This window comes from Enterobacter sp. B79-1 (genome assembly GCF_057444735.1).
Genome location: NZ_JBYAZJ010000002.1, coordinates 1 through 230,686 on the forward strand (window position 1 = coordinate 1; position 230,686 = coordinate 230,686).

The following is a 230,686-nucleotide window of genomic DNA, read 5'->3' on the forward strand; positions in this document are numbered from 1 at the left end:
TGGTGGTACAGCACGAAAGTGGGGGTGATCGACCTGAAGAAAAAGTCGATCACCATGGGTAAAGGATGTTAAAAAGTGTTCACCATGTCCCCGAACACCTGTCTACCATGTCCCCGGACTGTACAGGGAGAGGGTTGGGGTGAGGGCATCAGGCCGCAGTGCCGCCCAATCGCCCGGTGGCGCTTCGCTTACCGGGCCTACAAATTCCGTTGCCGTCCGGCACACTCCAGCCGGTACACCCAGTCGTCATAACGTACGCCGTCAATCTCATACGCCTTTTCCAGCACCTGCGTACGCACAAACCCCGCTTTCTCCAGCACCCGCACAGACCCGGCGTTGTCCGCCAGCACGTACGCGTTAATCGCTTTTACGCTGGTCTGGCTAAACGCATAGTCACATACCGCGCGCAGCGCCTCGCTGGCGATGCCTTTTCCCTGCGCGGCAGGCACAACAGTGTAGCCGATATCCGCCTCTTCACGGTTCTCAGGGCTGATTTGCAGGCCGATATCGCCCAGCGGCGTATCGTCATCCTGAAAACGAATCACGAAAACATGCTCCGCCATCAGGCGTGCAGCAAACACGCGTCGGGTCTCTTTTTCGGGTGCAATAGCGGCCATATAGCGCATGACGTCGCGGTTTTCGCGCAGCGAGCGGAAGAACGCCCAGTCAGAGGGTTCGAAAGGGGTGAGGTGAAGCCGGGGAGTGGTGATGGTTGCCATTGTTACGCCATTTCATCGGAACATGGCGTATCACTGTAACATATTCAGCGCACCACATCCCCCAGCGCCTCTTCTAAATCGTACCAGCGGAAGGCAAACCCGGCCGCTTCCAGACGTTTTGGCAGCGCACGCTGCCCGCCCAGCACCAGCACCGATGATTCTCCCATCAACAGCCGGATCGCCGTCGCAGGCACGCGTAAAATCGCCGGACGATGCAGGGCATGCCCCAGCGCGTGGGCAAACTGTTCATTACGCACCGGATAGGGCGCAACCATGTTAAACGGCCCGCGCAGATCGTTATCCAGCAGCCAGATAATGCCGTTCACCATATCGTCGATGTGGATCCACGCCAGATACTGACGCCCGTTGCCAATTGGCCCGCCGAGCCCCAGCTTGAAGGGAGGAAGCATTTTACCCAGAATGCCGCCTTTCGGCGCAAGTACCACGCCGGTACGCAGCAGGCAGACGCGGGTACGATCGCTCTGCGCCGCGCAGGCGATACGCTCCCACTGGGCGCAGAGTTTATGGGTAAATTCATTATGCGGCGGCTCCTCTTCGGTCACCACCACTTCGCCGAGATCGCCGTAATAGCCCGTCGCAGAGCCTGAAATGAGCACCGATGGCGGCGTATGGCTGTTGCGAATCAGCTCGACCAGCTTCTCGGTGATAGTCCAGCGGCTGCTGCACAACCGCTGCTTCTGCTCTTCGGTCCAGCGCTTGTCGGCAATGGGTTCACCCGCGAGGTTGATGACGGCGTCAAAGCCGTCCAGATTCTGCTGCTCAGCCAGACCTTTCCAGATGTCGACACCTGCCCCCAGCACCTGACGTGCTTTCTCCGGGCTGCGCGTCACCACGGTAATCTCGTGATGCAGCGCGTGCAGACGGGGAATGAGATGACGGCCAATCAGGCCCGTACCGCCGGTCAGCAGAATCTTCATACAACCTCCAGGTTTATGCCTGGCGTCGCCAGCTTAACGTCATGGAAACGGAGTCGGCGTAACGCAGGGCGTGAAGTTTATCGATCTCGACTTCAGCATAAGTGACCCAGTGATGTTCGCGTGCGATGTCGAGCACATCCTGAGTTAATTTTTCCAGCAAAGAGAAGCGGTTGTTCTCCACGTACTGGATAATGTTTTTGGTGATTGTGCGATAGTTCAGCGCGTCATTGATATCTTCGCTGGCCCGCGCTTTGTCTGCGGGGTAGTGAATAACCACATTGATGACAATGTCCTGCCGGTTGGCAATCTCTTCCTCTTTGATACCGATGAACGTCCGTAAGCGTAAATTTTTTATACGTATAATCGCGTCATGCTGTGACATTGCAGGTCTTCTCCGTGTCAGTATTTGCTGCCCATAATACATGAGAGCGCGTCATGCACCCAACGGGGCAGTGGTCTAAATCTGCTGGATTATTTGCATGGCGCGCTCGGTCGCAGGGCGGGTCCGAATCCGTTCAAACCAGTTATTCACGGCAGGGTATGCCGCCAGGTCAATTCGGTGTTTTTCATGAGTGTTGATCCACGGCCAGCAGGCGATGTCGGCAATGCTGTAATGATCGCCGCCAAGCCACGGCGTTTTCTCCAGCCGACGATTTAGCACGCCATATAATCGCTGGGTTTCAACCTGATAACGTTCTATAGCATAAGGAATAGGCTGTGGGGCGTAGGCGGTAAAGTGATGATTTTGCCCGAGCATCGGCCCGAGACCGCTCGACTGCCAGAAAAGCCATTGCAGGGTGTGGTGACGCTCACGCAGTTCACCGCTCAGCAGCTTGCCGGATTTCTCCGCCAGGTAGAGCAAAATCTCCCCGGATTCAAACAGACTTAACGGCCTGCCGCCGTCGGCGGGCAGATTATCAATAATGGCCGGAATTTTATTGTTGGGCGATATCGCCAGAAAGACCGGCCTGAACTGATCGCCTTTGCTGATATCCACGCGAATGATCCGGTACTCCAGTTCGGCTTCTTCCAGAAAAAGGGTGATCTTATGGCCGTTTGGGGTAGGGGCATAGTAAAGGTCGATCATTCTCAACTCCTGTTAGTGTGAAAAGTGATGCCATAAAAATCAGTATAGGTGCCTGTTGTAAATCGTGAGTTTTCATCAAGTGACAGCGAGCCAAAGAGATTATATGTTGAGTGAAAACCGTTCAGCCAATGAGGAAGTTATGAACCAGCCTGCGATAACGTTGTGGTCCGATGCCTGTTATTTTTCACCCTATGTGATGAGCGTTTACGTCGCTCTGGCGGAAAAAGGATTGTCTTTCACCCTGAAGACCATCGATCTGGACAGTGGCGAACACCTGAAGCCGCAGTGGCAGGGTTACGACCTGACCCGACGCGTGCCGGTGCTGGAGATTGACGGTTTTGCATTGAGCGAATCCTCGGCGATCGATGAATACCTTGAAGATCGCTTTGCGCCGCCGGAGTGGGAGCGCATTTATCCTCACGATCTGCAAAAGCGCGCCCGAGCACGGCAGATCCAGGCGTGGTTGCGTAGCGATCTGGTGCCTATCCGCGTTGAACGTTCCACTGACGTGGTTTTCGCCGCCGTGAAAAAGCCCGCGTTGAGCGCGGAGGGCAGCGCCAGTGCGCAAAAGCTGATTGAGACCGCGTCTGAGTTGCTGGCGCACGGCAACCCGAATCTCTTCGGCGAGTGGTGCATTGCGGATACCGATCTGGCGCTGATGCTGAACCGTCTGATCCTCAACGGCGACGAGGTTCCGCAACTGCTGGTGGATTATGCTGCATTCCAGTGGCAGCGCGCTTCCGTACAGCGCTATGTGGCACTCTCCGCTAAGCGCGCGGGCTGATAAGGCCTGGCGCTTCAGGTATGATAGAGCAGTCTGTTTTCCTGAGGAGTGACTGATGAAACTGATGTTTGCGTCGGATATCCATGGATCGCTGCCCGCTACCGAGCGCGTTCTTTCTCTGTTTGCCGAAAGCGGGACAAAGTGGCTGGTGGTGCTGGGCGATGTGTTAAACCATGGCCCGCGAAATGCGCTGCCGGAAGGGTATGCACCCGCGCAGGTGGCGGAAAAACTGAATGAGCATGCCTCGCGTATTATCGCGGTGCGCGGTAACTGCGACAGTGAAGTTGACCAGATGCTGCTGCATTTTCCCATCACCGCGCCCTGGCAGCAGGTCCTGCTGGAAAAGAGCCGTCTTTTTTTGACTCACGGTCATCTTTTTAGCCCGGATAACCTACCGGCACTCGCCGCTGGCGATGTCCTGGTTTATGGTCATACTCATATTCCGGTAGCGGAAAAACGCGGTGAGATTTATCACTTTAACCCCGGTTCGGTCAGCATTCCGAAAGGCGGTAATCCGGCGAGCTATGGCATGCTGGATGGAAATACCCTGCGCGTTATCGCACTTAATGATCAGCAAGTTATTGCGCAGATAGCGATTAATCCGTAAGTTACACCACAACTGCAAACGCGCCGAAAGAGCGCTTAGACGAGAAGGTTTCCCGATGGTGGAGCAGAATCATTTGGCAAGTACTGAGTGGGTTGACATTGTCAGCGAAGAGAACGAAGTGATCGCGCAGGCCAGCCGCGAACAAATGCGCGCGGAGCGTCTGCGTCACCGTGCAACATACATCGTTGTGCATGACGGCATGGGCAAGATTCTGGTTCAGCGCCGCACGGACACCAAAGATTTTCTCCCCGGTATGCTGGATGCCACGGCGGGCGGCGTTGTGCAGGCAGATGAAGTGCTGCTGGATTCCGCGCGTCGCGAAGCAGAAGAAGAGTTAGGTATCGCCGGCGTGCCGTTTGCCGAGCACGGCCAGTTCTATTTCGAGGACGAAAACTGTCGCGTCTGGGGCGGGCTGTTTAGCTGTGTCTCTCACGGGCCTTTCGCCCTGCAGGAAGAGGAAGTGAGCGAAGTCTGCTGGATGACGCCGGAAGAGATCACCGCGCGTTGCGACGAGTTCACCCCGGACTCCTTAAAAGCACTGGCGCTGTGGATGACCCGCAACGCCAAAAACGAATCCGCTAAGCCAGAAAGCAAAGCGGAAAAAGAGGAAGAGGCTGAGTAAGCCTTAACAGCTTTCCCGCAGACAGAGGCTGGACGCGATAGGTTTATGGTCGCGCCAGTCTCCATCATTCAGACGTTCCAGCAACGCTTTCCCTGCCTCAATTCCAATCTTACGATGCGGTACCGCCATGGTCGTCAGCGGCGGCTGACAGACGCGGCTCACGTCGCTATCGCCAAAGCCTACCACTGCTAAATCGTCCGGCACTTTAATGCGTCGACGCTGGCATTCATAGAGTGCCCCGCAGGCCAGTTCGTCCGAGACGCACACCAGCGCATCCAGTTCCGGCCAGGCCAGCAGGAATTCCGGCAACTGTGCCGCGCCCGTGGAGAAATTTGGCGGCATGGCGGCGTTAATCACTCTGTTCGGCGACAAATGGTGGCGAAGCATGGCTTTGTACCAGCCCTGCAAATGCTGCTGGAAAATCCACTGCTCCTGGTTTGCGCACAGCAGGCCGATATTTTGGTACCCGCGCTGAATCACCATTTCCGTCAGTTCGTACATGGCGGCGACGTTATCAATGCCGATATTCATATCAATCGGATCGGCGCGCATCGCCCCCATTTCCATCACCGGAATGGAGGCATTTTTCAGCCAGTGGCGCACGGTGTCCGTGTGCTCGACGCTGAGCAAAATGGCGGCGGCGATATTTGACGCCAGCAGCGTTTCCAGTAATTTCTCTTCCTGTTCAAGACGGTGCTGGGACTCTGCCAGCATGATCTGATATCCGGCGGGTTGCAGCACCTGCTGTAGCCCGGCGAACATCTCTGAGCAACCGGCTTCGGAGAGGTTAGGAACAACCATTGCGATCGTCCATGAAGAGGCTGACGCCAGCGCGCTGGCCGCAAGATTAGGCATGTAGCCCAGCTCCTGCACCGCAGCGTCTATTTTTTCTCGCAGTTTATCGGAAACCTGTTCGGGCGTGCGGAGCGCACGGGACACGGTCATTGTGCCCACACCGGCAAGCAGTGCGACATCGGCCAGCGTCACCTTACCGGTACTGCGTCGTTTTCGGGTTAGAGACATACACCTTCCTGCTAACAGGGCGCGACTACTATCATCCTTCGCTTCACGTGAAAGGCAGTATACGCCTTAAATCCCTTTTTTTGCTGTGATTTAGCACCGTGATTGCAATTTGATAGCGCTATCACATTTCTGCATGTTAACTATTGGTAGCGCTATCTTTGTGATCCTGATCGCAGTCATTCATTGAGGTGTTGAATAAAGTTTGCTCATCTTTAGCGTTGTAGCCGGAGGGCAAAGTGCTCAAAAAATGGATATATGATACAACCATCACGCTGCAGGAGAGCGTAGAGGACTGGCCGCAGGCGCTGGAGCTGTGCGCGAAGCCGCTGCTGGATTTGCAGGTGATTTCGCCGGAATACATCACGGCCATCATCGAACAGCATCATACTTTGGGTCCTTATTACGTGCTGGCACCAGGGCTGGCGATGCCGCATGCGCGGCCGGAAGAAGGGGCGAAAGGACTCGGCCTGTCATTATTAAAACTGAAAAAAGGTGTCTCTTTCGGTGCCGGTGAGTTTGACCCCGTCGACGTGATAGTCATGCTGGCGGCACCGGACAAACATAGCCATATCGAAATGATCTCGGCGCTAGCAGAATTATTTTCCAGCGATGAGGATATGGCTGAATTACATCAGGCGAATACGCGGGAGGAGATAAAAACCATTATTGACCGCTTCTGATTTAATTCTTTAATCCGATTATTCACAACATTACGCGTCAGCGTGGTGGGGCGTACTCTACTCAAAATAAGGGAACAACAATGAAAATCATGGCTATTTGCGGGTCCGGCCTTGGCAGCAGTTTTATGGTCGAAATGAATATCAAAAAGGTACTTAAAAAGCTGGAAATTGAGGCAGAGGTTGAACACTCCGATCTCTCGTCTGCAACGCCTGGCGCAGCCGACCTGTTCGTGATGGCAAAAGACATCGCGGCCAGCGCCAGCGTGCCGGAAAGTCAGCTGGTGGTGATCAACAACATCATCGACATCAACGAACTTGAAGCGCAGCTGCGTGCCTGGTTCGAAAGACAATAACCCTGATTAGGCGAGGTGGATATGTTTATCCTTGAAACGCTGAATTTCGTTGTTGATATTTTAAAAGTCCCTTCGGTGCTGGTGGGATTAATTGCCTTAATCGGTCTGGTTGCGCAGAAAAAAGCGTTTTCGGACGTGGTGAAAGGAACAATTAAAACTATTCTCGGCTTTATTGTGCTGGGCGGCGGCGCCACGGTGCTGGTGGGGTCGTTAAATCCTTTGGGCGGAATGTTTGAGCACGCCTTTACTATTCAGGGCATTATTCCAAACAATGAAGCGATTGTGTCGATTGCGCTGGAAAAATACGGTGCCTCGACCGCGCTGATTATGGCCTTTGGGATGGTGGCGAATATTATCGTCGCGCGCTTTACCCGCCTGAAATACATCTTCCTGACAGGTCACCACACTTTCTACATGGCGTGCATGATTGGCGTGATCCTGACGGTGGCGGGCTTTGAGGGCGTGGGTCTGGTCTTTACCGGCTCGCTAATCCTCGGCCTGATCATGGCCTTCTTCCCGGCGATTGCGCAGCGCTACATGAAGCGCATAACCGGCAACGATGAGATTGCCTTCGGCCACTTCGGCACGCTGGGCTACGTGCTGTCCGGCTGGATTGGCAGCAAGGTCGGTAAGGGCTCACGCTCAACGGAAGAGATGAACCTGCCGAAGAACCTGAGCTTCCTGCGCGACAGTTCGATCTCCATCTCCCTGACCATGATGATTATCTACCTCATCCTGGCGGTGAGCGCCGGACGTGAGTACGTAGAGGCGACCTTCAGCGGCGGCCAGAACTACCTGGTCTACGCCATCATCATGGCGATCACCTTTGCGGCGGGCGTGTTCATCATCCTGCAGGGCGTACGCCTGATACTGGCGGAAATCGTCCCGGCCTTTACCGGCTTCTCGGAAAAACTGGTGCCCAACGCGCGCCCCGCGCTGGACTGCCCGGTGGTGTATCCGTATGCGCCAAACGCGGTGCTGATTGGCTTCCTGTTCAGCTTCCTCGGCGGGATTGTGGGGTTGTTCATCTGCGGCCAGTTCAGCTGGGTGCTAATCCTCCCGGGTGTGGTACCGCACTTCTTCACCGGCGCAACGGCGGGCGTGTTCGGTAATGCCACCGGCGGACGTCGCGGGGCAATGATTGGCGCCTTTGCTAACGGCCTGCTGATCACCTTCCTGCCGGTTCTGCTGCTGCCGGTGCTGGGCGCAATTGGCTTTGCCAACACCACCTTCTCGGACGCCGACTTCGGCGCGGTTGGGATTGTGCTCGGCAACCTGGCGCGCTTCCTGTCGCCGCTTGCCATTACCGGGCTGGTTGTGGCGTTGTTCGCGCTGCTGGTGGCGTACAACGTCTTCGCGAAAAACAAACCTGCGGGCGGTAACGCGCAGGAAAACACCGGAGCCAAATCATGAATGAGAAAGAGATAACCGAACTCGCGCGTCAGATCCGTCTTGAGACGTTGAAATCCCTGACGCAGCTGGGCTTTGGCCACTACGGTGGCAGTATGTCGGTGGTTGAAACCCTGGCCGTGCTGTACGGCGCGGTGATGAAAATCGACCCGGCGGATCCGGACTGGCCGGAGCGAGACTATTTTGTCCTGTCGAAAGGACACGCGGGCCCGGCGCTCTATAGCACGCTGGCGATCAAGGGCTACTTCCCCGTTGAAGAGCTGAGCACGCTCAACCAAAACGGCACGCGGCTGCCAAGCCACCCGGACCGCCTGAAAACGCGCGGCGTGGATGCCACCACCGGCTCGCTGGGGCAGGGTATCTCCATTGCCGGCGGTATGGCGCTGTCGCAAAAGCTGGCGGGGCGACCGAATCGGGTGTTTTGCATCGTCGGTGATGGCGAGCTGAACGAGGGACAATGCTGGGAAGCCTTCCAGTTTATCGCCCACCATCGCCTGAACAATCTGACGGTGTTCGTGGACTGGAACAAGCAGCAGCTCGACGGCGAGCTGGACGAGATCATCAGCGCGTTCGACCTGGAGGGGAAATTCCGCGCCTTTGGCTTTGACGTGGCGACGGTGAAGGGCGACGACATTCCGGGTCTGCTGGCGGTAACGTCGCGGGTCCCCGAGGCCGAAGCGCGTCCATTAGTTGTCATCCTCGACAGCATCAAAGGGCAGGGTGTGCCGTATCTGGTGCAGCTCAGCAACTCGCACCACCTGCGATTGACCGCAGAGAGCAAAGCGGCCCTCAACGAGACGATTCGCCAACTGGAGGCTTCACATGATTAAGGTTGCACCGGCAGGAGAGAAAGACGCCGTTGAGATGCGTAAGGTCTACGCTGGCTTTGTGGCAAAGCAGATTGAGGCAGGAAGCGAGATTATCGCCCTGGAAGCGGATCTGATGAGCTCGATGGCGATGGACGGCGTGGCGCGCAATTATCCGCAGCACGTGATTAACTGCGGGATTATGGAGGCCAACGTCATCGGCACCGCGGCGGGGCTGTCGCTTACCGGGCGTAAGCCGTTCGTGCACACCTTCACCGCGTTTGCCAGCCGCCGCTGCTTCGATCAGCTGTTTATGTCCCTGGACTACCAGCGTAACAACGTGAAGGTGATTGCGTCGGACGCGGGCGTGACGGCCTGCCACAACGGCGGGACGCATATGTCATTTGAGGATATGGGCATCGTACGCGGCCTGGCGCACTCGGTGGTGCTGGAGGTGACCGACGCGGTGATGTTCGAGGACGTGCTGCGCCAGCTTATCGACCTCGAAGGCTTCTACTGGGTGCGGACCATTCGTAAACAGGCGCCGAGCGTGTACGCCCCGGGCTCTACCTTCACCATTGGCAAAGGCAACGTGCTGCGCGAAGGAAGCGATATTACCCTGATTGCCAACGGCATCATGGTGGCGGAAGCGCTGGAGGCGGCTCGCCAGCTTGAGCAGGAGGGCGTAAGCGCGGCGGTTATCGACATGTTTACCCTGAAGCCCATCGACCGGATGCTGGTGAAAAACTACGCCGAGAAAACCGGGCGCATCGTCACCTGTGAAAACCACAGCATTCACAACGGCCTGGGGTCGGCGGTGGCGGAAGTGCTGGTGGAAACCTGTCCGGTACCGATGCGGCGGGTGGGCGTCAAGGAGCGCTACGGTCAGGTAGGGACGCAGGATTTCCTGCAGAAGGAGTATGGCCTGACGGCACATGACATTGTGTCGGCGGCGAGAGAGCTGCTGTAAATAAAAAAGGCGACCCTTTGTGGTCGCCTTTTTGTTGCCCGGTGGCGCTCACGCTTACCGGGCCTACGGTCCTGTAGGCCGGATAAGCGAAGCGCCATCCGGCAAGACCTTACAATTACTGCTGCTGCGAAGACTGGATCGCGGTCAGAGCGATGGTGTAGACGATATCGTCAACCAGCGCGCCACGGGACAGGTCGTTCACAGGTTTGCGCATGCCCTGCAGCATTGGCCCGATGGAGATCAGGTCTGCAGAACGCTGTACCGCTTTGTAGGTGGTGTTACCGGTGTTCAGATCCGGGAAGATGAACACGGTAGCGCGACCTGCAACCGGCGAGTTCGGCGCTTTGGATTTCGCAACGTCAGCCATTACCGCAGCATCGTACTGCAGCGGGCCGTCGATCATCAGGTCAGGACGTTTTTCCTGCGCCAGACGGGTCGCTTCACGCACTTTCTCTACGTCGCTACCTGCACCAGAGGTACCGGTAGAGTAGGAGAGCATCGCCACGCGCGGTTCGATACCGAAGGCAATCGCAGAGTCTGCGGACTGGATAGCGATTTCCGCCAGCTGTTCTGCGGTTGGATCCGGGTTGATCGCGCAGTCGCCGTAAACGTAAACCTGTTCAGGCAGCAGCATGAAGAATACGGAAGAAACCAGAGAGCTGCCCGGTGCAGTTTTGATCAGCTGCAGCGGTGGACGGATGGTGTTCGCCGTGGTGTGAACCGCACCGGAAACCAGACCGTCAACTTCGTCCTGCTCCAGCATCAGCGTGCCCAGCACCACGTTGTCTTCCAGCTGTTCGCGCGCAACGGCTTCGGTCATGCCTTTGCTCTTACGCAGCTCAACCAGACGGGCTACGTAGCTTTCGCGAACCACTTCAGGGTCAACGATTTCGATGCCAGCGCCCAGCTCAACGCCCTGAGACGCCGCCACGCGGGTGATCTCATCCGGGTTACCCAGCAGCACACAGGTCGCGATGCCGCGCTCTGCACAGATAGCAGCGGCTTTAACGGTACGTGGTTCGTCGCCTTCTGGCAGAACAACGCGTTTGCCTGCTTTACGCGCCAGCTCGGTCAGCTGGTAACGGAATGCTGGAGGAGACAGACGGCGGCTGCGCTCGGAGGTCGCCGTCAGGGATTCGATCCAGTCTGCGTTGATGTAGCCCGCAACGTATTCCTGAACTTTCTCGATACGCTCGTGGTCATCAACCGGTACTTCCAGGTTGAAGCTCTGCAGGCTCAGGGAGGTCTGCCAGGTGTTGGTGTTCACCATGAAGACCGGCAGGCCGGTGGCGAACGCGCGTTCGCACAGCTTGCTGACGCGTGGGTCCATCTCGTAGGCACCGGTGAGCAGGATCGCACCGATTTCCACGCCGTTCATCGCGGCCAGGCACGCTGCAACCAGCACGTCTGGACGGTCTGCGGAGGTGACCAGCAGGGAACCTGCGCGGAAGTGCTCCAGCATGTGCGGAATGCTGCGCGCACAGAAGGTCACGGACTTCACGCGGCGGGTGTTGATGTCGCCTTCGTTAACCACGGTGGCGTTCAGGTGGCGCGCCATATCGATTGCACGGGTGGCAATCAGATCGAAGCTCCATGGCACCGCGCCCAGTACTGGCAGCGGGCTGGATCCCTGCAGCTTAGCCGGATCAATCTTGATGACTTTCGCTTTAGAAGAGTCGTCGAAGATCTCGGACAGGTCAGGGCGAGTACGGCCCTGTTCATCCACTGGCGCATTCAGTTTGTTCACGATCACGCCGGTGATGTTGGTGTTTTTCGCGCCGCCGAAGCTGCTGCGCGTCAGTTCGATACGCTCGTTCAGCTGCTCTGGGGTGTCAGTGCCCTGAGACATCACGAAAACGATCTCTGCGTTCAGGGTTTTCGCAATTTCAAAGTTCAGAGACTGGGCAAACTGGTGTTTGCGCGTGGGGACCAGACCTTCAACCAGCACCACTTCCGCGTCTTGCGCGTTAGCGTGGTAGTTGGCGATGATCTCTTCCATCAGCACGTCTTTCTGGTTGCTGGAGAGCAGAGATTCAACGTGGCTCATCTTCAGCGGTTCAGCCGCTGGCAGATTGGAATTCTTGCGAACGATGGTGGTGGTCTGGTCTGGCGCATCGCCACCGGCACGCGGCTGGGCGATTGGCTTAAAGACGCTCAGACGAACGCCTTTGCGTTCCATAGCACGGATCACGCCAAGGCTGACGCTGGTCAGGCCGACGCTGGTTCCGGTAGGGATCAGCATAATAGTACGGGACACGGTTTATCCTCTTTCGTTACCGCCGCGATTGGGCGGGTTACAAAACAGCACCGCCAGCATTGCTGGCGGTGTGGAATCAGGCAGTCAGACGGTTCGCGTCTTGCGCGATGACCAGCTCTTCGTTAGTTGGAATAACGATAGCAGGGCGGGTACCTTCTTTGTTGATGAAGCCAGACTTGCCGAAGCGGGCAGCCAGGTTACGCTCGTGATCAACCTCGAAGCCCAGAACGCCCAGTTTGCCCAGGGACAGTTCACGAACCATAGCCGCGTTCTCACCAATACCACCGGTGAAGATTACCGCGTCCAGACGGCCTTCCATCAGTGCAGTGTAAGAACCGATGTACTTCGCCAGACGGTGGCAGTAAACGTCCATTGCACGTTTAGCGTCTGCTTTCTCTGCGTAGTTGTCTTCAACGTAACGGCAGTCGCTGGTCACTTCGGTCAGACCCAGCAGGCCAGACTCTTTGGTCAGCATTTTGTTGATGTCGTCAACACTCATGCCCAGGGTGTCGTGCAGGTGGAAGATGATTGCCGGGTCGATGTCACCGGAACGGGTACCCATCACCAGACCTTCCAGCGGGGTCAGACCCATAGAGGTATCAACACATTTACCGTTGCGGATAGCAGAAACAGAACCACCGTTGCCCAGGTGGCAGGTGATGATGTTAACTTCTTCAACCGGCTTGTTCAGAACTTTTGCGGCTTCCTGAGTCACATAGAAGTGGCTGGTGCCGTGTGCGCCGTAACGACGAACGCCATGCTCTTTGTACAGGCTGTACGGCAGGGCATACAGGTAAGACTCTTCCGGCATGGTCTGATGGAACGCGGTGTCAAACACGGCCACGTTTTTGTCTTTCAGATTCGGGAAGGATTTCAGCGCTTCAGCGATACCGATCAGGTGAGCCGGGTTGTGCAGCGGCGCGAAGGACGCAGAGTCCTTGATACCCTGAATCACAGATTCGTCGATCACGACGGAGCTGGTGTATTTTTCGCCGCCGTGGACGATACGGTGACCAATCGCAGTCAGCTGAGCAGACAGTTCTGGTTTTTGTGCCAGAATAGTGTTAACGATAAAGTTCAGCGCTTCACTGTGAGCGGCGCCTGCACCTAAAGCCGCTTCTTGTTTGCTGCCGTCCATCTTCCACTTGATACGTGCTTCAGGCAGATGGAAACATTCGGCCAAACCAGAGAGGTACTCGTCACCGTTGAGCGCATCGATGATGGCGAATTTCAGTGAGGAGCTACCGCAGTTCAGAACCAGTACTAACTTACTCGACATGGAAGTACCTATTATTGATACGTGGCTAAAAAAACGTCAGTGAGTCTAAAAGCGTAACGCATGATGACCCAGACATTTATGATTAACATCATGCCAGGCGAACATTCCGGCATGATGAAAGAAATACCTATGATTTTATGCCATTTTGAACATTTTTCAGACAATGGCATAATATGCGATAATTTGACGAGTTAACGGTTCTCGTCTACGGCCTTATCAGGCTGGCACAGGATACCCGATACGGGGTAGCGATGACAAAATATTTTGAACGTTGTCATAGCCTGTTGTGGTTTTGCACAAAAATTTTAATTTTTATATGTGAAGTTGAGGTACAGCCATGTCGACACCCGAAAATCCATCCGTGAATTTCTTTAGTCTGTTTCGTCGGGGACAGCATTACGCGAAGACGTGGCCACTGGAAAAGCGCCTCGCGCCGATGTTTATAGAAAACCGCACTATCCGCGCCACGCGCTTTGCGATTCGCTTTATGCCTCCTGTTGCCATCTTTACCCTGTGCTGGCAAATTGCCCTCGGCGGCCAGCTTGGACCTGCCGTCGCCACCGCGCTCTTTGCGCTGAGCCTGCCGATGCAGGGGCTATGGTGGCTGGGGAAACGCTCAATTACGCCGCTGCCGCCTACAATTTTACACTGGTTTTATGAAGTCCGTGGAAAACTTGAGGAAGCCGGTCAGGCGCTGGCACCGGTCGAAGGCAAGCCTGATTACCAGGCGCTGGCTGACACGCTCAAGCGCGCTTTTAAGCAACTTGATAAAACATTCCTTGATGACTTGTGATTGATCATCGAAACGACTAATAAAAGAAGGCACAGTAACAAACAGTTACCGTGTCTTTTTTTTAAAGTGCAATGCGCTACAGGAGTCGAAAGATGGAAATGACCCATGCCCAACGTCTGATTTTGTCTAACCAGTACAAGATGATGACTATGCTTGATCCCGATAACGCAGAACGCTACAGCCGCTTGCAAACTATCGTCGAACGCGGGTTTGGTTTACAGATGCGCGAACTGGATCGCGAGTTTGGCGAACTGAAAGAAGAGACCTGCCGCATCGTGATCGACATCATGGAGATGTATCATGCGCTGCATGTGTCCTGGACGAATCTCAAAGATCGCCAGTCCATTGACGAGCGCCGCGTAACCTTCTTAGGCTTTGATGCCGCAACGGAAGCGCGCTACCTGAGCTACGTTCGCTTTATGGTGAACACCGAAGGGCGCTATACCCATTTTGATGCGGGTACTCACGGCTTTAACGCGCAAACCCCAATGTGGGAAAAATACCAGCGCATGCTGGGCGTATGGCATTCCTGCCCGCGCCAGTACCATTTAAGCAGCAACGAAATTCAACAAATCATTAATGCCTGACGGAGGTGCGTGTGCAGTGTAAAGGTTTTCTGTTTGATCTGGACGGTACGCTGGTGGATTCGCTGCCGGTAGTGGAGCGTTCATGGTGCCATTGGGCCGACAGGCACGGCATCGACCATCAGGACGTACTGAATTTCATCCATGGCAAACAGGCCATTACCTCCTTGCGACACTTCTTAGCGGGACGTACTGAGGAAGAGATTCAGGCAGAGTTCAAATACCTCGAGAACATTGAGGCTACCGATACGGAAGGCATCACCGCGCTGCCGGGCGCACGCGAGCTGCTTGAACATTTGAACGAAGCACATATTCCGTGGGCCATTGTGACCTCCGGCTCCATTCCCGTAGCCCATGCTCGCCATAAGGCGGCGGGTTTACCGAAGCCAGAGGTGTTCATTACTGCAGAGCGCGTCAAGCGCGGCAAGCCAGAGCCGGATGCGTTCTTGCTTGGGGCAGAGTTGCTGGGCCTTGCACCGGCGGACTGCGTGGTGGTGGAAGATGCAGCAGCCGGCGTGCTGGCCGGGCTTAACGCAGGGAGCCACGTGATCGCCGTTAACGTCCCGGCGGACTCTCCCCGGTTGAGTGAGGCGGATTTTGTGCTGAATACACTGACCGCGATTAACGTCACGAAGGGACCCGGCGGAGTTGTAACCGTCTCGCTAAAAATGTAATCCCATGATATAGCCCCACATTGTTGGGGCTTTTTTATGGCAGAATTCGTTATCTTCCACTGACAAGGATAGGTTGTGAACGGTGAACTGATTTGGGTCCTGAGCCTGCTGTTAATCGCCATCATTCTTTTCGCTACAGGCAAGGTGCGCATGGATGCCGTCGCCCTGTTTGTCATCGTCGCGTTTGTGCTGAGCGGCACGCTCACGCTACCCGAGGCATTCTCCGGGTTTAGCGATCCCAACGTTATTCTTATCGCCGCCCTGTTTATCATTGGTGACGGGCTGGTGCGCACCGGCGTGGCGACCATTATGGGAACGTGGCTGGTGAAGGTGGCGGGCAGCAGTGAAACCAAAATGCTGATCTACCTGATGGTAACGGTTGCCGGACTGGGGGCGTTTATGAGCTCAACGGGCGTGGTCGCCATCTTTATTCCGGTGGTGCTGAGCGTCTCCATGCGGATGCAGATCTCGCCGTCGCGCCTGATGATGCCCCTGAGTTTTGCCGGTTTGATCAGCGGCATGATGACGCTGGTGGCGACGCCGCCAAACCTGGTCGTCAACAGTGAACTGATCCGTGAAGGATTCCAGGGCTTCAGTTTTTTCAGCGTTACTCCGATTGGGCTGGTCGTTCTGGTGATGGGCGTGGTCTACATGCTGCTGACCCGTTTTGCCCTGAAAGGCGAAAATCAGGATAAAAGCAAAGAGGGCTGGAAGCGACGCACCTTTCGCGATTTGATTAAAGAGTACCGTCTCACCGGGCGTGCACGACGTCTGGCTATTCGCCCCGGCTCACCGATGATTGGCCAGCGGCTGGACGATCTTAAGCTCCGTGAACGCTACGGTGCGAACGTCATCGGCGTGGAGCGCTGGCGACGTTTCCGCCGGGTGATTGTCAACGTTAACGGGGTGTCGGAATTCCGCGCGCGGGACGTTCTGCTGATTGATATGTCCACCGCAGAGGTAGACCTGCGTGAGTTTTGCAGCGAACAGCTGCTGGAGCCGATGGTGCTGCGCGGCGAGTATTTCTCCGACCAGGCGCTGGATGTCGGTATGGCCGAAGTGTCGCTGATCCCGGAATCGGAGCTGTTGGGGAAAACCGTGCGGGAAATGGGGTTCCGAACCCGCTATGGCTTGAACGTCGTGGGACTGAAGCGCGATGGCGTGGCGATGGAAGGCGCAGTGGTGGATGAGCCGATCCTGCTGGGTGACATCTTTCTCGTCGTCGGTAACTGGAAGCTGATTAGCCAGCTCGGGCAAAATGGGCGTGATTTTGTGGTGCTCAATATGCCGGTTGAAGAGAGCGATGCGTCCCCGGCGCACAGCCAGGCACCTCACGCGATTTTCTGTCTGGTGCTGATGGTCGCACTCATGCTGACCGATGAAATCCCCAATCCGGTCGCGGCCATCATCGCCTGCCTGCTGATGGGGAAATTCCGCTGCATTGACGCCGAAAGCGCGTATAAAGCCATTCACTGGCCGAGCATTATTCTGATTGTCGGGATGATGCCCTTTGCGCTGGCGTTGCAAAAAACCGGCGGGGTGGATTTGATCGTTAAAGGCTTAATGGACGTAGGCGGCGGGTATGGGCCGTACATGATGATGGTCTGTCTGTTTATCATGTGCGCCTCCATCGGGCTGTTTATCTCCAATACCGCGACGGCGGTACTGATGGTGCCTATTGCGCTGGCGATGGCGAAATCCATGGGCGTGTCGCCGTATCCGTTCGCGATGATGGTGGCGATGGCGGCCTCCGCGGCATTTATGACGCCGGTATCTTCACCGGTGAATACGCTGGTGCTGGGGCCCGGGAATTATAGATTCAGCGATTTCGTGAAGATTGGCGTGCCGTTCACCGTGCTGGTAATGGTGGTGTGCGTGGTGTTAATTCCGGTCCTGTTCCCGTTCTGAGAATATTGCCGGGTGGCGGCTGCGCCTTACCCGGCCTACAAACCGTAGGCCCTGCAAGCGCAGCGCCGCTGGGCGACAGTCAGAGGGGGGAATCCTGGCTAATCTCATCCAGCGACAGATGGAAGCTCGGTACAAATACCTGCATAAAATAATCCATCTCTTCGCTGCGGCGCGACTCCAGCGTTTTTTCCAGACGCGTTTTCGCCAGTAAAAACTCGTTATTCCCCGCAGACAGCTCTTCCAGACACTTCAGGTAGGCGCAGAGCGCGTCGGCCTGCTTCACCAGCAACTTTTCATCTTCCGTATACTGATGTTCATCGATAAGCGGCTCAAAGATATCGCGTAATTCATCCGGCACCATATCGATCAGCTTCTGCTGAGCAATCTTCTCAATCGCCTTATATTCCTGCGCAATCTGCGAGTTGAAATATTTCACTGGCGTCGGCAGATCGCCGGTCAGTACTTCCGAGGCATCATGGTACATCGCCAGCAGGGCAATACGTTCAGCGTTGACCTGCCCGTTGAATTTGCGGTTCTTTATGGCGGCCAGCGCGTGAGCGACCATCGCAACCTGCAGACTGTGCTCTGAAACATTTTCCGTGCGGACGTTGCGCATCAGCGGCCAGCGGTTGATCAGCTTCAGGCGGGAGAGGTGGGCAAAGAAATGACTCTGACTCATAGGTTACCTTTTGTCTTTACTGCGACAGGCGTTCATTGTGCGGGGAGGGGAGGCAAGATGCAAATTTGCGGATTATGTAGGCCGGGCAAGCGCAGCGCCACCCGGCAGAAAGGCAATGTTACTGATGGTATCCAGAGAGGAAGCGCCCGAAGCGGCTGATGGCCATTTCGAGGTCATCTTCGCGCGGCAGGGTCACAATGCGCACGTGATCCGGCCACGGCCAGTTAAACGCCGTACCCTGAACCAGCAGCACTTTTTCCTGCAGCAGGAAGTCGAGCACCATCTTCTGGTCGTCGTGAATATTGAAGCGCTTCGCGTCAATTTTCGGGAACATATAGAGCGCGCCGTTAGGTTTCACGCAGGAGACGCCAGGAATATCGTTGATCAATTCCCACGCGCGGTTACGCTGTTCATACAGGCGACCACCGGGAACGATAAACTCGCTAATGCTTTGGTAGCCGCCGAGCGCCGTCTGGATCGCGTGCTGTGCAGGAACGTTGGCACATAAACGCATCGACGCCAGCATTTCCAGCCCTTCAATGTAGCCTTTGGCGTGCTTTTTCGGACCGTTCAGTACCATCCAACCCTGACGGAAACCGGCTACGCGGTAGGTTTTAGACAGGCCGTTAAAGGTGACGGTCAGCAGATCCGGGGCCAGCGCGGCGATCGAGTGGTGTTGTGCCGCGTCGTACAGGATTTTGTCGTAGATTTCGTCGGCAAAAATGATCAGGTTGTGCTGGCGGGCGAGCTCGACGATCTCCATCAGCAGTTCTTTCGAATAGACCGCACCCGTCGGGTTGTTCGGGTTAATGATCACGATGCCACGCGTGCGAGGCGTAATTTTCGCGCGAATATCATCAAGGTCCGGGAACCAGTCAGAGGACTCGTCACAGAGATAATGAACGGCTTTACCGCTCGACAGCGACACGGCCGCCGTCCACAGCGGGTAGTCCGGCGCAGGTACCAGCATTTCGTCGCCGCTGTTCAGCAGCGCCTGCATCGCCTGCACAATCAGTTCAGAGACGCCGTTGCCGATATAGATATCTTCAACGGTAACGTCACGCATACCGCGCGCCTGATAGTGCTGCATGATGGCTTTACGCGCGGAATAGAGTCCTTTTGAATCGCAGTAGCCTTGTGCAGTAGGAAGGTTGCGGATCACATCAACCAGAATTTCATCCGGCGCTTCAAAACCAAATGGCGCAGGGTTACCAATGTTGAGTTTCAGAACCTTATTGCCTTCTTCTTCAAGGCGTTTGGCCTCTTTCAGAACCGGGCCGCGGATGTCGTAACAGACGTTATCTAGTTTGCTGGATTTTTCGATAGGGGACATGAACCTTTAACCTTTTCGCTAGTATTGCCACTCCCTGCCGTGGAAGTCTGCACGGAACAATGTACTCCCCCCTCGCTTCGTTTTGAAGGGTGTACAGGAGAAGATTTTGTACAATGCGTCAATTCCTGTGGAATCTATTTCACTGCTTGCAGTGAGTTCTGTTGTGCTAAAGTAATGTGATAAGTATGTTCTTAAGTTGATTGTGCTGTTTATTTTGAGTTGTATTTCATATTATGCTGATAAAAATAAAAAACATGCCCATTACGCAGTAAGAAGTTCCCCTAAGTGACTTTTCGTAAAATCAGATGCTTCGAGACAGACTGTTAGAATAGTATGCTTAGGCTAAAAGTTACTCATGTGAAATTAATGTTAAGTGTTATTAATGAATGGTCTTAATCTAAATTAAAATTTATTTATTATTAACCAACAAAATGCAACTTTAGTTAATTTTAATAAAATTAGTTGAGAGGCTTAACAGCCCCTCTTAATCCTTAATATTGCAATAAGACTTATAAATAAAGTGGATTTGGGTTAAGATGTCTTTCAGGAAAGCGGGTGCCAGAGCCCTATGTTTTGTATATCTGGATCCGCTTTTCTAAATTAATTGATTGTTATTGTTGGATTTATCTCTGGCTGGTGTGTGCCGAACACATCCTGCTACGTTAACCGCGCTGCGATAAAGATGGCCGTAAAGGTGTCATACCTTTAATGTAATTTACAGAAACCTGCGAACATCTAAATATTCTGAACGTTTAAGAGAATAAAAATAACGTCATGAAACGTGCTTTCTGACTGTTGATATACAGCAGCACAATAACTATCTGTCAGGCAGTCTGCCGGGCCGGGATGCGAGGGAAACCTTCAGAGGGAATTGCTTAACTGTTACACACAGCTTCAACCCGGGCAGCTCCGCACGAGCAACCTGAAAGTGAATAGATATGATAAATGCAAATCGTCCGATAATGAATCTCGACCTCGATCTGCTGAGAACGTTTGTTGCGGTCGCCGATCTCAACACTTTTGCAGCAGCTGCTGCCGCAGTTTGCCGAACCCAGTCTGCCGTTAGCCAGCAAATGCAGCGGCTGGAGCAACTGGTCGGTAAAGAGCTTTTTGCGCGTCATGGCCGTAATAAGCTCTTAACGGAACACGGTATCCAGCTACTGGGTTATGCCAGGAAAATACTTCGCTTTAATGATGAAGCATGTATGTCTTTAATGTTTAGCAACCTCCAGGGGGTGTTAACATTAGGGGCATCTGATGAGTCAGCGGATACGATATTGCCGTTTCTTCTCAATCGTATCAGTTCGGTTTATCCGAAGCTTGCGCTGGATGTTAGCGTAAAGCGTAATGCTTTTATGATTGAGATGCTCAAAGAGAATGAAGTGGATCTGGTGGTCACGACGCATCGTCCTGGGCAATTTGATTGCCTGACGCTGCGGACTTCTCCAACGCATTGGTATTGCGCGGCTGAATATGTACTGCAACAAGGTGAGCCCATTCCATTGGTCTTACTGGATGATCCAAGTCCGTTCCGGGATATGGTGCTGTCGGCGCTCAACGAGGCCAACATTCCGTGGCGTTTGGCCTATGTGGCCTCAACGCTACCTGCTGTTCGAGCTGCCGTGAAAGCGGGGCTCGGCGTAACAGCGCGTCCGGTGGAAATGATGAGTCCGGACCTCCGCGTGTTGGGTAAAAGTGATGGTCTTCCTGCGTTGCCGGATACGGAGTATCTGTTATGCCACAACACAACCAGCAATAACGAGCTGGCGAAAGTCGTGTTTGAGGCGATGGAAAACTACCATAACCCCTGGCAATACGAGCATGTTACTCCGGAAGGGGGGGATGACTCCCTGATCGTTGAAGGGGACTTTGAGTGATCAAACACTCAAAATTCTCGTAACAAATTGTAAGTGTAAAAAAGAGCCACTCGCGCGATTTTCGCGTGAAGTGGTTTTTTTTTGGTAAAAATACCCTTTCCGAATACAGGGTTTCATCAGGTAAGCTTTGAATATCAATGAGCTAAATGCTTTTGGTTAAATCGTGTTCGTTTTCCGTTCTAACTTGCCGCTTCCCCGTTCAATGTTAAAAAAACAGGAAATATGTTGCCGGTTTCTTGATTGAATTAACAAAAGCGTGTCTCAGATCAAGAAAATACTCCTATTTGGGGGGAGGAATCGTTGGCAAATCCTGTCAAAATAGGAGGGTTATTTTTTTTACTTCCAAAACGGACACGATTCAACAACATGCATTTGACGTAAAGTCAGGTACCCACCAGGGTTAAAAGGGCATGAAATGTTAATGAGAATCGCTTGATGTCATTTAATGTGAAGAAACCTTTGTTAAAGTTGACAAAAGGTTATAGAAAGGAGTAAAAAACCCCATCATTTTGCTGTCTATGTCTCATTTCTGACAGTTAGTGTAAGGTTATTTGTTCCTCCCCATGAATCGATGTGATGCCCATCTGCCAGCAAGAGCAGTGTCGTCGGTATCACTTTTGATGAGTAAGCAATGAGTATGTCAACATCCACAGAAGTCATCGCTCATCACTGGGCATTCGCAATCTTTCTTATTGTAGCCATTGGCCTGTGCTGCCTGATGTTAGTCGGCGGCTGGTTCCTGGGCGGTCGCGCCCGCGCAAGGCACAAAAACACACCTTTCGAATCAGGTATTGATTCCGTAGGTACCGCTCGCTTACGCCTGTCTGCCAAGTTCTACCTGGTAGCCATGTTCTTCGTCATCTTCGACGTGGAAGCGCTTTACCTTTTCGCATGGTCGACCTCCATTCGCGAAAGTGGTTGGGTGGGCTTTGTCGAGGCCGCAATTTTCATTTTAGTGTTACTGGCCGGTCTGGTTTATCTGGTGCGTATTGGCGCGCTGGACTGGACGCCTGCGCGTTCACGCCGTGAGCAGATCAACCCGGAAAACAGTATCTCTAATCGTCAGCAGTAACAGCGAGGCAATAAGATGGATTATACGCTCACCCGCATAGATCCTAACGGTGAGAATGACCGTTACCCCCTGCAAAAACAGGAGATCGTAACCGACCCCCTGGAGCAAGAAGTCAATAAAAGCGTGTACATGGGCAAGCTCGAACATGCCATGCACGATATGGTCAACTGGGGTCGTAAGAACTCCATCTGGCCTTACAACTTTGGCCTTTCTTGCTGCTACGTTGAAATGGTGACGTCATTCACTGCGGTGCATGACGTTGCGCGTTTTGGGGCAGAGGTACTGCGTGCTTCCCCACGTCAGGCTGACCTGATGGTGGTGGCCGGTACGTGCTTTACCAAGATGGCCCCGGTTATTCAGCGTCTTTATGACCAGATGCTGGAGCCAAAATGGGTTATCTCCATGGGCGCATGTGCAAACTCTGGCGGTATGTACGACATTTATTCCGTCGTGCAGGGCGTAGATAAGTTTATCCCGGTGGATGTCTACATTCCGGGCTGCCCGCCGCGTCCGGAAGCTTACATGCAGGCGCTGATGCTGCTGCAGGAGTCTATCGGTAAAGAACGTCGCCCACTGTCGTGGGTTGTTGGCGATCAGGGTGTGTATCGCGCGAACATGCAGTCCGAGCGCGAGCGTAAACGTGGTGAACGTATTGCCGTCACCAACCTGCGTACGCCTGACGAAATTTAATTTGCGCCTGTGGGCCTGGAGAACACCTTCGCATATCACTACTCAAATAGCGCGAAGCCAGGCTTAACAGTCACCACGGACCATTTGCAATGGTGAACAATATGACCGACTTAACCGCGCAAGAAGCCGCCTGGCAGACACGGGATCATCTCGATGACCCAGTCGTTGGCGAACTGCGCAACCGTTTTGGGCCGGATGCCTTTACTGTTCAGGCCACCCGCACCGGGGTACCCGTTGTTTGGGTGAAGCGTGAACAATTACTGGAAGTGGTCGATTTCCTCAAGAAATTGCCGAAACCTTACGTCATGCTGTTTGACTTACACGGCATGGATGAACGTCTGCGTACTCACCGCCAGGGTCTCCCTGCTGCGGATTTTTCCGTTTTCTACCACCTGATCTCAATAGACCGTAATACGGATATCATGCTCAAGGTGGCATTGTCTGAAAACGACATGCATCTGCCGACGATTACCAAACTTTTCCCGAACGCGAACTGGTACGAGCGTGAAACCTGGGAAATGTTCGGCATGACCTTTGACGGCCACCCGCACCTGACGCGCATCATGATGCCGCAGACCTGGACCGGCCACCCGCTGCGTAAAGACTACCCGGCACGTGCAACCGAATTCGACCCGTTTGAGCTGACCAAAGCCAAGCAGGATCTGGAGATGGAAGCGCTGACCTTCAAGCCGGAAGACTGGGGCATGAAGCGCGGTACCGAAAACGAGGACTTCATGTTCCTCAACCTCGGTCCGAACCACCCGTCTGCGCACGGTGCATTCCGTATTATTCTTCAGCTTGACGGCGAAGAGATTGTCGACTGCGTGCCTGACATCGGCTACCACCACCGTGGTGCTGAGAAGATGGGCGAGCGTCAGTCCTGGCACAGCTACATTCCGTATACCGACCGTATCGAGTACCTCGGCGGCTGCGTCAACGAAATGCCATACGTGCTGGCCGTTGAGAAACTGGCGGGTATCACCACGCCGGATCGCGTTAACGTGATTCGCGTCATGCTGTCAGAACTGTTCCGTATCAACAGCCACCTGCTGTACATCTCCACGTTCATTCAGGACGTCGGCGCGATGACCCCGGTATTCTTCGCCTTTACTGACCGTCAGAAAATCTACGATCTGGTGGAAGCGATTACCGGTTTCCGTATGCACCCGGCCTGGTTCCGCATCGGCGGTGTGGCACACGATCTGCCGCGCGGCTGGGACCGTCTGCTGCGTGAATTCCTCGACTGGATGCCAAAACGTCTGGCGTCTTACGAGAAAGCCGCGCTGCGTAACACCATCCTGAAAGGTCGTTCTCAGGGCGTTGCAGCCTACGGCGCGAAAGAAGCGCTGGAGTGGGGGACGACAGGTGCAGGTCTGCGTGCGACCGGTATTGATTTCGACGTGCGTAAAGCCCGTCCTTACTCTGGCTACGAGAACTTCGACTTTGAAGTCCCGGTGGGCGGCGGTGTTTCCGACTGCTATACCCGCGTGATGCTGAAAGTGGAAGAGCTGCGCCAGAGTCTGCGCATCCTTGAGCAGTGCCTCAACAACATGCCGGAAGGCCCGTTCAAAGCGGATCACCCGCTGACGACGCCGCCGCCGAAAGAGCGCACGCTGCAACATATCGAAACCCTGATCACCCACTTCCTGCAGGTTTCCTGGGGTCCGGTCATGCCGGCGCAAGAATCCTTCCAGATGATTGAAGCGACCAAGGGTATCAACAGTTACTACCTGACCAGCGACGGCAGCACCATGAGCTACCGTACCCGCGTGCGTACGCCAAGCTTCGCGCACCTGCAGCAGATCCCGGCCGCCATTCGCGGCAGTCTGGTCTCCGACCTGATTGTGTATCTGGGTAGTATCGATTTTGTTATGTCAGATGTGGACCGCTAATTATGCACGAGAATCAACAACCACAGACCGAGGCTTTTGAGCTGAGTGAAGCAGAACGTGCCGCCATTGAGCACGAGATGCACCACTACGAAGACCCGCGTGCGGCGTCCATTGAAGCGCTGAAAATCGTACAGAAACAGCGTGGCTGGGTGCCGGATGGGGCGATCTACGAGATCGCAAAAGTGCTGGGTATTCCGGCAAGTGACGTAGAAGGCGTAGCCACGTTCTACAGCCAGATCTTCCGTCAGCCGGTTGGCCGCCATGTGATCCGCTACTGTGACAGCGTTGTCTGCCACATCACCGGTTATCAGGGCATTCAGGCTGCGATTGAGAAGAAGCTCAATATCAAGCCGGGCCAGACCACGTTCGATGGACGCTTTACTCTGCTGCCGACCTGCTGCCTGGGTAACTGCGACAAGGGGCCGACCATGATGATTGATGAGGACACTCACAGCCATCTGACGCCGGAAGCGATTCCTGACCTGCTGGAGCAGTACAAATGAAAACTGTAATTCGTACTGCTGAGACGCATCCGCTGACCTGGCGTCTGCGCGATGACAAACAGCCGGTATGGCTTGAAGAATACGAAAGCAAAAACGGCTATGCCGGCGCGCGTAAAGCCCTTGGCGGCATGGCGCCGGACGACATCGTTAACGCGGTAAAAGACTCTGGCCTGAAAGGGCGCGGCGGTGCGGGCTTCTCCACCGGTCTGAAGTGGAGCCTGATGCCGAAAGACGAATCCATGAACATCCGTTACCTGCTGTGTAACGCCGATGAAATGGAGCCGGGCACCTATAAAGACCGCCTGCTGATGGAGCAGCTGCCGCACCTGCTGGTGGAAGGCATGCTGATCTCCGCGTTTGCGCTGAAAGCGTACCGTGGCTACATCTTCCTGCGCGGTGAGTACATCGAAGCGGCAGAAAACCTGCGTCGCGCGATTGCGGAAGCCACCGAAGCGGGTCTGCTTGGGAAAAATATCCTGGGCACCGGGTTTGACTTCGAACTGTTCGTGCACACCGGTGCCGGGCGTTATATCTGCGGTGAAGAAACTGCGCTGATTAACTCCCTTGAAGGCCGCCGCGCGAACCCTCGTTCCAAGCCACCGTTCCCGGCAAGCTCCGGCGTATGGGGTAAACCGACCTGCGTAAACAACGTCGAAACCCTGTGTAACGTTCCGGCTATTCTCGCCAACGGCGTGGAGTGGTATCAGGGCATCTCGTCAAGCAAAGATGCCGGTACCAAGCTGATGGGCTTCTCTGGTCGCGTTAAAAATCCTGGCGTCTGGGAACTGCCGTTCGGTACCACCGCACGCGAAATTCTTGAAGACTACGCGGGCGGCATGCGCGATGGCCTGAAATTCAAAGCCTGGCAGCCGGGTGGGGCAGGGACTGACTTCCTGACCGAAGCCCACCTCGATCTGCCGATGGAATTCGAAAGCATTGGTAAAGCAGGCAGCCGTCTGGGTACGGCGCTGGCGATGGCTGTCGACCACGAGATCGGCATGGTCTCGCTGGTGCGTAACCTGGAAGAGTTCTTTGCCCGCGAGTCCTGCGGCTGGTGTACACCGTGCCGTGACGGTCTGCCGTGGAGCGTGAAGATCCTGCGTGCAATCGAACGTGGCGAAGGCCAGCCTGGCGATATCGAGACACTTGAGCAACTGTGTCGATTCTTAGGCCCAGGCAAAACCTTCTGTGCCCACGCACCGGGTGCCGTCGAGCCGCTGCAGAGCGCGATTAAATATTTCCGCGACGAATTCGAAGCAGGCATCAAGCAGCCGTTCAGCAATACCCATTCAATCAATGGTATTCAGCCGAACCTGCTGAAAGCGCGCTGGTAAAAACAGAATTTTGATTAACGCTCGGTTTCGACCGAGACAACTGGAAGCATGCTAATGGCTACGATTCATGTAGACGGCAAAGAATACGAAGTCAACGGGGCGGACAACCTGCTGGAAGCTTGTCTGTCTCTTGGCCTCGATATTCCGTACTTTTGCTGGCATCCGGCGCTGGGCAGCGTCGGTGCTTGCCGCCAGTGTGCGGTGAAGCAATATCAAAACGCGGAAGACACGCGTGGTCGCCTGGTGATGTCCTGTATGACGCCAGCCACCGAAGGCACCTTTATTTCGATTGATGACGAAGAAGCCAAACAGTTCCGCGAAAGCGTGGTGGAATGGTTGATGACCAACCACCCGCACGACTGTCCGGTTTGTGAAGAGGGCGGTAACTGCCACCTTCAGGATATGACCGTCATGACCGGTCACAGCTTCCGTCGCTATCGCTTTACCAAGCGTACCCACCGTAATCAGGATCTGGGGCCGTTCATCTCTCACGAAATGAACCGCTGCATCGCCTGCTACCGCTGCGTGCGTTACTACAAAGACTACGCAGACGGTCAGGATCTGGGCGTGTATGGCGCACATGACAACGTCTACTTCGGTCGTCCGGAAGACGGTACGCTTGAAAGCGAATTCTCCGGTAACCTGGTAGAAATCTGCCCGACCGGCGTATTCACGGATAAAACCCACTCCGAGCGTTACAACCGTAAATGGGACATGCAGTTTGCGCCAAGCATCTGCCAGCAGTGTTCCCTCGGCTGTAACACCAGCCCGGGTGAGCGTTACGGCGAACTGCGCCGTATCGAAAACCGTTATAACGGTACCGTTAACCACTACTTCCTCTGCGACCGCGGTCGTTTCGGCTATGGCTATGTCAACCTGAAAGACCGTCCGCGTCAGCCGGTTCAGCGCCGTGGCGACGACTTCATTACCCTGAACGCTGAACAGGCGATGCAGGGTGCGGCAGATATTCTGCGCCAGTCGAAGAAAGTGATCGGTATCGGCTCCCCGCGCGCCAGTATCGAAAGCAACTTCGCGCTGCGCGAGCTGGTTGGGGCGGAAAACTTCTATACCGGTATCGCTCAGGGCGAGCAGGAACGTCTGCAGCTGGTACTGAAAGTGCTGCGTGAAGGCGGTGTCCACACCCCTGCGCTGCGCGAAATTGAATCTTATGATGCGGTTCTGGTGCTGGGTGAAGACCTGACGCAGACCGGGGCACGCGCGGCACTGGCGGTTCGTCAGGCGGTGAAGGGGAAAGCACGTGAAATGGCAGCGGCGCAGAAAGTGGCCGACTGGCAGATTGCGGCAATCCTGAACATCGGTCAGCGCGCGAAGCATCCTCTGTTTGTGACCAACGTTGACAATACCCGTCTGGACGACATCGCGGCGTGGACCTACTGCGCACCGGTTGAAGATCAGGCGCGTCTTGGCTTTGCGATTGCCCACGCGCTGGACAGCAACTCTCCGGCCGTTGAGCTGGATCGCGACCTGCAGAACAAGGTCGACGTGATTGTTCAGGCCCTGGCCGGTGCGAAAAAACCGCTGATTATTTCCGGGACCAACGCCGGTAGCGCCGAGATCATTCAGGCGGCAGCCAACGTTGCCAAAGCCCTGAAAGGCCGCGGTGCCGACGTTGGCGTGACCATGATTGCCCGTGCGGTGAACAGCATCGGTCTGGGTATGATTGGCGGCGGCTCGCTGGAAGCAGCGTTAAGCGAACTGGAATCCGGTTCTGCTGACGCCGTTGTGGTGCTGGAAAACGATCTGCATCGCCATGCCTCTGCTGCTCGCGTTGACGCCGCGCTCTCCAAAGCGCCGCTGGTGATGGTGATTGACCATCAGCGCACGGCGATTATGGATAAAGCGCACCTGGTGCTCTCTGCGGCAAGCTTCGCAGAAAGCGACGGTACCGTTATCAACAACGAAGGCCGCGCACAGCGTTTCTTCCAGGTTTATGACCCGGCGTACTACGACAGCAACACCGTGATGCTGGAAAGCTGGCGCTGGCTGCACTCCCTGCACAGCACCGTGCAGAGCCGTGAAGTGGACTGGACGCAGCTCGACCACGTTATCGACGCGGTAGTCGAAAAGCTGCCTCAGCTGGCAGGCATTAAAGATGCCGCACCTGAAGCAAGCTTCCGCATTCGCGGCCAGAAACTGGCGCGTGAACCGCACCGTTACAGCGGTCGTACCGCAATGCGCGCCAATATCAGCGTGCACGAACCGCGCCAGCCGCAGGACAAAGACACGATGTTCGCCTTCTCAATGGAAGGGAACAACCAGCCGTCTGCGCCGCGTTCGCAAATCCCATTCGCATGGGCGCCAGGCTGGAACTCCCCGCAGGCATGGAACAAGTTCCAGGCTGAAGTGGGTGGCTCCCTGCGCCACGGCGATCCGGGCGTGCGTCTGATTGAAGCCTCCGAAACCGGTCTGGACTTCTTTACCACCGTACCGGCGAGCTTCCAGGCCCAGGATGGCAACTGGCGTATCGCGCCGTACTACCATCTGTTCGGTAGCGACGAGCTGTCCCAGCGTTCACCGGTCTTCCAGACCCGCATGCCGCAACCATACATCAAGCTCAACCCGGCGGATGCCGCGAAGCTTGGCGTTAACGCGGGCGCAAACATTGCCTTTAGCTTTGACGGCCAGACCATCAGCCTGCCGCTGATTATCTCTGAAGGTCTGACAGCAGGGCAGGTGGGTCTGCCAATGGGTATGCCTGGCATCGCGCCGGTACTGGCGGGTGCGCGTCTTGATAACCTGCAGGAGGCAAAAGCATGAGTTGGTTAACGCCGGATCTTATCGACATCCTGCTGAGCATTCTGAAAGCGGTTGTGATTCTGCTGGTGGTGGTCACCTGCGGCGCGTTCATGAGCTTTGGTGAACGTCGTCTGCTCGGTCTGTTCCAGAACCGTTACGGACCGAACCGCGTGGGCTGGGGTGGTTCACTCCAGCTTGTGGCGGACATGATCAAGATGTTCTTTAAAGAGGACTGGATCCCGCGCTTCTCGGACCGCGTGATCTTTACTCTGGCACCGATGATCGCCTTCACCTCGCTGCTGCTGGCGTTTGCTATCGTTCCGGTCAGCCCGACCTGGGTGGTCGCTGACCTGAACATCGGCATTCTGTTCTTCCTGATGATGGCAGGCCTCGCGGTTTACGCGGTGCTGTTCGCAGGCTGGTCCAGTAACAACAAATACTCGCTGCTGGGTGCAATGCGTGCTTCCGCGCAGACGCTGAGCTACGAAGTGTTCCTGGGTCTCTCCCTGATGGGCGTGGTGGCGCAGGCCGGTTCATTTAACATGACCGACATCGTCAACAACCAGGCCGACATCTGGAACGTTATCCCGCAGTTCTTTGGGTTTATTACCTTTGCTATCGCGGGCGTGGCGGTGTGTCACCGTCACCCGTTTGACCAGCCAGAAGCCGAACAGGAACTGGCCGACGGTTACCACATTGAATATTCCGGTATGAAATTCGGTCTGTTCTTCGTGGGCGAGTACATCGGTATCGTCACCATTTCCGCTTTGATGGTAACGCTGTTCTTTGGTGGCTGGCATGGCCCGTTCTTACCGCCGTTCATCTGGTTCGCGCTGAAAACCGCGTTCTTTATGATGATGTTCATTTTGATTCGTGCGTCCTTACCGCGTCCGCGTTATGACCAGGTAATGTCCTTCGGCTGGAAAGTGTGCCTGCCGCTGACGCTCGTCAACTTGTTGGTAACGGCGGCTGTCATTCTCTGGCAGCAGCCATAAGGGGCTTTAGACCATGACCTTAAAAGAATTATTAGTAGGTTTCGGCACCCAGGTACGCAGTATCTGGATGATCGGCCTGCACGCGTTTGCCAAACGCGAAACCCAGATGTACCCGGAAGAGCCGGTATATCTGCCGCCGCGCTACCGTGGCCGTATCGTGCTGACGCGCGATCCGGACGGTTCTGAGCGCTGCGTTGCCTGTAACCTGTGTGCGGTAGCGTGCCCGGTAGGCTGTATCTCTCTGCAAAAAGCCGAGACGGTAGATGGCCGCTGGTACCCTGAGTTCTTCCGCATCAACTTCTCACGCTGCATCTTCTGCGGTCTGTGTGAAGAAGCGTGCCCAACCACGGCGATTCAGCTGACTCCAGACTTCGAACTGGGTGAGTACAAGCGTCAGGACCTGGTGTACGAGAAAGAGGATCTGCTGATTTCCGGTCCGGGCAAATACCCGGAATATAACTTCTACCGGATGGCGGGTATGGCAATCGACGGCAAAGATAAGGGCGAAGCAGAGAACGAAGCTAAGCCTATCGACGTCAAGAGCCTGTTACCGTAAGGAGAGGGCAATGGAATTCGCTTTTTATATCTGTGGCCTTATCGCCATCCTGGCTACGCTGCGAGTGATCACGCACACCAATCCGGTGCATGCGCTGCTGTACTTAATCATTTCGCTGCTGGCCATTTCCGGGGTGTTCTTTGCGCTGGGCGCGCACTTCGCCGGTGCGCTGGAAATCATCGTCTACGCCGGTGCCATCATGGTGCTGTTCGTGTTCGTGGTGATGATGCTGAACCTGGGCGGCTCTGAAATTGAGCAGGAACGTCAGTGGTTAAAACCGCAGGTGTGGATTGGTCCGGCAATTCTGTCGGCCATCATGCTGGTGGTGATTGTTTACGCCATTCTGGGCGTGAACGATCAGGGCATCGACGGTACGCCGATCAGCGCTAAGACAGTGGGTATTGCTCTGTTTGGCCCTTACGTTCTGGCGGTTGAACTGGCGTCAATGCTGCTGCTGGCAGGTCTGGTTGTTGCCTTCCACGTCGGCCGCGAAGAGCGTGTTGGCGAGGTGCTGAGCAACCGCACTGATGACCGCGCGAAAAGAAAAACGGAGGAGCGCGCATGATCCCCTTAACACATGGACTGATCCTCGCTGCGATTTTGTTCGTTCTGGGCTTAACCGGTCTGGTTATCCGCCGCAATCTGCTGTTTATGCTGATTGGTCTGGAAATCATGATTAACGCCTCCGCGCTGGCCTTCGTGGTCGCCGGGAGCTACTGGGGCCAGGCCGACGGTCAGGTGATGTACATTCTCGCCATCAGCCTTGCGGCTGCCGAAGCGAGTATTGGCCTGGCGCTGTTGCTGCAGCTCCATCGTCGCCGCCAGAACCTGAACATCGATTCAGTAAGTGAGTTGCGTGGATGAACATGCTTGCCTTAACCATTATTTTTCCGCTGATTGGCTTCGTGCTGCTGGCGTTTTCTCGCGGCCGCTGGTCTGAGAATCTGTCTGCGACCGTGGGTATCGGCTCAATCGGTCTGGCTGCGCTGGTCACAGCGTATGCGGGTATCGACTTCTTTAACAACGGACGTCAGCCTTTTAGCGTGCCGCTGTGGACCTGGATGTCGGTCGGTGATTTCAACATCGGTTTCAACCTGGTGCTGGATGGTCTGTCTCTGACCATGCTCTCCGTGGTCACCGGCGTCGGCTTCCTGATCCACATGTTCGCCTCCTGGTATATGCGCGGTGAAGAGGGGTATTCCCGCTTCTTCGCCTACACCAACCTGTTTATCGCCAGCATGGTTGTTCTGGTGCTGGCCGATAACCTGCTGCTGATGTACCTGGGCTGGGAAGGCGTGGGTCTGTGTTCTTACCTGCTGATCGGTTTCTACTACACCGATCCGAAGAATGGCGCAGCGGCCATGAAAGCGTTCGTCGTGACCCGCGTGGGTGACGTGTTCCTCGCTTTCGCGCTGTTCATTCTCTATAACGAACTGGGCACGCTGAACTTCCGCGAAATGGTGGAACTGGCACCGGCGCACTTCGAAGCAGGCAACAACATGCTGTGGTGGGCAACGCTGATGCTGCTGGGTGGTGCTGTGGGTAAATCCGCGCAGCTGCCGCTGCAGACATGGCTGGCAGATGCGATGGCGGGTCCAACGCCTGTCTCCGCGCTGATCCACGCCGCGACCATGGTCACCGCCGGTGTCTACCTGATTGCGCGTACCCATGGCCTGTTCCTGATGACCCCGGAAATTCTGCATCTGGTGGGTATCGTTGGTGCGGTCACACTGGTGCTGGCAGGCTTTGCCGCACTGGTGCAGACCGACATCAAACGCGTTCTCGCGTACTCCACCATGAGCCAGATTGGTTACATGTTCCTGGCGCTGGGCGTTCAGGCGTGGGACGCAGCCATTTTCCACCTGATGACGCACGCGTTCTTTAAAGCGCTGCTGTTCCTTTCATCCGGTTCGGTGATCCTGGCCTGCCACCACGAGCAGAACATCTTCAAGATGGGCGGACTGCGTAAGTCTATCCCGCTGGTGTATGTCTGCTTCCTGGTGGGCGGCGCGGCGCTGGCGGCACTGCCGCTGATCACCGCGGGCTTCTTCAGTAAGGACGAAATCCTTGCGGGTGCCATGGCGAATGGTCATATCAATCTGATGGTTGCGGGTCTGGTCGGTGCGTTCATGACCTCCCTGTATACCTTCCGTATGATTTTCATCGTATTCCACGGTAAAGAACAAATTCACGCTCACGCAGGGAAGGGGATCACCCATCACCTGCCGCTGATTGTGCTGCTGGTACTCTCCACCTTCGTTGGCGCGATGATTGTGCCACCGCTGCAGGGCGTACTCCCGGCGACAACCGAGCTTGAGCACGGTCGCGTTCTGACGCTTGAAATCACCTCCGGCGTGGTTGCTATCGCGGGCATCCTGATTGCTGCATGGCTGTGGCTGGGTAAACGTACGCTGGTAACTGCCGTTGCCAACAGTGCGCCGGGCCGTCTGCTGGGCACCTGGTGGTACAACGCGTGGGGCTTCGACTGGCTGTACGACATGATCTTCGTTAAGCCGTTCCTGGGCATCGCGTGGCTGGTAAAACGCGACCCGCTGAACAGCCTGATGAATATCCCGGCGATCCTCTCCCGCTTTGCAGGTAAAGGCCTGCTGTACAGCGAGAACGGTTATCTGCGCTGGTATGTGGCATCCATGAGCATCGGTGCGGTTGTCGTGCTGGCGCTGCTGATGGTGTTGCGATAGTGGTTTTGCCCGGTGGCGCTGCGCTTACCGGGCCTACGAGAGCGTAGGTCGGGTAAGCGTGAGCGCCACCCGACACAACAAACCGCACTAACGCGTGAATTTTGTCGAATTTGTTGAAAATCGGTCCCTTAGGGACTTTAACAAGGAATAAAAATCGCCATGTTACTACCCTGGCTAATATTAATTCCCTTCATCGGCGGCTTCCTGTGCTGGCAGACTGAACGCTTTGGCGTGAAGATGCCGCGCTGGATCGCGCTGATCACCATGGGATTAACGCTCGCACTTGGCCTGCAACTCTGGTTGCAGGGTGGCTACTCTCTGACCCAGTCTGCGGGCATTCCGCAGTGGCAGTCTGAGTTTATCCTGCCGTGGATCCCACGTTTCGGCATTACGATCCACCTCGCGATTGACGGTTTGTCGCTGCTGATGGTGGTGCTGACCGGCCTGCTCGGCGTTCTGGCGGTACTTTGCTCCTGGCGTGAAATCGAAAAATACCAGGGCTTCTTCCACCTGAACCTGATGTGGATCCTGGGCGGCGTGATCGGCGTGTTCCTTGCCATCGACATGTTCCTGTTCTTCTTCTTCTGGGAGATGATGCTGGTGCCGATGTACTTCCTGATCGCGCTGTGGGGCCATAAGGCGTCCGACGGTAAAACGCGTATCACGGCGGCAACCAAGTTCTTCATCTACACCCAGGCGAGCGGTCTGGTGATGTTGATTGCCATCCTGGCGCTGGTCTTCGTGCACTACAACGCGACCGGTGTCTGGACCTTCAACTATGAAGAGCTGCTGAAGACCCCGATGTCTCACGGTGTGGAATACCTGCTGATGCTGGGCTTCTTCATCGCCTTCGCGGTGAAAATGCCGGTGGTTCCGCTGCACGGCTGGCTGCCAGACGCGCACTCTCAGGCGCCAACGGCGGGTTCCGTTGACCTGGCGGGCATCTTGCTGAAAACGGCGGCCTACGGTCTGCTGCGTTTCGCACTGCCGCTGTTCCCGAATGCCTCCGCTGAATTCGCACCGATTGCCATGTGGCTCGGCGTGATCGGTATCTTCTACGGCGCGTGGATGGCCTTCACGCAGTACGACATCAAGCGTCTGATTGCCTACACCTCCGTTTCCCACATGGGCTTCGTGTTGATCGCAATCTACACCGGCAGCCAGCTGGCGTACCAGGGCGCGGTCATTCAGATGATTGCGCACGGCCTGTCCGCCGCGGGTCTCTTCATCCTGTGCGGTCAGCTGTACGAACGTCTGCACACTCGCGACATGCGTATGATGGGCGGCCTGTGGGGCAAAATGAAATGGCTGCCTGCGCTCTCCATGTTCTTCGCGGTTGCCACCCTGGGTATGCCGGGCACCGGTAACTTCGTCGGCGAATTTATGATTCTGTTCGGCAGCTTCAAAGTGGTTCCGATGATTACCGTCATCTCCACCTTTGGTCTGGTGTTCGCGTCCGTGTACTCGCTGGCGATGCTGCACCGCGCTTACTTCGGTAAAGCGAAGAGCGAAATTGCTGCACAAGAACTGCCGGGGATGTCGCTGCGTGAGCTGTTCATCATCCTGCTGCTGGTCGTACTGCTGGTGCTGTTGGGCTTCTATCCGCAGCCGATTCTGGATACCTCGCATAGCGCGATGGGCAACATCCAGCAGTGGTTTGTTAATTCTGCTTCTACTACAAGGCCGTAATTCGCCATGACAATAACTCCACAACAACTGATCGCGCTGCTACCGCTGCTGATCGTCGGATTGACGGTGGTGGTTGTGATGCTCTCCATTGCGTGGCGACGCAATCACTTCCTGAATGCGACCCTGTCCGTTTTGGGTCTGAACGCTGCGTTAGTCTCCCTCTGGTTTGTTGGCCAGGCGGGCGCGATGGACGTCACGCCGCTGATGCGCGTTGACGGTTACGCCATGCTGTACACCGGTCTGGTTCTGCTGGCGAGCCTGGCAACCTGCACCTTTGCGTACCCGTGGCTTGAAGGCTACAACGACAACAAAGAAGAGTTTTACCTGCTGGTACTGATTGCCGCACTGGGCGGCATTCTGCTGGCGAACGCGAACCACCTGGCCGCACTGTTCCTCGGTATTGAGCTGATCTCACTCCCGCTGTTCGGCCTGATTGGTTACGCCTTCCGCCAGAAACGCTCTCTGGAAGCGGCGATCAAGTACACCATCTTGTCCGCTGCTGCCTCGTCGTTCCTGCTGTTCGGTATCGCGCTGCTGTACGCACAGACGGGTAATCTCTCCTTCCTGGCCATCGGCAAGAGCCTCGGCGACGGCATGCTGCACGAGCCGCTGCTGCTGGCGGGTCTGGGCATGATGATTGTTGGCCTCGGCTTCAAGCTCTCTCTGGTGCCGTTCCACCTGTGGACGCCAGATGTATACCAGGGCGCACCGGCTCCGGTGTCGACCTTCCTGGCGACAGCGAGCAAAATCGCTATCTTCGGTGTGGTGATGCGTCTGTTCCTGTACGCACCGGTAGGTGACAGCGAAGCGGTTCGCGTGGTGCTGGGCATTATCGCGTTCGTCTCTATCATCTTCGGTAACCTGATGGCGCTGAGCCAGACCAACATCAAGCGTCTGCTGGGCTACTCGTCTATCTCACACCTGGGTTACCTGCTGGTGGCGCTGATTGCGCTGCAGAGCGGCGAGATGTCGATGGAAGCCGTGGGCGTGTATCTGGCAGGTTACCTGTTCAGCAGCCTCGGCGCGTTCGGCGTGGTGAGCCTGATGTCCAGCCCGTACCGTGGCCCGGATGCGGATTCACTGTTCTCCTACCGTGGTCTATTCTGGCACCGTCCGATTCTGTCTGCTGTGATGACCGTAATGATGCTCTCGCTGGCGGGTATCCCGATGACGCTGGGCTTTATCGGTAAGTTCTACGTGCTGGCAGTCGGTGTTCATGCGGGTCTGTGGTGGCTGACGGCGGGTGTCGTTATCGGCTCCGCGATTGGTCTCTACTACTACCTGCGCGTGGCCGTGAGCCTGTACCTGAGCGCGCCTCAGCAGCTTAACCGCGATGCACCGTCCAACTGGCAGTACAGCGCCGGGGGTATCGTGGTGCTTATCTCTGCGCTGCTGGTGCTGATCTTCGGTATCTATCCGCAGCCGCTGATTGATATCGTGCAGCGAGCGATGCCATTAATGTAAAAACAAAAAACCCGCCTCGGCGGGTTTTTTATTGCCCAGCGGCGCTACGCTTGCAGGGCCTACGGGTTCTGTAGGTCGGGTAAGCGAAGCGCCACCCGACTAAGCTAACTGCTTCCTGCTTATAAGCGGCCCGTCAATCTTCTTCATCGAGCGGTCCAGCACTTCTTCAATCACCGACGACAGCTCGTTCAGCTCAAACTTCGCCACGTAGCCGTCGGCCTTCACCTTGCGAATATGGTCTTCGTTGGCGTTGCCGGACAGAGACGAGTGGATCACCACCGGAATATCCTTCAGGAACGGATCGGTTTTGATTTTGCGCGTCAGCGTAAAGCCGTCCATCTCCGGCATTTCGAGGTCGGTCAGCACCAGTGCAATTTTATCGGTGATGGGAACCCCTTCAGCCTGCGCCTGTGCCGCCAGCACGCCAATTTTCTCCCACGCGTCTTTACCGGTAATGTGCAGCTGCGCGGGGATTTCCATCGCCTGCAGGCCTTTCTCCAGCATCGAGCGCGCCACTTTGGAATCTTCCGCAACAATCGCGACCGAGCCCGGCTTGATATTGAATTTGGTGGTTTTCAGATTGGTCGCGTGCAGATCGTGGTTAGCCGGGGTGATGTCGTACAGGATCTGCTCAACATCCAGCACCATCGCCAGATCGTTGGTATCGGTCTTCTCGTCCAGACAGGCGATGCTGGTGATATAGCGCCCGCTGACGGCGGTTTCGGCCGCATGAACCTGTTTCCAGTCGAGACGCATGATGTTCTCAACGGACTCCACGGCAAACGCCTGCACGCTGCGGGCGTATTCGGTGATCAGCAGAATGTTCAGTCCGGTCGTCGGCTTGCATCCGGCCACGGCGGCCAGGTCAATCACCGGGATCACCTGGTCGCGAATGTTCACCATCCCCATCAGCGGAGACTTCATGCCCGCGGGTTTGGTGAACGCCGGCATCGGCACAATTTCGCGCAGCTTGAACACGTTAATGCCAAACAGCTCGGACTTATTTTCGTTCAGAGAGGTGCCAAGACGGAACAGCAACAGTTCAAAACGGTTCGACAGGGTCAGATTCGCCCTGTCATCAATATCTTTCTGGAAATTATCCATTCTACCCTCAAGAGAAATGCTGACCTTTTAATCGTTATCGGCATCCTGAGGGAAAAATGAAGGACTAAACGCTGACCTGAGTGAAATCTTCCGCCAGCTCACACGCCGGGAACAGGTGACGGCACTCTGCCAGCAGGCTTGCACATCCCCGCGCGTCGTAGCGCGAGCTAACGTGAGTGACGATCAATCTCCCGACACCCGCGTCACGGGCAAGCTGCGCCGCCTGACGCGTCGAGCTATGGCCCCGGCTGTTGGCTTTCTCTTCCATCGCCGTTTCAAGCGTCGCTTCATGCACCATCACATCTACGCCCTGGGCAAGCAGATGGGCGGAAGGGCACGGCGCGGTATCGCCAAAGATCGCCAGCTTTTTCCCCGGCTGCGGCGCCGCGAGGTAGTCCTGACCGTTCACCACGCGCCCGTCTTCCAGCGTGACAGTCTCTCCCTGCTTAAGACGCTGGAACAGCGGGCCGGGCTTTATACCGTCAGCGATGAGGGCCGCGGCGTCGAGCGCGCCGGGTTTGTCGTGCTCTTCAATGCGATAGCCGTAACACTCAACCGGGTGATTAAGCGGCTGAGCGGTGACGGTATACGCGCCATCGTAGAAGACCAGACCTTCGGCGATCTCCACCACGTCGAGGGGATAATCCGTCCACGAGCCGCTCAGGCGCAGCGTCGTTTCAACAAATTCCCGGATACCCGCCGGCCCGTAAATCGTCAGCGGGTTGGCATTACCGGCCATCGAGCGGCTGCAGAGCAGGCCGGGCAGGCCGAAAAGGTGGTCACCATGCAGATGGGTAATAAAAATTTTATCCAGCTTGCCCGGATGATAAGCGGTATGCAGCAGCTGGTGCTGCGTACCTTCACCGCAGTCAAACAGCCACAGCCCGCCGCGGGTGGGGTGCTTAAGATCCAGCAGTATCGCCGTCACGTTTCGTGAGCGGGTTGGCACGCCAGCGGACGTACCCAAAAAAATCAGTTCCATAACGCAATCAGCCCTTTGCCGAACGGGGAGGGGTTTAGTATAACGTGATGAACCCCAGTAAGGAGACAGACATGATCCAGTGGCAAGATTTACACCATAGCGAACTCACCGTTCATTCTCTGTATGCCCTGTTGAAGCTGCGTTGCGAAGTCTTTGTTGTTGAGCAAACCTGCCCGTATCAGGACATCGATGGCGATGACCTCGTCGGCGAGAACCGTCATATCCTCGGCTGGCGCGAAAACGAACTGGTGGCGTATGCGAGGATTCTGAAAAGCGACGACGATTTCGAGCCGGTGGTGATTGGCCGCGTCATCATCAGCGATAAAGCGCGCGGTGAAAAACTGGGCTATCAGCTGATGGAGAAAACCCTGGCATCGTGCGAAAAACAGTGGCCAGACAAGGCGTTATACCTCGGCGCGCAGGCGCATCTTCAATCCTTTTACGGGCACTTTGGCTTTGCGCCAGTGACGGATGTGTATGACGAAGATGGCATTCCGCATATCGGGATGGCGAGGGAAACGAAGCAGGCGTAATGGCGAGTCGTTGGCTATAGTTAGCGGACTGGTGTAACAACATGGAGAAAAATATGTCATTTCAATCCTGGGATACCCGTATCGACGACGACCTGGCCTTGCTGAGCGAGACGCTGGAAGAGGTGTTACGTTCGTCCGGCGACCCTGCCGATCAGAAATATATCGAGCTTAAAGCGCGTGCCGAAAAGGCACTGCATGAAGTGAAAAACCGCGTCAGCCATGCGTCTGATAATTACTACTACCGCGCGAAAAAAGCGGTATATCGTGCTGATGATTACGTGCATGAAAAACCGTGGCAAGGCATTGGCGCCGGTGCTGCCGTCGGGCTGGTACTGGGGCTGCTCTTAGCCCGTCGTTAACAGCGTTTTAAACGGTTAACCACTCCCTATACGTGGGTACTGATATTTCTTATGGTACCCCGTATAATACGAGGTTTTAACAGGGAGAGGTTCGCGTGCATTCGATATTCCTCGCGCTGGAGCAACTGCGCACACGGCTGGCGCAAGCGTTACCCGCAACACCCGGTTTACGTCATTTCGACGTCTCTTTCCCGTTAAACGACGCATTCGATCCCCTGGCCTGGCTGGGTGCTCAGCAATGCTATCCCCAATTTTACTGGCAGCAGCGTAGCGGCGATGAAGAGCTGGCCGCGCTGGGTGCCGTTATCCATTTTTCTTCTCTCGCGTTGGCCTCGCAGTTTTTGCAGAGGCAGCATGCAGCCAGCGATACCCGCATCTGCGGCCTGAACGCCTTTACCCCGGAAAAGGGCAGCCTGTTTTTACCGCGCCTGCTCTGGCGACGTTCAGGCGGCGTTGCCACCCTGCGCCTGCAGCTGTGGAGTGAATGTTCCCTTCAGGACGATGCACAGGTGGCACAGCGTTTTTTAGGCAGTCTTCAGGAGGCCAAACCGATCCGCCCGCTGTCCGTTCAGGTGGAGCGCGAAACGCACCAGCCGCAAAAACCGGAATGGCTGCGCCTTATACGGCAGGCAACGGAGACTATCGCGCACGGTGAGTTTGAAAAAGTGGTCCTCGCCCGCGCCACCGATCTGCAATGCCATCAGCAGGTAAATGCCGTTGCCCTGATGGCAGCCAGCCGCGCGCTCAACCTGAACTGCTACCACTTCTGCATGGTTTTCGATGCCAGCAATGCGTTTCTGGGCTCTACGCCCGAGCGTCTGTGGCGTCGGCGTGGCACGTTGCTGCGCACCGAAGCGCTGGCAGGCACCGTCGCCAGCCACGCGGATGACGCTCAGGCCCGGCGTCTGGGCGACTGGCTGATGAAAGACGATAAAAATCAGCGTGAGAATATGCTGGTTGTAGAGGACATCTGCGAGCGCTTGCAGCATCACACCCAAACGCTGGAGGTGCTGCCCGCGCAGGTCGTGCGGTTGCGGAAGGTACAGCATCTGCGGCGCTGCATCTGGACCGAGCTCAAACACGCTGACGATGAACAGTGCCTGCACGTTCTGCAGCCGACGGCGGCGGTGGCCGGGCTACCGCGCCAGGCGGCGCGTGCGTTTATCCAGAATGTGGAACCTTTTGACCGCGAGTGGTATGCCGGATCGGCCGGGTATCTATCGCCTGAGCAAAGTGAATTCTGCGTGGCGCTGCGCTCTGCACGCGTCCACGGCGCGGCGCTGCGGCTCTACGCCGGGGCGGGGATCGTCAGCGGGTCTGACCCGGAACAGGAGTGGCAGGAGATAGAAAACAAAGCCGCCGGGCTGCGTTCTCTGCTCCTTAGGGATTAATACTGATTCGCGCATTCCCGATTCATATCAAAATTCCAAATTTTTCTATTATTTATACTGTGTCGCATTCTTGATACCGGACAAACTCATGTCAGTAAGTTCTTTTAACCGACGCTGGGCGACGGTGATCCTCGAAGCCCTGACCCGCCACGGCGTCAGGCACGTGTGTATTGCACCGGGCTCCCGCTCCACGCCGCTGACGCTGGCGGCGGCTGAAAACCGGGCCTTTATTCACCACACCCATTTTGACGAGCGCGGTCTGGGTCATCTGGCGTTAGGGCTGGCGAAAGCCAGCAACGCCCCCGTCGCGGTGATTGTCACCTCCGGAACCGCGGTAGCGAACCTCTATCCGGCTCTGATTGAAGCCGGGTTAACCGGTGAAAAACTGATCCTGCTGACGGCCGACCGTCCTCCTGAACTTATTGACTGCGGTGCCAATCAGGCGATCCGCCAGCCGGGTATTTTCGCATCTCATCCTTCCCAGACGGTCTCGTTGCCGCGTCCAACTCAGGATATTCCGGCAAGCTGGCTGGTTTCCACCCTTGACCACGCGATGGGCTCGCTGCGCAGCGGCGCGCTGCATATCAACTGCCCGTTTGCCGAGCCGCTCTACGGTGAACTGAATGACACCGGTTTGGCCTGGCAGCAGCAGCTCGGCGACTGGTGGGAGAGCGAAAAACCCTGGCTGCGCGAGCAGACGCACCTGGAAAGCGCGAAACAGCGCGACTGGTTCTTCTGGCGACAGAAGCGCGGCGTGGTGATTGCCGGTCGCATGAGCGCGGCTGAAGGCAAGCTGGTCGCCGAATGGGCGCAAACTCTCGGCTGGCCGTTGATTGGCGACGTGCTTTCCCAGACCGGTCAGCCGCTGCCGTGCGCCGATCTCTGGCTGGGCAATGCCAAAGCGGTCACCGAACTGGCGCAGGCGCAGATTGTGGTCCAGATCGGCTCCAGCCTCACCGGGAAACGTCTGTTGCAGTGGCAGGCTACCTGCACACCGGAAGAGTACTGGCTGGTGGATCCGCTGGAGGGGCGGCTCGACCCGGCGCACCATCGCGGTCGTCGTCTGGTGAGCGAGATTGATAGCTGGCTGGAACTGCATCCGGCAGAAAAGCGTAAACCCTGGGCGGTGGCGATCCCGGAACTCTCGCGCCAGGCGTGGGAGCTCACCAACGCGCAGTGCGAAGGTTTTGGTGAAGCCGAGCTGGCGCACCGTATTCGCCACTATCTTCCCGAGCAGGGGCAGCTGTTTGTCGGCAACAGCCTGGTAGTCCGCCTCATTGATGCCTTCTCTAAGCTGCCCGCAGGCTATCCGGTTTACAGCAACCGCGGAGCCAGCGGCATCGACGGGCTGATTTCCACGGCGGCAGGCGTGCAACGCGCCAGTGCGAAATCGACGCTGGCGATTGTTGGCGACCTCTCTGCACTGTATGACCTCAACGCGCTGGCGCTGCTGCGTCAGGTCTCCGCGCCCTTTGTCCTGATTGTGGTGAACAACAACGGCGGGCAGATTTTCTCCCTGCTGCCGACGCCGCAGAGCGAGCGCGAACGCTTCTACCTGATGCCGCAAAACGTGCAGTTCGAGCATGCCGCCGCCATGTTCAGCCTCAAGTATCATCGTCCTGAAAACTGGGAACAGCTGGAGACGGCGTTAAGCAGCGCCTGGCGGCAGCCGGGCACCACGCTTATTGAGCTGGTGGTGAACGATGCTGACGGCGCGCAGAAGCTGCAAAATCTGCTGGCGCAGGTGAGCCACCTGTGACCCTGGCTGGCGTGCAGCATAACGGTAAGCCGGGTTACCCCTGGCTTGTCTTTCTGCACGGGTTTTCCGGCGATTGCCGCGAGTGGCAGGCTGTCGGGGAGTCTTTGCGCGATTATCCCCGGCTGTATCTCGACCTGCCGGGACACGGCGAATCAGCCAGTGTCAGCGTCGCTGGGTTTAACGATCTCAGCGATTTGCTTGCCAGCACCTTACTTAGTTACAACATACTTAACTACTGGCTGGTGGGGTACTCCCTCGGCGGCCGCATTGCGATGTTTCAGGCTTGCCAGCAGCCAAAGGGCTTATGCGGCATTGTCGTTGAAGGGGGTCATCCCGGGCTGCAGGATGCGGGCTCGCGAGAGGCGCGGCTGGCGTCCGATCGCCGCTGGGCGACGCGTTTTCGTGCTGAACCGCTCCCTGACGTCTTTGCCGACTGGTATCAGCAGCCGGTGTTTGCCTCTCTTACGGATGCGCAGCGCGGCGAACTGATTGCCCTGCGTAGCCGAAACAACGGCGCGAATCTGGCGGCAATGCTTGAGGCCACGTCGCTGGCCGTGCAGCCCGACCTGCGTTCTGCGCTGAGCGCGTACAACGCCCCTTTTTATTATCTCTATGGCGAACGTGACGAGAAATTTGCGGCCATCGCCGCCGAACTGAACGCCGAACGCCACGTTATTCCTCACGCCGGGCACAACGCCCACCGGGAAAACCCCGGCGCGGTCGCCGCGAGTCTGGCTCAGATACTGCGTCTTCGAACAAAGGACACTCTATGATCTATCCTGATGAACACATGCTTTACGCCCCGGTTGAATGGCAAGACTGCTCCGAAGGCTACACCGACATTCGTTACCATAAGTCCACCGACGGCATCGCCAAAATCACCATCAACCGTCCGCAGGTACGCAACGCGTTCCGTCCGCTGACCGTGAAAGAGATGATTCAGGCGCTGGCCGACGCGCGCTATGACGACAACATCGGCGTGATTGTCCTGACCGGTGAAGGTGACAAAGCGTTCTGCTCCGGCGGCGATCAGAAAGTGCGCGGCGACTACGGCGGATACCAGGATGATGCGGGAACGCACCACCTGAACGTCCTCGATTTCCAGCGCCAGATCCGTACCTGTCCAAAACCGGTTGTCGCGATGGTGGCGGGTTACTCCATCGGCGGCGGCCACGTGCTGCACATGATGTGCGACCTGACCATTGCCGCTGAAAACGCTATCTTCGGCCAGACTGGCCCGAAAGTCGGCTCCTTCGACGGCGGCTGGGGTGCGTCCTACATGGCACGCATCGTTGGGCAGAAAAAAGCGCGTGAAATCTGGTTCCTGTGCCGTCAGTACAACGCGCAGGAAGCGCTGGATATGGGCCTGGTGAATACCGTGGTGCCAATTGCCGATCTTGAAAAAGAGACCGTGCGCTGGTGCCGCGAAATGCTGCAAAACAGCCCAATGGCGCTGCGCTGCCTGAAGGCGGCCCTCAACGCCGATTGTGACGGACAGGCGGGTCTGCAGGAGCTGGCGGGTAACGCCACCATGCTGTTCTACATGACCGAAGAGGGTCAGGAAGGACGCAACGCGTTTAACGAAAAACGCCAGCCGGACTTCAGCAAATACAAACGGAACCCGTAATGCGTCGCGCGCAGGTTTACCGCTGGCAGATACCGATGGACGCGGGCGTGGTGCTGCGCGAGCGGCGGTTAAAAACCCGTGACGGACTCTTCGTGCATCTCCGGCAGGGCGAGCGGGAAGGCTGGGGCGAGATTTCACCGCTGCCGGGCTTTAGCCTGGAGTCGCTGGATGACGCGCAGGCGGCGCTGATGGCCTGGGCGCGCGCGTGGCGGGAAGGCGCTAATCCGGCCCTGCCAGACCTGCCTTCCACTGCATTCGGTATCAGCTGTGCGCTGGCGGAGCTTGACGGCAGCTTGCCTCAGGAAGCCAACTACCGCGCGGCGCCGCTCTGTACCGGCGATCCGGACGAACTGTTCGCGCAGCTCTCCGCCATGCCCGGCGAGAAAGTGGCGAAAATCAAAGTTGGCCTGTACGAAGCGGTGCGCGACGGCATGGTCGCCAACCTGCTGCTGGAAGCGATTCCGGATCTGCGCCTGCGGCTGGATGCCAACCGCGCCTGGACGCCGCTTAAGGCGCAGCAGTTCGCGAAGTATGTCAGCCCGGCCTACCGCAACCGCATCGCGTTTCTGGAAGAACCGTGCAAAACGCGGGATGACTCCCGCGCCTTTGCCCGTGAAACGGGCATCGCGATTGCCTGGGATGAAAGCCTGCGCGAAGCCGATTTTGAATTTGTCGCCGAGCCGGGCGTGAGTGCGGTGGTCATTAAGCCGACGCTGACCGGCAGCCTGGACAAGGTGCGTGCGCAGGTCTCGGCTGCGCACGCCCTGGGGCTGACGGCGGTGATCAGTTCGTCCATTGAGTCCAGCCTTGGGCTGACGCAGCTGGCGCGCATTGCGGCCTGGCTCACGCCGCAGACCATCCCTGGCCTCGACACGTTAAGCTTGATGCAAACGCAGCTTATTCGTCAGTGGCCGGACAGCATACTGCCGTGCCTCGACGCTGAGGCGCTGGAGCCGCTGCTATGAGTTTTACCGACTGGCCGTGGCGGCACTGGCGCACGCAGCGTGCGGAAAAACCCGCGCTGCGCCTGGACGACGATGTTCTCACCTGGCAACAGCTTTGTGCACGCATCGATAGCCTTGCCGCCGGGTTCCATCGTCAGGGCGTGCAGGAGGGCGACGGCGTTATGCTGCTCGCCCATAACCACCCGCAAACGCTGCTTGCGTGGCTTGCGCTGCTGCAGTGCGGTGCGCGCATCCTGCCGGTCAATCCCCAGCTTCCGCGCCCCTTGCTGGACGTCCTCCTCCCGCAGATGACGCTGCGCCATGCGCTGGTACTGGACGGCGCGTTTGACGGGCTCTCTGCCCTTAGCCTGTCAGAACTCGCAGGGGAATATGCGGCCGCGTGGCAGCCGGATCGCCTGGCTTCCATGACGTTAACCTCTGGCTCGACGGGGTTGCCAAAAGCGGCGGTTCACACCTGCGCGGCGCATCTTGCGAGCGCGCAAGGCGTGCTGGCGCTGATGCCCTACGGCGGGGACGACGACTGGCTGTTGTCGCTGCCGCTGTTTCACGTTTCTGGTCAGGGGATTCTGTGGCGCTGGCTGCTGGCGGGCGGGCGCTTGACCGTGCGCAAGAAGCAGCCGCTGGAGCAGGCGCTGGAGGGCTGCACGCACGCGTCGCTGGTGCCAACCCAGCTGTGGCGTTTGCTTCATACTCAACACCACGTTGCGCTGAAAGCCGTTCTGCTCGGCGGAGCGGCAATTCCCGTTGAACTGACCGAGAAGGCGCGGGAGCAGGGCATTCGTACCTTCTGCGGTTACGGCCTGACGGAGTTCGCCTCTACCGTTTGCGCGAAAGCGGCGGACGGTGAGCCGGATGTGGGAACCGCCCTGCCGGGTCGGGAAGTGAAGCTGGTCGAGGGGGAAATCTGGATCAAAGCGCAAAGCATGGCGGCGGGCTACTGGCGAGACGGTGCGCTTCTTCCGCTCACTAACGCGCAGGGCTGGTTTGCCACCCGCGATCGTGGGGAATGGCGCAACGGACGTCTGACAATTTTAGGCCGTATGGACAACCTCTTTTTCAGCGGAGGAGAGGGGATCCAACCCGAATCGCTGGAGCGTGTTATCGCCACGCATCCGCAGATAAGCCAGGTGTTTATCGTCCCGCTGGACGACGCCGAGTTCGGACAGCGTCCGGTGGCGGTGGTGGAGTGCGAGCCGGGAACGGATATCGCGCAATTCCCTGACTGGATCCAGGGCAGGCTGGCGCGTTTTGAACAGCCGGTACACTGGCTGGTGCTGCCCGCAGAGCTAAAAAATGGCGGGATAAAAATCTCCCGCCAGGCGTTAAAACAGTGGGTCAATGCCCTGCTGAGGGGCTAATCAGCCGACGTTCGGCTGAGGCTTGCGCTGGCGTCGACGCAGCAGGCGCAGGACCGGCGGCACCACAATCACCATGATCGCCATGGCCAGCAGGATCTTCGTTACGCTGCTCTCCCACAGTATCGACATATTGCCGTTGCTGATGGAGAGGGCGCGGCGCAGGTTCTGCTCCAGCATCTCACCCAGCACAAAGCCTAAAATCAGCGGTGACATCGGGAAGTGCATCTTGCGTAAGATGTATCCCAGCACGCCGAGCAGCACCATCAGCACAAGGTCGAATGTGGTGCTGTGCACCGCGTACACCCCAACCGCAGAGACCGCCGCAATGGCGGGCACCAGGAACCACAGGGGTATGGTCAGCATGCGGGTAAACAGACCGATCAGCGGGATGTTCATCACCAGCAGCATCACGTTGGCGATCAGCAGTGCCGCAATCAGGCCCCAGACGATGTCCGGCTGCTCGGTGAACATCGCCGGACCCGGGGTGATGTTATAGAGCGTCAGCGCGCCCATCATCACCGCCGTGGTGCCGGAGCCCGGCACGCCGAGCGTCAGCATCGGGATAAACGAGCCGCAGGCCGAGGCGTTATTGGCCGCCTCTGGCGCCGCCACGCCGCGTATATCGCCCTTACCGAAGCTGTCGCTGTTGCCGCTCAGCTTTTTCTCGGTCATGTAGGTGATGGCGCTGGCGATGGTCGCCCCCGCGCCGGGCAGGATGCCGACGAAGAAACCAATCACCGACGAACGCAGGGTAGCACCCACACACTGCGCCCCCTCTTTGGCATTAAAGAGCATGCGGCCGGTTTTGCGCACCAGCGTCTGCCCGCTGCTGGTATGTTCCAGCATCAGTAAGATTTCTGAGACAGAGAACAGGCCAATCACGACGACGATAAACTGCACGCCGTCGGACAGGTGAACGCTGTCGAAGGTAAAGCGATAAACTCCGGTGTTGGCATCCACACCGACGGTGGCCAACCCTAAGCCAATCAGCGCAGACAAAAACGATTTGAGCGGGTTTTGCGCCATCATGCTGCCGAGGCAGGCGATAGCGAACACCATCAGTGCAAAATACTCCGCCGGGCCAAACGCCAGCGACCACTGGGCCAGCGCAGGGGCGAACAGAATGATGCCGCCAATGGCAATCAGCGAACCGCAGAACGAGCTGACGGCAGAAATGGAGAGCGCCACGCCGCCGCGTCCCTGTTGCGCCATGGGATAACCGTCGAGCGCGGTCATAATGGCGGCGGCATCGCCGGGCACGTTCAGCAGTATGGAGGAGATGCGTCCGCCGTACTCGCAGCCGATATACACCGTCGCCAGTAAGATCAGGGCGGATTCAGCCGGCAGGTGCAGGGCAAAGGCTAGCGGCAGAAGTATCGCCACGCCGTTAATCGGACCAAGACCGGGCAGCAGGCCGACGATCGTGCCCACGAAGCAGCCGATGAGGGCGATCACCAGGTTTTCCGGGGTCATCGCTACCGCGAACCCCTGAGAGAGGTAAATCCAGGTATCCATAGCGTGCTCCGTTAGTTAAACCATGCGCCAAGAGGTAGGGTCACGTCCAGCAGGCGGTCGAAGGCGTACCAGAGCAAAATGCCCAGCACCGCACCTGACAGCCCCGCCGCGGGCAGCGTGGCGTTGAACAGCATGCCAATCACCATCGTCAGAATAGCGGTGGCAACCGGGAAGCCGAGCCACTCAAAGCCCCACGCGTACATCAGCAGGACAATCACCATCACCAACAGGCGTTGCAAAATCCTGCGTGGCGGCCACTCCACGGTATCCGGATGGCGCAGCAGCAGGGCCACTGAGCAGAGCAGCATCAGTCCGACGATGCCCATCGGAAAGGGGCGTGGCCCCACCGGTTCATAGCTGTATTCGCTGTGGATCTGCCAGGCGACGAACAACCCGCCAATGCAGAGCAGCAGCCATATCCCGGCAAAAATACGATCGCTCATAGCGCCTCCGTTTACTTCGCCAGACCGAAGGCTTTCGCCTGTTCGCGGTAGTCATTCACCTGTTTTTTGACATACTCGTCCAGCTGCTTGCCGTTGAGGTTGAACTCGAACAGGCCGCGCAGATCGCGCTGCTTTTTGAACTCATCGGTTTGCTGGAGTTTGGCGAAGGCATCCACCCACCACTGGTATTCAGCGTCGGTCACTTTCGGCCCAACGAAGAAGCCGCGAATAATCGGCCAGACCAGGTTGTAGCCTTGCTCTTTGGCGGTAGGGACGTTCGCCAGCTGGCCCGGCAGACGGTTTTCCGAGAAGACCGCCAGCACGCGGATTTTATCCCCGCTCAGGTAAGGCACCATTTCACTGAGATCGCCGGAGACGGCCTGCACGTGATTACCCATCAGCGCCGTGACCGGCTCGCCGCCGCCTTCAAAGGCGACATAGCGCATCTTGTGTGGGTCCACTTTTGCCTGCTGCGCCAGCAGGGCGGCTTTCATCCAGTCCTGGCTGCCGATCGACGCACCGGCGCCAATCACCACGCTGTTCGGGTCTTTTTCCATCGCAGTCAGCAGGTCTTTCAGCGATTTCCACGGGGAATCAGCGCGAACGGCGATCATGCCGTAATCCGTGCCGACGGTCGCGAGCCAGCGCACGTCATCCACGCCGTAGCGGCCAAACTTGCCCTGCGACAGGTTCAGCAGCGAGCCGCCGGAGAAGGCCACCACGGTGCCCGCTTCGGCAGGACGCTGCGCCACAATGGCGTTGTAAGCCACCGCGCCCACGCCACCGGGCATGTAGGTGACGCGCATCGGTTTCTCGATGGTCTTTGTCTCCATCAGGCTGACCTGAATCAGCTTGCAGGTCAGGTCAAAGCCGCCGCCTGGTTTGGCCGGGGCGATGCATTCGGTGCGGGATGGAGCATCCTGCGCCTGGACGACAGAGGCATTCAACATCAATACGCTTGCAGCAAGGGTCGAAAGTAATTGTTTTTTCATCGTTTATCCTCACGCCGGAGAACCGGGAGTACGGGTACGGGGGCTTTTTTTCTGATTATGTGAACCACCTTGTAGCGGTTCCGTTGCGTGATTGTTAAAACATTAACCTTTCATTTCCCTTTCACTGCGACACGAACTTTACAGGATGTGATATGCGTCTCTTACTGGCGGAAGATAATCGTGAACTGGCTCACTGGCTGGAGAAAGCGCTGGTGCAGGGAGGTTTTGCCGTTGACTGCGTTAACGACGGACGGGCGGCCGACCATCTGTTGCAGGGTGAAAACTATGCCGTCGCGATTCTGGACATCGGCATGCCCGGATTCGACGGGCTGGAAGTGGTCCATCGTCTGCGAAAGCGCGGGCAGACGCTTCCCGTGCTGTTTCTCACTGCCCGCAGCAACGTGGCGGACAGGGTGAAAGGACTGAACGCCGGGGCGGATGACTATCTGCCGAAGCCGTTTGAGCTGGAAGAACTTGATGCGCGGCTGCGCGCGCTGCTGCGCAGAAGCGAAGGGCGAACCCAGGAGCGTCAGCTTTTTGGCGAGCTGGAATACGACGATGACGGTTTTTTTCTGCTGCACGATGAACCGCTCTCCCTGACGCCGCGCGAGCTCTCCCTGCTGAAGGTGCTGATGCACCGCCGTACCCGGCCCGTTTCCCGCCAGCAGCTGTTCGACCAGGTGTTTAGCCTGAACGACGACGTGAGCCCGGAGAGCATCGATCTCTACATTCACCGCTTGCGCAAGAAACTGAGCGGCAGCGGGGTGAAGATTACCACCCTGCGCGGGCTGGGTTACGTGCTGGAGTGTGGCGATGAAGTGGGCTAAACCGCAGTCCCTTTATCTGCAACTTCTGCTGTTTCTGGGGTTACCGCTGCTGCTGTTATGGGGATTATCAGCGTTTAATAGCTACGTCAGCGCCCTGCAAGCGGCGACGCAGGCTTATGACCGCACGCTGTTATCGTCGGCGCGTACGGTCTCTGAGCGGCTTGAAGTGCATAACGGCAAGCTGCAGGTGAATGTGCCCTGGGTGGTGCTCGACAGCTTTGAGCTCAACATGAATGACAGGCTGTATTACAAGGTGGTCGACCCCGCCGGGCAGGTGATCTCCGGCTACGACGACCTGCCGAAGATGCCGCCTTCAACCTCGCGCACCACGCTCTACCCGGCGCTGGCCTGGTTTTATCACACCGAGTATCGCGGGCAGGCGATTCGCGTGGCGAAGCTGCTTCAGCCGATCAACGAAGATAACGTCGTCGGGATGGCGGAGATCTATGTCGCTGAAACGCTGCAGTCCCGTCGCTATCTTGCCAGCCAGCTGCTTTTTTCGTCCTGGGTATCTCAGGGGCTGCTGGTCCTGCTGACGCTGATCTTAACCGCCTGGCTGTTGCGTCGAGTGCTGCGTCCGATGCGCCAGCTGTCCTCGCTCATGGTGCGCCGGGAGCCGGGGCTGCTGTCTCCACTGCCCGAGCTGCTGCCCTGGTCAGAAACGCGCCTGCTGATTGTGGCCTTCAACCGCTATATTGACCGGCTGCGTGGCGTGCTGTCGCGGCAGGAGCGCTTTAATGCCGATGCCTCTCACCAGCTTAAAACTCCGCTGGCGGTGCTGAAAACGCAGGTCTCCGTGGCCCTGACGCGGGACGATCCGGCGCTGTGGCAGGAGAGTTTACGGGCGATGAATGTGACACTGGATAACACCATTGTGCTGACTGAACGCCTGCTTCAGCTTTCGGCGGTGAAGCGAAAAGAGCAGGGGGAGCGGCAGTTTATCCCGGTGGATCTGGTGCAGGTCGTGCAGAATTGTTGCTTTTCACGGCTGGCGCAGGCGCGCGGCAAAGCGATTGACCTGGGGTACGACGGTGAGCAGCAGCCGACGATCATCGAAGGCGATGAGGTTTTGCTGGGCGAGCTGTGCGCAAACCTGCTGGAGAACGCCATCAAATACACGCCGGAGCACGGGATCGTAACGGTTTACCTGCGCGTGGATAACGGCGCGGTTGACCTGAGCGTGGAAGACAGTGGGCCGGGGATTGCGGAAAATCTGATCCCGCAGGCGATGCTACCGTTTCGCCGTCTGGATAACGTCGGTGACGCGGCAGGATCCGGCATCGGGCTGGCGCTGGCGAGCGATATTGCCCGGCTGCACCGCAGCCATCTTCAACTTTCCCGCAGTGAACACTTGGGCGGGCTGAGTGTGAAAATGCGCTTTCTGCTGATGGGATAAAGGCAGATATTATCAAATCGTTACAAACTAATTGTCTGACGCACGCAGAGTGCTTGATCCCGCAGTGAGGCAGGTTAAAATCTCGCGGTTTTGGGACTTATTATCTATAAATTGTGCGGGATCACGACAATGAAAAAAGTGGCATTAATGGGCTTAGGCCTGATGGTTATCTCTTCGGCGGCTAACGCCATTAGCTTCAACGGCTCGGCGGGTGAGGATTACACCCATCTGGGCTTTGGTCTTGGCACGGATAGCGCCGGTCTGGCAATGACCGGCGGCTGGACGCATAACGATGACGACGGCGATGCGGCAAGCCTTGGACTCGGCTTCAACGTTCCTCTTGGTCCATTCCTGGCGACCGTCGGCGGCAAAGGGATCTACACCAACCCGAACGACGGCGACGAAGGCTACGCGGCGGCGGTCGGCGGCGGCCTGCAGTGGAAAATTGGCGACAGCTTCGGTCTGTTCGGCGAGTACTACTACTCTCCGGATTCGCTCTCCAGCGGTATCGAAAGCTATGAAGAAGCCAATGCCGGTGCGCGCTGGACTATCATGCGTCCGATCACTATCGAAGCGGGTTATCGCTATCTGAACCTGGCGGGTAAAGACGGCAACCGCGACAACGCGCTGGCTGATGGCCCTTACGTGGGCGTGAGCGCAGGCTTCTAATCTCTTCGGCGCGGCGTTCTGTCGCGCCAGTTTCTCTCTGCTCCCCCCATTCAATTGCGCTATAGTGTTTCGACCATATAAGCGGGAGAACACAATGATTAACGTGGAGATGTTATCCACCGGCGACGAAGTGCTGCATGGGCAAATTATTGACACCAATGCCGCCTGGCTTGCCGATTTATTCTTTGAGCAAGGATTACCGTTAACGCGCCGCAACACCGTGGGCGACAATCTTGAGTCACTGGTGAGCGTTCTTCGCGAGCGCAGCGAGCACTGCGACGTGTTGATTGTGAACGGTGGACTCGGCCCCACCAGCGACGATCTCAGCGCGCTGGCTGCCGCCACCGCGAAAGGCGAGGGGCTGGTATTGCACGAGGCGTGGCTGGCGCAGATGGAACGCTTCTTCTCCGATCGTGGTCGCGTGATGGCACCGAGCAACCGCAAGCAGGCTGAAATACCCGCCAGCGCAGAGCTGGTCGATAACCCGGTCGGTACCGCCTGCGGGTTTGCCGTACAGCTCAACCGCTGCCTGATGTTCTTCACCCCCGGCGTGCCTTCTGAATTTAAAGTGATGGTCGAGCAGCAAATCCTGCCGCGCCTGCGCGCGCGTTTTACGCTGCCAGAGCCGCCGCTGTGTCTGCGCCTGACCACCTTTGGCCGCTCGGAAAGCGATCTGGCCCAGAGCCTGGATCATCTCCAGCTGCCGCCGGGCGTCTCGATGGGCTATCGCTCGTCGATGCCCATTATCGAACTCAAGCTGACCGGCCCGGCGACGGAAAAAGCCGCCATGCTGGCGCTGTGGCCTGAAGTGCAACGCGTCGCGGGCGAGAGCCTGATCTTTGAAGGCACGGAAGGGCTGCCCGCACAGATTGCCCAGAGCCTTCAGTCCCGTCAGCTGAGCGTCACCCTCAGCGAACAGTTCACCGGCGGCCTGCTGGCGCTGCAGCTTTCTCGCGTGAATGCGCCGCTGCTCGCCAGTGAAGTGGTGCCGTTCCAGCAGGAGACGCTGGCGCAGACCGCACGCTGGGCGTCAGAGCGCAGGGTGAAACACTTTGCCGGTCTGGCGATGTTTGTGGGCGGGCTGGATGAGGAACATCTCAATTTTGCGCTGGCAACGCCGGAAGGCACGCATGCGCTGCGAGTGAAAATGAGCATCACGCGCCACAGCCTGGCGGTGCGTCAGGAGGTCTGCGCGATGATGGCGCTGAACATGCTGCGCCGCTGGCTGAACGGTAAAGAAGTCGCCAGCGAACACGGCTGGATTAACGTCGTGGAGTCGCTGTTCATCGAATGATGCGTTTGCCGGGGTCTCTCGCCCCGGCAATGCTTACCCCAGCGCTTTCGCCAGCAGGGTAATGGGATGTTCACAGCGTTTGCTGGTGGACATCTCAATCTGCCACTTGCAGGTTTCGCAGTCCGTTACCACGATATCCGCGCCGCTCTCTTCAATCTGGCGGAACAGCGGGGCGCCAATCGCCTGTGACGTTTCGTAGTTTTCACGCTTAAAGCCGTAGGTGCCCGCAATCCCGCAGCAGCGTGAGTCCAGCACCGTCAGCTCCAGCCCCGGAATAAGCCGCAGCAGCTCCAGCGTATAGAGCGACCAGCCCATTTTCTCCATGTGACACGGCGTGTGATAGACCACCTTCAGCGGTAATGCCTTCAGCGGCAGCGTCTGTCCGCCGTCCAGCTTGCGCCACAGGAAGCGCGTCGCCAGCTCAATATGCTCGCGCAGTCCGGTATTATCGACATCCAGCAGGTGCGGATACTCATCGCGCAGCGTAAAGGTACAGGTGGACGAGGTGGCCAGTACCGGGATCCCCTTGTCGACGATGGCCTCGCGCAGCGACGAGACGTTACTTTTCGCCTGCTTACGCGCTTTATCGGTAAATCCGTTGGCAATCAGCGGGACGCCGCAGCACTTCTCCTTGCTAAGGAGCTGTACGCCGGTACCCATGGCGTTCAGCACTTTCAGCAGATCTTTACCCAGCTGCGGGTGGTTGTAATTCACATAGCAGCCATGGAAAAAGGCCACCTGGTCGGCGTACCGGGCCTGTTCCGCCGCGACGGACCTGTACCAGCGGCGGAAGGTGCCGTGAGAATATTTCGGCAGGCTGCGGTGATGGTCGATTTTAAGCGTGGCATCCAGCAGCTGACGCACCGGCTTGAGTGAGGTCGCGGCATTCACCAGCGGGGCAAAGGGCGTCGAGACGCTGCCCATCAGATCGGTATGGCTCAGGATCGCGTCCCGCAGCGTCGGCTTTTGCGTGCTGTAGCGCGCCCGGGCGCGCTGGATGATATCGCCGATTTTAACATCCGACGGGCAGGCCACTTCGCAGCGTTTGCAGTTGATGCAGTATTTCAGCGCCTCGTCGTACAGCTTGCCGTCCTTCAGACGAAGACGCTCGCCGTCCGGCCCGGCCTGCTTCGGACCGGGGTAGCGCGGGTTCACGCCGCTGACCGGGCAGACGGTGGTGCAGACCGTGCATTTGATGCAGCTTTCGAAACGGGTGTCGTTCATTGTGCAGCCTCCGTGCGCTGAATAATCTGCTCTGCAACGTGGAGCGCCGTGACGGCGCAAACCCCGCCGCCGCAGCCCTGTGCGATGGGATCGTATCCGCCCAGTACGGAGCCGATGGCGAAGAGATTGCCGATCGATTTACCGGAAAGCTGCGGGTGCAGATGCGTATCGGCGATGACGCCGAACTGTTGCCAGGGCTGCGGCGTGAAGAAATCACTCTGATACCAGTCCGCGCGGGAAGCGCTCTGCCGGACATCCAGCCCCATAATGGCTTCCCTAATGCCGTTGCGTGTGCTCAGCAGCCCGTTGCTGAAGAAACTGCCGCTTGCCAGCACCGCGTAGCGCGCGCGAAGTGGAATGTCATCATGGTTGCGCGTCCAGATTTCGCTCACCGCGCCGTCGTTCAGGGTGATTTTTTTCACCTCATCCCCCGCCATCCACACGCCGCCCTGCGCAACAAACTGGCGCTGAAGCTGGGTGTGCAGACGAATGCCCGGCACGGAAGGGGGAAGCGTAGGCAGCAGGCCGAGCGAGCAGGGCAGACGATCGGACAGCCAGCGCCAGAGCCGGTTGTCGTTTAAACCAAAGCAGGCGGGCATCAACAGGGCATCGCAGGTTTCGCCGAGCGGCCTGAGCGCGTCATACAGCAGCGGCCATTTGTCCTCGTTATCCAGAAAACGGGCGATATTCACCGCGCGAAACTCGCTCGGGTTATCGCGCAGGACATCCAGTTCAGGCAGTTCTATCTCTGCCGTCTCGGCGTTAACGCCCTGGCGACAGAGCGACGCCGCCGCGAGATGGGGCTGAAAATCCAGAAAGCCGCTAATGCCCACCACCCGCACGCGCGCGGCGTTAAGGGGGGCGACGGGCACCTCTTCCGGGCTGAGCCACGCGGAGCGCAGGGTGCCGAGCGGCGTGACGCGCTGGTGATTTTGCCTGGCGCTTCCCTTCAGACGCGCGCCGCAGTCCGCAAGCAGCGCTTCGGTTTCCAGGGCAAAACGATCAACGTTGTGGGCACCAATCAGGTGATACGGGTGCTCCGGCGGCAGCGTATCGCGGTACGCTTCATCCACCAGATCCAGCGATCCCGACGAGAAGTGCAGGGCGCTCTGGCCGCGGGTGATAATGGCGCAGCGCAGCCCCTGCTTCGTGAGTTTGATGCCGCAGAGCAAGCCTGCCAGCCCGCCGCCGACGATTACGGTATCAAATTTCATCGCGTTGCTCCTTCTCAAGACCGCAAAGTCCCTGGTAGACCCAGCGGGTAAATTCGCTTTCGCGCAGGGCGTCCCCCCAGGCGACAGGTTGAATGCCTTTCCAGCGCTCGTTTAAAAACGCGCTGAGCTGATCGAGCGACTGGGTGGCGGTGGTGGTGTGAAAACGCTGCAGCAGGCCGGCGGCACGACAGGCGCACAGCTCGCCCTGGCAGGTGCCCATGCCCACGCGGGTGCGGCGGCGGAGGTCGAGCAGGCTATTGACCGTCAGGCTCTCCACCGCGTACTGCACCTCACCGGCGGTGACGGCTTCGCACTCGCACACCAGGCTGCGGCTCAGCCGTCCTTCACCGAGCCACTGTGGCGTTCTGTCGCCGTGGCGGTAAATCGCGGATCCGCGCAGCGGCGCGGGCAGGGAGATGATTTTTTGCAGGGTTTTTTCGGTGGACTGTCGCGAGCCGGGCAGAGGCTGGTCTGCCGTCACGCAGGCTTCGGTATTCCCCAGCTTGCGGCAGACGGCATCGGTCGCCCACTCGGCCATCAGGCGGTAGGTCATCAGCTTGCCGCCTGTGATAGTGATAAATCCGTCCATGCCGTCGCGCTCGGCGTGATCGAGCAGCACGATGCCCCGGCTGACGTTGCGTCCGCTCGGGTCGTTGTCGCTGGCGACCAGCGGACGCACGCCCGCGTAGGCGCGAAGAATACGCGTCTGCGCCATTACCGGGGCCAGTTTTTCCCCTTCCCGCAGCAGGATGTCGACCTCTTCAGCGGTCACGCGGTTGTAGTCAATCTCGCTGTAGTCGACGTGGGTTGAGGTGGTACCGATTAACGAAATGGTGTCGCCCGGGACGAGGATATCGGCGTCGGACGGTTTGCGGCAGCGGTTGATCACGTGGTTATTGATGCGGTGGTCGAGGATCAGCAGCGATCCTTTCGCCGGGAACATGCGCACCGACAGGTCGGCGTATTCCGCAATGCGCTGCCCCCAGATCCCCGCTGCGTTGACCACTACGGCGGCATACAGCTCGCTGTGTTCGTTGTACTGCGTATCAAGGATCCGCACGCCGCAGATGCGATGACCTTCGCGTATAAGCCCGGTCACTTCGTGCCCGGTCAGAATGCGTGCGCCATGCTCGCGGGCGTCCAGCATATTGGCGGCCGTCAGGCGGAAGGGGTCGACGGTGCCGTCAGGCACCTTCACCGCGCCGATAAGCGCCGGGTTAACCGACGGTTCCAGCCGCCTCGCCAGCGCCGGGTCCAAGGCCTCCGCCTGAATGCCCGCCGCGGTGCAGGCGGTAATAAAGGTCTTCTGAAAGGCGAGGTCATCTTCGGGCAGGGTAATAAAGAGGCCGTCAGTCGGCTCAATGCAGTGGCGGGCGATACGCTTGAGGATTTGGTTTTCAGCAATACATTCACGCGCGGATTCACCGTCGGTCACCGCATACCGCGCGCCGCTGTGCAGCAGGCCGTGGTTACGCCCGGTTGCGCCCGTGGCGATATCATGACGCTCCAGAAGTGTGACGCTGAGGCCGCGCAGCGCGCAGTCGCGTGCGATCCCGGCGCCGGTTGCACCACCACCAATGATTATCACATCGCTATAACGAGGATCGTGAATGGTCATTGTTTACCCTCTATGTTCGTTTTTTTATCATTTAGCCATATCAATCGTGTGGTTTGTTTGATTTCGAACATAAACGCGCGAAATTCGAAAGTGAAACGTGATTTCATGCGCTTTTTTGCGCATTCTGTCATATTTCTGTAACAATCTGTGCGTTGATTCACAGTAACAATCACCGTGATTTCTTAACATCCCCGCCACTGGAATTCAGGTGCGAGCCACCTGCCCATTTAATTCAAGGCCACGGAGGCTGTCATGCTCAGTATCTTCAAACCCGCGCCGCATCGTGCGCGTCTGCCAGAGGCAGAAATTGATCCGCTTTACCGCCGTCTGCGTTGGCAAATCTTCCTGGGGATCTTCTTCGGGTACGCGGCGTACTACCTTGTGCGTAAAAACTTTGCGCTCGCCATGCCGTATCTGGTGGAGCAGGGCTTCTCCCGCGGCGATCTGGGGTTCGCGCTGTCGGGGATCTCCATCGCCTACGGTTTTTCCAAATTCATTATGGGTTCGGTGTCGGATCGCTCGAATCCGCGCGTGTTCCTGCCCGCCGGCCTGATCCTGGCGGCCGCGGTCATGCTGTTCATGGGCTTTGTGCCGTGGGCAACCTCCAGCATTGCCGTCATGTTCGTCCTGCTGTTCCTCTGCGGCTGGTTCCAGGGGATGGGGTGGCCGCCGTGCGGACGCACCATGGTGCACTGGTGGTCGCAGAAAGAGCGCGGCGGCATCGTGTCGGTGTGGAACTGTGCCCATAACGTCGGCGGTGGGCTTCCGCCTCTGCTGTTCCTGCTGGGGATGGCCTGGTTTAACGACTGGAAAGCCGCGCTGTATATGCCCGCCTTTGGCGCCATCGTGGTGGCAATTATCGCTTTCGCGCTGATGCGCGACACGCCGCAGTCCTGCGGCCTGCCGCCGATTGAAGAGTACAAAAACGACTATCCGGATGATTACAGCAAGGAGCACGAAGAAGAGCTGACCGCAAAACAGATCTTCATGAAGTACGTGCTGCCCAACAAGCTGCTGTGGTACATCGCGGTCGCCAACGTGTTCGTTTACCTGCTGCGCTACGGCATCCTCGACTGGTCGCCAACCTACCTGAAAGAGGTGAAGCACTTCGCGCTGGATAAATCCTCCTGGGCCTATTTCCTGTATGAATATGCCGGGATCCCGGGCACGCTGCTTTGCGGCTGGATGTCAGACAAAGTGTTCAAGGGCAACCGCGGTGCGACGGGCGTGTTCTTTATGACCCTAGTGACCATTGCCACCGTCGTTTACTGGCTCAACCCGCCGGGCAACCCGTCAGTAGATATGGCCTGCATGATCGTTATCGGTTTCCTGATTTACGGTCCGGTGATGCTGATTGGCCTGCATGCCCTGGAGCTGGCCCCGAAAAAAGCGGCAGGCACGGCGGCGGGCTTTACCGGTCTGTTCGGCTATCTCGGCGGTTCGGTCGCGGCGAGCGCCATTGTGGGCTATACCGTTGACTTCTTCGGCTGGGACGGCGGTTTTATGGTGATGATTGGCGGTAGCGTGCTGGCGGTACTGCTGCTGATTGTCGTCATGATCGGTGAAAAACGTCACCACGCGGAAGTGCTGGCGCGTCGTCAATAAGGAGCAATGCGATGAAATTAACCCAACTTGCAACCGGCCTGCTGCTGGCCGGTTTAATGACCGGCTCCGCGCTGGCGGCGGACAAAATCGTTATTGCCCACCGCGGTGCCAGCGGCTATCTGCCGGAGCATACGCTCCCGGCGAAAGCGATGGCCTATGCCCAGGGCGCGGATTATCTGGAGCAGGATCTGGTGATGACCAAGGATGACCAGCTGGTTGTCCTGCATGACCATTATCTTGACCGCGTGACGGACGTGGCGGAGCGTTTCCCAGACCGCGCGCGAAAAGATGGGCGCTACTACGCCATCGACTTCACGCTGGCGGAGATCCGCTCGCTGAAGTTTACCGAAGGCTTCGAGATTGAAAACGGCAAGAAGGTGCAGGTCTATCCGGGCCGTTTCCCGATGGGCAAGTCCGACTTCCGCATCCATACCTTCCAGGAGGAGATTGAGTTTGTTCAGGGGCTGAACCACTCCACCGGTAAAAACACCGGTATCTACCCGGAGATCAAAGCTCCGTGGTTCCACCATCAGGAAGGGAAAGACATTGCCGCGAAGACGCTGGAGGTGCTGAAACAGTACGGCTATACCAGCAAGAAGGACAAAGTTTACCTGCAGTGTTTTGACGCCGCCGAGCTAAAGCGCATCAAAACCGAGCTGGAGCCGAAGATGGGGATGGATCTCAATCTGGTACAGCTGATTGCCTACACCGACTGGAATGAAACCCAGGAGAAGCAGCCGGACGGCAAGTGGGTGAACTACAACTACGACTGGATGTTTAAGCCGGGCGCGATGAAGCAGATTGCGCAGTACGCCGATGGTATCGGGCCGGATTACCACATGCTGGTGGCGGAAGGCTCCACGCCGGGCCACGTGAAGCTGACGGCGATGGTGAAAGAGGCGCATGCCAGCAAGATGCAGGTGCATCCGTATACCGTGCGTGCAGACCAGCTGCCGGAGTACGCAACGGACGTGAATCAGCTTTATGAGGTGTTGTATAACCAGGCGGGCGTGGACGGACTGTTTACGGATTTCCCGGATAAAGCGGTGAGCTTTTTGAAGGATTAACGCTGAAATTGCCGGGTGGCGGCTGCGCCTTACCCGGCCTAGGAACTGCGGTTTTGTAGGTCGGGTAAGCGAAGCGCCACCCGACGCAATCACATCTCGATCTCAATATCGCCTTTTGCCCGGCAGCAGCAGGGCAAAATTTCTCCTTCACTGATAAAGGCCAGCGGTTCGGTCAGCCAGTCCACCTGGCCTGCGACCAGACGGCAGCGGCAAGAACCGCAATAGCCTTCACGACACTGGTACTCTACCTCCACCTGATGCGCTTCTAGCGCCACCAGCAGAGAAGGGTGCTCTTCCTGGCACAACACTTCGGTGCCCGAAAGGCTCAGCGTTACGCGCGTCATCAGAGCTGGAAGTCGCTCAGGTCGTCAGTGTTGACTTCAGAATCAATCTGACCGACCAGGTAAGAACTCACTTCCACTTCCTGCGGTGCCACCTGCACGTTATCGGACACCAGCCAGGTGTTGATCCACGGGATTGGGTTGGAGCGCGTCTGGAACGGCAGGTCGAGGCCGACCGCCTGCATGCGGATGTTGGTGATGTACTCAACGTACTGGCACAGGATGTCTTTGTTCAGGCCAATCATGGAGCCGTCGCGGAACAGGTAGTCTGCCCACTCTTTCTCCTGCTGGGCCGCCAGCACGAACAGATCGTAGCATTCCTGCTTGCACTCTTCGGCAATCGCAGCCATTTCCGGGTCGTCCGCGCCGCTGCGCAGCAGGTTCAGCATGTGCTGAGTCCCGGTCAGGTGCAGGGCTTCGTCACGGGCGATCAGGCGGATGATTTTGGCGTTGCCTTCCATCAGCTTGCGCTCGGCAAAGGCGAAGGAGCAGGCGAAGCTCACGTAGAAGCGGATCGCTTCCAGCGCGTTAACGCTCATCAGGCACAGGTACAGCTGCTTTTTCAGCGCGCGCAGGTTCACGGTAATGGTTTTGCCGTTCACGTTATGCGTGCCTTCGCCCAGCAGATGCCAGTAGCTGGTCATCTCGATCAGCTCGTCGTAGTAGTGGGCAATGCCTTCCGCGCGCTTCTGGATCTGCTCGTTGGTGACGATATCGTCAAACACCACCGCCGGATCGTTCACGATGTTGCGGATGATGTGGGTGTAAGAGCGGGAGTGGATCGTCTCGGAGAACGCCCAGGTTTCTACCCAGGTTTCCAGCTCAGGAATCGAGATCAGCGGCAGCAGCGCCACGTTCGGGCTACGACCCTGAATGGAGTCCAGCAGCGTCTGGTACTTCAGGTTGCTGAGGAAGATATGTTTTTCGTGATCCGGCAACGCCTGGAAATCGATACGGTCGCGGGAAACGTCCACTTCTTCCGGGCGCCAGAAGAAGGAGAGTTGCTTTTCAATCAGCTTTTCGAAGATGTCATATTTTTGCTGATCGTAGCGTGCCACGTTGACCGGCTGGCCGAAGAACATCGGCTCTTTGAGCTGGTCGTTTTTCGTCTGTGAAAAGGTGGTGTATGCCATGAATGTGTCCTGTGGTGTTATTTCCCTCACCCCGGCCCTCTCCCACAGGGAGAGGGGGAAAGAGTTCCCTCTCCCTGTGGGAGAGGGTTAGGGTGAGGGGATTTATTAGATCTTACATGCGCCGCTTTCGCAGCCATCGTCCTGAATTGACGGCACCATGTCGTCCTGCGCGTCTTCCGCACCGTCACGGGTGTTGTGATAGTACAGGGTTTTCACGCCAAACTTATACGCGGTCAGCAGGTCTTTCAGCAGTTGCTGCATCGGAACCTTGCCGGACGGGAAGCGCGTCGGGTCATAGTTGGTATTGGCAGAGATCGACTGGTCGATAAACTTCTGCATGATACCCACCAGCTGCAGATAGCCGTCGTTGTTTGGCATTTCCCACAGCAACTCGTAGTTGTTACCCAGCGTTTCGTAATCCGGTACCACCTGACGCAGCACGCCGTCTTTCGACGCTTTGATGCTGACGTGGCCGCGCGGTGGTTCAATGCCGTTGGTGGCGTTGGAGATCTGCGAAGAGGTCTCGGACGGCATCAGGGCAGAGAGCGTGGAGTTACGCAGGCCGTGGGTCTTGATGGACTCGCGCAGGCCTTCCCAGTCGAGGTGCAGCGGCTCGCTGACAATCGCGTCCAGGTCTTTCTTGTAGGTGTCGATTGGCAGAATGCCTTTCGCGTAGGTGGTTTCGTTGAACCACGGGCACGCGCCTTGCTCTTTCGCCAGCTCGTTGGAGGCTTTCATCAGGTAGTACTGAATGGCTTCGAACGTCTGGTGCGTCAGGTTGTTGGCGCTGCCGTCGGAGTAGCGTTTACCGTTTTTCGCCAGCCAGTAGGCGAAGTTGATCACGCCGATACCCAGGGTACGACGACCCATCGCACCGCGTTTAGCGGCCGGGATTGGGTAATCCTGGTAGTCCAGCAGGGCGTCGAGCGCGCGAACCGCCAGCACGGCCAGCTCTTCCAGCTCGTCCAGGCTCTTAATCGCACCCAGGTTGAACGCGGACAGCGTACACAGCGCGATTTCACCGTTTTCGTCGTTCACGTCTTCCAGCGGTTTGGTCGGCAGGGCGATCTCCAGGCACAGGTTAGACTGGCGCACTGGTGCAACAACCGGGTCAAACGGGCTGTGGGTGTTGCAGTGGTCCACGTTCTGGATGTAGATACGACCGGTAGAAGCACGTTCCTGCATCATCAGGGAGAACAGGTCTACCGCCTTCACGCGCTGTTTGCGGATGCTGTCGTCTTTTTCGTATTTGGTGTACAGACGCTCGAACTCGTCCTGATCGGCGAAGAACGCGTCATACAGGCCCGGGACGTCGGACGGGCTGAACAGGGTGATGTCCTCGCCCTTCAGCAGACGGGTGTACATCAGCTTGTTGATCTGCACGCCGTAGTCCATGTGACGCACGCGGTTGCCTTCCACGCCGCGGTTGTTCTTCAGAACCAGCAGGCTTTCCACTTCCAGGTGCCACATCGGGTAGAACAGGGTCGCTGCACCGCCGCGCACGCCGCCCTGAGAGCAGGATTTTACTGCCGTCTGGAAGTGCTTATAGAACGGAATACAGCCGGTGTGGAACGCTTCACCGCCGCGAATCGGGCTGCCCAGCGCACGGATGCGACCAGCATTGATGCCGATACCGGCGCGCTGGGAAACGTATTTCACGATGGCGCTGGAGGTGGCGTTGATGGAATCCAGGCTGTCACCACACTCAATCAGTACGCAGGAGCTGAACTGACGGGTTGGGGTACGCACGCCAGACATGATTGGCGTCGGCAGAGAAATCTTGAACGTCGATACCGCATCGTAGAAACGCTTCACGTATTCCAGACGGGTGTCGCGCGGGTAGTTAGAGAACAGGCAGGCAGCCACCAGAATATAGAGGAACTGGGCGCTTTCGTAGATCTCACCGGTTACGCGGTTCTGAACCAGGTATTTGCCTTCGAGCTGCTTCACCGCCGCATAGGAGAAGTTCATGTCGCGCCAGTGATCGATAAACCCGTTCATCTGCTCGAACTCTTCTTCCGTATAGTCTTCCAGCAGATGCGTGTCGTATTTGCCCAGCTCGACCATTTTCACCACGTGATCGTACAGCTTAGGCGGCTCAAACTGACCGTAGGCTTTTTTACGCAGGTGGAAAATCGCCAGACGTGCAGCGAGGTACTGATAATCCGGTGCTTCACGGGAGATCAGATCCGCCGCTGCCTTGATGATGGTTTCATGGATATCAGACGTTTTGATGCCGTCGTAGAACTGGATGTGGGAACGCAGTTCAACCTGGGAGATAGATACGTTGTTCAGTCCTTCTGCTGCCCAGTCGAGAACTCGATGGATTTTGTCCAGATTGATACGCTCGGTGGTACCGTCGCGCTTTGTCACCAGCAGACTCTGATTCATGTGGGGTTTACCTGTCCGTGAAATAAAAAATATCCCCCGCTTATCCACAGATCCGTCTTGTGACTAACTCTGTGGATAAATACTACATATAGGGGGTTTGCGATAAGAAAAACGCTATATGGTGAGTATTCTAGTATCGAATCTTTTCAGCACAAGGGTTGATTTTGACGTTAAATTGAGGTTGTGAAAGGGTAAAAAAGGCTAAGTCCTCGTACCGTAAGGCCTGGAAGACATGTCAATAATTAAGAAAAAAAATTCAAAATTTGATCGAGTGCTGATTTCTTCAACGGGAGGTCAGAATTGCGCAACATGATGTCGCGCAATCTTTATAAGAATAACGAATGACGTTAGGTGTTTTTGGTGGTTGTGTGCAACATATAATTAACATCTACGCCCGGTGCGAGCTTGAATTTATCCGTTAATGGATTGTAATGCAGACCGGTGATGTGCTGCTCCTTGAGCCACGTCTGGTCAACCCAGCTTAACAGCTCCGCAGGCTTGATGAATTTCTTCACGTCGTGCGTGCCTTTCGGCACCATGCGCAGCACATATTCTGCGCCAACAACGGCCATCAGCCAGGCTTTACCGTTACGGTTGATGGTCGAGAAGAAGACCTGTCCACCCGGTTTCACCAGTTTTGCACAGGCGTGCACCACGGACTGCGGATCGGGAACGTGCTCCAGCATCTCCATGCAAGTCACCACATCGTACTGATGAGCATGTTTTGCCGCGTGCTCTTCCACGGTTTCCTGCACGTATTCCACCTGGATGCCGGACTCCAGCGCGTGAAGACGGGCAACCTGCAGCGGTTCAAAGCCCATATCCAGGCCGGTAACGGTGGCCCCTTCGCGCGCCATGCTTTCAGCCAGGATGCCGCCGCCGCAACCGACGTCGAGAACTTTCTTACCGAACAGACCGCCGGAACGCTCCGCGATATAGCCCAGACGCAGCGGGTTAATGCGATGCAGAGGTTTGAACTCACCTTCGAGATCCCACCAGCGGGACGCCACCGCTTCAAATTTGGCAATCTCTTCGTGGTCAACGTTGTGAGCCACCGGGGATTTTTCGGCATTCATGGGCGCTTTTACTCCTTATTTAGCAAGACAAAGGAGTATATCAGCCCGCGCGGGTGAATAAAGCTTATTGGTTTACCTCAATCACCGCGGCTGTGTTATAATTTGCGACCTTTGAATCCGGGATACAGTAGAGGGATAGCGGTTAGATGAGCGACCTTGCGAGAGAAATTACACCGGTTAACATCGAGGAAGAGCTGAAGAGCTCCTATCTGGACTATGCGATGTCGGTCATTGTTGGCCGTGCGCTGCCGGACGTCCGCGATGGCCTTAAGCCGGTACACCGTCGCGTACTATACGCCATGAACGTATTGGGCAATGACTGGAATAAAGCCTATAAAAAATCTGCCCGCGTCGTGGGTGACGTCATCGGTAAATATCACCCGCATGGTGATACCGCCGTTTATGACACCATCGTCCGTATGGCGCAGCCATTCTCCTTGCGCTACATGCTGGTAGATGGTCAGGGTAACTTTGGTTCTGTTGACGGCGACTCCGCAGCGGCGATGCGTTATACGGAAATCCGTATGTCGAAAATCGCCCACGAGCTGATGGCCGACCTGGAAAAAGAGACCGTTGATTTCGTCGATAACTACGACGGCACCGAGCGCATTCCTGATGTTATGCCAACCAAGATCCCGAACCTGTTAGTGAACGGTTCGTCCGGTATCGCGGTCGGTATGGCTACCAACATTCCGCCACACAACATCACCGAAGTGATCAACGGCTGCCTGGCCTATATCGACGATGAAGAGATCAGCATTGAAGGGCTGATGGAACACATCCCGGGCCCGGACTTCCCGACGGCGGCGATCATCAACGGTCGTCGTGGTATTGAAGAAGCCTACCGCACCGGTCGCGGCAAGATTTATATCCGTGCCCGCGCCGAAGTGGAAGCGGACGCCAAAACGGGTCGTGAAACCATTATCGTTCACGAGATCCCGTATCAGGTGAACAAAGCGCGTCTGATTGAAAAAATCGCCGAGCTGGTAAAAGAAAAACGTGTTGAAGGTATCAGCGCGCTGCGTGACGAGTCTGACAAAGACGGTATGCGCATCGTGATTGAAATCAAACGTGACGCGGTGGGTGAGGTTGTGCTGAACAACCTGTACTCCCAGACTCAGCTTCAGGTCTCCTTCGGTATCAACATGGTTGCGCTGCACCATGGTCAGCCGAAGATCATGAACCTGAAAGAGATCCTGAGCGCGTTCGTGCGTCACCGCCGTGAAGTGGTGACCCGCCGTACAATCTTCGAGCTGCGTAAAGCGCGCGACCGTGCCCACATCCTTGAAGCGCTGGCCGTTGCCCTGGCTAACATCGACCCGATTATCGAGTTGATTCGCCGTGCGCCGACCCCGGCAGAAGCGAAAGCTGGCCTGATCGCGCGTCCGTGGGAGCTGGGTAACGTAGCCGCCATGCTGGAACGTGCGGGCGACGACGCTGCGCGCCCTGAGTGGCTGGAGCCTGAATTCGGCGTGCGCGACGGTCAGTACTATCTGACCGAGCAGCAGGCACAGGCGATTCTGGATCTGCGTCTGCAGAAACTGACCGGCCTTGAGCACGAAAAACTGCTCGACGAATACAAAGAGCTGCTGGAACAGATTGCTGAACTGCTGCATATCCTGGGTAGCGCAGACCGCCTGATGGAAGTGATCCGCGAAGAGCTGGAGCTGGTTCGCGATCAGTTCGGTGATGCGCGTCGCACCGAAATCACCGCAAACAGCTCTGATATCAACATTGAAGATCTGATCAACCGCGAAGATGTGGTGGTCACCCTGTCTCACCAGGGCTATGTGAAGTATCAGCCGCTGACCGACTACGAAGCACAGCGTCGTGGCGGTAAAGGGAAATCTGCGGCACGTATTAAAGAAGAAGACTTTATTGACCGTCTGCTGGTGGCGAACACCCATGACACGATCCTCTGCTTCTCAAGCCGTGGTCGTCTCTACTGGATGAAAGTCTATCAGCTGCCGGAAGCAAGCCGTGGCGCGCGTGGCCGTCCAATCGTCAACCTGCTGCCGCTGGAAGCGAATGAACGTATCACCGCTATCCTGCCGGTACGTGAGTACGAAGAGGGCGTGAACGTCTTTATGGCGACCGCGAGCGGTACCGTGAAGAAAACCGCGCTGACCGAATTCAGCCGTCCGCGTTCGGCCGGTATTATCGCCGTGAACCTGAACGAAGGCGACGAACTGATCGGTGTGGATCTGACCTCCGGTTCCGATGAAGTGATGCTGTTCTCCGCCGCCGGTAAAGTGGTGCGTTTCAAAGAGAACGCGGTCCGCGCAATGGGCCGTACGGCAACAGGCGTTCGTGGGATCAAACTGGCGGGTGAAGACTCCGTTGTTTCCCTGATCGTTCCACGCGGCGAAGGGGCTATCCTGACCGTCACGCAGAACGGCTACGGTAAACGTACGGCGGAAAGCGAATATCCGACTAAGTCCCGTGGTACGCAGGGCGTTATCTCTATCAAAGTGACCGAGCGCAACGGTTCCGTTGTCGGCGCGGTGCAGGTGGACGACGCCGACCAGATCATGATGATCACCGATGCCGGTACGCTGGTGCGTACTCGCGTATCTGAGATCAGCGTGGTGGGTCGTAACACCCAGGGCGTGATCCTCATCCGTACAGCGGAAGATGAAAACGTGGTGGGTCTGCAGCGTGTTGCTGAGCCTGTGGATGACGAAGAACTCGACTCCATCGATGGTACGGTAGCGGAAGGCGATGATGAAATCGCGCCGGAAGCGGACACCGACGAAGATGCAGCGGATGACGCTGACGAGTAATGTCTCCTGACGCAAAAAGGGCCGGTTTCCGGCCCTTTTCTTTTGCACAAGCAGACAAGTGAACGTTGCGACAAGCCGCGTTTACCGCTACCTTAACCACATTCTTTTTGACCCCGATGGCGGAGCCTCGCCCCTTTGAAATACCTCGTCTCCTTTCGTACCACGCTGAAAGTCTCTCGCTATCTGTTCCGGGCGCTGGCGCTACTGCTTTGGTTGCTGGTGGCTCTGTTCTCGGTGTTTTTCATCGTTAATGCGCTACACCAGAAAGAAGCGGAGATCCGCCAGGAGTTTAACCTCAGCTCCGATCAGGCCCAGCGCTACATTCAGCGCACCTCTGACGTCATGAAGGAGCTGAAGTACATTGCCGAGAATCGCCTGACGGCGGAAAACGGTATTCTTGCCATTCGTGGGCGCAATGATAAAACCGAAGTACCCGACTTTGAGCCCCTGTTCCCGGACTCTGACTGCTCCGCAATGGGCAGTACCTGGCGCGGCTCGCTGGAATCGCTGGCGTGGTTTATGCGCTACTGGCGTGACAACTTCTCCGCGGCCTATGACCTGAACCGCGTCTATCTTATTGGCAGCGAAAATCTCTGCATGGCCGATTTTGGCCTGCGCGACATGCCCGTAGAGCGTGATGACGCGCTGAAAAGCCTGCATGAGCGTATTGTGAAATACCGCAATGCGCCGCAGGACGAGCGCGGGAATAACATCTTCTGGATTAGCCAGGGCCCGCGCACGGGCGTGGGCTATTTCTATGCCCTGACGCCGGTGTATCTGGGCAACCGCCTGCAGGCGCTGCTGGGCATTGAACAAACCATCCGCATGGAAAACTTCTTCACGCCGGGCAGCCTGCCGATGGGGGTGACCATTCTCGATGAAAACGGTCATTCCCTGATCTCCCTCGCCGGGCCGGATAACCGTTTGAACGTTGATCCACACTGGATGCAGGAGCGGTCGTGGTTTGGCTACACCTCCGGTTTCCGCGAGCTGGTGTTGAAGAAAAGTCTGCCGCCTTCGTCGCTCAGCATTGTCTATTCGGTGCCGGTGGATATGGTGCTTGAACGCATTCGCATCCTGATCCTCAACGCCATTTTGCTGAATATCGCGGTGGGCGTGGCGCTGTTTATGCTGGCGCGCATGTATGAGCGGCGGATATTTATTCCGGCTGAGGCAGACGCCCAGCGTCTCGAAGAACATGAGCAGTTTAACCGTAAGATTGTCGCCTCTGCGCCGGTGGGGATCTGTATCCTGCGCACCCAGGACGGCACCAATATCCTCAGTAACGAGCTGGCGCATAACTACCTGAACATGCTGACGCATGAGGACAGGCAGCGGCTGACGCAGATTATCTGCGGGCAGCAGGTTAACTTTGTGGACGTGCTGACCAGCACCCACACCAACCTGCAAATCAGCTTCGTCCATTCGCGCTATCGCAATGAAAACGTGGCCATTTGTGTGCTGGTGGATGTCTCCGCGCGTGTGAAAATGGAAGAGTCGCTTCAGGAGATGGCGCAGGCGGCCGAACAGGCCAGTCAGTCGAAATCGATGTTCCTTGCTACCGTCAGCCACGAGCTGCGCACGCCGCTTTACGGGATCATCGGTAACCTCGATCTGCTGCAGACGAAAGAGCTGCCGAAAGGGGTTGATCGCCTGGTCACGGCGATGAACAACTCTTCAAGCCTGCTGCTGAAAATCATCAGCGATATTCTCGATTTCTCAAAAATTGAGTCAGAGCAGCTGAAAATCGAGCCGCGCGAGTTTTCCCCGCGCGAGGTCATGAACCATATTAGCGCCAACTATCTGCCGCTGGTGGTGCGTAAACAGCTGGGACTGTACTGCTTTATCGAACCGGACGTGCCGCTGACGCTGCACGGCGATCCGATGCGCCTGCAGCAGGTCATCTCCAACCTGCTGAGCAACGCCATCAAATTCACCGATATCGGCTGTATTGTGCTGCACGTGTGCCGCGCAGGGGACTATCTGACTATCCGCGTGCGTGATACGGGCGTGGGCATCCCGGCGAAGGAGGTGGTCCGTCTGTTCGACCCGTTCTTCCAGGTCGGGACGGGCGTGCAGCGTAACTTCCAGGGCACCGGGCTGGGGCTGGCGATTTGTGAAAAGCTCATCAGCATGATGGACGGGGATATCTCGGTTGACACCGAGCCGGGCATGGGAAGCCAGTTCACCATCCGTATTCCGCTCTACTCGGCGCAGTATCCGGCTAAAACGACGGTCGATGGGCTGAGCGACAAGCGCTGCTGGCTGGCGGTGCATAACGCTTCGCTCAATGATTATCTGACGGCGCTGCTTAACCACAGTGGCGTACGGGTATGCCGATATGAAGGACAGACTCCAGACGTGGACGATATGCTGATCGCTGACGACATGCCGGAACAGGCGTGGCCGGGAAGAGGAGTGATCATGTTCTGCCGTCGCCACATTGGTATTCCGCTGGAGCGCGCGCCGGGGGAATGGGTGCACAGCGTGGCGACCCCGCATGAGCTGTTAGGGCTACTGGCGCGCATTTACAGCGTACAGCTTGAAGACAGCGATGGCGCAACGGCACTGCCGTCACCGGATGCGCTGGCGTCGGTGAATGACGATATGATGATTCTGGTGGTGGACGACCATCCGATCAACCGCCGCCTGCTGGCCGACCAGCTTGGCTCGCTCGGATATCAGTGTAAAACCGCCAACGACGGCGTCGATGCGCTGAACGTGCTGAGTAAAAACCATATTGATATCGTGCTGAGCGACGTGAATATGCCAAACATGGACGGCTACCGTCTGACGCAGCGCATTCGCCAGCTTGGCCTGACGCTGCCGGTCGTTGGCGTGACGGCTAACGCCCTGGCGGAAGAGAAGCAGCGCTGTCTGGAGTCGGGAATGGACAGCTGCCTGTCGAAGCCGGTGACGCTGGACGTATTGAAGCAGACGTTGTCTGTTTATGCGGACCGCGTGAGAAAAACGAGAATATAAAAAAGGCCCGCGAGGGCCTTTTTTATTTGCCCGGCGGCGCTGCGCTTGCGCGGGCCTACGGGTTTTGTAGGCCGGGTAAGCGCAGCGCCACCCGGCATTTACAGTGGGGATCAATCCTTATCCGTTGCGCTCAGCGTCACGGAGGAGAGATAGTTGAGCAGCGCAATATCATTGTCCACACCCAGCTTCATCATTGCTGATTTCTTCTGGCTGCTGATGGTTTTAATACTGCGGTTCAGCTTCTTGGCAATCTCGGTTACCAGGAAACCTTCTGCGAAGAGACGCAGAACTTCGCTCTCTTTTGGAGACAGGCGCTTGTCGCCATAGCCACCCGCGCTGATTTTCTCCAGCAGGCGGGAGACGCTTTCAGGCGTGAATTTCTTGCCTTTTTGCAGCGCTGCCAGCGCTTTTGGCAGGTCGGTTGGTGCACCTTGCTTCAGCACAATCCCTTCGATATCCAGATCCAACACTGCGCTCAGAATCGCCGGGTTGTTGTTCATGGTCAGAACGATGATCGAGATGTCCGGGAAGTGACGTTTAATGTATTTGATGAGCGTGATCCCATCACCGTATTTGTCTCCAGGCATGGACAGGTCGGTAATGAGCACGTGTGCATCAAGTTTAGGAAGGTTATTGATCAGTGCTGTAGAGTCTTCAAATTCACCGACTACATTCACCCACTCGATCTGTTCAAGTGATTTGCGAATACCGAACAGTACAATCGGATGGTCATCGGCAATAATTACGTTCATATTGTTCATGTATAAGGCTACCTTGCTACAGCAAGCTCTTGACATAGGTGTCAATGTCGCTGATGTATTTTTCAATGCCAGAGGCATCTTTCTCACGAATTAGATGTTCCAGCGTTTCACATAACTGCTTGCCGGGAACCAGATTAAGCATGGCAAACACCCCTTTAAGCCGGTGTGCTGTCTGTGCCAGCGCTGCAAAATCATTCGCAGCGGACTCAGTATACAACCGCTTAACATCATCTGGTACTGTATCAACAAAGAGTGAATAGTATCCGCTGGCGTGGAGCTCGGCATTTTCATTGCCGCCTAACGGTGATTCCGCTATCTCTTCCTGCGCCAGTTGCTCTTCTATAAGTTGTAGTACAGCTTCCTGCATCGCATTGCTTATATTAAAGTTGACGCGCAGCTGGCCTGGGCCGATTTTTCGCACGCCTGACTCATCATCGCTTAAAAGCAAGCCTGTGGCAGTAAGATTAGACGGATTATCAGTTAAAAATAGATCAAATTCTTGACTCGCAAGCCTTTCGTCCGGCGTGATGCAGGCCGCACCCCAGTTTTCTAACTGGCGAACCACGATATTGCGGATCTCGTTTGAGGTCACATCAACCATCACCACCACATCATCCAGCAGACGTTCTTCATCTTCTTCCTGTGGATTCGCCGCCATTTTGACATGCAGCGAGTAGCGTGTGCCGAGGGATTCACGCGCCTTGATATTCAGGTGACCGCCCAGTTTACGTGCCAGCTGATCGCACAGCCAGAAGGTGAGGGCGTTCGCTTTGCCGTAGTGATCGCTCTGGGTATCGTTCAGGAACGGGAAGTGCAGATTATCAATTTCACTTACGGTGACGCCTTCACCCGTGTCCAGAATACGGAACGTCAGGCGATCCTCCGTCGATTCGTCGGTGCTGACTTCGAGAGTAATCTTGCCGATCTGGGTGGTGGTGACCGAATACTGGATCAGCATCAGCAGGATCCGACGCAGCGCTTCGCGATCGCCATGGCGCTCGTCATTCGCCGGGAGGTGGTTGTTGATCAGCAGCTGCAGCCCTTTGCGCTTAATGACCGGGAGCACCTCCGGAACCACTTCATCGATCAGATCCTGGATAGAAAAGAGCGTTGGGGTGCCTTTCCAGATGTCATTTTCCAGCATGTTTGCAAGCTGGATTTCGTCGACCATACGTACCAGCGACTCGGCCTGGCTCGTCAACTGCTGGCCTTCTGGCGTATTCAGACCCGCAGCCTGAGCAACCAGCGTTTTTAACGGTTGTTTGAACGCATCACCGATATTTTGCATAAACGCCGTGCGGCCATGCTGGTTTTTCTCGTAAAGCCGCTGCGCCTGCTTGAGCTTTTTGTTGACCAGCACTTCACGGTCCTGATCGCGAATAACAAAGATTTGCGTACGGGATGCAACCTGGCTGCTGAACTGACGGATCTCATACAGCTCGTTATTAATGGTCGCCTGAATCACCCCCTGGTGCTGGTCCGCCATCGCCGTGATGTTCTGCAGGTTGAGGTGGGGCAGAAGGTGATCGGCAATCTTGTTGCTCATCACCGTGCGGTTGGCTTCCTGATCGTGAACAAGCACCCCGAGCGGCAGCACCGAAATAATCTCTTCATTCAGGGCGCGCAATACGCGAAGTTCATTACTGGTGCCCGCAGAGACAGCAGAAGTGTCACTCTGACGTCCCGGCTGGAAGCGGAACGTGCTGTAGCCAAACAGCGCCAGCGCCAGCAGACCGATATTCAGCAGCAGCGGCAGCAGGATGTTTTGCAATGTATCCAGCAGCAAGGTGCCAAACGGCACCTGCCACACCAGACGCATGCCGGTTGAATTTAACGATGACGCAATTTCAATTTTTGAGCCGTTAAATGAAATAGAGACGCTCTCGGCCCCTTCTTTATCCGGCGGGTTGCGCAGGTTTTGCGTGCTGTTGTCAGGCTCCAGACGGAAGCTGTCCAGCGGCATGTCCGGGGGGATCAGGTCATTGATCGGCAGATCGAACGCCACCACGGTTGCGAGGTGTCCCGGCTGGTTAAACGTCGTGCGCAGCGTAAAGTAATGCCCATTTTGCCAGGCCAGACGGCGCAAAGAGGAGAAACTCTCGCGCTCATCCAGGGCGTTGGCTTGCTGCAACATTTCTGCGCGGCGTGAATCCACAATGCTGCCTACCGTCGTCTCTTTAAATCCGGATGAGAGGTCTTTGAGCGGTAGGGTAGAGATCAGGATCATGCTGTTGTCCTGACCGTTCAGGTAGTACATCGACCAGGGCACGGTCTCTGCGCCCCAGAGAGTATCAAGATAGGTTGAAATGCGCTGCGTCATCTCAAGCGTCGCGCTGTCATGCGAACCGAAAATCAGGGCTTCTGTCTTACGCTGAGGTTTTTCCAGGTAATACACATCCTGCTTAAGGCGTGTCTCCTGTAATCCTTCCCCGGTGGTGGTTGCGGGCGCGGCGGCAATGTTGTCGTAGATCTGCCAGGTCGCATAGCGCCATGTGTCGATCCGTTTGTGTACCGCATGAGTGATATCAACGATCTGGTAACTCTTGTCCTTCAGCCAGGCATTGACCGCACTTTGAACCATAACCCCCATCGTGACCAACAGCACAACGATCAATAGAAGAAAGAAACGGGTGATGCTCCCGGGAAGGAGGGAGAATTTGCTCAGGGCGGTAGTTTCAGTCTGACTCATTGATATCTTTAACCCGTGATGGCCGTGCTTTAAGGGGATACGGCAGTATAAAGGGTAAAACCTGAATTTCCAGCGTCATGGTCTGAGAATGACGGACTTTTTCCACGAAGAATGTCGGCAGTGCTCGGTGCGTAAAATATGTACAAATGACGGCGGGGTGTATAAATATAAATCGACATCTTTCCGGGAATAGCACGAATAAACAAGAAATTGAGTTTTGTAGAAATGATGCGGGTCCGCGAAGGGTCAGGGGGCGATTTAGTTAATAGTCGTTACGATTTCGGGGCGGTAGCACAAGAAAAATATAATTGCGTAAAGAAAGGTAAAAAAAAACCGAACGCTCGGCATTCGGTTCAATTAGGGATAAACAGACATTCAAAACTGAATGACGGTAATAAATAAAGTTAATGATGATAGCGAGAGTTATTTTAGTGATATTGGCTTGTTTTGTTTTATCATTCAGTGCTGTCATGGGTTTTTATGTAATGGTATGATTTTAAGCTTCTTTTTTTTCATTTTGATTATTGGTGCTATATTTTTGACCCTTGCGTGCTTTGTAAAAGTTCCTTGATATTTACAAATTGAAACATCTTGATAGATAAATGAAACATCTTAAAAGTTTTCGTATCATATTCCCGTTGGATTATTCTGTATTTTTGAGGAGAATGAAGTTGCCGACTGGTTAAGAGGGTTAATCAGTAAGCAGTGGTAATAATAAGGCATATAACAGAGGGTTAATAAAATGAAAGTTAAAGTACTGTCCCTCCTGGTACCAGCACTGCTGGTAGCAGGCGCAGCAAATGCGGCTGAAATTTATAACAAAGACGGCAACAAATTAGATCTGTACGGTAAAGTTGATGGTCTGCACTATTTCTCTGATGACGACAGCGTTGACGGCGACCAGACCTACATGCGTCTTGGCTTCAAGGGCGAAACGCAGGTTAATGACCAACTGACCGGTTACGGCCAGTGGGAATACCAGATTCAGGGTAACTCCGGCGAAAACGAAAACAACTCCTGGACGCGTGTGGCGTTCGCGGGTCTGAAATTTGCTGACGCGGGTTCTTTCGATTACGGTCGTAACTACGGTGTTGTTTACGATGTCACCTCCTGGACTGACGTACTGCCAGAATTCGGCGGCGACACCTACGGTTCTGACAACTTCATGCAGCAGCGTGGTAATGGCTTCGCGACCTACCGTAACCAGGACTTCTTCGGTCTGGTTGATGGCCTGAACTTCGCGCTGCAGTATCAGGGTAAAAACGGTAGCGTAAGCGGTGAAGATCAGACCAACAACGGTCGTTCTGCACTCCGTCAGAACGGTGATGGCTACGGTGGTTCTATCACTTACGATCTGGGCGAAGGCTTCGGTATCGGTACTGCTCTCACCAGCTCTAAACGTACCAACTCCCAGAACGACATGGGCTTCGGTACCGGCGATCGTGCTGACACCTACACCGGTGGTCTGAAATACGACGCGAACAACCTCTACCTGGCTGCACAGTACACCCAGACCTACAACGCGACCCGCGCGGGCGATCTGGGCTGGGCTAACAAAGCACAGAACTTCGAAGTGGTTGCACAGTACCAGTTCGACTTCGGTCTGCGTCCATCCGTGGCTTACCTGCAGTCTAAAGGTAAGGATCTGGAAAACGGCTACGGCGACCAGGATATCCTGAAATATGTTGACGTGGGCGCGACTTACTACTTCAACAAAAACATGTCCACCTATGTTGATTACAAAATCAACCTGCTGGACGAGAACGACTTCACTCGTAGCGCTGGCATCAGCACTGACGATGTCGTCGCGCTGGGTCTGGTTTACCAGTTCTAATCGCTTCATTGCGTGACTAAGGGGCCTTCTGGCCCCTTTTTTTGGGTCTTACAACGAGACCATTTTGGTGTACTCTTGCCGCCCTGGCATGAGGATAATAATGAATGGATATGATTTTTTTACGCGCCAGCGTTCTGGCTACGCTTTTTTTCCTGACAGCGTGTGACGCGCCTGCTCCCTCAGCACAAACTGACGCGCCAGCGGCGACGGTGCTGGAAGGGAAAACGATGGGCACCTTCTGGCGCGTGAGCGTCATGCATCTCGACACGGCGCGGTCTGACGAACTTCGCGGCAAAATTCAGTCCCAGCTCGACGCTGACGACCAGCTGCTTTCAACCTATAAAAACGACTCCGCGCTCATGCGTTTTAACCTCTCAACCAGCACCTCTCTGTGGCCGGTGAGTGAAGCCATGGCCGATATTGTGACGGAGTCGATGCGCGTGGGGTATAAAACCAACGGCGCGATGGACGTGACCGTCGGGCCGCTGGTGAATCTGTGGGGATTTGGCCCCAACAAGCAGCCGGTGACCACGCCTGACCAGGCGGCGATTGATGACGCCCGCGCGCGCACCGGGCTGCAACACCTGACGGTCATTAACCAGTACGGTCAACAATATCTGCAAAAAGACATTCCCGATCTCTTTGTCGATCTCTCAACGGTAGGCGAGGGGTATGCGGCAGATCATCTTGCGGCGCTGATGGAGCGGGAAGGCATTTCCCGCTATCTGGTCTCGGTGGGCGGTGCGCTCGTCAGCCGGGGGATGAACGCCAGTGGCAAACCGTGGCGGGTGGCCATTCAAAAACCCACCGATCGGCAAAACGCGGTGCAGGCTATTGTGGATATCAACGGCCACGGGATCAGCACCTCGGGAAGCTATCGCAACTATTATGAGCTCGACGGCAAACGCATTTCGCATGTCATCGATCCGCAGACCGGCCGTCCGATTACCCATAATCTTGTTTCCGTTACGGTGATCGCGCCGACGGCACTGGAAGCGGATGCCTGGGATACCGGCCTGATGGTACTCGGCCCGGAAAAGGCCAAAGAGGTGGCGCGGCAGGAACAGCTCGCGGTCTATATGATCACCAAAGAGGGCGACGGGTTCAAAACCTGGAGCTCGCCGCAGTTTACGGGCTTCCTGGTGAGCGAAAAAAATTAAAAAGCAAGGTTGCGGGTTTTTGTTCGGTGGCACTCGGGCAAGGTAGGATTATGCTTGTAAGAGGAGCTGATGATGAAAAACGTAACCTTTACTACCGATGAAGATCGCTGGCAAGCCGTGCTTGGCCGCGATCCTCGCGCCGATAATCAGTTTGTCTTTGCGGTTCAGACGACGGGGATTTATTGCCGTCCGTCCTGTCGTGCCCGCCACGCGCTGCGTAAAAATGTCCGTTTCTATCCTGATGCTCAGCACGCTGTTCAGGACGGCTTTCGCCCCTGCAAACGCTGTATGCCGGACAAGCTCAACCCACATCAGCAGACGCTGGCGAAAGTTGAACAGGCCTGCCGCCTGCTGGAGAAGGATCCGGCGTTAACGCTGGAGGCGTTGGCGCAGAAGGTCGCCAGCAGTCCTTTCCATTTCCACCGTCTGTTTAAATCCGTGACCGGCATGACGCCTAAAGCCTGGCAGCAGACCGCTCGGGAGCACCGTCTGCGCAGCGCGCTGGCGCAGGGGGATAAAATTACCGACGCTGTACTGGCGGCAGGGTTTCCCGATAGCAGCAGTTATTATCGGAAAGCCGATGAGGCGTTGGGGATGACGGCGAAGCAGTACCGCAGCGGGGATGTCGCGGTTCGTTACGCCATCAGCGACTGTTCCCTGGGGCGTTGTCTGGTTGGCGAAAGCGAGCGCGGGATCTGCGCAATCCTGCTGGGTGACGACGATGCGACTTTAGAAGGGGAGCTGTTGACGCTGTTTCCCCGCGCGGAGCGAGAAGTGCTTGAAGGTCCGTTCGCGCAGCGCATCCAGCAGGTGATGAGCAGTATTGACAGCCGCTCGGTGCCGCTGGCGCTTCCGCTGGATATCCGCGGAACGGCTTTTCAGCAGCAGGTCTGGCAGGCCCTTCGCAACATTCCCTGTGGTGAAACGGCAAGCTACCAGCAGGTGGCAAAGGCGATGGGTAAACCCAATGCCGTACGCGCCGTGGCAGGTGCCTGCGCCGCAAACAAACTGGCGATCGTCATTCCTTGCCATCGCGTAGTGCGAAACGACGGGGCGCTTTCGGGTTATCGTTGGGGGACGGCACGAAAAGCGATATTGCTTAAACGTGAGGCGAGTCGCCGGGAGGATTAATGCTCGATCTTTTTGCCGATGCGGAGCCCTGGCAGGAGCCGCTCGCGCCGGGGGCGGTGATCCTGCGCCGCTTTGCGCTTTCCCGCGCAGCGGCGTTACTGACTGGCATTGATGAGGTGGCGGCCGTCTCGCCATTTCGCCATATGGTGACGCCGGGCGGGTATACCATGTCGGTGGCGATGACCAACTGCGGTCAACTCGGCTGGGCGACCAACGAACGCGGCTACCTGTATGCACCGAATGATCCCTCCACCGGCAGGCCGTGGCCGCCGATGCCGGATGCGTTTCAGCGACTCTGCCACGAGGCTGCGGTTGCCGCCGGGTATGCCGATTTTCAGCCGGATGCCTGTCTGATCAACCGCTATGCCGTAGGGGCAAAACTGTCGCTGCATCAGGATAAGGATGAGCCGGATCTGCGCGCCCCAATCGTTTCGGTCTCTCTGGGTCTGCCCGCGGTCTTTCAGTTTGGTGGATTACGTCGTAACGATCCGCTTAAGCGTCTGATGCTGGAGCACGGTGATGTAGTGGTCTGGGGCGGCGAGTCGCGGCTCTTTTATCACGGCATTCAACCGCTTAAACCCGGCGTTCACCCGCAAACGGGGGCGTTTCGCTTTAACCTGACGTTCCGTCAGGCGGCTTATGGCGAATAAAAATAAGAATTATTCTTGATGTAAACGCAAGGCAGTTTACACTGCGGGCTGATTTTCTTGTCCGGATTGCTCTGCATGCAACTACTTCTTCTTGTCTGGCGTCAGTATCGCTGGCCTTTTATTGCGGTGATGGCGTTAAGCCTTGCCAGCGCCGCGCTGGGTATCGGCCTGATCGCCTTTATCAACGTCCGTTTGATTGAAATGGTCGACACCTCGCTGGCCGTTCTGCCGGAATTCCTGGGTTTATTGCTGCTGCTGATGGCGGTCACGCTGGGTTCACAGCTGGCCCTGACCGCGCTCGGCCACCACTTCGTTTTCCGTCTGCGCAGCGAATTTATCAAGCGGATCCTCGACACGCAGGTTGAGCGCGTGGAGCAACTCGGCAGTGCCTCCCTGCTGGCAGGGCTGACCAGCGACGTGCGCGCCATTACCATCGCCTTTGTGCGTCTGCCGGAGCTGGTGCAAGGTATCATTTTGACCTTCGGTTCGGCGGCCTACCTTGCCTGGCTCTCCACCAAAATGCTGGCGGTTACCGCGCTGTGGATTGTCATCACCATCTGGGGCGGGTTCCTGCTGGTGTCGCGCGTCTACAAACACATGGCGGTACTTCGCGAAACCGAAGATAAACTTTACAACGATTACCAGACGGTGCTGGAAGGGCGCAAGGAGCTGACCCTGAACCGCGAGCGCGCTGAGCATATTTTCAATAATCTCTATATCCCGGACGCGCGCGAATACCGGCATCACATCATTCGCGCCGATACCTTCCACCTGAGCGCGGTGAACTGGTCGAACATCATGATGCTGGGTGCCATTGGCCTGGTGTTCTGGATGGCGAACAGCCTGGGCTGGGCGGACACCAATGTGGCGGCAACCTACTCGCTGACGCTGCTGTTTTTGCGCACGCCGCTGCTCTCGGCCGTCGGTGCGTTGCCCACCTTGCTGAGTGCGCAGGTGGCGTTTAACAAGCTCAAAAAATTCGATCTCGCGCCGTTTAAGGCTGAATTCCCGCGTCCGCAGGCCTTCCCGAACTGGCAGACGCTGGAACTGCGTAACGTCACGTTCCGCTATCAGGATAACGCCTTCTCCGTGGGGCCGGTTAACCTGACGATTCACCGTGGCGAGCTGCTGTTCCTGATTGGCGGCAACGGCAGCGGTAAATCCACGCTGGCGATGTTGCTGACCGGGCTTTATCAACCGCAGTCGGGCGAGATTTTGCTGGACGGTAAGGCGCTGAGCGCAGAGAAACCGGAGGATTACCGTAAGCTGTTCTCGGCGGTATTTACCGACGTCTGGCTGTTTGATCGGCTGCTGGGGCCGGAAGGCCAGCAGGCCAATCCGGCGCTGGTGGAGAAGTGGCTTGGGCATCTGCAGATGTCTCACAAGCTTGAGCTTCAGGACGGCAAGATCCTGAACCTTAAGCTCTCGAAAGGGCAGAAAAAGCGCGTGGCGCTGCTGCTGGCCCTGGCGGAAGAGCGTGACATCATCCTGCTGGATGAATGGGCGGCCGATCAGGACCCGCATTTCCGCCGCGAGTTTTATCAGGTGCTGCTGCCGCTGATGCAGGAGATGGGCAAAACCATTTTCGCCATCAGCCACGACGATCATTACTTCATTCACGCCGACCGTCTGCTGGAGATGCGCGACGGCACGCTGAGCGAGCTGACCGGTGAAGAGCGCGATGCAGCATCGCGTGACGCGGTGGCGCGCACGGCCTGAGTGCGATTGTGCCGGGTGGCGGCTTCGCCTTACCCGGCCTACTTTTTTTAACCTCCCTCGCTGTTTTTTTACCCATCCCGCCCCGTTGTTTATTCTTATTTACATATCCCCGCGCTATGCTTAATGCCAACTCATTTAATGGATTTATGATTGATGTCGGTATTAAAGAAAAACAGCGCCAGACAGCGTGACCAGGAGCGTGCGCGACTTATCTGGCTTCTCACGACCGATAAAGCGGTCACTTCTGCGTTATTAGGCAAACTGACCCTGGCTGAGCAATATGATGTCGGCACCTTAGCCGACGATATTGCTGAGGTAGGTGCGCTGGTTGCTCATTTACCCCCGCCGGATCTGGCGGATACTCTCGAAGCGCTTCCCTCGGAAGAACGCCACGCCCTGTGGCGGCTGGTGCAGGATCACGAGCGCGGACAGGTGTTGCTTGAGGCGTCGGAAAACGTCTGGGACGACCTGATCGATGAGATGAGCGACCGCGATATCCTGGATGCCCTGCAAACGCTGGATATCGACGAGCAGATTTACCTCGTTCAGCACCTGCCGCGGAACCTGACCGGTCGCCTGCTGGCGTCACTGCCTGCGGAGGAGCGGGCGCGCGTGCGTCAGGTGATGCACTACGAGAAAAACAGCGTCGGCGCGATCATGGAGTTCGGCGTCATCATGGTGCGTCCTGACGTCACGCTCGGTACGGTGCAGCGCTATTTGCGACGTCTGGGCAGCATGCCGGACAACACCGATAAACTGTTCGTTACCTCCCGGGACAAAACTCTGCTCGGCGAGCTGGAGCTGAAAACCATCCTTCTGAACAGTACCCAGCGGCGGGTGAGCGAGGTGATGGAAACCGAGCCGATGGTCTTCTCTCCGGAAGACGATGCGGAAAAAGCGGCACGAACCTTCGAACGTGACGACCTTGTGAGCGCGGCGGTAGTGGATTCCGTCGGCAAGCTGATGGGGCGTCTGACCATCGATGAAATCATTGACGTGGTTTATGAAGAGACCGATAACGATTTACGTGCTCTCGGTGGGATCAGCGCGGAAGATGACGTCCATGCGTCCGTGGGCAAAGCGGTCAAAACCCGCTGGGCGTGGCTGGCCATTAACCTCTGTACCGCGTTTATCGCCTCCCGGGTGATTGACGGCTTTGAGCACACCATTTCACAGCTGGTGGCGCTCGCCTCGCTGATGCCGATCGTCGCAGGGATTGGTGGTAACACCGGAAACCAGACGATAACCATGATCGTTCGCGCCCTGGCGCTGGAAAATATTCAGCCGGGTAACTTTTCGTGGCTTATTTTTAGAGAGATGGGCGTCGCGCTCATTAACGGCCTGGTGTGGGGCGGGATTATGGGCGGCATCACCTGGTGGTTGTACGACGATATGGCGCTGGGCGGCGTAATGATGCTGGCGATGGTGCTGAACCTGCTGGTGGCGTCGATAATGGGCGTGATTATCCCGCTGACGATGACCAAACTGGGGCGCGACCCCGCGGTGGGGTCGAGCGTGATGATTACCGCCATCACCGATACCGGTGGTTTCTTTATTTTTCTTGGGCTGGCGACGATTTTTCTTCTGTAGCCCGACGTTTAATGCGGGCGGGAAGCAGTGCCATGACGATAATCCCGCCCAGTACGCCAATCGCCAGATTCCCGGTTGATACCGTGGCGGCAACGGTGACCAGCATGACCACCGTTTCCGCTATCGGGGCATTTTTTACCGTTGCAGGCTGAAGGCTGTGCCAGCTGAAGGTTTTAACGGCGACAATCGCCATGATCCCCGCGAGCACCGCCATCGGGATTTTGGCCATCACGTCGCTGAGCGCCGTCACCAGGATCAGCAGCACGATGCCCGCCGCAAGCGTTGAAATACGGCTTCGGCCCTTGCCCATCTCCACGTTGACGATGGTTTGTCCGATCATCGCGCAGCCCGCAATGCCGCCATAAAAACCAGACAGAATATTGCCGACGCCTAATCCAATGCTTTCGCGGCGTTTACTTGACGGCGTTGCGGTCAGCTCATCCACCAGCTTTGCCGTCAGCAGGGATTCCAGCAGGCCGACAAACGCGATGCTCAACGCGCACGGCCAGATAATGCTCAGCGTCTGCACATTGAGCGGGACCAGAAGTTCGGTAAGCCCCGGCAAATCGCCGCTCATGGAGCCTTCATCGCCCACGGTCGGCAGGATTTGGCCGGTTGAAACGGTGAACAAGGTTAACAGCACAATCGCAATCAGCGGGGAAGGGATGCTTTTGATATAGCGCGGCACCCACAGCACGATCAGCAGCGTCAGCACGAACAGGCCCACAATCAGCGGGCTTCGGCTCCAGAAATGCGGCACCTGTGCGAAGAAGATCAAAATGCCCAGGGCGTTAACAAACCCGGTCATGACCGACTGGGGAATAAAGCGCATCAGTCTTGCCATGCCCAGTACGCCAAACAGAATCTGAATCACGCCAGCCATCAGCACGGCGGGAAGAATGTACTGTACGCCATGCTGATGCACCATTGGGCCAATGACCAGCGCCACGGAACCGGCCGCGGCTGTGACCATCGCCGGACGACCACCGAGTACAGACAGGGCAAGACACAACACCACGGAGGCGATCAGGCTGACCTTCGGGTCAACGCCCGCCACCACGGAAAATGAGATGACCTCGGGGATCAGCGCCAGAGCGGTGATCACGCCCGCCAGCATTTCACGCGTCAGCAGCTTAGGGGAACGCAGCACGTTGGCTACGCGGTCTTCGGGAGATACAGCTGAATGGGGTAAGGACATAACAGTTCGCTGGTTAGGGCAGGCTTCCGTGCGCGCGATCACAAAGTGCAGCATAGTATCCACAAAATTCAGTGATTGCCAGTTGCCAGCGTAATCCCCTACAAACAATCCATCATTAAATTTCACAATTACAATAATTTCGTAACCTTTAAACAATATTTAAAAGTTGTTACCGTGCCTCCGCAGCTTTTTTCACCTGCAATTTCCACGCATCAAGCACTTTTACACTAAGGCATAAATTATGAAAAAAATGACTGCCATGCTCTTTTCTCTGGCCGTGGGGCTTAACACCGTCTCAATGGCGGCGAAAGCAGACGCACCAAAAGAGCAGGAAACGGACGTCCTATTAATTGGTGGCGGTATCATGAGCGCCACGCTGGGAACTTATCTGCACGAACTGCAGCCGGACTGGTCCATGACCATGGTTGAACGCCTCGATGGCGTGGCGCAGGAGAGCTCTAACGGCTGGAACAACGCCGGTACCGGACACTCGGCACTCATGGAACTGAACTATACGCCGCAGAAAAAGGACGGTTCCATTAGTATCGAGAAGGCGGTAGAGATCAACGAAGCGTTCCAGATCTCACGCCAGTTCTGGTCACACCAGGTCAACAGCGGCGTGATGCACGATCCGCACTCCTTCATTAACACCGTACCGCACATGAGCTTTGTGTGGGGCGACCAGAACGTCAACTTCCTGCGCGCGCGCTATGCCGCTCTGCAGCAGAGCACCTTGTTCCGCGGGATGAAATACTCTGAAGATCATGCCCAGATCAAAGAGTGGGCGCCGCTGGTGATGGAAGGTCGTGACCCGAATCAGAAAGTAGCAGCGACCCGTACCGAAATTGGTACTGACGTCAACTACGGTGAAATTACCCGTCAGCTGGTCGCGTCTCTGAAGAAAAAAGAGAACTTCAATCTGCAGCTCAGCACCGAAGTGCGCGGCTTTAAGCGCAACGCGGACAACAGCTGGAGCGTGACCGTTGCCGATCTGAAAAACAATGAAGCCGAACACGTGATCAAGGCGAAATTTGTCTTCATCGGTGCCGGCGGTGCGGCGCTGAAGCTGCTGCAGGAGTCCGGTATTCCTGAAGCTGATGACTATGCGGGCTTCCCGGTCGGCGGCCAGTTCCTGGTCTCTGAAAACCCGGAAGTGGTGAACCGTCATCTGGCGAAAGTGTACGGTCAGGCTTCCGTGGGCGCGCCACCGATGTCCGTTCCGCACATCGACACCCGTATGCTTGACGGCAAACGCGTGGTGCTGTTCGGGCCGTTCGCGACGTTCTCCACCAAGTTCCTGAAAAATGGCTCCCTGTGGGATCTGCTCAGCGCAACCACCACCTCTAACGTGAAGCCAATGATGGACGTGGGGCTGGATAACTTCGATCTGGTGAAATACCTGATTAGCCAGGTGATGCTCTCTGATGACGATCGTTTCGAGGCGCTGAAAGAGTACTACCCGCAGGCGAAGAAAGAAGACTGGCGTTTATGGCAGGCGGGTCAGCGCGTACAAATCATCAAGCGCGATCCTAAAGAAGGCGGCGTGCTGCGTCTGGGTACCGAAGTGGTGAGCGATAAAGATGGCACCATTGCCGCGCTGCTGGGTGCGTCACCGGGTGCGTCTACCGCTGCGCCAATCATGCTGCACCTGATGGAAAAAGTGTTTAAAGATAAAGTCGCCAGCCCGGAATGGCAGGCGAAGCTGAAAACCATTATTCCATCTTACGGTACGAAGCTGAACGGTAACGTGGATGCGACGGAGCAGGAGCTGGAGTACACCAGCCGTGTACTGCAGTTGCAATACGTGAAGCCACAGGCGGCGGATGCTGCGCCAAAAGCGGAGCTGAAGCCTCAGGCGGAAAACAAACCGGTTGCGGATATCGCGCTGTAGTGTAAAAAAGCCGGGTGGCGCTGACGCTTACCCGGCCTACGTTCGATGTTGTTTTGTAGGTCGGGTAAGGCGAAGCCGCCACCCGACTTATTTTTAACGTACGACCGCTTGTCCGACAGTTTCATCTGCCTTCCACACGCGATACTTCACTTCCACGTTTTCAGGCGTATAGACCACGATCGGCAACTTGCTGTTATAGCGCAGCAGGCTGTTATCACCCAGATACGCGGTGACAAATTTCTTCTCTTTTTTGCCGTCCGGACACGCCATCATGGTGGAAACCGGCGACGTCACTTTGTCGAAGACATAGTAGTCGTAACCCCAGCCTTCCAGGGTTTTGCTTTCCAGCTGACCGCCCAGACGGTGCTGATTGCAATCTACTTCCAGCGTCTTGCCGATTAACAGCTCGACTTTAAAGTTCGCTTCTTCCTGCTGAGCCGGTAACTGAATTACCTGACGCTTCATCCCTTTTTCCGCTTGCGGATACGGCGCGACTTTTTCAAGCGGCTGTTCACTTTGCGTGTTACTGGCGAAAGCCCCGGTGCTGACACAGGCGGCGATAAGAGCGATAGCAAATTTAGGTGCGTTTTTCACAGTCATTCCTTTAAGTCAAAACGATCCTGCCGAGATTAACATAATCACCATGAATGACTGGAGTGATTTACTTATATTTTCATTGAGTGCAGTGTAATAAACTGCATTTCTGCATTAAAAATGGTTTTTAATGCTGGTGTGGAGACGGTGGGGAGATCGTGTTATTTTAAGCCTCAGATAATGTTATTCATCTGTAAAGGGAAGAGAGATGGTTCGCGCAAAACTGAAAACACCTGAAGGCCGTAAATTCCTGCTGGCGCTGCTGGTTGTGTTTATGATTGCTGCTGCATGCGTTGGAAGGGCAACCATTGTTGGCGTCATTGAACAGTACAACATTCCCCTCTCTGCATGGACGACCAGCATGTACGTTCTGCAATCGGCGATGATCTTTGTTTACAGCCTGGTGTTCACCGTTCTGCTTGCCATTCCGCTGGGCATTTTCTTCCTGGGCGGACGCGATAAGCACTGATCGTTTATCGGCGAGAATCAAGCCAGCCTCTCGGGCTGGCTTTTTTTATGTCTGATGATATTTATTCGCATTTCCAGGATATTCTGTGTCGAACGAGATTGTTCTACAGAAAGCAGGAGATGCTCAATGTTATCCCGGTTTGCAACGCTCAGCCGGATCCCGAAAGGAGTCTGGGTTGTAGGTGGCGTTAGCATGTTGATGGATATCTCCTCGGAGATCATTCACAGCCTGCTGCCGTTGTTTATGGTCACAACGCTCGGTGCCAGCGTGATTTTCATCGGTCTTATTGAAGGTTTGGCAGAAGCCACGGCGCTGTTTATTAAAGTCTTTTCCGGTGCAATCAGCGACTATCTCGGCAAGCGAAAAGGGCTGGCGGTGTTGGGCTACGGGCTGGGCGCGCTGAGCAAACCGCTGTTCGCCATCGCCTCGTCATCCGGCATGATTCTGGGGGCACGACTCATCGACCGGGTGGGGAAGGGCATCCGCGGCGCACCGCGGGACGCGCTGGTCGCTGACGTGACGCCGCCGGAACTGCGCGGTGCGGCGTTCGGTCTGCGTCAGTCTATGGATACCATCGGTGCATTTCTTGGCCCCTTGCTGGCCGTCGGGTTAATGCTGCTGTGGAACGACGATTTTCGCACCATATTCTGGATCGCAGTGATCCCCGGCGTGCTCGCCGTAGCGTTACTTTTCTTCGGACTTCGTGAACCGAAAACCCCTGTCGAACATAAGCGAACCAATCCGATTAAAAAAGAGAACCTGAAGCGGCTGGGCAAAGGCTGCTGGTGGGTCATTGGACTGGGGGCCGTCTTCACTCTGGCTCGCTTTAGTGAAGCGTTTCTGGTGCTTCGCGCGCAGCAGTCGGGCGTCCCGCTGGCGTTGATCCCACTGGTGATGGTGGCCATGAACCTGCTCTATTTCCTGTCAGCCTATCCTTTTGGCAAGCTCTCAGACTCAATGAGTCACACCCGGCTGCTGCAGTGGGGATTGGTGGTATTAATAGGTGCCGACGTTGTGCTGGCGCTGAGTTCCCACTGGGGCGGGATTATTTTAGGCGTCGCGCTGTGGGGCTTGCACATGGGGATGACGCAGGGACTGTTGGCGGCAATGATTGCGAAAACTGCACCAGCGGATTTACGCGGCACCGCCTACGGCATTTTCAGCATGGTCAGTGGCGTTAGCTTGCTTATTGCCAGCGTGGGGGCAGGAGCGATCTGGGAAGCGGCAGGCGCAGAATATACGTTTTATGCCGGGGCGGTGATTTGCCTGGCTACGCTGGTTTACTTGCGTAAAACGCCGGACGCGCTGAAATAAAAAAACCAGCCGTAAAAGGCTGGTTTTAAAAGTTTTGGTCGGCACGAGAGGATTTGAACCTCCGACCCCCGACACCCCATGACGGTGCGCTACCAGGCTGCGCTACGTGCCGACGCATGAAAGGAATACTACTCGATTCCTTTTTGAATGCAAGGGGAAGAACGCGCTAACTGGTTTATTATTAATCAGTTAGCGATAAACCGTTTCTCGTCCGTCAGGACCTGCAACAGCAGGCTGAGCTGTGGTTTTTGATCCTTCAGCTTCTCGCCCTTCAGGTTATAGGTCTGATAACTCCCGTTACTGTTCAGTACCAGCGTCAGCTCAGGTGTCGTCACCGCCAGCGTATTGCCACCTGCGGCAGTCACCCAGTTATGACGACGAGTGGCGCTAAAGAGATCTTGCCCCTGAGAGTACTCGTTAGCCGGCGTGCTGACGTGCAACAAGCGCTGCATCAATGTGGTCATCACATCTTTATGATCGGTAAGCATATTGATGCGCTGCGCAGGGGTACCCGGCCAGTGAACGATCAGTGGCACATGCAGGTTCGGACGTGACCAGGCCATGCTCTCCATGTCGTCGCCCAGCGGCACGCCATGGCCTGCAGTGATAATCACCACCGTATTGTCCAGCTTGCCCGAGTCGTTCAGGGCGGTCAGCACGCGCGCAATTTGTGCATCAACATCACCTGCCGCACGCGTGTAACGACGGGTGAAGCCTTTCTGATTGCTGTCATCCGTTGTGCCGTTAAACGCAACCCAGGAGAACCAGCGGTTATCTTCCTGAGCGTAGCGCTGCAGCCAGTTAATCCACTGGTTTGCCGTCTGGGTGTCAGACTGGCTCTGCGCGGCAGGCAGAGAGAAATCAGAGAGCAGAGCCTGACGGTACAGCGAACTGTTGAAGCCATCGGACGCGAACAGCCCCAGCTGATAACCTTGCTGGTTAAGCCCGGTAATCAATGCTGCTGGCGTGCGTGAAGACAGTACACCATCCATGTAGCTCGGCGATATCCCATAGAACAGGCCGAAAATACCCGCGTCGGTTGAGTTGCCCGAGCTCATATGCTGCGTAAAGGTGATGTTCTTATCCGCGAACGCCGCCAGTGCGGGCATCTGCTTCTCGTAGCGCGAATAGTTCAGACCATCAACGGTGATCAGCAGAACGTTTTGCCCGCGGCCCATGTCGCGATAGCGCAAATCGCTCAGCGGATACTGCACGCTGACCGCTTCCGGATTACCTTGCTCGACCAGGCGGCGCTGATACTCCTGCGCATCCAGCAGACCGTGTTTCTCAAGGAAACGACGTGCCGTCATCGGATACGAGAGCGGCAGGTTTGCGCGCTGCATGGTGATAGGACGATAGAAGTTCGCATCCGCCCAGATATACATGAGGTGCGAACTGATGAATGAGATGAAAAAGAGCGCGGCAACGGGCTTCGCGTAATGGCGCCGCCGGGTGAGGCTTCGCAGCTTCTGCCAGCTCCAGGTGGCGAACAGCATCTCAATCAGAAGAATAATGGGCACGCTGATAAACATCAGCTGCCAGTCACGTGCGGTCTCGTTCTGATCGGGGTTAATGACCAGCTCCCAGACAATAGGGTTGAGATGCAGGTGGAAACGGGTAAAGACTTCGCTGTCGATCAGCAAAAGCGTCATGCCCGCGGTCGCAAGGATGGCGGACAAGAACCGCATCAGACGCTGCGACATGACGATAAACGTCAGAGGGAACAGGATGAGCAGATAGGTGGCGAAGACCAGAAAGCTAAAGTGACCGACCAGGCTTATCCAGGAGTAAACACGTCCGATAAGCGTGGTGGGCCAGTCCGCCACAAACAGATAACGGCAGCCGAGAACCATCGCCAACAGAATGTTGAACAGGGCAAACCAGTGCCCCCAGCTGACCATCTGGGAGACTTTTTCACGGTAGCGCTGACGATTCGTCACCATAAACTGTTGTTCGTTTCCCTTAGTGTGCCTGGTCGTCGCTAACCGAGGACTGCAGTGCCTGGGCGAAAGATTTGGCGATCGCCTGACGTTGAGCCGGAGCAACGCTGGTGTTGATAAGGTTGGTAACCATATTTCCCAAAACCATCAGGGAGAGATCGGTTGGCGTTTTATGTTTTTCCAGTACGTTGACCAGCTCACTGAGCAGTTGTTCAACGTGTTCGTCACTGTAGCGGGAATGTTGTGGCATAAATCAAAATCAGTTTGTTGAGAGAAGGGCGACATATTACCGTAGCAACAGCTTTTTTTCCCCTTTTTTATCTTCTGTTGCACACATGCGCTGGTGGTGGTTGAATACCGCCCGGTCTAAAAGGAGAGTTTATCATGAGTCTGGAAATCAACCAGATTGCCTTGCACCAGCTTATCAAGCGTGATGAGCAAACCCTTGAAGTGGTGCTGCGCGATTCGTTACTTGAACCCACGGCGACCGTTGTGGAAATGATGGCGGAGTTGCACCGCGTCTACAGTGCTAAAAATAAAGCCTATGGTCTGTTCAGCGAAGAGAGCGAACTGGCGGATAGCCTGCGTCTTCAGCGTCAGGGCGAAGAAGATTTCCTGGCATTCAGCCGTGCCGCAACCGGGCGTCTGCGTGACGAGCTGGCAAAATATCCGTTCGCCGATGGTGGTATCGTCCTGTTCTGCCATTACCGTTACCTGGCGGTGGAATACCTGCTGGTGACCGTGCTGAACAACTTAAGCAGCATGCGCGTGAATGAGCAGCTGGACATCAGCTCGACGCACTATCTGGATATCAACCATGCGGATATCGTGGCGCGTATTGATTTGACCGAGTGGGAAACCAATCCGGAATCGACCCGCTATCTGACTTTCCTGAAAGGGCGCGTGGGGCGCAAAGTCGCCGATTTCTTTATGGACTTCCTCGGCGCCAGCGAAGGTCTGAATGCCAAAGCGCAGAACAAAGGTCTGCTGCAGGCGGTTGATGATTTTACGGCAGAAGCGCAGCTCGATAAATCCGAGCGTCAGACCGTGCGTCAGCAGGTTTACAGCTACTGCAACGAGCAGCTGCAGGCAGGCGAAGAGATTGAGCTGGAATCACTGTCAAAAGAGTTGGCAGGTGTGAGTGAAGTCAGCTTCCAGGAATTTACGGCTGAAAAAGGCTATGAACTGGAAGAGAGCTTCCCGGCAGATCGCAGTACGCTGCGTCAGCTCACCAAATTTGCCGGTAGCGGCGGTGGATTAACCATCAACTTTGACGCCATGCTGTTGGGGGAACGCATCTTCTGGGATCCGGCCACCGACACGCTGACCATCAAAGGCACGCCGCCGAACCTGCGCGATCAGCTGCAGCGCCGCACCTCTGGCGGTAAATAGCAGCCATAAAAAAACCCCGCAGAAGCGGGGTTTTTATTCGACGAGTTTGCGATTACGCGCGAACGAAGTCGATGTGAGACAGTTTTGGCTTGAACGGGTGACGCTGTACAGCCTGAACCTTCACTTTTTCTTCTTTACCGCCAACAACGATGGTCAGAACTTCGCTGTAGAATTCAGCTTTGGTCTGCAGGTTCCATACTTTGTCGTGGTCCAGTTCGATTGCAACTGGAGCAGCTTCGCCACCGTAAACGATAGCTGGGAACTTGTTGGCGTTACGCAGGCGGCGGCTCGCACCCTTACCCTGCACGTTACGTACTTCTGCTTCGATAGTGAACATTGATTTCTCTCTGTATTTAAAACCCTACTACAGGCGACCCAGCAGCAGGTGAGTGTTCTGCCTCACGGATGTGAAGCGGGCGGCATTTTACACTCAAATGCCCCTCACATCAACGAAAAGTCCCGTTAACCGCGCAATTCATTTGCCCGGCGGAAGCGTCCTTCGTAGTCGAAGACCTTCTCACGCACCTGCCAGAACTGGCCTTTCCTGCGGGCGACAACAAAATCCGGGTGGCGCAGCAGCGCCTGCTGATGAACGATATCAGCAACGGTTATCCAGCGCAGCGGTACCCCCGGCGTGCGGGTGTGCGGGCGGATAAAGAGTTGCTCAAAAGCCGTTCTCTGTGCAGGTGTGTGCACCCGGAAACGCTCGCTGACGTCTGCGCCATCCTCATCGTAGTAGGTGATTTTCAGCCATTCGCCTTTTTCATCCGCACCGGGCTGCAGGGCCATGCCGGAACAACGCAGCACCAGGGCATCTTTCAGCTTCAGCGCAGCCTTAAGCATGTCATCAGGGTCGACCAGGATCGTGTCACACTCCCGGCAGCGACAGGCGGCAATATCGTTTTCGGCATTGCACTGCGGACAGTTTTTAAAGCGGAAACGAAAATCGCACTGCTCGCGATGGCCTTCATCGTCTTCAAACCAGCCCTGACAGCGGCGGCCAAAGTGTTCGATCAGCGTACCGTCGGCGGTAGTTTTCCCCCAAAAGGTATTGGCAAACCCGCAGGCGGGACAAAACACCTGGACCGGCACGTTGTCACTTTTGCCTTTCGGTGTGCCGACCTCAGGGGAGTACAGATCGTGCGGATTCCCGGCGTAATCCAGAATCAGGCAGTCGGTTTTGCCCGGCGAGAGGCGTAGGCCGCGGCCCACAATCTGCTGATAGAGACTCACCGATTCGGTCGGGCGTAAAATAGCAATCAGGTCAACGTGCGGCGCATCAAACCCGGTGGTTAACACCGACACGTTGACCAGATAGCGAAACCGCTGCGCTTTGAAGGCGTCGATCAGGCTGTCGCGCTCCGGTCCGGGCGTTTCGCCGGTGATCAGCGCCGCGTCGTCAGCGGGCAGCAACCCGGTAATTTCTCGGGCATGCTCAATGGTGGCCGCAAAGATCATCACCCCTTTGCGCGTCTGCGCAAACTCTTCAATCTGGCTGATGATGTGCGGGGTAATGCGCTTTTGTTTTTTCAGCTCCTGATTAAGATCGGCCTCGCTGAATAATCCGTTGCTTTGCGCCTGCAGGCGGCTGAAGTCGTACTGCACCACCGGCATATCCAGCCGCTCCGGCGGCGTCAGGTAGCCATGTTTAATCATGTAGCGCAGCGGAAGCTCATAAATGCAGTCGCTGAACAGGGCTTTCGCATCCCCGCGCACCATGCCGTGATAATGGAAGTGATAAATCCAGCCTTTCCCCAGACGAAACGGCGTGGCCGTCAGGCCGAGAAGGCGAATGTGAGGGTTCACTTCCTTCAGATGCGTCAGGATTTGCTGATACTGGCTGTCGTCGTCATCGCTAATGCGGTGACACTCGTCGACAATCAACAGTGAAAACTCGCTGCGAAACAGGTCCAGGTTACGGGCGACCGACTGCACGCTGCCAAACACCACTTTGCCGTGACTCTCTTTGCGCTTCAGCCCGGCGGCGAAAATATCGGCCTCAAGTCCAAGCGCACAATATTTGGCATGGTTTTGCGCTACCAGCTCTTTAACGTGCGCCAGCACCAGCACGCGCCCGCGTGCCAGACGCGCCAGCTCGGCGATGACAAGGCTTTTGCCTGCACCTGTCGGGAGCACGATGGCTGCCGGTTCCCGATGTTTACGGAACCAGGCGAGGGTGGCGTCGACGGCTTCTTGCTGATAGGGGCGAAGTGTAAAAGTCATGGTGTCTCGGTTTCGTTATTCCGCACATAGTATGCCACGAAACTTTTTCCCTTGAGTGGCGCAACCAGACCATTATACTGAACCGTTCTTGACTGCTTCTTTTTCGGGCGCGTTGTCCGACTTCCAGCACCATTAAGGCTAAAAAGATTTCATGCGACTTGATAAGTTTATCGCTCAGCAACTCGGCGTAAGCCGCGCTATTGCCGGGCGCGAGATTCGCGCCAGCCGCGTTACCGTGGATGGCGATATTGTGAAAGACACCGCTTTCAAACTCCAGCCTGAACATCAGGTGGAGTATGACGGCAATCCGCTGACCCAGCAGCACGGTCCGCGCTATTTCATGCTCAACAAACCGGAAGGCTACGTCTGTTCAACGGACGATCCGGATCACCCGACGGTGCTCTATTTCCTTGATGAGCCAGTGGCGCACAAGCTGCATGCCGCGGGTCGTCTGGATATCGATACTACCGGTCTGGTGCTGATGACCGATGACGGTCAGTGGTCTCACCGCATCACCTCTCCGCGCCATCACTGCGAGAAAACCTATCTGGTCACGCTGGAGTCGCCGGTATCGGATGACACGGCAGAGCAATTCACCAAAGGCGTTCAGCTGCATAATGAAAAAGATCTGACCAAACCGGCGGTGCTTGAAGTCATCACCCCGACGGAAGTGCGTCTGACCATCAGCGAAGGTCGCTATCACCAGGTGAAACGGATGTTCGCCGCAGTGGGCAACCACGTTGTGGGCCTGCATCGTGAACGTATTGGTGCGATTGAGCTTGACCCGGAACTCGAGCCAGGCGAATACCGCCCGTTAACGGAAGAAGAGATCGCCAGCGTCGGTCTGCCTTCACGCTAAATTTCAGGAGAACTCTGTGACCACCAGGCCACACTCGTCTTTCAAGATCGTTTTCATCCTTGGCCTGCTGGCGATGCTGATGCCGCTCTCCATCGATATGTATCTGCCCGCGTTGCCGGTGATTTCCGCGCAGTTTGGCGTACCGGCGGGCAGCGCGCAGATGACGCTCAGTACCTATATTCTCGGTTTTGCTATCGGTCAGCTTCTGTATGGGCCGATGGCGGATAGCCTTGGGCGCAAGCCTGTTATCCTGGGCGGAACGCTGGTCTTTGCGGGTGCAGCCGTCGCCTGTGCGCTGGCGCAGAGTATCGATCAGCTGATTATCATGCGCTTTTTCCACGGTCTGGCCGCCGCCGCCGCGAGCGTGGTGATCAACGCCCTGATGCGCGATGTCTACCCGAAAGAAGAGTTCTCCCGCATGATGTCGTTCGTCATGCTGGTCACCACCATTGCGCCGCTGGTGGCCCCGATGGTCGGTGGTGCCGTGCTGGTGTGGTTCAGCTGGCACGCCATTTTCTGGATCCTGGCGGTTGCCGCGCTGCTGGCGTCGGCGATGATCTTCTTCTTTATTGATGAAACGCTGCCCGTCGAGCGTCGGCAGAAGTTCCACATTCGTACGACAATGGGGAATTTCGCCTCGCTGTTTCGCCATAAGCGCGTGCTGAGCTACATGCTGGCGAGCGGCTTCAGCTTTGCCGGGATGTTCTCCTTCCTGAGCGCCGGGCCGTTTGTTTATATCGAACTGAACCACGTTTCACCGCAGCACTTTGGCTATTACTTTGCGCTGAACATCGTGTTTCTGTTTGTTATGACCATCATCAACAGCCGCTTTGTACGGCGGGTAGGGGCGATCAATATGTTCCGCGCCGGGCTGTGGATCCAGTTCGTTATGGCTATCTGGATGGTGGTGAGCGCGTTTCTGGGGATTGGCTTCTGGGCGCTGGTGGTGGGCGTGGCGGCGTTTGTCGGCTGCGTGTCGATGATCTCTTCCAACGCGATGGCGGTAATCCTTGACGAATTCCCGCACATGGCAGGCACGGCGTCGTCACTGGCGGGGACGTTCCGCTTTGGGATTGGCGCTGTCGTTGGGGCGCTGCTCTCGATGGCCACGTTTAACACCGCATGGCCGATGCTGTGGGCTATCGCTTTCTGCGCAACCAGCTCCATTCTTTTCTATCTTTATGCCAGTCGGCCGCGTAAAGCCGCTCACTAAAGCACGCTGAAGGCCCGATTCGGGCCTTTTTTGTTGATGCATATCAACCAAAGCGCTGTTCGTTTACCCTGTGTTTGTTTCTTTTATGTAAAATCTATTTATGTAAAAAGTCACATCATTGTATTTAAAAAGGTTGAGTTAGATCGCAGAAACGGGTACATATAGCGCCCACGCGAGCCTGCAATGCCTATAAAAACCGCTAAATAGTGCAGGTTTGCAATCATGTGATACTATAAATGTAAATAAATTGTGAAGTAATTTTGCTTCCGGGGAACGAACGTGAATACATTACAACTCTCCATTGTCCATCGCTTGCCCCAGAGCTATCGCTGGTCGGCGGGTTTTGCAGGTTCGAAAGTTGAACCGATTCCGCAAAGCGGCGCAGGGTGCGAGAATTGTTTGGTTGCGCTCAAACTGCTGAGTCCGAGCGACGAAAATGCATGGCCGGTCATGGAGCGCCTCAGTCAGGCGCTGACGGATATCGAAGTGGATAGCTCCGTGCTGGAATGCGAAGGCGAGCCTTGCCTGTTTGTGAACAGCCAGGATGAATTCGCTGCCACCTGCCGTCTGAAAAACTTCGGCGTGGCAATTGCCGAGCCTTTCTCTGGTCAATATCCTTTCTGAGCGCTAGTCTGCTGACAGTAGCTGGCGCGTGTAGCTCTGCGTCGGCGCAGTGAATACGCGCTGGCACTCTCCCTGTTCGACGACTTCTCCCTGCCGCAACACAATCACCTGATGGCACAACGCCCGCACCACCTGTAAATCGTGGCTGATGAAGATATAGGCCAGCCGATGTTTCTCCTGTAACCCTTTTAACAGCGTCAGGATCTGCGCCTGTACGGTTCTGTCCAGTGAAGAGGTGGGTTCATCAAGAATGATCAACTCAGGTTTCAGGATCAACGCGCGGGCAATCGCGATGCGCTGGCGCTGACCGCCGGAAAATTCCGCAGGATAGCGGTGGCGCGTAGCGGGATCTAATCCCACTTCAGCCATGACAAGCATGACCTCTTCTTCACGTTGCTGAGCGCTCAGCGTGGGACGATGTACGCGCAAACCCTCTTCAACAATCTGCAAAATACTCAGTCTTGGGTTAAGCGAGGAGTTGGGATCCTGAAAAACAACCTGCATGCGTGGACGCACGGGCAACATCTGGCGACGGTTCCGGGTGTGAAGCGGCATGCCGTCAAAGAGGATCTCACCCTGCGAGGCGATTAAGCGCAGCAGCGCCAGCCCGGTGGTGCTTTTGCCAGAACCCGACTCACCAACCAGCCCCAGCGATTCACCGGGACGCAGAGAGAAGCGAATATCTTTCAGAACCGGGTTCCGATCGACAACGCGCCATAAAATGCCTTTACGAACGGGAAATGAAACGCCCAGCCCCTCAACGCGCAGCAGCGGCTCGCTGTCGGCATCCAGGGGAACGGGATCGCCGGAGGGTTCGCTGTTGAGCAGGCGCTGCGTATAGGGGTGTTGAGGTGCCGTCAGCAGCGAGGCTGCCGTATTTTGCTCAACACATCGTCCGTTTTGCATCACCGCCACGCTGTCAGCCAGCTTTCTTACGATGCTCAGGTTGTGCGTAATAAACAGCAGGCTCATGTTCAGCTCGTCACGCAGTTCCCGCAGCAGCGTCAATATCTGCGCCTGAACCGTCACGTCCAGTGCCGTCGTCGGTTCATCGGCGATCAGCAGTTCAGGACGCGTCAGCAGCGCCATGGCGATCATCACGCGCTGACGTTCTCCGCCAGAGAGCTGGTGCGGAAAATCGGTCAGCCGTTTGGCGGCATTGCGAATGCCCGTGCGCTCAAGGCAATCGAGAATTTCACCCCGCGCCGCCTCTTTGCGCATGCCCCGGTGAAGTGACAGCACTTCGTAGAGCTGTTTTTCCAGCGTATGCAGCGGGTTGAGTGAGACCATCGGCTCCTGAAAAATCATGGCAATCTTATTGCCGCGGATCCCGCGCAGGGTTTGCTCATCCGCATGCAGCAGCGAACTGCCATGGAACAGAATGTCACCCTGCGGATAGCTGACCGGCGGGGAAGGGAGCAGACGCAGGATGGAGAGGGCTGAAACGCTCTTACCGGAACCCGATTCCCCCACCAGCGCCAGCGTTTCGCCGCGCTGGATCTGCAGTGACAGGTCATTCACCACCGTGCGGGTTTCGCCCTGCTTCGAAAAGGCAATAGACAGGTTTTCAATGCTCAGAAGAGGTTGCGTCATCTATACCGCCTTGTCGGGATCAAAGGCATCGCGCACGGCTTCGCCAATAAAGATCAGCAGCGAAAGCAGCACGGCCACTGAGAGAAACGCAGTGATGCCAAGCCACGGCGCCTGAAGATTGTTCTTGCCTTGCAGCAGCAGTTCTCCGAGCGATGGCGAGCCGAGCGGCAGCCCAAAACCAAGGAAATCAAGCGAGGTGAGGGTGGTGATGGAACTGCACAAAATAAAGGGCAGAAAGGTCAGGGTTGCGACTACGGCGTTGGGGAGCATATGGCGGAAAATAATCGCCCGATCGCTGACCCCCAGCGCCTGTGCGGCACGGATATAGTCAAAGTTCCGCGTGCGCAGAAATTCCGCGCGCACTACGCCCACCAGCGCCATCCAGCCAAACAGGACGGTGATCCCCAGCAGCCACCAGAAGCCAGGCTGCACGACGCTGGACAGCAGGATGATCAGAAACAGCGTTGGCATTCCTGACCAGACTTCAATGATGCGTTGCCCCCAGAGATCGAGCTTTCCGCCGTAATAGCCCTGAACGGCACCCGCGACGACGCCCATGACGCTGGAAAAGAGCGTCAGCATCAGCCCGAAGAGCAGGGAGATCCGCGTGCCGTAAAGAATGCGCGCCAGCACGTCACCGCCGTTCGCGTCGGTTCCCAGCCAGTTCTGCGCGGAGGGAGGCGAAGGGAAGGGGGTTGAGGTAGCAAAGTTTATGCTGTTTGCGCCAAAGCGAATGGGGGCCCAGAGCGCCCAGCCGTGCCTGTCGATTTGATCGCGAAGCCACGGATCCTGATATTCAGCCGGGGTCGCAAACGGGCCGCCAAAATCACTCTCGCTGTAGTTGTTCAACACAGGCACATACCAGCGGTCGTTAAAATGCACCAGCAGCGGCTTATCGTTCGCAATCAGCTCGGCGCACATGCTTAAGATAAACAGCACGGCGAAGATCCACAGCGACCAGTAGCCGCGGCGGTTGTGGCGAAAGCGTGCCCAGCGGGCCTGGTTGACGGGGCTTAAACGCGGCATCAGCGGCCCTCAAAATCGATTCGGGGATCGACCAGCGTATAGCTGATATCACTGATGATATTCAGCAGCAGGCCAATCAGGGTGAAAATATAGAGTGTGCCAAACATGACCGGGTAATCGCGCGAGACGGTGGCCTCATAGCCCAGCAGTCCCAGACCGTTCAGGGAGAACATCACCTCTATCAGCAGCGAGCCGGTAAAAAACATACTGATGAAGGTGGCCGGGAATCCGGCAATCACCAGCAGCATCGCGTTGCGGAAAACGTGCTTCCACATGATCTGTTTTTCACCCACGCCCTTTGCGCGCGCGGTGACAACATACTGTTTGCGGATTTCATCAAGAAAGGCGTTTTTGGTCAGCATCGTCAGCGCTGCAAAACCGCCAATGACCGTCGCGAGCACCGGCAGCGTGATGTGCCAGAAATAATCGGTGATTTTTTGATACCACGGCAGGGTGCTGAAATCAGCTGACACCAATCCCCGGAGCGGGAAAATATCGAAATAACTCCCCCCGGCGAAAAAGACGATAAGCAGAACCGCAAACAGAAACGCCGGAATCGCATAGCCGATGATGATGAAGGTGCTACTCCAGATATCAAAGCGGCTGCCATTGTAGACCGCTTTTCGAATGCCCAACGGAATGGAGACCAGATAGATAATCAACGTTCCCCACAGACCAAGGGTGACGGAAACCGGCAGGCTTTGCTTAATTAACGTCAGCACGGATGCGCTGCGAAACAGGCTATCGCCAAAATCAAAGCGGACGTAATCCCAGAGCATCTTGAAATAACGCTCATGCAGCGGTTTATCAAAGCCGTAGCGATGGGTGATCTCGGCGATCACCTCGGGATCCAACCCGCGCCCGCCGCGGTAGTGGCTTTCGCTGATATTCCCCACGCCGGTCCTTGCGTGACTCGCGCCCATCGCTTCACCGCCGCCGCCGGGCATTCCCCCGCTGTGGCCAAATTCCACAGCGGCGATAGCCTGATCCACCGGTCCGCCAGGGGCAATCTGGACGATGAAAAAGTTAATCGTGATGATGGCCCACAGCGTCGGGATAACCAGCAGCAAGCGGCGGATCAGATAAGCACCCATTGTTATTCCTTAACGCCGCTCTGCGGGCAGTTTGGCGGCTTTGTTCACGTCATACCACCAGGTATCGAAACCCAGCGTATAGACAGGGCGTACAGAGGGCAGCGAGAATTTGTCCCAACGGGCAAGACGATCTTCGCCCATGTACCACATTGGCAGCATGTAGTAGTTCCAGGTTAACACCCTGTCGAGCGCGCGGCCAAGCGGAAGCAATTTTTCTTTATCGCCCTGCGCGGCCACGATTTTCTCAATCAGCGCGTCGATCGCCGGGCTCTTAACGCCGGGGGCATTGTAGGAGGAGTTGATATAACTGGAGGCCCATGAAATTTGCAAATCGCCGCTGGGCCACGGCTGCGCGGCCCACAGGCTCTGCATCATATCGTAATCCCGGCTGCGCTTGCGGTTGGTGAGCTGAGCGATATCCACCTGGCGGATATTCAGAGTAATTCCCAGCCGGGCGAGATTCTGCTTAAACGGCAGTACCCACTGGTCATTTGCCCCTGAAGCGAGCAGGAGCTCGAAACTCAGCGGTTTGCCCGTTTGCACGTTCACCCGTTTTTGATTTTTCAGGTGCCATCCCGCCTCATCCAGCAGCGCGCTGGCTTTCAGAAGGTTGTCACGGTCAAAGCCCTTACCGTCGGATTTAGGCGGTTCAAACACGCTCGTAAAGACCTCTGGCGGGAGTTCCGCCTTCAGCGGAGCCAGCAAGACCAGCTCATCGGCATCAGGATAGTCACGAGCGGCATATTCAGTGTTCTGGAAATAGCTGTTAGCGCGGCTGTAGGCGCCGTAAAACAGCGCCTTGTTCATCCACTCGAAATCGAATGCCAGGGTAATCGCCTCGCGCACCCGACGGTCGCTGAATACCGGGCGCTGGATGTTAAACGCCAGCCAGCGGGTATCCTGGGCAGATTCATTTTTATGCTCGTCTTTAACGATGTAACCGTTGGCAAAGTTTTTCCCGATATAGCGCGTAGCCCAGTTTTTAGCGCTGCTCTCCACGCGCAAATCAAACGCACCCGCTTTAAACGCCTCAAACGCCACATTATCGTCAAGGTAATAATCATAGCGAAGGGTGTCAAAGTTCCAGCGGCCACGGTTTACCGGAAGATTAGCAGCCCAGTAATCTTTGACCCGGGAATAGACCACATACTGCCCCATACGCCAGTCGGTAATGCGATACGGGCCACCCGCCAGCGGCGGCGTGGAGAGCGGGTCGCTCAGCTTGTGGTTTTTCCAGAAGGACTCAGGCATGACGGGCAAGGAGAACAGGCTCAGCATATTCTCTTTGTTAGGTTCGCTCAGTTCGATACGCACGGTCAGCGGGGCGATAGCTTTTACGGTGGTGCCTTTGTACACCAGACGGAACTGCGGGACCCCTTCGGTCATAAACTTGTGAAACGTGAAGGCCACGTCGCGGGCGCTAACCGGCGTGCCATCATGAAAACGCGCCTGCGGGTTAAGTGAAATTTCGGCCCACGCGAAGTTATCCGCGTAACGTACGTTTTCCGCCACCAGCGGGTAGTAGCTGCCCGGCTCATCGTCTGACGTCACAAACAGCGTGTCATAGAGGGACTCCGTACGCGCCGCCGCCACGCCGCGTAGGGCAAAGCGGTTAAAGTTATCGAAGGTGCCCGTGGCCGAGAGCGTCACGTTTCCGCCTTTAGGCGCGGCGGGGTTGACGTAATCGTAGTGGGTAAAATTAACCACGTATTTAGGTTCGCCAATCACCGCGAATGCCGTGCTCTCTTTGATGGTTTGCGCCTGGCTGGACAGGCTCACCACCGCCATTAACATCACTACGACGCGCATAAACATCTCGTGGCGGATCCTTCGTTCACATTAAAACTGAATAATAAGTGACGTCGCCGCCATTGTGAAATTATTCACCGGACATCATATTGGGTTGCCATGTGCGAAACTGCGCCAACGGCATAGGGCGGCTGATCCAGTATCCCTGCAGGAAGTTAACGCCATGCTCGCGCAGCCAGGCCGCCTGCTCGGGCGTTTCCACTCCTTCGGCGACGGTGGACATGTTCAGTCGCCTTGCGAGGGTCAATACGGCATCAAGTACGGGCGATGTAACGGTTTCGGTTCCAATGGCATTGACAAAACCCCGGTCGATCTTGATATAGTCCATTGTGAAATGCTCGAGATAAATCAGGGCACTGTGGCCGGTCCCGAAATCATCAATCGCGATTTCAAAGCCTTCATTGTGTAGCCATTCAAAAAGCTGGTTGGCCTCGCGCTGATTAATCATGTCGCGCTCGGTGATTTCCAGTACCGTCTGGAAATGATCGGGCGGCAGCGAGGCGTTGAAGCTTTGCATATCTTCTTTAAAACTCTCCGCATGCAAATGCCCTGGCGCAATGTTTATCCCCAGCTTGGCTCCCGCAGGCAATACGCTTTGTAATACCGGTGCGTCACGAATAATGAGATCAAAAAGATGCAGCGTCAGAGGAACAATCAGCTTTTGCGCTTCAGCAAAGTTAATAAACGCATCCGGTGGGATTTCGCCCATCGTCGGGTGCTTCCAGCGCATCAGCACTTCCACACCGCGCATTTTCAGCTCTTTAGCATCGACCACGGGCTGATACACCACATAGAACTGATTGTGCTTAATCGCGGTTAAAATTTCCTTACCCGGATTCAGACGTATGGTCAGGATATAAAAATTGAGCGTTCCGGCGGCTATGCCGCACACCAGCCCGAAGAAGAGGGCGAAGAGGATTTCCTCGCTGGTCCAGGCTTCGGCATAGATCTTGATGGTCAGCGGAATGTCTTTCAGCGTGGCGGTGCGGGCGGCGTGTTCATGGAGATCTTCCGCCTTAACCAGCGTGCTGGACATTGTCGACAACGCGTTGTCGCCAATAATGATGGCAATACCCGCGAACTCGTCCTGACGCGCGGCATAGAGCAGGTACGGTGTCAGATTGAGATTCACCGAGGTAAAGACGCCGCCGTCCTTAACCAACGGATTACGGTACCAGATGGCAATGGCCGGTTTATTCGGCAGCATGGGCGTGCCGGACAGCAGGGCAATATCGATCGGTTTGTTGATGTGCAGCTCGGGTATAAGCGCTTCCATCGGGGAATTCATTGGCCCTGTGGCGGAAGAGCAGAACGCTATTTTGTCTCTGACCAGCAGGAAGGCGCGCACATTAATACTGAAGGCAGCGCGTGAAGTCAGTTCAGCGTTAACCTCATGGCAATTGTTCAGCGTAAGCGGCTGGAGGAGATCGATAGACTCTTTTAGCTCCCCGAAGTAGCTCTCCATGTAGATGCTCACATCTTCAATCAGGGTATCGAATCTGACTTCCCGCTTGTGGTAACTCCAGAAAAACTGCAATGAGCCCAGGAGCAGGGCGACAAACAGCCCTGTGACAATACTGAGAAACAGTATCTTGCGATGACTGGAAAAGTAGCGGGTGAACATAGAGATCGTGATTCCTGAGTAGCCGCTGAATGTATTCAGTGTAACGGGCAAAAAAAAACACCGCCGAAGCAGTGCTTTTTTTTATTATATCGCCAGCCAAGGGATAACCAACGATACAATCATCATATTAACTGCGGGTCAATACACGGCGCGCTTCGTTGTAGCGCTTCTTCCAGTACGGTTCATTCATGCTGGAAATGGTCACACCGCTGCTGGTGGAAGCATGAACGAACTGGTCGTTGCCAATGTAGATACCAACATGTCGACCCGTAGAACCCGCACGGAACAGAACTAAATCACCGGTACGCAGTTTGGAACGTGAAATCGACTTGCCCGTCTCCTGCTGTTCATAGGTTGAACGCGGAAGATCTAACCCAAATTGTTCGCGGAAGGTTCGTTGTACGAAACTGGAACAATCAATGCCTTTTTTCGTGCTGCCGCCAAGACGATAACGCACGCCTTTCCAGTCAGCATACTGGTCCATAATACGGGACTTCACGTCCAGATTACGCACCATATTCTCAAATTCATCCTGAGAGGCTTGCAGTGACGAGGAATCTTCTGTTCCCACAACACGCGTCTCAGGATGCATATTCTTAGCGGTGTTCGATGTACTACATGCCGAAAGCAGAACCGCTACTGCTATCGCCGGGATCCCCCGCATGAAATATCTCAAAATCGGTTGAGATTTGACCATTTTGTTTATTTTCCCTTGAAGTCCTTAACGATAAATATCGTTATAAAAATGCCAAACGTGACGAGACTAATTAGCTGTTCACATTGAGACAATTCTTTCTGGTCAGATTTGTGGCGCAGTGCACAAATTTATTCACCATGATAATAATTATCTCAGTGGGGCAAAACGAGTTCGAGATTAACCGATTGCAAGGGGCATTGCGAGCAAAAAAGTCCGATTTTTTATAAGAAATTGTGATACCGAGAGTAAAAAAACGTAAATGCCCCAAAATGCCGTCAGAAGCGGCTCCAGCTCAGGCAATTGCTTCATTTTCAACATGAATGAGATGACAAGAATATGACGGCGCGGGGCAATTGAAGAGAGGGGACTATCAGGGAACGAAATGATCCCCGATAGTTTGCGTTAATTACGATGGGTTATTTGTTTAGAACTTGTTACTTATCGCCAGGCAGGTAACGATTAAAAATGGCTATTAATCGATCGCTTAACGGCGTCATCAGCACCCATGGCAAACCAATCAGAACCGCAGAGAGCGAACCCACAACAATATCCGTCAGCCAGTGAGCGCCGATCATGACGCGCGGGAAAGCAAACACCACCACAATTACCAGCGCCGTCGCAAAGGCTTTTTTGCCAAAATAGCGCAGCATGAATGCTGAAAAAATAAGCAGCATCATACCGTGATCGCCGGGGAAACTGTCCTTAGACGCATCTTTAGTCGGGATATGCAGTAATTCGCTGACGCGGTGAATATCCGGGAAATAGAGCGAAGGACTTGCGCGTTTTACCGGCATCAAATGTTGCGCCAGCTGGTTAATCACTACCGCAGTCAGCAGCATGACCAGGCCTGTGATCACAATGCGGCGACGTCCTGTTTTATCTTCTTTCAGCCAGAAAGAGAGCATCAGGCAGCCCATGGCCAGCAGTGAACAGCCGTCGAAGGCGCGATTGTTGGTAATCGCGACCAGCCACAGGAAGGTTTCACTCTTCACCAGCGCCTGGTTGAAGAAGTGGAAAATACCGGAATCCAGCGGGAACCAGAAACCATGGTTCACCGGCAGATACCAGGATAAAAAGAGTGCCAGACCGGCAGCATTCAGCAGCAGTATTAAGGGAAATCGAGTCGTCATAACGTTCAGCATCGTTTGAAATCTGGGGCAACGTTAGCCGTCGGAACTTAAACGAAGCTTCAACAGGTTGGTCTGCAGCGCGTTCCAGTCGGCGTTAACCGCACTAATTAACTCTATCCGGCTGTCCGGGGGGGCAACATTTTGCGTTTCGATAAAGAAATCTGCGCCCTGGCGATTGATGCGTACCAGCCCGTCCGGGGTTCGCATAATGCCTTTGACGCGATCGACCGGAGCAAGTCTGGCCCATTCCAGAATCCCGATGGTGTCGAAAACCGTATCGGCATCGAAGATCCATCCGCAAGCCTGGTAGCCCTGACCGCTATTGAGATTACGACGCCAGCGCTGATGTGCCGGCAGGCTCAGGGCAGCCAGACCCTGCTTCACCGCGTGGCTATGCGCGTGTTCCGCGCTGACGGGCAGTTCCGCCAGGTTCAGACGGGGGAGATCGAGCAGGGCATTGTCAATTTTGCCCTGAGTGGTGTGAACCCGTTGACGATCGCCGCCGAAATGTTGCCACCATGCATCGAACGCGGCCTGGCTTTCAGCCGTTGCACGATCCTCTTTATTCGCCACGATGATATCTGCCGCGGCGAGCTGATCGCGGAAGTTTTCATTGGCCACGGCCTTCTCGTCCAGAAGCAGGCGCGGATCCAGAAGACACAGCGTGGCGCGCAGGTCAATCCACGGCTCGTAAACCGGGGCGGTCAGCAAATCGAGGATCTGCTTAGGGTGGCCCAGCCCGGTCGGCTCTATCAGCAGACGGTCCGGTTTACCCTGGCGCAGCAGCGTGTTCAGCCCGACCTGCATGGGTAAACCATTCACGCAACACATACAGCCGCCCGGGATCTCTTTGATCATTGCCCCGCTGTCAGACAGCAATGCGCCATCGATGCCCACTTCGCCGAATTCGTTGACCAGTACGGCCCACTTTTCTGCCGGATCTTTATTCGCGAGCAGGTGCAAAATTGAGGTGGTTTTTCCGCTGCCGAGAAAACCGGTGATGAGGTTGGTTTTGGTCACATGCGCTCCCATGACTGACTGTGATGCTATAACAATTAGTCATCATCTTGGCGAAAAAAAAGCGTCATGAGAAGGGGGAAGGGCGAACGGAGAGGTTTTCCGTTCGCCTTAAGGGCAAGAATGGTTAAATTTTTAACGTTTCAATAACAGCCTGACGCGCACCGTAGCGGGTGAGGCGCTGATAGGCTTCGTTTACCGCATCTACAAAGACGCTGTTATGAGGCAGATCCTGTCCAAAGACTTCGCTCAGCGTCAGCAGGGCGTTCACGCGCTCCGCTTCACTGCTGGCCTTGACGATTGACTGGATTTTATCACTAAGCGGGTCGCGAACATCAATCGCGTCTCCGCGCTCATCCGTGCCGCTGACGTAGCGGATCCAGCCTGCAACCCCCAGCGCCAGCAGCGGCCAAGCGCTGTTACGTTCGAGATGGACACGGATCCCATCCAGCATGCGCTGAGGTAGCTTCTGGCTGCCGTCCATCGCGATTTGCCAGGTTCGATGCTGCAATGCGGGATTGGCAAAACGGTCGATCAGGCTGTCGGCATAGGCCGTGAGATCCACGTCTGTGATGCGCAAAGTGGGAGCCTGCTCGTTCAGCATTACGCGGCGGGCGGCTTCGCGGAAGCTCGCGTCCTCCATGCATTCATTGATATGCGCGTATCCGGCGAGGTATCCCAGATAAGCCAGAAAAGAGTGGCTACCGTTAAGCATCCGCAACTTCATTTGTTCCCACGGTAGAACATCCTTCACCATCTGCACGCCTGCAGCTTCCCACTCAGGGCGTCCGGCGACAAAGTTATCTTCGACCACCCACTGGATAAACGGCTCGCAGCTGATGGCGCAGGGATCTTCAACGCCAAGTTCCTGCGTGATTTCCGCAAGCGAGGTCTCCGTTGCGGCGGGGACAATTCTGTCGACCATCGTGCCCGGGAAACTCACGTGAGCATCAATCCACCCGGCCAGCTCAGCAGAACGTTTTTGCGCCATCCCGAGCACGGCATTTTTTACGACGTGGCCGTTGTCCGGGATATTGTCGCAGGAGAGAACGGTAAACGGCGGCAGGCCGCGCTCGCGACGGCGGTGAAGGGCTTCGACCAGGATCCCCGGCGCGGAATGCGGCTCGGTCGGGTTTTCCAGATCGTGCAGGATGCGGGTATTGTGCATATCCAGCTTGCCGGTCGCCGGATCGATGCAATAGCCTTTTTCCGTGATGGTGAGGGAGACAATCGCAACCTGCGGTTCGCAAAATTTCTCAATAATGGCCGCCAGCGAATCGAGTTTGGCATTCAGACATTCATGTACCGCGCCGACAACAATAGCCTGGTTCCCCTCCGCACCTTTCTCCAGCACGGTAAAGAGATGATCCTGCGCGCGCAGCTGGCTCATCAGCACATCACCGCTGAAGAGGCTAATTTCACAAATACCCCAGTCGCCTCCTTTCTCATTCAGCACCCGGTTTGTTAACAACGCCTGATGCGCGCGGTGAAATGCGCCGAAGCCAAAATGGACAATGCGCGAGCGTAATTGCTGGCGATCGTAGCGAGGCTGCTGCACGCGGGCAGGAAGCGAGGTGGAAGCAATTGTCTTCATGAAATACACACCTGATTAACCATTAATTAACAATGGTAGTGTAAAGTTATATGACAACAAATTGAATTGGTAAGCCGTAAATATCCCCGTTCTGTGAGTTTGATCAATCAATGTGTGGCGCTGTGTTGACCCTTCGCGGTAAACATGTATGGTAGTCGTCATTGCAGTAAACCATATTGGTATAACAACTTGAGAGGGTGAGGCAATGGAACAAACCTGGCGTTGGTACGGGCCGAACGATCCGGTTTCTCTTGATGATGTACGTCAGGCTGGCGCGACAGGCGTTGTCACGGCACTGCATCATATTCCTAACGGGCAAGTGTGGCCGGTTGAGGAAATTCAAAAGCGTCAGGCGTTGCTGGCGGAGAAGGGGTTAACCTGGTCAGTCGTGGAAAGTATTCCGGTCCACGAGGATATCAAAACCCATTCGGGTGAATACCAGACCTGGATTGCCAACTATCAGCAGAGTATCCGTAATCTGGCGGCCTGCGGCATTGATACGGTCTGCTATAACTTTATGCCGATTCTGGACTGGACGCGTACCGATCTTGAATATCAGATGGCGGATGGTTCAAAAGCGCTGCGTTTCGACCAGATCGCGTTTGCGGCGTTTGAACTGCACATTCTGAAGCGTCCGGGTGCTGAAGCGGATTACACCGCAGAAGAGCAGCAGCAGGCGCTCGCGTGGTTCCACGCGGCAAGTGAAGCGGATATTGAAAAGCTGACCCGCAACATCATTGCCGGGCTGCCGGGTGCTGAAGAAGGCTACACGCTGGACCAGTTCCGCGCGCGTCTGGCGGAATACGGTGATATCGATAAGAACCAGCTGCGCGAAAACATGGCGTACTTCCTGCGCGCGATAGTACCTGTGGCAGAAGAGTCCGGCGTGCGTCTTGCTGTTCATCCGGACGATCCTCCGCGTCCTATCCTCGGCCTGCCGCGTATCGTGTCGACGATTGAAGATATGCAGTGGCTGAAAGAGACGGTAGACAGTATCTATAACGGCTTTACGATGTGTACCGGTTCTTACGGCGTGCGTGCGGATAATGACCTGGTACGGATGATTGAAACCTTTGGCGATCGTATTCACTTCACGCATTTGCGTGCAACCTGCCGCGAAGAGAACCCAAAAACCTTCCACGAAGCCGCGCACCTGAACGGTGACGTGAATATGGTGGCGGTGGTGGACGCCATTCTGGCGGAAGAAGTGCGCCGTAAGCACGCGGGCGATGTGCGTCCCATTCCGTTCCGTCCGGATCACGGACACCAGATGCTGGACGATCTGCGTAAGAAAACCAACCCAGGCTATTCGGCGATTGGTCGCCTGAAAGGGATGGCAGAAGTGCGCGGCGTTGAGCTGGCGCTGAAGATGACGAAGTATCCGGAGCTTCTGTAAGCTCTGTTGTCCGGTGGCGCTGAGCTTACCGGGCCTACAATAAAAAACCGGCCTGAGAGCCGGTTTTTGTGTTTTTGTTGGTCGGGTAAGGCGAAGCCGCCACCCGACAAACGCCGCAATCAGTCAGCGCGACCCATATAGCGTTTTTCTTCGATATGGATGCGGATCTTCTCGCCAGCAGACAGGTATTCTGGCACCTGCACAACCAGACCGGTAGTCAGGGTAGCCGGTTTGTTACGCGCACTGGCTGACGCGCCTTTGATGCCCGGTGCGGTTTCCACGATTTCCAGATCCACTGTCTGAGGCAGCTCCAGCGCCAGCAGCACGCCGTCCCAGGTCAGCACCTGCATATCCGGCATACCGCCTTCAGGGATAAACAGCAGCTCTTCTTCGATCTGATCTTTAGTGAAGATGTACGGGGTGTAATCTTCTTTGTCCATGAACACGTATTCGTTGCCGTCGATGTAGGAGAAATCAACATAGCGACGGGTCAGGGTCACGGTATCGACGATATCGTCACCTTTAAAGCGTTCTTCCACTTTGAGGCCGGTACGCACATCGGCGAAACGCATTTTATACAGCGTCGCTGCACCACGGGCGCTAGGTGCCTGAATATCGATATCTTTCACAATCAGCAGTTTGCCGTTGTAATTCAGTACCATACCTTTCTTAATTTCGTTCGCTCTTGGCATTGCAGTAATCCTGTTTACGGGAGGTAAAAAATATCGCGCCAAATTACTCGCGCGCGGCCTTTCAGGCAAGCGGAATTCGTGGCTTTTGCTATCAATACAAAAAAGGTGTTACTGTGCGCCCAATGCCCGACTGCGCGGGCGTTCATCACTGACTGAGAGCATTTATGGATTGTCGTTCAGATTGTGGCGCGTGCTGTACTGCACCGTCCATTTCAAGCCCCATTCCAGGAATGCCAGAGGGCAAGCCTGCCAATACCCGCTGCGTTCAGCTTTCTGACGCTAATCTCTGTATGATCTTTGGGTCGCCCCTGCGCCCGAAGGTGTGCTCCGGGCTTCAGCCTTCCGCGGACATGTGCGGCAGTACGCGAGCGCAGGCGATGACGTACCTGCTTGAGCTGGAAGCGCTCACCGCGCCCTAAACGTCTTTGATCCGCGTCAGACAGGTTATCGTCAGAACGCACATTACCAGGGCAATCCAGAATACCGTGTGGTAGTTCCAGATCTCCGCCACGACACCGGCCATCGAGCCCGCAATAATCCAGCCCACGCGGGTGGTATTAGTATAAAGGGTGGTGGCAGAGCCTGCCTGACCCGGCATTAAATCCTGGAAGTAGAGCATGCCAATCCCGGCGAGAATGCCGATATAGATGGCGTTCAGCAGCTGTAAAGCCAGCAGCAGCGCGGGCGTATGCACCGTCAGCATCCCGACATAGAACAGCAGCCCGGCGACCGCCGCGATGCGCATCAAAAAACGTTTCCCAAAGCGCTTTGCGTAATAGCCAGCAATCAGCATGGTCGGGATCTCAAGGCCAGCGGCCGTCCCCATCATGATGCCCGCCAGCTTCTCCGGCAGGTGCAGTTCATCAATAATAAACAGCGGCATGTTGATGATATAAAGGCTGTTGGTGCCCCACATCAGCGTACAGATAATAAAGAGGAGCAAGGCATCGCGGCGGTTACGACGCGGTGCTTCCAGCGTGCCTGTCGCCAGTTTCGGCTCTTTACGCATTGAGGGCAGGAAGAACCACACCATTGTGCCGCACACAACAAAGGCCACCGCCGCACTCAGGTACATCACCGTAAAGCCAAAGCCCATCGCCAGCGCGTATGCCAGCGGCGGACCAATAACCCATGCCAGCGATACCTGAGCGCGCAGGATTGAACTGAACATCACCGCCTCGCGTCCGGTGTGGTCGGCATGCTCACGGGCAAGGGCAAACATCTGCGGGTTGGCGGTAGAGCCAAAACTGCTCAGAAATACCCCAACAAACAGCAAAATGAAATAGTTACGGTTCCATGCAAACAGCACGCAGGCGAATACCCCCAGCAGGCAACAAAAGACAATCAGGCTTTTGCGATCGCCCTTTCTGTCGGAACGTCCTGCCAGAAACTGGCTAACCAGGATGCCGATGATGGCGCTGCCGGTAAAGAAGAAGCCGACCATCGCCGGACGGACGTGGACTTCATTGGTCAGAAATAAACTCAGCGTGGGCGTTTGTAAGGCCCCGGCGATCCCGGTAAGGAAAGCAACGATCAAAAACGCCGTTGACGTCAAATCAAGGGGCTTTGGTGAGGCGGCAGCGGGGGTGTTATGCATGTTTTCGTATCAGGATCAGCGTGGGTCAGAAAGACGCGGAGTTTACGCCGCCAGTCATTAAATAAACAGAGGGTGCGGTCACTTTTGCTACAAAAAATCAAAATGGCATTTCAATTTGAAAATGGTTGCTGAACTTAGCTGAAACTGGCGTGCTGAACGTCAGCAATATTCAGCTGAAGAAAGGAGAAATGTGCTGTAACTCTAAATTCTGAACAGCCAAATGTAACTTTCCTTGCAACGCTATACAGAAAGAGCAAGACTTTTTGAAACGTTTCAGCGCTATCTTGTTTTAACTGACGGAGCAGGTTAGCGCATTTTTTCTCATTAAGGCTGAAACGATTCAAGTTCAGCAGGAGAGGAGAACCATGTTCCAGTTATCTGTTCAGGATATTCACCCGGGCGCACAGGCCGGGACGAAAGAAGAGGCTATTCGCCAGGTTGCCGCTGCCCTCGTGCAGGCAGGTAACGTGGCAGAGGGTTACGTTAACGGCATGCTGGCCCGCGAGCAGCAGACCTCAACGTTCCTCGGCAATGGCATCGCTATTCCACACGGCACCACCGACACCCGCGACCAGGTGCTGAAAACGGGCGTGCAGGTTTATCAGTTCCCGCAGGGCGTGCTCTGGGGTGACGGTCAGGTGGCTTATGTGGCTATCGGTATCGCGGCCAGCAGCGACGAACACCTGGGCCTGCTGCGCCAGCTGACGCACGTGCTGAGCGATGACTCGGTGGCGGAACAGCTGAAGTCTGTCACCACGGCTGAAGAGCTGCGCGCCTTGCTGATGGGTGAAAAACAGAGCGAAGCGCTGAAACTGGATAATGAAACCCTGACGCTGGATGTTGCAGCCTCTGACCTGGTGACCCTGCAAGCGCTGAATGCGGGTCGCCTGAAGGAAGCCGGTGCGGCCGATGCGACATTCGTTACGCGCGCTATCAATGATAAGCCGCTGAATCTGGGCCAGGGTGTCTGGCTGAACGACAGTGCTGAAGGTAACCTGCGCAGCGCAATTGCTGTCAGCCGCGCCGCTACTGCGTTTGACGTAGATAGCGAGCGCGCCGCGATGCTGGTCACCGTGGCAATGGTCGATGACCAGCCGGTTGCGGTACTGAAGCGCCTGAGCGATCTGCTGCTGAACAACAAAGCTGAAAAACTGCTGAACGCTGATGCAGCCACCGTACTTGCGCTGCTGACCAGCGACGATGCGCTGACCGAGGACGTGCTGAACGCAGAGTTCGTGGTGCGTAATGAACACGGCCTGCACGCTCGTCCGGGCACCATGCTGGTGAACACCATTAAACAATTTGAAAGCGAGATTACCGTGACCAACCTGGATGGCTCAGGCAAACCGGCGAATGGCCGTAGCCTGATGAAAGTTGTCGCGCTGGGCGTGAAGAAAGGCCACCGTCTGCGATTCACCGCACAGGGTGCCGATGCTGAACAGGCGCTGAAAGCGATTGGCGATGCCATCGCGGCAGGTCTGGGGGAGGGCGCATAATGAGCAGACGTGTTGCGACTATTACGCTGAACCCGGCTTACGACCTGGTGGGCTTTTGCCCGGAAATTGAACGCGGTGAAGTGAACCTCGTGCGTACCACCGGCCTGCATGCGGCGGGTAAAGGGATTAACGTCGCGAAAGTACTCAAAGACCTCGGTATCGACGTCACCGTCGGCGGCTTCCTTGGAAAAGATAACCAGGACGGTTTCCAGCAGCTGTTCAGCGAGCTGGGCATTGCCAACCGTTTCCAGGTCGTTCAGGGCCGTACCCGCATCAACGTTAAGCTGACGGAGAAAGACGGCGAAGTCACCGATCTCAACTTCTCTGGCTTCGAAGTGACGCCTGCTGACTGGGAACGCTTTGTCACTGACTCCCTGACCTGGCTTGGCCAGTTCGACATGGTGTGCGTCAGCGGCAGCCTGCCGTCCGGCGTGAGCCCGGAAGCCTTCACCGACTGGATGACGCGCCTGCGCAGCCAGTGCCCGTGCATTATTTTTGACAGCAGCCGCGATGCGCTGGTGGCGGGTCTGAAAGCCTCTCCGTGGCTGGTGAAACCAAATCGTCGCGAACTGGAGATCTGGGCAGGCCGTAAGCTGCCAGAATTAAAGGATGTGATTGAAGCTGCCCATGCGCTGCGCGAGCAGGGTATCGCTCACGTGGTGATTTCGCTGGGTGCAGAAGGGGCGTTGTGGGTTAACGCTTCAGGTGAATGGATTGCCAAACCGCCGTCAATGGAAGTCGTGAGTACCGTTGGCGCGGGGGATTCCATGGTTGGTGGCCTGATCTACGGTCTGCTGATGCGTGAATCCAGTGAACATACGTTACGTCTTGCCACCGCCGTTGCTGCCCTGGCCGTGAGCCAGAGCAATGTCGGTATTACCGATCGTACCCAGTTAGCCGCGATGATGGCGCGCGTTGACTTAAAACCTTTTAACTAACAGCAGGAGAGGAATAATGAAAACGCTGCTGATCATTGACTCCGGTCTCGGACAGGCTCGCGCCTACATGGCGAAGACCCTGCTGGGCGCGGCGGCACAAAAAGCACACCTGGACATCATTGATAACCCGGGCGATGCCGAACTGGCGATTGTCCTGGGCGATAAAATCCCCGCAGACAGCGCGCTGAACGGCAAAAAAGTGTGGCTGGGCGATATTAATCGCGCGGTGGCACATCCTGAGCTGTTCCTGAGCGAAGCGAAAGGTCACGCCACTGTGTACAGTGCGCCTGTGGCGGCGGCCCCGGCTGCGGCTACCGGTCCGAAACGCGTTGTCGCGGTTACGGCCTGTCCGACAGGCGTGGCGCACACCTTTATGGCGGCTGAAGCCATTGAAACCGAAGCGAAAAAACGCGGCTGGTGGGTGAAAGTTGAAACGCGCGGCTCGGTTGGCGCGGGCAATGCGATTACCCCTGAAGAAGTGGCGGAAGCCGATCTGGTGATCGTGGCGGCGGATATCGAAGTGGATCTGGCGAAATTTGCCGGTAAGCCAATGTACCGCACCTCTACCGGCCTGGCGCTGAAAAAGACCGCTCAGGAATTTGATAAGGCGCTGGTGGAAGCCAGGCCGTATCAGGCGACCGGTGCAGCGAAAACCCCGACCGAAGGGAAAAAAGAGTCTGCTGGCGCATATCGCCACCTGCTGACCGGCGTGTCCTACATGCTGCCGATGGTGGTGGCTGGCGGTCTGTGTATCGCGCTCTCCTTCGCGTTTGGTATTACCGCGTTTAAAGAAGAAGGTACGCTGGCGGCTGCGCTGATGCAGATCGGCGGCGGCTCCGCGTTCGCATTGATGGTACCGGTACTGGCAGGTTTTATCGCCTTCTCCATTGCTGACCGTCCGGGTCTGACGCCGGGTCTTATCGGCGGTATGCTGGCGGTGAGCACCGGTTCTGGCTTTATCGGCGGTATCATTGCCGGTTTCCTGGCGGGTTACGTCGCGAAGCTCATCAGTTCTAAGCTGAAGCTGCCGCAGAGTATGGAAGCGCTGAAGCCGATCCTGATTATCCCGCTGATCTCCAGCCTGGTAGTCGGTCTGGCGATGATTTACCTGATTGGTAAGCCGGTTGCGGGCATTCTGGCGGGTCTGACCCACTGGCTGCAAACCATGGGCACCGCTAACGCGGTTCTGCTGGGCGCAATCCTCGGCGGCATGATGTGTACCGACATGGGTGGCCCGGTGAACAAAGCGGCGTACGCCTTTGGCGTTGGCCTGCTGAGTACCCAGACCTACGCGCCGATGGCGGCGATCATGGCGGCAGGTATGGTGCCACCGCTGGCGCTCGGTCTGGCAACGATCGTTGCCCGTCGTAAGTTCGATAAAGCGCAGCAGGAAGGCGGCAAAGCGGCGCTGGTTCTTGGCCTCTGCTTCATTACCGAAGGCGCGATTCCGTTCGCAGCACGTGACCCAATGCGCGTTCTGCCATGCTGTATCGTCGGTGGCGCGGTAACGGGTGCAATCTCTATGGCGATTGGCGCTAAGCTGATGGCACCACACGGTGGTCTGTTCGTGCTGCTGATCCCAGGCGCAATCACTCCGGTACTGGGCTATCTGCTGGCGATTATTGCCGGTACGCTGGTGGCGGGGCTGTCTTATGCGGTGCTGAAGCGTCCGGAAGCGGAAGTTGTGGCAAAAGCAGCGTAAGCGATAAACAACAAAAAAGCCGGGTCGCATTACGCACCCGGCTTTTTTTATGCCGCCTGTTCAGCGGTTTGCTGCGCCTTCAGCCAGGCAATCTCTTCCGCCCAGATATCCGGGTTAATGGTTTCGAGCACCATCGGAATACCGTCGAAGCGGGCGTCCTGCATAATAAAGCGGAACGCATCATGGCCGATGTTGCCTTCGCCCAGGCTGTGGTGGCGGTCAACGCGGCTGCCGAACGCACTTTTTGCATCGTTCAGGTGCATGCCGCGCAGGTACTGAAAGCCCACGATGCGCTCGAACTCTTCGAAGGTGTTTTTCGTTGCCTCGGTGGTGCGCAGGTCATACCCGGCCGCAAACGCGTGGCAGGTATCAATGCACACGCCGACGCGGGATTTATCTTCCACGCCGTCAATAATGGCCGCCAGATGTTCGAACCTAAAGCCGAGGTTGCTGCCCTGACCGGCGGTGTTCTCAATCACCGCGGTGACGCCTTGGGTCTTGTCCAGCGTCATGTTGATGGACTCGGCAATGCGCGCCAGACAGGCATCTTCGTCAATCTGCATCAAATGGCTGCCGGGATGGAAGTTCAGCAGCGTCAGCCCCAGCTGTTCGCAGCGCTGCACTTCATCAAGAAACGCCTCGCGTGATTTATCCAGCGCTTCCTGAACCGGGTGCCCGAGGTTAATCAGGTAGCTGTCGTGGGGAAGGATTTGGCCAGGCCCGTAGTGGTATTTCTCACAGGCGGCTTTGAAATCATCAATCACGTCTGTAGTGAGTGGGGCGGCGCGCCACTGGCGCTGGTTCTTGGTGAACAGGGCGAAAGCGGTTGCCTCGATTTCGGCGGCGCGAATGGCGGCATTCGCAAGGCCACCGGCGGCGCTAACGTGCGCTCCAACGTATTTCATAAAGGGACTCCTGTTAACCCGAAATGCTTATGATAGCGGGTTAACAGGAGAAGGATGTAGTGGTTTATGCCATCAGGCTGTGCACGGCGAGGTTAATCGCGCCACCGCCGACAATCAGCCAGATGAAGAGCACCAGCGCCATCAGCAGCGGTTTCGCACCGGCTTTTTTCAGCGCGCTGACGTGAGTGGTCACACCCAGAGCCGCCATCGCCATCGCCAGCAGCACGGTGTCCAGCGTCACCAGCATATCCACTACCGCTTTCGGCAGCAGGTGGAAGGAGTTAAAGATTGCCACCACGATGAACAGGATAGCAAACCACGGAATGGTGATTTTGCTCTTCTCGCTGCCGCCAGCCGGAGCCAGCTGTTTAACCCGCGCGGCCAGGAAAATCAGGAACGGGGCCAGCATCATCACGCGCAGCATTTTGGCAATCACCGCCGCGTTTTCGGCTTCCGGGTTAATGGCGTGTCCTGCTGCGACGACCTGAGCCACTTCGTGCATGGTCGAACCGATATAGATGCCGTAGGTTTCCGGGCTAAACCAGTGGGCGACCAGGGGATACATCGCCGGGTAGAGGAAGATCGCCAGCGTACCGAAGATCACCACCGTCGCCACCGCCACGGTTACCTTGCTGGCTTCGGCTTTAACGACGGGTTCTGTTGCCAGCACCGCCGCTGCCCCACAGATACTGCTCCCGGCACCGATCAACCAGCTGGTGTGTTTATCCAGCCCAAAGACTTTCTGGCCGATAAAGCAGGCCAGTAAAAAGGTGCTGGTCAGGGTCAGGACGTCAATGGCAATCCCGCTCACACCCACATCCGCAATCTGCGAAAAGGTGAGGCGAAAGCCGTAAAGAATGATCCCGAGACGCAGCAGATGCTGCTTGGCGAAAATCACACCGCCGTCGCAGGATTTCCAGATGTGCGGGTATAGGGTATTCCCGACCACCATGCCGAGCAAAATGGCCAGCGTTAGGGCGCTGAAACCTGCGCCCGCAACAGCGGGAATGCTGCCGCCCCATAATGCTGCACCGGTTATCACGGCACTAAGCGCAAGACCCGGCACGAAGTGCCACACTGTACGATGATGTTGTAAGGCGAGTTCTGACATAACCTTCTCCTTTGTCTGGCTTAAAGGTTACGGCGCACTGGCTTAAAAATAAAATTGATTATATATTTATAATTAATCTATATAAGTGGTAAACAACCATGCACATTACATTGCGTCAACTGGAAGTCTTCGCTGAAGTGCTGAAGAGTGGATCGACGACCCAGGCCTCGCAGATGCTGGCGCTCTCGCAGTCTGCGGTCAGTGCGGCGCTGACCGATCTCGAAGGGCAGCTGGGCGTGCAGCTGTTCGACAGGGTAGGGAAGCGGCTGGTGGTCAACGAACATGGCCGTCTGCTTTACCCGCGCGCGTTGGCATTACTGGAACAGGCCATCGAAATTGAACAGCTGTTCCGCGAAGACAACGGCGCGATCCGCGTGTTTGCCAGCAGCACCATTGGTAACTACATCCTGCCGGAGGTGATTGCCCGCTACCGCCGTGATTTCCCGACGCTGCCGCTGGAGATGAGCGTGGGCAATAGCCAGGACGTGATTAACGCGGTGATCGATTTCCGCGTCGATATCGGCCTGATTGAAGGGCCGTGCCACAACGTGGATATCATTGCCGAACCCTGGCTGGAAGATGAACTGGTGGTGTTTGCCTCCCCGGCCTCTTCTTTATTACAGGGTGAGGTGACGCTGGAACGTTTGGCGCAGGCGCAGTGGATCCTGCGCGAGCAGGGTTCCGGCACGCGTGAAATCGTCGATTACCTGCTGCTCTCCCATCTGCCGCAGTTCCAGCTGGGGATGGAGCTGGGCAACTCAGAGGCCATTAAGCACGCGGTGCGTCATGGACTGGGCATCAGCTGTCTTTCGCGGCGCGTGATCGCTGAACAGCTTGAGGTCGGATCGCTGGTCGAAATTCCCATTCCTCTGCCGAAGCTGGTGCGCACGCTGTGGTGCATTCACCATCGCCAGAAACACCTTTCCAGCTCGCTGCAGCGTTTTCTGCGCTACTGCGCCATTTAACGTTCCCCGGTGGCGCTTCGCTTACCGGGGCTACGCGCGCGCGTCACCCCACATTTTTATGCTTTACTTATAATCCTGGCCGAGTCATGAAGCTCTCTTATAACTGGGTATTTCTGCCGGAAGGAACGGAGATCGTCTGCTACAATCGCGCCTCATTTAATAAATGGACAGCATTTTCACATGGTTTCAGAAACTAAAACCACAGAAGCGCCCGCGCTACGTCGCGAACTTAAGGCGCGTCACCTGACGATGATCGCTATCGGCGGTTCAATCGGTACAGGTCTTTTCGTTGCCTCTGGTGCAACGATTTCGGCAGCAGGCCCGGGTGGGGCTCTCTTCTCTTATATCCTGATTGGCCTGATGGTCTACTTCCTGATGACCAGTTTGGGCGAACTGGCGGCTTACATGCCGGTGTCCGGCTCGTTTTCGACCTACGGGCAAAAATACGTTGAAGAAGGCTTCGGCTTCGCGCTGGGCTGGAACTACTGGTACAACTGGGCGGTCACTATCGCCGTTGACCTGGTCGCCGCACAGCTGGTGATGAACTGGTGGTTCCCGGATACGCCGGGCTGGATCTGGAGCGCCCTGTTCCTGGCCGTCATCTTCCTGCTGAACTACATCTCCGTGCGCGGTTTCGGCGAAGCAGAATACTGGTTCTCTTTAATTAAAGTGGCTACCGTCATCATCTTTATCGTTGTCGGCGTGGCGATGATCGTGGGTATTTTTAAAGGCGCTCAGCCTGCCGGATGGAGTAACTGGACGATAGGCGATGCGCCGTTTGCCGGGGGCTTCTCGGCGATGATTGGCGTGGCGATGATTGTCGGCTTCTCCTTCCAGGGAACCGAGCTTATCGGTATTGCGGCCGGCGAGTCTGAAAACCCGGAGAAGAACATTCCGCGCGCGGTGCGTCAGGTGTTCTGGCGTATTCTGCTGTTCTATGTGTTCGCTATTCTGATTATTAGCCTGATTATTCCGTATACCGACCCGAGCCTGCTGCGTAACGATGTCAAAGACATCAGCGTCAGCCCGTTCACGCTGGTCTTCCAGCACGCGGGTCTGCTCTCGGCGGCGGCGGTGATGAATGCGGTGATCCTGACGGCGGTGCTGTCTGCGGGTAACTCCGGCATGTATGCATCCACCCGTATGCTGTACACCCTGGCCTGCGACGGTAAAGCCCCGCGTATTTTCGCCAAACTGTCACGTGGCGGCGTACCGCGTAATGCGCTGTATGCAACTACGGTGATTGCCGGTCTGTGCTTCCTGACCTCTATGTTTGGTAATCAGACGGTCTACCTGTGGCTGCTGAATACCTCCGGGATGACGGGCTTTATCGCCTGGCTGGGGATTGCCATCAGCCACTACCGCTTCCGTCGCGGCTATGTGATGCAGGGCCATGACCTGAATAACCTGCCGTACCGCTCAGGGTTCTTCCCGCTGGGGCCGATTTTCGCCTTCATTCTGTGCCTGATTATTACCCTGGGGCAGAACTATGAAGCTTTCCTTGCGGATTCCATTGACTGGGGCGCTGTCACGGCCACCTACATCGGTATTCCGCTGTTCCTGATCATCTGGTTTGGCTACAAACTGACGAAAGGAACCCACTTCGTTCGCTACAGTGAAATGGATTTCCCGGAACGATTTAAACAATAACCGCAGTTCCTCTCTTTTAGCCCGCTCACCTGAGCGGGCTTTTTTATCTCCACAGTATGCAGAACGGATATAATTTTTAACAATTGAATTGATAATAATTATCGTTTGCTTTATCGTTACGAAATAATAAGCAGCACACCGACCCGCCGAAGATGCGGGCGGCCCCTAAGGCGTTGTGAGCAATAATCAGTTGATTTAGTTGTATTTACCTCATGGAGATATGGAATGTTTAGGTTGAATCCCTTCGTCAGGGGAGGACTTTGTGCGTCCGCAATGTCCCTGGCACTGCCTGTCATCGCTGCGGAATCTGGCGACACACTGGTTGTAACGGCCTCCGCGACCGAGCAAAACCTGAAAGACGCACCGGCGAGCATTAGCGTCATTACTCAGGAAGACTTGAAGCGTAAGCCCGTTCAGAACCTGAAAGATGTGTTACAGGATGTGCCCGGCGTGCAGCTCACAAACGAAGGGGACAACCGCAAAGGAGTCAGTATTCGCGGTCTGGACAGCAGCTACACGCTGATTCTGGTCGACGGCAAACGCGTTAGCTCCCGCAATGCGGTATTCCGCCACAATGATTTTGACCTGAACTGGGTGCCTGTCGACGCCATCGAGCGGATCGAAGTGGTGCGCGGCCCGATGTCCTCTCTCTACGGTTCCGATGCGCTGGGGGGCGTGGTCAACATCATCACCAAAAAAATCGGTCAGAAATGGACCGGAACCCTGAGCGCGGATTCAACCATTCAGGAACACCGCGACCGCGGTGACACCAACAACGGTCAGTTCTACACCAGCGGCCCGCTGGTGGACGGCGTGCTGGGGCTTAAAGCCTACGGCAGCGTGTCTAAACGTGAAAAAGACGATCAGCAACGCTCCTCTACTTCCACGAGCGGTGAAACGCCGCGTATCGAAGGCTTCACCAGCCGCGATGCCAACGTCGAATTCGCCTGGACGCCGACGGAAAATCATGACTTTACCGCGGGATACGGCTTCGACCGCCAGGATCGCGACTCTGACTCCCTCGACAAAAACCGCCTTGAGCGCCAGAACTACTCCCTCAGCCACAACGGCCGCTGGGGCGTGGGGAACAGTGAACTGAAGGTGTACGGCGAGAAGGTCGACAACAAAAACCCGGGCAACAGCAGTCCGATTACCTCCGAGAGCAACGCGGTTGACGGGAAATACGTGCTGCCGCTGGGCGAAATCAATCAGCTGCTGACCTTCGGCGGCGAGTGGCGTCACGACAAGCTGAAGGATCCGGTCAACCTGACGGGGAGCACCAGCAGCACGACCTCGGCAAGCCAGTACGCGCTGTTCCTTGAAGATGAATGGCGTATCTTCGAGCCGCTGGCGCTGACCACCGGCATCCGTATGGATGACCATGAAACCTACGGCGACCACTGGAGCCCGCGTGCCTATCTGGTCTACAACGCGACCGACACCGTCACGGTGAAAGGGGGCTGGGCCACCGCGTTTAAAGCGCCATCGCTGCTGCAGCTCAGCCCGGACTGGATCACCGGTTCCTGCCGCGGCGCCTGCGAAATTGTCGGTAACCCGGATCTGAAGCCAGAAACCAGCGAAAGCTTCGAGCTTGGCCTTTACTACAGCGGGGAAGAGGGCTGGCTAGAAGGCGTGCAGGCCAGCATCACCACCTTCCAGAACGACGTGGACGACCGCATCAGTATCAGCCGTACGGCTAACGTGAACCAGGCGCAAAGCTACCCGAACTATGTTGGGCTGAACGCCGACGGCGAACCCATTTTCCGCTATTACAACGTCAACAAGGCGCGTATCCGTGGGGTGGAAACCGAGCTGAAGTTCCCGATTGCGGAAGACTGGAAAGTCACGCTGAACTACACCTACAGCGATGGCCGTGATATCAGCAACGGCGGCAACAAGCCGCTCTCCGAACTGCCGTTCCACACCGCCAACGGAACCGTTGACTGGAAGGCAACTCAGGACTGGTCGTTCTATGTGCAGGGTAACTATAAAGGCGAGAAACGCGCGCTTACCAGCGGTGAACCGACGCCGGGCGGCTACGTTATCTGGAACACCGGTGCGGCATGGCAGGCAACGAAAGCCGTTAAGCTGCGCGCAGGCGTGCAGAACCTGCTGGATAAAGACCTGAGCCGTGACGATTACAGCTATACGGAAGATGGTCGTCGCTACTTTGTAGGCGTGGATTATACGTTCTGATGTAACCTTTATGCCCGGTGGCGCTTCGCTTACCGGGCCTACAAAAACCACGAACGTAGGCCGGGTAAGGCGAAGCCGCCACCCGGCAATCGCATGCACTTATGCGAACAAGTGCTCCGCATGGAAGCGGAGATGATCTTCAATAAAAGACCCGATGAAGTAATAGCTGTGGTCATACCCCGGCTGAATGCGCAGCGTCAGCGGCCAGTCCTTCTGGCGAGCCGCTTCAGCCAGCACCGCAGGCTGTAGCTGTCCGGCGAGGAACTGATCCGCATCACCCTGATCGATAAGCGTTGGTATCGCATCCTCTGTCTGGCTTGCCAGCATCAGCGCGCAGCTGTCCCATTCCTGCCAGGTTTCTGCATTATCGCCCAGATAGTGGGTAAAGGCTTTTTGCCCCCAGGGTACCTGCGTTGGGTTCGCAATCGGCGCAAACGCCGACACGCTGGTGTATTTCCCAGGGTTTTTCAGCGCCATGATAAGCGCACCGTGACCCCCCATTGAGTGCCCGCTGATGGCGCAACGGTCATTCACAGCAAACTCCGCCTGAATCAGCGCAGGCAGCTCGTCACGAATGTAGTCATACATGCGGTAGTGGCTCGCCCACGGCTGCTCGGTCGCGTTGAGATAAAATCCGGCGCCTTTGCCTAAATCGTATCCGGCATCGTCGGCGACCTCATCCCCACGCGGGCTGGTGTCTGGCATCACCAGCGCAATGCCAAGCTCTGCCGCAATACGCTGCGCACCCGCTTTGGTGGTGAAGTTTTCGTCGTTGCAGGTCAGGCCAGAAAGCCAGAACAGAACCGGCGGTTTTTCCGTCGGCGGCAGGAAAATGCTGAACGTCATCGCACAGTTCAGTACGGTGGAGTCGTGCCGCCAGCGCTGCTGTCGACCTTCAAAACAACGGTGCTCTTCGAGCAGTTCCATGCAAGGCTCCTTAATGATGATACGTATTCATAAAATCCATAATACAGAGTTTTCATTGACCTGTGAGTAACTTTCACTTTCCCCTTACGCTCAGATACTGCATCATAAATTTACTTTTCTTTAACAACTGGAGCGGTCATGGCGCTGCGTATCGCGCTCAGCGGATTTGTGGTTTTGGTGGTGGCAATGGGGATCGGGCGCTTTGCCTTTACGCCTCAGGTACCGCTGATGATTGCCGCCGGGCAACTCACGCTAACCAGTGCGGGTCTGGTGGCGGCGATGAACTATCTGGGCTATCTGGTCGGGGCGTGGGATGCCATGCGCGCCCATCGATTTGTGGAAACACGCCTCTGGTTGGGTATCACTGGCGCGGTTGCGCTGACGCTGCTCTCGGCTGCGGCGGATAACGCCGTGGTTCATGGTTTACTGCGCTTCGCGATTGGCTGCATGAGCGGCTGGTCTATGGTGCTGATAGCCGCCTGGACCAACGAACGGCTGGGTCAGTTGGGCAAACCGGGGCTTAGCGCCGCTGTCTTTGCCGGGCCGGGCGCAGGCATTGCCCTGAGCGGGCTGCTCGCGGTCTATATTCAGGCGAAGGCGCTCTCTGCCGGGGCGGCATGGCAGATTTACGGCGTGCTGGCACTGGTGCTGATTGCACTGGTAGCACGCTACCTGCCAAGATCCGGGCAACTCCATCGGCCTGGAGTCGCACCGGAGCCGCTGGTGCTGACGGCGGATTTAAAGCGCCTGGTCTGGAGCTACAGCCTCGCGGGGTTTGGCTATATCCTCCCGGCGACCTTCCTGTCGCAAATGGCGGCGGTGCGTTTTCCCGGCAGCCTGTTTGCCCAGTTTGTCTGGCCGATTTTCGGTTTCGCTGCCGTCATCGGCATCGTGCTCAGCATCATACTGCGCCATACATCCACGGCTAACCGCAGGTTGGCGATTGTTCTGTGGTTACAGGGTGCAGGCGTGCTGGCCGCCTGGCTGCTGCCGGGCATTGGCGGTTTGCTGACGGGCGGTCTGCTGGTCGGCGGCGGGTTCTTATGTGCCGTGCAGCTTTCTCTGCTCTACGGTCGCGAACTGGCACCGAACCACACGCGCTATATGGCGGGGCTGCTCACCACCGGCTATGCCATCGGCCAGCTGATTGGCCCTGTGACGTCCGCGCTCTCCACCTGGTTAACGCATCGGCTGGAGCCTGCGCTGGGGCTGGCGGGCATCGCGCTGTTCATCGGCGGGGCACTGGTCTGGAACCGTCAGGCTGAAAGGCAGCAGCAATTGCAATAATTATCGTCGTGAATACTGGATTATGTGCGCCGCCTCACGCACAATGAGCGCACACTTTTGCCACAACGAGGGCAAAAGACGCCACACCTGCAGGAGAAAAGAATGTCATCACTCAGTAAAGAAGCTGCTCTGGTCCATGAAGCCCTGGTTGCGCGCGGTCTTGAAACGCCACTGCGTCCCCCGGTTCAGGAACTGGATAATGAAACCCGAAAGCGTCTGATTTCCGGGCATATGACCGAGATCATGCAACTGCTGAATCTCGATCTGAGCGATGACAGCCTGATGGAGACGCCTCAGCGCATCGCGAAAATGTACGTAGACGAGATCTTCTCTGGCCTTGATTACGCCAATTTCCCGAAAATCACCGTCATTGAAAACAAAATGAAGGTCGATGAGATGGTGACGGTGCGCGATATCACGCTCACCAGTACCTGCGAGCACCACTTCGTGACCATCGATGGCAAAGCGACCGTGGCATATATTCCAAAAGATACGGTAATCGGCCTGTCCAAAATCAACCGTATCGTGCGATTCTTCTCCCAGCGTCCGCAGGTGCAGGAGCGTCTGACGCAGCAGATCCTGACCGCGCTGCAAACGCTGTTGGGCACCAGTAACGTGGCGGTCTCTATCGACGCTGTGCACTATTGTGTGAAAGCGCGTGGCGTGCGTGATGCGACCAGCGCAACCACCACCACGTCGCTGGGCGGTCTGTTTAAATCGAGCCAGAACACCCGCCAGGAGTTTCTGCGCGCCGTGCGTCACCACAATTAATCAGACAGGGCAGGGACCATGGAGCGAAACGTCACGCTCGATTTTGTTCGCGGCGTCGCCATTCTCGGTATCCTGCTGCTCAATATTAGCGCCTTCGGTTTGCCGAAGGCCGCTTATCTCAATCCCGCCTGGTACGGCGATATCACCCGAAGCGATGCCTGGACATGGGCGATCCTCGATCTCTTTGCGCAGGTTAAATTCCTGACGCTGTTTGCGCTGCTGTTTGGCGCAGGGTTGCAGCTTCTGCTCAAACGCGGCACGCGCTGGATCCAGTCTCGTTTAACGCTGCTGGCGATCCTCGGTTTTATTCACGGTTTGTTTTTCTGGGATGGCGACATTCTGCTCGCCTACGGGTTAGTTGGGCTCATCTGCTGGCGTCTTATCCGCGATGCGCCCAGCGTAAAAAGCCTGTTCAACACCGGCGTGATGCTCTATGTCATGGGGCTTTGCGTATTGTTTCTGTTGGGCGTTATCTCTGGCGATTCAACAAACCGCTCGTGGATCCCCGACGCGGCCAACCTGCAGTATGAGCAGTTCTGGAAGCTGAAAGGGGGGGCTGAGGCGATCGGTAATCGTGCCGATATGCTCGGTGATAATCTCCTTGCGCTGGGCGCGCAGTACGGCTGGCAGCTGGCAGGGATGATGCTGATGGGGGCATCCCTGATGCGCACCGGCTGGCTGAAGGGCGAATTCAGCCTGCGCCACTATCGCCGCACGGGCGCGGGTCTGGTCCTGCTCGGCGTGCTGATTAATCTCCCGGCGGTGATAATGCAGTGGCATCTTCACTGGGATTACCGCTGGTGCGCCTTCCTGCTTCAGGTGCCACGTGAGCTTAGCGCCCCGTTCCAGACCATTGGCTACGCGGCGCTGATCTACGGCTTCTGGCCGCAGCTTTCCCGCCTGTGGATTGTCAGCGCCGTGGCCTGCGTTGGCCGCATGGCGTTAAGCAATTACATCCTGCAAACGCTGATCTGCACCACGCTGTTCTACCGATTTGGCCTGTTTATGAAATTCGACCGACTCACGCTGCTGGCGTTTGTTATTCCGGTCTGGATGGTTAACCTGGCGTTTTCCGTTATCTGGCTGCGTTATTTCCGCCAGGGACCGCTGGAGTGGGTCTGGCGAAAATTAACCGCACATGCTTCGGGTGTATCATTGCGTAATACATCCGGATAACGATCTGGATCACAATCATTAACAAAACGGATGTAAGCGTTTTCATCTGTGTGAGCTTCTTCACGTAGTCCCCTCTTTCTCGCTGCCAAAATAGCCTCCTTGCTAAACACAGGGGGTGTCTGTGAGTTGCTGCAATCCTATGAAGGATGGTGAACATGATCACCATTCGTGACGTCGCCCGCCTGGCGGGCGTTTCCGTGGCTACCGTCTCTCGCGTGCTGAACAACAGCGCGCTGGTCAGCCCTGAAACCCGTGAAACCGTAATGAAAGCCGTGACCCAGCTTGGGTACCGGCCAAATGCCAACGCGCAGGCGCTGGCGACGCAGGTGAGCGATACCATTGGCGTCGTGGTGATGGATGTGTCCGATGCCTTCTTTGGCGCGCTGGTTAAAGCGGTGGACGTTGTCGCCCAGCAGCACCAGAAATACGTGCTGATTGGCAACAGCTATCACGAGGCGGAAAAAGAGCGTCATGCCATTGAGGTGCTGATACGCCAGCGTTGCAATGCCCTGATTGTGCATTCAAAAGCGTTAAGCGACGAAGAGCTGGCCGGGTTTATGGAGCAGATCCCCGGGATGGTGTTAATCAACCGGATTGTGCCAGGCTACGCGCACCGCTGCGTTGGGCTGGATAACGTCAGCGGCGCGATGATGGCGACGCGGATGCTCATCAGCAACGGCCATCAGCGTATCGGGTATCTTGCTTCCAGCCACCAGATTGAAGACGACGGAATGCGTCGGGAAGGGTGGCAGAATGCGTTGAAAGAGCACGGCATTGTCCCGCTTGAAAGCTGGGTAGGAACCGGTACGCCGGATATGCAGGGTGGGGAAGCCGCAATGGTCGAGCTGCTGGGCCGTAATCTGCAACTTTCCGCCGTGTTTGCCTATAACGACAGCATGGCGGCGGGGGCGCTGACTGCGCTGAAAGACAACGGAATTGCGGTGCCACAGCATTTGTCGCTGATTGGCTTCGATGATATCCCGATTGCCCGTTACACCGACCCACAGTTAACCACCGTGCGTTACCCCATTGCCTCGATGGCAAAACTGGCGACAGAACTGGCGTTACAGGGTGCCGCAGGCCTGCTGGATCCGGATGCAACACACTGTTTCATGCCAACTTTAGTCAGGCGGCATTCTGTCTCTATTCGGCAAACTGTGGCTCCGATCACTAACTAATTATGTGGCGTGATGTAACCGTTTTCAATCTGTGAGTAAATTCACAGTATATTAACAAGCCGCTGACTATGATGTCAGCGTTTTAGAGGCTGAAACGCTATGTAACGGTGATTAATCATTTTCACCATAGCCAGTGAGCCGAAAACAACGAATAAAACGCATTTCTGGAGCGTTACCGAACACGGAAGATAGAAATTTTATAAGTGAACTTCGGCGATCAGTAACGTTTTATTAACACCTGCCCGCCGACCGTTATTCACAAGAACTACCCTGCATAAAAAAAACCGGAGATACCATGAATAAGAAGGTGTTGACTCTGTCTGCTGTAATGGCAAGCATGCTTTTTGGTGCAGCAGCGCACGCTGCGGATACCCGTATTGGCGTGACCATCTATAAATACGACGACAACTTCATGTCCGTTGTGCGTAAAGCAATTGAGAAAGATGCGAAAGCAGCGCCAGACGTTCAGCTGCTGATGAACGACTCCCAGAACGACCAGTCCAAACAGAACGACCAGATCGACGTTCTGCTGGCGAAAGGCGTGAAAGCCCTGGCGATCAACCTGGTTGACCCGGCTGCAGCAGGTACGGTTATTGAGAAAGCGCGCGGCCAGAACGTGCCAATCGTCTTCTTCAACAAAGAACCTTCCCGTAAGGCGCTGGATAGCTACGACAAAGCGTTTTACGTCGGTACTGACTCCAAAGAGTCCGGCATTATTCAGGGCGATCTGATCGCGAAACACTGGGCGGCGAACCCGAACTGGGACCTGAACAAAGACGGTCAAATTCAGTTCGTTCTGCTGAAAGGCGAACCAGGCCACCCGGATGCTGAAGCCCGTACCACCTACGTTATCAAAGAGCTGAACGACAAAGGCCTGAAAACCCAGCAGCTGGCGTTAGATACCGCCATGTGGGATACCGCTCAGGCGAAAGATAAGATGGACGCGTGGCTGTCTGGCCCGAACGCCAACAAAATCGAAGTCGTGATCGCGAACAACGATGCGATGGCGATGGGTGCCGTTGAAGCCCTGAAAGCGCACAACAAATCCTCCATTCCTGTGTTCGGCGTAGATGCGCTGCCAGAAGCGCTGGCGCTGGTTAAATCCGGTGCGATGGCCGGTACCGTTCTGAACGATGCCAACAACCAGGCGAAAGCCACCTTCGACCTGGCGAAAAACCTGGCCGACGGTAAAGGTGCTGCTGATGGCACGACCTGGAAAATTGAAAACAAAATCGTTCGCGTGCCATACGTGGGCGTAGACCAGTCCAACCTGGCTGAGTTTATCGGTAAATAAGATCTTTGTTTTGTCTTCACTGGGCGCAATTCGTTGCGCCCTTTTATAACGCGATATGCGAGGCCAACAAGGTATAATTATGGTCAGCACAACTACTCAGTCGTCCGGTGAATACTTGTTGGAAATGACCGGTGTTAACAAGTCTTTCCCCGGAGTTAAGGCACTCGATAATGTTAATTTAAAAGTGCGTCCTCACTCTATTCATGCCTTGATGGGGGAGAACGGTGCGGGTAAATCAACATTATTAAAATGTCTTTTTGGGATCTATCAAAAAGATTCTGGCAGCATTCTTTTTCAGGGGAAAGAGATCGATTTCCATTCAGCGAAAGAAGCACTGGAAAACGGCATCTCGATGGTTCACCAGGAATTAAACCTGGTACTGCAACGCTCGGTAATGGATAACATGTGGTTGGGACGTTACCCAACCAAAGGTGTGTTTGTCGATCAGGATAAAATGTATCGCGACACCAAAGCGATTTTCGATGAGCTGGATATTGATATCGATCCGCGCGCCCGCGTGGGGACATTATCCGTTTCCCAGATGCAGATGATCGAAATTGCCAAAGCGTTCTCCTATGATGCGAAGATCGTCATCATGGATGAACCCACGTCGTCATTAACGGAAAAAGAGGTTAATCACCTTTTTACCATTATTCGCAAACTGAAAGATCGCGGCTGCGGCATTGTCTATATCTCGCATAAAATGGAAGAGATCTTCCAGCTGTGCGATGAAATTACCATCCTGCGCGACGGCCAGTGGATTGCCACTCAGCCGCTGGAAGGGCTGGACATGGACAAGATCATCGCCATGATGGTCGGCCGTTCCCTGAACCAGCGCTTCCCGGACAAAGAAAACAAGCCGGGCGAAGTGATTCTGGAAGTACGCAATCTCACCTCGCTGCGCCAGCCGTCCATTCGCGATATCTCGTTCGACCTGCACAAAGGTGAAATTCTGGGCATTGCCGGACTGGTAGGGGCCAAACGTACCGATATCGTGGAAACCCTGTTTGGTATCCGGGAAAAATCGGGTGGCACCATTACGCTGCACGGTAAAAAAATTAACAACCATAACGCCAACGAAGCCATTAATAACGGTTTCGCGCTGGTGACGGAAGAGCGTCGCTCGACCGGTATTTATGCCTATCTCGATATTAACTTTAACTCGTTAATTTCGAACATTCGCAACTATAAAAGTAAAATCGGTCTGCTGGATAATTCCCGCATGAAGAGCGATACCCAGTGGGTAATTGACTCCATGCGCGTCAAAACGCCAGGCCACCGTACGCAAATTGGTTCGCTTTCGGGTGGGAACCAGCAAAAAGTCATTATTGGCCGCTGGTTATTGACCCAGCCCGAAATTCTGATGCTGGATGAACCAACCCGCGGTATTGATGTGGGTGCAAAATTTGAAATTTATCAGCTGATTGCTGAGCTGGCGAAAAAGAATAAAGGGATCATTATTATTTCTTCCGAAATGCCGGAACTGTTAGGGATCACAGACCGTATTCTGGTTATGAGCAATGGTCTCGTTGCCGGTATTGTTGACACCAAAACGACAACGCAAAACGAAATTTTGCGTCTTGCGTCTTTGCACCTTTAAGATCAGGGGCTCCTCATGAGTGCGTTAAATAAGAAAAGTTTTCTCACTTATCTGAAAGAAGGCGGTATTTACGTTGTTCTTTTAGTATTACTGGCCATTATTATCTTCCAGGACCCTACGTTCTTAAGCCTGCTGAACTTGAGTAACATTCTGACTCAGTCCTCCGTGCGTATCATCATCGCGCTGGGCGTGGCGGGGTTGATTGTCACCCAGGGGACTGACCTGTCAGCAGGACGTCAGGTAGGGCTGGCGGCGGTTATTGCGGCAACGCTGCTGCAGTCGATGGAAAACGCCAACAAGGTGTTCCCGGAAATGGCCACCATGCCGATTTTCGTGGTGATCCTGATTGTCTGCGCCATCGGTGCGGTGATCGGTCTGATCAACGGCATCATCATCGCTTACCTGAACGTGACGCCATTTATCACCACGCTGGGTACGATGATCATCGTTTACGGTATCAACTCCCTGTACTACGACTTCGTGGGCGCGTCGCCAATCTCGGGCTTTGACAGCGGCTTCTCGACCTTTACGCAAGGATTTATCGCGCTGGGCAGCTTCCGCCTGTCCTATATCACCTTCTATGCGCTGATTGCCGTGGCCTTCGTTTGGGTGCTGTGGAACAAAACCCGCTTTGGTAAAAACATTTTCGCCATCGGCGGTAACCCGGAAGCGGCGAAAGTCTCCGGCGTTAACGTTGCCCTGAACCTGCTGATGATTTATGCGCTGTCCGGTGTGTTCTACGCCTTCGGCGGGATGCTGGAGGCGGGCCGTATCGGCTCAGCCACCAACAACCTTGGCTTCATGTACGAGCTGGATGCGATTGCGGCCTGCGTGGTGGGCGGCGTCTCCTTCAGCGGCGGCGTGGGTACCGTGCTCGGCGTGGTCACCGGTGTGATCATCTTTACCGTCATCAACTACGGTCTGACCTACATCGGCGTGAACCCTTACTGGCAGTATATCATTAAGGGTGCCATCATCATCTTCGCGGTAGCGCTGGACTCACTGAAATACGCACGTAAGAAATAATGGCATCTCGCATTATCCGGCCCGCTCATTGAGCGGGCTTTTTTTTACGCTAGCGTGGATTCCTGTCCGGTGACTATGCTCTCGAACCAGTCAAGTTCAGAAAGCTTGCAGGCTATCCACTGTTCTGAAAAGGCTTCGCCTAAGCTGTCGGTGAGATACTGGCAGCGGGAAAACGCCTCGATTGCCTGCTGCTGGAACAGTGGAAGTTCTGGCTCATCACGCTGCGGTTCCGGTAAATCATCCTCATCGACATTTTCCAGACCGTACAACATACCTGTCAGGATGGTTGCTGCAACGAGATACGGGTTGGCATCAGCGCCCGCCAGACGGTACTCAATACGACGGTTGCTCTCATCAGAGCAGGGGATACGCAGCGCGGCAGTGCGGGTGTTATAACCCCATGAATGGAATAATGGCTCTGTGAGGTTTTTACGAAGGCGCCGGAAAGCGTTAACGCCGGGGGCCAGAATGGCGATGGAGGCGGGCATCAGCGCCAGCTGACCTGCGATGCATAAGCGCATCATGCTATTGAGTTCATCAGCCGGTGAGGCAAATACGTTTTCACCGTGAATATCATTCAGGCTGAAATGAAAATGCAGTCCGCTGCCGGACAAGAGGCTGAACGGCTTGGCCATAAAGTTAGCCTGAAGGCCGTGCTTTTCAGCGACAAACCGCGTTAACCGACGCAGTGCCAGGATATTGTCACATACCTCCACGACCCGATGGCTGTGCTTCAGGTTTAACTCGAACTGACCTGATTCAGCCTCTGCCACAATGCCGGTCAGGGGGATATGCTGCCGGTGTGCCAGCTGTTCCAGCTCGTCAAACAGCGCAGCGTGGGCTGACGACGTATCCATATGAAAGCAGCCCTGATTCTGAAGTTCCTGTGTGCCAGGCCCCGTCAGGTAGAACTCAATTTCCGGTGCCATAACCGGGTACAGCCCGTGCTGATGAAAACGCGCCAGAACGTTCTGCAATATGACGCGTGGCTCAAGGGGACAAGGTTGCCCGTCGCTGTCCTTCATCGTCAGGAGGATCTGCGCGGTATGCAGCGGATCGTGTGAAGAGGGGCGGAGGGAACCGGCAACCGGCATGCAAAGTCGGTCTGGCTCGTCGTCACGTGACGCGGCGACTTTCCCTTTTTGATCCATCGAATAGACCGAGAGAGGAAAATAGCAGCCTTTCTCCAGACTCAGCATGCTGTCTACGGAAAGTCGCTTACCGCGCATAATGCCGTTGATATCGTTGAGACAGACATCAATGTGTTTAGTTTGTGGGTAACGCTCGAGATAATCCGCCACTTCCACCGACAGGCTCTGCTTCAGAGAGGCAAGCTTCTCCTCAAGATAGAGGCCGGAATTGAGCGCGGTCGGTAGCGATAAACCCGGGAAATTAAAGTACGGGCGGATACTTTTCAGGAAAAACGCGTTCATTATCGAGTTCATAGTCAGTCTTCAATGAAGCCGTAGCGGCAATGAACTCAGCGTAAAAGGTCAGGTGTAAAGAGGGGATAAAAAGCGTGGCACCCGGCGTAAAGAAACTATAAACAGAGGCTATTTTTTCTCTTTTTTCTGCAGATCGAGCAGCTGTTCTGGCGTCACCGCCGGATAACCCTGCGCATCTTCTGGCACTTCGTGCATTGCCGGGATCGGCACCAGCGGGCCTAAAAAGCGCGGTTCACGTTTGAAGATGTAGAGATCGGCTAATGCGCCAAAGCGGGCACCGAACTCGCGCACGCGCACGCTCAGCATGTCTTTTGGCGACGGCACGGCGTAGCACTGCGCCTGGATACCCATATGCAGCGCAATAAACAGCGCGCGCTCGCAGTGGAAGCGCTGGGTGATGATGATGAAATCGTTAGTGTCGAACACCTTGCGGGTGCGCACGATGGAGTCCAGGGTGCGGAACCCGGCGTAGTCGAGCACGATATCGGCAGGGTCGACGCCTGCGGCAATCAGGTCCTTACGCATCGTCACCGGTTCGTTGTAGCTTTGCAGGGCGTTATCGCCGCTCAGCAGCAGGTAATTCACCTTGCCGCTGTTATAGGCGTTCAGCGCACCCTGTATGCGGTAGCGGTAATACTGGTTGATCACGCCGGTGCGGTAATACTTGGCGGTGCCGAGCACCACGCCAACCTGACGGTAGGGAAGATCCTGGAGGTCGTCAAAAATGTAGGGGGCGGTTTTCCAGCTCATCCAGCGGTCGAGACCGAGCACGATCAACAGCAGTATGCCGACCAGGACAGACAGGCTGTAAAAAACGCGCTTTAACATGGAGATGGCTCGTTCGTGGATGAAAGTTCACTCAGGCTACTGTACCCGCCTGGTTAGCGCAAGAAACGGTGAATCAACTGAGGGCTTTTTCAGCAAACTGGCGGGCATTTCTGCCCACCGGAAGGTTCAGGCAAGCAGCACGCGGTCGATTGTGGTGCAGCCCAGCGCTTTCAGCGTCGCGGCTGTGGCGTCCCACTGAATCAGCGGCGCATCGGCTTTTTCTGCCAGAATGGCGCGCTGAATGTCCGGATAGTCGTAGCCGTTCAGGCTCAGCAGGTTAAGTGCGCCCTGCAGCGGAGGCAGCGTAGGGTTAAACGCGGCGTTCTCCGCATAGCTGCCGGTAAAGATGCGGCCATCACGGCACTGTAGCGCCACGCCGCTTGGCGATTGACTGTATGGCGTATGGCTCTTGTTCGCCGCACGAATGGCCGCTTCGCTCAGGTCATCGCCGGACAGGGCGAAACCGTGATCCTGCTCGTCCATCAGCAGCGTTTTAATCTCGAGATCTTTCGGACCGAAGGCGTCCGGCAGGTAATCCCCCAGCGTATGCGGCGCGCGGCCCGGCAGGTTAATGCGCAACTGCAGCCCGCTGTTCAGCTCGTTCATAAACTGACGGCAGTGACCGCAAGGGGTGTAGTTAACGGTGATGGCGCTCAACGCTTTTTCTCCGCGCAGCCAGGCGTGGCTGATGGCGCTTTGCTCGGCGTGAACGGTCTGCTGCATGGTCGCACCGAGGAACTCCATGTTTCCGCCGAAGTACCAGGTTCCGCTTACGCCGCGTGCAATGGCGCCGACGTTGAAGTGGGAAAGGTCGGCACGCGCGCAGGCAGCAGCCAGGGGCAGCAGTGCGAAAGCCAGCGCGTCTTCATCCAGTCCCGTTGCCTTTTTCAGCGTCGTGACCTGCTCCGCCGTCAGCTGGGCGGGGAAATGCGCATCCGCCAGAACCGGAGCCAGGGCTGATTGCAAATTCTCTGCAAGCTGGGCGAAAGCAGCTTGAAAACGTGGGTGCATGGCGTTTGCCTCATAAAGGTTAATGGATCGGTAGTGTACGGAGCCGTTGGGGCTTTATATGTGATCCACTTCTCATTATGTATGCAACTTATGAAAACAAAATGAAAATTGCGCGACGCATCGCAAATTTTAGCCCATCACCGCCAGAATAATCGGGAAGACAAAGGGTGCAATCAGGGAGGTGATAATCCCGCAGATCACCAGCGCCAGCGAGCTAAACGCCCCTTCCTGATAGTCCACTTCGGCGCAGCGCGCGGTGCCCAGGGCGTGAGACGCAGTCCCCATCGCCAGACCACGTGCAGCTTTGGTGCGGATCTTCATCAGATTCAGCAGGGTATGGCCAAACACCGCGCCCAGGATCCCGACGAAAATCACGCACATCGCACTGATAGCCGGAATGCCACCGATGCTGCCGCCCACGGCCATCGCAATCGGTGTGGTGACGGACTTCGGCAGAATAGAGGCGGCAATCTGCGGAGAGGCGCCCATCAACAGGGCCACCGAGGTGCCGGTGATCATCGCCACCAGGCTACCGATAAAGCAGATGGTGATGATGGACTTCCAGCGGGCGCGGATCTGGTGCAGCTGTTCATATAAAGGAAATGCCAGCGCGACAACGGCAGGCTGCAGCAGATCGTTTAAAATTTTGCTCCCTGCGAAGTAGCGTTCGTAGGGAATGCCGGTGAGCAGCAGGAACGGAATAATGACCACCATCGCCACCAGCAGCGGGTTGAGCAAAGGCATTTTGAAGCGTACGGCAAGTTTTCGTGCAGCGAAGAACACCGCCAGGGTTAACGGCAGCGACCACCAGATATTGGCCATCATTTTTTTGTTTTCTCCCCGACCACTTTACGTTCGCCATGCACGATGTGCGAACTCCAGCTCACCACCAGGAATACCACCAGCGTACTGACTGCACAGGAGACGACAATCGGGCCGAACTGCGCTTTGAGCACGTCGTAATATTGCATGACACCTACGCCGATGGGCACGAAAAGCAGCGCCATGTAGCGGATAAGGACGAAGCAGCCAGGATTGACCCACTTCGCGGGCAGCACCTGTAACGCCAGCAGCACAAACAGGATCAGCATCCCGATAATGCTGCCGGGAATAACGATCGGCAGCAGCGAGGCGATGAAAATCCCGGCGTACAGGCAGGCGTAAATCAGGACGAATGCGCGCAGATACTGCCAGATTGTATTCAGTGATTTGCTCATGGTGAAAGTCCTTGATGAAACGCATTCATCATACAATTAAACCCAGAAATGTGCCACGGATCACATCATGAAATTTGAGCATACCAGACATTCCAGAATGGAACGTCTGGTATCACCGCACAGGGACAGGCTACAGTTTAGAGGAAAGGAATTACAGTGGCGAAGTGACGAGCCTGAGAAATGCCTCTGAGTCAGGCATTGCGTTGGGCAGTGAGTTTATCCAGAAAAGAAAACAGCACTTGATTCATTTCACGGTAATCATGCGAGCGTAATTTTTCAGCCGTTTCGACAAAACGGAATTCTCCCGCACGGCGGAGATCGTTCTGCGAATGTTCGATAAGCAGCTCAACCACCTCCGACGTTAGCTCCATATGGCACTGAAAACCGTAAACCCGTTCGCCGTATTGCACGATCTGACGAGGACAGCCCTCGCTGTAAGCGAGCACCTTTGCCTGCGGCGTCAACCCTGGCATGTCGTTATGCCAGTGACCGACGTCCAGCCCACCGCCAAAATTCTCAAAAAGGGGGTTCGTCTTGCCTGCATCTGTGAGCCTTACGGGAAATTTACCGATCTCTTTTTCCGGGCTGTGGCAAAACGCTGCGCCCAGCGCTTCACCGATAAGCTGCGAGCCCAGACAAACGCCAATCACCGTTTTACCCGCCTTTATTGCGCGGCCGATGAGTCGCATTTCCGCTTGCGCATCAAACCAGGGGCACTCCTTAAGCGTGGTGGCAGGTGATTGCGGGCCTCCCATAATGATAAGCATGTCTGTGCTCTCCAGTTCCTCAGGTAAAGGCTCATCCTGATAAACCCGGGTGTAGCTCAGACTACAGCCGCGGCTTTTCCCCCAGATTTCATAGGCGCCTGGCGCTTCGAAATGTTCATGAATGATAAAATGAATGTGCATTGCTTCTCTCTCCGGTTACGTGTACAAGCAGCATCATAAGAGGAAGGGAGGAATGTGAAATGCCAACCGTTATCGATAAAACGCCAAATCACGACGATGCCATCGGATGGTCGAGAGGGGCAATTAGCTATACGCGCGGCGAAGTGGATCCGCCCCACCAGCATTCACAAGGTCAACTTTTGTTTGCCATCAAAGGTGTCATGCTGGTCGAAACCGGCAGCAAACGCTGGGTAATACCGCCACAGCGTGCGCTGTGGATCCCTCCCTTTCAGGAACACACCTACAGCGTGTTATCCGCAACAGAACTCCGCGCGGTCTGGTTTAGCCCGGAATTAATAACGCAATGCAAACCGTTTAAGCGGAAAGAGGATATTCACGTGATTAAGGCGACTGCGTTGTTCAAAGAGTTGATTGCTGGACTGTTCAGTTCGGAATACCGACCGGCAAGTCAGCGAAGCATGGCTGTTTTGCTGCTCGACATTCTTAGTGAAACGCAGCAGATCTCGGCCGAATTGCCGATGCCTATTGATGAACGGTTACATCGTGTTGCCTGTGACATTATTGCCAACAATCTATGGGGTGTTTCTATGGAAAGGCTGGCGGAGCAGGCCGCCATGTCTGAACGCACATTTTCACGCGCGTTTATCAAAGATACAGGCTTTAGCTTCCGGACCTGGCGACAGCGCGCAAGGATTTGTGCCTCGCTGGACCTGCTCGCAAACGGATACCCCGTTAAGCAGGTGGCCTGGATGCTGGGATTTTCCGGCCCGGCGGCATTTGCGGAGGCGTTTCGTGCTGTAGTGGGAGCAACGCCAGCTGACTTTCTCCCTGAACAGAAGCGCTTCCCAGCGATATAGAGAGCAGCTACTATAGCGCGTCTTTTTTCACAGGTACTGCTATGCGTGTTTTACTGGCCCCTATGGAAGGCGTGCTCGACTCCCTCGTGCGCGAGCTTCTGACCGAGGTGAACGATTACGATCTCTGCGTGACGGAGTTTTTGCGCGTGGTCGATATGTTGTTGCCGGTAAAATCCTTCTACCGTCTGTGCCCCGAGCTGCACAACCAGAGCCGGACGACCTCCGGTACGCTGGTGCGTATTCAGCTGCTGGGACAGTACCCTGAATGGCTGGCGGAGAACGCCGCCCGTGCGGTTGAGCTGGGCTCTTACGGTGTCGATCTCAACTGCGGCTGTCCGTCGAAGATGGTGAACGGCAGCGGGGGCGGGGCGACGTTGCTGAAAGATCCTGAACTCATTTATCGCGGCGCGAAGGCGATGCGTGAGGCCGTGCCGTCGCATCTGCCGGTGACGGTCAAAGTGCGCCTGGGCTGGGACAGCGACGCGCGTCAGTTTGAAATTTCCGATGCGGTGCAGCAGGCCGGTGCCACCGAGCTTGTGGTGCACGGACGTACTAAAGAGGACGGCTACAAAGCGGACCGCATTAACTGGCAGGCAATCGGTGAGATCCGCAAACGCCTCAGCATTCCGGTTATCGCCAACGGCGAAATCTGGGACTACGAAAGCGCGCAGGCCTGCATAAAAGAGACGGGCTGCGATGCGGTGATGATGGGCCGCGGCGCGCTGAACGTGCCGAACCTCAGCCGGGTGGTGAAATATAATGAACCGCGTATGCCGTGGGCAGACGTGGTCACGCTGCTGCAAAAATACAGCCGTCTGGAAAAGCAGGGCGACACCGGTTTGTATCACGTTGCGCGTATTAAGCAGTGGCTCAGTTATTTGCGCAAGGAATATAGCGAAGCGTTAGGCTTATTTCAGGAGATCCGTACGCTACAGACCTCTGCGGATATTGCGCGCGTGATCCAGTCAAAATAATAAGCGTTAATTTGCTCACACTTTTTTAAAATATAAAACGATGCATGTTTTCAAGGTGGCGCGACGGTGTTAAGGTGCCACTGTTTTCAACGCAGGATTGTTACTGGTTAACAGGCAAAACCTAAGCGTTTCACAGCATTAACCGCTGTGGAGCGCTTAGGTTTTTTTTTGCCTGTCATTCACGCAGGAGAACCATTTGGCCTAACGCTTTTTGCTGGAACGAATAATTAAAACACGACGGGAAATAGAAAAATTTCCTGCGAACGGTTACGCACTAATACTCAGCTACAGGTTGCTATTATGACAAATAAAAATAATCTCTATGCCCTCGCTTTATTGATGATATCGCCTTTAACAATGGCGCAGGAGTGGAATGGAACGGTATTAGGGTTTGAAGCCCCGCCGGAGCCTGTTCTGGGCGAAATGCTCGGCATACGTAAAATCCTTAACGATAACGGTTTTACCTATAACCTCGGATACCTGAATGAAATTGGCTGGAACGGCGGTGGCGGATATAACCACGACTCCCACGTGGCCTATATTGACCAGTTCGCGCTGACCTTCAACCAGGATCTGGAGCGCTGGACGGGCATCCCGGATGCGCGTATCGAGGGGAACATCGTCAACCGCAACCACAACGACGACCTCACCACCAAACGCGTGCAGGATCCGCGCGTGAACTTCAACGATTTGACCCAGGAAAGCTGGGGCGGGCAATCCATTACCCGTCTGGGCTGGCTGACGTTTGCCCGCAGCTTTGATGACCGACGCCTTACCTGGCGTATCGGCATGATGAACAAGGTGCAGACCTTCGACCAGATCATCCCGTGCGACTTTCAGCTGCTCTCCCAGTGCGGCGGGAAATCGGCCAACTCGCTGACCTGGAACAACTGGAACGTTCACACCTGGGGCACCACGCTGGAGTATAAGCTCACGCCAGCCGTCACCTTAAAAGGCGGCGTGATGGAGCAAAACCCGGACGCCTCCAGCCGCAGCCACGCGTGGAGCTGGTCGACGAAGGGCAGCAAAGGGGTCTTGCTGCCGGTCGAAATCGAAGCGCGTCCGCTGATTAACGGTATGCCGGGCGCCTATAACCTCGGCGTGGTGTTTACCAACGCGCCGCAAACCGATCTCTACCGCGGAAAATCCGGCGGGGCTGGGGCGAGCGATCCGGACGGTTACGAGAAGCATAACCGCACGTGGTTCATGTACGCCGGGCTTAACCAGCAGATCACGCAGCACAAGGACGATCCGAATCGCGGGTTGAGCACCTCGGTCAGCATGAGCCTGGCGGATCAGCGCACCAACTATATGCATCAGGTGTATGCCGCCTCGCTGCGCTACCGCGGGCTGTTTGACGCCCGGCCGGAAGACTGGATTGGCTTCGGGCTAACCTGGATTGATATGAGCAGCCAGTACGCCCGCAACCAGCGCTACATGAACAGCCTGAACGGCGTGTCGGACTATAACGATCCGGCGTATCACCCGGTGCCGGGCCACTCCCTGAACGGTGAGTTTTACTATCGCTTCCGTCCGGTGTCGTGGCTGGAGCTGCAGCCGGGCATTCAGTACTGGCACCATCCGGGCGGCGTATCCCGGACGCAGGATGCCTGGGTAACGGAGCTGAAAACCGTTGTGACGTTCTAGCAATGTCGATCTGCGTCACGTTTTTTACCCGTGATGCATTGAGGCTACGAATGAAACTGATAGAGTGCCAGAACTGGATTGTTACTGCTTCGGCAGGCAAAACCTGATTTTCTGGCTTCTGCCGGAGGTCAGGTTTTTTTGTTTCTGGGGTTCCGATGAAAATCGCCAAGATACTCAATAATAACGTGGTGGTTGTTCAGGATGAGCGCGGGCGTGAACAGGTGGTGATGGGCCGCGGGCTGGCCTTTCAGAAGCGCGTCGGTGAAGCGCTGGATACCGCGCTGATTGAAAAGGTGTTTGCGTTACAGAGCGATGAGCTGGTGCAGCGTCTCGGTGAGCTGCTGAGCCAGATCCCGCTGGAGGTGATGACCACCTGCGACCGCATCATTGGGCTGGCGGCGCAGCGGCTGGGGAAATTGCAGGAAAGTTTGTATATCACCCTGACCGATCACTGCTACTTCGCGATTGAGCGCCAGAAGAAAGGGCTGGCGATCAAAAACGTGCTGCTGTGGGACATCAAGCGCCTCTATCCGAAGGAGTTTGAGTTGGGGCAGGAGGCGAGGGCCATTATCGCCAAACGCCTGAACGTCGAGCTGGCTGAGGACGAAGCGGGGTTTATCGCGCTGCATCTGGTCACCGCGCAGCTGAACAGCGAAATGCCGGAAGTGATGCACGTGACAAGGGTGATGCAGGAGATCCTGCAGCTGGTGAAGTATCAGCTGCAGCTGGAATACGACGAAGAGTCGCTCAGCTATCAGCGTTTTGTCACGCATCTGAAGTTTTTTGCCCAGCGGATGCTGACCCGCACCGTGGTGGACGATGACGATGTCTCGCTGCATACCGCGGTAAAGGACAACTACGGGAAAGCATGGAAATGCGCCGAGAAAATCGCGCAGCACCTGAACAAAAGCTATCAGCGCGAGCTGACGACCGAAGAAATTATGTTCCTCGCCATTCATATTGAACGGGTGAGAAAAGAGGGGCGTTAAGCCTCAAATCTGGATTGTTACTGCATAACGCAGGCAAAACCTGAGCGCGGCCTTCGAAAGGAGGACGTTCTCGGGTTTTTTTATTTTTATACTCAGTCAACAGGTGCCTGCGGGCATCGGATGTAAGGAAATCGAGATGGAATACCAGGCTTTAGCGACGGATATTCTCGGCCACGTTGGCGGAAAAGAGAACATTGTCAGCCTTGTCCACTGCGCGACCCGGCTTCGCTTTAAACTGAAAGATAACCAGAAAGCGGATGCCGAAGGGCTGAAGAAAAATCCGGGCGTGATTATGGTGGTCGAAAGCGGCGGCCAGTTCCAGGTGGTGATTGGCAACCACGTGCATGACGTCTGGCAGGCGGTGCGCAAAGAGGCCGGGCTCACTGACGATGCGCCAGCCGTGGAAGAGAAGGGCGACAAGGGCAACCTGCTGGGCCGTCTGATCGACATCGTCTCCGGAATTTTCACGCCGTTTATCGGCATTCTGGCAGCCTCCGGTATTCTGAAAGGGCTGCTGGCGCTGGCGGTTGTCTGCGGCTGGCTCACACCTGAAAGCGGCACCTATAAAATCTGGTTCGCGGCCAGCGACGCGCTGTTCTTCTTCTTCCCGCTGGTACTGGGCTATACCGCGGGCAAGAAATTCGGCGGTAACCCCTTTATTACCATGGTGATCGGTGGGGCACTCACCCACCCGATGATGATTGCGGCGTTTAACGCCAGCCAGCAGCCGGGGGCGGTTTCCGAGGCGTTTCTCGGCATACCGGTGACCTGGTTCAACTACAGCTCGTCGGTGATCCCCATCATTCTTGCCGCGTGGGTGAGCTGCTGGCTGGAAAAACAGAGCACCAGGCTGCTGCCATCCTCAATGAAAAACTTCTTCGCGCCGCTGATCTGCTTAGGCGTGACCGTGCCGCTGACCTTCCTGGTGATTGGCCCGCTGGCAACCTGGCTCAGCCAGCTGCTGGCCAACGGCTACCAGTGGATTTACGTCCTGGCACCGTGGCTGGCGGGCGCGGCGATGGGCGCGCTGTGGCAGGTCTGCGTCATCTTCGGCCTGCACTGGGGGCTGGTGCCGCTGATGATCAACAACCTGGCGGTGCTGGGGCATGATTCTATGCTGCCGATGCTGCTGCCTGCGGTGTTCGGCCAGGTCGGCGCGGCGCTGGGGATTTTCCTGCGCACTCGCGATGCGCGTCAGAAAATGCTGGCCGGGTCGTCCGTAACGGCAGGGATTTTCGGCATCACCGAACCGGCAGTCTATGGCGTTAACCTGCCGCTGCGCAGACCCTTTATTTTCGGCTGCGTGGCGGGGGCAATCGGCGGCGCGATTGTCGGCTTCAGCGACACCCACGTGTACTCCTTCGGCTTTGCCAACGTCTTTACCATCGCCCAGATGATCCCGCCGGGTGGGGTAGATGCCACGTTGTGGGGCGGCATCATCGGCACCGTGGTGGCGCTGGTGCTGAGCTGCGTCCTGACGCTGGTGGCGGGCATGCCAGCACGCTCAGCGCCCGAGGCGGTTGCGCCAGCGGGTGAAAACGATGTGCTGGCTCCGATGACTGGTACCGTGCTGGCGCTCGATCAGGTGCCCGATACCACCTTTGCCAGCGGCCTGCTGGGCAGCGGTGCTGCCATCATTCCCTCCGACAACAGGGTGGTTGCCCCGTTTGCGGGCGTTGTTGCCTCTCTTTTCCAGACCAAACACGCCATTGGCCTGCTCAGCGACAGCGGCATTGAAGTGTTAATCCACGTCGGGATCGACACCGTGAAGCTCGATGGTAAACCGTTTACCGCCCACGTGAAGGTGGGCGACAGGGTGCAGCCGGGCGACCTGCTGCTGGAGTTTGATCGTCAGGCGATTATCGATGCCGGATACGACCTGGCGACGCCGATCATTATCAGTAACAGCGACGAGTATCGCGAGGTGGCGACCGTGGCGGCAACGTCCGTTAACGCCGGTGCACCGCTGCTCAGCGTAAGCCATCAATAACAGGAGAACGTGATGAAAACTTTCCCGGATGATTTTTTATGGGGCGGCGCGGTTGCCGCGAATCAGGTAGAAGGTGCGTATCTGGAGGATGGCAAAGGGCTGTCCACCTCAGACGTCCAGCCGCAGGGGGTGTTTGGCCCGGTGGTGGAGCGCGTGGCGGGCGACAGCGGCATTAAGGATGTCGCCATCGACTTCTATCACCGCTACCCGGAAGATATCAAACTCTTTGCCGAAATGGGCTTTAGCTGCCTGCGCGTCTCCATTGCCTGGACGCGTATCTTCCCGAACGGCGATGAGCAGGCGCCAAACGAAGCGGGGCTGGCGTTTTACGACAGGCTGTTTGACGAGCTGGCCGCGCACGACATCACGCCGCTGGTCACGCTGTCGCACTATGAGATGCCGTGGGGGCTGGTGAAGCAGTACGGCGGCTGGGGCAGCCGTCAGACGATTACCTTCTTTGAGCGCTACGCCCGCACCGTGTTTGCGCGCTACGGGGAGAAGGTGAAGCTGTGGCTGACCTTCAACGAAATCAACATGTCTCTGCACGCGCCGATGACCGGCGTGGGCCTGCCGGAAACCAGCAGCAAAGGGGAGGTGTATCAGGCGATCCACCATCAGCTGGTGGCCAGCGCGCTGGCGGTGAAAGCCTGCCACGAGATCATCCCGGATGCAAAAATTGGCAACATGCTGCTGGGCGGCCTGATGTACCCGCTCACCTGCAAACCGGAAGACGTGCTGGAAGCGCTGCAGGAGAACCGCGCCTGGCAGTTCTTTGGCGACGTGCAGTGCCGCGGCGCGTACCCAGGCTATATGCTGCGCTTCTTCCGCGACAGCGGCATCCAGATTGATATCACCGACGCCGACCGTGATGCGCTGAAATCCACCGTCGATTTTATCTCGTTCAGCTATTACATGACTGGCTGCGTGACAACCGATGAAGAGTTGAACCAGCAGGCGCGGGGCAACATCCTGAGCATGGTGCCAAACCCGCATCTGGCAAGCTCCGAGTGGGGTTGGCAGATTGACCCGGTGGGCCTGCGCACGCTGCTGAACGTACTCTGGGATCGCTATCAGAAGCCGTTGTTTATTGTAGAAAACGGCCTTGGCGCGAAGGACAAACCGGACGCCGACGGCGTGGTGCAGGACGACTACCGCATCAGCTACCTTAACGACCACCTGGTGCAGGTGCGTGAGGCCATTGACGACGGCGTCGAGGTGATGGGTTACACCAGCTGGGGGCCGATCGATCTGGTGAGCGCGTCCAAAGCGGAACTGTCCAAGCGCTATGGCTTTATTTACGTAGACCGCGACGACAGCGGTAAAGGCACCCTGGCCCGCAGCCGCAAAAAAAGTTTTTACTGGTATAAAGAGGTGATTGCCACGAAGGGGGCATCGCTGAAAGCCTGAATGGAATAACGACGCCCGGCGCAGTGCCGGGCAAATAGGTCAGAAAATCATTTTGAATACGCCGGTAACCACTAACAGCCCTATCAAAAATATAATTAAAATAACCCACAGTAATATTTTCATTCCCTTCTCCTGCCCGTGTATGACACTGAATAAGTGTAGCAGTCAATTCATAATTGGCATGAATATGTTGAATTTATTCATTGTGATTGGGAATAAATTGCCGAATATGAAAATGTATGACAATTTGCGGATTGCCACGCGTTACTAAAAAACAGAATGGCATCAAGCGTAATTTGCGCCTTTAATTTTTTGAGTTATGGCGTCATGAAACCTTCTCTTATTTTATCTCTGAGTGCCCCTCTTGTCTTAATGCTGGCTGCCTGCGCGCCGGAACATGCCAGCGTATCGCCAATTAAAGCGCAAGCCACTGCGGCGTCGGTGAATACACAGCTAAGTCGAACCAGCTGGCCGAAAAACGAATGGTGGAAAGACTATAACGATCCGCAGCTTAATTCGCTGATCGCGAAGGCGCTAAATGATGCGCCGGATATGCAAATCGCCCGACAGCGTATTACGCTCGCAGAAGCGCAGGCGAAAGCCACCATGGCGGCAGATGGCCCACAGATTGATTTTTCAGCCGATGCGGAACGGCAAAAAATGTCTGCGGAAGGGTTGATGGGACCTTTCGCCATTACCGATCCGGCCGCGGGTACGACCGGGCCGTGGTACACCAACGGAACATTTGGCCTGACAGCGGGCTGGGATCTCGATTTGTGGGGCAAAAACCGCGCGCAGGTTGAAGCCCGCATCGGCAAGGTCAACGCCCAGAAAGCCGAGATGGAGCAGACGCGTCAGCTGTTGGCCAGCAGCGTCGCGCGGCTTTACTGGGAGTGGCAGACCCAGGCCGCGGTGGGGGAGGTTCTCGCAGAGATTAAACACGAGCAGGAAAATATCATCGGTGCCGACCGCGAGCTGTATCAGCACGGGATCACCTCCTCGGTAGAAGGTGTCGAAACCGATATCAATGCCAGCAAAACCGAAGAGCAGCTTGCCGGGGTAAAAGGCAAAATGAAAGCCGTTGAGGCACGTCTGCAGGCCCTGACCAATACCTCCTCGATGAAACTGACTCGCCATGCTTTACCGACAGCGGAAGCGGCATTGCCCGCCACGCTGGGATACGAACTGCTGGCTCGCCGCCCTGATCTGCAGGAGGCGCACTGGTACATTGAAGCTTCCCTGAGCGAAGTGGATGCCGCCAAAGCCGCCTTCTATCCCGACGTGAACCTGATGGCATTCCTGCAGCAGGATGCCCTGCATCTGAGCGATCTGTTCCGTTCCTCCGCCCAGCAAATGGGCGTCACCGCGGGGCTGACGCTGCCGATCTTCGACAGCGGCAGGCTGAATGCGAATCTGGATATCGCCCAGGCGCAGAACAACCTGTCGGTGGCGAACTACAACAAAGCGGTGGTCGATGCCGTTAACCAGGTGGCGCGCACGGCCAGTGAAGTTGAAACCCTGACCGCCAAAAACCAGCAACAGCAGCAGGTCGAGAAAGATGCTGCGCGCGTGGTGGCACTGGCACAGGCGCGCTTTAGCGCCGGGATTATTGCCGGTTCCCGCGTCAGCGAGGCCAAAATTCCGGCACTCAAGGAACATATCGCTACGCTAACCCTGAAAGGGCAGTACGTGGATGCCACGCTACAGCTGACGTCCGCGCTGGGCGGTGGCTATCATCACGGCTAAAAAGGTGATTATCTATACTTACCTCTTTGCACATTTTCAGGAGGTGAATATGACCCGAGTAGCAATTGTGACGGCATCGGATTCCGGTATCGGTAAAACCACCGCGCTGATGCTGGCAGAGCGCGGCTTTGATGTCGGTGTCACATGGCATTCCGATGAAAGCGGCGCGCGGGAAACCTGTCGCGAGGTTGAGGCGAGGGGGCAACGTGCAGAGGCTATCCAGCTTGATCTGAGCACGTTGCCGAACGGTGCAAAGGCCATTGATACGCTGATTGCGCGTTTCGGTCGGCTTGACGTACTGGTCAACAATGCCGGGGCGATGGCCAAAGCGCCATTCCTTGATATGCCGTTTGACGACTGGCGGAACATTTTCACCGTCGACGTGGACGGCGCGTTTCTCTGTTCGCAGATTGCCGCGCGGCAGATGGTGAAGCAGGGGGAAGGGGGGCGAATAGTGAACATCACCTCGGTGCATGAGCACACGCCGCTGCCTGACGCCAGCGCCTATACTGCGGCAAAACATGCGCTCGGTGGCTTAACCAAATCCATGGCGCTGGAGCTGGTTAAGCACAAGATTCTGGTGAACGCTGTTGCGCCCGGTGCGATTGCCACGCCGATGAACGACATGGATGATAGCGAAGTGAAAGAAGGCTCAATGCCGGAAATCCCGTTGGCAAGGCCGGGGCATACCAAAGAGATCGCCAGCCTGGTGGCGTGGCTGTGCGACAGCGACGCCAGCTACACGACGGGGCAATCCTTTATCGTTGACGGCGGATTTATGCTGGCGAATCCGCAGTTTAAGCCGGAGGGGTAAGTGTCCCCTCACCCTAACCCTCTCCCAAGGGGCTGAGGAATCCCCAGTAATTTTTTAACCGGAAGCGATGAAAGTTGTTTCAGGATAATTAATGACTTACAGCGACGCCCTGGTCCGGCTGTAAATCGCTGAGGCGTTTCCTGCAGGCCGGGGCGAGGCGCAGGGATGCGCCGAGAGGGCGGGCTTTACAGGGATGTTACCTCCGCCCGTCCCCGATAAGCCGGAAGGAATAAGCCGAAGGTACCGCGCAGCGGCGATTTACCGCCGGGAGCCCGGGTCGCCAGGGTGGTGGCGATTGAGCCACCCTGGCACGTTCACAGGTTATGACGTTACAAAGTAGCAAGGAACGTAAAGTGAACGGAATGACCACCAGAGCTGTATGTTCCCCCTCACCCCAGCCCTCTCCCTCAAGGGAGAGGGAGTCGTCTTTGCCGGCATTATTTTGTGGGGATCCCTCAACCCAAGGGGAGAGGGAACTAAAAACCTCCTCTGCCTGTGAGAGAGGGCAACAGACCGCACTAAGCTAATCCTCATCCCGCCTCTTCTCCCTGTGCCGCATCCACAGCCTGACCCCAATCACCGCCACAACCACCAGAATCAGCCACGCCCAGTGTTTAATATGCTGATCGAGATTATGCAGCCACGGTCCGATCACCTCTCCGCCCACGTAGCCGAGCGTGGTGAAGATCAGCGCCCAGGCAATCGCGCCTACAATATTGAGCGGCAGAAATATTTTGGGCGGTAGACGGCTGGCACCGATCAGAATCGGCCCGATAATGCGAAAGCCGTACATAAAGCGGGTGCCAATGACGAACAGATAGGGATGACGCTGAATGAGGCGCTGAGCGCGGCGGATTTTCTTTTGATGCTTTGCGAAACGCTTAAGCAGCGTCGGCCCGAAGCGCAGACCCAAAAAGTAGAGCAGCTGATCGCCAATCATCCCGCCCAGCGCGACCGCGGCGACGACCAGCGGGAATTTCAGCAATCCCTGATGCGCCGCAACGCCGCCTAACAGCGTGATGGTTTCGCCTTCTGCCACGCTACCGATGACCAGCGCGGCATATCCATATTGTTCAATGAGTCCGTTGATATCCATTACGTCTGAGTTATCTCCCTGTTCGAGCCTGCTTTAATCATATACCCCCAGAATCAACCGTGCGGCAATCAACGGAATTTTCCCGCTGTACATAAAATAATCTAAAGCCTGCATTATACTTAGAGTATCGCTGACGGGTCGACAACAAGGGGGCGCTATGAACCATGTCTGGGGACTCTTCTCCCATCCCGATCGTGAAATGCACGTGATCAGAAGCGAGAACGAAACGGTCGCGCATCATTACACGCACCATGTGCTGCTGATGGCAGCGGTGCCGGTAATCTGTGCGTTTATAGGCACAACACAAATCGGCTGGAACTTTGGTGATGGCACCGTGGTTCAGCTCTCCTGGTTTACCGGGCTGTATCTTGCCGTCATCTTTTACGGCCTGATGCTGGCGGGTGTGGCGGTGATGGGGCGCGTTATTCACTGGATGGCGCGAAACTACCCGCAGCGTCCGTCGCTGGCCCACTGTATGGTCTTTGCCGGATATGTCGCGACCCCGCTGTTCTTAAGCGGTATTGTTGCGCTCTATCCACTGGTCTGGCTGTGCGCGCTGATCGGTACTGTTGCCCTTTTTTACACCGGTTATCTGCTGTATGTAGGGGTGCCAACCTTCCTGAATATCAATAAAGAAGAGGGCCTGAGCTTCTCCAGCTCCACGCTTGCCATCGGGGTTCTGGTCCTGGAGGCGTTACTGGCTCTGACGGTTATTCTGTGGGGTTATGGATACCGTCTCTTTTAAGCTCACTGCATTGCTGGCGTAAATGCCAGCAATGCAGCATCTGTTCACGATTCTCCGCTGGCGACAACGCACGGTGACCGCTATGATGCCGATGCCAGCCTGCGTTTATCCGTTGACGCAGGCGGTGTACGTCATTACGTGCGTGAATAATTATCAGAAGTCTCACCATGCTGAAATTCCGAGTTTCATTACTGAGCCTGGCGCTGCTGCTGGGTGCGTCCGCTGCCGTGCCAGCCATCGCCAAAACGCCTGCGGTGACCTCCGCGGCGGCACAACCGCAAATTGCCTCCGGCAGCGCGATGATCGTCGATCTCAACACTAACAAAGTGATCTATGCCAGCCACCCGGATCTGGTGCGTCCGATCGCCTCCATTACCAAATTAATGACCGCGATGGTGGTGCTTGATGCACGACTGCCGCTGGATGAAAAACTGAAGGTCGATATCAGCCACACGCCGGAAATGAAAGGCGTCTACTCCCGCGTGCGTCTGAACAGTGAAATCAGCCGTAAGGACATGCTGCTGCTGGCGCTGATGTCCTCCGAAAACCGCGCGGCAGCCAGCCTGGCGCACCACTATCCGGGCGGCTATGATGCGTTTATTCGTGCGATGAATGCCAAAGCCAAATCGCTGGGGATGACCAATACCCGCTATGTGGAGCCGACCGGACTATCGATTCATAACGTCTCAACGGCGCGTGACCTGACGAAGATGCTGATTGCCAGCAAGCAGTACCCGCTGCTTGGCCAGCTCAGCACCACGCGTGAGGACATGGCGACGTTCTCTAACCCGTCCTACACGCTGCCGTTCCGCAACACTAACCATCTGGTGTATCGCGAGAACTGGAATATCCAGTTAACCAAAACCGGGTTTACCAATGCGGCAGGCCACTGCCTGGTGATGCGCACCGTGTTTAACGGCAAGCCGGTTGCGCTGGTGGTGATGGATGCCTTTGGCAAATACACCCACTTCGCGGATGCCAGCCGCCTGCGGACGTGGATTGAGACCGGGAAAGTACAGCCGGTTCCGGCCGCGGCGCTGACGTATAAAAAGCAGAAAGCGGAACAGATGGCGACGGCGCAGAACGATTAGATAAAAGCAAAACGGCAACCTGGTTGCCGTTTTTAGTGTTTGCACCCTCTCCCTGTGGGAGAGGGCCGGGGTGAGGGCACCAGACCGCACTGGGCCTACTCCGGCAGCGTCCAGTCACCGTCGTTGAGCGGGCGCTGCATTATCAACGTATCCCGCCAGTCGCCTTTCTTATACCCAACGCTTCGCAATTGACCCACCACATCAAAACCGTGCTTTTTATGTAAGCGCAGCGAGCCCGAGTTGTTATTCCCGTCACCCACAACGGCAATCATCTGCCGCCACGGGCCCTGCTCGCAGCGTGCGATCAGCGCGCTCAGCATCGTCGAGCCAAATCCACGGCCCGTGGTGCTGGCATCCACATAGATTGATTCTTCCAGCGTATAGCGATAAGCCTGTCGCGGACGATACGGAGTGGCATAGCAATAGCCGACGACGATACCGCGGTACAGCGCGACCAGCCACGGCAAACCGCTGTCGATGACGTTTTTCATACGCTTACGCATTTCGTCTACGGTGGGGGGAACTTCTTCGAAGGATGCGCGACCATGGAGTACATGCCATGCATAGATGGCCGAGATGGCATGCGCATCATCTGGCAGGGCATCACGCACCTCCAGTTCGGTTTCGGATAAAATATCTACAGCCGACATGATGTGCCCGCTCCTTATCGTAGAATGCCGGAGAAACGTCTCTCCGGCGACAGATCGCTACTCTAGTACGATTAAGGAGCGCTTAACAATCTCTCAAATATGGCTGTATGAATTAATCAGATGCTTGCGTTATGGGCTGCTCCGCATCTGCCTCTTCTTTCCAGTATTTCTTCCGCGTTGTCTTACCAATGCCGGGATTCATACTATTTGTAGGGTCATTCTCGCGATAAAACTGCTTAAGTGCGTCAGGCGCTTTATAAAGATGCCCGACGTTGTGTTCTGCAGGATATTGCGCGCCACGTTCATGTAACAGGGCGAGCATCTGCTCTTTAAGCGCGTGCGCGTCGACGCCTTTTTTAACGATGTAGTCCTGATGGAAGACGTAGCACATAAAGTGGCCGTAATAGAGCTTGTGCACCAGCTTACTGTCGATCTCCGGCGGCAGGTGCTCAAACCATTCGGTATCGTTGCGTCGCAGGGCGATATCCAGCGCCAGAATATCTTCCACCTCTTCGGAATGCACCGCCTGATAACGGATGGCTGCGCCTGCGGCGGCGAAACGATGCAGGAAGGCTTTGCTGCCTTCTTCCGGCGTGCAGGCAAAGAAATCACCCTCAGCCGTCTTGAAGAACTCGGTCAGCCAGTTTTGTGCTTCAGCAATCCCGTCTCCGGCCATCTTCAGCAGCAGGTGGTGCTCATACTTATCGCGCCAGGTTTTCATTCGCTCCGGTAAATGCGCCGGAAAAACGTTGCCCAGCTTCTGCATAAAGCGGTCGGTGAAGTGCGGTTTGAACAGCGTCACTTTATCGAGCATCGCGTCGGTGCGGCCCTTCATGGTGAAGAAGAACGGCATTTTGTCGGTGCCGAGCTTGTCGATCATCAGGAAGGTGTCTTTCCCGTAGCGCTCGGCGATGTCGTATATATCCCGGTGCATATATTCGCCCGCGACCGGCAGGTGGGTAAATTCGCCCAGAATATGACGACGGATTTCGGTCAACACCTCGGGCTGATTGGTGCCGATGTAAAACACCTGCTGCTTTTTCTCTGCCGGGAAGGTATCAAGACGTACGGCAAAAACGGCGAGCTTGCCCGCGCAGCCGGAGGATTCAAACAGACGGTCCGGGTCAGCGTTATAGCGTGCCGGGGTGTCGGCGTCGATATCCCGCACGCGGGTGACGTAATCATGATCGTGCGCGTGGCGGCCATCGTGCTGAACGTCTTCGTCCTTCACGCGGTCATCGTCAAGCTTGCTCAGGATCTGCTCCGGCGTCACGCCGAGATCGATACCCAGATGGTTCACCAGCGTCAGCTTGCCGTTTTCGTCGATGCGGGCATAGAGCGACATCTCGGTATACGCCGGGCCGCGCTGCACCAGCGAGCCGCCGGAGTTATTGCAGATCCCGCCGATCACCGACGCGCCAATACAGGAGGAGCCGATCACCGAGTGTGGCTCGCGTCCCAGCGGCTTAAGCGCTTTTTCCAGCGTGTAGAGCGTGGTGCCGGGGAAGGCCAGCACCTGTTCGCCTTTGTCCAGCAGGTGAAGTTTGTCGAGGCGCAGGGTGCTGATAATCACGATGTCACGATCGTAATCATTGCCGTTCGGCGTGGAGCCTTCGGTCAGGCCGGTATTGGCGGCCTGCATTAAAATAATCTTGTCGGCGGCGACGCAGGCGCTCAGCACGCGCCACAGCTCAAGCAGCGTGCCGGGGAAGACCACCGCCAGCGCGTCGCCCTGGCCGGAACGGAAACCCTTGCGGTAGCGGGCGGTTTTAGCCGGGTCAGTAAGCAGGTGAGAGTGACCAACCAGGCGCGACAGTTCGTTAATAAAAGTATTGTTATCGTCAGTTCGAACAGAAGACATCTTCCACTCCTTGTGGTGGGGCAAATTTCTCGCTGTAAAGCATAGCGCGATTAACTGTTAAGCGGTCGAGTATTCACGAGAAAAATCAGAGAATAACCCTGCAAGGTTCAAAGGGTTTGTGGCACACTGCGCTTTTCGCACGGTATGGCCGAGATCGTCCGGCGGTTATTGATGAGAGAGTATAACGACATGAAATGGCTATGTTCTGTAGGTGTCGCCGTCAGCCTGGCGCTGCAACCTGCGCTCGCAGAGGATTTGTTTGGTAATCACCCGCTCACGCCTGAAGCCCGCGACGCGTTTGTCACGGAATTGCTCAAAAAGATGACGGTTGATGAGAAAATCGGTCAGCTGCGTCTTATCAGCGTCGGCCCGGATAACCCGAAAGAGGCCATCCGTGAGATGATCAAAGAGAGCCAGGTGGGGGCGATTTTTAACACCGTCACCCGTCAGGATATCCGTAAAATGCAGGATCAGGTGATGGAACTCAGCCGCCTGAAGATCCCTCTCTTCTTTGCCTACGACGTGCTGCACGGCCAGCGTACCGTCTTCCCGATTAGCCTCGGGTTAGCCTCCTCCTTTAACCTCGACGCGGTGAAAACGGTCGGGCGCGTGTCGGCGTATGAAGCAGCGGACGACGGCCTGAACATGACCTGGGCGCCGATGGTCGATGTCTCCCGCGATCCGCGCTGGGGCCGCGCGTCGGAAGGCTTTGGTGAAGATACGTATTTAACGGCCACAATGGGTAAAACCATGGTGGAAGCGATGCAGGGCAAAAGCCCGGCCGACCGCTACTCGGTGATGACCAGCGTGAAGCACTTCGCCGCGTATGGCGCGGTTGAAGGCGGTAAAGAGTACAACACCGTCGACATGAGCCCGCAGCGCCTGTTCAACGACTACATGCCGCCGTACAAGGCCGGTCTGGATGCGGGCAGCGGCGCGGTGATGGTGGCGCTGAACTCGCTGAACGGCACGCCAGCGACGTCCGATTCCTGGCTGCTGAAAGACGTGCTGCGCGACCAGTGGGGCTTTAAGGGCATTACCGTCTCTGACCACGGCGCGATTAAAGAGCTAATTAAACACGGCACGGCGTCCGATCCGGAAGATGCGGTGCGCGTGGCGCTCAAGTCCGGCATCAACATGAGCATGAGCGACGAGTACTACAGCAAATACCTGCCGGGGCTGGTGAAGAGCGGCAAGGTGACGATGGCGGAGCTGGACGATGCCACGCGCCACGTGCTGAACGTGAAATATGACATGGGGCTGTTTAACGATCCTTACAGCCATCTTGGACCGAAGGACTCTGACCCGGCTGACACCAATGCCGAAAGCCGTCTGCACCGCAAAGAGGCGCGTGAAGTGGCGCGCGAAAGCCTGGTGCTGCTGAAAAACCGCCTCGACACGCTGCCGCTGAAAAAATCCGGCACCATCGCCGTGGTGGGCCCGCTGGCCGACAGCAAGCGCGACGTGATGGGCAGCTGGTCTGCGGCTGGCGTGGCGGATCAGTCCGTCACCGTGCTGACCGGCATTAAAAATGCCGTCGGTGAAAACGCGAAAGTGGTGTACGCCAAAGGCGCAAACGTCACCGACGATAAAGACATCGTCACCTTCCTCAATCAGTACGAGGAAGCGGTGAAGGTCGATCCGCGCACGCCGAAAGAGATGATCGACGAAGCGGTTAACACCGCCAAACAGTCTGACGTCGTTGTCGCGGTCGTGGGGGAAGCGCAGGGGATGGCGCACGAGGCCTCCAGCCGTACCGATATCACCATTCCGCAAAGCCAGCGCGATCTGATCGCTGCCCTGAAGGCCACCGGCAAACCGCTGGTGCTGGTGCTGATGAACGGCCGTCCGCTGGCGCTGGTGAAAGAAGACCAGCAGGCTGATGCGATTCTGGAAACCTGGTTCGCCGGTACTGAAGGCGGTAACGCTATTGCTGACGTGCTGTTTGGCGATTACAACCCGTCGGGCAAGCTGCCGATGTCCTTCCCGCGCTCTGTCGGGCAGATCCCGGTGTACTACAGCCACCTGAACACCGGTCGTCCGTATAACGCCGACAAGCCGAACAAGTACACCTCGCGCTACTTCGACGAAGCCAACGGCCCGCTGTATCCGTTTGGTTACGGTCTGAGCTACACCACCTTTAAGGTCTCTGACGTGAAAATGTCAGCGCCTACTATGAAGCGTGACGGCAAGGTCACCGCCAGCGTGGACGTGACCAATACCGGCAAGCGCGAAGGCGCGACGGTGATCCAGATGTACGTTCAGGATGTTACCGCGTCCATGAGCCGTCCGGTGAAGCAGCTGCGCGGTTTCGACAAGGTGTCACTCAAGCCTGGCGAAACCAAAACCGTAAGCTTCCCGATTGACGTCGATGCGCTGAAGTTCTGGAACCAGCAGATGAAATACGTTGTGGAACCCGGCAAGTTTAACGTATTCATCGGCGTGGATTCTGCCCGGGTGAATAAAGGCGAGTTCGAACTGCAGTAATCTTCCCTTCCTTCGCATCCCCCACCTCACGGGGGATGCGTCTTACCTTATGCTAAAAAGGCATTTTGACGGTTAAACACGCCGTTTTAAGCTACGCTTTTCTCTCAAGCCTCTGAAAAAGGCGATAAAAAAATGAGGACAGCGGAATGACGATTAAAAAGGGGATGTTAGGCTCTGCGGTGTTACTGGCCGCGCTTAGCCTGCCGCTTCAGGCGGCTGAGCCTGTCAAAGTGGGATCAAAGATTGATACCGAAGGGGCGCTGCTCGGCAATATTATTTTGCAGGTGCTTGAGAGCCACGGGGTCAAAACGGTCAACAAAGTTCAGCTCGGTACAACGCCCGTCGTGCGCGGTGCGATTACCTCCGGCGAGCTGGATATCTACCCGGAATACACCGGCAACGGCGCATTCTTCTTCAAAGATGAGAACGATGCGGCGTGGAAAAACGCCAAAGCGGGCTATGAGAAGGTCAAAAAGCTGGACGCGGAGCAGAACAAGCTGGTCTGGCTGACGCCTGCGCCTGCGAACAACACCTGGACCATTGCGGTGCGCAAGGACGTGGCGGAGAAGGGCAAGCTGACCTCGCTCGCGGATCTCAGCCGCTACCTGAAAGAGAAGGGCGATTTCAAACTCGCTGCGTCGGCTGAATTTATCGAACGTCCTGACGCGCTGCCTGCGTTCGAAAAAGCCTACGACTTCAAGCTTGACCAGTCCCAGCTGCTCTCTCTGGCAGGCGGTGATACGGCAGTGACCATCAAAGCCGCGGCGCAGCGAACCTCCGGCGTGAATGCCGCAATGGCCTACGGCACCGACGGCCCGGTTGCGGCCCTTGGACTGCAAACCCTGACCGACCCGAAAGGCGTCCAGCCGATTTACGCCCCGACCCCGGTAGTGCGCGAAGCGGTGCTGAAAGCCTACCCGGATATTGCAGAATGGCTCAAACCGGTCTTTGAAAAACTGGATGAAAAAACGCTGCAGCAGCTGAACGCCAGCATTGCCGTTGAGGGACTGGATGCCAAAAAAGTGGCGGCCGACTTCCTGAAACAACAAGGGCTTGTGAAGTAACAGGATAAAGCTGTGCCAATACAATGTCATAACCGCGTGCTGCTGCTGCTGGCCTGTGTGGCCATCGCGGCGGTCGCGTTACCTTTTGTGAACGTTGCGCCTAACCGGCTGATGTCGGGTGAAGGGCGCGCACTCTGGCAGATTTGGTCGTTTTCGCCCGCGCTGCTGTCGGTGGCGCTGGGCGCGGCCGTCGTCCTGTCGCTCTGGTCAGGACGTGCCGCGCACTGGCTGACGCTGCTCCTCTGTGAAGCCCTTTTTTTGGGGCTGTTCTGGAGCGCAGGGCAGTCGGCGACGCTCATGATGTCTGCGGAAAGCCCGCTGGCGCGAACGTCCATCGGCAGCGGTTTGTGGCTGTGGATGGCGCTCTGCCTGCTGGCCTGTAGCGATGCCATTCGCCGCCTGACGCCAGTACCCGTCTGGCGTTGGCTGCTGAACGCGCAAATCTGGCTCATCCCTCTGGTCCTCCTGTTTAGCGGTGAGCTGAATAATCTCTCGTTGTTAAAAGAGTACGCCAATCGCCAGGAGGTGTTTGATGACGCGCTCTCGCAACATCTGACGATCCTCTTTGGCACGCTTTTCCCGGCGCTGCTTCTGGGCGTCCCGCTGGGCATCTGGTGCTATCGCCATCCGGCGCGACAGGGGAGCGTGTTTACCGTTCTCAACGTCATTCAGACGGTTCCCTCCGTGGCCCTGTTTGGATTGCTCATTGCTCCGCTGGCCGGTCTGGCGAGGTCATTTCCCGCGTTGGGGGACATCGGCATTGCCGGTACCGGACTCACGCCCGCGCTGATCGCGCTGGTGCTCTATGCGCTGCTGCCGCTGGTGCGCGGTGTGGTGGCGGGCTTAAGCCAGGTTGCGCCGGACGTGCTGGAAAGCGCTCATGCGATGGGGATGAGCGCGCGGCAGTGTTTCTGGAAAATACAGTTACCCCTTGCACTTCCGCTGTTAATTCGCAGCTTGCGGGTGGTGACGGTGCAAACCGTGGGGATGGCGGTGATTGCAGCGCTCATTGGCGCGGGCGGTTTTGGTGCGCTGGTATTCCAGGGGCTGCTCAGCAGCGCGCTGGACCTGGTCTTATTGGGCGTGGTGCCCACTATCGCGCTGGCGGTTGTTTTGGATGCGTTATTTGCCCTGTGGCTCGCGCTGCTCGGGAGAAGAGCCAATGATTGAATTTCATGATGTCAGTAAAACCTTTGCCGGTCGTCCGGCGGCAAGCCACCTGAATCTGCATTTTGCCGAGGGGGCATTTTCGGTATTGATCGGCACATCGGGGTCGGGAAAATCCACCACCCTGAAGATGATCAACCGGCTGGTTGAGCACGACAGCGGGATGATTCGCTTTGCCGGGGAAGAGATCCGCAGCCTGCCGGTGCTGGAGTTGCGCCGTCGTATGGGCTATGCCATTCAGTCTATCGGGCTGTTCCCCCACTGGACCGTGGCGCAGAACATCGCCACCGTGCTGCAGCTGGAAAAATGGACGCGGGCGAAAACCCATGCGCGGGTAGATGAGCTGATGGCCCTGCTGGGATTAGAGCCGACACTGCGTGACCGCTACCCGCATCAGCTTTCCGGCGGACAGCAGCAGCGTGTTGGGGTCGCGCGCGCGCTGGCGGCCAATCCGCAGGTGTTGCTGATGGATGAACCTTTTGGCGCGCTGGATCCGGTCACACGCGGTGCGCTGCAGGCGGAGATGACCCGCATCCACCGCATTCTGGGGCGCACCATTATCCTTGTGACGCACGACATTGATGAGGCGCTGCGCCTGGCTGACCATCTGGTGCTGATGGACCACGGTGAGGTGGTACAGCAGGGCACGCCGCTTGCGCTGTTGAGCCAGCCGAAGAACGACTTTGTGCGCGAATTTTTTGGCCGCAGCGAGCTGGGCGTCAGGCTGCTCTCTTTGCGCACCGTTGGCGATTATATGCGCCGACAGGATGCGCCGCTAAGCGGAGAACCGTTACAGGAGCAGATGAGCCTGAGGGATGCGCTGTCTGCTTTCGTCGCCAGACAATGTGAGATCCTGCCGGTGACCAACAGCCAGGGAACAACCTGTGGTGCATTGCACTTTCGCGATTTGCTGGCCGGGGAGGTGACGCGTGAAGGTCATGCGTGATCCGCTGCTCTGGCTGGCGCTGCTCTTCGTCGGCCTGCTCTTTCTGATGCCGCACAGTGCGGCGCTGTTCAGTTCGCTCTTTCCTGGCCTGCCGCGACCGGTCTATCAGCAGGAGAGTTTTATTAACCTTGCGCTGGCGCACGCCTGGCTGGTGACGATCTCAAGCGTCATTGCCATCGTCCTCGGTGTGGGGGCAGGGATCGCGGTGACAAGGCCATCGGGACGTGAGTTTCGTCCGCTGGTGGAGACGATTGCGGCGATCGGTCAGACGTTTCCGCCGGTGGCGGTACTGGCGATTGCGGTACCGGTTATTGGCTTTGGGCAGCAGCCAGCGATTATTGCGCTGATTTTATACGGGGTATTGCCGATACTTCAGGGAACCCTGGCCGGTATGGCGGCGGTGCCCGCATCGGTGCTGAGCGTAGCAGAAGGGATGGGCATGAGCGCCTGGCAGCGGTTGCGCAAGGTTGAACTCCCGCTCGCGGCACCGGTCATTATCGCCGGGATCCGCACGTCGGTGATTATCAACATCGGTACGGCGACAATCGCCTCGACGGTGGGGGCAAACACGCTGGGGACGCCAATTATTATCGGCTTAAGCGGATTTAATACGGCCTACATTATTCAGGGCGCGCTACTGGTTGCGCTGGCGGCGATTGTGGTCGATCGCCTTTTCGAGCGCCTGGCGCTGTATCTCAGCCGACACCGCCACGGACGATAAACGAGTAACCCGCCAGCATCACGCCGCCGATACCGCTTACGGCCATCAGGACAAAAAGGGTAATTACCGCCAGTTTAGTTGCCTTCATCATGTGCTCCTGTTGTTAACGGAACAATTATACGGTGAAGCGCAGCTGTTAATGAACCATTAAATGCCGTTATGGCTCATCCGGGCCCAGGGAATAAACCGGATAACCATTCTCGCGCCATTCCGTCAGCAGCTGTTGCTGCGAGGCGGAGGGCACTTCGCCACACCAGACCAGCAGGGTCTGACCGTCAAAAAACTCGGGCCGTAGCTGGGCCAGCGAGTGCGCGAGCACATCCACGCGCCAGCCTTTTTGGGTGGCAATCCAGGCTTCCAGCCACAGACGCGTGGTGTCGTGCACGTTCCAGCCAACCACCAGCGCATCTTTTCCGGCCTTGTTCTTCGCCGAGGCAAGGCAGACGGCAATATAGTTGATCAGCACGCCGTCGAGCATGCTGAGCAGCGCCTGCAGGGTAGACTGTTGGCACTGAAGGCGTCGACGGAGCGGAATGAAAAGATGGGTGATCAGCGTTTGTGCGGGATAATCACGCCCTTGATCTTTTATCCACGCGCGCAGGCGCTGCAGGTTACCTGCCTGCAGGAGCCGCAGCAGTGCTTCCTGTTGCTCGCGCCAGAGATGCTGGGTGTCCGGATCGTCATGGCTAAGCAAGGATTTCACTTTGCCGACCTGCACACCGTTGTCGATCCAGCTTTTTATCTCGCGGATCCGGTCGATATCGGCCTCGTTGAACAGACGATGCCCACCGTCCGTTCTCTGCGGTTTAAGTAATCCATACCGTCGCTGCCACGCCCGTAGGGTAACGGGATTGATATCACAAAGGAGTGCCACTTCACCTATTGTGTAAAGCGCCATATTCGCCCCCTGGCTTACGCGTCCCCAGCTTAACTGTAGACCCACTTTGCCGAACCAGGAAGGATTGATCGTTTTTTGAACAAATAATGCGAAGCATGCGCGATGTTCGGCAAAAGCTGTGATGACCGACACGATTTGCAGCTTTTTTGGCGCGCTTCAAAGAAAGTTTACCTGCATCAGTGTATGTTACGCGTTTTTAGAATGTGCGGTTTTTTGTATGTACGAGTTTAATCTGGTGCTGTTGTTGCTTCAGCAGATGTGTGTGTTTCTTGTCATCGCCTGGCTGATGAGTAAAACGCGCCTGTTCATTCCGCTGATGCAGGTCACCGTCCGTCTGCCGCACAAGCTGCTTTGCTATGTGACCTTCTCCATTTTCTGCATTATGGGGACCTACTTTGGTCTCCATATCGAAGATTCCATTGCCAATACGCGCGCCATCGGTGCGGTGATGGGCGGCCTGCTTGGCGGTCCCGTTGTCGGCGGCCTTGTTGGGCTTACCGGCGGTCTGCACCGCTATTCCATGGGCGGCATGACGGCGCTGAGCTGTATGATCTCCACGATCGTCGAAGGACTGCTGGGTGGCCTTGTCCACAGCTACATGATCAAACGCGGCCGTCCGGATAAGGTCTTTAGCCCGCTTACCGCCGGTGCGATTACCTTCGTGGCAGAGATGGCGCAGATGGCGATTATCCTGCTGATTGCCCGTCCGTTTGACGATGCGCTGCACCTGGTGAGCAATATTGCAGCTCCGATGATGGTGACCAATACCGTGGGCGCGGCGCTGTTTATGCGTATTCTGCTCGACAAGCGCGCCATGTTTGAGAAATACACCTCGGCGTTTTCCGCGACGGCCCTGAAAGTTGCAGCCTCAACGGAGGGGATCCTTCGTCAGGGATTTAACGAAGAAAACAGCATGAAGGTGGCACAGGTGCTCTACAAGGAGCTGGATATCGGTGCCGTCGCCATTACCGACCGCGAAAAGCTGCTGGCGTTTACCGGTACCGGAGACGACCACCATCTGCCGGGCAAACCGATCTCATCAACCTATACCCTGCGCGCCATTGAAACCGGTGAAGTGGTGTATGCCGACGGGAATGAGATCCCCTACCGCTGCTCGCTTCATCCGCAGTGCAAGCTTGGCTCGACGCTGGTGATCCCGCTACGCGGTGAAAATCAGCGGGTGATGGGAACGATTAAGCTCTACGAAGCGAAAAACCGCCTGTTCAGCTCGATCAACCGCACGCTGGGGGAGGGGATTGCCCAGCTGCTGTCCGCGCAAATCCTCGCCGGGCAGTATGAACGGCAGAAAGCGCTGCTGACGCAGTCAGAGATCAAACTCCTGCACGCCCAGGTCAATCCGCATTTCCTGTTTAACGCGCTTAATACGCTGAAGGCGGTGATCCGCCGCGACAGCGATCAGGCCGCGCAGCTGGTGCAGTTTTTGTCGACCTTTTTCCGCAAGAACCTAAAACGGCCTTCCGAAATCGTGACCCTGGCCGACGAGATTGAGCATGTTAACGCGTACCTGCAGATTGAACAGGCACGCTTTCAGTCTCGCCTGCAGGTGTCGCTCTCCGTCCCGGACGCGCTGGCGTACCAGCATCTTCCGGCTTTTACCCTTCAGCCTATCGTAGAAAATGCCATCAAGCACGGTACATCGCAGCTGCTGGGCATCGGGGAGATCACCATTTCTGCTACCCAGTTTAACCACCATCTGGTGCTGGATATTGAAGATAACGCCGGGCTCTACGTCCCTTCCGCCTCGGGTGGGTTAGGGATGAGCCTGGTGGATAAACGCCTGCGTGCGCACTTCGGTGACGACTGTGGCATTACCGTCGCCTGTGAACCCGACCGATTTACCCGTATCACCTTACGACTGCCGCTGGAGGAAAACGCATGCTGAGAGTGCTGATTGTGGATGACGAGCCGCTGGCACGGGAAAACCTGCGCGTGCTATTGCAGGAGCAGAGTGATATCGAGGTGGTGGGTGAGTGCGCAAACGCCATTGAGGCCATCGGTGCGGTGCACAAACTGCGTCCGGACGTGCTGTTCCTCGACATTCAGATGCCGCGCATCAGCGGGCTGGAGATGGTCGGGATGCTTGATCCTGAGCACCGCCCCTATATCGTCTTTCTGACAGCGTTTGATGAATATGCCGTGAAGGCATTTGAAGAACATGCCTTTGATTATCTGCTGAAACCGATTGAAGAGAAGCGGCTGGATAAAACGCTCACCCGTTTACGCCAGGAGCGCACCGTGCAGGATATGACGCTGCTGCCGGAAAACCAGCAGCCGCTGAAGTTTATCCCCTGCACCGGGCACAGCCGCATTTATCTCCTGCAGATGGATGACGTGGCCTTCGTCAGCAGCCGTCTGAGCGGGGTGTTTGTCACCAGCGCGGAGGGAAATGAAGGCTTTACCGAGCTGACGCTTCGCACCCTGGAGAGCCGTACGCCGCTGATCCGCTGCCATCGTCAGTATCTGGTGAACATGGCGCACCTGAAGGAGATCCGCCTGGAAGATAACGGCCAGGCCGAACTGGTGCTGCGTGCCGGGCAAACGGTGCCCGTCAGCCGTCGCTACCTGAAGAGTTTGAAAGAGGCGATTGGCCTGTAAAACTGGTACACTGCGCGCCATTGCATCATCGACAGTGAAAGGCACTCATGATTAGTAATGACATTCTTCGTAGCCTGCGCTACACCCTGAAAGCAAACAATAACGACATGGTGCGCATTCTTGCGTTGTCCGACATGGAAGCCACGTCTGCGGGTTTCGATACCTGGATGACCAAAGAAGACGAAGAGGGGTTTGTTCGCTGCCCCGACATCATTCTGTCGGGTTTCCTGAACGGCCTGATTTACGATAAGCGTGGCAAAGATCCGGCCGCGCCCGAGCTGGCGCTGGAGCGTCGCGTGAACAACAACACGGTGCTGAAAAAGCTGCGCATCGCGTTCTCGCTGAAAACGGACGATATTGTCGCGATCATGACCGAGCAAAAATACCGCGTGTCGGTGCCGGAAGTGACCGCCATGATGCGCGCGCCGGACCATAAAAACTACCGCGAGTGCGGCGACCAGTTTTTGCGTAATTTCCTGCGCGGGCTGACCCACCGGGTGCATCACCCGAAGGCGTGATTTTTGCCGGGTGGCGGCTTCGCCTTACCCGGCCTACAAAACCCGTAGGCCCGTGCAAGCGTAGCGCCGCCGGGCAAAAAAAAGCCGGAGATTATCTCCGGCTTTTTTGTTATTTCACCTGCTGACCCGGCTTCGCGCCTTCGTCAGGGCTTAACAGGAAGATATCTTTCCCGCCAGGGCCTGCAGCCATCACCATCCCCTCGGAGATGCCGAAGCGCATTTTGCGCGGTGCCAGGTTCGCCACCATTACGGTCTGACGACCGATCAGCACCTGCGGGTCCGGATACGCTGAACGGATGCCGGAGAAGACGTTGCGCTTCTCGCCGCCCAGATCCAGCGTCAGGCGCAGCAGCTTGTCAGAGCCTTCCACAAACTCAGCGTTTTCGATCAGCGCCACGCGCAGGTCGACTTTCGCGAAATCATCGAAGGTGATGGTTTCCAGAATCGGATCGTCTGCCAGTGGGCCGGTGACTGGTGCCGCAGCCGCCTTCACCTCTTCTTTAGAGGCTTCCACCAGAGCTTCAACCTGCTTCATTTCGATGCGGTTATACAGCGCCTTGAAGGTGTTCACCTTGTGGCCAAGCAGCGGTTGCTGGATGGCATCCCAGGTCAGTTCGGTGTTCAGGAACGCTTCAGCGCGGGCTGCCAGCTGCGGCAGAACCGGCTTCAGGTATGTCATCAGCACGCGGAACAGGTTGATGCCCATGGAGCAGATGGCCTGAAGGTCCGCATCGCGGCCTTCCAGTTTCGCGACAACCCACGGGGCCTGCTCGTCGACATAGCGGTTCGCCAGGTCAGCCAGGGCCATGATTTCACGCACCGCTTTACCGAACTCGCGCGCTTCCCAGGCTTCGCCAATGGTCGCCGCTGCGTCAGTGAAGGTTTGGTACAGGGCAGGGTCAGCCAGTTCAGCCGCCATCACGCCGTCAAAACGCTTGGCGATAAAGCCCGCGTTACGGGACGCCAGGTTCACCACCTTGTTGACGATGTCCGCGTTCACGCGCTGCACGAAATCTTCCAGGTTCAGGTCGATGTCGTCGATGCGGGAAGAGAGCTTCGCCGTGTAGTAGTAGCGCAGGCTGTCCGCGTCGAAGTGGTTCAGCCAGGTGCTGGCCTTGATGAACGTACCGCGAGATTTGGACATCTTCGCGCCGTTCACCGTCACGTAGCCGTGAACGAACAGGTTGGTTGGCTTGCGGAAGTTGCTGCCTTCCAGCATCGCTGGCCAGAACAGGCTGTGGAAATAAACGATGTCTTTACCGATGAAGTGGTACAGCTCGGCCGTGGAATCTTTCTTCCAGTATTCATCGAAGCTGACGGTGTCGCCACGCTTGTCGCACAGGTTCTTGAAGGAGCCCATGTAGCCGATTGGTGCGTCCAGCCAGACGTAGAAGTATTTGCCCGGCGCGTTCGGGATTTCGAAACCGAAGTACGGCGCATCGCGGGAGATATCCCACTGCTGCAGGCCGGATTCGAACCACTCCTGCATCTTGTTCGCAACCTGCTCCTGCAGCGCGCCGCTGCGGGTCCATGCCTGCAGCATTTCGCTGAAGGACGGCAGGTCGAAGAAGAAGTGCTCGGAGTCACGCATCACAGGCGTTGCACCGGATACCACGGATTTCGGCTCGATAAGCTCGGTCGGGCTGTAGGTCGCGCCGCACACTTCGCAGTTATCGCCGTACTGGTCCGGGGATTTACATTTCGGACAGGTGCCTTTGACGAAGCGGTCCGGCAGGAACATGCCTTTTTCCGGATCGTACAGCTGAGAGATGGTGCGGTTTTTGATAAAACCGTTCTCTTTCAGACGGGTGTAGATCAGCTCCGACAGCTCGCGGTTTTCGTCGCTGTGCGTGGAGTGATAGTTGTCATAGCTGATGTCAAAGCCAGCAAAATCAGTTTGATGCTCCTGACTCATTTCGGCAATCATCTGCTCCGGGGAAATCCCCAGCTGCTGCGCTTTCAGCATGATCGGCGTGCCGTGAGCATCGTCCGCACAGATGAAGTTAACCTCGTGGCCGCGCATTCGCTGGTAACGGACCCAGACATCAGCCTGGATATGCTCCAGCATGTGGCCGAGGTGGATTGAGCCGTTGGCGTACGGCAGTGCGCACGTTACCAGAATTTTTTTCGCGACTTGAGTCATAGTAGGCATTACTTCTTTTAACTGTGAAAAGGGTTTTTGATATTACCAAAAGGGGCATTATTAAGTAAGCACAAACCACGGCCTTTCAGGTAAACTTGTCATCTAAGGTCTTATTCACAAGAACAAAGGAGTCGGGATGAGTTCTCAATCCCAGGCCAAATCACCGGAAGCCTTACGAGCAATGGTCGCCGGGACGCTGGCTAACTTTCAGCATCCAACCCTGAAGCACAATCTTACGACGCTGAAGGCGTTACACCACGTTGCCTGGCTGGACGATACGCTGCACATTGAGCTGCAGATGCCGTTCGTCTGGACCAGCGCCTTCGACGCGCTGAAAGAGCAAACCAGCTCGGAGCTGCTGCGCATCACCGGTGCGAAGGCGATCGACTGGAAGCTGAGCCACAGTATCGCCACGCTGAAGCGCGTGAAAAACCAGCCTGGCGTGAACGGCGTAAAAAACATTATTGCCGTCAGCTCGGGCAAGGGTGGGGTGGGTAAATCCTCCACGGCTGTAAACCTGGCGCTCGCGCTGGCAGCGGAAGGGGCAAAAGTCGGTATTCTGGATGCGGACATTTATGGCCCGTCCATTCCAAACATGCTGGGCGCGGAAAACCAGCGTCCAACCTCGCCGGACGGCACCCACATGGCGCCAATCATGGTGCACGGTCTGGCAACCAACTCGATTGGTTATCTGGTCACCGACGATAACGCGATGGTCTGGCGCGGCCCGATGGCCAGCAAGGCGCTGATGCAGATGCTGCAGGAAACCATGTGGCCGGATCTGGATTATCTGGTGCTGGACATGCCGCCGGGCACGGGCGACATTCAGCTGACCCTGGCGCAGAACATTCCGGTAACGGGAGCGGTCGTCGTGACCACGCCGCAGGATATCGCGCTGATCGACGCCAAAAAGGGCATCGTGATGTTCGAGAAGGTGGAAGTACCGGTGCTGGGTATCGTTGAGAACATGAGCATGCATATCTGCAGCAACTGCGGACACCATGAGCCTATTTTCGGTACCGGTGGTGCGGAGAAGCTGGCGGCGCAGTATCACACTCAACTGCTGGGGCAGATGCCGCTGCACATCACGCTGCGTGAAGATCTGGACAGCGGTAAACCAACCGTGGTGAGCCGTCCGGACAGCGAATTTGCGGATATGTATCGTCAGCTGGCGGGGCGCGTTGCGGCGCAGCTTTACTGGCAGGGTGAAGTCATTCCGAGCGAAATCGCGTTCCGCGCGGTGTAATTCCTCTGCGCTTCAGTGCCGGGTGGCGGCTTCGCCTTACCCGGCCTACGGAGTTTGGGTTTGTAGGTCAGGTAAGCGAAGCGCCACCTGACTTTACCCAAGCCGATAATGCATCAGATAATACTCTCCGTCCGGAGAATCACCCGTCGCCTCGATGTGCCAGCCGTGTCGCTGGTAAAACGCAATAGCACGCGCATTCTTGACCAGACACTTAAGCGAACCCGTACTGGTAAACGTTTTCTGCACCTGTTCCAGCAACACATGCCCGACGCCCAGGCTCTGAAACTGCGGGTCAACAAACAGGTTGTGCAGAAAATTATCGTTCGTCCAGACGGAGGCGAAGCCAAGTCGATGCCCGTCCTGCACCGCCACCCAAACCTCTTCGTCCAGGATTGCGGCGTCAAAGTCCTCAAGCTGCCATTCCGCACCGTTCAACCATGGCCAGGCGTCGCGCCGGGCATGCAGGTAAATCGTGCGCAGGAAAGGACGATCGCTCTCCTGCCAGGCACGAACCAGGATCGTATTAGCGGTGATAGAAGATATCTCCGTTATAGGCCTTATGGATTTTTCCATCGGCATCGCCAATCAGCACGTAGTTCTCACCCATGTAGGTCCAGTGTGTTCCGGCATCCGGCGCTGGCAGGTTACGCAGCTGGTACTGTTTGATGGTGTACTCGGGCGTTTGATACTGCGCTGGCGCCGTGTCGCCAATCTTGAATTTAGTGAAGTCAGCGATGAACTCTTGTTCTTCATAGGCTTTGATGCCAGAAGGTGCTGCAGCCGTTTGCGGAGCAGAAAATGCGGAACCCGCCAGAGACAGTAGTACACCCAGAAGCAGCAATTTACGCTTAGCCATTTTTTCTCCAGTAATATCGTTACAGATACATTTTGTCTGCGGGTTTCAGTATGCGCGGCAGACAGTCCATTTTAAGTATCAAAACATGGTGTGTTTGAAAAAAAATGTAACAAAACTGAACGGTTTTGTGTAGTCACAACAAAGAATGCATATAACGGTCGTGAATGATATCTGTATTTTATATTTAATGTATTTATCAATTTATTAATTAATTCTGAAAACGCACCGCGACTTCAAAATTGGACCGTTAAGCGCATGCTTTCCCACTGTGGAACATTTAATATCGGCCCGGCACGACATGTTATGACGTTTGATTCCCGGCCCCATAGAGCAGGTCGGCTTAGACGATTCAGTATCTGGTTACTGCGTAGAAAAAACTCTTTATTAACACATTATGATTCATTTAATTCAATGAATTATATGATTATTTTTATTAAATAAAATTGTTGTTCGTACGATAAGTACAACGATAAAAGATATGTTTATATAAATGAAAAACACAACGGCATTTTCCTTTTTATTTCTTGCAATAAGCCAGTTAACAGGCTGTGTATTTTCACCAGGCCAGGATTTAGCCATGACCGGGAAAAATGTTATTGCAACAGAAGATAAATATTATCAGCTTGATAAACACGTGGAAATTTATCCACTGACCCCAGTGTTGATAGAACAATTGCGTCCGCCCGTATCGAAATCTCAGGCAAATCCTAATCTGGATGAGCAGGTGAAAAACTGGGAATACCGAATCGGCACCGGTGACATCCTGACGGTCACCGTCTGGGATCATCCTGAGTTGACGACGCCAGCAGGGCAGTACCGTAGCGCGAGTGATGCGGGAAACTGGGTCAACGCGGACGGTACGCTTTTTTATCCCTACGTTGGGAAACTGCATGTGGCAGGAAAAACGGTTTCGCAGGTTCGTGAAGAGATTACCGCGAGACTGGATAAATTCATTGAGAGCCCCCAGGTGGATGTCAGCATTGCCTCTTTCCGTTCGCAAAAAGCCTACGTGACGGGAGAAGTTGCGAAATCTGGCCAACAACCCATCACCAACATCCCCTTGACCGTGATGGACGCGGTCAATGCCGCTGGCGGTCTTTCAGCGGATGCCGACTGGCGCAATGTCGTTCTCACCCATAATGGCCAGGATTCCCGCCTTTCGCTGTATGCCCTGATGCAACTCGGCGATTTAACACAAAACAAACTGCTCTATCCTGGCGATATCCTGTTTGTACCGCGTAATGATGCCCTGAAAGTCTTTGTCATGGGCGAAGTGGTTAAGCAGAGCACGTTGAAGATGGATCGCAGTGGGATGACGCTGGCGGAAGCGCTGGGCAATGCGGGCGGTCTGAACCAGAACATGGCTGATGCAACCGGCATTTTTGTCATTCGCTCAGTGCATCAAAAAAGCCAGACGGACATCATTGCGAAAATCTATCAGCTCAATGCGAAAGATGCGTCGGCGATGGTATTGGGCACTGAATTCCAGCTCGAGCCGTATGACATTGTCTACGTGACAACGGCACCGTTGTCGCGCTGGAATCGCGTTATTACACAGCTTGTGCCGACCATCAGTGGCGTACATGACCTGACCGAAACGGTTCGTTACATCCGATCCTGGCCGCAATAATGTTCAACTCAATCTTAGTGGTTTGCACGGGCAATATTTGCCGCTCCCCGATGGGGGAGCGGCTGTTGCGTCAGCAATTACCCGGGAAACAGGTGACCTCAGCAGGTATTTTCGGTCTTGAGGGACATCCGGCAGATGCGGTTGCTCAGGATGTCGCCTGGCATCATGGTGTCTCGCTAGACGATCACGTGGGGCGCAAGCTGACGCGCAGCTTGCTGCAAAAATCCGATCTGATTCTGGTGATGGAGCCTGAACATCTTCGTTTTATTGCTGCTATGGCCCCGGAGAACCGTGGGAAATCACTGCTATTTGGACAATGGCTGGAGACAAAGGATATTCCCGATCCCTACCGCAAAAGCCGTGATGCTTTCGAATATGTTTTCGGGCAGTTGGGAAAAGCCAGTCAGGAATGGGCTCGTCGTTTGAGTCAAAAGGAATAAAGCAGCAATGCCATCTTATACTTCAGAGACATATGGTGCAGCGGCACCGCAAAATAATGAAATTGATCTTCTGCAACTGCTTGCCGAGATATTCGATCATCGGGTGATGATAGTCCTGGTAACACTCCTGTTTACGGTGTGCGCGGGACTCTATGCGTTTTCTGTCCCCCCTGTCTATCAGGCTGACGCGCTTGTGCAGATAGAAGCGAAGCAGGATAACTCATTGCTGAAAAGCTTAAGCCAGTTCGGCTCCGATCTTTCGCCAGACGTTGCACCGGAAATCTTGCTGATAAAATCACGAATGATCCTCGGGAAGACCGTGGATGAACTGGGGCTGACGTACCGGGTTAAGCGCCGCGTTACCCCGATCGTGGGGCATCTGTGGGCACGTTTTCGCCCCAGCAAGCCAGGTCACCTGACCATCGGTGAACTTACCATCCCTCGACAGGATGGCAAACCGCAAGTGCTTGTGCTGACCGTGCTGGAGCAGGGAGGGTATCACCTTGAGGGAGAAAGCTTCGAGGCTGTGGGTAAAGTCGGAAAAACGCTGCTCAAAGACGGTGTCTCTCTTCTGGTGACATCTCTCGACGCTGCACCAGGGACGCAGTTTGCGCTCACAACCTTGACAAAGCTTGAAGCCATCAACGCGCTGCAGAAACGGCTCACCGTTGCGGAATCCGCGAAACAGAGCGGAATGATCGCGTTAACGCTAACGGGCGAAGACCCTGACAAGATTACCGTGGTACTGAATACGATTGCAGAAAATTTCCTCAATCAAAATATTGAGCGTCAGGAAGCCCAGGATGCCCGTAGCCTGACCTTTTTACAGCATCAGTTACCGAAAATCAGTCACGAGCTGGATCAGGCCGAAGCGCGACTGAATGTATACCGTGAGCAGCGCGATTCCGTCGATTTATCCCTGGAGGCGAAGTCCGTTCTCGATCAGGTTGTTAATGTGGAAAATCAGCTCAACGAGCTGACGTTCCGTGAAGCGGAGATCTCTCAGCTTTTTAAAAAGGATCACCCAACCTATCGCGCATTACGCGAAAAGCGCCAAACCCTTGAGAAGCAGCGTGTCCGCCTGAACGATCGCGTATCAACCATGCCTTCCACGCAGCAGGAAATTTTGCGATTGAGCCGGGATGTTGAATCCGGGCGCGCCATTTACCTGCAGTTATTAACGCGTCAGCAAGAGCTCAATATCTCTCGCTCCAGCGCGATCGGAAACGTGCGGATCATTGACTCTGCCGTTACGCAACCTGAACCCATAAAACCACGAAAAGCACTTATTATCGTGCTTGGCATACTGTTGGGGCTGATATTCTCCAGCGGCTGGGTATTGGTTCTCGCTGCCTTTAAACGGGGGATAACCTCGTCTGAGCAACTGGAAGTACAGGGGATGCCGGTCCTGGCGACGCTGCCCCGCTCGGTATGGCTCTGGAAAAAAACGCATCTGCGCAAAATGAGTTTCCTGGGTTCCCGCTGGAGACACAAAACGTCGAATGTGCCCTTCCTGCCCATCGAAAGGCCAGCAGATATTTTTATCGAAGCGATGCGCGGGCTGCGTACCAGTCTGCACTTCACCATGATGGACGCCACGAATCAGATTGTCGTCATTACTGGCCCCACGCAGGATTGTGGCAAAACGCTGGTCAGTACCGCACTGGCGGCGCTGGCTTCTCAGGCCGGGCAGAGGGTGCTCTTTATTGACGCGGATATGCGTCAGGGGTACGTGCATAACATCTGTAAACTGAACAACCATTGCGGATTGTCCTCCGTCCTTGAGGGCGATGTTAAATGGCAGGATGTGCTCCAGCGCTTTGAGCAGGGTGGATTTGATGTTTTAACCTGCGGTCCACAGCCTTCACTTCCTGTGGAGTTGCTTATGGGGGAACGCTTCCAGAACGCCATGTCGCAGATGAACGAACGTTATGACATCGTGATTGTTGACACCCCGCCGGTGCTTGCCGTTACGGATGCCTTACTGATTGCCAAAGCGGCGGCGACCACCTTACTGGTTGCACGCTTTGGTAAAACCAGCGTCAAAGAGATTGAGCACTGTCGGAAGCGCCTGCAGCAAATGGGCGTGCAGGTGAATGGCGCTATTCTCAATGATATCGTGAAGTCCGCCTCGCTCTATTACAACTCGGGGTACAGCCATTACGACTACGGCTATACCCCGAAGGAAAATCGGCGTGAGGGTTAGTGCTTCACCAGCGTAGCGAAGTAGTAGACCAGGGGAATGGCAAGGATCCACAGACCAACGGGGATTTCGCGCCATTTCCCGGCAATCGCTTTGATCACGATGTAAAACAGCAAACCGCCAGCAATTCCTGTTCCGAAGCTGTTGGCAATCAGCGTAATCATGACCATCATCAGCACCGGCAGGCCGTCGGTGAAGTTCGCCAGATCAACCTTACGTAAGCCGCTAAACATATTCAGTCCAATGAGGATCAGCGCCGGTGCGGTGGCTTCTTTTGGGATCATCAGTGCAACAGGCGTAAACAGCAACATCAGCAGGAACATCACTGCCGCAGCCAGTGCCGTCATGCCCGTTTTACCGCCCGCTTCAGCAGCAGCCGAAGATTCGATCAGCGCCGTCGCGGCTGGAATACCGACCCACGGACCTACCGCAGCGGCAATGGAGTCCACCATAAACGGACGGTTGATATGCGGCATGTTGCCTTCGTCATCCAGTAATCCCGCCTCACCACCGACAGCCAGCGTGGTGCCCATGGTGGAGAAAAATTCCGACGCAAAGAAGACAAACAGGAAGGGCAGGAAGGCAATGTTCAGCGCCCCGAGCATATCAATGTGGCCGATAACCGGGGCCAGAGAATGCGGCATATCAATAAAATGACCAGGAAGTTTTGTCACGCCCAACGGAATACCGACCAGGGTGGCGAACAGAATGGCCCACAGTATTGCCCCTGGAATGCGGCGCGCCTGTAACGCGATGGCCAGGAAGAGACCCGCTAACGCGACCAGCGCCGCCGGTGACAGGAAATCTCCCAGCATCAGGGCATTCGTTTTCGCGTTTGCCAACACCAGCCCGGCGTTACGAAAGCCGAGCACGGCAACAAACAGGCCGATGGAGGCCGTCAACCCCAGCTTGATGGACTGCGGGACCGAACGGGTGACGACTTCACGCAGCCCAAAGCGGGTCAGCAGGAAGAATAAAATCCCTGACCAGCAGGCGATGCCGAGACCAATTTGCCAGCCAATACCTTCGCTGCCCGCAAGCGTGACGCCGACCAGGACCGAACCGCCAATACCGGGCCCGACGATGAAGGGCAGGTTGGCATAGAAAGCCATCAGCAGCGTTCCGGCAACGAAGACCAGAATGGTGCCCGTCGTTGCCGCGCCTTTATCCATTCCTCCGACCGCCAGCAGCCCCGGGATCACCACCAGCAGGTAGGCGGCGGCGAGAAAACCGGTGATGCCAGCCAGGCACTCCGTGCGTACGGTGCTGCCACGCGTATACAGTGCAAAACGGCGTTCCAGCCAGCTCCCTGGTGCTGGCGAATTAATGGTGTTGTCGGCCATTATCCGGCTCTCCTTCGGCATTATTGTGTGTTGTCCGGGGTTTCCCGGTAAGAAATTAACGGATCGACAATCTGGCGTGTGGTGCCATCGGTCAGTCCAAGATCGGTCAAATGCGGACCGGCGTTGCAGGCAAGACAGGTGCCCTCTATGGCTTTAAAGACCCGATACGGCGGTTCCCAGTCGGCAATCAAATTGCTACGCTCGCGCAGTTCCCTGAACTGGCGAGCCAGCTCATCAGGCGGCAGTTCCGAAAGCATCCCCGCAATCGGCATGGCGACGTGGGCGATGACGTCGCCATCCTGTACCAGCGCCATCCCGCCGCCGCTCTGGATAAGCATGTTGGCAGCCAGCGCCATGTCGTGCGGATCGCGGCCCAGCACCACCAGATTGTGAGAGTCGTGAGAATAGCTGGTGGCAATTGCCCCACGCAGTTCACCCCAGCCTTCGAGCAGGGCGAGTTGTGGTTTCGCAGCATGGCGCGCGTGGCGATGCTGAACCCAGATCAGGCTAAAGCCATCCGGGATCGCCACTACGCCGTGACGTACCTGCGCGGCAACTTCACCCCACTGCGTGAAGCGTGCGCCGCTGATATGGCGCAGGCGCGCCACGCCGTGTTTCGCGTTGTCGATTGTCATGCGGAAATCATCGTCTGCCAGTGCAGACAGCCGCACGGTATCACGTGGGAGGGGCAATATCGTGTCAACGATGGGTTCAATCATTGCCCCGTCGCGCGCAACCAGCTTACCCGCGACATACACCTGACGAGCCGTCAGCTTTTCAAGCGAGTCAAACGCCACCAGATCCGCGCGACGCCCGGCGGCAATCAGCCCCAGATCGTTACGCTGCAGTCGAATGGCGGCGTTCAGCGTGGCGAAACGCAGCGCGTGCGTCGCCGGTAATCCGTGTTCAATCAGCAGGTTCAGCAGCGCAACGATCCCCCCTTTTTCCAGCAGTATATCGGGTGGGACATCGTCGGTGCAGACCGTAATTTGTGAAGAAAGGTGGGGCAGGGATTTCAGGGCGCTTACGATATCGGGCAGCAGATAAGGATGCGAGCCGCGGATCTCCAGCGTCAGCCCGGCGCGCAGTTTTTCCAGCGCATCGTCTGCGGAGGTCAGTTCATGATCGGAGGTCACGCCTGCGGCCAGATAAGCCTGTAAATCCGCACCGTGAAGCCCGCGCGCGTGGCCTTCAATCAGCTTTCCGCTGTCCAGACCGGCCTGCATAATTTCCAGCATGCGTTGGCTGCCGTTAAGCACGCCGTGCATATCCATCACTTCCGCCACGCCGCGCACTTCCGGCCATCCGAGCAGGGTATCCATCTCTTTACCTGCGAAGTCTGCGCCAGACATCTCCAGCCCCGGTGTCGATGGCACGCTTGATGGCGCCGCGACCATCACCTGCAGCGGCAGGTTACGGCTGGCCTCAATGGCAAAACGTACGCCTGCAATGCCCAGCACGTTCGCCAGCTCATGCGGATCCCAGAATACGGCGGTGGTGCCCTGTGCCAGAACGATCTCGGCATAGCGAGCGGGAAGCAGGTGTGAACTCTCCAGATGCACATGCGTATCCATCAGTCCCGGAGAGAGATACCGGTTGTTCAGATCGTGCGTCTCACGCGCATCGCTGCGGCTGCCGCGCGGATGAACGCTGGCGATAAGGCCGTCCACGATGCCGACATCGGCGTCGCGGATCTCGCCGGTCGCCATATCAACAATGCGGGTGTGTGTAAGCAGCAGGTCGAACGGCATTTCACCGCGTGCAGCCTGGACGGCACGGCGTCGGGTTTCGGCACTCATGTAATTAACGGTTCCAGCATGAAAATAATGGCGTTACTCTATGCACGCGGCAAACGTTTGCCCAGCTGATAAAATTTATCACCCGATAACCCCAGCTTATTCTGCGACGCGTGTAAACGATAATGACGATGGAACCCTGGCAGCGCCTGCCCGCGCTCTCACTGCGACAGCTACAGTATTTTGTCACCCTGGCGCAGCTGCGTCATTTCACCGACACCGCCAGCAAGCTGGCGATCAGTCAGCCTGCGCTCAGCAGCGCATTGCGGCAGATCGAAACGGTGCTCGGCGGCAAGCTGGTGAACCGTACCGCCTCAGCGGTGACGCTGACGGAGCTGGGCAACGCCATCCTCCCGCACGCGCAGCGGGTGCTTAGCGTGGCTCAGCTTGCCTTCGACGATATGCAGCAGATTGTGCAGGCAGGCGGTGACGGCACGGTGCGCATTGGGCTGGTGCCATCCGTCAGCTCGCTCTTGTTCCCGCTGTTGCCCCAAACGCTGGCGCAGGCTTTTCCGCGTCTTAAGGTAGAGTTTCACGATCAAACCAATGATGCGCTGGTGGCGCAGTTGCTGAAAGGGCAGATTGATTTTGGCATTGGCGCGCTGGACAGTTCTGTGCCGGAACAACTTTCCGTCTTCCCGCTGCAGGAGGATCCTTTTGTAGCGGTGATTCATTGTGACGATCCGCTGGCGACGTCGGCGCATTTACCCTGGAAGCAGCTTGTGGGGCGAGATATCGCCGTGTTTTCGAAAGGTAACATCCAACGCCTGGTCGGCGCGCTCGCTGAAAGCCATCGTTTATCGTTGCAGACACGTTATCAGGTGGATTATATCGAAACGCTGTACGGTCTGGTGCGCTCCCGACTGGCCGTAGCGATACTGCCGCAACTCTATACCACGCATCTTCAGGATCCGCAGCTTAAGGTGGTTCATCTTCAGCAACCGGCACTTGCCCGAACGGTGGCATTGATGCGTGCGCCGCAGCCGTTACCGACGCTTATCGAATCGTGCTTTACGCTAATGGTTGAAACCTTGAGGACACACTGACGGATAGGGCAGGGGAAAATACCCTCTCCCGAACGGGAGAGGGATAAGCATTACTTAGCCAGAACTTCCTGTGCGGTACGCTCAACCAGAGACAGCAGAACTTTTACGTCCTCCAGCGTCACGGTTGGGTTCAGCAGGGTCAGCTTCAGGCAGGTGATACCGTTATGCTCGGTCACGCCGACGTTAGCACGGCCAGATTCCAGCAGCGCATCACCAATCTTCTGGTTCAGCAGGGCGATGCCTGCATCATCCATCTGCGCCTGAGGACGGAAGCGGAACAGCACGCTCGCCAGCTGTGGCTGCATCACCAGCTCCAGAGCAGACTGCTCTTTCACGTAGCCCGCAACCTGCTGTGCCAGGGTCACACCGTGATCGATGATCGCCGCATACTGCTCCTGACCCAGCGCTTCCAGGCTCATCCACAGCTTCAGCGCGTCGAAACGACGGGTGGTCTGCAGAGATTTGGACACCAGGTTAGGCACGCCCGCTTCTTCGTCGAACTCAGAGTTCAGGTAAGCCGCCTGATAGCGCATCAGCTCATAGTGACGCGCTTCTTTTAGCAGGAACGCGCCGCAGCTGATGGTCTGGAAGAACTGCTTGTGGAAGTCCAGGGTAATGGAATCCACCAGCTCAATGCCGTCCAGGTAGTGACGATACTGCTCGGACATCAGCAGCGCGCCGCCCCAGGCCGCATCAACATGTACCCAGATGTTCTGCTTCGCTGCCAGTTCAGCAATGGCACGCAGCGGGTCGATAGCACCGGCATCGGTGGTACCTGCCGTCGCGACGATCGCCAGAATCTGCTCGCCGTTCGCGTTGCACTGCTCAATTTTCGCCGCCAGATCGGTCAGATCCATGCGGGAGAATTCGTCAGTTTTCACCTGCACCACGGACTGGTAGCCCAGACCCATCAGCGCCATGTTTTTCTGCACGGAGAAGTGGGCGTTCTCAGAGCACAGCACGCGAATTTTGCGCAGATCGCCTACCAGGCCATCCTGCTGAACGGAGTGACCCAGACGGGCGAAGAACGCATCGCGCGCCAGCATCAGGCCCATCAGGTTGCTCTGGGTACCGCCGCTGGTGAAGACACCGGCGTCGCCAGCCTGATAACCCACGCGGGTACGCAGCCACTCGATCAGTTTGATCTCGATAATGGTTGCGGACGGGCTTTGATCCCAGGAGTCCATACTCTGGTTAGTGGCGTTGATCAGCACTTCCGCCGCCTGGCTTACGACCAGGCTTGGGCAGTGCAGGTGCGCCACACACTGCGGGTGATGAACGGACAAACTGTCTTTCAGGAAGAACTCCACGGCGCGTTCAATCGCCGCTTCGTTGCCCAGCCCTTTCGGGTTGAAATCCAGCTTAATACGGTCGCGAAGTTCCGCGACCGTTTTGCCCTGGTACATCTCAGGCTGTTTCAGCCACTGCATCACAGCCTGAGTGCTTTGTTCAATCGCCTGCTGGTAAGCTTCAATGCTCTGCGCAGAGGAGAACAAAATTGGGTTTGAATCAGACATCGTAATCAACAACTCCGGTTACGCCGGGCGAACGCCCGCAGCAAGCAGTGCCTGCTCAAATTTATCCAGGAAGATTTTCAGCTCTTCATCGCTGATCAGCAGAGACGGCAGCAGGCGCAGAACGATACCGTTACGACCGCCACGCTCCAGAATCAGACCGGCTTCGAAGCACTTCTTCTGAATCAGTGCAGACAGCTCGCCGTCGCCAGGGAAGCAACCCATGTGGTCAGCCGCTTCGTGTGGCTTAACGATCTCAATACCGATCATCATGCCCAGACCGCGCACGTGTCCGATCACCGGGTAGCGCTTCGCCATCTCTTTCAGCTGGCCTTTCAGCCATTCGCCCTGTGCAGCCACTTTGCCTGCGATATTCTGGTCTTTCAGGATTTTCAGCGTCGTCAGACCGGTTGCCATCGCCAGCTGGTTGCCGCGGAAGGTACCGGTGTGGTGACCTGGTGCCCATGCATCGAACTGCTTTTTGATACCGAGCACGGCCAGCGGCAGACCGCCACCGACCGCTTTAGACATCACGATGATGTCTGGCTCAATGCCCGCGTGTTCGAAGGCGAAGAATTTACCGGTACGGGCAAAGCCAGCCTGAACTTCATCGAGGATCAGCAGAATGCCGTGTTCCTGAGTCACTTTACGGATGCGCTGCAGCCACTCAGCCGGAGCCGGGTTCACGCCGCCTTCGCCCTGAACGGCTTCCAGAATCACCGCAGCAGGTTTACGCACGCCGCTTTCAACGTCGTTGATCAGGTTATCAAAATAGTAAGTCAGCGCTTTCACGCCCGCTTCACCACCGATACCCAGCGGGCAACGGTACTCGTGCGGATAAGGCATGAACTGGACTTCTGGCATCATACCGTCAACCGCTTCTTTCGGAGACAGGTTGCCGGTCACGGACAGTGCGCCGTGGGTCATACCGTGGTAACCACCAGAGAAGCTGATGATACCGCTACGACCGGTCACTTTTTTCGCCAGCTTCAGCGCCGCTTCAACGGCGTCAGCACCGGATGGACCGGTGAACTGCAGGCAGTACTCTTTGCCCTGACCAGGCAGCAGAGAGAGCAGGTATTCAGAAAACGCGTCTTTCAGAGGCGTCGTCAGATCCAGAGTATGTAACGGCAAGCCGCTGGTAATGACATTTTGGATGCTTTTCAGCACATCAGGATGGTTATGGCCAAGCGCAAGGGTCCCCGCGCCTGCTAAACAGTCAAGGTATTCTTTATTATCTGCATCGGTGATCCACACGCCTTCTGCTTTAGTGATCGCTAAAGGCAGTTTGCGCGGATAACTCCTGACGTTAGATTCAAACTCGGCCTGACGGGCCAGATAGGTTTCGTTGCTTTTGTGGGCATCTACGGTGTCAATACGGACTTTATCCGTCATCATATCACTCCTACAACCGCCGCTTCGTTATGAGCCACGATTGAATAAAAAGTTAAAAAACAGATGGGGGCCTGAAAAAAACGCCGCCAATATAGAGCCTTTTGCCACGGGGCTCAATGGTTAATTTGTTTACTGTTTTGTGACAGAGGGCACAGGGGGAGGGTTATCCCCGTTTCCAGAAAGAAAGTTGCACTTTATGCACAATAAAAACAGCCGCTTATGATGGTTTTGTCAGAACTGTAAAAGTAAAGAAAAGAGTGTGACAAATCGTGCTTTTCGCTGATGAAAAAGGAGGCGGATGGCCTCCTTGAACACGTTATTTCTGCCTGACCTGCAAAATGCCGTGGTCGCGACCTTTCGTTTTATTCCAGGAGGCATCGGTAATACCGTTCTCATCAAGGCTAAACGATATAACAAAGCCTTCGCCGTGAATCTCGTAGAAAGTCGCATTGAGACGTTTTACGGCCGCTTTCTTGCCGTTAAGGGTGGCGCTAAAAAAGCCGTTTGAAATTGTGGCGTTAACCGTATCAGACGAGAATGAGGCTTCACGCATCGGATCGTGAATGGTTTTCGTTTGATCGTGTTGCGCCGCGTTTTCTGCCTTGGTTTTGTTGATATCGCAAGAACCATCGCCATCGGTAATTTGGGTGCATCCGGAACGCTCCAGCTGCGCGCGATAGTGAGCATTAATCGCATAGGCCGGAGCCGCGGCCATAGTCGCGCTTATAACAATCATCATTAACTTCTTCATTTTATTGCCTTATAAACTACACAAATTATATGAAACGTACATTATGCCAATCCACACACCGACAGAAATAAGCATCAGGTATAAAGTGGCAGAGATAAAAATATATTTTGACATGCTGATAATCATATATTGAAAATGAAAACCGCTCGTAGGTGGCTTTCTGTCTGATTGTGAGAAATAACTGTGATGGACTATCCAGTAAGGTAACAATTGAAACTTTGATTAAGATCACTTAAAGCCCAATAGGCTAAAGTGGTCAGATGTTAAAAAATTTAATGTAAACATTGCCTTATGATTTTAGGTGGGGGCATCCGCTTTCATTCAAAGGTCTTTGTTTATCAGGAAAAGAGCTGTTTCTGTGCAATGTTGCTGTATATGCTGAAAATGCGGGTTTGACGGCCGTTATTATTTTAAAGAGTAACAAGACTAATAATGCGTCTAACGACGATGATTCTGAAAGCCAGATTTAGCGTTTACAATTTTTTCATCTGGCATTAGTATCCTTAACGCGGATTGATTGCATAAATTAATCACAAGCAGTTGATTTATTTGACTCGGGGTGCCCTTCTTCGTTGAAGGCTGAGAAATACCCGTATTACCTGATCTGGATAATGCCAGCGTAGGGAAGTCAGATGCCTTCCCGGTCATCGCTTCTTCACGCAAGGCAGGAGCGAACCCATGCAGCCTGACCTGCTCGATTTACACGTTTTATATCAGTTCCGAACCCGTTCCCCGCTCACGCACTGTATGACCAACGATGTTGTACAGACCTTCACTGCCAACGTGTTGCTGGCTCTCGGTGCATCGCCAGCGATGGTGATTGAGGCCGAAGAGGCCGAGCAGTTTGCTGAAATCGCCGATGCGCTGCTGATTAACGTTGGCACGCTGACCGCACCGCGCGCCCAGTCGATGCGTCGGGCGATTGAACGCGCGGTGGCGGCGGGTAAGCCCTGGACGCTCGACCCGGTTGCCGTTGGCGCGCTCGCGTTCCGCACCCGCTTTTGCCATCAAATTCTCTCCCTTAAACCAGCCGCGATCCGCGGTAACGCCTCTGAAATCCTTGCCTTTGCAGGGATGAGCGCGGGCGGGCGCGGCGTTGATACCACCGACACAGCAGCCAGCGCGGTACCTGCCGCGCAGGCTTTGGCGCGTCAGACGAATGCAATTGTCGTGGTCACGGGAGAAGTGGATTACATCACCGATGGACAGCGCACGCGTACCGTAACGGGCGGTGACCCGCTGATGACGCGCGTGGTGGGCACCGGTTGCGCGCTCTCGGCTGTCGTGGCAGCGAGCTGCTCGCTGCCGGGTGATCGCCTGGATAACGTCGCCGCTGCCTGCGGATGGATGAAGCGAGCTGGCTCAATCGCTATTGCGCAGTCTCGTGGCCCGGGCAGTTTTGCCAGCGCGTTCCTGGATGCGCTCTACACGCTGGAGGAGCAGGCATGAAGCGGATTAACGCTCTGACCATTGCCGGTACCGATCCCAGCGGCGGCGCGGGTATCCAGGCTGACCTGAAAACCTTCTCCGCGCTAGGCGCATATGGCTGTTCCGTCATTACCGCGCTGGTGGCGCAAAACACGCGCGGCGTGCAGTCGGTCTACCGTATCGAGCCGGATTTTGTTGCCGCGCAGCTGGATTCGGTGTTCAGCGACGTGCGCATTGATACCACTAAGATCGGCATGCTGGCCGAAACGGACATTGTGGAAGCGGTGGCCGAGCGGCTTAAGCGTTATCAGGTGCAAAACGTGGTGCTGGATACCGTCATGCTGGCGAAAAGTGGCGACCCGCTGCTCTCTGCCTCCGCCGTGGAGACGCTGCGCACAAAGCTGCTGCCGCAGGTGGCGCTGATCACGCCCAATCTGCCGGAAGCCGCCGCGCTGTTGGGTGCACCGCACGCGCAAAACGAACGTGAAATGAAAGCGCAGGGGAACGCGCTGCTGGCGATGGGCTGCGGCGCGGTGCTGATGAAGGGCGGTCATCTTGATGATGCCGAAAGCCCGGACTGGCTCTTTACCCGCGACGGCGAAATGCGTTTTACCGCGCCGCGCGTGCAGACCAAAAACACCCACGGTACGGGCTGCACGCTCTCTGCCGCGCTGGCTGCGCTGCGTCCACGGCATGACAGCTGGGCCGATACGGTGGGCGAAGCTAAAATCTGGCTCTCCGCGGCGCTGGCAAAAGCCGATACTCTGGAAGTCGGTCACGGTATTGGGCCGGTTCATCATTTTCATGCATGGTGGTAACCCAGTATACTGGCAGGAAACACCACGCCTGAGAAAACAGAGATGGAACAAGCGCATACCCGGTTAATCGCTCAACTGAATGAACGGATCGCCGCGCCGGACAACACGCCGCTGTACCTGAAATTTGCCGAAACGGTAAAAAATGCAGTGCGAATCGGCATGCTGGAGCACGGGAATATTTTGCCCGGCGAGCGCGATCTGAGCCAGTTAACCGGCGTGTCGCGCATTACCGTGCGTAAAGCGATGCAGGCGCTGGAGGAAGAGGGCGTGGTCACGCGCTCCCGTGGCTATGGCACGCAAATCAATAACATCTTCGAGTATTCGCTGAAAGAGGCGCGCGGGTTCTCTCAACAGGTGGTCTTGCGCGGTCAAAAACCCAATACGCTGTGGGTCAACAAGCGGGTGGTGAAGTGTCCCGAAGAGGTGGCGAACCATCTTTCAATTCCCCCCGAGAGCGAGGTTTTCCTGCTCAAGCGTATTCGCTACGTTGACGATGACGCCGTCTCGATTGAGGAGTCCTGGGTGCCGACGGGATTTATCCACGACCCCGATGCGATTGGCGTCTCGCTTTACGATTACTTCCGCAGCCAGAATATCTTCCCGCAGCGTACCCGTTCGCGCGTGAGTGCCCGTATGCCGGACAGCGAATTTCAGGCGCACATTAAGATGGACGAAAAAATACCGGTGTTGGTGATCAAGCAGGTTGCGCTTGACCAACAGCACCGGCCGATTGAGTACAGCATCAGCTACTGCCGCAGCGATCTATACGTCTTTGTGTGCGAGGAGTAATTCGTCGCGAGTCGGTGCGCAATCGCCGCCGCGGTGGCTGACCACCCAGGACGCCACGGCATTCCCCAGCAGAACCGCATCTGCCAGCGACCATCCCGCCGCCAGCCCGGCAAGCGTGCCGCCCGCGTGGCTGTCGCCTGCGCCAATGGTATCCACAACCGTAGCCGGAAATGCCGAAACCACGCCCGAGACGTCACCGTCATACCACGCGGCACCGTCTTTATCATGGCGCACAATCAGCGCGGCACCGAAACGCCGCTGCCACTGCGTGCCGAGGGTTTCCACTTCAACACCCAGTCTTTCAGCGGCAAGCTCCGCCTCCTGGCGATTGAGCGACACAATGGGTCTGCAGGCCATAATCCGCGCTATCAGCGCGTCGGGGATATCCGCGATGCGGGGGCCGAAATCGATAAAGGCCGTCACGTCCTGCAACCCCTCCAGCCAGCGTGTCAGCAGCTCGCCGCACGGCGAGGCCAGCTGATAGCCGGACAAATAGACCAGGCTGTATTGCGGAACGTGAAGCGCATCCAGCCAGCGCTGCTGCCACTGGTTCTCCACGCCGCTAAAGGACATAAAGGTGCGCTCGCCGTCTGGCTCCACCAGCGCCAGACACCAGCCGTTATCACCCGTATCGGCTTCCACCGCGCTGTGCAGATCCTGCTTCGCCATGGCGTTGCGAATAATATCCGCCCACACGCCGTGGCCGACGGGCAGGGCATTTTGCGCCGCAATGCCGAGCCGCTTCAGGGCGATGGCGATATTGAGCGCACATCCACCGATATTGACGCCCTGCTGTTTAAGCTCGATATCGCACCCGCGCCAGGGCAGGGCGTAAGCGTCGGCGATGACGTCTATCACCGCCGCGCCCAGCACCGTCACCGGGCGCGTGGCGTGCAAGGTTTCAAGGCGCTGAGCAAAAGACGTCATATGCCCTCCCGTTGCTCCCGATAGTGCAGGAGTTTTTCGCAGTAGTGACCGAAATCGAGCTGGTTAACGGCGTCGAGTTCGGCCTTCAGCGTCGGGTCAATGGCCTGCACGCCGTGCAATGCGCCGCAGATTGCTGTGGCCATTGCGCCAATGGTGTCGGTATCGCCGCCCAGGTTGGCACATAAAATGGCGCAGCGGTTTGGGTCGGTTCCCGCCAGTTCGACCATCGCAATGGCCGCCGGAACGGATTCTATGGTGCTGGTTCCGGCACCCACGAGCTGATACACCTGCTCGCTGGCGGACTCAATCCCGTTGGCTTCTCGTACGGTTTTCAGCGCGAGTTCAATACGCGCCGCGAGTGACGCGCTGAAAGTGGTGGTTTTCGCCTCCTGCGCAAAGCGGGCGATCCCCGGCAGGGCATCAACGATGTTCTGCCAGCTTTCGCCGTCGACGGCGCGGGAAATCGCCCAGGCAATCACCACCGCACCGGCAATGGCGAGATCGGATTTATGGGTCGGGCTGGAGGCCAGCGCCACCTGCTCAACAAAATGCTCCAGGCGCGTGGCCGGGAGCAGGCAGCCCAGCGGAGAGGCGCGCATCGCCGCCCCGTTGGTCACGCCGTTGTTTTCCAGTTCGCTCACCGGCTTGCCGTCGCGAATGGCGTTGAGGGCAATTTTCGAGGTGGGGCCGAGCACGTTCTTATTAAACGCGTCGAAATCCAGCGCCCAGCGAAGAATATGCTTGCCGATAACGTCCGCGTTAATCTGCCCGTCGCACTCGATAATCGCATCCGCCAGACAGAGCGCCATCGAGGTATCGTCGGTGAACTCTGCCTGGTTGAAATAGCAGGCCGCGTTATTCTCTGCCGGGCCGGGTAAGAAACGGTCGATCCAGCCGAAGTGCGCCTTGACGCGCTTTCTCGGCCACAGCTCCGACGGCATGCCCATCGCATCCCCTAACGCCTGCCCGTAAAGGGCACCGAGAACACGTTCTTGTTTCATTTAACTTCCCCTTGTGTCAGCGCGGTATCGCCATCAACCACCTCAATTGCGGTGATCTCTTTATCCGATTCGCGGAAAAACAGCATAAACAGCACGGCAATCACGGCAATCATGATTGCACCAAATGTCCACATTCCGGCCCAGTTGAAGGTCAGCCCATTCACCGGCTCTTTGTAAGCGAACATTTTTTCCATCATCACGCCGCCCAGGCGGTAACCCAGCAGGCTACCAAAGCCCTGACAGCACAGCGTGATCAAGCCCTGCGCCGCGGTGCGCATGTGCGCTGGCGCTTTTTTGTCCACGTAGATGTACGCGGTCACGTAATAGAAGTCGTAGCTCACGCCGTGCAGCAAAATGCCGAGGAACAGCAGGGCGTAGGTGAAGTACTGTTCCGCACCGCCGTAAACAAAGAAGCCGTAGCGGATGGCAGCGGTAATAAGCCCCAGCAGCAAGACCTTCTTAATACCAAAGCGTTTGGTAAAGAACGGCAGCGCCAGCATAAAGAAGATTTCGGAGAACTGGCCCAGCGTCATCCAGCCGGTGGCGTTTTTCATGCCGACTTCGGTGAGATAGCCGTTGGCGAAAATGTAGTAGAAGGCCAGCGGCATGGCGAACAGGAACGAGCAGAAGAAGAACACCAGGAAGTTTCTGTCGCGCAGCAGGATCAGCGCGTCCAGCCCCAGCATCACCTTAAAGTCCAGCTTGCCGGTGCTCTTCGGCGGCGTATTCGGCAGGAACAGGGCAAAGACGCCGAGCAGGGCGGAGCTGGCTGCGGTCATCAGCAGCGGGATATTGGTATCGGAAATGTCGCTATAGCCCATCATCTGCGGCAGGAACCCGCACGCCAGGCCTGAGGCGATCCAGCCGATGGTGCCCATCACGCGGATGCGCGGAAAGTCTGCCTCGACGTCATCCACGTTGGCAAAGGCAATGCTGTTGGTCAGCGCGATGGTCGGCATATAGGTCAGGGAGTAGGCCAGCAGCAGCGGGAAGAAGGTGCTGAACTGGGTTTGTTGTGCGGCGAAGTACATCAGAATCGCACCGGCGAACATCAGTACCGCCAGTACTTTCTGGGCGGCGAAGAAGCGGTCCGTCAGCGAGCCGACAAGGATCGGCGAGAGGATTGCGGCAATCGCGGTGCAGGCGTAAGACCAGCCGATCTCCCCGGCGGTAAAACCGCTTTTGCTCAGCCACAGCCACAGCGGCACAAACCAGGCGCCCCAGATAAACCATTCAACAAACATCATGAATGACAGTTGGACTTTCGTTTTCATTTTTTAATCCTGCATGTCAGTGAGGGTACGCCTTTAACATACCATTTAATAATACCTTTTAAATACCTTTGAGGTGAATGTTTGATCAGTGTAACAAAATTGTTGTTCATGAAACGAGCCAGCAGATTGTGCTTAAAAAAGTTGCAGATGGTGGAAAATCGGTTAAGTCGGTACCAGGCTTAGTCTGCCTGCAAAAATGTGGGTTTGGATCACACGCTCCGACGCGACGTCGGACTTACGGGAGCATCACTATGACTGATATTGCGCAGTTGCTTGGCAAAGACGCCGACAGCCTCTTACAGCATCGTTGTATGACCATTCCAGCTGACCAGCTCTACCTGCCCGGGCACGACTACGTGGACCGCGTGATGGTGGACAACAACCGTCCGCCTGCCGTGCTGCGAAACATGCAGACGCTCTATAACACCGGGCGACTGGGCGGTACCGGGTATCTCTCTATTCTGCCGGTAGACCAGGGCGTTGAGCACTCTGCTGGTGCCTCCTTCGCGGCCAATCCGCTCTATTTCGATCCGAAGAACATTGTCGAACTGGCGATTGAAGCGGGCTGTAACTGCGTGGCATCAACCTACGGCGTGCTGGCCTCTGTCTCGCGTCGCTATGCCCACCGCATTCCATTCCTCGTCAAACTGAACCATAACGAAACCCTGAGCTACCCAACGGAATATGACCAGACCCTGTACGCCAGCGTGGAGCAGGCGTTCAATATGGGGGCGGTGGCAGTGGGAGCGACCATTTACTTTGGCTCCGAGCAGTCTCGTCGTCAGATTGAAGAGATCTCTGCCGCCTTCGAACGCGCGCACGAGCTGGGGATGGTGACGGTGCTATGGGCGTATCTGCGAAACAACGCGTTCAAGAAAGACGGCGTGGACTACCACGTGTCAGCCGATCTGACCGGCCAGGCGAACCATCTGGCGGCGACCATCGGCGCGGATATCGTGAAGCAAAAAATGGCCGAGAACAACGGCGGCTATAAGGCGGTGAACTTCGGCTATACCGACGATCGCGTTTACAGCAAGCTGACCAGCGATAACCCGATCGATCTCGTGCGCTACCAGCTGGCGAACTGCTATATGGGCCGCGCGGGGCTGATCAACTCCGGCGGGGCGGCAGGCGGTGACACCGACCTGTCAGACGCGGTGCGCACGGCGGTGATCAACAAACGCGCGGGCGGCATGGGGCTGATCCTGGGCCGTAAGGCGTTTAAGAAAACCATGGCCGACGGCGTGAAGCTGATTAATGCGGTTCAGGACGTCTATCTGGACAGTAAAGTGACGATTGCTTAAGCAGTTTCCCCTCACCCTAACCCTCTCCCCACAGGGGAGAGGGGACTGCACGGTGCGATCTTTTCCCCCTCGCCCCTTTGGGGTGTACGGTCCGGGGTGAGGGGCAATAAATACCGCATTTTATTTCTTCCGATCCACCTCACACTTCCCCTTCCTTTTGTGAAAACTGTCACTCCTTCCCGTGCATATGCACAAAAAATGGTCAGCGCTTAGCGGAATCTGTCTAAGGCAGCGGACGAATTTTGCGCTTAAAGTTAGTTTCGAAACGGCTTTTCAAAATTCGAATCGCGCTGAACCTCTGTCGTCTTAAGGACTGATAATGAAAATTGAATCTGTAAACGTCACCGTCTTCCAGTACCCGACCCGTCGGGTTTCCGACGCTGCCGGGCATTCGCATCCGGGGCCTGAGAGCATGGCTAAAATGGCGATGCTTTCTATTACGGCAGACGATGGCACCAAAGGGTATTCCTTCGCGCCGCCGGAAGTGGTGCGCCCCTTTGTGGTCAACACTTTCTTTCGCAAGGTGCTGGTCGGCCAGGACGCGTTCAACCGCGAGCGCATCTGGCAGGATCTGGCGCACTGGCAGCGGGGTAGCGCGCATCAGCTGACCGAGCGCGCGCTGGGCTTCGTCGAACAGGCGCTGTGGGATCTGATTGGCCGCAAGCTCAACATGCCGGTCTGGAAGCTGCTGGGCGGCTATCGCGACAAGGTCCCGGCCTACGGCAGCACCATGTGCGGTGACGATCTGCCGGGTGGCTTATCCACGCCGGACGAGTACGCCAGCTTTGCCGAAAAACTGGTGGCGCGCGGATACAAGGCCATCAAGCTGCATACCTGGATGCCGCCGGTCTCCTTTGCCCCCAACCCGAAGATGGACGTCAAAGCCTGCGCCGCCGTGCGTGAAGCGGTTGGCCCGGATATCGATCTCATGATCGACGGCTACCACTGGTACAGCCGCACCGAGGCGCTGTACATCGGCAAGGAGCTGGAAAAACTCAACTTCGCCTGGTTCGAAGAGCCGATGGAGGAGGAGAGCATGGCCTCCTACGCCTGGCTGGCGGAAAACCTGTCGATCCCGATTATCGGCCCGGAAAGCCTGGGCGGAAAACACCACAGCCGCGCGGACTGGATCAAAGCCGGGGCGTGCGACATCCTGCGCGCGGGCGCCAACGGCGTGGGCGGCATCTCTCCGACGCTGAAGGTGGCGAACCTGGCGGAAGCCTTCGGGATGGACTGCGAAGTACACGGCAACGGTGCGGCGAGCCTGGCGGTGATTGGCGCCATCAAAAACTGCCGTTGGTACGAGCGCGGCCTGCTGCACCCGTTCCTCGACTACGACGTACCGGCGGCGTACCTCAACAGCCTGGTCGACCCGATGGACGAGCACGGCATGGTCAGCCTGCCGACCCGCCCGGGACTGGGCGAAGACATTAATTTTGCATATATCGAAGCCAATACCGTCAGCCACGACTGACAGATAAAAACGTACCCTACAGGCGATATATACATGAAACGATCTCCTTTAGCCGGGGCGTGCTTGCTCGCGCTCTCGCTGATGATGGGGAGCGGTGCGGCGGTCGCAAAAACGCCGCCCGACCAGCTCATCATCGGCATGAATATGAACAACCTCCTGACCCTCGACCCGGCGGCAATGACCGGTAACGAAGTGGTCGGCATTGTGGTCAATCTCTATGATTCGCTGGTGGAGCTGGATCCGAACGAACTCACCAACGTCAGGCCCGCGCTGGCAACGTCATGGGATATTTCGCCGGACCGTCAAACCCTGACCTTCCATCTGCGCGATGACGTGAAGTTTCACTCCGGCAACCCGCTCACGGCGGAGGACGTGGTCTGGTCGATGCGCCGCCTGCTGCACCTCAACCTTGCGCAGGCGTCGGTGTGGAAATCCTACGGATTTTCAAAGAAAAACATCGATAGTCACATCAGCGCACCCGATGCGAACACGGTGCAGATTGTCCTGCCAAAGGCCAACGACCCGCAGCTGGTGATTTACTCCCTTGGCGCGCTCGGCAATCTCGGCGTGCTCGACAGCAAAACGGTGCAGCAGCACGCGGTCAACAACGACTGGGGCAACCGCTGGCTGACCACCAACGAAGCCGGTTCCGGCCCGTTTATGCTGGAGACCTGGCAGGCGAAGGACGTGCTGCGCATGCAGCGTAACCCGCACTACTGGCGCGACGCGCCGAAGATGAGCCGCGTGGTGCTGCGCCATTTCCAGGAGTCGCAAACCCTGCGCCTGATGATTGAAAAGGGTGACCTCGACATTGCCAACAATATGGCGGTGGCGGACATCAACGCCCTGCGTAAAGACCCCCAGCTCACCGTGGAAGCCGTGCAAAAAGGCACGGTCTACTACGTGGCGATGAGCATGAAGGAGGCCCATTTCGCTAACCCGAAGGTGCGCGAAGCGGTGCGCTACCTGATTGACTATCAGGGCATCAATAAAGCGCTAATGCCGGGCTATGGTGTGCTGCACCAGCGCCCCATCAAGGCGGGTATGCCATCAACGCTGCCGGACCCGGGCTATAAGCTCGATATCCCTCGTGCCAAAAAGCTGCTGGCAGAGGCGGGTTATCCGGACGGATTTGATACGACCCTGAGGGTGCTGGCGGATCAGCCGTTCCTGAATATTGCCATTGCGGTGCAGTCAACGCTGATGCAGGCGGGGATTAACGCCAAAATCATCACCGGCACCGGGAACCAGATCTACGGCGCAATGCGCGAGCGCAGGTTCGACATGCTGGTCGGGCGCGGGGGCAGCGGGGTAGAGCCACATCCGCACTCCAGCCTGCGCGCGCTGGTCTATAACCCGGACAACAGTGACGAAGCCCGGCTGACCAATTTCCAGGGCTGGCGCACCAGTTTTTACGATAAGCCGCTCAACGAGATGATCGACAAGGCCCTGCTGGAGCGCGATCCGAAGAAACAGGTCGCCGACTACCAGCAGATCCAGGTGCGCTACGACGCGCTGATCCCGGCGATGATCCCCCTGTCGCAGATGGTGGATTCGGTGGTGGTGCGTAACGAGGTGAAGAACTTTCAGTCGCACCCGTCGGCCACGACCTTCCTGCGCGACGTCTACAAAACCGGAGGTGAAAAATGAGCGTGGCGATCCTCGCGCCCGGCTCCCGGGCCCGGCGCTTCTCAACGCGGCTCACGCAGGTGCTGGTAACGCTGTTCGGCCTGCTGCTGCTGACCTTTTTCATCGGCCGCGTGATGCCCGTCGACCCGGTGCTGGCGATTGTTGGCCCGGATGCTGACCACAGCACCTACCAGCAGGTCTATCACCAGCTGGGGTTCGATAAATCTCTGCTGACGCAGTTCGGCATTTACCTCAGTAACCTTCTGCACGGCGATTTGGGCAACGCGCTGCTGACGGGCAAACCGGTGACCGCCGATATCCTGCGCGTTTTCCCGGCGACGCTTGAGCTGGCGACGATGGCGATAATCGTCGGCGCGGGCTTAGGCATCCCGCTGGGGGTGCTGGCGGCGGCGCGTCGCAACAGCGTTTCCGACTACGTGGTGCGCATCATCAGCCTCGCGGGTTACTCCACGCCCATTTTCTGGGTCGGGATGATGGGGCTGCTGCTGTTCTACGCCTGGCTTGGCTGGGTGGGGGGCGCGGGACGTCTGGATCTCGGACTGGAGGGGGTAGTCCCACGCCGCACCGGACTGATGACGGTGGATGCGCTGCTGGCCGGGAACGGCGCAGTGTTCTGGAACGCTGTTAACCATCTGGTTTTACCGGCCTCGCTGCTCGGCTTCCACTCGCTGGCCTACATCAGCCGCATGACCCGCAGCTTTATGCTGGCGCAACTGTCGCAGGAGTTCATCATCACCGCGCGGGTGAAAGGCCTGACCGAGCGTCAGGTGATCTGGAATCACGCGTTTCGCAATATCCTCGTACAGCTGCTGACGGTGGTGGCGCTGGCCTACGGCTCGCTGCTGGAAGGGGCGGTGCTGATTGAGACCGTCTTCTCCTGGCCGGGCTTCGGTTCGTATCTCACCGGCAGCCTGCTCCTCGGGGATATGAACGCGGTCATGGGCTGCGTGCTGCTGGTGGGGGTTATCTTCGTGATGCTCAACCTGCTCTCCGACATGCTGTATCAACTCTTTGACCCGAGGACGAAATCATGACCGTTTCTCTGGATACGCCGCTGGGGGCAGGGCCGTCAGAAAGCCGCCAGCGTATCAAGCGTACGCTGGGCCGCGCCGCCGATTTTGTCGGCAAGATGGCGCGCAACCCGCTCACCGCCATCGGCGGCGGGATTATCCTGCTGCTGCTGATTGTGGCGGCCTTCGCGCCGCTGATCGCGCCATACAATCCGCTGGTACAGGACCTTAATAACGCGCTGGTCGCCCCGAACGCGCAGCACTGGTTCGGCACCGACGAGTTTGGCCGCGATATCTTCAGCCGCCTGGTGTATGGCTCGCGCATCACGCTCTATATCGTGCTGCTGGTCTCCGTGACCGTCGGCCCGCTGGGGCTGTTGCTGGGCGTCACCGCAGGCTATTTCGGCGGCAAGGTGGATGCCGTGCTGATGCGCGTGACCGATATCTTTATCTCCTTCCCGAGCCTGGTGCTGGCGCTGGCGTTTGTGGCGGCGCTGGGTCCCGGGCTGGAGCACGTGGTTATTGCGATCACACTCACCGCCTGGCCGCCGATTGCCCGTCTGGCGCGCGCCGAAACGCTCTCCCTGCGTCAGGCCGATTTTATCTCCGCCGTGCGTCTGCAGGGGGCGTCATCGGTGCGCGTGCTGTGGCGCCACATCGTGCCGCTGTGCCTGCCGTCGGTGATTATCCGTATCACCATGAACATGGCGGGGATCATTCTCACCGCTGCCGGATTGGGCTTCCTCGGCCTTGGCGCACAGCCGCCGGAGCCGGAGTGGGGGGCAATGATCTCCAGCGGTCGCACCTACATGATGGAGTGCTGGTGGGTAGTGACTATTCCGGGGCTGGCGATCCTGATCAACAGCCTGGCGTTCAACTTCTTAGGAGATGGCCTACGTGACATCCTCGATCCTCGCAGCGAATAACCCGCTGCTCGACGTGCGCGACCTCCACGTCGATTTCATCAACGGCGGCGCAGTAACCCACGCAGTGCGCGGCGTCTCTTTCCAACTCGGACGCGAAAAGCTGGCGATTGTCGGCGAGTCCGGCTCCGGCAAATCCACCGTCGGGCGGGCGCTGCTGCGCCTGCATCCGGCCAAAGCGCAAATCAGCGCTTCGCGGATGCAGTTTGGCGACGTCGATTTACACTCTGTCAGCGAGGCGCAGATGCGTGGCATTCGCGGCAAGCGTATCTCGATGATCATGCAGGACCCGAAATACTCGCTTAACCCGGTGGTTTGCGTGGGCGATCAAATTGCCGAAGCCTGGCTGACCCATCATCCGGGGCGCAAGGCGGAAGCGAAAGCCAAAGTGCTGGAAATGCTCGACGTGGTGCGCATTCGCCAGCCCGGGCGGGTGTATCACCTCTATCCGCACGAGATTTCCGGCGGGCAGGGGCAGCGCATCATGATCGCCATGATGCTGATCACCGACCCGGAACTGGTGATTGCCGACGAACCGACCTCGGCGCTGGACGTGTCGGTGCGTTTACAGGTGCTCGGCCTGCTCGACGACCTGGTGCAGTCCCGCGGGCTGGGGCTGATCTTTATCAGTCACGACATCAACCTGGTGCGCAGCTTCTGCGACCGGGTGCTGGTGATGTACGCCGGGCGCGTGGTGGAGTCGATTGCCGCGAAGGATCTGCACAACGCGAAGCATCCGTACACGCAGGGTTTAATCAGCGCGCTGCCGGAAATCAACCATCGCCGTCCGACGCTGCCGGTATTACAGCGTCAGGCCAGCTGGCTCACCGAGTAAGGAGCAGAGATGATCGAGATTAACCACCTCAACCTGGCGTTCGGCCAAGGCGAGAAGCGCAATCAGGTACTGGACGATGTGAATATCAGCGTGAAAGAGGGCGAGATTTATGGCCTGGTGGGGGAGTCCGGTTCGGGCAAAACCACGGTGCTCAAATGTCTGGCCGGGCTGTTTATCCACTGGGACGGTGAGCTGGCGATTGGCGGCAGGCCGTTGGAAAAGCGCATCAGCCGGGAACGGTGCCGTCGGGTGCAGATGGTGTTTCAGGACCCGTACGGTTCGCTGCATCCGCGCCACACTATCGGGGATATTCTGGAGGAGCCGCTGCAGATCCACGGCATAAAAGACCGCGACAGACGTATTCATACGTTGCTGGATAAGGTGGGGCTAAACCGGGCGTTTCGCGACCGTTATCCGCACCAGCTTTCCGGCGGCCAGCGCCAGCGCGTGGCGATTGCCAGAGCGCTGATTCTGGAGCCGCAGGTGCTGCTGCTGGATGAGCCGACCTCGGCGCTGGACGTCTCCGTGCAGGCGGAAATCCTCAACCTGCTGGCGGAGCTTCAGCGTGAGTCAAATTTGACCTACCTGATGGTGACGCACGATCTGGGCGTGATTGCCCACCTGTGCCAGAAGGTGGCGGTGATGCAGTACGGCAAAATCCTCGAAAGCCTGACCGTCGACGCGCTGGTGGCCGGACAGGCCAAAACCGACTATACGCGGATGCTGCTCAATGCCAGCCAGCAGTATTCACGCGAGATGGCGCGAGAGGTGGCGGTGTATTAGGATTGTGCGGTTTTTAGCCGGGTGGCGGCTACGCCTTACCCGGCCTACAGTACCGAGCGCGTAGGTCGGGTAAGGCGTAGCCGCCACCCGACAAAACCTCAGCGCAAAAGTGCGCAGTCCGGCGGCAAACGGCACTGCAGCGCGCCCGGTAAAACCTCAATACGGAACCGCTCTCCACTCAGCGGTTCACCATCAAGATTAAACGTCATACCGTGTGGGGCGATCACCTCAAACCACGCGGATTTCCCGGCAATAATGTTTGGGCTTTCCTCTGGCTGCGTCAGCGTGGTGAACAGCGCGGGCAGCAGTCCGTCGCCGGTGAAAATCCGCAGCTGGAGCTGACCGTCGTTGATCAACGCTTCCGGGCAAAGCTGTTGTCCGCCGCCCGCCTGACGCCCGTTGCCGATGCCAATCACCAGCGCGTCGCCCTGCCAGTGGAAGTTCTCACCGTGGATTTCACAGCGGTCGGGCTTCAGCGTGTCCATGCGCATCAGGCCGTGGATCAGGTATGACACGCCGCCCAGCGCCGCCTTTAGCTTTTCCGGCGTTTCGCTGGTAATGCGCGTACCAAAGCCGCCCGTCGCCATATTGATAAAGCAGGTTTTATCATTCACCAGCGCAATGTCTACGGCGGTCGCTTTACCCAGAATTGCCAGCTGTAGCGCTTTCCCGAAGTCTTCTGGGATCCCGGCACTGGTGGCAAAATCATTAGCCGTGCCAAGCGGCAAAATCCCCATCACCGGGAGGTCTGTCGTCGACAGGTCGATAAGGGCGGAGGCGATCTCATTGATGGTGCCATCTCCGCCGCCGGAAATAATGGTTTTGACGCCCAGCCGGATGCCTTCATCGATGTACCGTGCCGCGTCGCCTTTTTCAAACGTCACCCGCACGTGAATGCGCGCACCGTCTTCCCGTAATTCGGTAATGGCCTGCCGAAGCACATCGTTGCCCGCACTTTTGCCGTTGAGAATCAATAAACTGTCTGGATAGGTTGCCATCCGCGCTGCTCCCTTTTTTAGCGTTAGTTAGAGTGTATAGCAGAGAGGAAAAAAGCGGGTAAGAACAGGATGAAAGGAAAAAAATAAGCCCACGTAAGGGAGATTACGCGGGCTAAGGAGGTGGTTCCTGGTACAGCTAGCATTTATGGGTTATGTTTTTCAGCGGTGGGGATAATACCCGTATTGAACGAAGCGGTATGTGATCCGATTCTAAGAATTATCCCGATGTGAAAAAATCCCGCTGATTGACTATTTGCTGTGCGGATTTCGGGTGTTTTCACCCTCGAAATTGCGCATCAGCAGCGCAAACTCCAGCTCCACTTCTTCAGGTACCGGCAGCCAGACGACGTGTCCGTCGCCCGGTGCGACGTCAATCGCTTCACCCTTTTTGTTTTCCAGATGCTCCAGGCGAAAGTTCATGTTGCCCTGCGGGGTCATCAGCTCCAGGCTGTCGCCTTTGGTGAATTTGTTTTTCACCGCCACGGCCGCCAGCGCGCCTTTGCGCTCGCCGGTGAAATCGCCGACAAACTGCTGGCGCTCAGAAATGGAGTAGCCGTGCTCGTAGTTCTGATAATCATCGTGGGTATGACGACGCAGGAAGCCTTCGGTGTAGCCGCGATGCGCCAGACCTTCCAGCGTCTCCAGCAGGGTGGTATCGAAGGGTTTACCGGCAGCGGCATCGTCGATAGCCTTGCGGTACACCTGCGCGGTACGCGCGCAGTAGTAGTAGGACTTGGTGCGGCCTTCGATTTTCAGGGAGTGCACGCCCATCTGAGTCAGGCGCTCGACGTGCGCGATGGCGCGCAGGTCTTTGGAGTTCATGATGTAGGTGCCGTGCTCGTCTTCAAAGGCGGTCATGTACTCGCCCGGACGCTTGGCTTCTTCAATCATAAACACGCTGTCGGTTGGCGCGCCGACGCCCAGCGTTGGCTCAACGTTGGTCACCGGGATCGGCTCGTGCTTGTGCACGATGTTGCCGATGTCATCCTCTTTGCCTTCCTGGACGTTATATTCCCAGCGGCAGGCGTTAGTGCAGGTGCCCTGGTTCGGGTCGCGCTTGTTGATATAGCCAGACAGCAGGCAGCGGCCGGAGTAGGCCATGCACAGCGCACCGTGGACGAAAATCTCGATTTCCATATCCGGCACCTGGGTGCGGATCTCTTCGATCTCTTCGAGGGAAAGCTCGCGAGACAGAATGACGCGGGTTAGCCCCATCTGCTTCCAGAACTTCACCGTCGCCCAGTTGACGGCGTTGGCCTGAACGGAGAGGTGAATATCCATCTCCGGGAAGTGCTCCCGAACCAGCATGATTAAACCCGGGTCCGACATGATCAGCGCGTCCGGCCCCATCTCCACGACCGGCTTCAGATCGCGGATGAACGTTTTCAGCTTGGCGTTGTGCGGCGCGATATTCACCACCACGTAGAATTTTTTGCCCAGGGCATGCGCTTCGTTGATGCCGAGCTGCAGGTTCTCGTGGTTGAATTCGTTGTTGCGCACGCGCAGCGAGTAGCGCGGCTGGCCCGCGTACACCGCATCGGCACCATAGGCGAAAGCGTAACGCATATTTTGCAGCGTTCCCGCCGGGGAAAGGAGTTCCGGTTTAAACATGATTGTTCTCGTTCTGATGACAGGTCAGATCCGCGTGCACCTGGTGCAGCGGTAAGGGGAGATCCCCCACTTTAAGGGCGGGCATTGTAGCGCTGTGGGGCAGGGAGGTAAAGCGCCGGGTCGCGTCACCGCGCTCCCGGCGTGCTTCGTGCCGTCAGGTGTTGTCTTTTACCGTCTGGGCAGACCCGTTGGTTTTGACCGAGGCTATGCCCTTATCACGCGATTGTTCCGTTGCATAAAGCTGGCTGCTGCCAATCACCTGATGGTTGCCCGCCTTTAGATTGAAATGGAACTTCCCGTTCGAGGCCGTTTTCTTATCAAAGCGCTCGTCCAGGGGGCTGTTTGTGCGTACGGAAGCAATGCCGTTTTCAGCCGCACTTTTGCTGGTATAAAGCTCGCTGGTAAGAATGATCTCACCGTTGCCAGCTTTCAGCACAAACCTGAACTGACCATCACTGCTTTTACTTAATTCGAACCAACCAGACATAGGTACTCCTTTATCGAAGGTAAAATCATCAGCACCAGTTATAAATAAGCGAACCGGTAAAAAGAGTATGGTTGATTCATGGATTGATTCCAGAAAAGAAAAACCCGCCAGAGGCGGGTTTCTGAGGGGTTATGTTAAACAATCCTGCAGGCATCCGCTTCCCAGCGATACCCCACGCCATACACCGCGCGAATAAACGACTGGTCGGCATCCAGCGCCTCCAGCTTGCGGCGCAGGTTTTTAATATGGCTGTCGATGGTGCGGTCGGTCACGACGCGGTAATCGTCATACAGGTGGTTCAGCAGCTGTTCGCGGGAGAATACTTTTCCCGGCTCGTGGGAGAGGGTTTTCAGCAGGCGGAACTCCGCAGGCGTCAGGTCCAGCAGCTTGCTGCGCCAGCTTGCCTGGAAGCGGCTTTCGTCGACAATCAGCGGGCTTTCGGCGTCGAGCACCTGAAGCTCGCGCTGCGGCCTGCAGCGGCGCAGAATGGTTTTCACGCGGGCGACCACTTCACGCGGGCTGTAGGGTTTGCAGATATAATCGTCCGCGCCTATTTCAAGTCCCAGCAGGCGGTCGATTTCTTCTATTTTGGCGGTCACCATCACGATGGGCACGTCGGAGAAACGACGAATTTCGCGGCACAGGGTCAGGCCGTCAGTACCCGGCAGCATCAGGTCAAGCAGGATCAGGTCCGGCGGCGTCTGGCGTACGTAGGGCAACACCCGATCGCCATGATTAATCAGCGACGGGGCATAGCTTGCCGCGCGTAAATAGTCGATCAGTAACTGCCCAAGCTTAGGCTCGTCTTCCACAATCAAAATGCGTGGCGTGTTTTCGTCAATCGGTAACTCGGTCATGCTTCTCTCGATAAATCCCGTTCCAGAGGTAACTCTACTGTAATGCTAACCCCGCCAAAAGGCGAATGGGCGGCGCGGAGGGTGCCGTTGTGGGCTTCGACGATGTTAACGCAAATCGCCAGCCCCAGCCCGGAGCCGCCGCTGGCGCGGTTACGCGATCCTTCAGTGCGATAAAACCGCTCAAACAGTCTCTCCAGCTGCGCATCCTGCACGCCGGGGGCGGAATCCGCGAAGGTGAGGGCGAAGCGTCCGTTTTCCTGCCTGCCGGAAATATGCAGCCCGCCGCCGCTGTCGGTGTAGCGCAGGCTGTTTTCCAGCAGGTTGTTGAACAGCTGCATCAGCCTGTCTTTATCGCCAAACACCACCGCGCTGTCCGGCAGGGAGAGGTCGATTTTCAGGTTGCGGCTGGCAAAGCGCTCGCGGAAGGCGCCGCTGATCACTTCCAGAATGTTAATCACGTCGACCGGCGCTTTCTGGTAGGCCAGCGCGCCTTCGTCGGACATGGAGAGCTGATGCAGGTCGTCCACCAGCTTGGTCAGCGTACCCACTTCCGCCTGCAGCGAGGCCACGGATTCGGGCGTAAACTGACGCACGCCGTCCTGAATCGCCTCCAGCTCGCCGCGCAGCACCGCCAGCGGGGTGCGCAGCTCGTGGGAAATATCGGCCATAAAGTCGCGGCGCATCTGCTGGTTCTTCTCCAGCGTGCTGGCGAGCTGGTTAAAGTCCTGCGCCAGCTTGCCCAGTTCGTCCTGGCTGCGGGTGTCGACGCGGGTGGTAAAGTCCCCGGCGGCCAGCCTGTGCGTGCCTTCCACCAGCCGTTTCACCGGGGCGAGCAAACCGCGCGCCAGCGGGAAGGTGGCGAGCGCGGCGAGCAGCGTCGACAGGGCGACAATCAGCCAGCTGGTCTGACGCTGCTGGCGGTCAAAGTTAATATCGGTATTGCGCGTCAGGCGTTCCACCGGCGAGGCGATCACCCAGCCCACCGTGGCGCCGTTAGCCGTGATGGCGCGCCGCGTGCCGTCCGGCGGTATCGGTGCGCGCGGCCCAACCAGCGTGCGCATGTCCTGGTCTATCACCCAAAACTGGGTGCGCCAGCCGTGTGGCGGCATACCTGGGCCCGGGCGGTCGTCGTCATTATCGTGCTCCAGCGAGCGCAGGATCTGGAAGATAAATCGGTCATTGTTGCGCAGGAACCGCCAGTTGCCGTGCTGCGTATACTGCTCGCCCAGCGCATCGCTTAACCCCTGCAGGCGCTGTTCGTTGCCGTGCTTGATGTAGTCAATAAACCCGCGCTCAAAGCTGACCCGCACCGCCCAGTGCATGGTGATCAGCAGGACGATACAGGTGGCAAAAATCGCCACAAAGAGTTTGCCGGTAATACCCGGACGCCAGAATTTCATGGTGCACTCCTTTTGCCGCGTCGGATCACGACGTTCTTAGTGGTGTCATTCGGGACTCTGGCGAAGATGACGGCGGGCAGGGCGATAATCACCGCCATGCTGAGATAAGTATATAAAAAGACCTGATGCGCAACGGGCGTGTCCACGCTGAGATGGTGCTGCCCGTACATGCCGAGCAGCAGGCCCGCAATGGTCACGCCGACGCTCATGGAAAGCTGCATGACCATCGACAGCAGGCTGTTGCCGCTGCTCGCCAGCTCGTCCGGCAGATCTTTCAGCGTCAGGGTGTTCATCGACGAGAAGCGCATGGAGTTGATGATCCCCTGGCAAAACAGCACCAGCGGCAGGACGTAATACCAGCCCATCAGCGCCACGGCCATAAACAGCAGGCTTACCAGCGCCAACCCCAGCGTGGCGGCGACCAGCACGTGGCGGTAGCCAAAGCGGTTCACCACTTGCACCACGATACGCTTCATCCCCATGCTGCCGAGCACCATCGGGATCATCATCAGACCTGCGTGGAACGGCGAAAAACCCATGCCAATTTGCAGAAACACGGGCGTCATAAACGGCAGCATCCCGCTGCCAATACGCCCGGCGAAGCTGCCGAACAGACCAAGACGGTAGGTGGGATTTTTAAACAGATTCAGGCTGAACAGCGCCTTGTCATTCTCGCGAGCATGCCACAGATACCACAGAATGGCGGTGATGCCGATAACGACCAGCATCCCCAGCGTCAGGGACGAAATGCCTAGCCCCTTTTGCCCGTCGAGCGCCAGCGTGAGCGTGGCCATGCCCGCCGCCAGCAGGATAAAGCCGAAGAAATCAAAGCGCCGCGTCTGCATTTTGTAGTTCGGCATCAGCGTCAGGGTGGCGATGGCGCCGATGATGCCAACCGGCAGGTTGATTAAGAAAATCCAGTGCCAGGAGGCGTACTCCACCAGAATCCCGCCCAGCGCCGGGCCCAGCAGCGGCCCCACCTGACCGGGTAACGTCACAAAGGTCATCGCCGCCATATACTGCTCGCGCGGCACAATCTTCATCACCGTTAGCCGCCCGACCGGCACCATCATCGCGCCACCGACGCCCTGCAGCACGCGCGCCATCACCAGCTGGTCGAGGGTGTTGGCCTGGGCACAAAACAGCGATCCGGTGGTAAACAGCACGATGGCGGTAAAAAAAATATTGCGCACGCCCACTTTGTCCGCCAGCCAGCCGCTGGCAGGCAGCATGACCGCTACCGTCAGCACGTAGGAGACAATAACCATATGCATGTGCAGCGGGCTCTCTCCCAGGCTTTTCGCCATTGAGGGGAGGGCCGTATTAACGATGGTCGTATCGAGCGACTGCATAAAGAAGCCGAACGCGACTATCCACAGCTGCCAGCGAACGTTATTGGGGAGGTCGGTCATTTACTCGGTCACCGTGGTTCTCTTTTTACGTGAAAAGCGCAGCCGCAGGCGGTCAAAGAACAGATAGACCACCGGCGTGGTGTACAGCGTCAGCAGCTGGCTCATTACCAGCCCGCCGACAATGGTGATCCCCAGCGGCTGACGCAGTTCAGAACCGTCTCCACCCGATATCACCAGCGGCAGCGCGCCAAACAGCGCCGCCAGGGTGGTCATCATAATCGGGCGGAAGCGCAGCAGACAGGCCTGGAAGATCGCCTCTTCCGGCGTCAGGTTGCCGTTGCGCTGGGCGTCCAGCGCGAAGTCGACCATCATAATGGCGTTTTTCTTCACAATGCCGATTAACAGCATGATCCCGATGAGCGCGATGAGGCTGAACGGGGCACCGAACAATTCCAGCGCCAGCAGCGCCCCCACGCCCGCCGACGGTAGCGTCGAGAGAATGGTCAGCGGGTGGACGTAGCTCTCATACAGCACGCCCAGCACAATATAAACCGTCGCAATCGCCGCCAGAATCAAAATCACCTGCGAGTTCATCGTCTCCTGGAACACCTGCGCCGTGCCGGCAAAGCTGCCGCGCACGGTGGACGGCACGCCAAGCTGCGTCATGGCGCGGTTGATGGCATCGCTGGCCTCTGAGAGCGACGAGCCGGTTGGCAGGTTAAACGAAATGGTCGAGGCCGCCGAAAGGCCCTGATGGTTAACCGACAGCGGCGCATTTGACGGCTGCCAGCTGGCGAAGTACGACAGCGGGATGGCCTTGCCGTCGCTGTTGATGACAAACATCTTGTCCAGCGCGCTGATGTCCTGGGTGTAGCGCGGGTCAACCTCCATCACCACCTTGTACTGGTTCATCGGCTGATAGATGGTAGAAATCTCGCGCTGACCAAAAGCGTTGTTCAGCAGGCTGTTAGCCGCTGCCACGTCAATGCCCAGTCGCGACATGGTTTCGCGGTCGTAGGTGAGCGCCATCTCCGCGCCGTTGTCCTGCTGATCTGAGTTGACGTCCGCCAGCGCCGGCAGGGCGGCCAGCGCTTTGCGGATCTTCGGCTCCCACTCGCGCAAGGCGGCTAAATCATCCGAGAGCAGAGTGTACTGATAGCTGGCGTTGGCCTGACGGCCGCCGACGCGGATATCCTGAACGGCCATCAAAAACAGGTTCGCGCCCGGCTCTTTGGCGAGCTTCACGCGCAGGCGGTCAATGACCTGCTGCGCGGTAAGGTTACGCTCGTCGCGGGGCTTGAGGGTAATAAACATCATCCCGCTGTTGACGCGCGACCCGCCGGTAAAGCCGGTGACGTTATCCACCGCCGGATCTTCACGAATGATCTTCATAAAGTCCTGCAGCTTGCCGCGCATCGCCTGGAACGAAATGCTCTGGTCGGCCTGAATACCGCCCATCAGCACGCCGGTATCCTGCTCCGGGAAGAAGGTTTTCGGGATGGTGATATACATCCAGACGTTCAGGCCAATGGTGGCGATAAGCACTAGCCCGACCAGCCGCGTATGGTTTAGCACCCACTTCAGCGATGTACCGTAGCCTTCCTGCATCGCCATCAGAACACGACCAAAGCCTTTACGGCGCGGCTGGGTGTGCGGCTTGCTGCGCTTGAGCATCCAGCCGCACATCATCGGCGTGAGCGTGAGCGAGATAACCAGCGAGATACCTATCGCCACGGAGAGCGTGACGGCAAACTCGCGCAGTAATCTGCCCGGCAGCCCGCCCATCAGCAGCAGCGGCAGGAATACCGCCACCAGCGACAGGCTCATGGAGAGCACGGTAAAACCAACCTCGCGCGTCCCTTGCAGCGCCGCCTGCAGCGGCTTCACGCCCGCTTCCAGATGGCGGGATATATTCTCCAGCACCACGATGGCGTCATCCACCACGAAGCCGGTGGCAATCGTCAGCGCCATCAGCGACAGGTTGTTAAGGCTAAAGCCGCACAGGTACATGGCGGCAAAGGTGCCAATCAGCGAGACCGGCACCGCCACCGCCGGGATCAGCGTCGCGCGGCCTGAGCGCAGGAACAGGAACACCACCAGGATCACCAGCGCCACGGAGATGATCAGCGTCTGCTCCACCTCTTCAAGCGAGGCGCGAATGGTCGGGGAGCGATCCTGCGCAATCTGCAGATCGATGGCCGCCGGAATGGTCTCCTGCAGCTCCGGCAAGCGCTCGCGGATGCTGTTGACCGTCTGGATGATGTTGGCTTCCGGCAGCTTGCGGATCATCAGCAGGATCGCCGGTTTGGCGTTGGTCATCCCGGCGTTACGCACGTCCTGCACCGAATCGGTGACGCTGGCAACGTCGCTTAAGCGCACCGCCGCGCCGTTGTTGTAGTGAATAATCAGCGGCTGGTATTCCGCGGCGGTTTTCAGCTCGTCATTGGTCTGGAGCTGCCAGCGGTGGCTGCCGTCCTCAATCGCCCCCTGCGGTTTGCGCACGTTGGCGTTGCTGATGGCGGAACGCACGTCGTCCAGCGACACGCCCTGATTAAACAGCGCCTGCGGGTTCAGCCCCACGCGCACGGCGGGCAGGGAGCTGCCGCCGACGTCAACGTCACCCACGCCGTCAATCTGGGCGATGGTCTGCGCCAGCTGCGTAGAGGCGAAGTCGTACAGTTGACCCTGCGAGTAGGTGTCCGAGGTGAGCGTCAGGATCATGATCGGCGCGTCGGACGGGTTGGCTTTACGATAGGTCGGTCGGCTCGGCATACCGCTCGGAAGCAGGCTTTGTGCGGCGTTGATCGCTGCCTGCACGTCGCGGGCGGCACCGTTAATATCCCGGTCGAAGTTGAATTCCAGAATAATGCGCGTGCTGCCCAGCGAGCTGCTGGAGGTCATCTCGTTGACCCCTGCAATGCGCCCGAGCGAACGCTCCAGCGGCGTGGCGACCGACGAGGCCATGGTTTCCGGCGACGCGCCGGGCAGCGAGGCGCTGACCATGATCACCGGGAAATCCACCTGCGGCAGCGGGGCCACCGGCAGCAGCCGGAAGCCGAGCACGCCGCACAGGGTGATGGCGACGGAGAGTAAAATTGTCGCCACCGGTCGGTAAATGAAGAGGGCGAAAAACTTCACTTACGCCTCCTCTTCACGTTTCGGGAAGCGGCTTTTCGCCCACAGCGCCAGGCGGTCAAACAGCAGGTAGATCACCGGCGTGGTAAAGAGCGTCAGCACCTGGCTGACCAGCAGACCGCCAACCATGCCGATCCCCAGCGGGCGGCGCAGCTCAGCACCGACGCCGGTGCTGAGCATCAGAGGCAGCGCGCCCAGCAGGGCGGCGAGGGTTGTCATCAGGATCGGACGAAAACGCAGCAGACAGGCCTGGAAGATGGCATCGCGCGGCGACATCCCCTGCTCGCGCTCGGCGGCCAGGGCGAAGTCGATCATCATGATGGCGTTTTTCTTCACGATGCCGATAAGCAGGATAATGCCGATAATGGCAATGACGTCCAGCTCGCTGCCCGCCAGCATCAGCGCCAGCAGCGCCCCCACGCCTGCGGTCGGCAGGGTAGAGAGGATGGTGATCGGGTGAATAAAGCTTTCGTACAGCACGCCGAGCACGATGTACATCGCGACCACCGCCGCGACGATCAGCCAGACGGTGTTGCCCAGCGCGGCCTGGAACGCCAGCGTGCTCCCCTGGAACTGGGTCTGAATATCAGACGGGAAGCTGAGTTCTTTTTCGGCGCTCAGAATGGCCTCTACCGCTTCGCCCAGCGAGTATCCGTCCGGCACGTTAAACGAAATGGTGGTGGACGGGAACTGATCCAGGTGGTTGATCGACAGCGGGGTATAGCGTTCCTCCACGCTGGCAATGGCGCTTAACGGCACGATCCCGCCGTCTTTACTGGTCAGGCGCACCGAGTCCAGCGCGGCGAGGCCCGGCGTGTTATCCGTGTTGTGCTCCAGCACCACGCGATACTGGTTCGCCTGGGTGTAGATGGTGGAAATCAGGCGCTGACCAAAGGCGTTATAGAGCGCGTTGTCCACGTCCGCCATGGTAATGCCCAGACGGCTGGCGGTGTCGCGGTTGACGTTCACGTACGCCGCGAGCCCTTTATCCTGCCAGTCGCTGCTGACGTCGGAGAGCTGCGGCAGCGCTTTCAGTTTTTCCACCAGCTGCGGCACCCAGGTGCTGAGGGCATCCAGCGTGGTCGCCTGTAGCGTGAACTGATACTGCGTGCGGCTGACCTGGGTATCAATGGTTAAATCCTGAATGGGCTGCAGGTAAAGCGCAATGCCCGGCACCCGCGCGACGGCGTTTTGCAGACGCTCAATGACGGCGTTAACGCGGTCGTCGCGGTCATCCAGCGGCTTGAGGTTGATCTGCAGGCGCGCGCTGTTGAGCGACGGATTGGTACCATCCACCCCCACGTAGGAGGTCAGGCTCTCCACCGCCGGGTCCTTCATAATGATTTCAGAGACCTGCTGCTGGCGTTGCGCCATATTGGCGAACGAGACCGACTGCGGGGCCTGAAGCGTGCCCTGAATAATGCCGTTGTCCTGGATCGGGAAGAAGCCTTTCGGAATGAAAATCCACAACATCACGCTGAGCGCCAGGGTACCCAGCGCCACGCCGAGCGTTGCCCACGGATGGTTCAGGACTTTCGCCAGCACGCGACCGTAGGCGGCAATGATCCGGTCAAACATGCGCTCGGAGGCGCGTGAGAAGCGGTTTTGTTTGCGCAGCGACGCGTGGCTCAGCATGCGGGCGCACATCATCGGCGTCAGGGTCAGCGAGACCACGGCGGAGATCAAAATGGCGACCGCCAGCGTCACGGCAAACTCGCGGAACAGACGTCCGACGATATCGCCCATAAACAGCAGCGGGATCAGCACCGCAATCAGCGAGAAGGTCAGCGAGATGATGGTAAAACCGATTTCGCCCGCGCCCTTCAGCGCGGCGGCTAAGGGCTTCTCACCTTTTTCGATGTAGCGCGAAATGTTCTCGATAACGACGATAGCGTCATCCACCACGAACCCGGTGGCGATGGTCAGCGCCATCAGCGTCAGGTTGTTGATCGAAAAATCGAGGAACACCATCACCGCGAAGGTGCCGACCAGCGAGAGCGGCACGGCGACGGCGGGGATAATGGTTGCCGGGACGTTGCGCAGGAACAGGTAGATGATCATGACGACCAGCGCAATCGCCAGCATTAGCTCAAACTGGGTGTCGGTAACCGACGCGCGAATGTTGGTGGTGCGGTCGGAAAGGACCTTCACGCTGACCGATTTCGGCAGGCTTTCAATCAGCTGCGGCAGCATGGTGCGAATGCTGTCGGCGGTGTCGATGATGTTCGCACCCGGCTGGCGCTGCACGTTCATCACGATCGCCTGCTGCTTGTTGGCCCACGCCCCCAGCCAGCTGTTTTCCGCCCCTTGCTCAACGGTCGCCACGTCGCCCAGACGGATCGGCGCACCGTTCTGGTAGGCCACAATGAGCTGACGGTATTCATCGGCAGACTGCATCTGGTCGTTGGCGGAAAGCGTCACGGCGCGGGTTGGACCGTCCAGCGAGCCTTTTGCCGAGTTGACGTTAGCATTGCTGATGGCGGTGCGGATGGTTTCGCTGGTCAGGCCCAGCGCGGCAATGGCCTGCGCGTTCAGCTTCACGCGAACGGCCGGGCGCTGGCCGCCTGCCAGCGTAACGAGCCCCACGCCCGAGACCTGCGAAATTTTCTGCGCCACGCGTGTTTCAACCATGTCTTCCACCTGCGTCATCGGCATGGCGGAGGAGGTGACGGCGAGCGTCATGATCGGCGGATCCGCCGGGTTCACCTTGCTGTAGACCGGCGGGTTAGGCAGGTCAGACGGCAGCAGGTTGGTGGCGGCGTTGATCGCGGCCTGCACCTCCTGCTCGGCGACGTCCAGCGAGAGCGTCAGCTGGAACTGCAGCGTCACGACGGATGCCCCACCGGAGCTTTGCGAGGACATCTGCTTCAGGCCAGACATCTGCCCAAACTGGCGCTCCAGCGGTGCGGTAATGGCGGACGTCACCACGTCCGGGCTGGCACCCGGATAGAGCGTTACCACCTGGATGGTTGGATAATCCACTTCCGGCAGCGCCGACACGGGCAAGAAGCGGTAGCCGATAATCCCGGCCAGCAGGATCGCCACCATCAACAGCGTGGTGGCGACAGGTCGCAAAATAAACAGGCGTGAAGGCCCACCTGTAGAGCCTGGTGGCATCACCTGCATCAGGCTTTCGCTCCCTGTTTCGCGGGTTCAACCACTTCCACTTTCGCACCTTCGGTCAGGCGGTCGATGCCGTCTGTCACCACACGGTCGCCAGCGGAAAGCCCGGCGGCGATCACCACCGTCTGGCTGTCCTGAATCCCGGTTTTCACCAGATGTTTACTGACTTTATTGTCGCTGTTCAGTACCCAGACGAAGTTACCTTCGTTACCCATCTGCAGCGCAGCCGTTGGGATCACCACCGCGTTCTCTTCGGTCGCGACCAGCATTCGCGCATTGACGAACTGGTTCGGGAAGAGAGCATCGTCCTGGTTGTTAAAGCGCGCCTTCAGCTTGATGGTGCCGGTCGTTGTGTCGATCTGGTTATCCAGGCTGAGCAGAGTACCTTCGCTCAGCTTCTGCTTGTTGGTGCGGTCCCAGGCTTCCACGACCAGCCCCTTTCCGGCTTTTTGCGCCTGCACCACGGTGGCAATTTCGCTTTCCGGCAGGGTAAAGACCAAATCGATCGGGTGAGTCTGGGTAATGACTACGATGCCCGTGGTGTCGCCGCTGGAGATCTGGTTGCCGATATCGACCTGTTTCAGGCCCACGCGTCCGTCAATCGGCGCGGTAATGCGGCTCCAGTCCAGCTGCAGCTGTGCGCTGGCGACGGCGGCTTCGTCGGCTTTGAGGGTGCCCTGCGTTTCGCTGACCAGCGACTGCTGGGTGTCCAGCTCCTGACGTGACACGAGGTTGGTTTTCACCAGTTGCTGGTAGCGCGCTAAATCGCGGCGAGCGTTGGCGAGGGTGGCTTTGTCTTTCGCGAGCTGTCCCTGCGCCTGGGCGAGGGCAACCTTGAACTGGCTCGGGTCGATTTCCGCCAGTAAATCACCCGCTTTGACCTGCTGTCCTTCCTGGAAGTGAATGGCCTGAAGCTGACCGTCGACGCGGCTGCGCACCGTCACGGTGTTGGCGGCAGTAATGGTCCCGAGGCCGGTAAGATAGCGAGGCACGGCCTTGTTTACCGCCGTTGCCGCCTGTACCGGTGCCAGCGCACCGCCGCGCATACCGCGACGGCCTCCGGCGGCTGGGCCCTGCGACGCGCTCGTGGCACCGGCGGATGCCGGGGCGTTAGCGGATTGGCTGTGCCAGTACCAGGCGGCGGCAAGGACCACCACAATGATGCCAGCGGCGATTGCCCAGCGGGATTTGTTACTGCCTTTCATCGTTATACGTTCTCATCCTGAAACACTTCGGGGAATGATACTAGTTTAGTCAGCTAACACAGCGGAAAAATGGAGGAAATATGGAAGACTGTCAGGAATGGTCTGAGTGTGGCGATCTTTTTAGCCGGGTGGCGCTTCGCTTACCCGGCCAACGGTTCGAGGATTTTGTAGGCCGGGTAAGGCGAAGCCGCCACCCGGCACAGTAGCCCTACCTAAACATCACCTGTGCCCAGCGCGCCAGCCCTGCGGTAACGGAGCCAAAGTCATCCCCACCTGCAATCGGAATGCCCGGCAGCTGTTCCGCCAGCGCTTTCTTGATCAGCGGCGACCGTGCGCTACCCCCGGTCAGATAGATAACATCCGGCTTCTCGTTGCCGTTTTCCAGCGCCAGCTGCACCTGTTCCAGAATGCGCTGCAGCGGCTGAGCAAGTGCGGTTTCCAGCCCGTCCTGCGAAATCGCCGTAGCCAGATCGTCACTGATAAACGGCAGCGAGACCGAATGTTCTGCGCGGTCGGAAAGCGCAATTTTACTCTCTTCCGCAGTACGTACCACGCGGTAGCTCAGGCGCTGACGCCACACCTTATACAGCAGCGCGACCTTGTCGGCGTCCTGCGCGTCGCGCACCAGATCGTTCAGGAAGCGGCCGTTCGCGGTGCTGTAAAAATCACTTTGCGCAGGCACGTCGTTAATGGCAATCGCGTTCCACCACGGCAGGATCGGCAGGGCGATGCCTTTTTCCGTTTGGCCGCCCATGCCGAGCAGCGGCATCAGGCTCTTGAATGCCAGCGCGATATCCAGATCGTTACCGCCTACGCGGCAGCCGCTGTGCCCGAGCAGGCTATTTTCACGATCGCGACGGTTATGCCACTCTGGCCCCATCAGCAGCAGCGAGCAGTCCGTGGTGCCCCCGCCGATATCCACGACTAATACGCGTTTTTCTTCCGTCAGCGTGGCTTCAAAATCCAGCCCGGCGGCAACGGGCTCATACTGGAACACCACGTCGCGGAAGCCCGCGCGGTGCGCCGCACGCTCAAGGATCCCCTGCGCCTGCTGGTTGGCCTCATCGCCGCCCAGCCCCTGGAAGTTGATCGGGCGACCAATCACCGCCTGGGTGATGGCATCCGGCACCTGGGTCTGCGCCTGATTTCTGATGTGCAGCATCATGGCGCACACCAGATCTTCAAACATCGCCACCTGCTGCGGCTTCAGGCCGCTGGCACCCAGGAAGGATTTCGGTGATTTGACGAAGTAAACCTCTTCCGGATCTTCAATATAGTGACCGAGCGAGGAGAGGCCGAACTGCACGCTGGACGGCGTAACGTCGATATCTTCTTCACGGTTAAAGCTGACCGCACGGCGCAGCAGCGCCTGGGTTTCCGCTGCGGTAGCAGGAACCTGGTGATGGCGGAACAGCCATTCGCTGACCGCTTCGCGCGTTGGCGCGCAGAGCATTGACGGCAGCAGCGTGCTCTCTTTCTCCATTTTCAGCAGCTGCGGCTGTCCGTTTTGCATAATCGCAACCGAGCAGTTTGCCGTACCGTAGTCGAATCCAATAAACACGATAAATCCCCATGCCAGTGAGAAGGGGCGAGACTTTAACGAAATGTCTTCATGGCGACAACAGGAATATGAAAGCAAGGCGAAACAGGACCTTTCCGTTTATGCTGTGGAGAACCCAAAAGGAGAGATGATGTACACCCTGACCTGGCAACCCCCTTACGACTGGCAGTGGATGTTTAGCTTTCTTGGCGCGCGTGCGGTCACGGGCATTGAAACCGTCACGGGCGACTACTACGAGCGCAGTTTCGCCTGCGATGGCCATCGGGGCGTCTTTCGCGTGACGCCAGATACCGCGGCCCATACGCTGGTCGTGACGCTCAGTCCGGGACTTATCCCGGTTGCACAGACCTGCCTTGAACGTATAGCGCGCCTGTTCGATCTCGCCTGTAACCCACAGCTCATCGCGGATACGCTGGGCGATCTCGGTGCCGCGCGGCCGGGCTTGCGTTTGCCAGGGGCAATGGATGCCTACGAACAGGGCGTGCGGGCGATTCTTGGGCAGCTGGTGAGCGTGGCGATGGCGGCGAAACTGACGTCGCGGGTGGTGGCGCTGTGCGGCGAACCGGTGGCGGATTGTCCGGGCTATCTCTGTTTCCCCACGCCGGACGCGCTGGCGGCAGCGGACCCTATGGCGCTGAAAGCCTTAGGCATGCCGGTAAAGCGGGCGGAGTCGTTGATTCATCTGGCACAGTCGGCGATCGACGGGACGCTTCCGCTTTCCCCGCCCGCGGATATTGAGGCCGGAATGAAGGCGCTACAGCAGCGGCCGGGAATTGGTCGCTGGACGGCAAACTATCTGGCCCTGCGCGGGTGGCAGGCGAAAGATGTCTTTCTGCCGGATGATTATCTGATTAAGCAACGCTTTGCCGGCATGACGCCCGCGCAAATCCGTCGCTATGCCGAACGCTGGCAGCCGTGGCGCTCCTATGCGCTGTTACACATCTGGTATACCGACGGCTGGTCACCTTTAATTGATGGCGAAGTAACTGGTATTCAGCAGTAGCTCCAGCGGCTGCGCTTCAGCAATGGTATCGCCGTAAATGAAGTCGATACCAATGCCTGAAAGCGTATCCATGACGATCGGCTGATGACAGGGTCCCGCCAGGGTTTTCATCCCCAGACGCTGAGCGTGCCCCTGGATAATGGTCACCATCATTTCGTCCATCAAATTGCCGTGAACGTTGTTAACCACGTCGGTATCCAGCATCAGATAATCAGCCATGTTGGGGCTCAGGTGGTTAACGTCATTCATATCGCGTCCCACGTGGCTTAACACCACGCGGCAGCCCGCATGGCGGAGTTTTTGCAAATTACGCTGCGCGTTTTCATCCGGGTTGCGCACCACGTCAACCGGGATAACCAGATGCAGCAGACGGCCGGGCAGCGGGCTTTTCTCAAGCAAATCGAGCAGTTCATCCACCAGCGTGACGCTGGCTAATCCGGCTTCCGAGAGCGGCAGGGCAACGCCCATGCCTTTTGCAGCGACGGGCGCGGCAAAGGTACGGAAGAACTCGTTGAAGATCCGCCTGTCGAGGGCGTGCAGCAGTTCAGGCTCCGCCAGACCTGAGCGGAAGGCATGCTCTTCCTGCATTTCACCCTGGCTGGTCCACAGGCGGAGCGACAGCAGCCAGAAGCTGGCGCTTTCCGGAATGCGCGGGGAGGCGACGCTGCGGGCAATCATCATCAGATGATTGTCTTTGATCATATGCCACTGCTCGTCCAGTGACATCATGCTGCGGTTGCTGTGGATCCGCTCCTGCTGTGGCTCGTAGAGCGTGACCACACCACGACCGCTGTTTTTCGAGGCATAACAGGCGATATCTGCCTGAGACATCACTTCCGCCGCCTGATGGTTACTCTCATCAATCAGCGTGATACCCGCGCTGGCGCCGATCCGGTGCAGCCGTCCTTCCCACGTGAAGTGATAGTTATTGATGGTGTTAATCAGCCGTCCCGCGATATATCGCGCGCTTTCGAGATTGCAGTCCGGCAGCAGGAGGCCAAACTCATCCCCGCCCAGTCGCGCCAGAACATCGCTGGAGCGTAGCATGGTCAGCATGAGGGAGGAGAGTTCCCGCAGAAGGGCGTCGCCCGCGGCATGACCTGCCGTATCGTTAACGGCTTTGAAGCGATCGAGATCGATAAACACCAGCGCATGACGCTGGTGCGTCTCCTGCACCGTTTGCAGCAGACGTTTGAGATGGTTCTCGAAACTGACGCGGTTTGCGAGCCGGGTTAGCGCATCATGGGAGGCGCTATAGCTCAGCTGGCGCAGCATTTTGCGCGACTCGGTCACGTCCTGAATCACCAGTACGGAGCCAATATTGTGCCCGTCCAGAGTACTTAATGGAGTGATGCTGTAGTGAATGTCGAAGCTCCCGCCGTTGCGGCAGTTGAGCACCACGTCCTGTTCGATATCGGACCGTGACATATCGCCGCTGTGGATGTTCTCCATCAACGGTCCATTTTCGCCAAAGGTAATGTGCAGCACGCGCAGGATCGGTTGCCCGATGGCCTCGGTTTGCGGCCAGCCGCTCATCTTCTCGGCGACCGGGTTCATAAAGGTGACGTTCATGTCGATGTCGGTACAGATCACCGCTTCGCCGATGGAGTCGAGCGTAATATGCAGACGCTCCTTTTCCTGGAACAGCGCTTCGTTAAGCTGCTTCACTTCGGTCATATCCATATTGATGCCGAGCAGGCGTTCCACCTCGCCCTGCTTGTTCAGCACCCGATTGGCCAGCGAGCGAATGTGGCGAATGCCGTCCTTCACCCGAATGCGAAATTCCAGCTTAAACGGCAGCCTTGCGATTAATGAATCGCGCAGCACTTTTTCAGCATGCTCCCGGTCTTCTGGCACCATGGCGTCATGCCAGAGCTGCCAGGTCGGTTTGATGTGCGGCGGGATTTCGTAAAGCTCGAACATCCGCTTGTCCCAGCTAATAATATCCGGCTCCAGATCCCACTCCCAGATGCCAATCCCGCCCGCTTCGTTGGCGAGCGTAATGCGCTCCATCAGGCGTTTGTTGACCCACTCGGTTTGTTTCAGGTCGTTAATATCTTCAATCTGGGCGATAAAATAGAGCGGCGTGCCGTCAGCATGACGGACAACGGAGACGGCGAGCAGCGCCCAGACAACCTCGCCGTTACGGGTGTAATAGCGTTTTTCCAGCGTGTAGGTATTAATTTCGCCGCTTACCAGCTGCTCAAGTTGCTCCAGGTCGGTGTTCAAATCCTCAGGCCAGGTCAACTGCTGAAAGGTGAGGGACTGAAGCTCCGTCTGACTATAGCCAAGGAAATTGCATAACGCTTTGTTGGCCTGCAGCCACTGGCCTTCGATCCCCACCAGCGCCATCCCGATGGCGGAATACTCCATCGCATTACGAAAACGCTCTTCGCTTTCGGTAATGTGCTTGCGTTCGGCGCGAAACGCGTACATCACCATAGTCATGACGTTTGCGGGCAGCAGCATCATCAGGAAGGGGAGCCAGGGGGCATTGAACGCAACGATAACATTCTGCGGCGTTATGGACGCCGGATTTCTTGCCATCATCAGGGAGACCATCATGATAGTGGCTAAAAATACCAGGTAGGCTTCCATCCGCGGCAGGCGAACGGCGCTCCACATCAGCAGAACGATGACGCAGGTGAAAGGCCACGGAAGCCAGGTGATCGCCGCCCAACAGAGCACCAGCGTTATCACCGTCGTCACCAGCGTTTCCAGCAGCAGTTTCGGGTTACGGTGACGCAGCAGGTAGTGTGGTTTAAACAGCAGTCCTAGTGGCACCAGCGCCAGCGCGCCGATGGATTCCGACAACACCCAAATGAGGAAATTACGCAGGGGTTCAGGGTTCGGTACCAGTAAATAAACCAGTACCCCGCCCACAAGAGGCGGGATCAACGCACTGCCCACGGCCAGGCGGATCCAGTCGTTCAGGTTCTGCAGCGGGTTGTACCAGGGGAGCAGTTTGCGTAACAGTAACGCCCCCACGCACGCCTCGATAATATTCACAAAGGTATAGGCGAGGTTGAGGGATCCCCATGAGAACAGCATCCACGAGGCCAGAATATTGCCGAACGAACAGGCCAACGCAATGCCCGGCCACATTTTCCCGGCGTGGCGATAAAAGGCCACCATCATGATGGACGTCGGGAACCACAGCGGTGCCAGCAGCGTACCAAAGCGGGTTAGCTCGAGTGAAAATAAGGTAAAAATGAAGGTGACCAGGCCCAGGCAGACAAGTCGTAATAAAGGATGTGGGGTGGTAACCAAAACCCGTTGGTATTGTTTATTCATTACCGCTCTATCCAGGGACGCCATGCCGTCAGGAGCGAGGTCCGGGCGCGTGAAAGGATTAATTTCGTTTATGCTAGTACAAACAATTTACAAATCATATGCTGACTGCTCAGATTTTGACATCATAGACTTATTAAATAGTTACTCCGGGAAAAATTCCGGGTGAACGCCGAAAAAGCAGGCATTAAAATTTCACTCAGGGCGTAAAAAGAGACTTTTCAGGCAGTCTCGCATAACCTGCGCTTTCGACTGGTATCACGCCCGCGAAATCCCTATAATTGCCGCGTTTGACGCTCCGGCGTCGTCCTTCCTTAACATCCAGGTTAATCAGGTCGCTAAATTTATGACTGATAAGTCTCATCAGTGCGTCATCATAGGCATCGCCGGCGCATCGGCTTCAGGTAAGAGTCTAATTGCCAGTACGCTTTATCGCGAATTGCGTGAACAAGTCGGTGATGAGCACATCGGCGTCATTCCCGAAGACAGCTATTACAAAGACCAATCCCATCTTTCGATGGAAGAGCGCGTCAAAACCAACTACGACCACCCCAGTGCGATGGATCACAGCTTGTTGTTCCAGCATCTTCAGTCGCTTAAAAACGGTACAGCCATTGAACTGCCGGTCTACAGCTACGTAGAGCACACCCGCACGCAGGAAACGGTTCACATTGAACCCAAAAAAGTCATTATCCTTGAAGGCATTCTGCTGCTGACGGATGCGCGTCTGCGTGAATCGATGAATTTCTCCATTTTCGTCGATACGCCGCTGGATATCTGTCTGATGCGCCGCATCAAGCGCGACGTTAACGAACGCGGTCGTTCCATGGACTCCGTCATGGCGCAATACCAGAAAACCGTGCGTCCAATGTTCCTGCAATTTATCGAGCCATCTAAGCAATACGCCGATATTATCGTGCCTCGTGGCGGTAAAAACCGTATTGCTATTGATATCTTAAAAGCGAAAATCAGCCAGTTTTTTGAATAAGCCGCGCGAATTGTGTACCGTTCAGAGATAACCTGGTTTTGCCCTGTGACCCTAAGGTTGCGGGGCACGATGCACGAAAGGAGAAAGTGCCATGCGTCTTTGTGACCGCGATATAGAAGCCTGGCTGGATGAAGGCCGCCTGTCTATCACCCCGCGTCCGCCGGTAGAGCGCATTAACGGTGTCACCGTTGACGTGCGCCTGGGGAATAAATTCCGCACCTTCAGCGGCCACACGGCACCGTTTATCGATCTCAGCGGGCCGAAAGATGAAGTCAGCGCCGCGCTCGATCGCGTGATGAGTGACGAAATCGTCCTTGATGAGGGCGAGGCGTTTTATCTGCATCCCGGTGAGCTGGCGCTGGCAGTGACCTTTGAGTCGGTGACGCTGCCTGCCGATCTGGTGGGCTGGCTGGATGGCCGCTCTTCGCTGGCGCGCCTGGGCCTGATGGTTCACGTTACCGCCCATCGTATCGATCCCGGCTGGTCTGGCCGCATCGTACTGGAGTTCTTCAACGCCGGTAAATTGCCTCTGGCGCTGCGCCCGGGCATGATGATTGGCGCGTTGAGCTTTGAGCCGTTGACGGGCCCGGCAGATCGTCCTTACAACCGCCGTCAGGACGCGAAATATCGCGACCAGCAGGGTGCGGTTGCCAGTCGTATTGATAAAGACTGATTGTTCGTTCACTGAGGATGCCATGAGAAGAGTTCTGACAACGCTGATGATTTTGCTGGTGGTACTGGTGGCTGGCCTTTCTGCGTTGGTGCTGCTGGTTAACCCCAATGATTTCCGTGCTTATATGGTGCGGCAGGTCGAAGCACGCAGCGGGTATGAACTGAAGCTGGACGGGCCGCTGCGCTGGCACGTCTGGCCGCAACTCAGCATTCTCTCGGGGCGTATGTCGTTAACCGCGCCAGGGGCGTCTCAGCCGCTGGTGTCGGCAGACAATATGCGCCTTGATGTGGCTTTGATCCCGCTCTTCTCGCATCAGCTTCAGGTTGACCAGGTGATGCTGAAAGGGGCGGTGATCCAGCTGACTCCCCAAACTGAGGCAGTGCGCAAAGCGGATGCCCCGGTCGCACCACGCGAAAATACCTTACCGGATGAGCCGTCTGATACCGGCTGGTCGTTCGATATTGGTAACCTGAAAGTGGCCGACAGCGTGCTGGTCTTCCAGCATGAAGGTGACGAGCAGGTCACCGTGCGCAACATCAACCTCAAGATGGAGCAGGACGCCAACCATATCGCCACCGTGGAGTTCTCCGGGCGGGTCAACCGCGATCAGCGCGACTTGAACCTCTCCATGAACGCTAACGTGAACGCGTCGGACTATCCCCATCGTCTGACGGCGGATGTCCAGCAGCTGAACTGGCAGCTGACGGGTGCAGACCTGCCGACAGCAGGGATTACCGGTCAGGGTACGCTGCAGGCCGTGTGGCATGAAGAAAACAAGCAGCTGGAGCTAAACGCGCTCAACCTGCAGGCCAACGACAGTACCCTGAAAGGGCAGGCGAGCGTCTCGCTTGCTGAAAAACCGAAATGGGTTTTTGACCTGCAGTTCGACAAGCTGAACCTGGAAAACCTGCTGCCACCGCAGCCGAACGCTGCGGCTGACGGCGATGTCGCGCAGACAGGGCAAAGCCAGGCCGCGAAACCGCGTCCGGTGATCTCCTCAAATCTCGATCAGCCCAATTACAACGGTCTGCGCGGATTTACCGCCGATATACTGCTGAAAGCCAACAGCGTACGCTGGCGCGGTATTGATTTCACCGATGTCAGCAGCCAGATGTTCAACCATAATGGCCTGCTGGTGATCTCTGAACTCAGCGGCAAGATGGGGGCGGGGAACATGTCGCTGCCGGGTACGCTGGACGTGCGCAAAGACGTGGCCAGCGCCGAATTCCAGCCACGCCTTGAAAACATTGAGATCGGGGCGATCCTCAAAGCCTTCAACTATCCGATTGACCTCACGGGGCAGCTGACGCTGGCGGGGGATTTCTCCGGCACGAAGATTGACGCGGAGGCATTTCGCCGCGACTGGCAGGGTCAGGCGCACGTTGAGCTGAAAGACACCCGAATGGAAGGCCTCAACTTCCAGCAGCTGGTGCAACAGGCGGTAGAGCGCAGCAGCAATGTCAAAGCGCAAGAAAACTACGATAGCGCAACGCGTCTCGATAACTTTACCAGTGAGCTGACCCTGGATAACGGAAAGCTGTCCCTGGACGAGATGCAGGGAACATCTTCTCTGCTGTCGTTGACGGGGGAGGGCAAGCTGGATTTAGTGAAAGAGACGGCGGATACGCGGTTTAACGTTCGTGTGCTTTCCGGATGGGAAGGCGAAGGCGAGCTTATCGATTTCCTGAAAGAGACGCCGATCCCGCTGAACGTTTACGGTAAATGGCAGGCGCTGAATTACAGCCTGCAGGTCGATCAGATCTTGCGTAAGCATCTGCAGGACGAAGCAAAACGTCGGCTGAATAGCTGGGCGGACCGCAATAAAGATTCCCAAACCGGCAAGGACGTGAAGAAGCTGTTAGATAAGCTTTGATGTCGGTGGTGCCGGGTGGCGGCTACGCCTTACCCGGCCTACAAAAACCAGACACCGTAGGCCGGGTAAGCGAAGCGCCACCCGGCTTTTTTACACCTCAAAATCCATTTCTTCCTCATCCCGCAGTGGAATGAGCTGCACTTTCTGCACGCGATGGTTTTCAATTTGCAGCGTTTTCAGCAGATAGTCGCCTACCTGAACCTCTTCCCCCGGCTGCGGGATACGCTGTAAATACTCCATCAGCAGACCCGCAATGGTGTGATACTCACGCTTCTCATCCAGCGGCAGCGGCACAAACTGCACCAGGTCTTCCAGCGGCATATGGCCGTTAGCCGTCCACGTACCGTCTGCGTTTTTCTGAATGTCATGACGTGCATCTATTTCATCCACCTCATTCGGCAGATTACCGGCGATGGTTTCCATAACGTCGCTGAGCGTCACCAGCCCTTCCACAGAACCAAACTCATCAACGACAAACGCGAAGTGGGTCCGCGCGTTACGGAACTGCTCAAGTGCAGAGAGCAACGGCAGTCCTTCCGGGAACACCAGCGGCTGGCGTACCAGCACGCGCAGATTAAGCGGCTCGCCGTGCAGCTGCTGCTGTAGCAGGTCAATGACGTGCACCACGCCCAGCAGCTCCTCTTCCTCTTCACCGCCCGTCACCACGACCCGGGTGTGCTGGTTTTTATCCAGCAAGGCGCGGATTTGCTCTTCCGGCGCCGTCAAATCGATATGCTCGATATCATGACGCGAGGTCATGATGCTGCTGACGGAGCGCTGGTTCAGGTTGAGCACCCGCTCAATCATCCGTCGTTCCTGCGGATCGAAGATCTGCCCGTCGCTGTGATCGGCCAGCATCGCAGAGGATTCGGCATCCAGCTCGGCATCCTCTTTTCGTCCGCTCAGCAGGCGCATTACCGTATCGGCGGTGCGCTGGCGCAGCGTCTGATTTGCAGAGAGAAAGCGGCGACGGTTAAAGATTGCCAGCTGATTTAGCGATTCGATCATGACCGAGAAGCCAATCGCCGCGTACAGATAGCCTTTAGGAATGTGGAAACCAAATCCGTCGGCGACCAGGCTGAAACCAATCATCAGCAGGAAGCTCAGACACAGGATCACGATGGTCGGGTGGCTGTTCACAAACCGCGTGAGCGCTTTACTTGCCATTACCATCAGCGTGATGGCGATGATCACGGCGGCCATCATCACCGCGAGGTGATCGACCATGCCCACGGCGGTGATGACGGAGTCCAGGGAGAAAACCGCGTCGAGCACCACAATCTGTGCCACCACCGGCCAGAATTTCGCCCCGCGCCGCTGCGTGGGGCTATCGCTGTCTTTGCCTTCGAGCCGCTCATTGAGTTCAACCGTGGCTTTGAAAAGAAGGAACAACCCGCCAAAGAGCATGATCAGGTCACGCGCGCTGAAGCTCAGGCCGTAGAGCGTAAACAGCGGTGTGGTGAGGGTAACCAGCCAGGAGATTGAGGCCAGCAGCAGCAAACGCATCACCATCGCCAGCAGCAAACCCGTAACGCGCGCACGGTCGCGCTGCGCAGGGGGCAGCTTTTCGGCGAGGATGGCGATAAAGACCAGATTATCAATACCGAGCACTAATTCGATGACGACCAGCGTTACCAGCCCGGCCCAGATTGATGGATCGGCAATCCATTCCATAGTAATAGCAATACCTTCAGTTACATGAGCAATGTCACACTTCGATCATGGATAAAGCTGACCGAAATTGCAATGCCAGGCTGAGATTTCTCTTAATAGAAGAGGGGATAAAACGAATGAAAAAATGAGCCGTGTAAATAAGGTAATGGAGAAGATTTAATTACACTGGGTCACATTTAGGATATATCGCAATAAATGGTTTTAATGCATATTTTGTCAATATAAAGAAAATCCTAAAACCTCAAAACTTTGCTCTTAATATTAATCTTAAAAACAGATATTAGGAGGGTTGTCTCCTTGCCTGCTATTAGGTTAGCTGCAACAATTCTCCCAGCATCAAATGTTAAATTTCTTTGTTGCTATTTTTGTTTCGTTCTTATGGTGTGGCAATTCATTGCCAACGGGCTATTTAACGTGGCTGAAATATTTCCATAAGACCTTGTTTAAGAGGGTGTCTATCCATAACACATTGTTTAGTCAGTGGATTGGTAACTGAAAGCCAAGGGCGGTAGCGTGCCTGAAAGCGTGTGAATCAGCCTCGATTATTCTGTCAATAGCCAATGGATGAATAAGCTTTTTTTAGGACTGATGCCAGTTATATTTCTAATTGCTTAACTGCATTCTGAATGCCAAAACGACCCGAGCTTATTTAAATTGCACAGGATAATTACTCTGCCAAAGTGATAAATAATCAATGATGAAATCCAAAATGAAATTGATGCCATTATTGGTGTCTGTGACCTTGATGAGTGGTTGCACGGTCTTTCCCGGCAGCAATATGTCAACTATGGGCAAGGATGTGATCAAACAGCAGGACGCCGATTTTGACCTCGACAAAATGGTGAATGTTTATCCATTGACCCCACGTCTGGTGGAACAATTACGTCCGCGCCCCAATGTTGCCCAGCCGAATATGTCGCTGGACCAGGAAATCGCCTCTTACCAGTACCGCGTAGGACCGGGTGACGTGATCAACGTGACCGTATGGGACCACCCGGAACTGACGACCCCAGCGGGCCAGTACCGCAGCTCAAGCGACACCGGTAACTGGGTTCAGTCTGATGGCACGATGTTCTATCCGTACATAGGCAAAGTGCATGTGGTTGGCAAGACGCTGGCCGAGATTCGTAGTGATATTACCGGCCGCTTAGCGCAGTACATCGCTGACCCGCAGGTGGACGTTAATATCGCCGCCTTCCGCTCGCAGAAAGCCTATATCTCCGGCCAGGTGAACAAATCCGGCCAGCAGGCCATCACTAACGTCCCGCTGACGGTTCTGGATGCCATCAACGCCGCAGGCGGCTTAACCGACGGCGCCGACTGGCGCAACGTTGTTCTGACCCACGAAGGCAAAGAGCAGCGCATTTCGCTGCAGGCGCTGATGCAGAATGGCGACCTGACGCAGAACCGATTGCTCTATCCGGGTGACATTCTGTATGTGCCACGCAACGACGATCTGAAAGTGTTCGTGATGGGTGAAGTGAAGAAACAGAGCACCCTCAAGATGGACTTCAGCGGTATGACCCTGACCGAAGCGCTGGGCAACGCGGAAGGCATCGACCTGACCTCGTCGAATGCCAGCGGTATCTTCGTTATCCGTCCGCTGAAAGGCGAGGGCACGAAAGGCAAGATTGCCAACATCTACCAGCTGGATATGTCTGACGCGACGTCGCTGGTGATGGCAACGGAGTTCCGCCTCCAGCCATACGATGTGGTCTACGTTACCACCGCGCCGGTTGCTCGCTGGAACCGCCTGATCAACCAGTTGCTGCCAACCATCAGTGGCGTTCGCTACATGACGGATACGGCGCGCGACATTCATACCTGGTAATCCGCGATGTTTAACAAAATTCTGGTGGTATGCGTGGGGAACATTTGCCGTTCCCCCACGGCTGAGCGGCTGCTGAAGCAGTACGAGCCAGCGTTAACGGTGGAGTCCGCAGGGCTTGGCGCGCTGGTTGGCAAAGGGGCCGACGAGCGAGCGACGAGCGTTGCGCAGGCTCATAACCTCTCCCTTGACGGGCATGTTGCCCGTCAGGTCTCAGGCCGGATGTGCCGGGAATATGACCTGATCCTCACGATGGAAAGACGCCACATTCACGCGCTGTGCGAGATCGCACCGGAGATGCGCGGCAAGGTGATGCTGTTTGGTCACTGGGATGGCGAGCGTGAAATCCCCGATCCGTATCGCAAGAGCCGTGAGGCATTTGAGGCGGTATACACCTTACTTGACCAGTCTGCCCGTCAGTGGGCGCAGGCACTGAAAGCTCAGCAGGGATAACAATGACAGAAAAAACAAAACCTTCTGCCGCCCCGACTTCGGGCAGTGATGAAATCGATATTGGTCGCCTGGTCGGCACCGTTGTTGAAGCGAAGTGGTGGGTGATAGGGATCACCGCCGTGTTTGCCGTGGCGGCTATCGTTTATACGCTGTTCGCGACGCCTATCTACAGCGCTGACGCGCTGGTGCAAATTGAACAGAACACCGGTAACTCGCTGGTACAGGATATTGGCTCTGCGCTGGCGAACAAACCGCCCGCATCTGACGCTGAAATTCAGCTGATCCAGTCGCGTCTGGTACTGGGCAAAACGGTGCACGACCTCGGGCTTGATATCTCCGTCACCAAAAACACCTTCCCGATATTCGGGGCGGGCTGGGATCGCCTGATGGGGCGCAGCAATGACACTGTCAAAGTGACGGACTTCGTGCTGCCAAAAGGGGCGGGCGATCAGACCTTTACCCTGACGGTGCTGGGTCCGAAGCAGTACCAGCTGACCAGCGATGCGGGCCTTAGTGCGCGCGGTGAAGTGGGACAGATGTTGACCAAAGACGGCGTCAGCATGATGGTGAGTGCAATCCACGCCCAGGAAGGCGGTGAGTTTACCGTCACCAAATTCTCCACGCTGGGGATGATCAATAACCTGCAAAACAACCTCACCGTCACCGAAAATGGGAAGGACACCGGCGTCCTGAGCATGACTTTCACCGGTGAAGATAAGGACAAAATCCGCGATATCCTGAACAGCATTACCCGCAACTACCTTGAGCAGAACGTCGAGCGTAAATCTGCGGAAGCTGCAAAAAGCCTGGCCTTCCTCGCCAAACAGCTGCCGGAAGTGCGCTCCCGTCTGGATGCCGCAGAGAACAAGCTGAATGCCTATCGTCAGGACAAAGACTCCGTTGACCTGCCGCTGGAAGCGAAATCCGTTCTTGATTCGATGGTGAACATTGATGCGCAGCTCAATGAACTGACCTTCAAAGAGGCGGAAATCTCCAAGCTCTACACCAAACGCCACCCGGCCTACCGCACGCTTCTGGAAAAACGCCAGACGCTGGAAGAAGAGAAGGCCAAGCTGAACAATCGCGTGACCGCAATGCCGAAGACGCAGCAGGAAATTGTGCGTCTGACCCGCGATGTGGAATCCGGTCAGCAGGTCTATATGCAATTGCTGAACAAACAGCAGGAGCTGAAGATCACCGAAGCCAGTACGGTGGGTGATGTGCGTATCGTCGACCCTGCCATCACCCAGCCCGGCGTGCTGAAGCCGAAGAAAGCGCTGATTATTCTCGGCAGCATTATTCTCGGTCTGATGCTCTCCATCGTGGGTGTGCTGCTGCGCTCGCTGTTCAACCGCGGTATCGAAAGTCCGCAGGTGCTGGAAGAGCACGGCATCAACGTGTACGCCAGCATCCCGCTTTCCGAATGGCAAAAATCGCGTGACAGCGTCAAAACCATCAAAGGGGTTAAGCGTTACAAACAGAGCCAGCTGCTGGCCGTGGGTAACCCGACTGACCTGGCGATTGAAGCAGTGCGCAGCCTGCGCACCAGCCTTCACTTCGCCATGATGCAGGCGAAAAACAACGTCCTGATGATGACCGGCGTTAGCCCGTCAATCGGTAAAACCTTCGTCTGTGCCAACCTGGCGGCGGTGGTAAGCCAGACCAACAAGCGCGTGCTGCTGATCGACTGCGATATGCGTAAGGGCTACACCCACGAGCTGCTGGGCACCAACAACGTTAACGGCCTGTCGGAAATCCTGCTCGGCAAAGGGGAGATTAGCGAGAGCGCGAAGCCGACCTCTATCCCGAAATTTGACCTGATCCCGCGTGGTCAGGTGCCGCCGAACCCGTCCGAGCTGCTGATGAGCGAACGCTTCACCGAGCTGGTGGAGTGGGCGAGTAAGCATTACGACCTGGTGCTGATCGATACGCCGCCAATTCTGGCCGTGACCGATGCCGCCGTGGTGGGCCGTCATGCAGGCACCACGCTGATGGTGGCGCGCTACGCGGTGAACACGCTGAAGGAAGTCGAGACCAGCCTGAGCCGCTTCGAGCAGAACGGTATTGAGGTGAAAGGGGTGATCCTGAACTCCATCTTCCGCCGCGCGACCGGATACCAGGATTACGGGTATTACGAGTACGAATATAAATCTGACAGTAAATAACAAAACACACCCCATACCCCTCACCCTAACCCTCTCCCCAAAGGGGAGAGGGGACTGTTCGGTGCTGGATTTGGGGGACGAACGTAATGATAACCACTGGCTGCCTTTCACCCTCTCCCCTTTGGGGAGAGGGCCGGGGTGAGGGGAAAAGATGACCACACAACGCCCTTTAGTTTCAATCTATATGCCGACATGGAATCGTCAGCAGCTGGCGATCCGCGCAATCAAATCCGTCCTGCGACAGGATTACGATAACTGGGAGCTGATCATCGTCGATGACTGCTCTTCCTCGTATGAACAGCTGCAAAAGTTTGTGACTGACCTCAACGACCCGCGGGTGGTCTATACGCATAACGCCATTAACTCCGGCGCATGTGCGGTGCGTAATCAGGCGATTATGCAGGCGAAAGGGCAGTATCTGACCGGGATTGACGACGATGACGAATGGACGCCAAACCGTCTGTCCATCTTCCTCTCTCACAAAGCGCAGCTGGGGACGCACGCGTTCCTGTATGCCAACGACTACGTTTGCCAGGGTGAAGTGTACTCGCAGCCGGCCAGCCTGCCGCTGTACCCGAAATCACCGTACTCCCGCCGCCTGTTCTACAAGCGCAACATTATCGGTAATCAGGTCTTCACCTGGGCATGGCGCTTCAAAGAGTGCCTGTTCGATACCGAACTGAAGGCCGCGCAGGATTACGACATCTTCCTGCGAATGGTGGTGGAGTACGGCGAGCCGTGGAAAGTGGAAGAGGCCACGCAGATCCTGCACATCAACCACGGGGAGATGCAAATCACCTCGTCACCGAAGAAATTCTCGGGCTACTTCCACTTCTACCGCAAGCACAAGAACAAGTTTGACCGTGCCAGCCGGAAGTATCAGCTCTTTACCCTGTATCAGATCCGCAACAAGCGCATGAACTGGCGCACGCTGCTGACGCTGCTTTCCGTGCGTAACGGCAAGCGTCTGGCCGACGGGCTTCGGGGGAAATAATGTTTCTGGAAGATTGCCGCGCTAACAGCTGGAGCCTGCGCCCGTGCTGCATGGTTCTGGCGTACCGCATCGCGCACTTTTGCTCGGTGTGGCGTAAGAAAAACGTTTTAAACAATATCTGGGCGGCACCCGTGCTGGTGCTGTACCGCATCATTACCGAATGCTTTTTTGGCTATGAAATTCAGGCCGCTGCCACCATTGGCCGACGCTTCACCATCCACCACGGGTATGCCGTGGTGATCAATAAGTTCGTCGTGGCGGGGGATGATTTCACTATTCGCCACGCGGTCACCATTGGCAACCGTGGGCCAGAAAGCCTGGCCTGTCCGGTGATTGGCAATAACGTCGAGCTGGGCGCCAACGTGGTGATCATCGGTGACATCACTATCGGCAACAACGTCACGATTGGCGCAGGTAGCGTGGTGCTGGACAGCATTCCGGATAACGCGCTGGTGGTGGGAGAGAAAGCCCGCGTGAAGGTGATTAAATGAACATTCTGCAATTTAACGTACGCCTCGCAGAAGGCGGGGCGGCTGGCGTGGCGCTGGATCTGCACCAGCGCGCGCTGCAAAAAGGATTACAGTCGCGTTTTGTTTACGGCTACGGCAAAGGCGGCAAAAAAAGCGTTAGCCATGATAACTATCCTCAGGTGCTGAAGCAGACCCCGCGTCTGACCTCCATTGCCAACATTGCGCTGTTCCGCCTGTTTAACCGCGATCTGTTTGGCAACCTGAACAACCTTTACCGCACCGTGACGCGCACGACCGGTCCGGTTGTGCTGCATTTTCACGTTTTGCACAGCTACTGGCTGAATCTGGAAGAGGTGGTGGCGTTTTGTGAGAAGGTGAAAGCGCACAAGCCGGACACCCGATTCGTCTGGACGCTGCACGATCACTGGAGCGTGACCGGACGCTGCGCCTTTACCGACGGCTGCGAAGGCTGGAAAGATAACTGCCAGAAATGCCCGACGCTGAGCAATTACCCGCCGGTGAAGGTGGATCGCGCGCATCAGCTGGTTGAGGGCAAGCGTCAGCTGTTCCGCGATATGCTCTCGCTCGGCTGCACCTTTATTTCCCCAAGCCAGCACGTGGCGGATGCCTTCAACAGCCTGTACGGGGCAGGGCGCTGCAAGATCATCAACAACGGCATCGACGTGGCAACGGAAGAGATCCTAGCGGAACTGACGCCCGTAGCCGAAACGCCGGGCAAACCGAAAATTGCCATTGTTGCGCATGACCTGCGCTACGACGGCAAAACCAACCAGCAGCTGGTGCGCGACATCATGGCGTTCGGCGACAAAGTTGAACTGCACACCTTCGGTAAGTTTTCCCCGTTTGAAGGGGCGAACGTGGTGAACCACGGATTTGAAACCGACAAGCGCAAGCTGATGAGCGCCCTGAACGGGATGGATGCGCTGGTGTTCAGCTCCCGCGTGGACAACTATCCGCTGATCCTCTGCGAAGCGCTCTCTATTGGCGTGCCTGTCATTGCCACCCACAGCGACGCCGCGCGCGAAGTGCTGGAGAAATCCGGCGGAAAAACCTTCGCGGAGCAGGAGGTGCTGCCGCTGGTGCAGCTGCCGAAGGCCGCGATTGCGCAGGCCGTTTTTGGCACTGACCTGGAATCGTTCCGCAACCGCAGCCGCAAGGCCTACAGTGGACAACAGATGCTGGAGGAGTATGTCTCGTTCTATCAGAATCTGTAGTTATCTGCTGCTGCCGCTGATCTACCTGCTGGTCAACGTCAAGATTGCCCAGCTGGGGGAGAGCTTCCCGATTACCATCGTCACCTTCTTGCCCGTTCTGCTGTTACTCTACGTTGAGAAAATCAGTCTCAAGAAGCTGATGATAGCGTTAGGGCTCGGGGTGGGTCTGACCGCGTTTAACTACATCTTTGGTCAGTCGCTGGATGCCAGCAAATACGTCACCTCAACCATGCTGTTTGTTTATATCGTTATCATTATTGGCATGGTGTGGAGTATTCGCTTTAAAACTATTTCCCCGCACAATTATAAGAAAATCCTTAGGTTCTTTTATATTGTCGTTGGGGTCATTGTTATGCTTGCCGCGATGGAAATGGCGCAAATTATTTTGACCGGCGGCAGCAGCCTGATGGAGATAATTTCGAAATATCTCATATACAGTAACAGCTATGTACTGAACTTCATTAAGTTTGGTGGTAAGCGTACTACTGCGCTCTATTTTGAACCGGCGTTTTTCGCTCTGGCGTTAATCTCAATTTGGCTCAGCATCAAACAGTTTGGTATCAAAACCCCCAAAACCGATGCTATGATTCTTGCAGGAATTGTTCTGTCTGGATCGTTCTCAGGGGTAATGACATTTATCCTGTTTTACCTCCTGGAGTGGGCATTCCAGTACCTGAACAAAGATGCGATTAAGAAAAAACTGCCGCTGGCGATTATCTCCCTGACGGTATTTATGGTTGGCGTGATATTTGCCTTCCCGTACATCTCAGAACGTCTGGGAGATTTGGGAACGGAAGGGTCTTCGTCCTATTATCGCATCATCGGGCCACTGGTGATGGTGGGTTATTCCTTAACCCATATTGATGGGGTAGTAAGATTCGGCTCACTTTACGAATATGTTGCATCATTCGGAATCTTTAACGGTGCGGATGTCGGTAAAACCATAGACAATGGTCTGTATCTGTTAATTATTTATTTTTCGTGGTTCGCCGTACTGTTGACGATCTGGTATCTGTTTAAAGTTTTTAAAATGATGATTAACGCGTTTGGTGATAACCAAAACTTTCGCGTGCAGCTTTATCTTTTTACGCCAGTGTCGTTGTTCTTTACGGGGTCAATATTTAGCCCGGAATATGCTTTCTTGATTGTCTGCCCGTTTATTTTGCGCAAAGCGCTCAATATTACGCGCGTATGACGAAATGAGGTGATTTATGTTTCTTAGCGTCATTACTGTCGCCTTTCGTAACTACGAAGGGGTGGTAAAAACCTGGCGCTCGCTGCGCAACCTGGCGCGCGATCCGAGCCTCACCTTTGAGTGGATCGTGGTTGATGGCGGTTCGAACGACGGTACGGCTGAGTTTCTTGAAAAACTCAACGGTGAGTTCAACTTACGTTACATCAGCGAGAAAGATAAAGGCATTTACGACGCGATGAATAAAGGCATCGCGATGGCGCAGGGGCGTTACGCCATCTTCCTGAATTCTGGCGATGTGTTCCATGACGACGTGGCCCTGTTTGCCCGTCAGCTCGCCCGCCAGAAAGAGGACGCCTTGTATATTGGCGATGCTCTGCTCGATTTTGGTGACGGAAATAAAGTGCTGCGCAGCGCCAAGCCGGGCTGGTATATCTACCACAGCCTGCCGGCCAGCCATCAGGCCATTTTCTTCCCGGTCGAGGGTCTGAAAAAACAGCCTTACGATTTGCAGTATAAAGTGTCTTCAGATTATGCACTGACTGCCAGCTTGTACAAATCAGGTTATCCATTCCGTCGTATTAAAGGGCTGGTATCTGAATTTTCCATGGGCGGTGTGTCAACCTCAAATAATCTGGAATTGTGCCAGGATGCAAAAAACGTGCAGCGTAAAATATTACGCGTGCCGGGGTTCTGGGCGGAATTGTCTTATTTTTTACGCCTGAAAACGACAGGTAAAGCGAAAGCCTTATATAACAAAGCCTGAAATATAAGGAAGCCTAATGCAGGAACTTAACGGATTCTCCGTGCCGAAAGGCTTTCGGGGCGGGAACGGTATTAAGGTGCAGTTGTGGTGGGCGGTTCAGGCGACATTATTTGCCTGGTCTCCGCAAATACTGTACCGCTGGCGAGCCTTTTTATTGCGTCTCTTTGGCGCAAAAATCGGAAAAAACGTAGTGATTCGCCCCTCGGTGAAAATTACCTATCCCTGGAAATTAACGCTTGGGGATTACGCCTGGGTAGGGGATGACGCGGTGTTATATACCCTGGGCGAGATTACGATTGGCGCAAATTCGGTGGTGTCGCAGAAGTGTTATTTGTGCACCGGCAGCCATGATTTTATGAGTCAGCATTTTGATATTACCGCTTCGCCAATTGTGATTGGTGAAAAATGCTGGCTGGCAACAGATGTCTTTGTTGCACCTGGTGTTTCTGTTGGCGATGGCACGGTAGTCGGTGCCCGCAGCAGCGTTTTTAAATCGCTTCCGGCAAATACAATTTGCCGTGGCAACCCCGCAGTGGTGATACGCGAACGCGTTGAAACTGAAAAACTTTGATAAGTACAGAGGAATATAAACATGTCTAAAGTCGCTCTCATCACCGGCGTTACCGGACAAGATGGTTCTTACCTGGCAGAACTGCTGCTGGAAAAAGGGTATGAAGTACACGGTATTAAACGTCGTGCCTCATCGTTCAACACCGAGCGTGTTGACCATATCTACCAGGATCCTCACTCCGCGAACCCGAAATTCCATCTGCATTACGGCGATCTGACCGACTCCTCAAACCTGACCCGCATCCTGCAGGAAGTGCAGCCGGATGAAGTGTACAACCTGGGCGCGATGAGCCACGTTGCGGTCTCCTTCGAATCCCCGGAATACACCGCCGACGTTGACGCCATGGGCACCCTGCGTCTGCTGGAAGCCATTCGCTTCCTGGGCCTCGAGAAGAAAACCCGTTTCTACCAGGCGTCCACCTCCGAGCTGTACGGCCTGGTGCAGGAAATTCCACAGAAAGAGACCACGCCGTTCTACCCGCGCTCTCCGTATGCGGTCGCTAAACTGTACGCCTACTGGATCACCGTAAACTACCGTGAATCCTATGGCATGTACGCCTGTAACGGCATTCTGTTCAACCACGAATCCCCGCGTCGCGGCGAAACCTTCGTGACCCGTAAAATCACCCGCGCGATCGCCAACATCGCTCAGGGTCTGGAATCTTGCCTGCACCTCGGCAATATGGACTCCCTGCGTGACTGGGGCCATGCGAAAGACTACGTGAAAATGCAGTGGATGATGCTGCAGCAGGACAAACCCGAAGACTTCGTGATCGCGACCGGCGTGCAGTATTCCGTGCGTCAGTTCGTTGAAATGGCTGCCGCGCAGCTGGGCATCAAACTGCGCTTCGAAGGTACCGGCGTGGAAGAGAAGGGCATTGTGGTTTCCGTAACGGGTCACGACGCACCGGGCGTGAAGCCGGGCGACGTTATCGTTCAGGTTGACCCACGCTACTTCCGTCCTGCTGAAGTGGAAACCCTGCTGGGCGACCCAACCAAAGCGCACGAAACCCTGGGCTGGAAACCAGAGACCACTCTGCAGGAGATGGTTTCCGAGATGGTGGCCAAAGATCTTGAAGCAGC

Annotated in this window: 194 protein-coding genes, 1 tRNA gene, 1 pseudogene and 1 riboswitch (1 of these 197 cut by a window edge); of the genes and pseudogenes, 117 read left to right on the forward strand and 79 right to left on the reverse strand. The window is 56.5% G+C overall.

Translation table 11 applies throughout. The features are described from left to right. Positions 1-197: 197 nt before the first annotated feature. The 4 genes from AC2T6E_RS07885 to yfcG all read right to left on the reverse strand — a co-directional run bounded on the left by AC2T6E_RS07885 (position 198) and on the right by yfcG (position 2,744). Positions 198-719, reverse strand: a complete 522-nt coding sequence (locus AC2T6E_RS07885) for a GNAT family N-acetyltransferase (RefSeq protein ID WP_174339892.1) — start codon at positions 717-719, stop codon at positions 198-200. 44 nt (positions 720-763) lie between these two features. After that, the gene (locus tag AC2T6E_RS07890; RefSeq protein ID WP_148400455.1) at positions 764-1,657 is read right to left on the reverse strand and encodes a TIGR01777 family oxidoreductase; all 894 of its coding nucleotides are present in this window, start codon (positions 1,655-1,657) and stop codon (positions 764-766) included. Between the two features lie 13 nt (positions 1,658-1,670). After that, entirely contained in the window at positions 1,671-2,039 is a 369-nt protein-coding gene (folX, locus tag AC2T6E_RS07895; RefSeq protein WP_010433280.1) for a dihydroneopterin triphosphate 2'-epimerase, read from the reverse strand. A 75-nt stretch (positions 2,040-2,114) separates the two neighbouring features. After that, on the reverse strand, positions 2,115-2,744 hold the full coding sequence (gene yfcG, locus AC2T6E_RS07900) for a GSH-dependent disulfide bond oxidoreductase (RefSeq protein WP_100165823.1): 630 nt from the start codon (positions 2,742-2,744) through the stop codon (positions 2,115-2,117). Positions 2,745-2,883: 139 nt separating this feature from the next. Between yfcG and yfcF the strand changes: the two genes are divergently transcribed. From yfcF to yfcD, 3 genes are read left to right on the forward strand one after another with little or no spacing between them, the layout of a single operon-like run. Beyond that, complete coding sequence (gene yfcF / locus AC2T6E_RS07905; RefSeq protein ID WP_316468016.1) at positions 2,884-3,528, forward strand: glutathione transferase; 645 nt, start codon at positions 2,884-2,886, stop codon at positions 3,526-3,528. 55 nt (positions 3,529-3,583) lie between these two features. Then, complete coding sequence (yfcE, locus tag AC2T6E_RS07910; protein WP_427353338.1) at positions 3,584-4,135, forward strand: phosphodiesterase; 552 nt, start codon at positions 3,584-3,586, stop codon at positions 4,133-4,135. 55 nt (positions 4,136-4,190) lie between these two features. Next, on the forward strand, positions 4,191-4,757 hold the full coding sequence (yfcD, locus tag AC2T6E_RS07915) for an NUDIX hydrolase YfcD (RefSeq protein ID WP_010433290.1): 567 nt from the start codon (positions 4,191-4,193) through the stop codon (positions 4,755-4,757). 3 nt (positions 4,758-4,760) lie between these two features. Here yfcD and AC2T6E_RS07920 read toward each other — a convergent pair whose 3' ends face one another. Continuing rightward, positions 4,761-5,780, reverse strand: coding sequence for a LacI family DNA-binding transcriptional regulator (locus AC2T6E_RS07920; RefSeq protein WP_010433293.1), 1,020 nt, complete (start codon positions 5,778-5,780; stop codon positions 4,761-4,763). 236 nt (positions 5,781-6,016) lie between these two features. On the opposite strand from AC2T6E_RS07920, the gene AC2T6E_RS07925 reads away from it, so the two are divergent. The 5 genes from AC2T6E_RS07925 to AC2T6E_RS07945 all read left to right on the forward strand — a co-directional run bounded on the left by AC2T6E_RS07925 (position 6,017) and on the right by AC2T6E_RS07945 (position 9,999). Beyond that, positions 6,017-6,460: a PTS sugar transporter subunit IIA gene (locus tag AC2T6E_RS07925; protein WP_010433295.1), complete on the forward strand. Its 444-nt coding sequence runs from the start codon at positions 6,017-6,019 to the stop codon at positions 6,458-6,460. Positions 6,461-6,540: 80 nt separating this feature from the next. Further along, on the forward strand, positions 6,541-6,813 hold the full coding sequence (locus AC2T6E_RS07930; protein WP_003861447.1) for a PTS sugar transporter subunit IIB: 273 nt from the start codon (positions 6,541-6,543) through the stop codon (positions 6,811-6,813). Positions 6,814-6,834: 21 nt separating this feature from the next. Further along, a complete protein-coding gene (locus tag AC2T6E_RS07935; RefSeq protein WP_089597908.1) occupies positions 6,835-8,226 on the forward strand; it encodes a PTS ascorbate transporter subunit IIC in 1,392 nt (463 codons plus the stop codon). After that, the gene (locus AC2T6E_RS07940; RefSeq protein ID WP_486691271.1) at positions 8,223-9,053 is read left to right on the forward strand and encodes a transketolase; all 831 of its coding nucleotides are present in this window, start codon (positions 8,223-8,225) and stop codon (positions 9,051-9,053) included. Before AC2T6E_RS07935 ends, AC2T6E_RS07940 begins: the two co-directional genes overlap by 4 nt. Continuing rightward, complete coding sequence (locus AC2T6E_RS07945) at positions 9,046-9,999, forward strand: transketolase family protein (RefSeq protein ID WP_486691273.1); 954 nt, start codon at positions 9,046-9,048, stop codon at positions 9,997-9,999. Before AC2T6E_RS07940 ends, AC2T6E_RS07945 begins: the two co-directional genes overlap by 8 nt. A 115-nt stretch (positions 10,000-10,114) precedes the next feature. Here the strand turns inward: AC2T6E_RS07945 and pta are convergent, their stop codons facing one another. Further along, positions 10,115-12,256 (reverse strand): phosphate acetyltransferase, encoded by a 2,142-nt coding sequence (gene pta / locus AC2T6E_RS07950; RefSeq protein WP_010433310.1) that lies wholly within the window; start codon positions 12,254-12,256, stop codon positions 10,115-10,117. Between the two features lie 76 nt (positions 12,257-12,332). Continuing rightward, positions 12,333-13,535 (reverse strand): acetate kinase, encoded by a 1,203-nt coding sequence (ackA, locus tag AC2T6E_RS07955; protein ID WP_010433314.1) that lies wholly within the window; start codon positions 13,533-13,535, stop codon positions 12,333-12,335. A 337-nt stretch (positions 13,536-13,872) separates the two neighbouring features. Between ackA and yfbV the strand changes: the two genes are divergently transcribed. From yfbV to AC2T6E_RS07975, 4 genes are all read left to right on the forward strand, one after another. Next, positions 13,873-14,328: a terminus macrodomain insulation protein YfbV gene (gene yfbV, locus AC2T6E_RS07960; RefSeq protein ID WP_010433317.1), complete on the forward strand. Its 456-nt coding sequence runs from the start codon at positions 13,873-13,875 to the stop codon at positions 14,326-14,328. Positions 14,329-14,420: 92 nt separating this feature from the next. After that, complete coding sequence (locus tag AC2T6E_RS07965; RefSeq protein ID WP_010433320.1) at positions 14,421-14,915, forward strand: YfbU family protein; 495 nt, start codon at positions 14,421-14,423, stop codon at positions 14,913-14,915. 11 nt (positions 14,916-14,926) lie between these two features. Beyond that, entirely contained in the window at positions 14,927-15,586 is a 660-nt protein-coding gene (locus AC2T6E_RS07970) for a sugar phosphatase (protein ID WP_010433324.1), read from the forward strand. Between the two features lie 75 nt (positions 15,587-15,661). Beyond that, positions 15,662-17,494, forward strand: coding sequence for an SLC13 family permease (locus AC2T6E_RS07975; RefSeq protein ID WP_211449085.1), 1,833 nt, complete (start codon positions 15,662-15,664; stop codon positions 17,492-17,494). A gap of 79 nt (positions 17,495-17,573) precedes the next feature. Here the strand turns inward: AC2T6E_RS07975 and yfbR are convergent, their stop codons facing one another. Both yfbR and alaA read right to left on the reverse strand, forming a co-directional pair. Then, positions 17,574-18,173: a 5'-deoxynucleotidase gene (gene yfbR, locus AC2T6E_RS07980; protein WP_265186012.1), complete on the reverse strand. Its 600-nt coding sequence runs from the start codon at positions 18,171-18,173 to the stop codon at positions 17,574-17,576. Positions 18,174-18,291: 118 nt separating this feature from the next. Further along, on the reverse strand, positions 18,292-19,506 hold the full coding sequence (gene alaA, locus AC2T6E_RS07985; protein WP_008500204.1) for an alanine transaminase AlaA: 1,215 nt from the start codon (positions 19,504-19,506) through the stop codon (positions 18,292-18,294). A gap of 938 nt (positions 19,507-20,444) precedes the next feature. On the opposite strand from alaA, the gene lrhA reads away from it, so the two are divergent. From lrhA to nuoN, 14 genes are all read left to right on the forward strand, one after another. Continuing rightward, the gene (gene lrhA / locus AC2T6E_RS07990) at positions 20,445-21,383 is read left to right on the forward strand and encodes a transcriptional regulator LrhA (protein ID WP_431642387.1); all 939 of its coding nucleotides are present in this window, start codon (positions 20,445-20,447) and stop codon (positions 21,381-21,383) included. A gap of 631 nt (positions 21,384-22,014) precedes the next feature. Then, positions 22,015-22,455, forward strand: a complete 441-nt coding sequence (nuoA, locus tag AC2T6E_RS07995) for an NADH-quinone oxidoreductase subunit NuoA (protein ID WP_010433335.1) — start codon at positions 22,015-22,017, stop codon at positions 22,453-22,455. A gap of 15 nt (positions 22,456-22,470) precedes the next feature. Next, positions 22,471-23,145: an NADH-quinone oxidoreductase subunit NuoB gene (gene nuoB, locus AC2T6E_RS08000; RefSeq protein ID WP_003861482.1), complete on the forward strand. Its 675-nt coding sequence runs from the start codon at positions 22,471-22,473 to the stop codon at positions 23,143-23,145. A gap of 89 nt (positions 23,146-23,234) precedes the next feature. Then, complete coding sequence (gene nuoC / locus AC2T6E_RS08005; protein WP_089597912.1) at positions 23,235-25,037, forward strand: NADH-quinone oxidoreductase subunit C/D; 1,803 nt, start codon at positions 23,235-23,237, stop codon at positions 25,035-25,037. 2 nt (positions 25,038-25,039) lie between these two features. Then, positions 25,040-25,540 carry an NADH-quinone oxidoreductase subunit NuoE gene (gene nuoE / locus AC2T6E_RS08010; RefSeq protein WP_006176513.1) on the forward strand — a complete coding sequence of 167 codons (501 nt, stop codon included), beginning with the start codon at positions 25,040-25,042 and terminating at the stop codon, positions 25,538-25,540. Beyond that, positions 25,537-26,874, forward strand: a complete 1,338-nt coding sequence (gene nuoF / locus AC2T6E_RS08015) for an NADH-quinone oxidoreductase subunit NuoF (protein WP_089597913.1) — start codon at positions 25,537-25,539, stop codon at positions 26,872-26,874. Before nuoE ends, nuoF begins: the two co-directional genes overlap by 4 nt. Positions 26,875-26,928: 54 nt before the next feature. Further along, positions 26,929-29,652, forward strand: coding sequence for an NADH-quinone oxidoreductase subunit NuoG (gene nuoG / locus AC2T6E_RS08020; RefSeq protein ID WP_431642386.1), 2,724 nt, complete (start codon positions 26,929-26,931; stop codon positions 29,650-29,652). Continuing rightward, on the forward strand, positions 29,649-30,626 hold the full coding sequence (gene nuoH, locus AC2T6E_RS08025; RefSeq protein WP_010433351.1) for an NADH-quinone oxidoreductase subunit NuoH: 978 nt from the start codon (positions 29,649-29,651) through the stop codon (positions 30,624-30,626). Before nuoG ends, nuoH begins: the two co-directional genes overlap by 4 nt. Positions 30,627-30,639: 13 nt before the next feature. Next, positions 30,640-31,182: an NADH-quinone oxidoreductase subunit NuoI gene (gene nuoI / locus AC2T6E_RS08030; RefSeq protein WP_010433353.1), complete on the forward strand. Its 543-nt coding sequence runs from the start codon at positions 30,640-30,642 to the stop codon at positions 31,180-31,182. A gap of 10 nt (positions 31,183-31,192) precedes the next feature. Continuing rightward, complete coding sequence (gene nuoJ, locus AC2T6E_RS08035) at positions 31,193-31,747, forward strand: NADH-quinone oxidoreductase subunit J (RefSeq protein ID WP_010433354.1); 555 nt, start codon at positions 31,193-31,195, stop codon at positions 31,745-31,747. Continuing rightward, a complete protein-coding gene (nuoK, locus tag AC2T6E_RS08040) occupies positions 31,744-32,046 on the forward strand; it encodes an NADH-quinone oxidoreductase subunit NuoK (protein ID WP_006176506.1) in 303 nt (100 codons plus the stop codon). Before nuoJ ends, nuoK begins: the two co-directional genes overlap by 4 nt. Continuing rightward, positions 32,043-33,884 (forward strand): NADH-quinone oxidoreductase subunit L, encoded by a 1,842-nt coding sequence (gene nuoL / locus AC2T6E_RS08045; RefSeq protein WP_089597915.1) that lies wholly within the window; start codon positions 32,043-32,045, stop codon positions 33,882-33,884. Before nuoK ends, nuoL begins: the two co-directional genes overlap by 4 nt. A gap of 159 nt (positions 33,885-34,043) precedes the next feature. Continuing rightward, the gene (gene nuoM, locus AC2T6E_RS08050) at positions 34,044-35,573 is read left to right on the forward strand and encodes an NADH-quinone oxidoreductase subunit M (protein WP_089597916.1); all 1,530 of its coding nucleotides are present in this window, start codon (positions 34,044-34,046) and stop codon (positions 35,571-35,573) included. Between the two features lie 6 nt (positions 35,574-35,579). Next, on the forward strand, positions 35,580-37,037 hold the full coding sequence (nuoN, locus tag AC2T6E_RS08055) for an NADH-quinone oxidoreductase subunit NuoN (RefSeq protein WP_174339886.1): 1,458 nt from the start codon (positions 35,580-35,582) through the stop codon (positions 37,035-37,037). Positions 37,038-37,136: 99 nt separating this feature from the next. Here the strand turns inward: nuoN and AC2T6E_RS08060 are convergent, their stop codons facing one another. Together AC2T6E_RS08060 and rbn are read right to left on the reverse strand one after the other, a co-directional pair. Further along, positions 37,137-38,141, reverse strand: a complete 1,005-nt coding sequence (locus AC2T6E_RS08060; protein ID WP_120157786.1) for a chemotaxis protein — start codon at positions 38,139-38,141, stop codon at positions 37,137-37,139. 64 nt (positions 38,142-38,205) lie between these two features. Further along, positions 38,206-39,123, reverse strand: a complete 918-nt coding sequence (gene rbn, locus AC2T6E_RS08065; RefSeq protein ID WP_486691286.1) for a ribonuclease BN — start codon at positions 39,121-39,123, stop codon at positions 38,206-38,208. Positions 39,124-39,194: 71 nt separating this feature from the next. Between rbn and AC2T6E_RS08070 the strand changes: the two genes are divergently transcribed. The 8 genes from AC2T6E_RS08070 (at position 39,195) to menE (ending at position 47,115) form a co-directional block, all read left to right on the forward strand. Continuing rightward, positions 39,195-39,656 carry a GNAT family N-acetyltransferase gene (locus tag AC2T6E_RS08070; RefSeq protein ID WP_010433368.1) on the forward strand — a complete coding sequence of 154 codons (462 nt, stop codon included), beginning with the start codon at positions 39,195-39,197 and terminating at the stop codon, positions 39,654-39,656. Positions 39,657-39,709: 53 nt separating this feature from the next. Then, entirely contained in the window at positions 39,710-40,015 is a 306-nt protein-coding gene (elaB, locus tag AC2T6E_RS08075) for a stress response protein ElaB (RefSeq protein WP_029485146.1), read from the forward strand. A gap of 95 nt (positions 40,016-40,110) precedes the next feature. Next, on the forward strand, positions 40,111-41,406 hold the full coding sequence (gene menF, locus AC2T6E_RS08080) for an isochorismate synthase MenF (RefSeq protein WP_486691290.1): 1,296 nt from the start codon (positions 40,111-40,113) through the stop codon (positions 41,404-41,406). An 88-nt stretch (positions 41,407-41,494) separates the two neighbouring features. Then, positions 41,495-43,165: a 2-succinyl-5-enolpyruvyl-6-hydroxy-3-cyclohexene-1-carboxylic-acid synthase gene (gene menD, locus AC2T6E_RS08085; RefSeq protein WP_262186192.1), complete on the forward strand. Its 1,671-nt coding sequence runs from the start codon at positions 41,495-41,497 to the stop codon at positions 43,163-43,165. Further along, positions 43,162-43,938 carry a 2-succinyl-6-hydroxy-2,4-cyclohexadiene-1-carboxylate synthase gene (menH, locus tag AC2T6E_RS08090; RefSeq protein ID WP_212473501.1) on the forward strand — a complete coding sequence of 259 codons (777 nt, stop codon included), beginning with the start codon at positions 43,162-43,164 and terminating at the stop codon, positions 43,936-43,938. The genes menD and menH overlap by 4 nt, the downstream gene beginning before the upstream one ends. Continuing rightward, complete coding sequence (gene menB / locus AC2T6E_RS08095) at positions 43,935-44,792, forward strand: 1,4-dihydroxy-2-naphthoyl-CoA synthase (protein WP_010433380.1); 858 nt, start codon at positions 43,935-43,937, stop codon at positions 44,790-44,792. The genes menH and menB overlap by 4 nt, the downstream gene beginning before the upstream one ends. Further along, on the forward strand, positions 44,792-45,757 hold the full coding sequence (menC, locus tag AC2T6E_RS08100; RefSeq protein WP_431642384.1) for an o-succinylbenzoate synthase: 966 nt from the start codon (positions 44,792-44,794) through the stop codon (positions 45,755-45,757). The genes menB and menC overlap by 1 nt, the downstream gene beginning before the upstream one ends. Next, a complete protein-coding gene (menE, locus tag AC2T6E_RS08105; RefSeq protein WP_260662369.1) occupies positions 45,754-47,115 on the forward strand; it encodes an o-succinylbenzoate--CoA ligase in 1,362 nt (453 codons plus the stop codon). Before menC ends, menE begins: the two co-directional genes overlap by 4 nt. Here the strand turns inward: menE and AC2T6E_RS08110 are convergent, their stop codons facing one another. The 3 genes from AC2T6E_RS08110 to AC2T6E_RS08120 are packed head-to-tail and all read right to left on the reverse strand — an operon-like array spanning position 47,116 to position 50,065. Next, entirely contained in the window at positions 47,116-48,630 is a 1,515-nt protein-coding gene (locus tag AC2T6E_RS08110; protein ID WP_486691297.1) for a tripartite tricarboxylate transporter permease, read from the reverse strand. An 11-nt stretch (positions 48,631-48,641) separates the two neighbouring features. After that, a complete protein-coding gene (locus AC2T6E_RS08115; protein WP_108416631.1) occupies positions 48,642-49,073 on the reverse strand; it encodes a tripartite tricarboxylate transporter TctB family protein in 432 nt (143 codons plus the stop codon). 11 nt (positions 49,074-49,084) lie between these two features. Continuing rightward, entirely contained in the window at positions 49,085-50,065 is a 981-nt protein-coding gene (locus AC2T6E_RS08120) for a Bug family tripartite tricarboxylate transporter substrate binding protein (RefSeq protein WP_337256291.1), read from the reverse strand. Positions 50,066-50,217: 152 nt separating this feature from the next. On the opposite strand from AC2T6E_RS08120, the gene tctD reads away from it, so the two are divergent. The 4 genes from tctD (at position 50,218) to AC2T6E_RS08140 (ending at position 54,251) form a co-directional block, all read left to right on the forward strand. Continuing rightward, positions 50,218-50,892, forward strand: a complete 675-nt coding sequence (gene tctD / locus AC2T6E_RS08125; protein WP_278435724.1) for a transcriptional regulator TctD — start codon at positions 50,218-50,220, stop codon at positions 50,890-50,892. Further along, on the forward strand, positions 50,879-52,288 hold the full coding sequence (locus AC2T6E_RS08130) for a sensor histidine kinase (RefSeq protein WP_486691301.1): 1,410 nt from the start codon (positions 50,879-50,881) through the stop codon (positions 52,286-52,288). The genes tctD and AC2T6E_RS08130 overlap by 14 nt, the downstream gene beginning before the upstream one ends. A 129-nt stretch (positions 52,289-52,417) precedes the next feature. Then, on the forward strand, positions 52,418-52,957 hold the full coding sequence (locus tag AC2T6E_RS08135; protein WP_010433398.1) for a YfaZ family outer membrane protein: 540 nt from the start codon (positions 52,418-52,420) through the stop codon (positions 52,955-52,957). A gap of 94 nt (positions 52,958-53,051) precedes the next feature. Beyond that, entirely contained in the window at positions 53,052-54,251 is a 1,200-nt protein-coding gene (locus AC2T6E_RS08140) for a nicotinamide mononucleotide deamidase-related protein YfaY (protein ID WP_265186005.1), read from the forward strand. 33 nt (positions 54,252-54,284) lie between these two features. On the opposite strand, the gene glpC is transcribed toward AC2T6E_RS08140, so the two are convergent. Genes glpC through glpA form a run of 3 tightly spaced genes read right to left on the reverse strand, consistent with a single transcriptional unit; the run spans position 54,285 to position 58,307 of the window. Then, positions 54,285-55,475 carry an anaerobic glycerol-3-phosphate dehydrogenase subunit GlpC gene (glpC, locus tag AC2T6E_RS08145; RefSeq protein WP_126816619.1) on the reverse strand — a complete coding sequence of 397 codons (1,191 nt, stop codon included), beginning with the start codon at positions 55,473-55,475 and terminating at the stop codon, positions 54,285-54,287. Then, positions 55,472-56,689: a glycerol-3-phosphate dehydrogenase subunit GlpB gene (gene glpB, locus AC2T6E_RS08150; RefSeq protein ID WP_431642379.1), complete on the reverse strand. Its 1,218-nt coding sequence runs from the start codon at positions 56,687-56,689 to the stop codon at positions 55,472-55,474. The genes glpC and glpB overlap by 4 nt, the downstream gene beginning before the upstream one ends. Then, the gene (gene glpA, locus AC2T6E_RS08155; protein ID WP_431642377.1) at positions 56,679-58,307 is read right to left on the reverse strand and encodes an anaerobic glycerol-3-phosphate dehydrogenase subunit A; all 1,629 of its coding nucleotides are present in this window, start codon (positions 58,305-58,307) and stop codon (positions 56,679-56,681) included. Before glpA ends, glpB begins: the two co-directional genes overlap by 11 nt. Positions 58,308-58,559: 252 nt before the next feature. On the opposite strand from glpA, the gene glpT reads away from it, so the two are divergent. Both glpT and glpQ read left to right on the forward strand, forming a co-directional pair. Beyond that, positions 58,560-59,912, forward strand: coding sequence for a glycerol-3-phosphate transporter (gene glpT / locus AC2T6E_RS08160; protein WP_126816616.1), 1,353 nt, complete (start codon positions 58,560-58,562; stop codon positions 59,910-59,912). An 11-nt stretch (positions 59,913-59,923) separates the two neighbouring features. Beyond that, the gene (glpQ, locus tag AC2T6E_RS08165) at positions 59,924-60,979 is read left to right on the forward strand and encodes a glycerophosphodiester phosphodiesterase (RefSeq protein ID WP_214593742.1); all 1,056 of its coding nucleotides are present in this window, start codon (positions 59,924-59,926) and stop codon (positions 60,977-60,979) included. Between the two features lie 89 nt (positions 60,980-61,068). Here the strand turns inward: glpQ and yfaE are convergent, their stop codons facing one another. The 4 genes from yfaE to ubiG all read right to left on the reverse strand — a co-directional run bounded on the left by yfaE (position 61,069) and on the right by ubiG (position 65,920). Further along, on the reverse strand, positions 61,069-61,323 hold the full coding sequence (gene yfaE / locus AC2T6E_RS08170; RefSeq protein ID WP_010433414.1) for a class I ribonucleotide reductase maintenance protein YfaE: 255 nt from the start codon (positions 61,321-61,323) through the stop codon (positions 61,069-61,071). Then, complete coding sequence (gene nrdB, locus AC2T6E_RS08175) at positions 61,323-62,453, reverse strand: class Ia ribonucleoside-diphosphate reductase subunit beta (RefSeq protein ID WP_010433416.1); 1,131 nt, start codon at positions 62,451-62,453, stop codon at positions 61,323-61,325. The genes yfaE and nrdB overlap by 1 nt, the downstream gene beginning before the upstream one ends. A 105-nt stretch (positions 62,454-62,558) precedes the next feature. Next, the gene (nrdA, locus tag AC2T6E_RS08180) at positions 62,559-64,844 is read right to left on the reverse strand and encodes a class 1a ribonucleoside-diphosphate reductase subunit alpha (protein ID WP_023312513.1); all 2,286 of its coding nucleotides are present in this window, start codon (positions 64,842-64,844) and stop codon (positions 62,559-62,561) included. 347 nt (positions 64,845-65,191) lie between these two features. Beyond that, the gene (ubiG, locus tag AC2T6E_RS08185) at positions 65,192-65,920 is read right to left on the reverse strand and encodes a bifunctional 2-polyprenyl-6-hydroxyphenol methylase/3-demethylubiquinol 3-O-methyltransferase UbiG (protein WP_214593743.1); all 729 of its coding nucleotides are present in this window, start codon (positions 65,918-65,920) and stop codon (positions 65,192-65,194) included. A gap of 146 nt (positions 65,921-66,066) precedes the next feature. Here ubiG and gyrA point away from each other — a divergent pair, with 146 nt between their 5' ends. Continuing rightward, entirely contained in the window at positions 66,067-68,703 is a 2,637-nt protein-coding gene (gene gyrA, locus AC2T6E_RS08190) for a DNA topoisomerase (ATP-hydrolyzing) subunit A (RefSeq protein ID WP_238459907.1), read from the forward strand. Between the two features lie 135 nt (positions 68,704-68,838). Beyond that, the gene (gene rcsC / locus AC2T6E_RS08195; protein WP_120157801.1) at positions 68,839-71,685 is read left to right on the forward strand and encodes a two-component system sensor histidine kinase RcsC; all 2,847 of its coding nucleotides are present in this window, start codon (positions 68,839-68,841) and stop codon (positions 71,683-71,685) included. Between the two features lie 110 nt (positions 71,686-71,795). Here rcsC and rcsB read toward each other — a convergent pair whose 3' ends face one another. Beyond that, positions 71,796-72,446 (reverse strand): response regulator transcription factor RcsB, encoded by a 651-nt coding sequence (gene rcsB, locus AC2T6E_RS08200; protein WP_003859405.1) that lies wholly within the window; start codon positions 72,444-72,446, stop codon positions 71,796-71,798. A 16-nt stretch (positions 72,447-72,462) separates the two neighbouring features. Then, entirely contained in the window at positions 72,463-75,135 is a 2,673-nt protein-coding gene (gene rcsD / locus AC2T6E_RS08205) for a phosphotransferase RcsD (RefSeq protein WP_486691311.1), read from the reverse strand. 742 nt (positions 75,136-75,877) lie between these two features. Between rcsD and AC2T6E_RS08210 the strand changes: the two genes are divergently transcribed. The 6 genes from AC2T6E_RS08210 (at position 75,878) to mgtE (ending at position 83,219) form a co-directional block, all read left to right on the forward strand. Beyond that, entirely contained in the window at positions 75,878-76,969 is a 1,092-nt protein-coding gene (locus AC2T6E_RS08210) for a porin OmpC (RefSeq protein WP_126816609.1), read from the forward strand. Positions 76,970-77,073: 104 nt separating this feature from the next. Next, a complete protein-coding gene (apbE, locus tag AC2T6E_RS08215) occupies positions 77,074-78,129 on the forward strand; it encodes an FAD:protein FMN transferase ApbE (protein WP_486691313.1) in 1,056 nt (351 codons plus the stop codon). A 72-nt stretch (positions 78,130-78,201) separates the two neighbouring features. After that, positions 78,202-79,260 (forward strand): bifunctional DNA-binding transcriptional regulator/O6-methylguanine-DNA methyltransferase Ada, encoded by a 1,059-nt coding sequence (ada, locus tag AC2T6E_RS08220; RefSeq protein ID WP_486691578.1) that lies wholly within the window; start codon positions 78,202-78,204, stop codon positions 79,258-79,260. Further along, the gene (gene alkB, locus AC2T6E_RS08225; protein WP_108416619.1) at positions 79,260-79,910 is read left to right on the forward strand and encodes a DNA oxidative demethylase AlkB; all 651 of its coding nucleotides are present in this window, start codon (positions 79,260-79,262) and stop codon (positions 79,908-79,910) included. The genes ada and alkB overlap by 1 nt, the downstream gene beginning before the upstream one ends. A gap of 75 nt (positions 79,911-79,985) precedes the next feature. Continuing rightward, positions 79,986-81,629 (forward strand): multidrug ABC transporter permease/ATP-binding protein, encoded by a 1,644-nt coding sequence (locus tag AC2T6E_RS08230; protein ID WP_108416618.1) that lies wholly within the window; start codon positions 79,986-79,988, stop codon positions 81,627-81,629. Positions 81,630-81,782: 153 nt separating this feature from the next. Then, complete coding sequence (mgtE, locus tag AC2T6E_RS08235; RefSeq protein WP_042716638.1) at positions 81,783-83,219, forward strand: magnesium transporter; 1,437 nt, start codon at positions 81,783-81,785, stop codon at positions 83,217-83,219. On the opposite strand, the gene AC2T6E_RS08240 is transcribed toward mgtE, so the two are convergent. Then, complete coding sequence (locus AC2T6E_RS08240; protein ID WP_211449100.1) at positions 83,182-84,471, reverse strand: SulP family inorganic anion transporter; 1,290 nt, start codon at positions 84,469-84,471, stop codon at positions 83,182-83,184. The genes mgtE and AC2T6E_RS08240 overlap by 38 nt on opposite strands. Positions 84,472-84,658: 187 nt before the next feature. Between AC2T6E_RS08240 and mqo the strand changes: the two genes are divergently transcribed. After that, on the forward strand, positions 84,659-86,308 hold the full coding sequence (gene mqo / locus AC2T6E_RS08245; protein WP_089597942.1) for a malate dehydrogenase (quinone): 1,650 nt from the start codon (positions 84,659-84,661) through the stop codon (positions 86,306-86,308). 93 nt (positions 86,309-86,401) lie between these two features. Here mqo and eco read toward each other — a convergent pair whose 3' ends face one another. Beyond that, positions 86,402-86,908 (reverse strand): serine protease inhibitor ecotin, encoded by a 507-nt coding sequence (eco, locus tag AC2T6E_RS08250; RefSeq protein WP_108416617.1) that lies wholly within the window; start codon positions 86,906-86,908, stop codon positions 86,402-86,404. 202 nt (positions 86,909-87,110) lie between these two features. On the opposite strand from eco, the gene AC2T6E_RS08255 reads away from it, so the two are divergent. Together AC2T6E_RS08255 and AC2T6E_RS08260 are read left to right on the forward strand one after the other, a co-directional pair. Next, entirely contained in the window at positions 87,111-87,371 is a 261-nt protein-coding gene (locus tag AC2T6E_RS08255; protein WP_010433451.1) for a DUF2534 family protein, read from the forward strand. Positions 87,372-87,497: 126 nt separating this feature from the next. Continuing rightward, a complete protein-coding gene (locus AC2T6E_RS08260; RefSeq protein ID WP_212473508.1) occupies positions 87,498-88,685 on the forward strand; it encodes an MFS transporter in 1,188 nt (395 codons plus the stop codon). A 35-nt stretch (positions 88,686-88,720) separates the two neighbouring features. Here the strand turns inward: AC2T6E_RS08260 and AC2T6E_RS08265 are convergent. The 3 genes from AC2T6E_RS08265 to AC2T6E_RS08275 all read right to left on the reverse strand — a co-directional run bounded on the left by AC2T6E_RS08265 (position 88,721) and on the right by AC2T6E_RS08275 (position 90,875). Further along, positions 88,721-88,797, reverse strand: a tRNA-Pro gene (locus tag AC2T6E_RS08265). Positions 88,798-88,870: 73 nt separating this feature from the next. Next, positions 88,871-90,628, reverse strand: coding sequence for an LPS biosynthesis-modulating metalloenzyme YejM (gene yejM / locus AC2T6E_RS08270; RefSeq protein WP_010433458.1), 1,758 nt, complete (start codon positions 90,626-90,628; stop codon positions 88,871-88,873). Between the two features lie 19 nt (positions 90,629-90,647). Continuing rightward, entirely contained in the window at positions 90,648-90,875 is a 228-nt protein-coding gene (locus tag AC2T6E_RS08275) for a YejL family protein (RefSeq protein ID WP_001135586.1), read from the reverse strand. Between the two features lie 134 nt (positions 90,876-91,009). Here AC2T6E_RS08275 and yejK point away from each other — a divergent pair, with 134 nt between their 5' ends. After that, positions 91,010-92,017 carry a nucleoid-associated protein YejK gene (gene yejK / locus AC2T6E_RS08280; RefSeq protein ID WP_008500957.1) on the forward strand — a complete coding sequence of 336 codons (1,008 nt, stop codon included), beginning with the start codon at positions 91,010-91,012 and terminating at the stop codon, positions 92,015-92,017. Positions 92,018-92,069: 52 nt separating this feature from the next. Here the strand turns inward: yejK and rplY are convergent, their stop codons facing one another. Further along, a complete protein-coding gene (gene rplY / locus AC2T6E_RS08285) occupies positions 92,070-92,354 on the reverse strand; it encodes a 50S ribosomal protein L25 (RefSeq protein WP_010433464.1) in 285 nt (94 codons plus the stop codon). A gap of 125 nt (positions 92,355-92,479) precedes the next feature. Continuing rightward, entirely contained in the window at positions 92,480-94,240 is a 1,761-nt protein-coding gene (radD, locus tag AC2T6E_RS08290; RefSeq protein ID WP_416719257.1) for a DNA repair helicase RadD, read from the reverse strand. Positions 94,241-94,391: 151 nt separating this feature from the next. Here radD and rsuA point away from each other — a divergent pair, with 151 nt between their 5' ends. The 3 genes from rsuA (at position 94,392) to AC2T6E_RS08305 (ending at position 96,936) form a co-directional block, all read left to right on the forward strand. Continuing rightward, complete coding sequence (gene rsuA / locus AC2T6E_RS08295) at positions 94,392-95,099, forward strand: 16S rRNA pseudouridine(516) synthase RsuA (RefSeq protein WP_108416614.1); 708 nt, start codon at positions 94,392-94,394, stop codon at positions 95,097-95,099. 16 nt (positions 95,100-95,115) lie between these two features. Continuing rightward, positions 95,116-96,312, forward strand: a complete 1,197-nt coding sequence (locus tag AC2T6E_RS08300) for a Bcr/CflA family multidrug efflux MFS transporter (protein ID WP_042714271.1) — start codon at positions 95,116-95,118, stop codon at positions 96,310-96,312. Between the two features lie 279 nt (positions 96,313-96,591). Beyond that, positions 96,592-96,936 carry a YejG family protein gene (locus tag AC2T6E_RS08305; protein ID WP_010433471.1) on the forward strand — a complete coding sequence of 115 codons (345 nt, stop codon included), beginning with the start codon at positions 96,592-96,594 and terminating at the stop codon, positions 96,934-96,936. Between the two features lie 3 nt (positions 96,937-96,939). On the opposite strand, the gene yejF is transcribed toward AC2T6E_RS08305, so the two are convergent. From yejF to AC2T6E_RS08350, 9 genes are all read right to left on the reverse strand, one after another. Then, the gene (yejF, locus tag AC2T6E_RS08310; protein ID WP_486691329.1) at positions 96,940-98,529 is read right to left on the reverse strand and encodes a microcin C ABC transporter ATP-binding protein YejF; all 1,590 of its coding nucleotides are present in this window, start codon (positions 98,527-98,529) and stop codon (positions 96,940-96,942) included. Further along, entirely contained in the window at positions 98,530-99,555 is a 1,026-nt protein-coding gene (locus tag AC2T6E_RS08315) for an ABC transporter permease (RefSeq protein WP_010433477.1), read from the reverse strand. After that, positions 99,555-100,649, reverse strand: coding sequence for a microcin C ABC transporter permease YejB (locus AC2T6E_RS08320; protein ID WP_486691332.1), 1,095 nt, complete (start codon positions 100,647-100,649; stop codon positions 99,555-99,557). The genes AC2T6E_RS08315 and AC2T6E_RS08320 overlap by 1 nt, the downstream gene beginning before the upstream one ends. Positions 100,650-100,658: 9 nt before the next feature. Then, positions 100,659-102,464 carry an extracellular solute-binding protein gene (locus tag AC2T6E_RS08325; RefSeq protein WP_120157812.1) on the reverse strand — a complete coding sequence of 602 codons (1,806 nt, stop codon included), beginning with the start codon at positions 102,462-102,464 and terminating at the stop codon, positions 100,659-100,661. Positions 102,465-102,528: 64 nt separating this feature from the next. Continuing rightward, positions 102,529-104,082, reverse strand: a complete 1,554-nt coding sequence (locus tag AC2T6E_RS08330) for a cyclic di-GMP phosphodiesterase (RefSeq protein ID WP_108416611.1) — start codon at positions 104,080-104,082, stop codon at positions 102,529-102,531. 127 nt (positions 104,083-104,209) lie between these two features. Next, positions 104,210-104,779 carry a bifunctional murein DD-endopeptidase/murein LD-carboxypeptidase gene (mepS, locus tag AC2T6E_RS08335; protein ID WP_010433488.1) on the reverse strand — a complete coding sequence of 190 codons (570 nt, stop codon included), beginning with the start codon at positions 104,777-104,779 and terminating at the stop codon, positions 104,210-104,212. Positions 104,780-105,213: 434 nt separating this feature from the next. Further along, positions 105,214-105,909, reverse strand: coding sequence for a phosphatase PAP2 family protein (locus AC2T6E_RS08340; protein WP_089597986.1), 696 nt, complete (start codon positions 105,907-105,909; stop codon positions 105,214-105,216). A gap of 33 nt (positions 105,910-105,942) precedes the next feature. Beyond that, complete coding sequence (locus AC2T6E_RS08345; protein ID WP_174339860.1) at positions 105,943-106,929, reverse strand: CobW family GTP-binding protein; 987 nt, start codon at positions 106,927-106,929, stop codon at positions 105,943-105,945. Positions 106,930-107,053: 124 nt separating this feature from the next. Then, entirely contained in the window at positions 107,054-108,520 is a 1,467-nt protein-coding gene (locus tag AC2T6E_RS08350; protein ID WP_182400989.1) for a mannitol dehydrogenase family protein, read from the reverse strand. Positions 108,521-108,725: 205 nt separating this feature from the next. On the opposite strand from AC2T6E_RS08350, the gene uxuA reads away from it, so the two are divergent. Beyond that, a complete protein-coding gene (uxuA, locus tag AC2T6E_RS08355; RefSeq protein ID WP_042715826.1) occupies positions 108,726-109,916 on the forward strand; it encodes a mannonate dehydratase in 1,191 nt (396 codons plus the stop codon). A 119-nt stretch (positions 109,917-110,035) separates the two neighbouring features. On the opposite strand, the gene yeiP is transcribed toward uxuA, so the two are convergent. After that, complete coding sequence (gene yeiP / locus AC2T6E_RS08360; protein ID WP_008500940.1) at positions 110,036-110,608, reverse strand: elongation factor P-like protein YeiP; 573 nt, start codon at positions 110,606-110,608, stop codon at positions 110,036-110,038. 164 nt (positions 110,609-110,772) lie between these two features. Between yeiP and AC2T6E_RS08365 the strand changes: the two genes are divergently transcribed. Beyond that, a complete protein-coding gene (locus tag AC2T6E_RS08365; protein WP_108416608.1) occupies positions 110,773-111,027 on the forward strand; it encodes a YkgJ family cysteine cluster protein in 255 nt (84 codons plus the stop codon). Here AC2T6E_RS08365 and setB read toward each other — a convergent pair. Next, complete coding sequence (setB, locus tag AC2T6E_RS08370) at positions 111,024-112,205, reverse strand: sugar efflux transporter SetB (protein ID WP_260662352.1); 1,182 nt, start codon at positions 112,203-112,205, stop codon at positions 111,024-111,026. The genes AC2T6E_RS08365 and setB overlap by 4 nt on opposite strands. Positions 112,206-112,570: 365 nt before the next feature. Here setB and fruB point away from each other — a divergent pair, with 365 nt between their 5' ends. From fruB to fruA, 3 genes are read left to right on the forward strand one after another with little or no spacing between them, the layout of a single operon-like run. Beyond that, entirely contained in the window at positions 112,571-113,701 is a 1,131-nt protein-coding gene (gene fruB / locus AC2T6E_RS08375) for a fused PTS fructose transporter subunit IIA/HPr protein (protein WP_431642367.1), read from the forward strand. Continuing rightward, positions 113,701-114,639, forward strand: coding sequence for a 1-phosphofructokinase (gene fruK / locus AC2T6E_RS08380; RefSeq protein WP_010433510.1), 939 nt, complete (start codon positions 113,701-113,703; stop codon positions 114,637-114,639). Before fruB ends, fruK begins: the two co-directional genes overlap by 1 nt. 16 nt (positions 114,640-114,655) lie before the next feature. Continuing rightward, positions 114,656-116,341: a PTS fructose transporter subunit IIBC gene (gene fruA / locus AC2T6E_RS08385; protein WP_108416605.1), complete on the forward strand. Its 1,686-nt coding sequence runs from the start codon at positions 114,656-114,658 to the stop codon at positions 116,339-116,341. 47 nt (positions 116,342-116,388) lie between these two features. Here fruA and nfo read toward each other — a convergent pair whose 3' ends face one another. Together nfo and AC2T6E_RS08395 are read right to left on the reverse strand one after the other, a co-directional pair. Continuing rightward, a complete protein-coding gene (gene nfo, locus AC2T6E_RS08390; protein WP_431642366.1) occupies positions 116,389-117,246 on the reverse strand; it encodes a deoxyribonuclease IV in 858 nt (285 codons plus the stop codon). 64 nt (positions 117,247-117,310) lie between these two features. Further along, positions 117,311-118,357 carry a YeiH family protein gene (locus tag AC2T6E_RS08395; RefSeq protein ID WP_262182529.1) on the reverse strand — a complete coding sequence of 349 codons (1,047 nt, stop codon included), beginning with the start codon at positions 118,355-118,357 and terminating at the stop codon, positions 117,311-117,313. Between the two features lie 98 nt (positions 118,358-118,455). Between AC2T6E_RS08395 and yieE the strand changes: the two genes are divergently transcribed. From yieE to cirA, 3 genes are all read left to right on the forward strand, one after another. Then, positions 118,456-119,322, forward strand: a complete 867-nt coding sequence (gene yieE, locus AC2T6E_RS08400; RefSeq protein ID WP_126817496.1) for a DNA-binding transcriptional regulator YeiE — start codon at positions 118,456-118,458, stop codon at positions 119,320-119,322. A 180-nt stretch (positions 119,323-119,502) separates the two neighbouring features. Next, on the forward strand, positions 119,503-120,972 hold the full coding sequence (locus AC2T6E_RS08405) for an amino acid permease (RefSeq protein WP_108416602.1): 1,470 nt from the start codon (positions 119,503-119,505) through the stop codon (positions 120,970-120,972). Positions 120,973-121,197: 225 nt separating this feature from the next. Next, positions 121,198-123,168, forward strand: coding sequence for a catecholate siderophore receptor CirA (gene cirA / locus AC2T6E_RS08410; protein ID WP_458667100.1), 1,971 nt, complete (start codon positions 121,198-121,200; stop codon positions 123,166-123,168). Positions 123,169-123,267: 99 nt separating this feature from the next. On the opposite strand, the gene fghA is transcribed toward cirA, so the two are convergent. Then, positions 123,268-124,095, reverse strand: coding sequence for an S-formylglutathione hydrolase (gene fghA / locus AC2T6E_RS08415; protein ID WP_108416600.1), 828 nt, complete (start codon positions 124,093-124,095; stop codon positions 123,268-123,270). Positions 124,096-124,233: 138 nt separating this feature from the next. Between fghA and AC2T6E_RS08420 the strand changes: the two genes are divergently transcribed. From AC2T6E_RS08420 to mglC, 7 genes are all read left to right on the forward strand, one after another. Next, entirely contained in the window at positions 124,234-125,382 is a 1,149-nt protein-coding gene (locus AC2T6E_RS08420) for a YbfB/YjiJ family MFS transporter (RefSeq protein ID WP_416719250.1), read from the forward strand. Between the two features lie 102 nt (positions 125,383-125,484). Continuing rightward, positions 125,485-126,153, forward strand: coding sequence for a GTP cyclohydrolase I FolE (gene folE, locus AC2T6E_RS08425; RefSeq protein ID WP_010433535.1), 669 nt, complete (start codon positions 125,485-125,487; stop codon positions 126,151-126,153). Between the two features lie 18 nt (positions 126,154-126,171). Then, positions 126,172-127,329 carry a DUF418 domain-containing protein YeiB gene (gene yeiB / locus AC2T6E_RS08430; RefSeq protein WP_010433536.1) on the forward strand — a complete coding sequence of 386 codons (1,158 nt, stop codon included), beginning with the start codon at positions 126,172-126,174 and terminating at the stop codon, positions 127,327-127,329. Positions 127,330-127,484: 155 nt separating this feature from the next. Next, the gene (galS, locus tag AC2T6E_RS08435; RefSeq protein ID WP_010433539.1) at positions 127,485-128,507 is read left to right on the forward strand and encodes an HTH-type transcriptional regulator GalS; all 1,023 of its coding nucleotides are present in this window, start codon (positions 127,485-127,487) and stop codon (positions 128,505-128,507) included. A 295-nt stretch (positions 128,508-128,802) separates the two neighbouring features. Continuing rightward, a complete protein-coding gene (gene mglB, locus AC2T6E_RS08440) occupies positions 128,803-129,801 on the forward strand; it encodes a galactose/glucose ABC transporter substrate-binding protein MglB (RefSeq protein WP_010433541.1) in 999 nt (332 codons plus the stop codon). A gap of 79 nt (positions 129,802-129,880) precedes the next feature. Further along, positions 129,881-131,401, forward strand: a complete 1,521-nt coding sequence (gene mglA / locus AC2T6E_RS08445) for a galactose/methyl galactoside ABC transporter ATP-binding protein MglA (RefSeq protein ID WP_010433543.1) — start codon at positions 129,881-129,883, stop codon at positions 131,399-131,401. 15 nt (positions 131,402-131,416) lie between these two features. Beyond that, positions 131,417-132,427 (forward strand): galactose/methyl galactoside ABC transporter permease MglC, encoded by a 1,011-nt coding sequence (mglC, locus tag AC2T6E_RS08450; protein WP_010433547.1) that lies wholly within the window; start codon positions 131,417-131,419, stop codon positions 132,425-132,427. Positions 132,428-132,471: 44 nt separating this feature from the next. Here the strand turns inward: mglC and AC2T6E_RS08455 are convergent, their stop codons facing one another. The 6 genes from AC2T6E_RS08455 to AC2T6E_RS08480 all read right to left on the reverse strand — a co-directional run bounded on the left by AC2T6E_RS08455 (position 132,472) and on the right by AC2T6E_RS08480 (position 137,836). After that, on the reverse strand, positions 132,472-133,860 hold the full coding sequence (locus AC2T6E_RS08455) for a glutamine synthetase family protein (protein ID WP_148400416.1): 1,389 nt from the start codon (positions 133,858-133,860) through the stop codon (positions 132,472-132,474). Between the two features lie 120 nt (positions 133,861-133,980). Continuing rightward, complete coding sequence (gene sanA / locus AC2T6E_RS08460) at positions 133,981-134,700, reverse strand: outer membrane permeability protein SanA (RefSeq protein WP_010433553.1); 720 nt, start codon at positions 134,698-134,700, stop codon at positions 133,981-133,983. 126 nt (positions 134,701-134,826) lie between these two features. Then, positions 134,827-135,711, reverse strand: coding sequence for a cytidine deaminase (gene cdd / locus AC2T6E_RS08465; RefSeq protein WP_217479024.1), 885 nt, complete (start codon positions 135,709-135,711; stop codon positions 134,827-134,829). Positions 135,712-135,840: 129 nt separating this feature from the next. Next, complete coding sequence (locus AC2T6E_RS08470) at positions 135,841-136,536, reverse strand: CidB/LrgB family autolysis modulator (RefSeq protein WP_042715955.1); 696 nt, start codon at positions 136,534-136,536, stop codon at positions 135,841-135,843. Continuing rightward, the gene (locus AC2T6E_RS08475; RefSeq protein WP_042715956.1) at positions 136,533-136,928 is read right to left on the reverse strand and encodes a CidA/LrgA family protein; all 396 of its coding nucleotides are present in this window, start codon (positions 136,926-136,928) and stop codon (positions 136,533-136,535) included. Before AC2T6E_RS08475 ends, AC2T6E_RS08470 begins: the two co-directional genes overlap by 4 nt. A 191-nt stretch (positions 136,929-137,119) precedes the next feature. Continuing rightward, a complete protein-coding gene (locus tag AC2T6E_RS08480) occupies positions 137,120-137,836 on the reverse strand; it encodes a type 1 glutamine amidotransferase (RefSeq protein WP_411777400.1) in 717 nt (238 codons plus the stop codon). A 59-nt stretch (positions 137,837-137,895) separates the two neighbouring features. Between AC2T6E_RS08480 and AC2T6E_RS08485 the strand changes: the two genes are divergently transcribed. From AC2T6E_RS08485 to AC2T6E_RS08510, 6 genes and pseudogenes are all read left to right on the forward strand, one after another. Continuing rightward, positions 137,896-138,693 carry an AraC family transcriptional regulator gene (locus AC2T6E_RS08485; protein WP_218307672.1) on the forward strand — a complete coding sequence of 266 codons (798 nt, stop codon included), beginning with the start codon at positions 137,896-137,898 and terminating at the stop codon, positions 138,691-138,693. A gap of 41 nt (positions 138,694-138,734) precedes the next feature. Further along, the gene (gene dusC / locus AC2T6E_RS08490) at positions 138,735-139,667 is read left to right on the forward strand and encodes a tRNA dihydrouridine(16) synthase DusC (protein ID WP_486691353.1); all 933 of its coding nucleotides are present in this window, start codon (positions 138,735-138,737) and stop codon (positions 139,665-139,667) included. Between the two features lie 339 nt (positions 139,668-140,006). Beyond that, entirely contained in the window at positions 140,007-141,314 is a 1,308-nt protein-coding gene (locus tag AC2T6E_RS08495) for a carbohydrate porin (RefSeq protein ID WP_394372337.1), read from the forward strand. A 155-nt stretch (positions 141,315-141,469) separates the two neighbouring features. Beyond that, complete coding sequence (gene bglG / locus AC2T6E_RS08500; RefSeq protein WP_486691355.1) at positions 141,470-142,303, forward strand: transcriptional antiterminator BglG; 834 nt, start codon at positions 141,470-141,472, stop codon at positions 142,301-142,303. A 24-nt stretch (positions 142,304-142,327) separates the two neighbouring features. Then, a pseudogene (gene bglF, locus AC2T6E_RS08505) lies at positions 142,328-144,293 on the forward strand (PTS beta-glucoside transporter subunit IIABC). A 12-nt stretch (positions 144,294-144,305) separates the two neighbouring features. Continuing rightward, positions 144,306-145,700: a glycoside hydrolase family 1 protein gene (locus AC2T6E_RS08510; RefSeq protein WP_486691357.1), complete on the forward strand. Its 1,395-nt coding sequence runs from the start codon at positions 144,306-144,308 to the stop codon at positions 145,698-145,700. 39 nt (positions 145,701-145,739) lie between these two features. Here AC2T6E_RS08510 and yohP read toward each other — a convergent pair whose 3' ends face one another. Further along, on the reverse strand, positions 145,740-145,823 hold the full coding sequence (gene yohP, locus AC2T6E_RS08515; RefSeq protein WP_015572324.1) for a small membrane protein YohP: 84 nt from the start codon (positions 145,821-145,823) through the stop codon (positions 145,740-145,742). A 204-nt stretch (positions 145,824-146,027) separates the two neighbouring features. Here yohP and mdtQ point away from each other — a divergent pair, with 204 nt between their 5' ends. Continuing rightward, positions 146,028-147,446 (forward strand): multidrug resistance outer membrane protein MdtQ, encoded by a 1,419-nt coding sequence (gene mdtQ / locus AC2T6E_RS08520; protein WP_486691359.1) that lies wholly within the window; start codon positions 146,028-146,030, stop codon positions 147,444-147,446. Positions 147,447-147,495: 49 nt separating this feature from the next. Next, positions 147,496-148,260, forward strand: a complete 765-nt coding sequence (locus tag AC2T6E_RS08525) for an SDR family oxidoreductase (RefSeq protein ID WP_182400962.1) — start codon at positions 147,496-147,498, stop codon at positions 148,258-148,260. Between the two features lie 523 nt (positions 148,261-148,783). Here AC2T6E_RS08525 and AC2T6E_RS08530 read toward each other — a convergent pair. Continuing rightward, positions 148,784-149,356, reverse strand: a complete 573-nt coding sequence (locus tag AC2T6E_RS08530; RefSeq protein ID WP_148400408.1) for a DedA family protein — start codon at positions 149,354-149,356, stop codon at positions 148,784-148,786. A 157-nt stretch (positions 149,357-149,513) separates the two neighbouring features. On the opposite strand from AC2T6E_RS08530, the gene AC2T6E_RS08535 reads away from it, so the two are divergent. Together AC2T6E_RS08535 and pbpG are read left to right on the forward strand one after the other, a co-directional pair. Next, positions 149,514-150,101: a Yip1 family protein gene (locus AC2T6E_RS08535; RefSeq protein WP_010433589.1), complete on the forward strand. Its 588-nt coding sequence runs from the start codon at positions 149,514-149,516 to the stop codon at positions 150,099-150,101. Between the two features lie 167 nt (positions 150,102-150,268). Continuing rightward, positions 150,269-151,192 carry a D-alanyl-D-alanine endopeptidase gene (pbpG, locus tag AC2T6E_RS08540; protein WP_108416584.1) on the forward strand — a complete coding sequence of 308 codons (924 nt, stop codon included), beginning with the start codon at positions 150,269-150,271 and terminating at the stop codon, positions 151,190-151,192. 95 nt (positions 151,193-151,287) lie between these two features. On the opposite strand, the gene AC2T6E_RS08545 is transcribed toward pbpG, so the two are convergent. Further along, on the reverse strand, positions 151,288-151,842 hold the full coding sequence (locus AC2T6E_RS08545; RefSeq protein ID WP_089597972.1) for a GNAT family N-acetyltransferase: 555 nt from the start codon (positions 151,840-151,842) through the stop codon (positions 151,288-151,290). Between the two features lie 112 nt (positions 151,843-151,954). After that, entirely contained in the window at positions 151,955-153,703 is a 1,749-nt protein-coding gene (dld, locus tag AC2T6E_RS08550; protein ID WP_212473520.1) for a D-lactate dehydrogenase, read from the reverse strand. A 189-nt stretch (positions 153,704-153,892) separates the two neighbouring features. Between dld and bglX the strand changes: the two genes are divergently transcribed. The 5 genes from bglX to AC2T6E_RS08575 all read left to right on the forward strand — a co-directional run bounded on the left by bglX (position 153,893) and on the right by AC2T6E_RS08575 (position 160,088). Next, on the forward strand, positions 153,893-156,190 hold the full coding sequence (bglX, locus tag AC2T6E_RS08555) for a beta-glucosidase BglX (RefSeq protein ID WP_108416765.1): 2,298 nt from the start codon (positions 153,893-153,895) through the stop codon (positions 156,188-156,190). A gap of 146 nt (positions 156,191-156,336) precedes the next feature. Then, positions 156,337-157,254 carry a glycine betaine ABC transporter substrate-binding protein OsmF gene (gene osmF, locus AC2T6E_RS08560; RefSeq protein ID WP_316467362.1) on the forward strand — a complete coding sequence of 306 codons (918 nt, stop codon included), beginning with the start codon at positions 156,337-156,339 and terminating at the stop codon, positions 157,252-157,254. 12 nt (positions 157,255-157,266) lie between these two features. Further along, entirely contained in the window at positions 157,267-158,424 is a 1,158-nt protein-coding gene (locus AC2T6E_RS08565; protein WP_330752784.1) for an ABC transporter permease, read from the forward strand. Then, positions 158,417-159,367 carry an ABC transporter ATP-binding protein gene (locus AC2T6E_RS08570; protein ID WP_089597976.1) on the forward strand — a complete coding sequence of 317 codons (951 nt, stop codon included), beginning with the start codon at positions 158,417-158,419 and terminating at the stop codon, positions 159,365-159,367. The genes AC2T6E_RS08565 and AC2T6E_RS08570 overlap by 8 nt, the downstream gene beginning before the upstream one ends. Further along, entirely contained in the window at positions 159,351-160,088 is a 738-nt protein-coding gene (locus tag AC2T6E_RS08575; protein ID WP_120157833.1) for an ABC transporter permease, read from the forward strand. The genes AC2T6E_RS08570 and AC2T6E_RS08575 overlap by 17 nt, the downstream gene beginning before the upstream one ends. Here AC2T6E_RS08575 and AC2T6E_RS08580 read toward each other — a convergent pair. Both AC2T6E_RS08580 and mlrA read right to left on the reverse strand, forming a co-directional pair. Further along, positions 160,063-160,176 carry a protein YohO gene (locus AC2T6E_RS08580; protein ID WP_010433613.1) on the reverse strand — a complete coding sequence of 38 codons (114 nt, stop codon included), beginning with the start codon at positions 160,174-160,176 and terminating at the stop codon, positions 160,063-160,065. The two genes, AC2T6E_RS08575 and AC2T6E_RS08580, sit on opposite strands and share 26 nt — an antisense overlap. 69 nt (positions 160,177-160,245) lie before the next feature. After that, positions 160,246-160,986: an HTH-type transcriptional regulator MlrA gene (mlrA, locus tag AC2T6E_RS08585; RefSeq protein WP_010433616.1), complete on the reverse strand. Its 741-nt coding sequence runs from the start codon at positions 160,984-160,986 to the stop codon at positions 160,246-160,248. A gap of 217 nt (positions 160,987-161,203) precedes the next feature. Between mlrA and AC2T6E_RS08590 the strand changes: the two genes are divergently transcribed. Genes AC2T6E_RS08590 through AC2T6E_RS08600 form a run of 3 tightly spaced genes read left to right on the forward strand, consistent with a single transcriptional unit; the run spans position 161,204 to position 164,120 of the window. Then, on the forward strand, positions 161,204-162,889 hold the full coding sequence (locus tag AC2T6E_RS08590) for a sensor histidine kinase (RefSeq protein WP_042718811.1): 1,686 nt from the start codon (positions 161,204-161,206) through the stop codon (positions 162,887-162,889). Beyond that, the gene (btsR, locus tag AC2T6E_RS08595) at positions 162,883-163,602 is read left to right on the forward strand and encodes a two-component system response regulator BtsR (RefSeq protein WP_108416576.1); all 720 of its coding nucleotides are present in this window, start codon (positions 162,883-162,885) and stop codon (positions 163,600-163,602) included. Before AC2T6E_RS08590 ends, btsR begins: the two co-directional genes overlap by 7 nt. A 47-nt stretch (positions 163,603-163,649) precedes the next feature. Continuing rightward, entirely contained in the window at positions 163,650-164,120 is a 471-nt protein-coding gene (locus AC2T6E_RS08600) for a YehS family protein (protein WP_010433625.1), read from the forward strand. 109 nt (positions 164,121-164,229) lie between these two features. Here the strand turns inward: AC2T6E_RS08600 and metG are convergent, their stop codons facing one another. After that, complete coding sequence (gene metG / locus AC2T6E_RS08605) at positions 164,230-166,263, reverse strand: methionine--tRNA ligase (protein WP_214605644.1); 2,034 nt, start codon at positions 166,261-166,263, stop codon at positions 164,230-164,232. 136 nt (positions 166,264-166,399) lie between these two features. Here metG and apbC point away from each other — a divergent pair, with 136 nt between their 5' ends. Next, the gene (apbC, locus tag AC2T6E_RS08610) at positions 166,400-167,509 is read left to right on the forward strand and encodes an iron-sulfur cluster carrier protein ApbC (RefSeq protein ID WP_211449625.1); all 1,110 of its coding nucleotides are present in this window, start codon (positions 166,400-166,402) and stop codon (positions 167,507-167,509) included. Positions 167,510-167,602: 93 nt separating this feature from the next. Here apbC and AC2T6E_RS08615 read toward each other — a convergent pair whose 3' ends face one another. Together AC2T6E_RS08615 and AC2T6E_RS08620 are read right to left on the reverse strand one after the other, a co-directional pair. Beyond that, a complete protein-coding gene (locus AC2T6E_RS08615) occupies positions 167,603-168,082 on the reverse strand; it encodes a GNAT family N-acetyltransferase (protein ID WP_211449623.1) in 480 nt (159 codons plus the stop codon). Then, positions 168,033-168,365 carry an RcnB family protein gene (locus AC2T6E_RS08620; RefSeq protein WP_042718816.1) on the reverse strand — a complete coding sequence of 111 codons (333 nt, stop codon included), beginning with the start codon at positions 168,363-168,365 and terminating at the stop codon, positions 168,033-168,035. Before AC2T6E_RS08620 ends, AC2T6E_RS08615 begins: the two co-directional genes overlap by 50 nt. 490 nt (positions 168,366-168,855) lie before the next feature. Here AC2T6E_RS08620 and AC2T6E_RS08625 point away from each other — a divergent pair, with 490 nt between their 5' ends. From AC2T6E_RS08625 to AC2T6E_RS08635, 3 genes are read left to right on the forward strand one after another with little or no spacing between them, the layout of a single operon-like run. After that, complete coding sequence (locus tag AC2T6E_RS08625; protein ID WP_108416572.1) at positions 168,856-169,995, forward strand: polysaccharide export protein; 1,140 nt, start codon at positions 168,856-168,858, stop codon at positions 169,993-169,995. Next, the gene (locus AC2T6E_RS08630) at positions 169,995-170,435 is read left to right on the forward strand and encodes an arsenate reductase/protein-tyrosine-phosphatase family protein (protein ID WP_010433643.1); all 441 of its coding nucleotides are present in this window, start codon (positions 169,995-169,997) and stop codon (positions 170,433-170,435) included. The genes AC2T6E_RS08625 and AC2T6E_RS08630 overlap by 1 nt, the downstream gene beginning before the upstream one ends. 7 nt (positions 170,436-170,442) lie before the next feature. Then, positions 170,443-172,641, forward strand: a complete 2,199-nt coding sequence (locus tag AC2T6E_RS08635) for a polysaccharide biosynthesis tyrosine autokinase (protein ID WP_486691370.1) — start codon at positions 170,443-170,445, stop codon at positions 172,639-172,641. Here AC2T6E_RS08635 and AC2T6E_RS08640 read toward each other — a convergent pair. Further along, a complete protein-coding gene (locus AC2T6E_RS08640) occupies positions 172,638-173,981 on the reverse strand; it encodes an NCS2 family permease (RefSeq protein WP_486691372.1) in 1,344 nt (447 codons plus the stop codon). The two genes, AC2T6E_RS08635 and AC2T6E_RS08640, sit on opposite strands and share 4 nt — an antisense overlap. Before the next feature lie 20 nt (positions 173,982-174,001). Further along, positions 174,002-175,780 (reverse strand): adenine deaminase, encoded by a 1,779-nt coding sequence (locus tag AC2T6E_RS08645; protein WP_486691374.1) that lies wholly within the window; start codon positions 175,778-175,780, stop codon positions 174,002-174,004. Positions 175,781-175,902: 122 nt separating this feature from the next. On the opposite strand from AC2T6E_RS08645, the gene AC2T6E_RS08650 reads away from it, so the two are divergent. Further along, a complete protein-coding gene (locus AC2T6E_RS08650) occupies positions 175,903-176,823 on the forward strand; it encodes a LysR family transcriptional regulator (RefSeq protein ID WP_126816570.1) in 921 nt (306 codons plus the stop codon). Between the two features lie 50 nt (positions 176,824-176,873). Here the strand turns inward: AC2T6E_RS08650 and AC2T6E_RS08655 are convergent, their stop codons facing one another. The 3 genes from AC2T6E_RS08655 to AC2T6E_RS08665 form a co-directional block, all read right to left on the reverse strand. Continuing rightward, positions 176,874-178,340, reverse strand: a complete 1,467-nt coding sequence (locus AC2T6E_RS08655; protein WP_042718828.1) for a pyridoxal phosphate-dependent decarboxylase family protein — start codon at positions 178,338-178,340, stop codon at positions 176,874-176,876. Between the two features lie 18 nt (positions 178,341-178,358). Then, entirely contained in the window at positions 178,359-179,735 is a 1,377-nt protein-coding gene (locus AC2T6E_RS08660) for a diaminobutyrate--2-oxoglutarate transaminase (RefSeq protein ID WP_014884533.1), read from the reverse strand. Positions 179,736-180,048: 313 nt separating this feature from the next. Further along, positions 180,049-180,483, reverse strand: coding sequence for a hypothetical protein (locus AC2T6E_RS08665; RefSeq protein ID WP_278435687.1), 435 nt, complete (start codon positions 180,481-180,483; stop codon positions 180,049-180,051). Between the two features lie 545 nt (positions 180,484-181,028). After that, a riboswitch (TPP riboswitch) is annotated at positions 181,029-181,126 on the forward strand. Between the two features lie 35 nt (positions 181,127-181,161). On the opposite strand from AC2T6E_RS08665, the gene thiM reads away from it, so the two are divergent. From thiM to AC2T6E_RS08680, 3 genes are read left to right on the forward strand one after another with little or no spacing between them, the layout of a single operon-like run. After that, the gene (gene thiM / locus AC2T6E_RS08670) at positions 181,162-181,932 is read left to right on the forward strand and encodes a hydroxyethylthiazole kinase (protein ID WP_486691379.1); all 771 of its coding nucleotides are present in this window, start codon (positions 181,162-181,164) and stop codon (positions 181,930-181,932) included. Next, entirely contained in the window at positions 181,929-182,729 is an 801-nt protein-coding gene (thiD, locus tag AC2T6E_RS08675; protein ID WP_089599318.1) for a bifunctional hydroxymethylpyrimidine kinase/phosphomethylpyrimidine kinase, read from the forward strand. Before thiM ends, thiD begins: the two co-directional genes overlap by 4 nt. 42 nt (positions 182,730-182,771) lie before the next feature. Continuing rightward, complete coding sequence (locus AC2T6E_RS08680) at positions 182,772-183,518, forward strand: GntR family transcriptional regulator (RefSeq protein ID WP_316467382.1); 747 nt, start codon at positions 182,772-182,774, stop codon at positions 183,516-183,518. Here the strand turns inward: AC2T6E_RS08680 and AC2T6E_RS08685 are convergent. Genes AC2T6E_RS08685 through AC2T6E_RS08695 form a run of 3 tightly spaced genes read right to left on the reverse strand, consistent with a single transcriptional unit; the run spans position 183,492 to position 186,720 of the window. Then, positions 183,492-184,445, reverse strand: a complete 954-nt coding sequence (locus AC2T6E_RS08685; RefSeq protein WP_348552647.1) for a PfkB family carbohydrate kinase — start codon at positions 184,443-184,445, stop codon at positions 183,492-183,494. The genes AC2T6E_RS08680 and AC2T6E_RS08685 overlap by 27 nt on opposite strands. After that, positions 184,442-185,446, reverse strand: coding sequence for an ADP-ribosylglycohydrolase family protein (locus AC2T6E_RS08690; RefSeq protein ID WP_089599316.1), 1,005 nt, complete (start codon positions 185,444-185,446; stop codon positions 184,442-184,444). Before AC2T6E_RS08690 ends, AC2T6E_RS08685 begins: the two co-directional genes overlap by 4 nt. After that, the gene (locus AC2T6E_RS08695; protein WP_089599315.1) at positions 185,443-186,720 is read right to left on the reverse strand and encodes a nucleoside permease; all 1,278 of its coding nucleotides are present in this window, start codon (positions 186,718-186,720) and stop codon (positions 185,443-185,445) included. The genes AC2T6E_RS08690 and AC2T6E_RS08695 overlap by 4 nt, the downstream gene beginning before the upstream one ends. 251 nt (positions 186,721-186,971) lie before the next feature. On the opposite strand from AC2T6E_RS08695, the gene fbaB reads away from it, so the two are divergent. The 7 genes from fbaB (at position 186,972) to AC2T6E_RS08730 (ending at position 194,699) form a co-directional block, all read left to right on the forward strand. Beyond that, the gene (gene fbaB, locus AC2T6E_RS08700) at positions 186,972-188,024 is read left to right on the forward strand and encodes a class I fructose-bisphosphate aldolase (RefSeq protein WP_010433688.1); all 1,053 of its coding nucleotides are present in this window, start codon (positions 186,972-186,974) and stop codon (positions 188,022-188,024) included. A gap of 319 nt (positions 188,025-188,343) precedes the next feature. After that, positions 188,344-189,498: a mandelate racemase family protein gene (locus tag AC2T6E_RS08705; protein ID WP_486691383.1), complete on the forward strand. Its 1,155-nt coding sequence runs from the start codon at positions 188,344-188,346 to the stop codon at positions 189,496-189,498. A gap of 33 nt (positions 189,499-189,531) precedes the next feature. Next, positions 189,532-191,148 (forward strand): ABC transporter substrate-binding protein, encoded by a 1,617-nt coding sequence (locus AC2T6E_RS08710; RefSeq protein ID WP_108416562.1) that lies wholly within the window; start codon positions 189,532-189,534, stop codon positions 191,146-191,148. Further along, a complete protein-coding gene (locus AC2T6E_RS08715; protein ID WP_108416561.1) occupies positions 191,145-192,182 on the forward strand; it encodes an ABC transporter permease in 1,038 nt (345 codons plus the stop codon). Before AC2T6E_RS08710 ends, AC2T6E_RS08715 begins: the two co-directional genes overlap by 4 nt. After that, positions 192,179-193,084 carry an ABC transporter permease gene (locus AC2T6E_RS08720; protein ID WP_458667136.1) on the forward strand — a complete coding sequence of 302 codons (906 nt, stop codon included), beginning with the start codon at positions 192,179-192,181 and terminating at the stop codon, positions 193,082-193,084. The genes AC2T6E_RS08715 and AC2T6E_RS08720 overlap by 4 nt, the downstream gene beginning before the upstream one ends. Then, complete coding sequence (locus AC2T6E_RS08725) at positions 193,056-193,916, forward strand: ABC transporter ATP-binding protein (RefSeq protein WP_089599852.1); 861 nt, start codon at positions 193,056-193,058, stop codon at positions 193,914-193,916. Before AC2T6E_RS08720 ends, AC2T6E_RS08725 begins: the two co-directional genes overlap by 29 nt. 9 nt (positions 193,917-193,925) lie before the next feature. After that, complete coding sequence (locus AC2T6E_RS08730; RefSeq protein ID WP_458667138.1) at positions 193,926-194,699, forward strand: ABC transporter ATP-binding protein; 774 nt, start codon at positions 193,926-193,928, stop codon at positions 194,697-194,699. Between the two features lie 98 nt (positions 194,700-194,797). Here AC2T6E_RS08730 and yegS read toward each other — a convergent pair whose 3' ends face one another. The 10 genes from yegS to yegD form a co-directional block, all read right to left on the reverse strand. Beyond that, positions 194,798-195,697, reverse strand: coding sequence for a lipid kinase YegS (gene yegS / locus AC2T6E_RS08735; RefSeq protein ID WP_260662304.1), 900 nt, complete (start codon positions 195,695-195,697; stop codon positions 194,798-194,800). 249 nt (positions 195,698-195,946) lie between these two features. After that, positions 195,947-197,308 (reverse strand): prephenate-dependent tRNA uridine(34) hydroxylase TrhP, encoded by a 1,362-nt coding sequence (trhP, locus tag AC2T6E_RS08740; protein ID WP_010433709.1) that lies wholly within the window; start codon positions 197,306-197,308, stop codon positions 195,947-195,949. A gap of 154 nt (positions 197,309-197,462) precedes the next feature. After that, positions 197,463-197,795: a YegP family protein gene (locus tag AC2T6E_RS08745; RefSeq protein ID WP_010433711.1), complete on the reverse strand. Its 333-nt coding sequence runs from the start codon at positions 197,793-197,795 to the stop codon at positions 197,463-197,465. A 134-nt stretch (positions 197,796-197,929) separates the two neighbouring features. After that, positions 197,930-198,652 carry an envelope stress response regulator BaeR gene (gene baeR / locus AC2T6E_RS08750; RefSeq protein ID WP_120157855.1) on the reverse strand — a complete coding sequence of 241 codons (723 nt, stop codon included), beginning with the start codon at positions 198,650-198,652 and terminating at the stop codon, positions 197,930-197,932. Beyond that, positions 198,649-200,052, reverse strand: coding sequence for an envelope stress sensor histidine kinase BaeS (baeS, locus tag AC2T6E_RS08755; protein ID WP_089599856.1), 1,404 nt, complete (start codon positions 200,050-200,052; stop codon positions 198,649-198,651). Before baeS ends, baeR begins: the two co-directional genes overlap by 4 nt. Continuing rightward, positions 200,049-201,464 carry an MFS transporter gene (mdtD, locus tag AC2T6E_RS08760; RefSeq protein ID WP_120157856.1) on the reverse strand — a complete coding sequence of 472 codons (1,416 nt, stop codon included), beginning with the start codon at positions 201,462-201,464 and terminating at the stop codon, positions 200,049-200,051. The genes baeS and mdtD overlap by 4 nt, the downstream gene beginning before the upstream one ends. Further along, positions 201,465-204,542, reverse strand: a complete 3,078-nt coding sequence (gene mdtC / locus AC2T6E_RS08765; RefSeq protein ID WP_486691389.1) for a multidrug efflux RND transporter permease subunit MdtC — start codon at positions 204,540-204,542, stop codon at positions 201,465-201,467. It lies immediately after the preceding gene. Beyond that, positions 204,543-207,665, reverse strand: a complete 3,123-nt coding sequence (locus AC2T6E_RS08770) for an MdtB/MuxB family multidrug efflux RND transporter permease subunit (protein WP_486691391.1) — start codon at positions 207,663-207,665, stop codon at positions 204,543-204,545. It lies immediately after the preceding gene. After that, complete coding sequence (locus AC2T6E_RS08775) at positions 207,665-208,867, reverse strand: MdtA/MuxA family multidrug efflux RND transporter periplasmic adaptor subunit (RefSeq protein ID WP_330752776.1); 1,203 nt, start codon at positions 208,865-208,867, stop codon at positions 207,665-207,667. The genes AC2T6E_RS08770 and AC2T6E_RS08775 overlap by 1 nt, the downstream gene beginning before the upstream one ends. 208 nt (positions 208,868-209,075) lie before the next feature. Beyond that, on the reverse strand, positions 209,076-210,428 hold the full coding sequence (gene yegD / locus AC2T6E_RS08780; RefSeq protein WP_486691393.1) for a molecular chaperone: 1,353 nt from the start codon (positions 210,426-210,428) through the stop codon (positions 209,076-209,078). A gap of 130 nt (positions 210,429-210,558) precedes the next feature. Here yegD and alkA point away from each other — a divergent pair, with 130 nt between their 5' ends. Beyond that, on the forward strand, positions 210,559-211,431 hold the full coding sequence (gene alkA, locus AC2T6E_RS08785; protein WP_427353219.1) for a DNA-3-methyladenine glycosylase 2: 873 nt from the start codon (positions 210,559-210,561) through the stop codon (positions 211,429-211,431). On the opposite strand, the gene AC2T6E_RS08790 is transcribed toward alkA, so the two are convergent. Further along, positions 211,396-214,725 (reverse strand): diguanylate cyclase, encoded by a 3,330-nt coding sequence (locus tag AC2T6E_RS08790; RefSeq protein WP_126816553.1) that lies wholly within the window; start codon positions 214,723-214,725, stop codon positions 211,396-211,398. The two genes, alkA and AC2T6E_RS08790, sit on opposite strands and share 36 nt — an antisense overlap. A 343-nt stretch (positions 214,726-215,068) precedes the next feature. Here AC2T6E_RS08790 and udk point away from each other — a divergent pair, with 343 nt between their 5' ends. The 3 genes from udk (at position 215,069) to asmA (ending at position 218,256) form a co-directional block, all read left to right on the forward strand. Continuing rightward, positions 215,069-215,710 (forward strand): uridine kinase, encoded by a 642-nt coding sequence (gene udk, locus AC2T6E_RS08795; protein WP_010431898.1) that lies wholly within the window; start codon positions 215,069-215,071, stop codon positions 215,708-215,710. A 91-nt stretch (positions 215,711-215,801) separates the two neighbouring features. After that, entirely contained in the window at positions 215,802-216,383 is a 582-nt protein-coding gene (gene dcd / locus AC2T6E_RS08800) for a dCTP deaminase (RefSeq protein ID WP_006176323.1), read from the forward strand. 22 nt (positions 216,384-216,405) lie between these two features. Further along, positions 216,406-218,256, forward strand: coding sequence for an outer membrane assembly protein AsmA (gene asmA, locus AC2T6E_RS08805; RefSeq protein WP_148400028.1), 1,851 nt, complete (start codon positions 216,406-216,408; stop codon positions 218,254-218,256). Positions 218,257-218,346: 90 nt separating this feature from the next. On the opposite strand, the gene AC2T6E_RS08810 is transcribed toward asmA, so the two are convergent. Beyond that, a complete protein-coding gene (locus AC2T6E_RS08810) occupies positions 218,347-219,930 on the reverse strand; it encodes a TerC family protein (RefSeq protein WP_120157864.1) in 1,584 nt (527 codons plus the stop codon). Positions 219,931-220,624: 694 nt separating this feature from the next. Here AC2T6E_RS08810 and AC2T6E_RS08815 point away from each other — a divergent pair. The 10 genes from AC2T6E_RS08815 to gmd form a co-directional block, all read left to right on the forward strand. Beyond that, positions 220,625-221,761 (forward strand): polysaccharide export protein, encoded by a 1,137-nt coding sequence (locus AC2T6E_RS08815; protein ID WP_063144532.1) that lies wholly within the window; start codon positions 220,625-220,627, stop codon positions 221,759-221,761. A gap of 6 nt (positions 221,762-221,767) precedes the next feature. Beyond that, complete coding sequence (wzb, locus tag AC2T6E_RS08820) at positions 221,768-222,211, forward strand: low molecular weight protein-tyrosine-phosphatase Wzb (protein WP_010431923.1); 444 nt, start codon at positions 221,768-221,770, stop codon at positions 222,209-222,211. Positions 222,212-222,213: 2 nt separating this feature from the next. Beyond that, positions 222,214-224,376 (forward strand): tyrosine-protein kinase Wzc, encoded by a 2,163-nt coding sequence (gene wzc / locus AC2T6E_RS08825; protein ID WP_089598067.1) that lies wholly within the window; start codon positions 222,214-222,216, stop codon positions 224,374-224,376. A gap of 151 nt (positions 224,377-224,527) precedes the next feature. Beyond that, complete coding sequence (gene wcaA / locus AC2T6E_RS08830; RefSeq protein ID WP_089598068.1) at positions 224,528-225,370, forward strand: colanic acid biosynthesis glycosyltransferase WcaA; 843 nt, start codon at positions 224,528-224,530, stop codon at positions 225,368-225,370. Further along, on the forward strand, positions 225,370-225,861 hold the full coding sequence (wcaB, locus tag AC2T6E_RS08835; RefSeq protein ID WP_042715911.1) for a colanic acid biosynthesis acetyltransferase WcaB: 492 nt from the start codon (positions 225,370-225,372) through the stop codon (positions 225,859-225,861). Before wcaA ends, wcaB begins: the two co-directional genes overlap by 1 nt. Then, complete coding sequence (gene wcaC, locus AC2T6E_RS08840; protein WP_486691399.1) at positions 225,858-227,075, forward strand: colanic acid biosynthesis glycosyltransferase WcaC; 1,218 nt, start codon at positions 225,858-225,860, stop codon at positions 227,073-227,075. The genes wcaB and wcaC overlap by 4 nt, the downstream gene beginning before the upstream one ends. Continuing rightward, positions 227,050-228,270 carry a colanic acid polymerase WcaD gene (gene wcaD / locus AC2T6E_RS08845; protein ID WP_089598070.1) on the forward strand — a complete coding sequence of 407 codons (1,221 nt, stop codon included), beginning with the start codon at positions 227,050-227,052 and terminating at the stop codon, positions 228,268-228,270. The genes wcaC and wcaD overlap by 26 nt, the downstream gene beginning before the upstream one ends. A 16-nt stretch (positions 228,271-228,286) precedes the next feature. Next, entirely contained in the window at positions 228,287-229,033 is a 747-nt protein-coding gene (wcaE, locus tag AC2T6E_RS08850) for a colanic acid biosynthesis glycosyltransferase WcaE (protein ID WP_089598071.1), read from the forward strand. A gap of 16 nt (positions 229,034-229,049) precedes the next feature. Beyond that, a complete protein-coding gene (gene wcaF / locus AC2T6E_RS08855) occupies positions 229,050-229,604 on the forward strand; it encodes a colanic acid biosynthesis acetyltransferase WcaF (protein WP_010431937.1) in 555 nt (184 codons plus the stop codon). Positions 229,605-229,625: 21 nt separating this feature from the next. Continuing rightward, positions 229,626-230,686 carry the 5' portion of a GDP-mannose 4,6-dehydratase gene (gmd, locus tag AC2T6E_RS08860; protein WP_010431938.1) on the forward strand. 61 nt of this gene lie beyond the right edge of the window, so only the first 1,061 of its 1,122 coding nucleotides appear in the window; the start codon lies at positions 229,626-229,628; its stop codon lies off the right edge, out of view.

Bases quoted from the DNA above. Each gene is read 5' to 3' on its own strand.
- thiD (WP_089599318.1), top strand. From the start codon at position 181,929: ATGAAGCGGATTAACGCTCTGACCATTGCCGGTACCGATCCCAGCGGC.
- fruK (WP_010433510.1), top strand. From the start codon at position 113,701: ATGAGCAGACGTGTTGCGACTATTACGCTGAACCCGGCTTACGACCTG.
- nuoI (WP_010433353.1), top strand. From the start codon at position 30,640: ATGACCTTAAAAGAATTATTAGTAGGTTTCGGCACCCAGGTACGCAGT.
- menB (WP_010433380.1), top strand. From the start codon at position 43,935: ATGATCTATCCTGATGAACACATGCTTTACGCCCCGGTTGAATGGCAA.
- AC2T6E_RS08130 (WP_486691301.1), top strand. From the start codon at position 50,879: ATGAAGTGGGCTAAACCGCAGTCCCTTTATCTGCAACTTCTGCTGTTT.
- alkB (WP_108416619.1), top strand. From the start codon at position 79,260: ATGCTCGATCTTTTTGCCGATGCGGAGCCCTGGCAGGAGCCGCTCGCG.
- yfcE (WP_427353338.1), top strand. From the start codon at position 3,584: ATGAAACTGATGTTTGCGTCGGATATCCATGGATCGCTGCCCGCTACC.
- mglB (WP_010433541.1), top strand. From the start codon at position 128,803: ATGAATAAGAAGGTGTTGACTCTGTCTGCTGTAATGGCAAGCATGCTT.
- menE (WP_260662369.1), top strand. From the start codon at position 45,754: ATGAGTTTTACCGACTGGCCGTGGCGGCACTGGCGCACGCAGCGTGCG.
- thiM (WP_486691379.1), top strand. From the start codon at position 181,162: ATGCAGCCTGACCTGCTCGATTTACACGTTTTATATCAGTTCCGAACC.
- AC2T6E_RS07935 (WP_089597908.1), top strand. From the start codon at position 6,835: ATGTTTATCCTTGAAACGCTGAATTTCGTTGTTGATATTTTAAAAGTC.
- AC2T6E_RS08655 (WP_042718828.1), bottom strand. From the start codon at position 178,340: ATGTCTGATTCAAACCCAATTTTGTTCTCCTCTGCGCAGAGCATTGAA.
- AC2T6E_RS08680 (WP_316467382.1), top strand. From the start codon at position 182,772: ATGGAACAAGCGCATACCCGGTTAATCGCTCAACTGAATGAACGGATC.
- nrdA (WP_023312513.1), bottom strand. From the start codon at position 64,844: ATGAATCAGAGTCTGCTGGTGACAAAGCGCGACGGTACCACCGAGCGT.
- AC2T6E_RS07890 (WP_148400455.1), bottom strand. From the start codon at position 1,657: ATGAAGATTCTGCTGACCGGCGGTACGGGCCTGATTGGCCGTCATCTC.
- glpA (WP_431642377.1), bottom strand. From the start codon at position 58,307: ATGACCATTCACGATCCTCGTTATAGCGATGTGATAATCATTGGTGGT.
- AC2T6E_RS08625 (WP_108416572.1), top strand. From the start codon at position 168,856: ATGAAAAACACAACGGCATTTTCCTTTTTATTTCTTGCAATAAGCCAG.
- AC2T6E_RS08325 (WP_120157812.1), bottom strand. From the start codon at position 102,464: ATGTTTATGCGCGTCGTAGTGATGTTAATGGCGGTGGTGAGCCTGTCC.
- AC2T6E_RS08395 (WP_262182529.1), bottom strand. From the start codon at position 118,357: ATGTCAGAACTCGCCTTACAACATCATCGTACAGTGTGGCACTTCGTG.
- AC2T6E_RS08110 (WP_486691297.1), bottom strand. From the start codon at position 48,630: ATGGATACCTGGATTTACCTCTCTCAGGGGTTCGCGGTAGCGATGACC.
- lrhA (WP_431642387.1), top strand. From the start codon at position 20,445: ATGATAAATGCAAATCGTCCGATAATGAATCTCGACCTCGATCTGCTG.
- AC2T6E_RS08120 (WP_337256291.1), bottom strand. From the start codon at position 50,065: ATGAAAAAACAATTACTTTCGACCCTTGCTGCAAGCGTATTGATGTTG.
- wcaA (WP_089598068.1), top strand. From the start codon at position 224,528: ATGACCACACAACGCCCTTTAGTTTCAATCTATATGCCGACATGGAAT.
- glpT (WP_126816616.1), top strand. From the start codon at position 58,560: ATGCTCAGTATCTTCAAACCCGCGCCGCATCGTGCGCGTCTGCCAGAG.
- AC2T6E_RS08350 (WP_182400989.1), bottom strand. From the start codon at position 108,520: ATGAAGACAATTGCTTCCACCTCGCTTCCTGCCCGCGTGCAGCAGCCT.
- rbn (WP_486691286.1), bottom strand. From the start codon at position 39,123: ATGGAACTGATTTTTTTGGGTACGTCCGCTGGCGTGCCAACCCGCTCA.
- setB (WP_260662352.1), bottom strand. From the start codon at position 112,205: ATGCATAACACCCCCGCTGCCGCCTCACCAAAGCCCCTTGATTTGACG.
- AC2T6E_RS08815 (WP_063144532.1), top strand. From the start codon at position 220,625: ATGATGAAATCCAAAATGAAATTGATGCCATTATTGGTGTCTGTGACC.
- radD (WP_416719257.1), bottom strand. From the start codon at position 94,240: ATGACTTTTACACTTCGCCCCTATCAGCAAGAAGCCGTCGACGCCACC.
- nuoC (WP_089597912.1), top strand. From the start codon at position 23,235: ATGGTGAACAATATGACCGACTTAACCGCGCAAGAAGCCGCCTGGCAG.
- AC2T6E_RS08530 (WP_148400408.1), bottom strand. From the start codon at position 149,356: ATGGATATCAACGGACTCATTGAACAATATGGATATGCCGCGCTGGTC.
- bglX (WP_108416765.1), top strand. From the start codon at position 153,893: ATGAAATGGCTATGTTCTGTAGGTGTCGCCGTCAGCCTGGCGCTGCAA.
- AC2T6E_RS08770 (WP_486691391.1), bottom strand. From the start codon at position 207,665: ATGCAGGTGATGCCACCAGGCTCTACAGGTGGGCCTTCACGCCTGTTT.
- folX (WP_010433280.1), bottom strand. From the start codon at position 2,039: ATGTCACAGCATGACGCGATTATACGTATAAAAAATTTACGCTTACGG.
- AC2T6E_RS08810 (WP_120157864.1), bottom strand. From the start codon at position 219,930: ATGGAATGGATTGCCGATCCATCAATCTGGGCCGGGCTGGTAACGCTG.
- AC2T6E_RS08745 (WP_010433711.1), bottom strand. From the start codon at position 197,795: ATGTCTGGTTGGTTCGAATTAAGTAAAAGCAGTGATGGTCAGTTCAGG.
- AC2T6E_RS08420 (WP_416719250.1), top strand. From the start codon at position 124,234: ATGGCGCTGCGTATCGCGCTCAGCGGATTTGTGGTTTTGGTGGTGGCA.
- AC2T6E_RS08615 (WP_211449623.1), bottom strand. From the start codon at position 168,082: ATGGAAAAATCCATAAGGCCTATAACGGAGATATCTTCTATCACCGCT.
- AC2T6E_RS07920 (WP_010433293.1), bottom strand. From the start codon at position 5,780: ATGTCTCTAACCCGAAAACGACGCAGTACCGGTAAGGTGACGCTGGCC.
- AC2T6E_RS08545 (WP_089597972.1), bottom strand. From the start codon at position 151,842: ATGTCGGCTGTAGATATTTTATCCGAAACCGAACTGGAGGTGCGTGAT.
- AC2T6E_RS08590 (WP_042718811.1), top strand. From the start codon at position 161,204: ATGTACGAGTTTAATCTGGTGCTGTTGTTGCTTCAGCAGATGTGTGTG.
- AC2T6E_RS08720 (WP_458667136.1), top strand. From the start codon at position 192,179: ATGACCGTTTCTCTGGATACGCCGCTGGGGGCAGGGCCGTCAGAAAGC.
- AC2T6E_RS08710 (WP_108416562.1), top strand. From the start codon at position 189,532: ATGAAACGATCTCCTTTAGCCGGGGCGTGCTTGCTCGCGCTCTCGCTG.
- AC2T6E_RS07885 (WP_174339892.1), bottom strand. From the start codon at position 719: ATGGCAACCATCACCACTCCCCGGCTTCACCTCACCCCTTTCGAACCC.
- galS (WP_010433539.1), top strand. From the start codon at position 127,485: ATGATCACCATTCGTGACGTCGCCCGCCTGGCGGGCGTTTCCGTGGCT.
- baeR (WP_120157855.1), bottom strand. From the start codon at position 198,652: ATGACCGAGTTACCGATTGACGAAAACACGCCACGCATTTTGATTGTG.
- alkA (WP_427353219.1), top strand. From the start codon at position 210,559: ATGTACACCCTGACCTGGCAACCCCCTTACGACTGGCAGTGGATGTTT.
- wcaF (WP_010431937.1), top strand. From the start codon at position 229,050: ATGCAGGAACTTAACGGATTCTCCGTGCCGAAAGGCTTTCGGGGCGGG.
- glpC (WP_126816619.1), bottom strand. From the start codon at position 55,475: ATGAACGACACCCGTTTCGAAAGCTGCATCAAATGCACGGTCTGCACC.
- glpB (WP_431642379.1), bottom strand. From the start codon at position 56,689: ATGAAATTTGATACCGTAATCGTCGGCGGCGGGCTGGCAGGCTTGCTC.
- uxuA (WP_042715826.1), top strand. From the start codon at position 108,726: ATGGAACAAACCTGGCGTTGGTACGGGCCGAACGATCCGGTTTCTCTT.
- rcsB (WP_003859405.1), bottom strand. From the start codon at position 72,446: ATGAACAATATGAACGTAATTATTGCCGATGACCATCCGATTGTACTG.
- fruB (WP_431642367.1), top strand. From the start codon at position 112,571: ATGTTCCAGTTATCTGTTCAGGATATTCACCCGGGCGCACAGGCCGGG.
- dld (WP_212473520.1), bottom strand. From the start codon at position 153,703: ATGTCTTCTGTTCGAACTGACGATAACAATACTTTTATTAACGAACTG.
- AC2T6E_RS07940 (WP_486691271.1), top strand. From the start codon at position 8,223: ATGAATGAGAAAGAGATAACCGAACTCGCGCGTCAGATCCGTCTTGAG.
- yejK (WP_008500957.1), top strand. From the start codon at position 91,010: ATGAGTCTGGAAATCAACCAGATTGCCTTGCACCAGCTTATCAAGCGT.
- nuoJ (WP_010433354.1), top strand. From the start codon at position 31,193: ATGGAATTCGCTTTTTATATCTGTGGCCTTATCGCCATCCTGGCTACG.
- ubiG (WP_214593743.1), bottom strand. From the start codon at position 65,920: ATGAATGCCGAAAAATCCCCGGTGGCTCACAACGTTGACCACGAAGAG.
- yfaE (WP_010433414.1), bottom strand. From the start codon at position 61,323: ATGACGCGCGTAACGCTGAGCCTTTCGGGCACCGAAGTGTTGTGCCAG.
- nuoL (WP_089597915.1), top strand. From the start codon at position 32,043: ATGAACATGCTTGCCTTAACCATTATTTTTCCGCTGATTGGCTTCGTG.
- yejM (WP_010433458.1), bottom strand. From the start codon at position 90,628: ATGGTGACGAATCGTCAGCGCTACCGTGAAAAAGTCTCCCAGATGGTC.
- AC2T6E_RS08685 (WP_348552647.1), bottom strand. From the start codon at position 184,445: ATGACGTCTTTTGCTCAGCGCCTTGAAACCTTGCACGCCACGCGCCCG.
- asmA (WP_148400028.1), top strand. From the start codon at position 216,406: ATGAGAAGAGTTCTGACAACGCTGATGATTTTGCTGGTGGTACTGGTG.
- nfo (WP_431642366.1), bottom strand. From the start codon at position 117,246: ATGAAATACGTTGGAGCGCACGTTAGCGCCGCCGGTGGCCTTGCGAAT.
- AC2T6E_RS08255 (WP_010433451.1), top strand. From the start codon at position 87,111: ATGGTTCGCGCAAAACTGAAAACACCTGAAGGCCGTAAATTCCTGCTG.
- eco (WP_108416617.1), bottom strand. From the start codon at position 86,908: ATGACTGTGAAAAACGCACCTAAATTTGCTATCGCTCTTATCGCCGCC.
- yieE (WP_126817496.1), top strand. From the start codon at position 118,456: ATGCACATTACATTGCGTCAACTGGAAGTCTTCGCTGAAGTGCTGAAG.
- AC2T6E_RS08330 (WP_108416611.1), bottom strand. From the start codon at position 104,082: ATGTTCACCCGCTACTTTTCCAGTCATCGCAAGATACTGTTTCTCAGT.
- baeS (WP_089599856.1), bottom strand. From the start codon at position 200,052: ATGAAATTCTGGCGTCCGGGTATTACCGGCAAACTCTTTGTGGCGATT.
- AC2T6E_RS08455 (WP_148400416.1), bottom strand. From the start codon at position 133,860: ATGAACGCGTTTTTCCTGAAAAGTATCCGCCCGTACTTTAATTTCCCG.
- AC2T6E_RS08535 (WP_010433589.1), top strand. From the start codon at position 149,514: ATGAACCATGTCTGGGGACTCTTCTCCCATCCCGATCGTGAAATGCAC.
- alaA (WP_008500204.1), bottom strand. From the start codon at position 19,506: ATGTCCCCTATCGAAAAATCCAGCAAACTAGATAACGTCTGTTACGAC.
- AC2T6E_RS08620 (WP_042718816.1), bottom strand. From the start codon at position 168,365: ATGGCTAAGCGTAAATTGCTGCTTCTGGGTGTACTACTGTCTCTGGCG.
- AC2T6E_RS08570 (WP_089597976.1), top strand. From the start codon at position 158,417: ATGATTGAATTTCATGATGTCAGTAAAACCTTTGCCGGTCGTCCGGCG.
- menC (WP_431642384.1), top strand. From the start codon at position 44,792: ATGCGTCGCGCGCAGGTTTACCGCTGGCAGATACCGATGGACGCGGGC.
- nuoH (WP_010433351.1), top strand. From the start codon at position 29,649: ATGAGTTGGTTAACGCCGGATCTTATCGACATCCTGCTGAGCATTCTG.
- fbaB (WP_010433688.1), top strand. From the start codon at position 186,972: ATGACTGATATTGCGCAGTTGCTTGGCAAAGACGCCGACAGCCTCTTA.
- dusC (WP_486691353.1), top strand. From the start codon at position 138,735: ATGCGTGTTTTACTGGCCCCTATGGAAGGCGTGCTCGACTCCCTCGTG.
- menD (WP_262186192.1), top strand. From the start codon at position 41,495: ATGTCAGTAAGTTCTTTTAACCGACGCTGGGCGACGGTGATCCTCGAA.
- AC2T6E_RS08240 (WP_211449100.1), bottom strand. From the start codon at position 84,471: ATGCTGCACTTTGTGATCGCGCGCACGGAAGCCTGCCCTAACCAGCGA.
- yfcG (WP_100165823.1), bottom strand. From the start codon at position 2,744: ATGATCGACCTTTACTATGCCCCTACCCCAAACGGCCATAAGATCACC.
- AC2T6E_RS08775 (WP_330752776.1), bottom strand. From the start codon at position 208,867: ATGAAAGGCAGTAACAAATCCCGCTGGGCAATCGCCGCTGGCATCATT.
- rplY (WP_010433464.1), bottom strand. From the start codon at position 92,354: ATGTTCACTATCGAAGCAGAAGTACGTAACGTGCAGGGTAAGGGTGCG.
- metG (WP_214605644.1), bottom strand. From the start codon at position 166,263: ATGACTCAAGTCGCGAAAAAAATTCTGGTAACGTGCGCACTGCCGTAC.
- AC2T6E_RS08230 (WP_108416618.1), top strand. From the start codon at position 79,986: ATGCAACTACTTCTTCTTGTCTGGCGTCAGTATCGCTGGCCTTTTATT.
- AC2T6E_RS08495 (WP_394372337.1), top strand. From the start codon at position 140,007: ATGATATCGCCTTTAACAATGGCGCAGGAGTGGAATGGAACGGTATTA.
- AC2T6E_RS08660 (WP_014884533.1), bottom strand. From the start codon at position 179,735: ATGATGACGGATAAAGTCCGTATTGACACCGTAGATGCCCACAAAAGC.
- AC2T6E_RS08790 (WP_126816553.1), bottom strand. From the start codon at position 214,725: ATGAATAAACAATACCAACGGGTTTTGGTTACCACCCCACATCCTTTA.
- gyrA (WP_238459907.1), top strand. From the start codon at position 66,067: ATGAGCGACCTTGCGAGAGAAATTACACCGGTTAACATCGAGGAAGAG.
- glpQ (WP_214593742.1), top strand. From the start codon at position 59,924: ATGAAATTAACCCAACTTGCAACCGGCCTGCTGCTGGCCGGTTTAATG.
- nuoK (WP_006176506.1), top strand. From the start codon at position 31,744: ATGATCCCCTTAACACATGGACTGATCCTCGCTGCGATTTTGTTCGTT.
- AC2T6E_RS08510 (WP_486691357.1), top strand. From the start codon at position 144,306: ATGAAAACTTTCCCGGATGATTTTTTATGGGGCGGCGCGGTTGCCGCG.
- mqo (WP_089597942.1), top strand. From the start codon at position 84,659: ATGAAAAAAATGACTGCCATGCTCTTTTCTCTGGCCGTGGGGCTTAAC.
- sanA (WP_010433553.1), bottom strand. From the start codon at position 134,700: ATGTTAAAGCGCGTTTTTTACAGCCTGTCTGTCCTGGTCGGCATACTG.
- yeiP (WP_008500940.1), bottom strand. From the start codon at position 110,608: ATGCCAAGAGCGAACGAAATTAAGAAAGGTATGGTACTGAATTACAAC.
- AC2T6E_RS08645 (WP_486691374.1), bottom strand. From the start codon at position 175,780: ATGAGTGCCGAAACCCGACGCCGTGCCGTCCAGGCTGCACGCGGTGAA.
- ackA (WP_010433314.1), bottom strand. From the start codon at position 13,535: ATGTCGAGTAAGTTAGTACTGGTTCTGAACTGCGGTAGCTCCTCACTG.
- AC2T6E_RS08210 (WP_126816609.1), top strand. From the start codon at position 75,878: ATGAAAGTTAAAGTACTGTCCCTCCTGGTACCAGCACTGCTGGTAGCA.
- AC2T6E_RS08525 (WP_182400962.1), top strand. From the start codon at position 147,496: ATGACCCGAGTAGCAATTGTGACGGCATCGGATTCCGGTATCGGTAAA.
- nuoB (WP_003861482.1), top strand. From the start codon at position 22,471: ATGGATTATACGCTCACCCGCATAGATCCTAACGGTGAGAATGACCGT.
- AC2T6E_RS08340 (WP_089597986.1), bottom strand. From the start codon at position 105,909: ATGACGACTCGATTTCCCTTAATACTGCTGCTGAATGCTGCCGGTCTG.
- AC2T6E_RS08485 (WP_218307672.1), top strand. From the start codon at position 137,896: ATGCCAACCGTTATCGATAAAACGCCAAATCACGACGATGCCATCGGA.
- dcd (WP_006176323.1), top strand. From the start codon at position 215,802: ATGCGTCTTTGTGACCGCGATATAGAAGCCTGGCTGGATGAAGGCCGC.
- mgtE (WP_042716638.1), top strand. From the start codon at position 81,783: ATGTCGGTATTAAAGAAAAACAGCGCCAGACAGCGTGACCAGGAGCGT.
- mepS (WP_010433488.1), bottom strand. From the start codon at position 104,779: ATGGTCAAATCTCAACCGATTTTGAGATATTTCATGCGGGGGATCCCG.
- AC2T6E_RS07965 (WP_010433320.1), top strand. From the start codon at position 14,421: ATGGAAATGACCCATGCCCAACGTCTGATTTTGTCTAACCAGTACAAG.
- nuoM (WP_089597916.1), top strand. From the start codon at position 34,044: ATGTTACTACCCTGGCTAATATTAATTCCCTTCATCGGCGGCTTCCTG.
- AC2T6E_RS08315 (WP_010433477.1), bottom strand. From the start codon at position 99,555: ATGCCGCGTTTAAGCCCCGTCAACCAGGCCCGCTGGGCACGCTTTCGC.
- AC2T6E_RS08730 (WP_458667138.1), top strand. From the start codon at position 193,926: ATGATCGAGATTAACCACCTCAACCTGGCGTTCGGCCAAGGCGAGAAG.
- mglC (WP_010433547.1), top strand. From the start codon at position 131,417: ATGAGTGCGTTAAATAAGAAAAGTTTTCTCACTTATCTGAAAGAAGGC.
- fghA (WP_108416600.1), bottom strand. From the start codon at position 124,095: ATGGAACTGCTCGAAGAGCACCGTTGTTTTGAAGGTCGACAGCAGCGC.
- AC2T6E_RS08060 (WP_120157786.1), bottom strand. From the start codon at position 38,141: ATGGATAATTTCCAGAAAGATATTGATGACAGGGCGAATCTGACCCTG.
- tctD (WP_278435724.1), top strand. From the start codon at position 50,218: ATGCGTCTCTTACTGGCGGAAGATAATCGTGAACTGGCTCACTGGCTG.
- mlrA (WP_010433616.1), bottom strand. From the start codon at position 160,986: ATGGCGCTTTACACAATAGGTGAAGTGGCACTCCTTTGTGATATCAAT.
- wzb (WP_010431923.1), top strand. From the start codon at position 221,768: ATGTTTAACAAAATTCTGGTGGTATGCGTGGGGAACATTTGCCGTTCC.
- yejF (WP_486691329.1), bottom strand. From the start codon at position 98,529: ATGACGCAACCTCTTCTGAGCATTGAAAACCTGTCTATTGCCTTTTCG.
- bglG (WP_486691355.1), top strand. From the start codon at position 141,470: ATGAAAATCGCCAAGATACTCAATAATAACGTGGTGGTTGTTCAGGAT.
- AC2T6E_RS08140 (WP_265186005.1), top strand. From the start codon at position 53,052: ATGATTAACGTGGAGATGTTATCCACCGGCGACGAAGTGCTGCATGGG.
- yeiB (WP_010433536.1), top strand. From the start codon at position 126,172: ATGGAGCGAAACGTCACGCTCGATTTTGTTCGCGGCGTCGCCATTCTC.
- AC2T6E_RS08715 (WP_108416561.1), top strand. From the start codon at position 191,145: ATGAGCGTGGCGATCCTCGCGCCCGGCTCCCGGGCCCGGCGCTTCTCA.
- AC2T6E_RS08690 (WP_089599316.1), bottom strand. From the start codon at position 185,446: ATGAAACAAGAACGTGTTCTCGGTGCCCTTTACGGGCAGGCGTTAGGG.
- pbpG (WP_108416584.1), top strand. From the start codon at position 150,269: ATGCTGAAATTCCGAGTTTCATTACTGAGCCTGGCGCTGCTGCTGGGT.
- AC2T6E_RS08405 (WP_108416602.1), top strand. From the start codon at position 119,503: ATGGTTTCAGAAACTAAAACCACAGAAGCGCCCGCGCTACGTCGCGAA.
- yfbV (WP_010433317.1), top strand. From the start codon at position 13,873: ATGTCGACACCCGAAAATCCATCCGTGAATTTCTTTAGTCTGTTTCGT.
- rsuA (WP_108416614.1), top strand. From the start codon at position 94,392: ATGCGACTTGATAAGTTTATCGCTCAGCAACTCGGCGTAAGCCGCGCT.
- folE (WP_010433535.1), top strand. From the start codon at position 125,485: ATGTCATCACTCAGTAAAGAAGCTGCTCTGGTCCATGAAGCCCTGGTT.
- AC2T6E_RS08665 (WP_278435687.1), bottom strand. From the start codon at position 180,483: ATGAAGAAGTTAATGATGATTGTTATAAGCGCGACTATGGCCGCGGCT.
- yfbR (WP_265186012.1), bottom strand. From the start codon at position 18,173: ATGAGTCAGAGTCATTTCTTTGCCCACCTCTCCCGCCTGAAGCTGATC.
- apbE (WP_486691313.1), top strand. From the start codon at position 77,074: ATGGATATGATTTTTTTACGCGCCAGCGTTCTGGCTACGCTTTTTTTC.
- udk (WP_010431898.1), top strand. From the start codon at position 215,069: ATGACTGATAAGTCTCATCAGTGCGTCATCATAGGCATCGCCGGCGCA.
- cdd (WP_217479024.1), bottom strand. From the start codon at position 135,711: ATGCACCCACGTTTTCAAGCTGCTTTCGCCCAGCTTGCAGAGAATTTG.
- yfcF (WP_316468016.1), top strand. From the start codon at position 2,884: ATGAACCAGCCTGCGATAACGTTGTGGTCCGATGCCTGTTATTTTTCA.
- AC2T6E_RS07930 (WP_003861447.1), top strand. From the start codon at position 6,541: ATGAAAATCATGGCTATTTGCGGGTCCGGCCTTGGCAGCAGTTTTATG.
- AC2T6E_RS08650 (WP_126816570.1), top strand. From the start codon at position 175,903: ATGACGATGGAACCCTGGCAGCGCCTGCCCGCGCTCTCACTGCGACAG.
- mdtQ (WP_486691359.1), top strand. From the start codon at position 146,028: ATGAAACCTTCTCTTATTTTATCTCTGAGTGCCCCTCTTGTCTTAATG.
- AC2T6E_RS08470 (WP_042715955.1), bottom strand. From the start codon at position 136,536: ATGATGGCCAATATCTGGTGGTCGCTGCCGTTAACCCTGGCGGTGTTC.
- AC2T6E_RS08635 (WP_486691370.1), top strand. From the start codon at position 170,443: ATGCCATCTTATACTTCAGAGACATATGGTGCAGCGGCACCGCAAAAT.
- fruA (WP_108416605.1), top strand. From the start codon at position 114,656: ATGAAAACGCTGCTGATCATTGACTCCGGTCTCGGACAGGCTCGCGCC.
- rcsD (WP_486691311.1), bottom strand. From the start codon at position 75,135: ATGAGTCAGACTGAAACTACCGCCCTGAGCAAATTCTCCCTCCTTCCC.
- elaB (WP_029485146.1), top strand. From the start codon at position 39,710: ATGTCATTTCAATCCTGGGATACCCGTATCGACGACGACCTGGCCTTG.
- nrdB (WP_010433416.1), bottom strand. From the start codon at position 62,453: ATGGCATACACCACCTTTTCACAGACGAAAAACGACCAGCTCAAAGAG.
- AC2T6E_RS08475 (WP_042715956.1), bottom strand. From the start codon at position 136,928: ATGAGCAAATCACTGAATACAATCTGGCAGTATCTGCGCGCATTCGTC.
- AC2T6E_RS08365 (WP_108416608.1), top strand. From the start codon at position 110,773: ATGGATTGTCGTTCAGATTGTGGCGCGTGCTGTACTGCACCGTCCATT.
- AC2T6E_RS08275 (WP_001135586.1), bottom strand. From the start codon at position 90,875: ATGCCACAACATTCCCGCTACAGTGACGAACACGTTGAACAACTGCTC.
- mglA (WP_010433543.1), top strand. From the start codon at position 129,881: ATGGTCAGCACAACTACTCAGTCGTCCGGTGAATACTTGTTGGAAATG.
- wzc (WP_089598067.1), top strand. From the start codon at position 222,214: ATGACAGAAAAAACAAAACCTTCTGCCGCCCCGACTTCGGGCAGTGAT.
- nuoG (WP_431642386.1), top strand. From the start codon at position 26,929: ATGGCTACGATTCATGTAGACGGCAAAGAATACGAAGTCAACGGGGCG.
- yohP (WP_015572324.1), bottom strand. From the start codon at position 145,823: ATGAAAATATTACTGTGGGTTATTTTAATTATATTTTTGATAGGGCTG.
- nuoA (WP_010433335.1), top strand. From the start codon at position 22,015: ATGAGTATGTCAACATCCACAGAAGTCATCGCTCATCACTGGGCATTC.
- yegS (WP_260662304.1), bottom strand. From the start codon at position 195,697: ATGGCAACCTATCCAGACAGTTTATTGATTCTCAACGGCAAAAGTGCG.
- AC2T6E_RS08630 (WP_010433643.1), top strand. From the start codon at position 169,995: ATGTTCAACTCAATCTTAGTGGTTTGCACGGGCAATATTTGCCGCTCC.
- AC2T6E_RS08320 (WP_486691332.1), bottom strand. From the start codon at position 100,649: ATGGGTGCTTATCTGATCCGCCGCTTGCTGCTGGTTATCCCGACGCTG.
- nuoN (WP_174339886.1), top strand. From the start codon at position 35,580: ATGACAATAACTCCACAACAACTGATCGCGCTGCTACCGCTGCTGATC.
- AC2T6E_RS08070 (WP_010433368.1), top strand. From the start codon at position 39,195: ATGATCCAGTGGCAAGATTTACACCATAGCGAACTCACCGTTCATTCT.
- nuoF (WP_089597913.1), top strand. From the start codon at position 25,537: ATGAAAACTGTAATTCGTACTGCTGAGACGCATCCGCTGACCTGGCGT.
- trhP (WP_010433709.1), bottom strand. From the start codon at position 197,308: ATGTTTAAACCGGAACTCCTTTCCCCGGCGGGAACGCTGCAAAATATG.
- AC2T6E_RS08705 (WP_486691383.1), top strand. From the start codon at position 188,344: ATGAAAATTGAATCTGTAAACGTCACCGTCTTCCAGTACCCGACCCGT.
- nuoE (WP_006176513.1), top strand. From the start codon at position 25,040: ATGCACGAGAATCAACAACCACAGACCGAGGCTTTTGAGCTGAGTGAA.
- wcaD (WP_089598070.1), top strand. From the start codon at position 227,050: ATGTCTCGTTCTATCAGAATCTGTAGTTATCTGCTGCTGCCGCTGATC.
- wcaC (WP_486691399.1), top strand. From the start codon at position 225,858: ATGAACATTCTGCAATTTAACGTACGCCTCGCAGAAGGCGGGGCGGCT.
- AC2T6E_RS08695 (WP_089599315.1), bottom strand. From the start codon at position 186,720: ATGAAAACGAAAGTCCAACTGTCATTCATGATGTTTGTTGAATGGTTT.
- AC2T6E_RS08115 (WP_108416631.1), bottom strand. From the start codon at position 49,073: ATGAGCGATCGTATTTTTGCCGGGATATGGCTGCTGCTCTGCATTGGC.
- btsR (WP_108416576.1), top strand. From the start codon at position 162,883: ATGCTGAGAGTGCTGATTGTGGATGACGAGCCGCTGGCACGGGAAAAC.
- osmF (WP_316467362.1), top strand. From the start codon at position 156,337: ATGACGATTAAAAAGGGGATGTTAGGCTCTGCGGTGTTACTGGCCGCG.
- wcaE (WP_089598071.1), top strand. From the start codon at position 228,287: ATGTTTCTTAGCGTCATTACTGTCGCCTTTCGTAACTACGAAGGGGTG.
- wcaB (WP_042715911.1), top strand. From the start codon at position 225,370: ATGTTTCTGGAAGATTGCCGCGCTAACAGCTGGAGCCTGCGCCCGTGC.
- AC2T6E_RS08580 (WP_010433613.1), bottom strand. From the start codon at position 160,176: ATGAAGGCAACTAAACTGGCGGTAATTACCCTTTTTGTCCTGATGGCC.
- cirA (WP_458667100.1), top strand. From the start codon at position 121,198: ATGTTTAGGTTGAATCCCTTCGTCAGGGGAGGACTTTGTGCGTCCGCA.
- AC2T6E_RS07945 (WP_486691273.1), top strand. From the start codon at position 9,046: ATGATTAAGGTTGCACCGGCAGGAGAGAAAGACGCCGTTGAGATGCGT.
- mdtD (WP_120157856.1), bottom strand. From the start codon at position 201,464: ATGACCGACCTCCCCAATAACGTTCGCTGGCAGCTGTGGATAGTCGCG.
- AC2T6E_RS08480 (WP_411777400.1), bottom strand. From the start codon at position 137,836: ATGCACATTCATTTTATCATTCATGAACATTTCGAAGCGCCAGGCGCC.
- AC2T6E_RS08600 (WP_010433625.1), top strand. From the start codon at position 163,650: ATGATTAGTAATGACATTCTTCGTAGCCTGCGCTACACCCTGAAAGCA.
- yfcD (WP_010433290.1), top strand. From the start codon at position 4,191: ATGGTGGAGCAGAATCATTTGGCAAGTACTGAGTGGGTTGACATTGTC.
- apbC (WP_211449625.1), top strand. From the start codon at position 166,400: ATGAGTTCTCAATCCCAGGCCAAATCACCGGAAGCCTTACGAGCAATG.
- AC2T6E_RS08260 (WP_212473508.1), top strand. From the start codon at position 87,498: ATGTTATCCCGGTTTGCAACGCTCAGCCGGATCCCGAAAGGAGTCTGG.
- AC2T6E_RS08640 (WP_486691372.1), bottom strand. From the start codon at position 173,981: ATGGCCGACAACACCATTAATTCGCCAGCACCAGGGAGCTGGCTGGAA.
- AC2T6E_RS08135 (WP_010433398.1), top strand. From the start codon at position 52,418: ATGAAAAAAGTGGCATTAATGGGCTTAGGCCTGATGGTTATCTCTTCG.
- ada (WP_486691578.1), top strand. From the start codon at position 78,202: ATGAAAAACGTAACCTTTACTACCGATGAAGATCGCTGGCAAGCCGTG.